This is a genomic window from Micromonospora sp. NPDC049230, from assembly GCF_040647875.1.
Lineage (GTDB): Bacteria > Actinomycetota > Actinomycetes > Mycobacteriales > Micromonosporaceae > Micromonospora.
Genome location: NZ_JBEZCZ010000005.1, coordinates 55,420 through 283,456, shown reverse-complemented (window position 1 = coordinate 283,456; position 228,037 = coordinate 55,420). Strand labels below are relative to the sequence as shown.

Here is a 228,037-nt window from a genome sequence, read left to right as displayed (position 1 = left end):
GCTGCGGGAGCGCGACGTGCACGCCGTGGCCGCCGAGCGGATCGAGAACGACCCCACCGGCCTCTACCTCTGACACACCTCCCCCGGCCGGCGGGCCGCGCCGCGCATCGTTTGCCCGGCCGCACGACGGGAAGCCATCCGGCGACCGTGGCCCTGGGGAGGGACGATGCCAGTATTCGTCAAGAAGCTGCTGACCTGGGGCAGTGTCGCGTTCCTGATCTACTTCGTGGCCTTCCGGCCGGACGGCGCCGCGCAGATGTTCAAGGCCATCGGGGGCGCGCTGATCGCGATGTTCCAGGGCTTCGGTGACTTCCTCACCACCCTGATGACCTGAGGCCGCCGGCCGGCCCCCAGCCGTCAGGGGTGACCCGGCGGCCACGGCGCCGCCGAGTGCGGGCCGGGCCAGCCGGGCGGGGCGTAGCCCACCGGCCGCGTTGGCGCGGGGAGCAGCACCACCGGGATCGGCACCACCGGCTCGTCCGGCGCGTCCACCGCACGCTGCGTACCGTCGGGAAAGCGCAGGTGGTAGCGGCTGCCGTCCCAGACGCCCACCGGGGCCTGCGGGTCCCGACCGACGAAGAACGACCGGTACGCGCTTATCGCGTCCAGCAACTCCCGCTCCTCCCGCGCGGTCCGCTCCTGGTCGGCGGGTTCGCGGTCCAGGCCGCGCAGCGCCCCGTCGCGCAGGAGGGCCAGTCGGGTGGCGGCGGACTGGTAGCCGCGCATCGCCCGCACCCCGGCGTCGCCGGCCACCCGCCGCGCCCAACTGCGGGCCGCGTGTCGCCTGCCGAGGCTGCTCAGCGCGGCCACCTCGGGCGGGGTCAACCAGCCGGCGCGTACGTAGTCCGGCAGGGTCCGCTCGGTGAGCCGTCCCTCCCAGGCGCGCAGCCAGATCGCGAGACCCACCACGCCGAAGAAGACCGGCACCATCAGACCCAGGAAGCCGTACAGCATGATCAACGCCTCGCCGGTGGCCTGGGTCAGCGTGGGCAGCAGGTTCCACGTGCCGTGCAACATCATCGCCAGCAGCAGGCCGGCGATCGGGGCGAGCACCCGGACCCGGCGGTCCGCCGTCCGGGCCGCGATGCCGAGCCCCACACCGGTCATCGAGGTGAAGAGCGGGTGGGCGAACCCGAACAACAGGATCCGCAGGATGAAGATCCCGATGACCTGCTGGATGCCGGTGATCGGCCCATAGCGCTCGGCACCCGCCGCGTAGCCCAGACCGCCCAGGTAGAGGATGTTCTCCACCATCGCGAAGCCGACCGCGGACAGCCCGCAGTAGACAAGGCCGTCGGTGATCCCGGACCACTCCCGCCGGCGGAACGCCAGCAGCAGGATCGGGCCCAGCGCCTTGGTCAACTCCTCGATGAAGGGTGCCACCAGCACGCCGGTGAGCGCGTCCGGCAGCCCCCAGTCGGCGAACCGCCCGGCGGCGAACTCGTTCACCTTGAGTGAGGCGGCGGTGGAGACGAACGCCCCCCAGGTGAAGCAGAAGACCAGATACCTCAGTGGCTCCGGCTCGTACCGGTCCAGCCAGAGGAAGCAGGCGACGAGCACCGGCACCGGCAGGACGGCCGCGAGCAGGCCGACCAGCAGCGCCTGTAGCCCGAGCGACTCGCCGAGCTTGAGGACCATGAACGACGCGCACGCGGCGATGAACACCGCCACCCCGGCCAGTGCCAGGAACCGCCAGACCTTGCTGTGCTGCGGCATCGGAGGCGCCTCGCCGGTGGACTGGGCCGCGGGCACGGGCGGCGGCGACGGCAGCGGTGAACCGGGCGGGGTGTCGGCCATGCGGTCAGCGTAGCCATCCGCCGCCGGCTGGTCCGGTCGCATCGGCAGCGCTATGCTGCGGACAGGTCACGAGCGCCAGCGTCAAGCCCCGGCTTGCTGGCCGGCAACCCTCGTCGAGTTCGCGGTGGGGTGCCCCGGGTGATGACCGGGCCCAGCCCGATCGGCGTGCTGGGCAAGCGCGGACCCCGTCCCGATGCCGCACCCGGGGTCCCTGACCCCGGAGGCTCCGGCGTGCCCGTCACCCTCGTTCCCTCGCTGCCCACCCTGCCCACTGTCGCGTCGTCGGCGCCCCTCGACGTCCTCGGCGTGCCGGGCGAGACCAACCTGGACTACGCGGCCACCGCACCGTGCGCGCGGGCCGCCGCCGACGCGGTGGCCGAGCTGCTGCCCTGGTACGCCAGCGTGCATCGCGGCGCGGGAGCGCTGTCCCGGCGCTGCACCCTCGCGTACGAGCAGGCCCGGCAGACGATCGGTGACTTCTTCGGCGCCCGCGCCGACGACCACGTGCTCTTCACCCGCAACACCACGGACGCGCTCAACCTGCTGGCGCGGGCGCTGCCGGCCGGCACGACAGTCGTTACCTTCGCGGGCGAGCACCACGCCAACCTGCTGCCCTGGCCGCGCGGCTCGGTGCGGCTGCCGGTGCCCAGCGATCCCGCCGGGGCGGTACGCGACCTCGCCGCCGCCCTCACCGAGTTGCGCCGGGGCAACAGCCCGGCGCTGCCGGTGCTCGTCGCGGTGACCGGTGCGAGCAACGTGACAGGTGAGCGGTGGCCGGTCACCGAGCTGGCCCGGGTGGCCCACCGGCACGGTGCCCGGATCGTGCTCGATGCCGCGCAACTCGCCCCGCACGCCCCGGTCGACCTGTCCACGCTCGACGTCGACTACCTGGCCGTGTCCGGCCACAAGCTGTACGCGCCGTTCGGCGCGGGCGTGCTGATCGGCCGGGCGGACTGGCTGGACGCCGCCCCGCCCTACCTGGCGGGTGGGGGCGCCACCAGCCACGTCGGGCCGGCCACCCACGACGTGACCTGGGCGACCGGTCCGGCCCGGCACGAGGGCGGCACCCCGAACCTGCTGGGCGCGGTGGCGCTGGCGGCGGTGTGCACCGCGCTCGGCGAGGCCGACCGGGTCGCGCTGGCCGCCCGTGAGCAGGCACTGCTGGCCCGACTGCGCAGCGGCATCGCCGCCCTGCCGCACGTGGTGGAGCTGCGCACCTTCGCCCCGGACGCGCCCCGCGTCGGCATCGTCTCGTTCGTGGTGGCCGGCTGGGACTCCGCCGACGTGGCCGCGCGGTTGGCCAGTGCGCACCGGATCGGTGTACGCGACGGGTTGTTCTGTGCCCACCCGCTGGCCCGGCGGCTGCTCGCCGAGGCGGCGGGGCGCAGCGGCAGACGTGACCTTCCGCCCACCGCGTTGCGCGCCAGCATCGGCCTGGGCAGCACCGTCGACCAGGTGGACCGGCTCCTCGGGGCGCTCGCCGAGCTGGGCTGAGGCCCGGCCGGTGACGGGGGCCGCTCAGCCGACGGGCGGCGGGGCCGCTCAGCCGACCGGCGGCGCGGTGGGCGGCTTCGGCGCCTCGCCCGCTTCGGCCGGCTCACCGGCGGGTCGCTCCTGCTCACCGAAGGCGGTGCGGATCCACCGGTTCGCCTCCTCCTGCTCGATGCCGGAGGCCACCAGCAGGTCGCTGGCGGTGGTCCGGATCTGGGCGACGATCACGCTGCCGGAGAAACCCACCCCGGCGCCGTACGCCCGGCCGGCCTCGCTGACCGCCCGCAGCGACCGTTCCCGGGCCTTCGCCGGTTCCTCGCCGACGGCGAACTCGTGTTTGAGCAGCCGGACGGACTCGGCGAGGTGGCCGATCGCGTCCGGCATCGGATCCGGCACCGGTTCCTCGTCCTCGACAAGCGTGACGGACCGGCGGATCAGCGTGCCGCTGTTGCGCATCGCCCGGTCGATCGGGTCGGCCGCCTCCGCGTAGTGGGTCAGCTCGCTGCGGCGGTGCCAGCGGGCCGGGGAGAGGGTGGCGGTCTCCTTCGCGCCCTCGATGGCCTCGGCCAGCGTGGCCAGTTCGTCCTTGTTGTTGCGCAGCCGGTCCAGGGCCCGTTGGATGCTGGCGCGATCCCGGCTGCGCAGCCCGTCGGCGGTGGCGTCGAGCTGGGCGGCGAGCAGGTCCAGGGCGGGTCGGGCCGCCCGGTTGATCACCCGGAGTGGGTTCAGCGGCAGCAGCACGGCGGTCACCAGCAGTGCGACCCCGCCGCCGAGGAACGCGTCGACGAAGCGTGGGATCTCCAGGTTCTGCGTGGAGGGGCTCAGCGTGACGATCAGCACCGCCGTGGCCGCCGCCTGGATGACGATGGCGACGCTCGCCCCCGCGAAGATGGTGAGCAGGATCGCCACAGTGACCACCAGGCCGAGCTGCCAGGCCCCCGTGCCGAGCAGGTAGATCAGGAGGTCGCCGACGGCCACCCCGACCCCGACCCCGACGATCAGCTCCACGGTCCGGCGGAATCGCTGGCCGACCGACGCGGCCAGGGTGCCGACCGCGGAGATCGGCGCGAAGACCGGTTGCGGGTTGCCGAGCAGCTTGTGCGAGATCAGGTACGCGAGCCCGGCGGCCAGTCCCGCCTGCACTGCCAGTCCACCGGCCATCCGGACCCGGTGCAGCCGGTCGTGCAGGGTGGCCCGGCCGCGATGGCGCAGTTGCTGGGTGGCCTCGGCGATGCGTGCGCCGTCGACGTCCACCAGCCCCTCGCGCAGCGCGGTGCGTCGCACCACGGGTGGTCGCTTGTCCCGGGCCACGGCCATGGGCGCGACTACCCGGGACAGGCCCGCTGAATCCTGCCGCCCCGGCGCGCCCTGACCGGCCCGCTGAATCCTGCCGCCCCGGCGCGCGCCCTGGGCGGGATGGCAGACTCGGGCGGTGGTCGATCTCCTGGAACGGTGGCGGGTGGCAGCCCGGGGGGCTGGTGCGAGGGCGGACGCGGGGTCGACCCGTGTCGGGGAGCAACTGCTGGACCGGTGGCGGGAGCCGCACCGGCACTACCACACGGTGGCCCACCTGACGGCGGTGCTCGACGTGGTGGACAAGCACGCCGGGCTGGCCGACCGGGCCGACCTGGTGCGGCTGGCGGCCTGGTGGCACGACGCGGTCTACGACCCCCGGGCCGCGGGTGACGCCAACGAACAGGACAGCGCCGCGCTGGCCGAGAGCGTGCTCACCGGGCTCGGGGTGCCGACGGCCACGGCGGCCGAGGTACGCCGCCTGGTGCTGCTCACCGCCGGACACGCGGTGGGCCCGGACGACCGGGACGGCGCCCTGCTCTGCGACGCGGACCTGGCCGTGTTGGCCGCGCCCCCGGCCGTCTACGACAGGTACGCGGCGGCGATCCGACGGGAGTACGCGCACGTGCCGGAGCCCGCGTTCCGGGCTGGACGGGCCGCCGTGCTGGCTGGCCTGCTGGCGCTGCCCGCGCTGTTCCGGCTGCCGCCGCTTGCCGACCGGTGGGAGGAGGCCGCCCGGGGCAACGTGCGCCGCGAACTGGCCACGCTCAGCGCTGCGGTGCCGCCGACGGGCGCGGGCTGACCAGGTGTTTCGGGCGGCGCAGACCGGCGGCGCGGAGCAACTGGACCAGCTCCCGGCTCGGCACCACCTGGGCGCCGAGCCACACCGCCGCCGCGAACCGGTCGGCCGGGATGTCGTAGTGGTCCCGGTCGAAGCCGCGTCGGGACGCGCCGAGCGCCTCGGCGAAGGCGTGCAGCTCGGCGTACGACACGTCGCTGATCAGGTGCGACCAGAGCCGACCGCGCCACGGCCAGGCCGGCCGGTCCAGATAGAGCATGGCGTCCAAGTTATCCCGCGCAGTTGATCATGTTGATGATCGCCGGTCGGCGACCTAGCCTCGGCTGCATGGCCCCCACCACACTCCTCGACGACCTGCGCGCCGCGCTCGGTGCCGACGCGGTGCTCACCGACCCGGACCTGCTGCGCACGCACCAGCGGGACGAGGCCGACCTGTGCCCGGCCGGCACCCCGCTGGTGGTGACCCGCCCGCGCAGCACCGAACAGGTGGTCGCCGTGGTCCGGGCGGCGGCGCGACACGGCGTACCGGTGGTGCCGCAGGGCGCGCGGACCGGGCTGGCCGGCGCGGCGAACGCGGTGGACGGCGCGGTGGTGCTCAGCACCGTCGCGATGAACGAGATCCGGGAGATCGACCCGGTGAGCCGGATCGCTGTGGTCCAGCCGGGGGTGGTCAACGCGGCGCTGGCCGGGGCGGTGGCCAAGCAGGGGCTGTGGTATCCGCCCGACCCCGGCTCCTGGGAGTCGTCCACGATCGGCGGCAACGTGGCCACCAACGCCGGCGGCATGTGCTGCGTGAAGTACGGCGTGACCACCGAGTACGTGCTCGGCCTGGAGGTGGTGCTCGCCTCGGGTGAGGTGCTGCGCACCGGCCGGCGCACCGCCAAGGGGGTGGCCGGCTACGACCTGACCCGGCTCTTCGTCGGCTCGGAGGGCACCCTCGGCGTGATCACCGAGGTGACAGTGGCGCTGCGGCCCGCTCGGGCGGACTCGCTGACCATGGTGGCGGTCTTCGCGTCCACGGCGGCGGCCGGTGCGGCGGTGGCCGAGATCGCGGCCCGTGGGCTCACCCCCAGCCTGCTGGAACTGCTCGACCAGACCCACCTGCGGGCGATCGAGGCGTACCGGCCGATGGGGTTGCGGACCGACGCGCAGGCCCTGCTGCTGGCCGCCACGGACACCGGCACCCGGGCCGCCGACGACCTGGCCACCCTGGCCGAGGTGTGCACCGCCGCCGGCGCCGACGAGGTGTACGCGGCCACCGACGCGGTGGAGGCGGCGGCGCTGTTGCAGGCTCGGCGACTGTCCCACCCGGCGATGGAGAAGTTCGCTGCCGACACCTACCCGGGCGGCAACGGCGGCCTGGTGATCGACGATGTGGCGGTGCCGCGCGGCTCGCTCGCCGCGCTGCTGGACGGCGTGGCCCGGATCGCGGCGGAGTGCGAGGTGCCGATCGGTGTGGTGGGGCACGCCGGGGACGGCAACATGCACCCGAACATCGTGGTGGACCGGGCCGACCCGGCGAGCGTGCAGCGGGGCCGGCGGGCGTTCGACGAGATCATGCGGCTCGGCCTGGACCTCGGCGGCACCTGCACCGGGGAGCACGGGGTGGGGCTGCTCAAGCGGGACTGGCTGGCCCGGGAGATCGGGCCGGTCGGCGTGCGGGTGCACCAGGCGATCAAGTCGGCGTTGGACCCGGCCGGTCTGCTCAACCCGGGCAAGGTGCTCTGAGCCGGCCCGGCGTCAGCCCTCGATCTCGGCCGGGGTCGCCTGGGTGAGCAGCAGCAGGATCTCGCCGGCGACCGGCGTGCGCTCCTCGCCGGGGCAGTCCTGCGAGGTGATCAGCCCGGTGGAGGTCAGGAGGCTGGACGTCAGCGCGTCGATGCAGGTGGTCCGGTACCGCCGGGCCTGATCTGTCTCGTCGGCCAGCGCCGGGGTCGCGAGCAGCACCTGGAGCCGTGCGGTCAACTCCGGGGCGAGCATGCCCCGGGAGGTGACCCCGTCGCCGGCGCAGTCGACGCACTGCCACGCGCCGTCGCGCTCGACGCTCAGGGTGCGCAGTGGGCCGTCCTCACCGAGCCGCTGGATCAGGCTGACCTGGCCGGCGGCGACAGTGGTGGGGATCTCCAGCCGTGCGCCGCCCCCGGCCGAGGCCGTCGACTGCGCCTGCGGTGTGCCCGGCTCGTCCCGGTCGAAGAGCGCACACCCGGCCAGGGCACCGACGAGCGCGACGGCAAGGAGGGGTACGAGCAGACGACGGTGCGCGCGGGGTAGCACGCGCGGAAACCTACCCCACCGTAGGTAGCGTTCGAAACCACCATCCGGGCCGGTATCGCCGGTTACCCCTCGGTAACGTCGCAATTCGTCACCGAGCGGACGGACGCAACCCAACCTGGTCGTCGCCACCCCGGTCGGCCGCGTAACCCCGGACGTCCGGAGCGCCCAGCCGGGCCGCGTCCGCGGCGGCGTCATCCGGCATCAACTGCGACTGCCGCTCCGCCTCCACCCGGGCGCGGTAGTGCTCGACCTCCCGGGCCCGGGTCGCCGCGTCCCAGCCGAGCACCGCGCCCATCAACTCGGCGGTGTGCTCGGCCGACTCCAACCCTCGATGGCTGGTCTCGAACGAGATCCGGGTCCGCCGGGTCAGCACGTCCTCCAGGTGCAGCGCACCCTCGGCCCGCGCCGCGTAGGCGACCTCCGCGGCCAGGTATTCCGGGGCACCGGCCAGCGGGGAGGCGAGCAGCGGATCGGCGTCGACAAGCGCCAACAGGTCCAGGGTGAGGGTGCCGTACCGCTCCAGCAGGTGCTCCACCACGCCCACCGGCACGCCGTGCCGCCGGGCCAGGTCGGCCCGGTCCCGCCACATCGCCGGGTAGCCGTCCGCACCCAGCAGAGGCAGATCGGCGGTACGCGACGAGCGCGCGCCGCCGAGCCGGCGGACGGCGCGGTCGACCACGTCGGACGCCATCACCCGGTACGTCGTGTACTTGCCACCGGCCACCAGCAGCAGCCCGAGCATCGGCTCGAAGACCGCGTGCTCACGGGAGAGTTTCGAGGTCGAGTCGGCCTCGCCGGCCAGCAGTGGTCGCAGCCCCGCGTACACCCCCTCGATGTCGGCGGTGGTCAACGGGCGGTCCAGCACGGTGTTGACCTGCTCCAACAGGTAGTCGATGTCGCGGGCCGAGGCCGCCGGGTGGGACCGGTCCAGTCGCCAGTCGGTGTCCGTCGTACCGATGATCCAGTGCCCGCCCCACGGGATGACGAAGAGCACCGACTTCGCCGTCCGCAGGATGAGCCCCGTCTCGCCGGTGATCGCCGAGCGGGGCACCACCAGGTGCACCCCCTTGGAGGCGCGCACCCGGACGCCGGGCCGCAGGCCCACGTCGTTGAGCATCCGGGACATGTCGTCGCTCCACACGCCGGTGGCGGCGATGACGGTACGGGCCTGCACCTCGAACTCCGCGTCCGGTGAGCCCGCCGGTGCCTCCAGGTCCCGGACGCGTACGCCGGTCACCTCACGCGCCTGCCGGATCAGCCCGACGGCGCGGGCGCTGCTCACCACCGTGGCGCCGAGGCTGGCCGCGGTGCGGGCCAGGGTGACGACCAGCCGGGCGTCGTCGACCTGACCGTCGTAGTAGCGGATCGCCCCGGCCACCGCGTCGGCCCGCAGGCTCGGAAAGATCCGCCGGGCACCCTCCCGGGTCAGGTGCCGGTGCAGTGGCATGCCCCGGCCAGCGCCGAAGACGCCGGCGAAGGCGTCGTAGGCGGCCACGCCGGCACCGTAGTACGAGCGGCGGAAGATCCGCGCCGGCAGGTCCCGCAGGCCCCGCCCGGCGGGCAGCGGCACCAGGAACGGCACCGGGCGCACCAGGTGCGGGGCGAGTCGGGTGGCCAACAGCCCCCGCTCGGTGAGCGCCTCGTGGACCAGGTGGAACTCCAACTGCTCCAGGTAGCGCAGGCCACCGTGGATGAGTTTGCTGGACCGGCTGGACGTCCCGGCGGCGAGATCGCGCGCCTCGACCAGGGCCACCTTCAGGCCCCGGGACGCCGCGTCCAGGGCGGCGCCCGCACCTGTCACACCGCCACCGATGACCAACACGTCGAAGCGCTCGGCGCGCAGTCGGCGCAGGTCGGACGCACGGCGGATCGGCGAGAGCTGACCGGCGACGGCACGGGAGATGTTGGGGTCACGCACCAGTCCACCGTAACCGCAGCGCCGGCATGTCGACATTCGCCGCCGCCCCGTACTGCCTACTGCCCACCGCTCAAGTGCCACTTGCCAGCGGACCGGCAACGCGACGGTCGCGCCAAAACCGTTCACCGCAGTCGTAAGGTTCTCGGATGCAAGGTCAGCCTGTGCAATCCGGACCCAGCGACCACAGTTCTCCGTGGCCGGTGGTCGCGGCCGTGTTCGTCGGCTGCTGGACGGTCGCCGTCACCGTGGCCACCCAGGCCGGTGGTTGGCTCACCGATCAGGTGCTGCTGGGCTTCGGACGCGACCGGGTCGGCTGGCTCTGGCCGGTGCTCGGCCTGGCCACCGTCGTGCTGGTGGGCACACCCGCCCTGCTGCTGGCCGTGCTGCCCCGGTCCACGACGGTCCGGGGCACCGGGCGGGTCTGGCTGGCCGCCACACTCGCCCTCGGGGTGCTCACGCTGCTGCGGGCACTGCCGCCGGTACACCACGAGGCATATCTCGCCGCGCTGGCCGGGGTGGCGTCGCTCAGCGCGCTCGCCGTGCGCCGGTCAGCGCGCCGGCGGGCGTACCCCGGACCGGCCGGCGCGGTCGGCGGCCCGGCACCCGCCGGAGACAGCGACGCCACACGACCCGAGACCACCGGACACGGCCACGCCACACGACCCGAGACCACCGGACACGGCCACGCCACGCGGCCCGAGACCACCGGGAACGCGGAGCCGGTGGGGCGGCGGTGGTTGCGGCGGCCCGCGGCGGTGCCGCTCCTCGCCGTCGCCGCCGGGGTGGGGCTGCTGCTGCCGTGGGCCTGGCTGGGCGCGCTCGGCGGGCTCCTGGAGACGGCGCTCGCGCTCCTGGCCGCCGCCGCGCTCGGGGTGCTGGCCGCGACGCTGCTGGACGACACCCTCTGGTCCCGGTTCGCGAGCGGTCGACCGCCCCGGCCGGCTCGGCTGGTGCTTGTCGGAGGTCTGGTCGCCGGGGTGGCGCTGCTGCTGCTCGCGGCCGGCACCGGCCAGTCCGGCGCGCAGTTGCCCGCGCTGCTGATCCTGCCGCCGGTGGGTTTCGCGCTGGCCGCGCTGTGGGCGGCGGTCTGGCGGCCCGCCGTCGACCCGGCCGACGCCACCCGGGCCGGCCGATCGGCGACCCGCTGGCTGGTGGGCCTTGCCGCACTCGGCCCGCTGGCCTTCACCGACCCGGAAGAGATCACCCTGCTGCTGGTCGGCACCCGGGACATCCCGTTCTGGGTGGGGGCCGCCGCCGGTGTCGGGCTCGCCGTCGCGGTCCTGCTCGCCATCGGGTACGCGGTGCTGCTCGCCCGCCCGACGGCACCTACCCCGAACCGGCGGGTCGCCGCGGTGGCGGCAGTGGTGCTGCTTGTGGCGTTCGGCGCTGTCGACCTCGGCCCCGGCCAGCCGGGCCTGTACGGCGAGCGGCTGTTCGTGGTGCTGCGCGCACAGGCCGACCTGGGCAATCTTCCGGCCGGCCAGCCCGGTCGGGCCGGGCGGGACGCCCGCGCGGCGGAGGTCTACCGGCGGCTGGTGACGACCGCCGAGCAGAGCCAGGGTGACCTGCTGCGGGGGTTGCGCCGGCTGCGCCTCGACCCGGTGTCGTACTACCTGGTCAACGCGGTCGAGGTGGACGGCGGTCCGGCGGTCCGGGCCTGGCTCGCCCGTCGACCGGAGGTGGCCCGGGTGCTGGTCAGTCAGCGTCTGCGCCCGCTGCCGGCCCCCGCCGGGCAGAGCCGGGGCACCGCGCCCAGGCCCACCGGCCCGGAGTGGAACATCCGCCAGATCGGCGCGGACCGGGTGTGGTCCCAGCTCGGGGTCACCGGCACGGGCATCGTGGTCGGCAGCTCGGACTCGGGCGTGGACGGCACCCATCCGGCGCTGCGAACCGGGTTCCGTGGCGGGGACGACTCCTGGTACGACCCGTGGGACGGCAGCCGCAGCCCGACCGACACGGGCGGGCACGGCACCCACACGGTGGGCAGCGCGGTCGGGCGGGACGGCATCGGGGTGGCACCGGACGCGCAGTGGGTGGGCTGCGTCAACCTGGACCGCAACCTCGGCAGCCCGGGGCACTACCTGGACTGCCTCCAGTTCATGCTGGCGCCCTTCCCGGCCGGCGGTGACCCGTTCACCGACGGCCGTCCGGAGCGCGCCCCGCAGGTGCTGACCAACTCGTGGGGCTGCCCACCCATCGAGGGGTGCGACAGGCGCGTGCTGCTCCCGGCCACCGCCGCGTTGGACGCCGCCGGGATCTTCGTGGTCGCCGCCGCCGGCAACACCGGCCCCTGGTGTGCGTCGATCGACGACCCGCCGGCACCGTACGCGGACGTGCTGACAGTGGGGGCGGTGGACGCGCAGCGGCGGGTCGCCGAGTTCTCCTCGCGCGGGCCGGTGTCGGGCGGCACGGGTAAGCCGGACGTGTTGGCGCCGGGTGTGGGTGTGGTGTCGGCGATGCCGGGCGGCACGTACGCGGCGCTGGACGGCACCTCGATGGCGACCCCGCAGGTGGCGGGGGTGGTCGCGCTGATGTGGTCGGCGAATCCGGCGCTTGTCGGAGACGTGGTCCGCACCCGGCAGATCCTGCGGGACACCGCCACGGCGGCGACGCCCACCTACCGGTCCGACAGCCCGTCCGACGCCTGCGGTGCTCCGGCGAACGTCACAGGCGCCGGTCAGGTCGACGCCTTCGCCGCCGTCCGCGCCGCCCAACAATAGGCAGGTTTCCTTCCTGATACGACGGGCGGAAGCGCGGGCCGGCAGGCGGTCATCTATGGTCGCGACCATGGACGCCGAGATCACCGTCACCGAGCTGACCGCCGAGCTGACCCCCACCGTGGTGCGGCTCTGCGAGCAGGCCCTCGACCTGCCCGAGGACGCCGCCGAGGCCGCCTGCCTCGTGGACGTGCTCTGGCCCCGAGCCAGCGCGCACCGGCCGGTGGTCGGGCTGGGCGCGTACCGGGGTGTGGAGCTGGTCGGGGTGCTGTTCTGCTCGGTGTCGTCGACCGAGCCGCACGGCGGGCACGTGGACCTGGTCGCGGTCCTCCCGGAGCACCGCCGCCGGGGCGTCGGCCGGGCACTGCTGCGGCAGGCCGAGCGGGTGCTGGCCGAGCACGGGGTGACCGAGGTGTTGCTGGCCGGGAACCCGCCGTACTACGCGTGGCCGGGCGTCGACGTCCGCTACACCCCGGCGGTCTGCGCCGCCCTCGCGCTGGGCTACCAGCAGGACCGGACCGCCTGGAACATGACCGCCGACCTGTCGTACGACGGGTCGCCGGCGCTGCGGCCCACCGAGACCGCCGAGCGGCGGCTGGCCGACCAGGGGGTCACCGTACGCCGGGCGGAGTCGACGGACCTGCCGGCGCTCACCGCGTTCGCCAGGTCCACCTTCGGCGGCACGTGGGACGGCGAGTTGGCCGGTTCGGTGGGTCGGGACGGCGCTGGCTGCCACCTGGCGGAGCGGGACGGCGAGGTGCTCGGCTTCGCCGCGTACGGGTCGTCCCGGCCGAGCTGGTTCGGGCCGACGGGCACCGCGCCGGCCGCCGAGGGGCTGGGCATCGGTGGTGTGCTGCTGCGACGCTGCCTGGCCGACCAGCGGGCAGCGGGGCTGACCCGGGCGGAGATCGGCTGGGTGGGGCCGGTCCCGTTCTACTCGCGCAGCGCGGGTGCGCGCATCGAGCGGGTCTTCTTCCTGTACCGCCGGACACTGTCCGCATAACCGGGGCAAACGGGGACATAGAGCCATTCGCCCGCACCGGCCATCGACGCCCCCTACCGTCTTGGTAGAGGAGGCAGCCATGACCACGGATGACGACCAGACCGAGGACGGCCCGCCGATCACCTGGAAACCGGTCGGCGAACTCCCCGGCCAACTGCCGTTCGACCGGCTCGACTACGGCGACGCCGAGCAACTGGCCGAGATGACCACCGACGACTCGCCGTCGGTGGTCGAGCAGCCGCAGGAGATGGTGGACGCGCCGATCCAACTGCTCCCGCCGTACGACCGGGCGCACAAACGGCGCAACCAGCGCCCACTGCCCACCTGACGACGAACGGGGCGGACCGCGTCAGCGGCCCGCCCCGTTCGGTGTGTCGGAACTGGACTCAGAAGTCCATGTCCCCGCCACCCGGGCCAGCCGGGGCAGCCGGGGTCTTCTCCGGCTTGTCCGCGACGACGGCCTCGGTGGTGAGGAACAGCGCCGCGATCGAAGCGGCGTTCTGCAGCGCCGAGCGCGTCACCTTGGCCGGGTCGATGATGCCCGCGGCCAGCAGGTCGACGTACTCGCCGTTGGCGGCGTTGAGGCCGTGACCCGCTTCGAGGTTACGGACCTTCTCCACCACGACGCCGCCCTCGAGGCCGGCGTTGACGGCGATCTGCCGCAGCGGGGCGTCCAGCGCGACCTTGACGATGTTCGCACCGGTCGCCTCGTCGCCGACCAGGTCGAGCTTGTCGAAAGCGGTCTTGCCGGCCTGGACCAGCGCGACGCCACCACCCGGGACGATGCCCTCCTCGACGGCGGCCTTCGCGTTGCGAACGGCGTCCTCGATGCGGTGCTTGCGCTCCTTGAGCTCGACCTCGGTGGCCGCGCCGACCTTGATGACCGCAACGCCGCCGGCCAGCTTGGCCAGCCGCTCCTGCAGCTTCTCCCGGTCGTAGTCGGAGTCGCTCTTGTCGATCTCGGCCCGGATCTGGTTGACCCGGCCCTGGATCTGCTCGGCGTCACCGGCACCGTCGACGATGGTGGTCTCGTCCTTGGTCACCACGACCTTGCGGGCGCGGCCCAGCATGTCGAGGCTGGCGGCGTCGAGCTTGAGGCCGACCTCCTCGCTGATGACCTGGCCACCGGCGAGGATGGCGATGTCGGTCAGCATGGCCTTGCGGCGGTCACCGAAGCCCGGCGCCTTGACGGCGACCGACTTGAAGGTGCCACGGACCTTGTTGACCACCAGGGTGGCGAGGGCCTCGCCCTCCAGGTCCTCGGCGATGATCAGCAGCGGCTTGCCCGACTGCATGACCTTCTCCAGGATCGGGAGCAGGTCCTTCACCGAGGAGATCTTGCTGTTGGCGATCAGGATGTACGGGTCGTCGAAGACGGCCTCCATACGCTCCGGGTCGGTCATGAAGTAGGCCGAGATGTAGCCCTTGTCGAAGCGCATGCCCTCGGTGAGCTCCAGCTCCAGCCCGAAGGTGTTGCTCTCCTCGACGGTGATGACGCCTTCCTTGCCGACCTTGTCCATCGCCTCGGCGATGATCTCGCCGACGGTGCTGTCGCCAGCGGAGATGGAGGCGGTGGAGGCGATCTGCTCCTTGGTCTCGACGTCCTTGGCGAGCTTGGACAGCTCCTCCGAGACGCTCGCGACCGCGGCCTCGATGCCCCGCTTCAGGGCCATCGGGTTGGCGCCGGCGGCCACGTTGCGCAGGCCCTCGCGAACCAGGGCCTGGGCCAGGACGGTCGCCGTCGTCGTGCCGTCACCGGCAACGTCGTCGGTCTTCTTGGCGACCTCCTTGACCAGCTCAGCGCCGATCTTCTCGTACGGGTCCTCGAGCTCGATCTCCTTGGCGATGCTCACACCATCGTTGGTGATGGTGGGGGCACCCCACTTCTTCTCGAGCACGACGTTGCGGCCCTTGGGGCCGAGGGTCACCTTTACGGCGTCGGCGAGCTGGTTCATGCCCCGCTCGAGGCCGCGGCGCGCCTCTTCGTCGAACGCGATCATCTTGGCCATACGGCGTTGTCCTCCTGGACACTCACGGGCCATCCGAGATGTGTGCCCCGGATGGGCCGCCTGGTGTACGCACCTTGGGACGTCGCCACCTGGCGACGACGACGTCCTTCGGCCGGGCCGGATAGCCCGCGACGACCGGCCATGTGCCGCCCCGGCGTCTCCACGCCGGTGCAACCTGGCCCCACCGTCCCGACCATTGGCACTCGCGGTATGCGAGTGCCAATGACTTGTTTAGCACTCTCCCCTGCCGAGTGCAAGCACGATGGGCCCGCTCAGCCGAGTTCCGTCGCCAGTCCGGCAGCGTTCACCGGCGCCTCATGGGCGCGCTGCTCCGCGTACGCCGCTGCCGCCAGCCCCGACGCGCGGGGCCTACCGAGGAGGAAACAAACTCAGCCGACGACGCGGACGTGCTCGGCCTGCGGGCCCTTCTGACCCTGGGCGATCTCGAACTCCACCCGCTGGCCGTCGTCGAGCGCCTTGTAGCCGTCCATCTCGATCGCGGAGAAGTGAACGAACACGTCCTGACCGCCGTCGACGGCGATGAAGCCGTAGCCCTTTTCGGCGTTGAACCACTTCACGCTGCCCTGTGCCACGGTGCACTTCCCTCACTCTGCGCGGTGTCGCCTGACCTGGCGCACGGCACGGCCGGACGCCCACCGGCCACCACCTCGGCGATCGATGGCGACCATTGGATAAGGTGACCGAAATCGCACGCTACACGAGGAGTGACGGCCGCGCACGGCCACAAATCTGACACCTTCCGGGGCGGTCCGACTGCGCCGGTCGGCCGGGTTTCCGATCCCACCGGATCCACGTCGATGACTGCCCCACGCAGCTCGGCCGCGCCGGCCACCGACCCTGTGGTAGGCATGCGGGCATGACCACCGATGCGGGCGCGACCGCCCTGCGGCGGGCAGAGATCCGCCGGGTCCGACCGGAGGACGCCGCCCGGATGCGGGCACTGCGTCTGGAGATGCTCGCCGACGCACCGTTGGCCTTCCTGGAGACTCTGGCGGACGCGGCGGCCCGACCGCACGCCGAGTTCGCCGCCCGGGTCGCGTACACCTCGACCGGCCCCGGCAACGCGCAGTTCGTCGCCGACCCGGGTGGTCGGCTGCTCGGACACGCCGGTGGCACTGTCGCCCCGAACGAACCCGGGCTCACCGTGGTCTACGCCGTGTACGTCACGCCGGCCTGGCGGGGCAGCGGGCTGCTCGGCGGGCTGGTCGAGGGGGTGGCCGCCTGGTCACGGGCCTGCGGCCGGCCGAAGCTGCTGCTGGAGGTGGTGGTCGGCAACGACCGCGCCTACCGCGCCTACCAACGCCTGGGTTTCAAAGACACCGGCGTACGCGTCCCCCACCCCACCATCCCAGCCCTGACCGAGCTACAAATGCGCCGAACTGCCTAGAACAAGAGAACCCATCCCAAGGCAGAACTGATGGCTTAGAAAAGCCGGCAGTGACGCCACCGTCGTGCCCACGGCAGGGTTTCCGGGGCAGCCCGCCCCGCGCAGGGATCAAGCCTGACCGCCCGGAGCGGGGTGCGCTGCCCGGAAACCCCAACCGCAACCACTACACGTGACGCCGCGACTGAACGATCCGGAACCGGTTGGCCACGTACGCCCCGTCGGTCAACGCCGAGTTCGCCGCCGCGTTGGCGCCACTGCCGTGGAAGTCGGAGAACGCCGCCGACTGGTTCACGAAGACCCCGCCGGTGAGGTTGCAGGACAGGTGCACACCGACCTCGACAGCCACCGCCTCGGTGGCGTCCAGCACCGCCTCGTCGGTGGAGTAGACCCCTGCGGTGAGCGCACCCTTCTCGCCGACCGTCCGGCGCAGCAACTCCAGGCTGTGCGCGGTGGAGTCGGTAGCGATGGCGAACGAGATCGGCCCGAACCACTCCCGGCCGTACGTCTCCGCGTCGTCCGCGGCCAGCTTCACGATCGTCGGGGTACGCACCACCGCGTCCGCGTACGCCGGGTGGGTCACGGCCCGTGACTCCAGCACCGGCTCGCCCACCTTGGTGACCTCGGCCAGCCGTTCCAGCACCCCGTCGTTGACGATGGCGCCGGTCAGCTCGACGCCCCGCGCCGGGTCGGCGGTCAGCTTGCCGACCGCGGCGGCGATCCCGCCGGCCACCTCGTCGAAGCTCTTGTGACCCTGGTCGGTCTCGATGCCACCGGCCGGGATGAGGATGTTCTGCGAGGTGGTGCACATCTGACCGCTGTACAGAGTCAGCGTGAAACCGAGGTTGCGGCACATGCCGGCGAAGTCGTCGGTGGAGTCGATGACAACGGTGTTGAGGCCGGCCTTCTCGGTGTAGACCGAGGCCTGCCGGGCGTGCGTCTCCAGCCAGTCGCCGTACTCCGTGGAGCCGGTGAAGTCGACGATCTTCACGGCGCGGTGCAGGGCCAGGTCGCTGGCGAGCTTCTCACCGGGAGCCTCGGCCGCCAACATGATCAGGTTCCTGTCGAACCCGGCCTCGGCGAGCACCTCCCGGGCGTACTTCACGGTGATGGCCAGCGGCAGCACCGCGCGCGGGTGCGGCTTGACGAGCACCGGGTTGCCGGTGACCAGTGAGGCGAACAGCCCGGGGTACGAGTTCCAGGTCGGGAAGGTGTTGCAGCCGATCACCAGCGCCACCCCACGCGGCACCACGTGGAACGTCTTGGTCATCCGCAGCGGGTCACCCTTGCCGGCGGCCTTCTCCCAGCCAGCCGTGCCCGGGTGCCGGGTCATCTCCGCGTACGCGTACGCCAGCGCCTCCAACGCCCGGTCCAGCGCGTGGGCACCGCCGGCCTGGAAGGCCATCACGAACGCCTGCCCGCTGGTGAACTGCACCGCGTTGGCCAGCTCGAAGATGTGCTTGTGCAGCCGATCGAGGATCTCCAGGCAGACACCGACGCGGGCCTGCGGGCCGGCGTCACGCCAGGCCGGCAGCGCCGCGGAGGCCGCGTCGACCAGCTCACCGGGGCCGGCGTGCGGATACCGCACCGCCAACTCCACCCCGAACGGGCTCGTCTCGGTGGCGACCCGAGCGCCGCTGCCCGGCTGGTCGAGCGGAAAGTCACAGCCGAGGTACGCCTCGAAGGCGGCCTTGCCGTCGGCGGCGGCGGTCTCGCCGTACACCCGGGGGCTGGGAGATTCGGGATAGGCGGACCAGTAGCCCCGCTCCGTGATCGCGGTCAGCGCACGGGTGAGGGTGTCGGCGTGCCTGTCGTACAGGGGATGCGGGGTCTCCGTCATGCCCGCCATCATGCCTGAGTCACGTCCGTGAGCAGTAGCGCGAATGCCGGTCAGAGCGTGAGCTGCCAGTCGGTCCAGGAGTCCATCGGACGGAAGCCGAGCTGCTCGTTGATCGCCACCATGTAGGTGTTGCTGGCCGCGTTCATCGTGTCGATCACACGGACAGCCGGCTCGTGGGTGAGCAGGTGGTGCAGGTTCTCGGCCTTGGCGATCAGGCCCAGCCGGTGCCCACGGTGGGCCGGGTCGACGATGGTGATCTGCTGGAACGCGTGCCAGTCGGCGGAGGCGCCCACGTCCAGCAGGGTCCAGGCGACCAGCCGACCGGACGCCTCGTGGCGCATCGCGAGGTGGTAGCGCCGCCGGCCCCTGGCGTCCAACGCCCGGTCGTTGCCACGGATGCGCTCGGCGTCCACCCGCTCCGGCTCCCACTGCACGTCGCCCAGCGGCGCGTCCATGAGCAACCGGCCGTCCAGGTAGGCGATGTCGGAGACGTGCTCCTGCGGGGTCGCGCCCTGCCAGCAGACCGACCGGTAGCCCTCGGCCAGCGGGCGGGCCTCGGCCAGCGCCGCGCGCAGCGCGATCCGGTCGATCTCGCCGATGTCGAGCCGCCGACGCACCTCGGCGAGGGCGGGCTGGGCTCCGGTGGCGGCGGCGAACGCGTCGCCCGCCACGCTTCGGGCTGGTCCCTCGGGCAGCGCGGAGACGGTCCTCCCGAGCACCCGCTTGCGGCCGTGCTCCCGTAGCAGGCGCACCCCGTACTCGTGCAGTGCCCGGCCGACGCCCCGCCGCCGCCACTCGGGATGCACCATCAGCTCGACGCTGGAGTTGTCGGTGTTGTCGAGATGTGGCAGGTCGAGCTGGAGGTAACCGGCGGGCACCCCGTCCAGCCGGGCCAGCGCCCAGAGCGACTCGGTGCCCGGCATCGGCGCGTGGAACAGCGCGTCGAAGCGTTGCCGGCAGAAGGGCGGAAGGTCCGGCAGATCGACGTCTCGGGCCACCGCCCCGATCAGGTACGCCGCGTCGACGGCGGCTCGGTCGGCACTGTCGAACGACGCGATCGTGATGCTCATGCGGTGAGCGTGCGCCCCGGGAAAGCGATCGGGCCAGCGAATTATTCGCTGGCCCGATCGGACGTGGTCGGGAGGGACACTCGCACAACGCCTCCGGCGTTGGGTCGCAAGAACTTCAAAAGTCTTCGGCGAAATGCCCTCCCGCACGGAGCATCTTGCGCCGTCCGGTTCCTGCCGTCAAGTCCGCGGCGGGGGGTTTTCCATACTCACAGCGAAAGCCCAGTTACGCGAATGATCAACCTGGTCCCCCTTTCGGGCGATCCCCCACCCCCTGCCAAGCCAGCACGGGCCGCCCCGGCACGGCACGGCGCTTGGTCCACTCGGGTTTCCTGAAAAGGCGGTGTCTGGGCCGGGCGGATACCGCGCCCTTCAGGAACCGAGTGGATCAACCTGACCGACAGCCGCCGGCAAGACCCGCGCAGCCAGCACGAGGCGGCGGGGCGAAGCGGGGCGGCAGGGCGGCGGGGCGGGACGGGTCAGCCGAGGAGGCCGGCGTCGCGGGCGGCGCGCAGCGAGGGCTTGATGTGGTGGGTCGGCCCGACCTGGCCGGCGACCGCGTCGATGGTCTTCAGACCTTCGCCGGTGTTGAACACGACGGTCTCCACTGTCGGGTCGAGCCGACCGGCCTCGACAAGCTTGCGGAGCACCGCCACTGTCACCCCGCCGGCGGTTTCGGCGAAGACACCTGTGGTACGCGCCAGATCGCGGATGCCGGCGCGGATCTCGTCGTCGTCGGCGTACTCCATCCAGCCGCCGGTGCGGCGGACCGCCTCCAGGGCGTAGAGGCCGGCGGCCGGGTCGCCGATGTTGAGCGACTTGGCGATGCCGGTGGGCTTGACCGGAATGATGGTGTCGGTGTCGGCGTGCAGGGCGGTGGCGATCGGGTTGCAGCCGGCGGACTGGGCTCCGAAGACCTTCCACCCACCGGCCGGCGCCTCGACCAGGCCGATCTCGACCAGCTCGGAGAACGCCTTGTCAATCTTGGTGAGCAGCTCCCCGCTGGCCATCGGGATGACCACCTGCGCCGGGATCCGCCAGCCGAGCTGCTCGGCCACCTCGTAGCCGAGGGTCTTGGAGCCCTCCGCGTAGTACGGCCGGACGTTCACGTTGACGAACGCGGTGTCCTCGAACTCGTCGGTCTCCACCAGCTCGCCGCAGAGCCGGTTGACGTCGTCGTACGAGCCGTCGATGGCGACCAGTTCGCCACCGTAGACAGCGGTGGTGATGACCTTGCCCTGTTCCAGGTCGCTGGGGATGAAGACCACCGAGGGCGCCCCGGCGCGGGCGGCGTGCGCGGCAACCGAGTTGGCCAGGTTGCCCGTCGACGCGCAGGCGAACCGGGTGAAACCGAGCGCCTTCGCGGCGGTGAGCGCCACCGAGACGACCCGGTCCTTGAACGAGTGGGTCGGGTTGGCGCTGTCGTCCTTGACCCACAGCGGTGCGGAGATGCCCAGCTCGGCGGCGAGGTGCGGGGCCGCGACCAGCGGGGTCAGCCCCGGGTCGAGGGTGACCCGACTGGCCGGGTCCTGACCGGCGGGGAGCAGCGCGGCGTACCGCCAGATGTTCTTCGGACCGGCCTCGATCTGCTCGCGGGTGACGGCGGCCAGGGCGGCGGTGTCGTAGTCGACCTCGAGCGGGCCGAAACACTCGTAGCAGGCGTGCTGGGCGGCGAGCGGGTAACGGGCCGAACAGGCACGACAGACCAGGGCGCGGGCGGGGCTGGCGGAGGTGTCGATGCCGGAGGCGGCGAGCGTCGACGTCATGTCGAGAAGTCCTCTCATCTTTCCCCACATCGCACCGTGCGGCGGGGACGGAATTGGCACCTGCCCCGCGGGTCGCTCAGCGGTGAGCGCGCGGGGTGGTTGCCGGGGCGTCGTCGGGCCGTATCCCTCAGCCCCTCTGGATGAGGTATGCAGTTGTGCTGCCGAGTCTAGGCAACTCTTCCCGCCGCTTCCACAGCGCATCCCACGCAGTGAGCCGACCGACTCAGCCAGTTACCGGCGGGTGGGGTCAGCGGGCGCTCACCGCCACCGGGTCGACCACCGCGATCCGGTCCGTGGTCGCGGTCGGCCGCAGCGGAGCCGAGGGCCGGGTCCGTGGCCTGGTGGCGAGGTTCGCGGCGACCAGCGCACCGATCGTGATGGCGGCACCGACCAGCTCGATGGGCTCCGGGCGGTAGCCGCGGGCGATCTGCACCGCGAAGGTGACGACCGGGACCAGGTTCATGAACAGCGCGGCGTTGGCGGCACCGAGCCGCCGCACACCGGTGTTCCAGGCCAGGACGGCGATCACCGCGCCGATGACCACCGCGTACGCCAACTGCGGGGTGACCGCGGCGAGGTCGGCGGCGGACGGCGCGTGCTGCCAGCCGACGGCGTCGGCGGCGATGCTCGCGGCCAGCATGGCTGCCGTGCCGGCGAGCGCGGTCAGGGTGGTGAAGCGCAGCGGCGACCAGGCGCCGAACCGGCTGGCACCGTGCGTGTAGATGCCCCAGCCGAGCACCGCGCCGACCATCATCAGCCCACCGAGACCGAACTGGCCGAGCCCGGCCAGGCTCCCGCGGGTGATCACCAGGCCGACTCCGAGGAGCGCCACCAGGGAGAGGGCCAGCAAGAGCGGCTTCGGCCGTACGCCGTCCCGGGCCCAGCGGACCAGTTGGGTGATCAGCGGGGTGGTGGCCACGAAGAGAGCGATCTGCTGCGGCGCGGCGTGTTCGAGCGCCAGGTTGGTGAGCACGTTGAAGCCGGCGAAGCCGACCACGCCGAGCACCACGATCTCGCCCGTTCGGCCGCCGTGCCGCAGCGCACCGGCGCCTTCGCGGAGCAGCAGCACGGCGAGCAGGATGACGGCGGCGAGCAGGTAGCGGGCGGTGGTCAGGTTGAGCGGGTCGACCCGGGTCAGCGCACTGGCCAGGACCGGAAACATCACGCCCCAACCGAGTGCGGCGAGCAGCGGATAGGCGGCGGCACGGGATCGCATCGTCAGCTCCAATGTTCGAGTATCGTCGAACCATCGACACCGACCATAGGGCGTTGTTCGATTCTTGTCGAACAAGCGTTACACTTGTCACATGGAGCCGCACGAACCCGACCTGGCCGACATTCCGGTCACCACTGTGCTGGCCGCACTCGCCGACGACGTGCGGCTACAGATCGTTCGGGCGCTCGTCGAGGATGGCGAGGCCGCCTGTGGCACCTTCGACTTCGGCGTCTCCAAGGCGACCCGCAGCCACCACCTCAAGGTGCTGCGCGAGGCCGGCCTGACCCGCACCCGAGCCGCCGGCACCAGCCGCCTGGTCCGGCTGCGCCGCGACGAGGTGGACCGCCTCTACCCCGGCCTCCTGGACGCGGTGCTCGGCGCGCGCTCTTCGGCCTGACACTCCCGCCCCTGCCGTCGTCGCTCCAGGGTCGACCCCGGACCGGGCGCGTCGCCGAGCCTGCCTCGTCGAGGCCCGGCGACGCGCGGTTCGGGTGCGGTCAGATGACCATCGAACTGGACTCGACCAGCGGCGCCGCCGGGGCGGGCCGGACGTCGCGGCGACGGGCGAGCAGAGTGTCGAGCGCCCAGGAACCCGGACCGAGGGCCGCGACCAGCAGGAACGACCAGCAGAAGAGCGCCGACAGTTCGCCACCGTTGTGCAGCGGCAGCAGATCATCTGGCTGGTGCACCACGAAGTAGGCGTATGCCATCGAGCCGGAGGCGAGCAGAGCGGCGGGTCGGGTGAGGAGCCCGGCCAGCACCAGTGCGCCGCAGGCCAGTTGGATCAGCGCGGCCCACCAGCCCGGCCAGGTGCCGACGGGTATCGCCGCACCGGTCACCGGGTTGCCGCCGAACAACCCGAAGACCGAGGTCAGGCCGTGCAACGTGAACAGCAGGCCGATCACGATGCGGAACAGGGACAGGGTCGGCCCACCGAGCCGAGAAACGTCCATGGGAACCTCCATCGAAGGAATCTGATCTCTTCAATGTGAGGCATGAAACTATCGAAGCTTATAAATTCCTTGCTGGTGGGAAAGTCCCCGGTCGGAATGTACCGGTGTCCACGGTCCCACGTCGAGCACCGCAGCGCTCTGGCTGCGCCGGCCGATCCCCTGAGCTGCCACTACACCCGAATTCCGGCAGCGTGACCCGCCGTGGGCGCGCTCCCACACTGTGGGTACCGCCTGTCGAGCTGCCCCAGACACGGGGCAGACCCGAGCACTTGCCTCCGTGGTGAGGACAGCAGCCGGCCCAGATATGGGGCAGCTCGACACGACACGCGACTGTGGGCCGGACGCTGGCGGCAGGGACCGCGCGACAACGCACAGGGGCCGGGCGACGGCGGCACGCCCACGTGAGCGAGGATCAGGCAATGGTCTCCCGCGACGCGGCAGCACGGCGGCGCATCAGCGCGACTGTCGCGATGGCTCTCGCACTCGGCGGCTGTGCTTTCGACGACCATCGCGGCCAGGGCGGGGACCCGCCGAGCCGGCCGTTGACCGCGCCGAGCCCGTCGGCGAGCACCGACCCGCCGCCCGCCTGCCCGGCCTCCGGTGTCCGGATCCGGTCGACCGGCGGGGACGCCGCGATGGGGCTGCGCGCCCTCGGGCTGGAGCTGGTCAACTGCGGCGACCAGCCGTACCAGCTCAACGGATACCCGGTGCTGCACGTGTTCGACGCGCAGCGCGAGCCGATCATGTTGCGGGTGGTCAACGGCGGCAAGGAGATCACGTCGGGCTTCGACCAGCCGCCCCGGACTGTCACCCTCGCGCACGGCGAGCGGGCCACGGCCGTGGTGCTCTGGCGCAACCTGGTCACCGATTCGACAGTGGTGGCCACCAACGGCGCGTACCTGACGGTGGCGCCAGCGGCCGGGCAGCCGGCCGAGGATGTCGACCCGGACGGGCCGATCGACCTGGGCAACACCGGCCGGATCGGCGTCAGCGCCTGGAAGAAGGCCGACCCGGCCGCGCCGGTGCCGACCCGGCCGGCTCCGCCGCCGGCGCCGAGCGCGGTGCCGTCGTCGGTGAGCCCGCCCGACAGCCGGCTGTGAGGCCTGCCGCTACGACGTGATGTCCTTGCGGGTGAAGCGCCAGAACGCCAGCCCCCAGAACAGCGTCGCGTAACTGATCGCCGAGATGCAGCCGCGCACCACCTCGTCGGTCTGCACCGGGGTCGAGAGCAACCCCAACCAGGCGGTGCTGAAGTGGGTGGGCAGGAAGTCGCGCAGCGCGCCCAGGGCGGTGATCTGGTCCAGGATGCTGGACAGGATCCAGAGCAACACCGCACCGCCGACCGCGCCGAGCGCGGCGTCCGTGGTGACCGACAGCAGGAAGGCAAGCCCGGCCACCACCAGCAGTACGACAGCCAGGTAGCCGAGCACGGCCAGCAGCCGGAGCAGCCCCTCGGTGGGTTCCAGCTCGGCGGCGACAGTGCTGCGCAGCGGCGACCAGCCGTAGCGCAGGGTGCCGGCCAGCAACGCGGTGCCCGCCAACAGGACCAGAGCCAGTGCTGAGTACGCGAGCGCGACCACCAGCTTCACCGTCAACAGCCGTGCGCGGGGCACCGGGATAGCCAGCAGGTAGCGCAGGCTGCCCCAGCTCGCCTCACTGGCCACAGTGTCGCCACAGAACAGCGCGACGACGACCACCAGCAGGAACGACGCCGACACGAAGATCGAGAAGAGGGTGAAGTTGAGCCCGCCGGAGGTGGCCAGGTCGACAAGACTGGCGAACTCGTTGTTGCCGTTGTCGTCGTCACCACCGGAGTTGAACTGGAACGCGATCAGGATGATCAGCGGCAGCAGCACCATGAACCCGAGCGCCAACTGGGTGCGCCGCCGGGATGCCTGCCGACGGAACTCCGCCCCGAACGGCATGGTGGCCGACGGCCGGTAGCCGCGGGCCGCACCCGCGTCGGAAACAACCATCACCGGTCACCGCTTCCCCGAGAGTTGTCGCCCACCAGGGCGAGGAACGCGTCCTCCAGGCGGCGCCGGGGCACCACCCGGTCCACCCCGATGCCGGCGCGCACCAGCTCGGCCACCACCTCGCTGCGGGCCGTGCCGTTGGTGTCGACCACCAGCTGGCCGTCGCTCTCCGGCAGCACCCGCACGCCGTGCAGGCGGTCCAGCACCACTCGCGCCGCCGCCGGGTCGCTGACGTCGAAGAGCACACTCGGCGACTCGCCCACGATCTCCTCCACCGGCCCGGACGCCACGATGCGGCCCTTGTTCACCACCACCGCGTGCGTGCAGGTCTGTTCCACCTCGGCCAGCAGGTGGCTGGAGACCAGCACCGCCCGGCCGTCCGTGGCGTAGCGCTGGAGCACCCGGCGCATCTCGGCGATCTGCGGCGGGTCGAGCCCGTCGGTCGGCTCGTCCAACACCAGCAGCTCGGGCAGGCCCAGCATGGCCTGGGCGATGGCGAGGCGCTGACGCATACCGTGGCTGTAGTTCTTGATCCGCCGTTGCACGGAGTCACCCAGCCCGGCGATCTCCAGGGCCGCGTCGAACTGGGCGTCCTCCCACGGCCGACCGGTGGCCCGCCAGTACGCCTTCAGGTTGTCCAGACCCGACAGGTGCGGCAGGAAGCCGGGCCCCTCGACAAGCGCGCCGATCCGGGACAGCACCGGCGAGCCGGGCACCAGCCGACGACCGAAGACGTAGATCTCCCCGGCGGTCGGCTGGGTCAGCCCCATCAGCACCCGCAGGGTGGTGGTCTTACCGGCGCCGTTGGGCCCGAGCAGACCCACGACCTGACCGGGGTGCACCTCGAAGTCCACGTTCGACACCGCCACGAAGCCGTCCGCGTACTCCTTGCGCAGTGCGCGCACGGCCAGCGGCGTGTCCGCGTACTCCGGATGCACCGACCGGTCCTGGCGACGATGCCGGCGGCGGAGCCCGGCGACGACCACGACGAGCCCGATCACGATGGCGGCGAGCAGGCCGGCGAGCACCCAGCGCCAGACCGTCGCCGCGGTGGGGATCGGCTCACCGCTGACAGTGGGCAGGCTGACCGCGCCGTCCGCGGCCACCGTGTAGACGGTGGGCTCGGCGGGCGTGGTGTACGCCTGGTCGGAGGTGGCCACCACCAGGCGCAGCCGGTGCCCGGCCTCCACCCGGCGGACGATTCCGGGCAGCGTCACGGTGACCGGGCGGGCGTCCTGCACCTGTCGCGGCAGGCCGGTGAGTCGGATCGGGGCGACCAGTCCGTTCGGTAGGGTCGCCGCGCCGTCCTTGTCGACGTCGTAGAGCTTGACGAAGAGCACCGCCGAACCGGTCGGCGAGGCGGCCCGCAGGGTGATGGTGGGCGCACCAGCCACGTCCACCGCCTCGGTCAGCGGCGTCGACTCGAACCGGGCGTGTTGGCCGGGCACGTCGCCGGCCACGCCGTCCAGCAACGAGGTGAGCCCGCTGGCGAACGGGATCGAGGAGATCGCGGCCGGGTTGCCGTTCGGTGGGTTCGCGATCGGCTGGGCCGGGCCGGCGACAGTGACCTCCCGGCGGGCGTTGCCGGTCAGGCCCGGATAGTCGGCGCGGCGGAAGCCGGTGGCGACCAGACCCCGGTCGAGCGCGTCGAAGCCGGCAATCCGCGACCAGGTGAAGTCGTCGCCGGGCGCTGTGCCCTCGCCCTTGACGTAGTGGTCGAGCCACTGGACGGTCAGGAACTTCACCCGGTCCTCGTCCGAGCGGGGTCCACTGCCACCGTCGTGCCCGCCGGTGAACCAGGCGACCCGGACCGGGGTGCCGGTGGCGGCGATGCCCTTCGCGTTCGCGTCCGCCTCGCCGAGACCGAAGAGCGTGTCCGCCTCGCCCTGCACCAGCAGGGTGGGCGCCTTGATCCGGTCCAGCACGCCGGCCGGGCTGGAGCGGCGCAGCAGGTCCACGGCCGCCTGGTCGGCCCGTCCGGTGGTGGCGATCCGCAGGTAGGCGGCGCACACGTCGGCGGCGAAGCGCCCGCAGGACGGGTCGGCCGCACCGGCCGGGGCACCGCCGGGGCCGCTGCCCGGGCCGGCACCCGGTGCCGGGCTGGGTGGGCCGGCCGACGCGGGCGCGCCCTGCGGTTGGGCGGCGGTCCCGCCGGACAGCCCGGCCGGGCCGGAGCCCACGTTGCCGCCGCCGCCGAAGAAGAGACCGGCCCAGCCCTTCTTGAACACGCCCTCGGTCGGCGCCCCACCGGTGCTCTCCGGCAGGAAGGCACGGGACAGGTCGTTCCAGGTGATCATGGGGACGATCGCGTCGACCCGACGGTCCTGGGCTGCCAGCAGCAGGGCCAGACCGCCGCCGTACGAGCCGCCGACCACGCCGACCTTCGGGTCGCCAGCGGCGTCGGTGCGGACCTCCGGGCGCGCGGCCAGCCAGTCCAGCAACCGTTGCGCGTCACGCACCTCGTGGTCCGGGCTGTCCAGGTGGATCTCGCCGCCGCTGCGGCCGAAGCCCCGCGCGGTCCAGGTGAGCACCGCGTAGCCGCGCCCGGCGAACTCCTCCGCGTCGGAGCGGACCGACTCCTTCGTGCCGCCGAACCCGTGTGCCAACAGCACCGCCGGAACCTTCCGCCCGGACGACGCGTCGTCGGGCAGGTAGAAGGTCGTGTCCAGGTCCACCGGCTGGTCGTCGGACGGTCCGGAGCGGACGGTGAGCATCGCGCTCTCGGTGCGGACGCCCGGCCCCTGCGGCCACACCGCCCAGGTCACGGCGGCGGCCAGCAGCACGACGACAGCCGTTGCGGCGATCGCGCGACGGCGGGTGGGCAGGGCACGCCGGAACCACGCGGCCGGCGACGGCGATGTCATGCGGCACACGGTACGGCTCGCAGCCTGAGCGTTGGCTGAGATCCGCCGTACGTCCGTCCGGTTGCCCCGATCGGTGACCGGACGGCTGCGAGTGCGCGATGTCCGGCGCGGCCCAGTGAGTTGAGTTCGGATCCCGTGAATTCCGATCTTTCACGGATATCCTCTCGATCTTCACATGTCACACCCACTGACGAAACAGAGCGTGTCGGGAACGCGCGTAAATGGTGACGTTGCTCAAACTGACGCGAACATGACTCGTCGACCGAGGTCTGACCAGTGTGGGGGTCGGTTAGTTTTCCGGTCCGGTGCACGGGACTTGTCGGGTCAACCGACACCGCGCCGATCCGCGCCCCATGCCGGAGGAGACACACATGACAGTCCCCGCGCCGCGGGCCCGTCGACGTCCGTCCACCCTGGGCCGACTGCTGCCGCTGCTCCTCATCGGGGCCTTACTGGCACCGGTGGGTCTGCTCGGCACGTCCGCCTGGCGGCAGACCACCGCCGACCGGGACCTGGCCGTTCGGGAACGGCTCGGCGTGCGGTACCTCACCGCTCTGGGCTCGGTCACCGACGCGCTCGTGGAGGCCCAGTCCGCCGCCGTCAACAACCGACAGGTAACCGGCGATGCGCTGAACCGGGCGGTCGAGGAGGCCGCGGCGGTGGACGCCCGCATCGGCACCGAGCTGCTCAGCCAGGAACGCTGGGCCGGGGTGCGGGCCAAGCTGGAGGCACTGCGCGGCCGCAGCCCCGCCGACCCGGAGTCCGCCTACACGGCGTACGGGGAGGTGTCGGACCTGCTGCTGGCGCTGCACCGCAAGGTCCGGGAGAGTTCCGGGCTGGTCCGCGATCCCGTCGCCGACTCCTACTTCCTCCAGGACAGCGCCGGCCAGGAGTTGCCCGAGGCGGTGGTGGCCGCCGGCCGGCTCGCTGACCTGGGCACGCTTGTCGCCCGCCGGCCAGCCGCCGAACAACCACGCGGCCTGCTGGAGCTGACCGGCCTGCGGGTGGCCGCCCTGGCACCCGCAGGTGACGCCGTCGACAACCTGCGTTCCGCAGTGGACGGCTCGGAGAGCACCGACCTCGGCGCCAACGTGCTGACCCCGCTGGACACCTACCAACGCTCGGTGGAGGCGCTGGCCGCGTACTCGACCCCGGCCAGGGGCACGGGCGTGGTGGACCCCGGCCAGTTGAGCGCCGCCGGGCTCAACACGCACCGAGCGGCCCGCCAACTTCAGCCGGTCATCCTCGCCGAGTTGGACGCCCTGCTCGTCGAACGCATCGACGAACTCGACACGGACCGCTGGCAGACCGCCGCGGCGGCAGCGCTCGCCGTGCTGCTGCTGAGCTGGCTCGCCGCGCTGCTGTTCGCCGCTCGCGGTCGGGCCCGCCGCCGGGCGACAATGGCCGCGACCCACACCGAGATCGCCGACACCCCGCCAGCGGCGGACGCCTGGCAACCGGTGCCGGGCGATCTGCGCGGGCTGCAACCCGCCGGCACGGCCCGCGACCCGGAGCCCGCGCAGTGGGGGGCCTTCGATGCTGCTCGGTAGGCTCCGGATCCGCGGCAAGCTCGCGCTGCTCGTGGTCATCCCGCTGCTCAGCATGGTCGGCCTGGCCGTGCCCGTGGTGCTCGATCGGGTGGCCGCGGCGCAGCGGGCCAGCGACACCGCCGAACGGGTACGGCTCGCCAGCCGGGTCGGCAGCCTGGTCCAGGACCTCCAGCAGGAACGCATCCTCTCGGTCGGTTTCCTGCTCGGCCGGGTCGAGCGCAGCGAGGTGGTCCGCAAGTCCGCCGACGTGGACGACCGGGTGGCCGACCTGCGGGCCGCAGGGAGCGACGCGCTGACCGTCCAGGTCGACAGCGCCCTGGACGGCGTGTCCAGCCTCACCGACCTGCGCACGTCCGTGCTGGCCCGGGTCGCGAACCCGGGCCAGGTGATGGAGGCCTTCGGCCCGGTGAACGTGGGGTTGATCGAGTCGCTGCGGCTGGTCTTCGGTGTGGACACCGAGACGTTGCCGGGTCGTCAGGTGCTCGCCCTCGACGGGCTGCTGCGCGTCGACGAGGGCCTGGGCGCCTGCGCCACCCTGAGCCTGCTGGTCAAGGCGGTCGGCAGCTCGGACACCATCACCGGGTACGTGGCGTGCATCGCCGCGCTGTGGGCCGACAACTCGCGCTTCCGCAGCCTCATCACACCCGAGCAGCTCAAGGTGGCCCAGCTCAACGACGCGGCGGTGGCCGCGCGTACCAGCTCGGACTTCCTGGTCACCAGCGCCCGGGACCCGGCCGCCGCGGTCCGCGACGTGCCGATGGAGGCGCTCTTCCCGGCCGTCCGCACGATGATCCGGCTCGGTCAGTTCGTGGAGAAGAAGCTGGTCGCCGACGTGCTCACCGAGGTGACCGCCGACCAGCGGCGCGCGCTGACCGCCGCGTACCTGGTCGGTGCCGCGGCGGCACTGATCCTGGCGTTGGTGGTGCTGCTCAGCGCGGCTGTCGCGCGGACGGTGGCCCGACCGCTGACCCGCCTCACCCACTCGGCCGACCGGGTCGCCCGGGTCGCCGAGGCGGAGCTGGTCCGGGTCACCGACGACGAGGGGGAGAGCCCACAGCCCATCCGGCTGGAGCCGGTGGACATCCGAGCCAACGACGAGATCGGCGACCTGGCGCGGGCCTTCGACCGGGTGCAGAGCACCGCCGCGCGGCTGGTCGAGCGGCAGGTCGCCGGCCGACGCAACGTGGCGCAGATGTTCGGCCACGTCGGGCGGCGCACCCAGAACCTGGTGGGCCGGCAGATCGCGCTCATCGACCGGCTGGAGCAGCAGGAGGCCGACCCGGGTCGGCTGGAGCACCTGTACCGACTCGACCACATCTCCAGCCGGTTGCGGCGCAACGCCGGCAGCCTCGTGGTGCTCTCCGGCTCGGCCGGTGCCGACGCCCACACCGCACCGGTGCCGCTGGCCGACGTGGTCCGGTTGGCGCTCGGCGAGATCGAGGACTACACCCGGGTGGAGGTGCGGGTGCCGGCCGGCATCTCGGCCGCGCCGGCCGTGGTCGGTGACCTCATCCTGGCGCTGGCCGAGCTGATGGAGAACGCCACAGCCTTCTCCCCGCCGCACACCCGGGTGCTGGTGGCCGCCGAAACGTCAGGCTTCGGCGCGCGGATCACCGTCGTGGACCACGGCATCGGCATGGGTGAGCAACGCCTGGCCGAGGAGAACGCCCGGTTCACCCGCCGGGAACGGCTCGACCTGGCACCGACCGAGGTGCTCGGTCTCTTCGTGGTGGGCCGGTTGGCCCGCCGTCACGGCTGGGAGGTGGGCCTGGCCGCCACCGCCGGCGGCGGGGTGACGGCACACCTGGAGATCCCGTCGGCGGCACTGGTGCTGCGCCGGGCCGACCGGGCCGGGAGCACCGTCGCCCGGGCCGCGGTGCCGGAGCGGGACAGGCGTACGGCGGCAGCGTCCGGCCGCGCCGCACGGCCCCGGACGGCGGCCGTCGCCGAGCCAGCCCGCTTCGACTCGGACCTGCTCAGCCGGGCCACCCGTAGCCTGGACGCCAGCCCGTCCTGGAACGCGTTCGGCTCCGGCCAGCCACCGCAGCCCGCTCCCGCGCCCCAGGAGCCGGAGCCGGCGGGCCCGCCGAACGCGCCGCGGATCCGGCAGCGGGTGCCCGGTGCCAGCCTGCACGCCGCCGCCGTACCGACCCGGCCGGTGGACGCCACAGGTGCGGACCCCGCCGCCGCCCGCGCGCTCGTCGAGGCGTTCCAGGCCGGTGTACGCCGGGCCGAGATGCACACCGTCGACCTGCCGAGCACACCCGGGGGCGTCGGCCCGACGGCGGCCGGTGGCGCCGGCCCGTCCGACACCACACCGGATCGACCCCGACTGAGCCGACGGGTGCCGGGGGCGAACCTTACAGTCGTCCCGGCCTGTCAACCGCTCAGTACGCACCTCGGCGACCCGGCCGAGGTCCGCAAACTCATCACCGACTTCGAGGAGGGCGTAGCCCGCGCTCTCCGCGAAGTCAGCCCCGACCGCCGGAACGAAGAAGGATCATCACGGTGACCAGCCCCTTCCTGCACGAAAACATCGACCAGAGCCAGTCCGGCGCCAACGGGGACCTCAGCCCGGAGGCCCGTACGTTCAACTGGTTGCTGGACTCCTTCACCTCCGGCACCGCTGGTGTCCTGGAGGCGATCGCTGTCTCCTCGGACGGCCTGTTGATGGCCATGTCGGCGATCAAGGACCGGTCCAACGCGGAGCGGTTGGCCGCCGTGGTCTCCGGGATGACGAGTCTCGCCGGTGGGGCGGCCAGTTGGTACGCGCTCGGCGGCCTCAACCGGGTGATCGTCGACATGGCCGACGGTTACCTGCTGATCAGCGCGATCAGCAGTGGTTCAGTGCTCGGGGTGGTCGCCGACCGGTCGGCCAACCTGGGCACCGTCGCGTACGAGATGACGCTCTTCGCCGGGCGGGCCGGTGGTGCCCTGACCCCGCGGCTGATCGTCGAGTTGAAGAACGCCGCTCAGCAGTGACCCCCGACGTCGCCGGCGAGGACCCGGACCCGGAACCGACGGTCCGGATCCGTCCGTACCTGCACACGGCCAGCCCGACCGGGGCCGACGTGGTGGAGACACCGGCGCGGCCGGAGCCGGATTCGGGTGGCGGTCGCCCGGCCGGCCCCCGCCCGTTCGTGCTCACCTCCGGCCGGGTCGCGGGCGCCGACCCGGCGATCGGGTTGGAGACGCAGGTGACAGTCCGTACGGACAGCGGCTGGTCGACGGGCCCGGCCGGTGCCCTGCTGGCACCGGAGTTCCAGGCGATCATCGCGCTCTGCGCGGAACCGATCTCGGTCGCCGAGATCTCGGCCCGCGCCCGGTTGCACCTCGGCGTGACGCGGGTCCTGGTCGGCGACCTGCGGGCGGCCGGCCATCTGGACGTGCACGTCACCGACACCAACGACGCCGTCGACCCCGACCTCATCCTGCGAGTGATTGATGGACTCCGTGCGATCTCCTGAATGGCCGGTCGCCCCGCTCGGCGGGGTTGTCGGAAACAGTGCCGCCGGCCGTTACGCGGTGCCGGGCACCGGGCCGATCATCGGGCGTGCCGGTCCGCCGCCGCCGCCGTACCAGCCGCCGTCCGGGGCGGGGGCGCCGCCGCCGGTCGGCAAGCCGGCGGCACCGCCGATCCCGGTCAAGATCCTGGTGGCCGGCGGGTTCGGGGTGGGCAAGACCACCACTGTGGGTGCGATCTCCGAGATCGCTCCCCTGACCACCGAGGCCGAGATGACGAGCGCCGGGATCGGCGTGGACGATCCGGGTGTCCGGTCCACCAAGACCACCACGACGGTGGCGATGGACTTCGGCTGCGTGACCATCGACCGCAGCCTGAAGCTCTACCTGTTCGGCACGCCGGGGCAGGCCCGGTTCGGCTTCATGTGGGACGACCTGGCCCGGGGGGCGCTCGGCGCGCTGGTGGTGGTGGACAGCGCCCGGCTGGACGACTGCTTCCCGGCGATCGACTTCTTCGAACGGGCCGGGTTGCCGTTCGTGGTCGGCGTCAACGCCTTCGACGGGCGGTTGGCCCTGGAACTCGGCGAGATCCGCTGGGCGCTGGCCATCGGCGACCATGTGCCCCTGGTGCAGTTCGACGCCCGGGACCGACTGTCGGTGCGGGACGCCCTGCTGGTCGTCCTGGATCGCGCGCTGGAACGTGCCACCCGGGAGAGACAGGCCTGAGCCGACCGGCTCGGGCCGTGACGGGAAGAGGTGATCTGGTGAGGGGCGACCTGGACGAGACGCTGGCCCGGTTGGCCCGGCGCGAGGAGGCGCTGCGCCGGCGGGCCAACGACCGTGACGACACCGCGCCACCCTCGGCCCTTCCCGGGACCGTCGGCGGCGACACCCCGAACGCCGCGCCGGGCCGTGGCGAGGCCCCGAACACCGGGCCGGGCCGTGGGGACGCCCCGAACGCCGCGATCGGCCGTGGCGAGGCCCTCAACGCCGTGCCGGCACGGCACGACGCCCGGCACGCGGGGGCGGACTCCCCGGGCGACGTGGCCGGGTGGGGGCCGGTCGAGGAGGTGGCCGAGGCGGTCCGTCAGGTCGTCGGCACCCATCCCGGGCTGGTGGTGACAGTGCAGGTGCAGCACGAGGGACGGACGTACCCCCTGCGGGTCTCCTGGGACGGCCCGGACGTCACGGTCGGGCCGGTGCCCCCGCCGGTGCCGGTGGAACCCCCGCCGGCGTGGCCCCTGTCCGGCCGGACGGTGCCCGAGTGGGCGCCCGGCCCGGACGGGTTGACCCCGGACCCGGCGGCCCGGTTGGCCGAGCTGATCCGGCGGGACCCGTCGTTGTTGGACGAGTTGGATCCGCGGCGCTGACCGGCGGGGCTGGCCGGCGGCGGCTACGGTCGGGCGGTGGCACAACCCGACCTGACCCTGACGGCGAGCCTACGGCCGGCCGCGCTGGACGCCCGACGGGGCATCGTGCGGCTGCACCCGGAGGCGCTGACCGCGCTGGGGCTGCGGCCCGGCGACCCGGTCCGGCTTGCCGGCAGCCGGGAGACGGCGGGGATCGTGGCGACCGCCGCGCCGGGCGCGAGCAGCGCCCTGCTGTACGCCGACGACCTGACGCTGGGCAACCTGGGCGTACGCGACGGCGCTCAGGTGCGGGTCAGCCCGGTGCCGCTGGTGCCGGCGAGTCGGGTCGTCCTGGCCGGGCCGGTCGGGGTGGTCGCGGCGGTGAGCCCGGAGATGCTGCGGCTGGCGCTGCTGGGCAAGGTGCTCACCGCCGGCGACGACGTGTCGCTGTTGCCGCAGGACGTGCTGCCGGACGCCTCGGTGCGCAGCCTCATCGAGGCGGCTCGGGGCAGCCTCGCCAACACTGTCGGTTTCGCCTGGACCAGCACCCTGCTCACCGTGCGCACTGTCGAGCCGGCCGCCGGCGCGCTCGTCACCATGGACACGGTGGTCGGCTGGGAGCACGGGCCGGTCACCCACGGCGGGCCCGCCCCGGTCGACGCCGAGCGGGCGCGGCCGCCCCGGACCGCCGACGCGGCACCGGTGGCGGACCAGCCGGACGACACACCGGACGTGGACGAGCTGCCCGGGTTGCGGGCCCAGGCGGAGGAGCTGACCGAACTGCTCGACCTCGGCTTCCACCACCGGGAGGTGTTGGGTCGGCTGGGCACCACCATCTCGCTGGGGGTGCTGCTCGTCGGCCCGGCCGGCTCCGGGAAGTCGGCGCTGGTCCGGGCCGTGGCCACCCGGGTCGGTGCCCGCGTACATCCGCTGTGGGCGCCCGAGCTGGCCGCGTCGACGAACCAGGCCGCCGCCGACCGGCTGCGCGGCGCGGCCACGGCGGCCCGAGCCGGCGGGCCGGCGGTGCTGCTGGTCAGCGACGTCGAGGCGATCGCACCGGCGGACGAGCCCGGCCCGGTGGCGACGGTGTTCCGCCAGGTGCTCGCGGAGTGCGTCCGGGCCGGTGTCGCAGTGGTCTGCGCCACCGGCCGACCGGAGGCCGTCGACCCCGCGTTGCGCGCACCCGACCTGCTGTCGCTGCGGATCAGCATCCCGCTCCCCGACCAGGCGTTACGCCGCGAACAGCTCACCGTGCTGACCCGGCAGGTGCCGTTGGCCGACGACGTGCGGCTGGACGAGGTGGCCGCGCGTACCCCCGGGTTCGTCGCGGCGGACCTGGCCGCGTTGGTTCGGGAGGCCGGGGTACGCGCGGCACTGCGGCAGATGTCCGCCGAGACGCCGACGGTGTCGATGGCGGACTTCACTGCCGCCCGGGAGGTCGTCCGGCCGACCACGATGGCGGCGTCGACACTGGATCTGGCCTCGGTGACGTTGGACGACGTGGGTGGCCTGGACGAGGTCAAGCAGACGTTGACCGAGTCGGTGCTGTGGCCGTTGACCTACCCGGACACCTTCGCGCGGCTCGGGGTGCAGCCGCCGCGCGGCGTGCTGCTCTACGGGCCGCCGGGCTGCGGCAAGACCTACCTGGTCACCGCGCTCGCCGGGTCGGGGCGAGCCAACGTGCTGTCGGTGAAGGGCGCGGAGTTGCTCTCCAAGTGGGTCGGCGAGAGCGAACGCGCGGTCCGCGAGCTGTTCCGCCGGGCCCGGGAGGCGGCCCCCACCCTGATCTTCCTGGACGAGGTGGACGCCCTGGCGCCGGTACGCGGCCAGGCCACCGACGGGGGCACCACGGACCGGGTGGTCGCCGCGCTGCTCACCGAGTTGGACGGGGTGGAGACGTTGCGCAACGTGGTGGTGGTCGGCGCGACCAACCGTCCCGACCTGGTCGACCCGGCGCTGCTGCGGCCGGGCCGGTTGGAACGGCTGGTCTACGTGCCGCCGCCGGACGGTCCGGCCCGTGCCGAGATCCTGCGAGCCGCGTCCCGGCAGGTGCCGCTGGCACCGGACGTCGACCTCGCCGCCCTCGGCGACGAGCTGACCGGCTTCTCCGCGGCGGACTGCGCGGCGCTGGTCCGGGAGGCGGCGCTGGCCGCGATGCGGGAGTCCCTCGCCGCCGCCACTGTCACCGCCGGGCACGTGGCGACGGCACGGGCACGGGTGCGCCCCTCGCTGGACCCGGCCCAGGTCGCCGCGCTGGCCGCGTACGCCGCACGGCGGCATTGAACACCCCGCCCAACCTTTTGGCGGCTCCGGAGTGTTCTTAGGGCGTCACACTCCTCTGTGGAGCATTCCACATGGACGTCAGGCGGTGTTCCTTGCGAAAGCTGCTGTCTCTTTTCTTCGTTCCCGTGCTCGCGGCGGCGACCCTGGTCACGGTCGGTGCACCGGCGACCGCGCACCCGCCGAAGCCGTTCCCGGCCCGGATCGCCCTGCCCGACGGTTTCACCCCGGAAGGGTTGACGATCGGTCGCGGCACCACCGTGTACGTCGGTTCCGTCCTGGACGGTGCGGTGTGGCGGGGTGACCTACGGACCGGGCGCGGCTCGGTGCTGATCCCGGGCACCCCCGGCGCCGCCAAGGCAGGGCTCAAGATCGACCCGCGGGGCCGGCTCTGGACCGCCGACTTCACCGGCGGCGGGGCCAGCGTGTACGACCCGGGCAGCGGGGCCCGGCTGGCCCACTACCAGTTCACCACCGACCCCAACAGCTTGGTCAACGACATGGTGATCACCAGGCGGGCGGTCTACTTCACCGACTCCACCCGGCCGGTGCTGTACGTGGTGCCGCTGGGCCCGGGTGGCCAACTGCCGGCCCCCACCGCCTTCCGGGAACTGTCGCTCACCGGTCCGGGTGCGACGCCGGACGCGTTCAACAACGGAATCGTGGCGCTCCCGGACGGTGACCTGCTCGTCGCGCAGATGCTTACCGGCCGACTCGTCCGCGTCGACCCGCGCACCGGAGGCAGCCGCGTCTTCGGTCTCGGCGGCTACTCGGTGGACCGGGCCGACGGTCTGGTGCTGCGCGGTCGCACCCTCTACGTGATCCGGAACCTGAGCAACGTCATCGCGGTCGTCCGGCTGAACGCCGGCTACACCGCCGGGGCGGCGCAGCGGGAGATCACCGGTCCGCAGCTACGGTCACCGGCCACCGGTGACCTGCTCGGCTCGGCGCTGTACGTGGTGAACGGCCGGTTCGACGTGGAGCCGACGCCGACCACCGACTTCGACATCGTCCGGGTGCCGGCCTGATCCAGGCGGTCGGCGGTGACCCTTTCCGGGTTGCCGCCGACCGGCTCGCCGGTACGCCGCAGAGCGCCTAGTCCAGGCAGATCTCGGCGCGCACCTTGCCGTCGTCCTCGTACAGTTTGGCCCCGCACGTGCGCAGCACGGCGACCGCGCCGACATTGTCCGGGGTCGTCTCGGCGACCACCACCCGCATGCCAGCCCGAGCGGCGGCGTTCAGCAACTCCCGCAGGGCAGCCGCGCCGATCCCCTGCCCGCGTGCCGAGCGCCCGAGCCACATTCCCGTCTCCACAGTGCCGGGCTCGTCACAGCGTGTCATCCGGACCATGCCCAGCACCTCGCCGCCCACGACGATCGCGTACATCTGCGAGCGGGTCGGGCCGTCCAGCCCGCCGAAGCTCGCCCGGTGGAACTCCCGAAACGCCTCTCGACGGGCGAGCGACCAGCCGGCGGGGGCCTCGACCGGAGGCATCACGTCACTCGGCTCCGCCTCGGCAGCCGCTACGGAGAGCAACGGCTCCAGGTTCTGCTCGTCCACCGGCTCCAGCCGGACCGCACCCGCCACGTGCCGCAGTCTGCCGGCCTCATCGGCCGAAGTCCACCCCATTCGCCATCCACTGGCGGTCCGGACAGCGGTACCGGCCGGTCGGGCGGGCGGGGTGTTCCACATCACGCTCTGTTGTCACCCGACCGGGTGTCAGAGTGCGGAAACCGCAGATCCGAACTCACAGAACACTACCGACGCGTCGTCGGTGGGCTTGTGCCGACGCAACCGGTCGGGATGCTCACGCTCGGCGTCCCGGACCCGGTCGAGCAACGCGCCAGGCCCCTCGGCCTCCAACAGGTCCAACAGACCGGTCCAGTCGGTGAGCGCGAACTGCTCCACCGCGCTGGACGCGCCGTCGCTGAGCAGTGCCGCCCGGCGGATCGCCGCCGGACCTCGCCGGGGCATCGTCCCGGTCACCGCGTGGAAGGCCGCGTCCGGGTCGGCGGCCGCCACCCAGTAGCCGTGGGTGCGGTTCATCCGCTCCCGCTGGACGCTCACCGCGTGCCGGAACCGGGTGACCGGGTCCGCCCCGCCACCCGGCACTGCGGCAACCGTCTCCCGCAGCTCCGCCATGGCAGCGTCCAGCCGGTTGTCGGTGACCACGCTGACCTGACCACCCGCGTCCAGCACCAGAGGGCTGTCGCAGAGCACCAGGTAGTCGACCTGGTCACCGCGGTCCCGCAGGAGGCAGACGGTGCTGGACGGGGTGCCCTGATGGTCCAGGTCGCACTGCCCACCGTGGTCGGCACGGACCGCGAGAATGGCGGCGGCCAGGTTGCTGGTCAGCCGCGCCGCCGGGCGGGCCGCCTCGGCGACGCCGAGCCGGGCGGCCAGGTGCCGGACGTACCATTCCGGCCCGTGCACGCAGCCCGTGTCGAAGCCCTGCGGCACTGTCGCGCCGTCCAGGACGCCGACCAACGGGCCGATCTGGAAGACCAGATCCTCGTTGACCGGTCGGCCCGGTGCCGGTGCCGACGCGGAGCGCACCCGCATCACCGGCACCGGCCCCGGCACACCGGAAGGGTCAGCGCTGTCGGAGGTCGTCGACGGCCGCATGCGTCTCTCCCTGCACCTGACCGGCGGCCGAACGGCCCTGGTCGCGTACCGCGGACACACCCTGCTGGGCGCTGGACCGCACCGACTGTGCCGCCTGCTGTGCGGGCTCGCGCAGGTTGTCCTGCATCTGGTGGCCCACCTGGCTCGCCTGCCCGCGCAACTGATCGGAGTGCTCGCTCACCATGGTCCGCGCCCGTCCGGCGAGCTGCCGCTCGCGGCCGCTCGGCGGAATCAGCGACGCGGCCAGCAAACCGACACCGAAGGCGACCAGGCCGGCAGCCATCGGGTTGCCCTGCGCCTGCTCGCGGGACTGCTGCCCGAGTGAACGGGTCTCGTCGCGGACCGAGCCGGCCGCGTGCGACATCCGCTGGCCAGCCTCCTGCCCCAGGTGGTTCGAGCTGCCCATCATCTTCCCCTTCGCTCGGGTGAACGCGTCGCGGGCCTGCCCGACACGGTCACCGGCGATCCGACGCGGGTTGACCCTGTCGGTCAGCGCGTCGACGTCACTGCTCAGCTCGTTGCGGGTGGTCTCGATCTCCCGCCGGATCCGATCCGGATCACTGGACATGATCTGTTCCCTCCCGACTCGTTCACCGACCCCGCAGAGCGTCCGGCATCTCCCGGGCGGTCTGCTTCGTCCGGGGCAGCACCGCACGTGCCCGCTTCAGCTGGGTCCTGGCGTTGATCAAGAGACCGCCGGCCACGGCAGCCCAGAGGACCGCGACGATCAGCGCCGCCCACCCCTGGTCCATCGTGTTGGACAGCCCCCACCACAGGGCGAACGACACGAAGAGCACTGCCAGGAAGCCGGCCACCCCGGCACCGCCGAACATGCCGCCGGCCTTGCCGACCTGGCTGACCTCCTCGCGGAGTTCGGCCTTGGCCAGCTCGACCTCCTTGCGTACCAGGGTGGACATGTCCCGGGTCACGTCGCCCAGCAGTTCGCCGACCGAGGCCTGGGTCCGTTCCTTCTCCGGGGCGCTCACGGGGCCACCCCACCGGGCAGGTCCCGTGCTTGTTGACCGGCGGGCGAGACGTTCTGCGCCCGTGCCGTCCCCACGTACGGCTGATCAGGCTCCGCAGGCGTGCCCTGCGGCTGGGGCGGCCCGCCGGGTGCGCTCCCAGCTCCACCGTTGCCGGACGCCGGCGCGGTCAGGCCACGGGTGAGCCGCCCGACCAGCAGCCCGGCCACCGCCGCGCCCGCGAGGAACGTTCCGGGGTGGCGCCGCGCGTACGTGCGCACCTCGTCGAGCACCTCACCAGGCTCGCGCTCGTCGAGCCACCCGGCGGCTTGCTGGGCGGCGTCGGCCGCCTTGCGTACCACCTGACCGGCCAGCCCGGAATCGCCGCCCCGCTCGGCCATCGAGCCGAGGTTCTGACCCAGGTCGCGCAGGCCCTCGGCGGCCCGCCGCTGCTGCGTCTGCGCCTGGTCCCGAAGCTGCCCGGTGGCCTCGCCGGTCAACTGTCGGGCCTGTTGCCGCACTTCTGCGGCCACCTGCCCGCCCTGCTCGGCGGCGGCATGGGCGACCTGACCACCGGCCTGGGTGGCCTGCTGGCCGACCCGGGATGCCTCCTGCCGGGCCTGCTGCGCTCTAGCGCCCGGCGACCCGCTCTGGTTCGTTGCCGTCATCCTCCGCTCCCTTCCTGAGTCCGGGGTCGCCTACCCGCCTGACCAGCCAACATGCGGAGGCGGGCCGGCGACCCCCGGCGCGATCTTGCACTTTGTGCCCAGTCAAATGCCGGCAAAAGCCGCGAAACAGCGACAAGAAGTGCGAGATCTCGGCGCTTTCAGCGGCGGCGAGTGCAAGATCGGGGTGCGGTCAGCGGCGGCGAGCGCAAGATCGCCGGGCGTTCAGCGGCGGCGGTTGCGGGCTCGTGACGAGCGCAGGCGGCGGAGGCGGCCGACCAGTAGCGGGTCGGCGGCCAGCGCGGCCGGGTTGTCGAGTAACCCGTTGAGCAGTTGGTAGTAGCGGGTCGACGAGATCCCGAAGGTGTCTCGAACGGCCTGCTCCTTGGCGCCGGCGTGTCGCCACCACTGCTGCTCGAAGGCGAGGATGGCCCGTTCCCGCTCCGTCAGCCCGGGTGCCGGCACGCTTGGCGCGACATCGACCCCGTCGTCCAGCTCGGTGTCATCGGTGTTCTCGATGGGCGGCACCGGCCGTGGCGTCGGCACCGCCGGCGCTACGGCACCCGGGACGTCACCCCGACGAGCGTCAGTGGACGGCTCGGGGGCGGCCGGGGTGGCGTCGGCGGACATGGCACTCAGCCTAAGCCAGGGACGACCTGGGTCGCACCAGCCGGCGTGGCCGGCAGCGCCAGCGTCGCGGCAGGTGGTCGCACCCACGACCACACGAAGGCCCCCGGCATCTCCCGAGCCGAGGGCCTTCGTGCCGGATGTGGGAACTAGGAGATGTCGCGGCGACGCATCGCCCAGAGCGACGCTCCGAGGATCACCACCACCGCGACCGAGAGCAGGATCGAGGACTGCTGCCAGGTGATTTCCAGCGTGTCCGGCTTGCACTCCCCGTAGTAGTTCGCGTTGCAGGAGTTCCAGTCCTCCAGCTTCACGGTCTTCGTCATCCAGGCCAGCATGTACGTGGGCAGCAGGAACGCCTCGGCCCAGCGCACGTTCGCCATCGACAGCAGGATGCCCAGGCCGAACTGGCCGACCACCATCACCGCCACCACGCCACCGAGGGCCATCGCGGTGTGCCGACCCAGTGAGGCCAGGGCGAAGCCGAGGGTGGTGACCACCAGGACCAGCACCACACCGCGTACGCCGGTCAACATGAACGACTGCCAGACCCCCGACGTCACCTTCTCGGTGCTGCCGCGGAAGTTGGCGACCGCCCAGAACCCGGCGAACCAGAGCACCGCGGCAGGAAGCGTCACCGCCAGCATGCCGGTGAGCAGCGCGGCCAGCTTGGTGAGCAGTACGGTGAGCCGCTTCGGCCGCCAGAGCAGCAGGTTCATCATGCCGCCGTTGCTCCACTCGGCACCGACGAAGGACGCGCCGACCACGAACCCGACCAGGGCGAGGATCGCCGCGAACGGAATCAGGGTCTCGTCGAACGTCTCCTTGAAGTCGAACGTCGAGGGCAGGAACCAACTCGCCTGGATCTGGTCGCGGGGCGGTGCCGTGATCACCGAGCAGTCGTCCGGGTAGCGGCCGTCGCTCGCGGTGCCGGCCGTCTTGGCCTGCTCACACGCGGTGCGCTCCTGCTCGCTCCAGCGCACCTGCTCCTGGTACTGCTGTTCGGCCTGACGCTCGGCCTGCGCGAGTTGGCTGGCGCCGATCTTCTGGTTGGTGAAGAACACCCCGACCACCACGGCGGCCAACACCAGCAGGCCGAGCAGAGTCATGTACCTGCTGAACCGCCGCTTGGTGAGCCGGCGCAACTCCGTACGAAAGAGGCTCACGCGCCCCACCCTCCTCCGGCGGGGCCGGGCTGAGCCGCCCCGCCGACGTGCATGGACTCGTCGACCTGCCGGTGCTGACCGGGGACCGGTGCGGTGGCGGTCAGTTCGAGGAAGACGCTCTCCAGATCGACGGCGATCGGCGCCAACTCGCTGACGTAGAGGTGCTGCTCGGCGAGCAGCCGCGTCACCGAGGCCGGCTTGTCGACGCCGGCCAGCATCAGATGGTCAGGGTGCCCGGTGACCTGGATCCCCGCCCGGGTGAGCGCCTCGGTGGCCGCCGGCAGGTCGCTGACCGCCTCCAGCCGGACCCGGACCGCACTCGACGAGTGCTGCGCGAGCACCTCGTCGACCGGGCCGAAGGCGACCCGCCGACCCAGCGAGATGATGGTGACCGAGTCACAGATCAGCTGGATCTCGCCGAGGATGTGGCTGGACAGCACCACTGTCATCCCGGATTCGGCGAGGTTGCGCATCAGCGTGCGCATCTCCCGGATGCCGCCCGGGTCGAGGCCGTTGGCCGGCTCGTCGAGGATGAGCAGCTTCGGGTTCTTCAGCAGGGCCGACGCGACGGCGAGCCGCTGCTTCATGCCCAACGAGTACGTCTTGACCCGCTCGCCGGCCCGGTCGCGCAGCCCGACAAGTTCCAACACCTCGTCGACCCGGACGGCCGGCACCTCGCCCGCCCCGGCCAGCAGGGACAGCGTGTCCCGTGCCGAGAAGTGCGGGAAGAACTGCGGGCTCTCCACGATCGCGCCGACCTGGCCGGCGACAGTGGGCAGCGCGTCGGGCACCTCGTGTCCGAGCAGCGCCATCCGGCCGCCGTCGGGTCGGATCAGGCCGAGCAGGGTACGCAGCGTGGTGGTCTTGCCGGACCCGTTGGGGCCCAGGAAGCCGTGCACCTGCCCCGCGTCGACCCGCATGTCGAAGCCGTCGAGCGCGTTGCGGGTGCCGCGTCGACGACTCTTGTACGTCTTACGTAGACCTTCGATCTCCAGGACAGCTGGCAAGCTGCACCTCCCCCGATGGGTGGGCGTGACAGCCGACACCATACGCGGTATGCAGGCGCGCGCAATACGCGGTATGCATCGACGCGCCGAAGGGGCTCATTCACCGACGGAGCGTGACCGCTCAGGCGCAGATCACCTGTACGCCCGCGACGCGGAACGCGTCCACCACCTCCGGGGCGGCACCCGAGTCGGTCACCAGGGTCTCGACCCGCTCGATCGGACAGATCCGGGCGAAGGCGTGACCCCCCAGCTTGGACGAATCCGCGATGATCACCACGCGTTTCGCCCGGGCCACCATCAGGTTGTTCATCGCGGCCTCCCCCTCGTGGTGGGCGGCGGCGCCGAGGTGCGGATCGATCGCGTCCACGCCGAGCAACGCGACATCCAGTGTGACCTCGCGCAGCAGCGCCCCACCAAGCGGGCCGACCAGCTCGAACGACTTCGGGCGCACCACCCCGCCGGCCACCACGACCTTCATCCGCGACCGGACCAGCAGCTCGTTGGCGATGTTCAGCGCGTTTGTCACCACGGTGAGCTGGGCGCCCTCGGCACTGGTGTTCAGGTCCGGCCGCACGGCGAGCGCCCTGGCCACCTCGGTGCTGGTGGTGCCGCCGTTCAGGCCGACCACGGTGCCCGGCGTGACCAGCGCCGCCGCGGCCGCCCCGATCCGCTGCTTCTCGGCCGAGTGCTTGGCCGTCTTGTAGCGCAGTGGCAGGTCGTACGACACGCCGTTGGCGACCGCGCCGCCCCGGGTCCTGGTGATCATCTGCTGTTGGGCGAGCTGGTCGAAGTCACGCCGGATGGTGGCCTGGGAGACGTCCAGCCGCTCGGCTGCCGCCTCGACGCTGACCCGGCCGTTGTCGGTCAGCATCTCGAGCAGGGCGTTCCATCTGGCGTACCGGTCCACCGCGGGGGCCCTCCAGTGACACGGACGGTGATTGATTGCGTGCACACTAGTGCGCGAAACTAGGCTGGCGCAAAAGACTGACCTGCGCGATCGGGTGGTCGGTTGCCAGGGCCACCGCCGTTCGCGCAGAATGACGCGCGAAACAGGTGCTTAACGAGCCGTATTGCGCACCGGTCGCCTCTGCGAGGAGTTTCCCATGGCATACGTGCACGCGGAGATCGCGAGCCAGCCCGACTGCTGGCGGGAGGCCGCCGAACTGGCCGGCGTCGTCCACGGTGACCTGCCGCGCCCCGGTGAGCGGGTCGCCGTCGTCGGTTGCGGCACGTCGTGGTTCATGGCGATGGCGTACGCGGGTCGCCGTGAGCAGGCCGGCCAGGGCGAGACCGACGCGTTCCAGGCATCCGAGTTCCCCGCCGGCCGCCACTACGACCGGTTGATCGCGATCACCCGCTCCGGCACCACGACGGAGGTGCTGGAGCTGCTCACCGCGCTGCGCGGGACGACCCCCACCACGGTCATCGTCGGTGACCCGGCATCACCGGCCGTCGACCTGGCCAGCGCTGTCGTGACAATGCCCTTCGCCGACGAGCGGTCGGTGGTGCAGACCCGCTTCGCGACCACCGCACTGGCCCTGCTCCGGGCCCACCTCGGCGACCCGGTGACCGCGCTCGCCGCGGACGCCGAAGTCGCGGTGCGGTCCCCACTGCCGATCGACCCGGCCACCATCGGGCAGGTCACCTTCCTCGGTCGGGGGTGGACTGTCGGGCTGGCCCAGGAGGCGGCGCTGAAGTGCCGTGAGGCGGCCACCTTCTGGGCCGAGGCGTACCCGGCGATGGACTACCGGCACGGCCCCATCTCGGTCGCCGCGCCGGGCCGGCTGGTGTGGGCGTTCGGCGAGCTACCCGACGGGCTCCCCGAGGACGTGGCCGCCACCGGCGCGGCCTTCGTGCACAGTCGCACGCACGGTTGGCGCACTGTGCTGGGCAGTTGGTCCGCGGGCCGTACCCCGGTCGACCCGATGGCCGACCTGATCCTGGCGCAACGCTTCGCGGTCGCGCTGGCGACCAGCCGGGGCCTCGACCCGGACGCGCCCCGACACCTCTCCCGGTCGGTGGTGCTGGCGTGACCGGCGGCGACGCCGGGCCCGCCGACCAGGTCGTCGTCGCGCTGGACGTGGGCGGCACCGGCATGAAGTGCGCCCTGGTCCGACCGGACGGCGTCGCGGTACGCACCGAGCGGCACCCCACACACGCCGCGCGCGGCCCGGCAGCCGTGGTCGACACGATTCTCGACGTGGCCGACGGGCTGGCCGCCAAGGCCCGCGCCGACGGGCTCACCCCGATCGCCGTCGGCATCGCCGTACCCGGGGTCGTGGACGAGGCGCGCGGCGTGGCGGTCTGGTCGGCGAACGTGGGCTTTCGGGACGTACCCCTGCGGGACCTGGCGGTGTCGCGGCTCGGCCTGCCCACGGCGCTCGGCCACGACGTGCGCGTCGGTGGCCTCGCCGAGGCCCGCCTCGGCGCTGGACGCGGCGCCGGGCAGGTGCTGTTCGTGGCGATCGGCACCGGCATCGCCGCCGCGCACGTGGTCGACGGGTCGGCCTCGACGGGCGCGCACGGCGCCGCCGGGGAGATCGGCCACATCCTGGTCCGGCCCGACGGCCCCCGCTGCGGCTGCGGTCGACCCGGCTGCCTGGAGGCGGTCTCCTCCGCCGCGGCGATCGGCCGCCGCTACGCGGAGCTGGCCGATGCGGCGGCCACGGCCGCCGAGGTGGCCGAGCGTGCCGCGGCCGGGGAACCGATCGCCGGCCAGGTCTGGCAGGAGGCTGTCGAGGCGCTCGCCGACGGCCTCGCGACCGGGCAGGCGTTGTTCGACGTGGCGACGATCGTGCTCGGCGGCGGCCTGGCCCAGGCCGGGGACCGGCTGCTGATCCCACTACGCGCGGCGCTGCACGAGCGGATGACCTTCCACCGGGAGCCGCGACTGGTCGCGGCAGCCCTCGGCGACGAGGCTGGTTGTCTCGGCGCCGCCCTACTCGCCCTGGACGCGGTAAGCGTCCGAAACCACGACGCGGTGCGCGTCGGTGACTATCTGGAGGAGCGATGACCGTGCGGGTGGACGGCCGAGTGGTGACCCCGACCGGTGTCATCCGACAGGGCTGCGTGGAGTGGGACGGGGACCGGATCACCGCGGTCGCCGAATATCCGTCGGTCCGGGACGGACACTGGATCCTGCCCGGCTTCGTCGACATGCACACCCACGGCGGCGGTGGCCACACCTTCACCACCGGGGACGCCGGTGAGGCTCGGGCCGCTGCCGACTTCCACCTCGCGCACGGCACGACAACCCTGTTGGCCAGCCTGGTCAGCGCGCCCTTCCCGCTGATGCGCGCGGCCACCGAGGCGTACGCCCCGCTTGTCGACGAGGGCGTGTTGGCGGGGGTCCACTTCGAAGGGCCCTACCTCTCCGCTGCCCGTTGCGGCGCGCAGAACCCCGAGTACCTGCGCGACCCGTCGACCGACGAGCTGGCCGAGCTGATCGAGCTGGGCCGGGGAGCGGTCCGGATGGTCACCCTCGCGCCGGAACGCGACGGCGCCCTGGAGGCGATCAAGCTGCTCACCGCGCAGCGGGTGGTGGCGGCGGTAGGCCACACCGACGCGACGTACGAGCAGACCCGCGCGGCGATCGCCGCCGGCGCCAGTGTCGGCACCCACCTGTTCAACGGCATGCGCCCCGTGCACCACCGCGAACCGGGGCCGGTGGTGGCCCTGCTCGACGCGCCCACCGTCATCTGCGAGCTGATCGCCGACGGGGTGCACCTGCACGACGGCACGCTGACCTTCGTCACCGCGACCGCGGGCCCGGACCGCGCGGCGCTGATCACCGACGCGATGGCCGCCGCCGGAATGGCCGACGGCGACTACGAGCTGGGCGGCCAGGCCGTCACCGTGACCGACGGGGTGGCCCGACTCGCCCGCGACGGAGCGATCGCCGGCAGCACGCTGACCATGGACGCCGCGCTGCGGCACGCCGTGAATGCCGGAATCCCGATCGCCGACGCGGCACGGATGGTGGCCACCACCCCGGCACGCGCCATCGGCCTGGGCAACCGGGTGGGGTCCCTACAGGTCGGCCTCCGCGCCGACCTGGTGGTGCTGGACGCCGACCTCAACGTGGTCCGGGTCCTTCGCGCCGGCACCTGGGTGGAGTGAGCGCGAATCAGCTGAAGGTCGGGACGTCGACGCCGAGCACGGCCTGCTCGTCAGGGCGGTGCACCAGCACGTCGGCCAGGTACGACTGGACCGCGTGGCGCATCCCGACGTCTCGGCCGGCCCGCTCGGAGAGCAGCCACTTGTGCTCGATGATCTGCGCGAACAGTTCCTGCGGCTCCAGCTTCTGCCGCAGGTGGGCGGGAACGGCCCGGACCACCGGCTCGAAGACCTCGGTGAGCCAGCGGTGCGCGGCCTGCTGCTCGTCGATCAGGTCGCTCTCGGCCCGGTACGCGTCCAGGTCGTTGAGCAGCTTGCGTGCCTGGTTCTCCTCGGCGTCCAGACCGGTCAGCCGCAGCAGCCGCCGGGTGTGGTAGCCGGCGTCGACGACCTTCGGCCGGACCAGGTAACGCCCGTCGTCGCTGGACGACATGGCCACCTCGGCCACGTCGAAGCCCAACTCGTTGAGGCGGCGGATCCGGCCCTCGATGTCGTGCCGGGCCTCCCGCTCGATGGCCTGCTCGTAGGTGATCTCGTGCCAGAGCCGCTCGTAGCGCTGCACGACCTCCTCACAGACCACCTCGGGGTCGATGGACTCGTGCAGCAGGCCGGCGGCCTGTAGGTCCAACGCCTCGCCGAAGATGTTCACCCGGGCGATCTCCAGGTCCTCACCGCGCTGCCCCTTGGAGAGCGAGTTGTGCAACGCGCCCGTCTCCGCGTCCACCAGGTAGGCGGCGAACGCGCCCGCGTCCCGGCGGAACAGCGTGTTCGACAGCGAGCAGTCGCCCCAGAAGAAGCCGGTGAGGTGCATCCGGACGATCAGCGCGGCGAGCGCGTCGAGCAGCCGGCTCATCGTCTCCGGCCGCAGGGTGTGCGAGAAGAGCGCCCGGTACGGCAGGGAGAACTGAAGGTGCCGGGTGATCAGCACCGATTCGAGGGGTTCCCCGTCGTCGGTCTGTCGGTCGGCGACGACCGCCACCGCCTCGACCGACGGGAAGTCGATCCGCTCCAGGGCCCGGAGCAGGTCGTACTCCCGCTCGGCGATCCGCTCTCGGGTCTCCTTGAACGCGTACACGTAGTCGCCCAACCGGACGAACCGGACGATGTGTCGAGAGATGCCCTGCGGCAGCGCCACCAGGTGTTGGGCAGGCCACTCCTCCAGCGGTGTCGACCAGGGCAGGTCGAGCAGCGCCGGGTCCACGAGGGCAGACGTGATCCGCACGGGCACAAGCATGACGCCTCGCCCCCCGCATCCGCCTCTGATCGTGGTTGGGCCCACAGCGCCGCACACCCCGGCCTCGCGTCGGCCCGGTAGCGTGGTCGCGTGCTCAAACCCTCGGCGGTACGACGTGACCTGCGGCTACGGCCCGTCCGCCCGGCCGGCTGGTGGTTCGACGCCCTGCTGCTGGTCGGGTTGGTCAGTTTGACGGTGGCGCTCGCCGCCGACCAACTCTTCGGGCTGGATCGAGCGGTCGCCGACTGGGCCGACGGGCACCGGCCGACTGTCGCCTACTGGGTGGCTTGGGTGCTGAATCACCTCGGGCAGGGCAGCCCGCTGACCCTGATCGCCGCCGGGCTGGGGGTGCTGGTGGCCGTCCGGTTGCGGTCGGTGCGGCCGATCCTGCCGCCGGTGATCGGGTTCGTGCTGACCCTCCTGACCATCGGCCCGCTCAAGGTCTGGACGGCCCGGGCGGCACCGAGCGCCAGCGTCAAGGAGCCGTTCCTGACGCCCGAGCAGACCCTGCCGCTGTTCCACGACGACCTGCCGGTCCGATATGCGCAGTCCTACCCGTCGGGGCACGTCGCCAACGCCATCGTCTGGTACGGCGTCATCGCGCTGCTGCTGGCCCCGCTGGCCCGCAGCTTCGGCCGCCAACTGCCGGCCCGGCTCGTCACCGTGGTCCGGGTCGCGCCGCCGCTTGTCGTCCTCACCACCACCACCTACCTGGGCTGGCACTGGCTGACCGACTCGGTGGCCGGGCTGCTGCTGGGCCTGCTCCTGGACCGGCTGATGCACCGGGTGCCGTGGGACGACCTGCCGCTCCCCGGCCGGTTACGCGCCTGGGACCGGCCGTTCACCTCGTACCCCTAGGGTTTCGGTCCGTGGACCAACTGGCGCGGCGGCTCGGCGTACCCGATGCGGTTGTCATCGGTTTGGGCTCGATGCTCGGTGCGGGCATCTTCGTGGTGTTCGGCCCGGCTGCGGCGGAGGCCGGCGGCGCCGGCCTGCTGCCCGCGCTGGTGCTGGCCGGCTTCATCGCCTTCTGCAACGCGACAAGCTCGGCGCGGCTGGCGGCCCGATATCCGGAGTCCGGCGGCACCTACGTCTACGGCCGGGAGCGCCTCGGGCCGTTCGCCGGGTTCCTGGCCGGCTGGGGCTTCGTGGTCGGCAAGACCGCGAGCTGCGCGGCGATGGCGTTGACCATCGGGGCGTACCTGTGGCCGGGGCAGGCCCGACTGGTCGCGGTCAGCGCGGTGCTCGCGGTGACCGGGGTGAACCTGCGCGGCATCGGCAAGACGGCGACCGTGACCAGGGCACTTGTCGCGCTGGTGCTCGCGGTGTTGGCCCTGGTCGCGGTTGTCGGCCTGGTGGGCGGGCCGGTGCACCTGGATCGGCTCGGCGAGCCCGGCGGCTCCGCCCGGGGCGTGCTCACCGCCGCCGGGCTGCTGTTCTTCGCGTTCGCCGGGTACGCCCGGATCGCCACGCTCGGCGAGGAGGTCCGCGACCCGCGGCGGACGATTCCCCGCGCGGTGCCGCTGGCGCTCGGGGCGGTGCTCGCGATCTACCTGGTGCTGGCCGTGATCACGCTCGGGGTGCTCGGCGCCGACCGGCTGGCCGACTCCGCCGCGCCCCTTGTCGACGTGGTGACCGCCGCCGGGCTGCCCGGCCTGGCCTGGGTGGTTCGCGCCGGGGCCACCATCGCGGTCGTCGGCGTCCTGTTGTCCCTGGTCGCCGGGGTCGGCCGGACCACACTGGCGATGGCCCGCCGCCGCGACCTGCCCGGCGCGCTGGCCGCAGTGCACCAGGTACACCAGGTGCCGCACCGCGCCGAGCTGGCCGTGGCCGCAGTGGTGATCGTGGTGGTGCTGCTCGGCGACGTGCGCGACGCCATCGGCTTCTCCAGTTGCACGGTGCTGGTCTACTACGCGATCACCAACGCGGCGGCGCTGACACTGGGCCGGGAGCCGGGCCGGCGGCTGCCCGTACAGGTACTCGCCGGGCTGGGGCTGCTCGGCTGTCTGCTGCTCGCGATCAACCTGCCGACCGGCAGCGTCCTCGCCGGCTTCGGCGTGCTGGCCGTCGGTGCCGCCTGGTACGCGCTGCGCCCCGCCCGCCGGTGACCCGGGTAGGCCACCGGCGGCGGGTGTTCAGCGAGACCACGCCGACCGTGTCCAGTGCCTCCACCTCACGAGGATCGACCCCGAGTGATTCCAGCGCCGCCGCCAGCGGTACGAACCGGCCTTCGGCACGAGATCGGGCGATCACCCACACGCGGTACCGCGCTGCCTCGATCACCACAGACTTTGCGCGCCGGCAGATGAACCTTCAGCTCACCTCGCCGGGGCCGTCATACCGACGCGTCAGCTCGAATTCCTCAGGTGGACCGCCGGTGGTCGTCGAGGGAGCACCCCCGGCGGGAGGAACGGAATGTGCCACGCCGACCTCCGAGTCCGTCGCGCTCAGCCCTCCGGGGGTTGCCGTGGCGGGGTTGTGCACCCCGCCGTGGACCGCACCGGCCGGCCGAGGGATCGGGGCCGGGTGGGCCGGCGGGGCGCACTGGTGCGTCAACCAGTCCAGGCCGCGCCGACGGGCGACGACAGTCAACCGGTCACCAGCGAAGATCACCTGTCGGGGGTCGAGGTCCTTCCACCAGATCGTCCTGGCACCGCCCGCCGGGGTCCGGGCGATGAGCCGGACCTGCCCGTCCCGGTTGACCACGTCCAGCGGCCGGCCGTCCAACTCGGAGCCGGCGGCGACCGGCACCTCGGCGACCGGCAGCGCGTGCCGGTCGACAGGGATCGTGGTGATCACCGCGCGTTCGGTGAGCGCCCCGATGAAGGCCGGCGCGGCCAGGTAGGAGACCGACCGGGACACCCCGAGGGCGAAGGTCTCCTCCACCCGTTCGGCGAAGTCACCGTCGAAGAGTCGGAGCACCACCCGCAGGTCGTCGCGGAGATCCCGGGCGGCGAGCGCCGCCTCCAGGTTGGCCACGTCGTCGGTGGACGCCACCACCAGCGCCTGACAGTCGGCCACCGACGCGGCGGCCAGCGTCTCCGGAAGCGCGGCGTCGCCGACGATCAGCGGCACCTCCAGTTGACGGGCCAGGGCGCCGCCGCGCGGCTCCGGATCCTTGTCGATCGCCACCACCTCGACGTCGTACTCGCGGAGTTGCGCCATCACGCGGGTGCCGACGTTGCCCAGGCCGATCAGCACGACGTGCCCGGCCCGCGCGGGCTGCAACCGGCCGGTGTGCAGGGCCAGTCGGGCGTTGACGATGCCGTCCACAACGGCGGCGGTGATCAGCGGGATCAGCGCCAACCCGGCCAGGTTGAGCACCACCTGCATGATCTGTGCGCCGGCCGGCTTGGTGGTGTCCGGGTCGGCGCCGCTGAGTGTGGTGACCAGGGTCAGGTACAGGGCTTCCAGTGGGGAGACGCCCTCGGTGCGGGAGATCAGCGCCCCCAACACCGCGATCACCGCGAGCACCAGCATCACCGCGACGCCGATCTTGCGGGTGGCGAAGCCGCGTACCGCTCCCAGCAGCACCGCGACCGGGCGACGCCGCCGACGGGCCCGGACCAGCCGACGGGCGGCGACCTCGGTGCCCGGCGGCTGCCCGGTCGCCTCGGCGAGCACCAGGTCGGCCCCGGCCTGCTCGGCCGGCAGCAGCTCCACCCCCTGCGCCTCGGTGAGGTGGGCCAGGGCGCAGACCACGTCCTGCGGGCGGATATCGGCCCGCCGCGCCACCCGGAGCGTCTTGTCCCGGTGTTGGAAGGAGCTGGGGTCGACCTCGCCGAGCGCGGCGGCCACGAAGGCCGGCGCGGCCATCTCCGCGTCGGAGAGCACCTCGACCGGTGCCCTGATCAGTTTGCGCACACCGTCGGCGAGGGTGCCGTTGAACATCCGCAGCACCTGACGGACCTGCTGGTCGACGGCCTGCGCGCAGAGCGCCGCGTGCAGGTTGCCGACGTCGTCCTGGTGCAGCAGGGCCAACCCGGTCGCCCCGGCCAGGCCGGCGGCCTCGAAGGTGGCCACGTCCAGCCGATCCGAGCGGACCACCCGAACACCGCGCAACCCCGCCACGTCCGGGCCGTTGCTGCGGTAGCGCTCCGGCACCACGACTGTCACCCGGGCCCCGCCCGCCGGCAGTTCGGATTCGAGCATCGCCCGGGCCACGTAGTAGGCCAGCGCGTCCTTCCCGCAGATCACGTAGTGCGGGCGCGGATCACCGACGGACCGCAGTCGCCAGTTCCACTCGACCGCCCGTCGCGCCCGGTCCCGCCACGGCTCCGCCATGCCCGGATCGTAATCAGCACTGCCACGCTGGGCGACCCCGTCCGGATCATCCCGCGACCAGGCATGCGGGCCCCCGCGACGGGTAGTGCAGCCGCATGCAGACGTTCCTCCCGTACCCGGACTTCCTGGCCAGCGCCCGCACGCTGGACCAGAAGCGGCTGGGCAAGCAGCGGGTGGAGGCCATCCAGGTGCTGCGCGGGCTCACCCGACCCGGGTACGGCTGGCGCAACCACCCGGCGGTGAAGATGTGGGCCGGGTACGAGGAGGCGCTGACCCGCTACGGGCTGGACATGTGCGCGGTGTGGACCGAGCCGGGGCGGGCCGACACCTGCGCCACCACGATGACCGTCGACCTGGCCGCGGCCTGTGGGCCCGGCGTCGTACGGACCCAGGCCGAGCTGGCTCGGGTTGGCGAGCTGCCACCGTGGTTGGGTCGCGACGACCTGCACCTGAGCCACCGCTCGTCGCTGGTCCGCAAGGACCCGGAGCACTACCGGCCCCTCTTCGGCGACGACGTGCCAGCGGATCTGGAGTACGTCTGGCCTGCCTCCGACCGCGCGCGCCGCTGCCTTCCGTAGGGGAGACTGGGTCGGGAGAGAGGTGGGTGTCCATGGCGCTGTCGCAGGTGGTGGGCCGGCTCATCGGCGTACGGCAGCACCTGGTGGACCCGGGCGGTGGCGGCGCGGACCGCGTGCCGCGAGCGACCTCGGCGCTGGTGGTGGGTGGCGGCATCGCCGGCATGTCGGCGGCGGTGGTGCTGGCCGAGCGGGGTGTCGCGGTCACCGTGCTGGAGGCCGCGCCGACGCTCGGCGGTCGACTGGGCGCCTGGCCGGAGGCGCTGACCGACGGCGCCCAGCAGACCGAGCATGGTTTCCACGCGTTCTTCCGGCAGTACTACAACTGGCGGTCCGTCCTCCGCCGCATCGACCCCGACCTGGGTTTCCTCAAGCCCATCGCGGGTTACCCGATCCTCAGTGCCCAGTGGCCGACCGAGGAGTTCGGCAGGCTGCCACCCGCACCACCGGCGAACCTGCTCGCGCTGCTGTTGCGCAGCCCCAGCCTGCGCCTGGCCGATCTGCGGATGATGGACCGCGACGCCGCGTTGCCGCTGCTCACCTACGACCCGGTGCGCACCTACGCCGAGTTGGACGACACCACCGCCGACGAGCTGTTGGCGTCGCTGGGGCTGCCGGACCGGGCGCGGGCGATGCTGTTCGAGGTCTTCTCGCACTCGTTCTTCAACCACGAGACGGAGATGTCGGCCGCCGAGATGGTCGCCCAGTTCCACTTCTACCTGCTCGGCAACCCGGAGGGGCTGGCGTTCGACTGCCCGGACGAGGACTACGCCACGGCGATCTGGGAGCCGCTGACCCGGCACGTGGAGAAGCACGGTGGCCGGGTGCTCACCGGCTGCGCGGCGACCGGTGTGCAGCGGGACGCCGACGGCTGGCGGGTGACGACCACCGACGGCGGCAGCCACCCGGCGGCCCACGTGGTGCTGGCCGTCGACCCGCCGGCACTCGCCGCGCTGGTCGCGGCCTCCCCCGACCTGATCGAGGGGGCACCGGAGCTGGCGGCACGGATGCCCGCCTTCGGTCGGCCCGGCCCGCCGTACGCGGTGGCCCGGTACTGGTGTGCCGGTGACGTGGCCGCCGAGCGGGCGGTGTTCAGCGGCGTGTCCCGCCAGCCCACGCTGGACTCGGTGACGCTCTACCACAGGTTGGAGAACGAGTCGCGGCGGTGGGCGCGGCAGACCGGCGGGTCGGTCATCGAGCTGCACGCGTACGCCTGCGACCCGGGGGTGCCGGCCGAGGAGTTGGCCGAGCGGATGCGCCGCGAGCTTGTCGCGCTCTGGCCAGAGGCCGGCGACCTGCGGGTCCGCGAGCTGCGGGCCCGGGTCGAGGCGCAGGCGCCGGCGTTCACGCCGGGCAGCCACGCCTGGCGACCGGGGGTACGCACCGACGCGTCCGGCCTCTACCTGGCCGGCGATGGTATCGCCACGGACTTCCCGAGCGCGTTGATGGAACGCTCGGCGGCGACGGGCATCATCGCCGCGAACCACATCCTGCGTGCCGAGGGCGGCGCGGCGGAGCCGGTGCGCTCGATCCGGCCCCGGGGGCTGCTCGCCGGTCGGCGCACCCCAAACCGACAAAACACAACATAAGCAACGGCACGCTGCCGTACGCTTGGTTGATCAACCGTCGATCGACCGGGCGGGAGGGCAGCGGGGGATGTCACCACTGCACCGCGCCGGCGCGGAGAACCGCCCACCGATCGGCGAGATCGGCCGCGACGACGCGTACCCACTGATCCGCGACGAACGGGCCTGCATCGTCACCGCACTGCGCCTGGGCTGGTGGATGGCGGACGCCTACCACCACGGGCAGCACGCGGAACTCGGCGCACCCGCCGAGGCCCGCCCATCCGTACCGCCGACCAAGCTCTCCAACCTCACCGAGATGTCCCCCCACCGGCGCATGCGCATGTACCTCGACGGGGTGGACGTCGCGCTGGCCCAGATCGCCGAACTCACCAGGCACACCGGGCCGGTGCCCGACACGTCGGCTGCCCGGGCCCTGCTGCCCGCCCTGGGCCCACCCGACCCCGCCGATCCGGTGCCGCTGCTGCTCGCCCTGGACGACCTCAACGTCGAGGTGCTGCGCTGGGCGATGGCCACCAACCATCGGGTCGGGCTGGCCTACCGGTTGGGTCGATCGGTGGCCGACACCGTCCGAGCCGGCGACGCCGCCCAGTTGCTGCGGCAGTTCGGCGGTCGGCAGATCCAGATCAGCCGCTGGCTGGACGAGCTGGCCAGCGTGCTGCCGCCGTACTCGGCCGCGGTGGTGCGGCGGTCGATGGCCGCCTGGGCGACGGCTGTGGACCGGGCCGGCCACGGTGACCCGGCCGAGCCGGCGCCCGCCGAGCTGAGCCGGGCCCTGCGAGGTCAGGGTGACCTCTGGCGGGACGTGCTCACCGGCGGCCTGCACCCCCGCGACCTGCTCGACGAGGAGGACTACGCGGTGATCGCCCGAAACCTGATCATCCGGGATCGCCGGCTGGTGGCACAGGCGGCGCGGGGCATCTTCTGGCCGGTGCTCGTACCCCTGCTGTTGGTGCTCTTCGCGGTGGTCGGCGTGAGCGCCGCCGCGGCCGCCGGCTCACCGACCACCCGGGCCACAGTCGCCCTGGTGGGTCTCGGCGCCGGGCTGGCCGCGATCTGGCGGTCGGTTTCCGGGCCGGCGCTGGCCGTCGCCGGCGAGGTCAACCGGCCCCTGCTGGACAGCGAACTCACCGCGCGAATGGCCCTTCGGCTGAACCGGCCGCTGACCACTGCCCGGCGCTCGGTGGTCGTCGCCCCCCGGACCCGCCGACAGCGCCGTCCGGAGGAGCCGGGCGACCAATCGAAATACGTTGCCCGCGTTCCCCGCCCCGACCTACCGTGAGCGGGCAAGGTCAACCACCGCCACGGGAGCAGAACATGACGATGTCGCACGTCACCACAGTGCCGTCGACGCTGCCCGGCGACGGTTGCCGAGCGGAAGGTCCCCGGGCGGGCCGGCCCGACTGACGCGTCCCCGTACGCGCTGAGCCGCCCCGTCCACAGGCCGGACCGGGCGGCTCTTCGCTGTCCGTCACCATCGTGAAAGGAGTCCCGGTGGACGCCGTCCTCGTCGTCAACGCCGACCTCGGCCCGCTGCACCGGGTCACCCTTCAACATGCCGTGCGGATGCTCTGCCGCCGCGTCGCCGAGATCCACGAGGCCGAGCCGGACCGGGTGATCGGCGTCTTCCCGATGCCCCGGGTGGTGCGGCTGGTCCGCTACGTGGTCACCCGCTGGAGGTTCAACTCCGGGCCGGCCTGGTCCCGTTCCGGGGTGCTGCGCCGCGACGACAGGTGCTGCGCGTACTGCGGTGGCCCGGCCTCCACCATCGACCACATCCTGCCCCGCTCGCGCGGCGGCCGGAACACCTGGCGGAACACCACCGCCGCCTGCTACGGCTGCAACCAGCGCAAGGGTGACCGGACGCCGGCGGAGGCGGGCATGCCGCTGCGCCGGGAGCCGGTGAACCCGGGCTGGGGGGCGCTGGCCGGGCGGTGACGGACCGGCCGGCGGGAACGGGGGGCCGCGTTCCGGGCACGTCCCGGGGCGCGGCACCCGCCGGCCCCGGTCAGGCGGCGCGTTCCTTCACCTGCGGGCTCGGACGGCCGTTGGGGCAGTTCACCCGGATCTCGCTGCGGTGCTCGGTGGAGGTCAACTCGACCCGGATCTGCTTCGCCGGGCCCGGGTCGTACGCCTCCGCCAGGAACCCGGGCGCGGGTGCCACAGCGAGCACCTCGGCGGACTTACCCACACAGCGGATGGTGATCGTGCCTCCGCGCGCCTGCACGGGTACGTCCGCGGAGAGGGTGGGCGTCGGCGCGGCCTGGCCGAGCGTGGTCGGCGCCGGGCCGGGCGCGGTCGGGGCCGCTGTCGGGGCCGGGGTCGCCGTCGGGTCCGGACCGGTCGGGGGGCCGGTCCGGGCAGCGGGCGCGGTGTTCCGGGCCGGCGGGCCGGCGGATGGTCCGGTCGTGATCTCGTCGGCGGGCTCCGGGGCGCGCGGCATCCCCACGGCGGTGGTGCCCGGGCCCCGGTCGGTCGACGGAGCACCCTGCCCCGGCCGACGATTGCCGAAGTCGCCGAGCGACCCGGCCATCGCGATCGCGGCGAGCACCGCGCCGCCGACAGCCAGGATGGCCTGACGCCGACGCCGACGCCACGACAGGCGTGTCGTCGGCCCGGCCGAATCGACTGTCGCGGTGTCGGTCGGCTCGACCGAGCCTGCCTCCGGTGCCGCGGTGACGCCCGTTTCCTCAGGGCCCGCTCCCGGTGCCGCGGTGACGCCGGTTCCCTCGGGCGTGGCTCCGCTCACGGCCGCGAGCAGGGTGCGGGCCGCCTCGGCGGCCGGCGGCCGGTCGGCGGGGTCACGGGCCAGACACCAGCGGTAGAGCCGGTGAACCTCGGGCGGCACCCCGTCGATCTCCGGCAGCGGCTCCGGGTCGACGTGCGTGTGCGCGCGGATCATCCCGGTCTGCGTCTCGGCCGACCACGGCAGCCGACCGGTGAGCACCCGGTGCAGCAGGAGGCCCAGGGCGTACACGTCACAGGCCGGCAGCACCTCGCCGGCCTCCAGTCGCTCCGGGGCGAGATAGGCCGGGGTGCCCAGCAGCCGCCCCTCGAAGTCGATCTCCGATTCGCCGGCGACGGCCGCGATGCCGAAGTCGAGCACCTTGGCGCCGGTCGGCGTGAGCATCACGTTGCTCGGCTTGATGTCGCGGTGCACCAACCCCTGCGCGTGCGCGGCAGTGAGAGCGGAGGCCACCTCGGCGCAGACCCGTAGGCCGGCAGGCGGTGGCAACGGCCCGGTCGCCAGCCGTTGTTCGAGGGTGAGGCCGCCGAGCAACTCCATCACCACGAACGGGACCGGGGAACCGTCAAGCGGTGACTCGCCATAGTCGTACACGCCTGTGACGTGCGGGTGCGACAGTCGGGCAGCCGCCTTGGCCTCGGCACGGATCCGCTGCCGAGCCGAGGTGTCCGAGGCGACGAGCATCTTCACCGCGACATCTCGTTCGAGTACCTCGTCGTACGCCCGGTGGACCGCCGACATGCCGCCACTGCCGAGACGCTCCAGGAGCCGATAGCGGCCCGCGAGCAACTGATCACGCTGCACGACGGACAGCCTGCCGTACCGGCCGGCAGCGGGCCACCCCGGATCGAGGCGTCGCGATGAGTGGTATCGAAGTGCGACTAGCGGTCGCGGAAATCCGGGTGGTTGCGGAGGAATGCCTCGCCCCGGCGGGCGTTTCGGAGGATCGACACGATCAGCACCACCCAGATCACCAGCAGCAACCCACCGGTCACCGCGTGGAACGGCGCGTACCCCACGAAGACCTGACCGACGCTCGTCATCAGCAGCCCCGAGCACAGCACCGCGAGATAGCGTTGCTTGACGAACTGGTCGGCGGTCTCCACGAGCAGAGCCCGGTCCTCGTCGGCCTCGGGCGCGTCGCGTCGAACCTGCCGATCCAGCCGACGACGGTGCGACCAGCCGAGCCCGAGCAGGGGCGACCGTCGTCCCGACCGGTAGCGGCCGGTGCCGACGATCCAGACCGCTGCGGCCACCTCGATGACGACTCCCACAATCACCAGGACGAGTCCGAGTCTGCTGGCCCAGTGCGGCGGGTCACCGTCGAAGACGCCGGTGTTCTGGCCACCCATCGCGACACCGACCGCGAGCGCGCCGACCACCGCGGCCAGCAGCACCAGGAGCACAATCAGACGGAGCCGATGTTGGCCCCGCTCGGTCCGGTCCGGATTCGTTGCTGCCGCGTCCATAGTGGTCCCCCGATCACCGTGTGAAGCGGGAACTACCCATCGACCACGACGGCGCAAACCGATCAGTCGACGGTCGGCGGCCGCCAGGCGAAGCGGGGCGTACGCCGCTCGGCCATCGCCGCGACCCCTTCCCGGGCCTCGCCGGTGCCTCCGCTGTTCGGGTGGGGTTCGACTCGTCCGAAGGTGCCTGTCGCACCCCCTTACCGACTGGTCGGAGTTTTGTTGGTGATAGCAGGAAACGCTTGACATCGGCCTTCAACGACTGACATCTTGCGAAGCAAGGCGAAGCCTTCCCGTGGGGCGCGGGATCCACAAGGGATCACTGTGTCTACCCGGAGGTACACCCCTCGATGGGCAACAACGTCGCCACCCGTGTGCTGCTGCTGGTCGTCGCCGTACTGGCGGCGAGCCTGATCGGCGTGACAGCGGGCTGGATCAAGTGGGCGACCAAGCAGAGCGCCGGCGAGGCCATCATCGCCGCAGGTGCCGCGTTCGGTGGTGCGCTGGCCCTGATGATCCTCTCGTACAACTTCGTCATGCAACGCGATGACTAGCTGACGCCGTCCGGGTGGGGGAACCATCGCTCGGGGTCGCGCGTCCGACGGAGATGAGACAGGTATCGGCGACCGCCGTCACGATCGCGCTCCTGACCGCCGTCCTGACCGGTTGCACCGGCGTCGACCGAGCCCCCACCCCGCTCCCGCCCCCGGTCACCACCGCTCCCGGCCCGACCGTCGTCGTCACCCCGCCGAACCGCACCGTCACCCCGCCGACCATCGTCGCCACCGTCGGCCCCGGGACCGGTGGCGCGCCGGCCCGGGTGACGGTGCGCACCTCCGGCGGCTTCGCCGGTCGTGGTGACTCCGTGACCGTCGAGCCGGACGGTCAGTGGGCCGCGGTGGACCGGGCCGGCAGTCGGCGTACCGGCCGGCTCACCCCCGCCGACCTGGGCCGCGTGACCGGGCTCGCCGCCGACCCCCGACTGGCCGCCGAGGCGCGGCAACCGACTCGCTCGACAGTCTGCTCGGACGCGCTCAGCTACCGGCTCACCGTGGGCGGCACCGAGACCGGGTACGTCGACTGCCCGGCCGACGCTCCCCCGCCGCCGGCCACCCAGGCGCTGGTCACGTTGCTGCTGCGCACCACCGGCACTCAGACCAGGTAGTCCGGGGGCAGGCCGGTGCCCCGCAACTCCGGTGGCAGGTGCGCCACGTCGTTGACGGCGACCAGATTCGGCGGGCCGGCCGGGCTGTACCGGATCACCGTCAACCCCGCGTTGTGCAGGTTCAGGCCCAGCCAGCGCCGCTCCGGCGCGTCGAGGGCGTGCCGCACCAGCCAGGCGATCAGGAAGGTGTGCGTCACGACCAGCTCGCGGACCGGCTCGTCGCCGGCGGCCGCCTCGCCGACCGGCCCGGCGAACCGGCGCACCGCCGCCGCCGTCACCCGCGGCCCGTCGACCCGCTCGGCCGCCGTGAACTGGGTCAGGAACTTCGCGTACGCCGGGGGCAGGTCGGCCGGGTCCGTGTCGTGTGGGAGGTGGTCACCGGCCAACTCCGTCGCGTACACCGGAACGTCGGGCAGCGATGTGGCGACCAGCTCGGCGGTCTGCGCGGCCCGGAGCAGCGGCCCGTGGTGGACGGCGGCGAACCGACGGCCCCGCAGACGTTCGCCGAGCAGGACGGATTGCCGCCGACCGCGCTCGGTGAGGCCGGTGTCCGGTTCCCCGGCATCCGGCTCCCCCGGCTCGGTCAGGTCCTGCTCGGCGTGGCGGGTCAGGTACAGCACGCGGGTCACCATGCCGCCCATCGCAACACGGCGGACGCGATGATCTCGACCCGCGTCGGTTCCGCTACTGCCGAGGGAACATCTGGCCGATGCGGATCCGGTTGCCGAACGGGTCCCGGATGCCGAAGTCGATCCCGTACGGGCGCTCGGTCGGCTCGTCGGTGATCTCGACGCCCTTCGCCACCAGATCCTCGTGCGTCTTGTGGGCGTCGTCGGTGGTCATGAAGAGGTACCCACCCAGGGCGCCCTTGGTGAGCAGCTCGCGGACCTGCTCGGCGGTGGCCGGGTCCAGTGCCGGCGGGCCCGGCTTCTCCAGCAGGATCTCCCGCTCCGGGTCGCCGGGCAGGTTCACCGTCAGCCACCGCATGAAGCCGAGGTCCTGGTCGGTGTTGACCTCCATGCCGAGCTTGTTCACGTAGAAGTCGAGCGCCTCGTCCTGGTCGAGGACGTACATCTGGGAGCGGCTGATCGCGTTCATCGTCATGCCCATGACGGTAGAGGGCGACGGTGACCTGCTGCTTATCCAAAACTGCTGGGTCGGGTCCAGGCTTTGGCGAAGCACGACGGCACGTCGACAGGCGCGACACGCTGACGCCGGAAATCCGAGGGTGACGTGCCGACGATCTGCCGGAACGTCCGGCTGAACGTACCCAGGCTGCTGAACCCGACGGCGTAGCAGATGTCGGTGACGTCCCGGTCGGTCTCCACGAGCAACGCCATCGCCCGCTCCACCCGGCGACGTTGCAGGTAGCGGTGCGGGGTCTCGCCGAACGTGGCCCGGAAGGTACGGATGAAGTGCGCCTCGGAGACGTGCGCGATCCGGGCCAGCGCGGGGATGTCCAGAGCCTCGGCGTACGCCCGGTCCATCGCGTCGCGCGCACGCAGCATCGCCCGGTTCGACTCCTCCACCGCGCGACTCATCGGCCCCCGCCCCGCTCGTTGCCAGGCCCGCAGCACCCGGATGACCGTTACACCACGAATTTACCGGCCACGGCGTGCTCCCTGTGCGTCACCTTCCCCTCTTCCAGCAACTCCTTCAGCCGTTGCAGATTTGACCGCACCTCAGCGGCCGGGGGCTTCCCGATCAGCGCGAGCCCGGCGCGGCCCACCCGGCCGAAAGGCGTGCGCATCACCTCACGAACCTCCGTCTGCCCAGTCCCGGGCCCCGGCCGGAAGAAGACTTCCCAACACGTGCTCAGGCCGGTCGGCGCCACCGTCTCGTAGCGAATCAGCTCGTTCGCGTGCTCCTCGGTCAGCCGCACCGTCCACCGCACCGGTATGCCCAGCGGGCCCTGAATCCTCCACCGGGAGATGTCCGGTCCCGTTTCCTCCACACTCATGACGTCTCCCAGGAAACGCGGCAAATTTGTGAAGTCTCGGTAGAACCGGAAAGTGTCCCCAACGGTGCGGTCGATCGTGACAGAAGCCTCGACCGCGTCAGGGCCCCGCGGGGGGCGCGTACTCGACCGCATGGTGGTCTCCCCGTCCTCGTGCTGACGGGGCGAGTACCCGGCTCGCTGCTGTCGACCCTTCCCGTACCCCTGGTTCTTCCTGCTGGGCACCTCGCACGGGGTGTCCCGCCGCGGGAGAATGGCCGTTTCGGACAGCCGTGGCGGCGACCGCCAGAGCGACGACGCCGAGCAGGGCGCCGATCAGCACCGTGCTGTGCACGCCGTGGCCCGGCAGCGCCAGGCCAGCGACCAGGGCACCGCCGGTGATGCCGACGTTGACGGCGGCGGAGACGGTGGCGGCGGCGAGGTCGGAACGGCCGGGCGCCACCTGTAGCACGACGCCACCGAGCACCGCGGTGAACGCCGCGAACGCCAGCCCGGCCAGCGCGAGCAGGATCACGGCAGCCGCCGGCCGGTCGCCGATCGCGTACAGCCCGAACAGTGCCACCGACTGCACCGCGATGGTCGCGACCAGGGCGAGCCACGGGCTGCGGTCCACCACCGCTCCGACGGCGAGGATGCCGAGGACGCTGGCGACACCGCGCGCCAGCAGGATGGCACCGACCGACGAGGCGGCGAACCCGCTGACCTCGGTGACGAAGAGCGCGACATAGGTGTACGCGGCGATGGCACCGGCGGTCGTCAGGATGGCCACCGCGACCAGCAGCCAGAAGCGCTGGACGTCGGGTGTCGCGCCTCGGGCAGCGTGTCCCTCGTCGGGCGGCGTCGACGGCAGGAGGGCGGCCACCGCGACGAGCACGATCGCGCCGAGCCCGGCCACCGCCAGGAACGATATGCGCCAGCCGGCGCGTTCGCCCAGCCAGGTGCCCGCCGGCACCCCCAGGACCAGGGCGACGCTGCCGCCGGCGAACACGATGGCGACCACCCGCCCGCGCAGGCCGGGTCGGAACAGCTCGGCCGCGGCCGGCACCACCACCGCCCAGAACAGTGCGTGGGTCGCCGCGGTTGCCATCCTGGCCGCCAGCAGCAGCGCGAAAGTGCTCGCGAACACCGTGATCGCGGTGCTGACGACGAAGCCAGCCAGGAGCGCCGACAGGAGTCGCCGGCGCGGGATCCTCCTGGCCAGCGCTGTCAACGGGATCGACGCGACGACGACCACCGCGCCGTACGCGGTGACGAGCATGCCCACCCGCGACGGCGAGACGGCGAGGTCCGCGGCCATGGGGAGCAGCAGGCCGATCGGCAGCGCCTCGGCTGTGGTGTAGAGGAAGGTCCCGCCGGACAGGCCGAGCAACGCTCCCACTGCTCGCCGGTGACTCATCCGACCCCTCCGATCGTTACCACCATAACTGTCTATGCCAGTAACAAGCTAACGACGCACCCGGTGCAGGTCAACTGGTAAAGTGGGTTTTGATGGAAACAACCGAGGACGTCACGCGGATGCACCTGGTGGGCGGCAACCTCGCCCTGGACTTCGTCAACACCCGCACCGGTCCACCAGGCGGCCCGTCCGACGACGACGTGCTCACTGGCTATCCCGAGCTGGTCGCCTGGGGCGTGTACGCGGGCGCCCTCACCGAAACCGAGGCGACAGCGTTACGCCGGCTGTCCCGCAACGATCCGGACGGCGCCCGCGCTGCCTTCTCGCGAGCACTGGACACCCGCGACTACCTCGACGAGGTGTTCCGGCCGCTGGCCGCCGGCCGGTCTCCGAGCACGCCCGCGCTGGCCCGGCTGCGCGACGACGAAGCCGACGCGCTCGGCCACGCACAACTCGCGGGCGGGAGCAGGTTCACGTGGGTGTGGCGCGACGACCGGACGCTCGCCCGACCGCTACGGCCGGTGGTGCACGCGGCGGTCCACCTGCTCACCACAGGTGCACTGGACCGGCTCAAGGGGTGCGGAGGCTGCCGCTTCGTCTTCTACGACGAGAGCAAGAACCGCAGTCGCCGCTGGTGCAGCATGGACGACTGCGGGACGGCCGAGAAGATGCGCCGCTACGTCGCCGCGCGGCGCACCCGCGCGACGCGGTAGGCGCTCGCCCTCGGGAAACGCCTTGTGCATATGGAGCCCCCGGCCGGGATCGAACCGGCGACATCTCGCTTACAAGGCGAGTGCTCTGGCCAGCTGAGCTACAGGGGCGCGTGTGTCGGGGTCAGCATAGCGAGTGGCGTCCGGACTTCCCGCTCGCGATGCCTCCCGAGCACGGGAAACGTCAACAACCCGACGCACAAGGGCTCACCGACGCGTCGATTGATGGCTGAGCATGCCCGAGTGACCGGAATGCGTAGACCGTGGGCGAGGTTGGAAGCTGCCCCGCCTTGGCAGCAAGATGAAAGCCGTTTACGGTTCACTCACACGGACGACAGCGCCGCCGCCCCCGCGACCGAGCCGCCGTCCGCTGACTGGCACGGATACGTGCCTGTCGCTCCTTCACTCGGATCGTCCGGCACGTTCCTGCCGGTGAAAGGAAGCGCTTCACCATGGCTACGGTCACCTACTCCAAGGCATCCCGGATCTACCCGGGCCAGGAGCGTCCCGCCGTCAACGAGCTCAACCTCGAGATCGGCGACGGCGAGTTCCTCGTCCTGGTCGGCCCCTCCGGTTGTGGCAAGTCCACGAGCCTGCGGATGCTCGCCGGCCTGGAAGATGTCGACGCCGGGTCGATCTACATCGACCAGCGCGACGTCACCCACCTTCCTCCGAAGGCCCGCGACATCGCGATGGTCTTCCAGAACTACGCGCTCTACCCGCACATGACGGTCTACGAGAACATGGCGTTCGCCCTGAAGCTGCGTAAGACCTCCAAGTCGGAGATCGACAGGCGGGTCAAGGAGGCGGCAGCCCTGCTCCAGCTTGAGGAATACCTCAGCCGCAAGCCGAAGGCGCTCTCCGGTGGTCAGCGTCAGCGTGTCGCGATGGGCCGGGCGATCGTCCGCGAGCCGCAGGTCTTCCTCATGGACGAGCCGCTGTCGAACCTCGACGCCAAGCTGCGTGTGCAGACCCGTACCCAGATCGCGTCCCTACAGGCCAAGCTGGGCGTCACCACCGTCTACGTCACGCACGACCAGGTCGAGGCCATGACCATGGGCCACCGGGTCGCGGTGCTGCTCGACGGTGTGCTCCAGCAGGTGGACACTCCCCGCGCGCTCTACGACACCCCGGCGAACGTGTTCGTCGCCGGCTTCATGGGTTCGCCGGCCATGAACATCAAGACCGTCGCGCTCAACGAGCGGGGCGCCGAGTTCGCCGAGCTGAGCATCCCGCTGACCCGGGAGCAGGTCGCCGCGGCCCGCTCCGAGGGTGGCGACGGCAAGGTGACTGTGGGCTTCCGCCCGGAGGACTGCGACCTGGTCAGCCCGACCGAGGGCGGCATGCCGGTCGTGGTCGAGCTGGTGGAGGACCTCGGCTCGGACGCCAACGTCTACGGCCACGCCGCTCTGGGCGGCAGCTCGGAGCGCTTCGTCGTGCGCACCGACCGACGCACCATGCCGAACATGGGTGACACCGTGTTCGTCAAGCCGCGCACCGGTCGCAGCCACGTCTTCCACGCCGCCACCGGCAGCCGGATCTGACGTAACGCCAACCGACAGGGGCGGTCCGCTTCGGCGGGTCGCCCCTGTTGCCGTACCCCGGAGGGCTTGTCACACCGCGGAGCCAGCGCGGATGTGGCCCCGTGGGGTGACTCGGCAGGGTGGGCCGCGCCCGTAGCGTCGCGGCACGCCCAACCCGAGGAGACGCCGTGTCCGCCACCGCTGCCCAGCCGCTCACCCGTTCCCGGCCGTACCGGATGGCTCGCCTGACCGGCCGCAGCCTGGCCTACTGCGCGACGCTGGTGCCGGTCGCCCTGCTCGCGCTGGTGACCGCCCCGCTGGGCGGAGCCGGTGCCGCTGTCACACGCTGGCGGGCCCTGCGTACCGGACTGCTCGGCCTGCCACCCACCGCCGCGCCCGGCCGGCGGCCCGGCTTGGTCGCGGTGCTCGGCCACGCGCTGCTCAGCCTGCTCCTCGGCGTGGTGGCCCTGCTGCCGCTCGGCGTCCAGGTGCTGATGGTGCTGCGGGGCGTGCTGTACGGCGTGGTGGACTCCGGCCCGTACGACCACTCCTGGGGCGGTCCGAGCCGGGCCGGCGCATGGCTGGCGCACTTCCTCGTCGGCCTGCCGATGGCCGCCGCCGGGTTGGCCGCGCTGATCGGTATCGCCGCCGTGCACCAGCTGTTGACCCGACGTCTCGACGGGGAGCGGAGCCCTCGCTGGCTGATCCCGACCACCCTGCTGATGGCGCTCGCCGGGGCGCTGCTCTTCGTCGCCTGGACCCGGCAGATCTGACGACGAGGCCCCCTCCCGCCCGGGCGGGAGGGGGCCTCGTCGGACCTCGTTACAGCTCGACGGACCGTCGGCGGGCGACCTCGGCCAGGGTGACCGCGGCGGCCACGCTGGCGTTGAGCGACTCCACCTCGGAGATCATCGGAATGCTGACGGTGAGGTCGCAGGTCTCCCCGACCAGGCGGGACAGGCCGCGCCCCTCGGAACCAACCACCACCACCAGCGGACCGACGGCGGCTTCCAGGTCGTACAGGTCGGTGTCGCCGTCGGCGTCCAGGCCGACCACCATGAAGCCGGCGTCCCGGCACGCCTTCAGCGACCGGGTCAGGTTCGTCACCTGCGCCACGGGCACCCGCGCGGCCGCGCCGGCGCTGGTCCGCCAGGCGGTCGCGGTGATCCCGGCAGCACGCCGCTCGGGTACGAAGACACCCTGCGCGCCGAACGCGGCAGCCGACCGGATCACCGCACCCAGGTTGCGCGGATCGGTGACACCGTCCAGCGCGACGAGCAGCGGGGCCTGCTGCTCCAGGGCGGCGGCGACCATGTCGTCGAACGGCTGGTACGCGAATGGCGGCACCTGCAACCCGACACCCTGGTGCAGCACGCCACCGGTCATCCGGTCCAACTCGGCCCGGCTGATCTCCAGGTTGGCGATGCCCCGGTCGGCGGCCGTCCGGATGATCTCGTTGATCCGGTCGTCCATGTCGATGCCCTGGGCGACGTAGAGCGCCGTCGCCGGCACCTGGGCGCGCAGCGCCTCCAGCACCGGGTTACGCCCGACCAGCAGCTCCGGGGTGTCCTTGGACGGGTTGGACTTGCGCCCCGGCGCGACCCGGGGACCGGACCGCGCGGTGGGCTTGCCGCCCCGCCCGCCGGCAGCGCCCCGGCCGCCGGTGGCAGCACCCCGACCCCCCGGTACGCCCCGACCGCCGCCCCTGCCCCAGGTGGTGTCCTTGCTGCCCGGCTGACCGATCTTGGGGGCGCGCCCCTCCTCGGCCGCCGCGCGGCGCTCCTTGTCCTGCTTCCAGGCGGTGCGCTGGGGCAGCTTCTCGGTGCCCGAGTAGCCCTTGTGCCACGGCCGCTCGTCGGCGGGCAGGGTGCGCCCCCGCCCGGCCAAGGAGTCCTTGTTCTTGCCGCCGGTGCCCTTGGGGGCGCCTGCCTTCGACGTCAGTCGCCGGCCACGGCGCTGCGAGTTGCCGGCCATCAGTCCTGCTCTCCAATAGTCCAACGGGGGCCCTGGGGGGTGTCCTCGACCGCCACACCGGCCAGCTTGAGCTGGTCACGTACCGCGTCGGCGGCAGCCCAGTCCTTGCGGCCCCGGGCCTGCGCGCGCTGCTCCAGGGCCAACGCGATCAGGGAGTCCACCACGGCGCGTAGATCATCCGGGCGGCCACCGCCGGTCCAGGCCGGGTCGAGGGGGTCGACCCCGAGGATATCCAGCATCGCCCGTACCACGGCCAGGGTGGTGCGGACGGTCACATCGTCGCCGGTGCTCAGCGCGGTGTTGCCGTCCCGAATGTGCTGTTGTAGCACGGCCAGCGCGGCGGACGTGTTGAGGTCGTCGTCCATCGCCGCGACGAAGCCGCCGGGCAGGTCACCGAGCTGCCCGGCACCGACCCGCTCGGTCGCCCGCTGCACGAAACCCTCGATCCGGCGGTACGCGGTCGCCGCGTCGCGCAGCGCATCCTCCGAGTAGTCGATCACCGAGCGGTAGTGCGCGGCGGCGTAGTAGTAGCGCAGCTCCACCGGCCGCACGCCGAGCGAGTCCACGTACGCCAGGTCGAGCGCGTTGCCTGCGGACTTGCCCATCTTGGCCCCGCCGATGCTGAGCAGCCCGTGGTGCACCCAGTAGCGCGCGAACGGCAGCCCGGCCGCCTGGGACTGCGCGATCTCGTTCTCGTGGTGCGGGAACGTCAGATCCAGACCGCCGCCGTGGATGTCGAACTCCGGACCGAGATAGCGCCAGCACATAGCCGAGCACTCGATGTGCCAACCCGGGCGCCCCAGACCCCACTGTGACGGCCAGTAGGCGTCCGCCGGCTCCTCCGGTTTGGCACCCTTCCACAGGGCGAAGTCGCGCGGGTCCCGCTTGCCCCGGTCGGGAGCGTCCCCGGCCGACTGCATCGCGTCCGGTGACTGACCCGACAGCGACCCGTAGGCCGGCCAGGACGCCACGTCGAAGTAGACGTCGCCGGAGCCGTCGGTCGCCGGGTACGCGTGCCCGTCGGCGATCAACTTCGTGATCAGCTCGTGCATCTCCGGGATGTGCCCGGTGGCGCGCGGCTCGTAGGTGGGCGGCAACACGTTCAACGCCCGGTAGGACTCGGCGAGGAGCAGCTCGTTCGCGTACGCGATCGACCAGAACGGTCGCCCCTGCTCGCCCGCCTTGACCAGGATCTTGTCGTCGATGTCGGTCACGTTGCGGATGAAGGTGACCTCGTAGCCGGCGGCCAGCAGCCAGCGACGCAGGACGTCGTAGTTGACGCCGGAGCGAAGGTGACCGATGTGCGGCGGAGCCTGGAGGGTGAGACCACACAGGTAGACCCCCACCTTGCCGGCTTCCCGCGGGACGAAGTCCCGCACCGATCGGGTGGCAGTGTCATACAGGCGTAGCGTCACCGTACAAGGGTAGCTGTCCGTGCCTGTCCGGGTCGGCCGGTGCCGGGTCGTACGCTGCCAGGCGTGGATGCGACAGCACGCGCCGGTGAGCCGCCGACCAGCCCCAGCGCCTTAGTCAACGCTGCTCCGGGGCAGGCTGACGCCGTCTTCAGGCAGGGTGACGACGTCACGGGGCGTGCCGGCGAGACCTCGCAGACCCTCGATCGTGGGTTACGGCTGCTGCACCTCGTCGCCGACGCCCCGGGCGGCCTGACCGTCACCGAGGCCGCGAACCGGCTCGCCATCGGCCGCGCCGCCGTCTACCGGCTGGTCGGCCCACTGACCGGGCACGGCATGCTGCGCCGCGACGGCGACGGCCGGCTACGCCTCGGCGCCGGGTTGCTACACCTGGCCCGACGGGCTCAACCGCTGCTCGCCGAGGGGGCCCTGCCCGCACTTCGCCGCCTCGCCGAGCAGGCCGGCGCGACAGCCCACCTGACCGTCGTCGAAGGTGGCGAGGGGGTCGCCCTGGCCGTTGTCGAGCCAAGCTGGACGTCGTTCCACGTCGCGTACCGCACCGGGGCACGGCATCCGCTGGAACGGGGGGCGGCGGGCCGAGCGATCCTGGCCGGTCGAGCCGGGGAGGCTGCACCAGTCAGCAGCAGCGGAGAGTTGCAGGCCGGGGCGTACGGGGTGGCCGCGCCGGTGCTCGGCGTACCCGGCCTGGAGGCCAGCGTCGGCGTGGTCGCGCTCGCCCCGCTGGACGTCGACACCATCGGCCCTCAGGTGCTGGCCGCCGCCACAGCCATCACCGCCGCCCTCAGCTGATCCCGGCCCGCGCCCGCGTGATCAACTCGGGTTCACGGAAGTCGCGGTGTCCCAAGGCCAACGAACGCCCGACTTTCAGTAACGCGAGTGGATCATCGCCAACGGGCGGTCAAAACGGCTCAGGTTTCGGTCGATCCGGTCAGTGCCATAGCACAATCGGAAGGCGGGTTCGTGGTTGTCCACAGGTCCGGCGGCACGCGCGGGCCGGGTTGTCCACAGGGGTTTCGGTGGCCCGTCGGTGGTCGGCACGCTGCTTGGCATGCCGCCACGTCCGCATCGCCCCGATGCTCTGACCTGGCAGGTCTTCCGCGGCTCCGACGCTGTCCGGGACGGCCTGCTCACCGAACATCAGCTGCGCAACTCCGCCTGGGTGCGGCTGCGCCACGACATCTACGCCGACGCCCGACTGGAGCGGGACCACGCCCTCGCCTGTCGCGCCGCACTCCTCCGACTGCCGCCCGGAGTGGTGGTCGGCGGCCCCTCGGCCGCCTACCTGCACGGCGTCCAACACGCCGCGAGTTTCACCGACGATGTGCACGTCCTCGTGCCCCGATCATTGCGGGTCGGCCCACAGCGCGGCCTCAGCGTGCACGTCAACACCATCACCCCGCTCATGTCGAGCGAACCCCCAGACGGGCGCCCACCTACCGGCGGCACGTCGCCACGCCCGGCACGACAACTGTCCCGTCCGGCGGCAGCGTCCGTCAGAGCAGGGGCGATCGTGACGGCCCGGCCGGGCGTTGGGTGGGCGGCGGCCAGCACACTCGGGTGCAGAGAGCGAGATGTCCCAATCCCCCGGTCTGACCCTGGGCGGGCCGCCTGGGAAACGGCTGTCTGGCTCGATCCGGTTCGGGCCGTCGCCATCGTCGACTCGCTGCTCGGGCAGAAGCTGACCGATCGCGACACCCTGGCCGCCCTGGCTGCCCGCAACGCCGACCGGCCCGGTGGGCGACGAGCGCGCTGGGTCTTCGACCTGGCCGACGGCGGAGCCGAATCTCCGCCGGAGTCGCACCTACGCGTGCGGTTGGTGCTGGGTGGGCTGCCGCGCCCCGCGGTGCAACATCCGGTACGCCTGCCCATCGGCGTTGTCCTACACCCCGATCTGGCCTGGCCGCAATATCGGGTAGCCGTGGAGTACGACGGGACGTGGCACTCCGACGCGGAGCAACTGCACCGCGACCGCCGTCGGCTGAACCTGCTGGTCAACGCGGGCTGGCTGGTCCTGCACGTGACCAGCCGACGGCTGCACTGTGAGTTCCCGGCGGTGCTTCGGGAGGTGCGGGACGCGCTGGTCAGCCGCGGATGGCACCGAGGATCGTCCACATGACCATGATCGTTCTCGGGTTCATGAAAACCGCGGGATCCCGCAGGCACTATCACCGCGCCTTCCTGAAAACCGAGTCGATCATGAGCGCCGACGAGCCGCGTCCGGCCCCCAACCCACCCACCAGCCACGCCGACAGGCGTCGGCCGGCTCTCGACTCACACACCGACCGCGTCGACGCGCAGATCTGCCAGCGCGGCTGGCAGGTCGGCCAGGCTGGAGACTTCGGCATCGGGCGTGAGATCGCCCGGCCGAGGCAGCCCATGCCGGTTCAACCACACCGATCGCAGACCGGCCCGGCGAGGTGCCACCACGTCGTGCTCCCACGAGTCACCGACGTACGCGATCTGCTCGGCGGGCACCCCGGCTGCCGCGACCACCGCCGCGTAGAACTCCGGGGCCGGTTTCTTGGGCAGGCCGTTGTCGTGGGCGTACACCTCGAAGGCGAACTCGCCGGCGAGCCCGCAGCGTTCGGTGCGGCTGTTGCCGTTGGTGGCGAAGCCGAGCGTGTACCGGGAGCGCAACGCCGCCAGCGCCGCTGGCACGTCCGGGAAGGGTCTGGTGAGGGCGTACCGGCGAGCGAAGAAGAGGCCAACGATCTCGTCCAGGTGGTCGTTCAGCCCGGCGCGGGCCAGCGACCGGGCCAGCGCGGCGCGGCGGATCTCCGCCACCGGGGCGGCGCTCAGGTCACCGAAGACCGCGTCCCAGTCCGACTCCAGCTCGGCGAGCGTCACCTCACTCGCCGCTGGGGCACGCCGCCGCATCTCGTCGAGGACGGCCACCAGTCCGCCGGTCACCGCCGGGCGCAGGTCGAGCAGGGTCTCGTCGGCGTCGAACACCACAGTGGTCAGCACGGTCCCTACTGTGTCACCGACCACCGAACGCCAGCCAACGACCACCGATCGACGAACGCCGAACCCCAACCCACCGACCACCACGCCCCAACCCATCGACCACCGAACAACAACTCACCGACCGTCGAGCGCCAGCGCCGGCTCGGGCGGGGCGGGCGCGGATGCCGACGGCGTTCCGCGCAGCTCGTCGAGTCGGACCAGCGCCACCCCGGCGACGATCAACGCGCCGCCGAACAGCTGCCAGCCGGTGGGCAGTTCGTCAAGGAAGAGCCAGGCGATCAGCACCGCGAAGAGCACCTCGGTCAGCCCGACGAACGACGACAGCCGGGGGCCGAGGATCCGGGTGCCGGCGATGCCGGCCAGGTACGCGATGACGGCCGCCACCAGCGAGAGCCCGGCGATGGGCAGCAGCCAACTGGTGGTCTGTCCGGCGAAGACGACCTCACCGAAGGTGGCGTGCAGCGGCAGCAGACCGGTCAGCCCGATGAGGAGCAGCACTGCGGCGCCGACGGCCATTCCGCCGCTGGCCATGGCGACCGAGGGCAGCCGGGGGTCGACCCGCCCGGCGAGCACGAAGTACCCGGCCAGGCCGAATGCCGCACCCAGACCCCAGAGCACGCCCACCGGGTGGAAGTCGGCGGTGCCGGCGAGGTCGAGCACGAAGGCCAGCCCGGCCAGCGCGGCCACCGACCCGGCCACGGTGAGCCGGCGGGGGCGCTGCCCGTGTCGCAGCCACATCCAGCCGACGACGAGGATGATGCCGAGGTATTCCAGCAGCAGCGCGACACCGACCGGCAGGTAGCGCACGGCGTTGAAGAAGCAGACCTGGGCCAGCGCCACCCCGAGCAACCCGAACAGCCCGATGGCCGAGGCGTTGCTTCGCAGGACGGCCCACCTGCCGCGCAGCGACAGCAGGGCGGGGATCGCCAACACCAGGGCCGCGATGCCGACCCGGGCGATCACCGCGGACTCGGCGGACCAGCCGGCCTCGATGAGCGACCGGGCGAAGGTGCCGGAGGTGGCGAAGGTGACAGCGGAGAGCAACGCCAACGCGGCCCCGGCAGCGGGTCGTGAGTGCATGTCGCGCTCCTCGGGTCGGCACCGTGTCATGAGCAAACTATCCTTGTGCCGATGACGCTAGGCGGAAGCCATGACAGGAGTCAAGATGCTATTTGCTCATGACACCGAGTGTTCGCTGGTCGCCGCCACCGCGCTGGTCAACACCACGGGTCGGGACGGCGAGTTGCTGCCCGACGTCGCCGCGCTGGACGCGTTCTTCGTCCGCTACTCCTACAGCGGCCGACACGAGCACACCGACGCCGAGCTGCGCGCCGTCCGGGAGCTGCGGCCCGAGCTGCGCCGCATCTGGTACGCCGAGCCGCCCGAGATCGTCGCCATCGTCAACAGCCTGCTGCTGGAACACCGGGCGCTGCCCCAACTCATCGAGCACGACGACGAGCCGTACCATCTGCACGCCGTGCCCCGCGACGCGCCGCTGGCCACCCGGATCGCTGTGGAGGCGGCGATGGCCATGGCCGACCTGGTCCGCGCCGGTGAGCTGAGCCGGCTGCGGATCTGCGAGTACCCGGACTGCGACAACGTGGTCATCGACCTGTCCCGCAACCGGTCGCGGCGGTTCTGCGAGGCCGGCTGCGGCAACCGCGCCGCCGTGACCGCCTACCGTGCCCGCCGGGCCGCCGGCCGCTCCTGACCGATTGTCGCCCACTCCTCGGCCCGCACCTCGTACTCCACCTCGCCGTGCTCGGTCCCCGGAATCGGGTCGTCCCACTCAGTGTGGAAGGTCCGCACGTGGCGCAGCCCGGCCTTGACCATCACCCGCCGCGACCGTTCGTTGACAGTCATCGTCTCGGCCCAGACCCGACGCACACCGACAGTCTCGAAGGCGTGCCGGACCAACGCCCGTGACCCCTCGGTGGCCAGCCCACGCCCCCACGTCGAGCGGCGCAGCCGGTAGCCCAACTCGGCCTCGGTGCCGTCCGTCGACGGGTCGAGCGCGAACCAGCCCAGGAACTCGCCCGACTCCCGATCGTGCGCCGCCCAGCGCCCCAGCCCGGGATGCCGCTCGTGCTGGGCCAGCAACCTCGGCAACTGCTCATCCCGCACCGTCGCCAGCGGCGTGGGCACACCACCGCTGAGGAACCGCATCACCTCGGGATCGCTGTCCAGCTCGACAAGCGCGTCCACGTCGGCCATCGTCAACCGCCGAAACCGCAACCGCTCGGTGCTGGGCAGGTCACTCATCACGGGATCATCCCGCCGCCCCACAACACCGTCCAACCGTTTACCGGCGCCGCCCGACCCAAGATCCGCGCAACATCGGGGATGTTGCTGCCTCAGACGGCGACGAGGCAGCAACATCGCCGAAGTTGCTGCCAAAACCCCGCGACCACCGTCGCGGGCGAGGCGGTCGGGTCAGCGCGGGGGCGCGACCACGAAGAGCCGCCAGGAGTACGCGTCGACAACCAACACGGGCCCGTCCGAGTCCTTACTGTCTCGCACCCCGACCACGTCCCCCAGATTCGTCGCCACCTCGACGCAGTTGGCGTCCTGGCTGCTGCGGCTGCTTTTGCGCCATCGAACGCCGGTCAACTCCACGACTCGGCCACCTCGCTCATCAGCTCGATGGACGCCTGCGGGGGCAGGGCTTCGCCCAAGGCAGCCTCCCGGACCCGCTGCAACCGCAACAGATCCCGAGGCTGGTCCAGCTCCTGGCCACGAACCTGGCACTCCAGATAGGCCAGTTCCGTGCCATCGGGCAGCACGGCCAGCGCGAATGGCCCGGCGAGCCCCGGGTATTCGCCGGCGGATCGCGGCACGATGTGCAGCCGGACCCGAGGGTGCCCGGTGGCGATGCCGACAAGGTGCAGCGTCTGGTCGCGCATCACCTTCCGCCCGCCCACCCGCCGCCGCAGCACCGCCTCGTCCAGCACCGCCACGATCTGCGGCGCACGCTCGCTGTGCAGCACCTCCTGACGCTCCATCCGGGCGGTCAGTCGCCGTTCAACCTCGTCGGGAGCGAGCAAGCCACCCGCCTCGAAGACCGCACGCGCGTAAGCCTCCGTCTGGAAAAGACCCGGCACGTAGAGGTGCTCGTACCACCGAACCGCCCGCGCCTGCTCGAAGATCGCCTGCCAACCGCGTAGCCAGACCTGGGCCTTGTCCAGGCTGACCAGCTTGCTGGCCATCCGGCCGAACAGGCCGCCGGTGTCGGGGCCTTGTCGACGAGTTCCAGGTACTTGGCGGTGGGCTGTTGCTGGCCCAGCTCGACGGCGCTGACCATCGACACCGAGCAGTTCACCGCCTTGGCCAACTCGTCCTGACTCCAGCCCCGCCGAGCCCGCGCCCGGCGCAGCTCCGCGACCAGGAACGCCGCCGCCGTCATCTGCCCGTCGGCCATGCCCTACCGCCCCTCCACCCCACTGACGATCAACTCCAGCCGACCGCCAGCGGCGACGCCACCCGACGCAGGGCGGCGGAAACCAACGCCGTTGCGCTAAATGCAACGGCTGTTCGTCAACCAGCACTGCCTCGTCGATCATGGAGTTGTGGTGGGTAACAAAACGCCCGCAAAGCCCCAAAGTCGGCACCACAACTCCATGATCGCCAAGCCAGGCCGCACCCGCTCCCCGATCGGGCACTTCCTGTCCCGGGTTGACCCGCCGGCTACCGCCCTGACGCAACGGTGTTGACATCCATGTTCGAGCGCGATTTTGACCGACCCGGACGCGCAGCCCGGCGCGGGACGCGCGGCGTGACGCCACAGACGATTCAGCTCGACAGGAAGGCCGCCGCATGTCCTGGAACGCCCCGGACGACCGCGCCACGACTCCACGTCGACCGCACCTGGCCCTGCGCCCGCTCTGGCTGTGCCGAGTGTGCGCCGCACCCTGGCCGTGCCCGGTCGCGCGGCTCACCCTGCGCCAGGAGTACGCCCACGACCGGGTCGGGTTGAGCGTCCACCTGTGCGCGGTCCTGCACGAGGCGGCCACCGACCGGTACCGGCTCAACCCCCACGACGGCCCGGACCCGGCGGTGCTCTTCACCCGCTTCCTCGGCTGGGCCAGACCACGCGGCGACACGCCCTGAGCGGGCACCCCGCTCAGGGGTGGGTCATCCGGAGCAGGTCCAGTGCCTCGTCGAGCTGGGTCTCGGTGAGTTTGCCGGAGTCGACGTGACCTCGGGAGATCACCACCTCGCGGATGGACGTCTGCTTGGCCAGCGCCTCCTTGGCGATCGAGGCGGCCTCGTCGTACCCCAGGTAGCGGTTGAGTGGGGTGACGATCGACGGCGACCCTTCGGCGTACGCCAGGCAGACCTCGGCGTCCGCGACAAGGCCGGCCACCAGCCGGTCGGCGAACAAACGGCTCACCGCGGAGAGCAGCCGGATCGACTCCAGCAGGTTGCGGCCCATCACGGGGAGCATGACGTTCAGCTCGAAGTCGCCCTGCGAGCCGGCGAACCCGACTGTCGCGTCGTTGCCGATCACCTGTGCGCAGACCTGCCGCATCGCCTCGGCGACCACCGGGTTGACCTTGCCGGGCATGATCGACGAGCCGGGCTGGAGGTCGGGGATCCGCAGTTCGCGGAGGCCGGCACGCGGGCCGGACCCCATCCAGCGGATGTCGTTCGCGATCTTGTAGAGGCCGACCGCCACGGTACGCAGCTGCCCCGAGGTCTCCACCAGCGCGTCCCGGGCACCCTGCGCCTCGAAGTGGTTGCGCGCCTCGGACAACGGCAGCCCGGTCGACTCGCGCAACCTGCCGATCACGGCGGCGGCGAAGCCGAGCGGGGTGTTGATCCCGGTGCCGACGGCGGTGCCACCCAGCGGCAGCTCGGCCAGCCGGGGCAACGCGCCTTCCAGCCGGTCGATGCCGTAGCGGACCTGGGCGGCGTACCCACCGAACTCCTGACCCAGGGTGACCGGGGTGGCGTCCATCAGGTGGGTGCGACCGGCCTTGACCACCGTCTCGAACTCCGCGGCCTTGGCCTCCAGCGCCGCCGCCAGGTGGGCCAGCGACGGCAGCAGATCCTCCACGGTGAACTGGGTGGCGGCCAGGTGGATCGAGGACGGGAAGATGTCGTTGCTGGACTGGGAGGCGTTGACGTGGTCGTTCGGGTGCACCGGCGAGCCCAGCTCACGGCTCGCCAGAGTGGCGATCACCTCGTTGGTGTTCATGTTCGACGAGGTGCCCGAACCGGTCTGGAACACGTCCACCGGGAACTGGTCGTCGTAACCACCGTCGGCGACGTGCGCGGCGGCGGCGGCGATCGCGGCGGCCACGTTCGCGTCGATCACGCCCAACTCGCCGTTGACCTCGGCCGCCGCGCCCTTGATCTGGGCGAGCGCCTTGATCTGGGCCGGCTCGATGCCCCGGCCGGAGATCGGGAAATTCTGCACCGCCCGCTGGGTCTGTGCCCGCCACAGCGCCTCGGCGGGCACCTCCACCTCGCCCATCGAGTCGCGTTCGATCCGGTAACCGGTCGCCTCTGGAGTCGTCACACGTACCATCCTGCCGCGCCCGTCGTCGACTCGCAGATGATCCGTCAGCCCAACTCGGCGAGCAGGCGCTCCACCTCGTGCCGGCCGGGTGACTCGATCTGGCGGAACAGGACCAGCGCCCGGCTCAGGTGTGCGCGCGCCGCGGCCGGGTCGGTCGTACGCAGGCAGCGGGCGATGCCCTCCAGTGCCCGGCCCTGCTCGTGTCGGGAACCCAGCCCGGCGGCGTCGACGAGGACGCGACGATGCAGGTCGAGCGCGCTCGTCACGTCGCCCTGATCCAGGATGGCGCGGGCCAGCAGGTTGCGTGAGCCGCACTGGGCGATGCGGTCCCCCACCTCGGTCATCGCGACGAGTGCCGCACGGTGCAGGTCGGCGGCCTGTTCCGGGCGCCCGGCCTCCCGTTCCATCATGCCGATCTCGTTCAGCACCTCACCCTCACCGAACCGGCTGCCCGCCTGTCGCTTGAAACGCAGCGCCATCCGCAGCAACCGGGCGGCCGGCACCACGTCACCCATCCGATGCCGGATCATTCCGAGGTGCCCGAGGGCGTTGCCGATCCGGCGCGGGTCGCCGACCTCACGAGCGATGCCCAGGTGTCGTCGGGCAACGCGCAGTGCCTCGTCGTGCCGTCCCCACAGCAGCAGGGTCATCGCCAGGTTGTTGAGTTCGTTCGTCAGCGCCGCCTTGTCGCGCATCCGCGTCGCCACCGCGCGGGCCTCGTCGAAGCACTCCCGGGCGCGGCGGAACTCGAAGTTGGCGGCGTACGCGCTGCCCAGGTTGCCGAGCGTGTTGCGGAACCCGCCGCGCAGACCCAGCCTGCGGAAGATTTCCAGTGACCGTTCCATGACCCGGATCGACTCGGGAAAATCACCAAGCCGGTAGTGGGCCGAGGCCAGATAGTTGAGCATCGTCGCCACAGCCCGGTCGTCGCCCAACACCTCGGCGGCGCGCAGGCCGATGGTGTGTGTCTCGATCAACTCGTCCAGCCGACCGCCCTCGAACTGGGCGTACCAGCAGGCCCTCGCCAACTGCCAGCAGTACTGGAGGAACGCCTCGGTCTCCGCCAACCGGACCAGGGCGGCCCACCCGGCCAGGTTCTCGTCGAGCCAGGTCTGGCCCTGCTCGGCGACGACCGCGACCAGGTCGGGGCGGAGCGGCTCCGCCACCACGATCAGCGAGTGCAGCGAGGAGAGTTCCGTCGTGCGGGCGATCGCCGTGGCGACGTGCAGATGGTGGTCGAGCAGGCGCTCGATCCCGGCCCGCCGCTCGGCCGCCCGCTCCGGCTCGGCCACCAGGGTCCGGGCGTACTCGCGGACCAGGTCGTGCAGCCGGTACCGGCCCGGCTCCGCCTCCTCCACCAGGTGCGCGTCGACCAACTCGTCGAGCAGGTCCTGCGCCTCGGGCAGCGGCAGCTCGGCGAGGACTGCCGCGACCGAGTTGTCGAACCGTACCCCCGGGTGCAGGCCGAGCAGCCGGAACGCACGCTGCGCCGCCGGCGGCACCTGGGCGTACGACAGGGCGAAGGCGCGGGCGACGGACCGGTCACCCGCTTCGAACTCGGCCAACGGATCGGGCCGGCTCGTCAGCCGCTCGGCCAGGTCGGCGATGCGCCATCGGGGGCGGTGCGCGAGTCGGGCACCGGCCAGCCGGATCGCGAGTGGCAGGTGGCCACAGCGGCGGACGACCTCGGTGGCCGCCTCCGGCTCGGCCGCCACCCGGTCGACGCCGACCACGTGCCCGAGCAGCTCGATCGCCTCGTCAGTGTCGAGCACGGGCAGTGACGACGGTCGTCCCTCGTCCACCCCGACCAGCCGGCGTCGGCTGGTGATCAGGACGAGGCAGTGCGAGCCGTTGGGCAGCAGGGGTGTCACCTGGTCGGCGGTGGCCGCGTTGTCCAGCACCACCAGGGCCCGTCGACCGGCCAACTCGGTACGCCAGAGCGCCAACCTGTCGTCCTGGTTCGTCGGCACCCGTTCCACCGGCACACCGAGCTGCCGCAGCAGCGTGGCCACCGCCGCGGCCGGTGTCAGCGGGGTGCGCTCGCTGTGCCCGTGCAGGTCGATGTAGAGCTGGGCGTCCGGGTAGTCGTCCGCGAGGGCGGTGGCGACGTGCACGGCGAGGGTGGTCTTACCGCTGCCGGCCATCCCGTCGATGAGCTGGATCCGCGCGCCGGCCTCCACGTCCTTCACCAGACGCGCCAGCGTGTGCTGCCGACCGGTGAAGTCGCCGATCGCCCGGGGCAGCGAGCGGACCGGAGCGCTCGGCGACGACGCCCGACCGGCCAGGACGAGATCGCCGGCGAGCACACGCTGATGCAGCTTCTGAAGCTCGACGCCGGGCTCGATGCCCAGCTCGTCGGCGTAGAGCCGCCGACCCTCCCGGTAGACCGCGAGCGCCTCGGCCTGCCGACCGACCGAGGAGAGGGCGAGCATCAGCTGGCCGCGCAGTCGTTCCCGCAGCGGGTGCTGGTCGATGCTCTCGGCCAGCTCGTCGATCAACTCGACGCCTCGACCGAGACGCATCTCGACGTCGACGCACTCCTCCAGCACGGTCAGGCGCTGCTCGTCGAGGGCCTGCGCGCGGCGGCGGATGCTCCGGCTCGGGATACCGCCGAGCGCGGGTCCCCGCCAGAGCGTCAGGGCGGCGCGGAATCCGGTACGCGCGTCGTCCAGCCGACCGGCCGCGGCGGCGGCACGGGCCGCCTCCACACCCCGGACGAAGACCTCGACGTCCAGGTCGTTCGGTGCGATGCGGACGCCGTACCCCGCCGGGTCGGTGACGATCACCTCCGGTGCCAGCCCGAGTTCGGCGAACCGGCGGCGCAACCGCGACACACAGGTCTGCAACTGGGCGCGGGCGGTGGCCGGGGGCTGCTCCTCCCACACCGCGTCGACAAGCTCGTCGACCGGCACGAGTCGGCCGGCCCGCAACAGCAGCATGGCGAGCACGATCCGGTCTCGACCAGCGGTGACAGTGGACTCACCACCGCCGACCCGCAGGGGCCCCAGGATCCCGAACCGCATCTGCTCCCCCGCCTTACTGGCCCGACCTCCAGCAGAGTAGTCCGGCGGTCACGGATCGGCTCGGTCAGGCGATAGCGATGTGAGAGCGGATCGGCAGCGGTGCATCGGACACTCATCCCGGGTTGTCGGTGACGGCATCCGACGGGGGCGGTGCGCCCGTCCCGGGGGCCTTGGCGGGCCAGGCGCACCGATGTCGGTACAGCACGGGCGACAAGAGGGGCGTCGAGCGAATTCGCTCGACGCCCCTTCGCGTGCCGGTCGGGTCAGCGCCGGCCGACGGCGCCGGTCGGGTCAGCGCCGGCCGACGGTGAGCACCGGCTTGGTGACCTCGGCGAAGAAGTCGTTGCCCTTGTCGTCGACGACGATGAAGGCCGGGAAGTCCTCCACCTCGATCTTCCAGACCGCTTCCATGCCCAGCTCCGCGTATTCGAGGACCTCGACGTGCTTGATGCAGTCCTGGGCGAGGCGGGCCGCGGGGCCGCCGATCGAGCCGAGGTAGAAGCCACCGTGCCGCTGGCAGGACCGGGTCACCTGCCCGGACCGGTTGCCCTTGGCGAGCATCACCTGCGAGCCGCCCGCGGCCTGGAACTTCTCCACGTAGGCGTCCATCCGACCGGCAGTGGTCGGGCCGAAAGAGCCGGACGCATAGCCCTCAGGGGTCTTCGCCGGGCCGGCGTAGTAGACCGCGTGGTCGCGCAGGTACCGCGGCATCGGCTCGCCGGCGTCCAGCCGCTCAGCGATCTTGGCGTGCGCGATGTCGCGGGCCACCACGAGCGGGCCGGACAGCGAGAGCCGGGTCTTCACCGGGTACTTCGACAGTTCGGCGCGGATCTCGTCCATCGGCCGGTTGAGGTCGACCCGGACCACCAGCTCGGCGTCGAGCGCGTCGTCGGTGACGTCGGGCAGGAAGCGCGCCGGGTCGGTCTCCAGTCGTTCCAGCCACACACCCGACGGGGTGATCTTGGCGACCGCCTGCCGGTCCGCCGAACAGGAGACGGCGATCGCCACCGGGCAGGACGCGCCGTGCCGGGGCAGCCGGACCACACGTACGTCGTGGCAGAAGTACCGGCCACCGAACTGCGCCCCGATGCCGAAGTTGCGGGTCAGCTCCAGCACCTCGGCTTCCAACTCCAGGTCGCGGAAGCCGTGCGCGCTCATCGAGCCGGAGGTGGGCAGCGCGTCGAGATACTTCGCGCTGGCGTACTTCGCGGTCTTCAGGGCGTACTCGGCGGAGGTGCCGCCGATGACGATCGCCAGGTGGTACGGCGGGCAGGCGGCGGTGCCGATCAGCCGCAGCTTCTCCTCCAGGAACTGCATCATCCGCGTCGGGTTGAGCAGCGCCTTGGTCTCCTGGTAGAGGTACGACTTGTTGGCCGAGCCGCCACCCTTGGCCATGAAGAGAAACTTGTACGCGTCGGGGTGCCCGTCCGGGTCCTCGGCGTACAGCTCGACCTGGGCCGGCAGGTTGCTGCCGGTGTTCCGCTCGTCCCACATGGTGAGCGGGGCGAGTTGGGAGTAGCGCAGGTTGAGCTTGGTGTAGGCCTGGTAGACGCCCCGGGAGATGGCCTCGGCGTCCGCGCCGTCGGTGAGCACGTGCCGGCCGCGCTTGCCCATCACGATCGCGGTGCCGGTGTCCTGGCACATCGGCAGCACTCCGCCGGCGGCGATGTTGGCGTTGCGCAGCAGGTCCAGTGCGACGAACCGATCGTTCGGCGAGGCGGCCGGATCATCGATGATCGCCCGGAGCTGGGCCAGGTGCGCGGGGCGCAGGTAGTGCGCGATGTCGTGCATCGCCTCGGCGGTCAGCGCGGTGAGCGCGGCCGGCTCCACAGTGAGGAATCGGCGGCCTCCCGGGCCGTGTACGACATCGACGCCCTCGTCGGTGACCAGGCGGTAATCCGTCTGGTCGGGGCCGGTCGGCAGCAGGGGGGCGTACGAGAATGCGGCGGCACTGCTCATGAGCGGCAAGCCTAGGGCAGACCGGTCGATCACTCCCACCCGCCGGGCGGGTCCTGGGACGCCGCTCTCATCTCACGGACCCTCCGCCCGCTCACCCACCCGGCGACCAGGCCCCTCAGCCGTCCTTGCCGCCGTCCGGGTCGGGGCACAGCTCGCCCTTCGGCCCGCAGTCGCCGTTGTTCTGCCCACCGGGGCCGGTGCCGCCCGGCCCGGGATTCCCACCGTTGCCGGGCGGGCGGGCGGGCGAGCCTCCGGCAGCGCCGAAGCGGACATATCCGATCTCGCGCCCCTCGCCAATGATCATGCCCTGCGAGCCGACCGCGAGGGCGTTCGCCGAGGTGCGCAGGACGGCCAACTCCCGGCCGGTACGCGGGTCCACAGCGACCAACCGGGACGGCTTCTCGTCCGCGACGACCGCCGCGTACGGGGTCAGCGCGGCACCGGCCTTGCCACTGGCCGGCCGCGTCCACAGCACCCGGTCGGTGCCGAGCTGACGGGCGACCACCGAACGCTTGTCGGCTGCCCGGAACACCGCGTAACGGTCGTCGACCGCGATCAACTTGGTGCCCGATTCGCCGACCCAGAGCAGCCGGCCGTCGTACCCGTCGATGACCGCCTCGCGGCCGTCCGGGCCGACACCGATCAACACGTTTCGCGCACCCTGCGGGTCCTCGCGCTGCACGCAGCCGGCGCTGTCGGCGGTCCGTAGGTTGATCCCGGCCCGCTGCCAGGCCTCCTGCCCGGTCGCCGGGTCCCGGGCCGAGATGGCGAAGTAGCAGGCGCCGTCCTGGGATCGGGCGGCGATCCGCAGCATCCGACCGCCCACCACGGACAGCCGCTCGTCCCGGCCGGGTTCGACATTTTGCAACACCCGGCCGGTGGCGGTGTCCACCACGTGCACCCGGCCGTCCACCGGGAAGCCCAGCAGCGGTGGCGCGGGTTCCGCGCCGGCCACCCCGTCGTCGATCCGGGTGGCGGTGAGCCGGCGGGTGCCGCGCAGGCCCGGGTTGTCGGCGAGCAGGCCGCTGTGCACCCCAGGCAGGAAGGCCGTCCAGATCGGCGCGGTGCCGCGCGGGTCCCAGGCGCTCAGGGTGCAGTCGGTGGCATCGGTGCAGCGGGCGTCGAGGAGCAGGTTGCGGTAGGTCCACACGGCCACCGCGTCGTCGTCGCGTCGCCGGGTCGCCCCGGTGGCCGGGTCGAGCAGCTCGTACCCCTTGACCAGGAGCTTGCCCACGGCGACGACCGGGTCCCGGTCACCGCCGGCGACCGCCGCCCAGTCGGCCTTGCGCTCCCAGAGCTGCGCGCCGGTGGCCAGGCTGCGCGCCTCCACCCGGGTGCGCTGCTCGACCACGACGGCGTCGCCGGCGATTGTCACGCTGCGGGGGGTGCCGCCGATCCGTTGCTGCCAGACCACGTCGGGTTCGGAGATGGGCTCGCTGCGGTCCACCCAGTCCCACAGGCCGGGGAAGGGATTCCACACGCCGGTCGCGGCGAGGGCGACGACCACGGCGAGGCCGAGCAGCAGCCCGCCGCGCACCCGCCCCTTCGCCACCCGCACACCGTAGCCACGATCACGGATCTTCCGTGCGCCCGCGCCGCCGTGTCGCCGCGCTTTCTGCGGCGCAAGGTGTTACAGCGTCCGTATGGCGCTGCGCACGAGGGGAAGCGTCCGGTACGGGATCTGCTCGGCCAAGGCGATGATCGTCGACGCCCGGGTGATGCCGGCGGAGGAGACGATCTGGTCGATGACCCGCTGGAGGTCGGTGTTGGAGCGGGCCACGATCCGGCAGAGCAGGTCGCTGGAGCCGGTGATGGTGTGCGCCTCCAGCACCTCGGGGATCGCCGCGAGGTGGGCGGTGACCGGGTCGTGGCCGTGCCGCTGGCTGATCTCCAGGGTGACGAAGCTGGTCACCCCGAACCCGATCGCGGCCGGCGCGATCTCCGGGCCGAAGCCACCGATGACGCCCCTGTCGATCAGCTTGTCCAGCCGGGCCTGCACGGTGCCCCGGGCCACCCCGAGCCGACGCGAGCACTCCAGCACCCCGATCCGCGGCTCGTCGGCGAGCAGTTCGATCAAGCGCACGTCGAGTGCGTCGAGCTGTACATTCTGCTCACCATTCATGACTGTTGACCATACCGAATGCGCAACCTGACCAGCATTTCCCCGGACAGTTGCCCAGCCGACGCCCGCACCGCGATCCTTCGGTCAACAACCGGCCCACGAGGCCGGCCGGTACGCGAGGGAGGCCATCATGACCCAGGCGATCGACCGACCCCAGTCGACCGAGGACGTCGACGTCGACCGGCTCGTCGGCGCTGTCGACCACGACATCAGCCACGACCCGTTCCCGGTCCGGGGCCTCGACCACGTGCACTTCCTGGTCGGCAACGCCAAGCAGGCCGCGCACTACTACTCCACCGCGTTCGGCATGACCTGCGTGGCGTACCGCGGCCCCGAGCAGGGCTACCGCGACCACGCCCAGTACGTGCTGACCAGCGGCTCGGCCCGGTTCGTGCTGACCGGCGCGGTGCGCCCGGACGCCGACGGCGCCGAGCACGTGGCGAAGCACAGCGACGGCATCAGCGACATCGCGTTGGAGGTTCCGGACGTCGACGCCGCGTACGCGCACGCCATCGCGCAGGGCGCCGCCAGCGTCGTCGAGCCGCACGAGGTGACCGACGAGCACGGCACGGTCCGGATGGCCGCCATCGCCGCGTACGGCGACACCCGGCACACCCTCGTCGACAGGTCCCGCTACACCGGCCCGTTCCTGCCCGGCTTCGCCGCCCGCGGCCCGATCGTGGACCGGCAGCCGATGATCGCCGCCGGCATCCAGCCGAAGCGTTTCTTCCAGGCCGTCGACCACGTGGTCGGCAACGTGGAGCTGGGCCGGATGGACGAGTGGGTCGAGTTCTACAAGCGGGTGATGGGCTTCTCCAACATGGCGGAGTTCGTCGGCGACGACATCGCCACCGACTACTCGGCGCTGATGAGCAAGGTCGTGGCGAACGGCACCCGGAAGGTGAAGTTCCCGCTCAACGAGCCGGCGATCGCCCGCAAGAAGTCCCAGATCGACGAGTACCTGGAGTTCTACCAGGGCCCCGGTGCGCAGCACATCGCCGTCGCCACCAACGACATCCTGGCCAGCGTCGACGCGATGCGGGCCGCCGGGGTGGAGTTCCTGGACACCCCCGACTCGTACTACGAGGACCCGGAGCTGCGTGCCCGCATCGGCAAGGTGCGGGTGCCGATCGAGGAGCTGAAGGCCCGCAAGATCCTCGTCGACCGGGACGAGGACGGCTACCTGCTCCAGATCTTCACCAAGCCGGTGCAGGACCGTCCGACCGTGTTCTTCGAGCTGATCGAGCGGCACGGCTCGCTGGGCTTCGGCAAGGGCAACTTCAAGGCGCTCTTCCAGGCGATCGAGCGGGAGCAGGAAGCGCGCGGCAACCTGTAACACTTGCGAGCGTGACGCAGCCTCCGTCGTACCCGACGCCGCCGGCCGGTGGGCCTCAGCCCGCCGCCGGCGGCTTCGCGCCGCCGCCCGGACCACACCCCCAGGGGTACGCGGCGCCGCCGCAGTACGCCCCACCCGGGTACGCCCCGCCACCGTGGCCTGCCGGCCCGCTGCCGCCGACACTGAGCCCGGGTGGTCAACCGCTGGCGAGCTTCGGCGATCGGCTGCTCGCCTGGCTGATCGACGCGGCGTTGGCCAGTGCCGTGTCGCTGGTGCTGTTTCTGCCGTTCTTTCTCATCCTGTGGTGGCGGATGATCACCGAGATGACCCGGACCAACCCGGACGGCACGCTCGTGGAGCCCGACATGGCGACCTTCTTCGTCGAGTTCTTCCTGCCGATGATTCTGCTTCAGCTCGGGTTCTTCGTCGTGACGCTCGGGCTCTACTGGCTCTACCACGTGGAATATCTCAAGCGCGACGGTCAGACGTTCGGCAAGAAGGCGTTGAAGCTGCGCGTGGTGCCGATCGACCCGACCCGCACACTGGACCGGCGGATGGCCGGCCGGCGTTGGCTCGTGCAGTTCCTGGGTGGCTCGTTGGTCCCGGGTGGCACCTACGTCGACGGCCTGTGGCAACTCTGGGACAAGCCGTGGCAGCAGTGCCTCCATGACAAGTTCGCCGAAACGGTCGTCGTTAAGGTGTCCACGTGAGCGAGCGCAGCGAGCGAACCAGCAGGCACAGTAGCGTGGCGCCTCGCGCCGTCGCGCAGCGAAGCGGAGCGGCGGCGTGAGCGAGCGCAGCGAGCGAACCAGCAGGCACAGTAGCGTGGCGCCTCGCGCCGTCGCGCAGCGAAGCGGAGCGGCGGCGTGAGCGTTCAGCCTGGCTGGTATGTCGACCCGGCCGACAGGGAGACCCAGCGTTACTGGGACGGCGAGGGTTGGCTCGGTGCGCCCATCCCCGCCGACGCCACCCCGCCGGACGGTCCTCCGCCGGTCGAGCCGCCGCCCGCGCCGGTCACCTCGGCCGCGCCCGCCGCGGCGGGTGCCTCGGGCCCGGGGACCGTCGCGCCCGGCGGGCCGCCGCAGCAGGGCCCACCGCCGGGGTACGGCCCGCCGGGGCAGGGCCCGGGCTGGGGGCCATCGGCCGGCCCTCCGGCCTGGGGTCCGCAGGGTGGTCCGCCGGGCTGGGCGCCTCCGGGTGGCCATCCAGGCTCGGCACCACTGCCCGGCCACCCGGGCTCGGCACCAGCGCCCGGGCAGCCTGGTTGGGCGCCCCAACCCGGCCAACCGGGTTGGGCGCCTCCGCCCGGTCACCCGGGCTGGGCGATGCGACAGCCCGAGCCACGACCGCATGGCCTCCGGCTGGCCGGTTACGGCCGCCGGCTCGTTGCTCGGCTCATCGACTTCGGCCTCCTCTTCGCACTGAACATCGTGGCGAACGGCTGGTTCGTCTGGCGCTGGGCGCAGGAGTGGGCCCCGTACTGGCAGGAGATCTTCCGGCGGGCGGCGCGGGGCGACACCTCCGCCGAGGGCCTGCCGTTGCCCGGCCAGCAGGCCAATTCGCTCCTGGCGGTGATCCTGCTGGTCGCCACCGCGCTCTGGCTGGCGTACGAGGTGCCCGCCATGGCCGCTGGCGGGCAGACCCTCGGCAAACGGGTGATGCGGATCCGGGCGGTGCCGATCGCCGCCGACCAGCCGCTGGGCATGGGCCGGGCACTGGGCCGGTGGAGCCTGCTGGGTCTGCCGACTCTGCTCTGGTACTGCGCCGGGATCGGCCTGGTGCTGCAACTTGTCGACGCCCTCTCTCCGCTCTTCGACCAGCCGCTGCGCCAGGCATGGCACGACAAGCGCGCGCAGACGGTGGTCGTCGAGGTTCCCCACCACACCGGACCCACCCCCTCGAACGACCGCGACCACCCCCCGGGAGACACCCCATGACCGACTCCGGACGTCACCAACCGGCGCTGCGGCTGACCCGCGCCGACCTGGACGCGCTGCCCAGCTACGTGCCGGGACGCAGTCCCGTCGACCTGGCTCGGGAGTTGGGCCTGCCGGAGGCCATCAAGCTGGCCAGCAACGAGGTTCCGTACGGGCCGCTGCCCGGCGTGGTCGAGGCGGTCACCGAGGCGATCAGCACCTCGCACCGCTACCCGGACATGGGCGTGATCGCGCTGCGGGACGCGCTGGCCCAGCGGTACGGGGTGGACGCCGACCGCATCGCCACCGGCTGCGGGTCGGTGGCGCTCGCCGAGCACCTGGTGCGGGCCACCTGCCTGCCCGGCGACGAGGTGCTCTACTCGTGGCGGTCCTTCGAGGCGTACCCGATCATCGTGGCGACCAGCGGCGCGACAAGCGTGCGGCTGCCCAACGACGCCGGGCACGGGCACGACCTGGCGGCGATAGCCGCGGCGGTGACCGACCGGACCCGGGTGATCTTCGTCTGCAACCCGAACAACCCCACCGGCACCGCGGTACGCCGGGCCGACCTGGACCGGTTCCTCGACGCGGTGCCGGACGACGTGCTTGTGGTGATCGACGAGGCGTACCGGGAGTTCGTCACCGACGCCGAGGTGCCGGACGGGCTCGACTACCTGGACCGGCCCAACGTCGCCGTGCTGCGCACGCTGTCCAAGGCGTGGGGGCTCGCCGGGCTGCGGATGGGCTGGCTGGTCGCCCAGCCGGTGGTGGCTGCCGCCATCCGCAAGGTGGCGACCCCGTTCTCCAGCAGCACCGCGGCCCAGGCCGGGGCGATCGCCGCGCTGGCACAGGCGACGGAGATGGAGCGTCGCTGCGCCCTTGTCGTCGCCGAGCGGGACCGGGTCACCGAGGCGCTGCGCAAGTTCGTGCCCGAGGTGCCGGCGAGCCAGGCCAACTTCGTCTGGCTGCCGCTGGGCGAGCGGGCCGTGGCGTTCGGCAAGGCGTGTGAGGCGCGCGGGGTGATCGTGCGACCCTTCGCCGGGGACGGCGTGCGGGTCACCATCGGCACCCCCGCCGAGAACGACGCGTTCCTGAGTGCGGCGGAGTCCGCGCTAACCTGACCCGGATTGGGCCATAAGTTCTGTTTGTCCACTTCCGCCCCACTAACTGCCCTATCTTCCGAAGTAGCCGGCCGTGTCGAGGAATCACGCCGGCTCACTTCGAGAACGGGGTAACAAACAGTGCGTACTGCCAAGATCTGTCTCGCCGGAGCGGCCGCCGCCGCGATGGTGGGCTTCCTCGCCGCACCGGCCGCCGCCGCGCCGACCGACACCACCACCGTCACCTTCGAGGTGGCGGCGGGCACCCTCGACATCGACGCGCCGGCCACCGCCGACCTGGGCAGCGGTGCGCCCGGCAGCACCATCACCGGTCAGCTCGGCCCGGTCACGGTCACCGACTCCCGGGGTGCGGCGGACGCCTCCTGGGTGGCCACGGTGACGGCCTCCGTCTTCCAGACCGGCGGCGGCACCCCTGCCGAGACGGTTCTCCCGGGGGAGATCGACTACTGGTCGGGCCCCGCCACCGCGACCACCGGCACCGGCACCTTCACGCCGGGCCAGGCCACGGCCGGCGACGCGTTCCCGCTGGACAGCGTCACCCCGCTCACGGCGTTCACCCACGCCGGTGGCACCGGCGGTAACACGGCGACCTGGAACCCGACCCTGATCGTCAACGTGCCGCTGGACAGCATCGCGGGCGTCTACACCGGGACGGTGACGCATTCGGTGGCCTAGCCGCCACGGCCGGTCGACCGTCGCGGTCGCGCTGGCGCTGCTCTGCCTCGCCGGTCCGGGTCTGTCGACCCGGGCCGGCGCGGTCGAGCCGGACGCCGACGACCGCCTCGGGATCCGGCTGCTGGAGGCACCCACCAACCGGCGCGACGACCCCAGGGCGTTGCGGTACATCGTCGATCACCTCCCGCCGGGCACCACCATCAAGCGGCAACTGCTGATCAGCAATCGCACCGACGAGGCTCGCCGCATCGACGTCTATCCGGCGGCGGCCACCGTGGAAGGGTCCGAGTTCAGGTTCGGCGAGGGCCGCGCGACAAACGAGCTGACCTCGTGGATCACCCTCGACAAGTCCGTCGTGAAGGTGGATCCGTGGGGCGAGGCCCGGGTCCTGGCCACCATCGTGGTGCCGCGGCCCGCATCCCGCGGCGAGCGGTACGGGGTGCTCTGGGCGTCCGCCACCTCGGCACCCCGCTCCGACGGGGAGGTCACCCAGATCCACAGGGTCGGCGTCCGGATGTATCTCGACATCGGGCCCGGGGGCGAGCCGGTCTCCGACTTCTCGATCGGTGAGCTTCGACCGGCCCGCAGCACCGAGGGCGTGCCCTCGGTGACCGCCCAGGTGACCAACACCGGCGGTCGGGCCATCGACCTGACCGGTTCGGTCGCCCTCAGCGACGGGCCGGCCGGCAGCCGAGCCGGCCCATTCGACGTCGGGCAGGGCGTCACGCTGCCGCCGGGTGGCTCCGGGCAGGTCATCGCCCGGCTACCGGCCGAGCTGCCGAACGGGCCCTGGAAGATCGAGGTGAACCTGGAGAGCGGGATGGTCAAGCGCAGCATCACCGCGCAGATCGAGTTTCCCGACGCGGGTCAGGTCGGCAAGCGCGGCAGCGTCATCTCCCGGATGACGTCCGGCTGGACCGTGGCGGCGGCCGTCGCGGGCCTCCTGCTCATCGCCGGCCTCGCGATGCTGGCCCGCCGGTCCCGGCGGTCCACCCGGACCCCCACCGGCACGCCACGGGAGCGAGTCTCCGCCGGACACTGACGCCACGCCGGCGGCCGCGCAACGCATCGGCCGCCGGCGGCGGGCTCGCGCCAACCGCCGACGGCCGGCGTACGTCACACGCGCCGCCAGCGACGGGCGGCGAGCCCACCGACGATCAGCAGGAGCACGCCCAGCCCGATGAGCAGCAACGTCGACCCGCCGGAACCGGTGACCGGCAGTTCACCGTGGCTGGGCGTGGGCTGGGGTGGTGCCGGCGTGGGTTGCGTCGGTGTGGGCGTGGGCGGTGCGGGTTGCGTCGGCGTCGGCGACGCCGGCAGGATCTCGAAGGTGACGCCGGTATCCGCCGACGGCGCGGCCCGGACGCCAACGGACCCGCGCGCCGAGGCGGGATCCGCGTCCAGCACCGGCGGGACCGCCAGCGCGAGGCTCACGGCGGCCAGTGCGCCACCCACGAGGTAGTTGGCTGAAGTCCTGCCCATGCGCCGACCCCTTCCCGAGGAAACCTGAACCGCGAAAAACATATCCTTTACCGACAAAAGGTATGGACGGTTCGGCTCCTCGGCGTCGAAGACGCCACGATCAGGTGGCGGCCAGGATCACCGCTTCCGACGTCAGGTAGTAACGCTTGTCGTCCCCGTCGGGGTCCACGGGCCTGCGGAGCCGTTCCACAGCGACGAAGCCGCCCTCGACCCCCACCGCCCCAGGTGCCCAACCCGTCCCGTCCCGCCCGACGTTGAGCGAAAACCGGGACAGTTGCCCACCGGTCGCCGGGTCCAGCGTCACCAGGTCGTTGGTCTCGGTCAGCAGGTGCACCCGGCCCGGCTGCGCGGCCAGGACCCGCACCGCACCGAGAGCGGCCGACCGCCACAGCTCCGCACCCGTACGCGCCGAACGACCCACCGCCACCCCGTCGAGCACCACGACTGCCCGTTCACCCGCCACCGCGGCCCCGGCCGGATCGAGCGCGGGGGCGGCGACCGGCTCGCCGGTGCCCAGCAGCCATCCCCGGCCGGCCGCGTCACCCGGTCCGGCGGTGCGCAGGGCCACACAGTCCGACCGGCCGGTACGACAACCGAGCGGAGTCACCACCAACTCGTCCGCCCCACCCGGCGGTCGCCACCGTTCGCGTACCGCACCCGTCGCCGCGTCCCGAAACTCGACAGTCGCCGGCCCGGCGCACCGGTCCAGGCCGATCAGCTGGCCGGAGGCGGTGGTGCCGACGTCACTGCGGCAACCGCCGGGCAGGTCGACCCGCCACAGCTGACGGCCGTCGCGCACCTCGACACCCCGCGCCTCGGCGTCTCCGCTGACCACCACCACAGTGCGACCGTCCGGAAGGTCGGTGAGGTGCAGCCCGCGCGGGTCCCAGACGGTTGCCGCACCGGTACGCCGTACCACCGCCGTGCTCTTCACGGGCTCCGGGCCGTCGGCTTTCCAGAGCACCCGACCGGTCGGCGCGTCGAGCGCGACAAGTCGACCGTCGGACCAACGGCTGACCACAGTGCTGCCGCTGGCCACCACCCCGGTCAGCTCCGCCGGCCAGCGCCGGTACGACCAGTACGGAGTGGTCCGGTACCGCCCGTCGACCGGCCGGTCGGCGTAGACCTGGCGGTGCGCGGCGTACACCCGCAGTCTGCCGTCCACGATCAACGGGGCGACCGGCAGTCGACCGACCACGCCGGCGGCCGGTCGCGCCACGGGCGGATAGTCGGCTCGGGCCACGGTGCTCACCTCGGCCGGCGCGAGCACCCGGTGACCGATGACCACGACGGCCACTGTCGCGAGCAGCGCCGCAACCGCCATCGCGAGCCGTCGTCGGCCCCTCGGGATCCCCATGCCGCACCTCCGCCCGGCACCCTACCCAGCGGAACCGGCCGGACCCCGCGCAGGTCACGGTGACGACGTGCGCAGGCGCGGGCGGAGCGTGACCGGCCGCGCTCAGGCGGCTTCGACGGAGCCGGCGCCCGCCGCGACGGCCAGGTCGGCGAGGTCACGCCGAAGTGCCACCTCGACCGCCCGCGCGGCGAGGTGGCCGAGCAACAGCGCCACCACCCGGCCGTACGGAGCGGTCGGCACGGCCTCGTGGGTGACGGTGACCGCCGTACGACCTCGACGGCGACGCCGGACCTGTCGCAAACTCCAGGTGATCCGGTAATCCACGCCGGCACCGGAGGAGCACAGCACCAGTCGGTGTGGGGCCAGCGACTCCACCACCAGGAACTCCTCGGTGAGAGTGCTGCCGTCGGGCTGGGCGCGCTCCTCACGCCAGGCGGTGCCCGGCCCGAACGGCCCCGGGGTGAGCACCTCGATCGGGCCGGCGGCGGTCAGCCGGACCGCGCGGCCGGGCAGGTCGGTCAGCAGACACCAGACATCGACAGCGTCCGCCTCGACGAACCTGGTAACCGCCACCGTCGACATGCCAGCCCTCCCGTGTCCCCGACGGTACGCGGAGTAAGCGCCAACCGTGGCCCCGGAACGGATTTTCCACAGGTGCGGACCGGCGGGCGCTACGGCTTGAAGAGAAACACCTGCACGTTGTCGTTGAAACAGGACATCTGAGCGACGGCGGTGCCGGCCGCTCGGCCACCGTCGAGCGGGCCGATGCACATCTTCGGCGCGGTCGCGGCGTGCAGCCGGTACCCCTGGCCCGCGTTCGTCTGAACCGGTTCGAGGACGAACCGCTGATCCGGACGGTCGCAGTAGCCGCGCGGTGCCAGCAACTGCCCGTGGGCGGTCGATGGCTCGCCGTTCGGGCCGGGGTCGACCTGTAGGCATCCGCCGCCGCCGGACGGGCGCGGCCAATAGATCTGGTACGTGTTCGCCGCCACCTTCCGCAGCTCGCTGGCGGCGGGCTCGGCCTCGGCACACGACACGATCACGGCCACCTCCGGCCGGTCGTTCCCGGGTTCCGGACCCACGCCCACGCAGTTCGACCCACCGTCGGTGGCCGCCGGCATCATGCGGTACGTCCCGGCGGCGGGCAGCGCGGCGGCTGCCGGCTTCGTCGGCGACGCCTTGGGTGACCTCGGCGTCCTGGTCGTGGGCGCGGGCACGACGATGATCGACGGAGCGCTCGGGCTGGCTGTCTTCCCGCCGCGATCGTCCGACAGCAGTTGTCCCCCGTCGTCCTGGCCGGCGGTCGGCCCCGCCTGCACACCTTTCGGACCGTCACCCCGGTTGGCATCGCGGAGCGCCCGGACCGCCACGCCGACGGCTACCAGGACCAGCAGGACAACCATCGCGCCGAGAAGCACACGCGTCGACCAGCCGGTCCGAAAAGCCAGCGGCGGCACGAAGTCGCGCAGCCGCAGCGGTGCGACAGCCACCCCGTCGGCCTCCGCGGCTCGCCTGCGGTGCAGCCCCGCCCAGGCGCCGTCGCGCCGGTTCCGCACGGCCGTGGCCAACGGCCCGTCGGAGTACGCGTGGACACGCGACGGCCGATCCGCGGTCAGGACGGATTCGCCAGTGGCCGGCTCGGACGGCGCGGCAGCCGGCTCGGACCAGGTTGCAGCCGGCCCGGACGGCGCGGCAGCGAGGTCGGACCGCGCGGCGGGCAGGTCGGACCGCGCGGCAGCCGGCTCGGACCGCGTTGCGGCCGGCTCGGACCGCGCGGCAGCAGGCTCGGGCTCCCGGGGCGACGCCGCGGGTTCGCGCGGGGCGGGCGAATCCGGCTCGGCCGCGTACCGGTGCGGCTTGTCGGCGACGGCGGCTGGCTCGTCGCTCGTCGACCCGGCGACAGCCGATCCGCTGGACACCGTCTCGCTGCTGTCCGGCTCGTCGGGGGTCGTCGTCTCCGGCCGGGGCTGCACGCCGCCGCGTTCCCAGTCGGTCACCTGCGACAGTTCGGCCGGTAGGGGCGGTACCTCGTCGAGCAGCCCCCACGGCGGGCGGACCCTCAGCTCGTCGGCGATCGAGCTGGCACCGGCCGTCCCCACGGCGGCGACGACGGTGGCGACCGGCTCGGGCTGACCGGCAGCGGCCGCCGCGAGTCCCTTGCGCACCGTGATCCAGCGGTCCACCGTGCCCTGATCGCCGCCGCAGGCTCGGACGAAGGCCGCGACAAGCTCCTCCCTCGGCAGGGTCGCGCGGCCCAACGCCGTGTTCAGCGTGCTGTGCGGCAGCACGTCGCCGGCCTCCTGCGCCTTCCTCGTAACCTGCCGAATCGTCAGCCCGGACCACTGGCGGAGCGCCCGCAGTTGGGCCACGAACTCGGCCGCCGAGCCGGCGGCCTGTGGGTCAGGCGCCCCACCGGCGGTGGACTGCTCGTTCGCCATCGACCGTTCCTCCCCCGCGCTCAGGCAGCCGACACGCCTGCTGGCGCATTCGTGCGCCGACTCCGCTCGATGCTGGCCGTGCCCTGTTGACAGTGGACGACCCACCGCCCGGCCGATTGAGCATGGCCGGGCGGTGGGATCGTTTCAAGTCGGTACGGCTGATGATCAGGTCGGAGAGCCGATGCGGGTCACCTGAGCGAAGCCCCCGGCGGTGCGCCGACTAGAAGGTGAAGCACTTGTGGTGCGTGGGGTCGTACGCGCGGATCTTGTTGTAGACCCGTGGGCAGCTGCCCTTCTCCCTGATGGTCTGCCAGGCCGTGTCCTTACACGATCGCATGTCACCGCACTGGTCGGTGCGGTAGGAACTGGCCCCGGCCATCCAACCGCGGACGATGCTGCAGTTCGTCAGCTGCTTGTAGACGTACTCGCCGCCCGCCGAACGGAACTGCACGTACTCGTCGCCCGGCTTCGAGTTGCGCATCGCCCAGTACCAGGGCGACGTCTTGTCCCACTGGAACGTGCGGCGCGGGTTGTACCGCTTGTATCCGTGCCCCTCGCACGGCCTGGCCTTCTTCGCGCCGGCGGCGGCCCGATCGGCGGTGACCCCGTTGCCCTGGGCCAGTTCGCCACTGTCCTCGGCGGCGTCGGAGTCGGCGGCGGCGTCGCTGCCCTCGGCCAGCGCGCTGCCGCCGGCGGCGGCCCGGTCGGCGGTGACCTCGTCGCCCTCGGTCAGGTCGCTGCTGGATCGTTCGCCACTGGCCCGTTCGGCGGTGCCGTCGTTGCTCCGGGCCGACGTGCCACTGGCGCCTTCGGCTGCGGGCTGGATGACCTGCACGCGGTTCTTGGCGGCGTTGGCGTTGTCACCCGAGCCGGTCACCAGGGCGAGGATCACGCTGAGCGCGGCGAGCAGGGAGATGATTCCGAGGATTGCGTTACGTGTGTTGGGGCGAATGCCGCCCACAACCGATTGGGTTCTCATGTCCTCAAGACCAGCTGTACGAACTGGTCTCGGCAAGCGATCCGCCGCCTGGGACAGTCCCGGACGACCAGCGGGGACAGGCCCTGGACGACGGGTTCGGCACCGGTCGTCGCCGACCGGTGCCGAAGCGCCGGTCAGCGTTCGAAACGACCGACTCGAATCGCGCCGATGAAGGCCGTCCACCCGGGCGGGCTGACCGCGAGTGTGGGGCCGGTCTGGTCCTTGGAGTCGCGGATGGCGACCAGACCATGGACATCGACAAGGTTGTCTGCCACTTCCACGCAGAGCCCCTGGTCGTTGGAGCGGCTGCTGGTACGCCAGACCGCGCCCGCGAGATCGTGCATCGTCGTTACCTCCGTGTGCGATGGGCCCCACCGCCGCTGGCGACCAGGAGGGTGGCCCGGACCGTGCGGCGAGGCGACGTATCCGGACGATCAACGGGTCAACCAGGGCCGGCGGTCGCACAGCCGGTGCGACCACGGGTCCCATGCACGAGACGGACGGAACGAGTCCGGTCAGGCCGGACGGAGCGAGCCTGCTCAGCGGGCCGGACGGAACGGGTCGGACTCAGCGGGCCGGACGGATCGTGCCGGTGACCTCGCCCAGGGCGATCGTGGTGCCGTCCGGGCCGGGAGCGGTGGCGGTGATGGTCACCGTGTCGCCGTCGGCGAGGAAGGTGCGGCTCTCGTCGCCCACCAGGGCCGGCTCGGCCCCACCCCAGGTCAGCTCCAGGAACGAGCCGACCTGTGACCGGTCCGGGCCGGACACGGTGCCGGAGGCGTACAGGTCGCCGGTGCGCAGCGCCGCGCCGTTGACGGTGAGGTGGGCCAACTGTTGGGCGGGCGTCCAGTACATGGTGGCGAACGGCGGCTCGCTGACCAGTGCGCCGTTCCACTCGACCGCCAGCCGGAGGTCCAGACCCAGGTGCGGCACGTCGCGCAGGTAGTCGACCACCGGCGGGTCCTGGTCGGGGGCTGGCACGAAGGCGTCGCCGAGCGCGTCCAGCGGCGTGACCCAGGCCGAGACCGAGGTGGCGAACGACTTGCCGAGGAACGGGCCGAGCGGCTGGTACTCCCAGGCCTGGATGTCCCGAGCGGACCAGTCGTTGACAAGCACCACCCCGAAGACGTGGTCGGCGAAGTCGTCGACGGACACCCGGTCGCCCAACTCGCTTGGTACGCCCACCACGAAGCCGACCTCGGCCTCGATGTCGAGGCGTACCGATGGGCCGGTGACCGGACCCTCGGCGGCGGCCCGCTGGCCGATCGGCCGGGTCACCGGCGTGCCCGAGACGACGACGGTGCCGGCCCGCCCGTGGTAGCCGATCGGCAGGTGCTTCCAGTTGGGCAGCAGCGCCGGCTGACCGGGGCGGAAGATCTGCCCGACGTTCGACGCGTGGTGCTCGGAGGAGTAGAAGTCGACGTAGTCGGCCACCTCGATCGGGAGCAACAGCTCCACGTCGTCGAGGGGCACCAGCATCGGCTCCACGTCGGCCCGGTGCGTCGGGTCGGTCAACAGCTCGGTGATCCGCTGCCGCACCGCGACCCACTGCGGACGGCCCAACGCCATGAACTCGTTGAGGGTGGGCCGGCACAACGCACCGGCGGCCAGCACCAGCTCCGCGGCCTCCGCTGCGGCCAGGTCGAACACCCACGACCCGATCCGTACGCCGATCCGCGGCCCGCCCCCGTCGCGCCGGAAGACCCCGTACGGCAGGTTCGTCACCCCGTACGGCGAACCGTCAACGCCGGTCACCCAGGTCATGCGTCGTAGCCCCCGTTCACCAGCCCCAGCCGGATCAGATCGGTAAGTGGTTCCAGGATGCTGCACGAGCCGAAGCCGACCCAGAGTGGGCGGGGTTCGTGCAGCCGTGCGGTGGCGCGTTCCAGCAGGGGGCGCGGGTCGAGTGCGGTCAGTAGCTCGGCGACCCGGCTGACGCCCACGCCGTCGGCGGCGGCGAGCGTCGCGGCCAGCACGTTGGCGTACCCGTGGTGGGTGAACCCGGTCTCCGGGTCGAGGTGCCGGACGGCCTGGTGCAGCCCGGCGGTGAGCTTGAACGGCAGGTCCCGGTCCCGGCAGGCGCAGATCACCGTGGCCAGCTCGGTCGGGGTGGGGAACAGCTCGGCGGCCAGCCCGCCGGTGCGGAACTTGGCCGCGATCGGCACGCCGTCCGCGCGGGCGGCGGTGAGCGCGTCCAGCGCGCCCATCAGCCCGAAGGTCAACGGAAGCTCGGCGTACACGGCCTCCACGCCCGGCATGGCGTCGATCAGCCGCAGCAGCTCGGCGACGCCGGGCAGCGGGTCCTCACCGCGCTTGGCGACCGCCACCTCGACCTGACGCGCTGTCACACCGTCCGGTGCCAGGCACGAGAGCGCGAGGGGCAGGTTCCCGATGCCGGTGTCACCGATCAGCCCGATCACCAGGCCCTCGCCCGGGTCGACCAGAGCACTCAGCTGGCCCGCCGTGACCGTCGAGGCGGGGATCAGCAGGGGGCCGACCAGGTCCGCGTACCAGGCGGCGCGGTGCTGCCGGTGGGCCGCCAGGGCGTCGGGCAGCGCGGCGCTGCCCGGAGGGAAGACGGCAGCGTCGTCCACCAGGCCATCGAGGAGTACTGGCACCTGCGTTGACACGGAACAAGAATGTACGGGACGCTACGAGGAACGGACAACAACGTCCGATTATCGGACACATCTGGCCGGTGGACGGGACAAATCGGGAGGCGAAATGCCGTATTACCGCAGCGTCGGCGAGGTGCCGCGCAAACGCCACACCCAGTTCCGTCAGCCCGACGGCAGTCTCTACGCCGAGGAGCTGATGGGCCAGGAGGGCTTCTCCTCCGACTCGTCCCTGCTCTACCACCGGCACGCGCCCACCGCGATCCTGGCCGCCGAGGAGTTCGCCCCGCCCGCGTTCACCCGGGCACCGAACCTGCCGCTCAAGCCCCGCCACCTGCGCACCCACAAGCTGGACACCGGCGGCGCGGACCCGATCCTCGGCCGGCAGTACCTGCTCGCCAACGACGACGTCCGAATCGGGTACGTGCTCGCCGACCGGCCGTCGCCGCTGTTCCGCGACGCCACCGGCGACCACTGCCTCTACGTCGAGTCGGGCACGCTGCGGGTCGAGTCCCCGTTCGGGGCGCTGGACGCGGTCGCCGGCGACTACGTCGTCATCCCCACCTCGACCATCCACCGGCTGGTGCCCACCGGCGACGAGCCGGTCCGGCTGCTCGCCGTCGAGGCCTCCGGGCACATCGGCCCGCCCAAGCGCTACCTCTCCGTCCGCGGCCAGTTCCTGGAGCACTCGCCCTACTGCGAGCGCGACGTCCGCGGCCCCGACGCCCCGCTGCTCGTCGACGGCGAGGAGGTCGAGGTGCTGGTCCGGCACCGGCGCGGCTGGACCCGCTACGTCTACGCCAACCACCCGTTCGACGTGGTCGGCTGGGACGGGCACCTCTACCCGTGGGCCTTCTCCATCCACGACTTCGAGCCGATCACCGGCCGCATCCACCAGCCCCCGCCGGTGCACCAGACCTTCCAGGGCCCCAACTTCGTCATCTGCTCGTTCGTGCCCCGCAAGGTCGACTACCACCCGGACTCGATCCCGGTGCCGTACAACCACCACAACGTCGACTCCGACGAGATGCTCTTCTACACCGGGGGCAACTACGAGGCCCGCCGCGGCTCCGGCATCGAGCAGGGCTCGATCTCGCTGCACCCGTCCGGGTTCACCCACGGACCGCAGCCGGGTGCCGCCGAGCGTTCCATCGGCGCCGACTACTTCGACGAGCTGGCCGTCATGGTCGACACCTTCCGCCCGCTGGACCTCTGCGACGCCGCCAACACCTGCGAAGACGAGGCCTACGCCTGGACCTGGGCCCGCCAGCGCTAGCCCGCCCCCCGGTGGGTCGATCATGGAGTTGTGGTGGGTGACAAAGAACCCGCGACATTACAAAACAGGCACCACAACTCCATGATCGACACGAGCCCAGCCCGCCCGCCCGCGATCTTGCAGTTTTGCCTTGACTTGGGACTTTTCGCGCGTATGGGCAGCCGAAGAGCAAGATCGACGGGGTACGGAGTACGGGACGCAGGGCGCGGGCAGGGCGCTCTTGCGGGGACGAGCTGCCGTGCCGTCGGTCAGGGGCGGATTGCGGTTCTGGTGAAGATGGCGAACTCGGCCACCGCTGTGGCGACGATGGCCAGCACCAGGGGCCACGGGGAGCCGACCACCGCGTAGACCAGCAGCAGCAGCGGGGCGGCGGCCACGGCGTAGATCGCCAGCGCCACCGCGCGGTCCGCGTGCAGCAGGGCGGGCAGGACTGTCCGGGTCAGTCCCGGCAGCCGGGCCGCGAGCTGCCAGACGACGATCCCGCCGGTGAGCGCGGCGAGGACCGCCAGGACGCGGGAGAACCCGTCGTTCGCCGACGCCGCGAACGCGACGAACACCGCCGCCACCAGCGACCAGCCCGCACCGTAGAGCACCAGGCGGTGCACCCCGTACGCGAGGGTCCGTGGCGAGTCGATCCGGCTCGGGCTGATCGTCACCGCCTCGGAGACGTGCGCCAACGCCTCCGACCAACGGCGCTGCTCCAGCCGCAGGACACCCACGTCGTGCGCGGCATCGGCGAGACGTGGGTCGAGCCGCAGCGCCTCCCGGTAGGCCCGCTCGGCCAGGTCGAACAGGTCCAGGCGGGCGGCGACCAGACTGAGCACGAGATGCGCCTGCGACTCCCCCGGAGCCAGTTCGACGCCACGCCAGGCCGCGTTCAACGCCGGTTGGCCGTTACGGGCGTCCGCCAGGATCGCCGCCGCGCTCCGCTGGGCGTACGCGTCGGCCGGGCCAAGGGCGAGGATCCGGTCGGCGGTGGCCGCCGACTCGGAATACCGCTCCAGGTCGGCCAGCGCCATGGCCCTGGCGACCAGCGGCGCAAGGGACTCCGGTGCGGCAGCCACGGCCCGGTCCGCGGCGGTGAGCGCCTCGGCCGGGCGGCCGGCGGCCAGGTGCACCCGGGCCAGCATGGTGAGAGCGCCCACGTCGTCCGGCTGGAGGGCCAACCCGTAGGTCAGCTCCCCGGCCGCCTCGTCGTGGCGGCCGAGTTCGGCGAGAAGTTGGGCCCGCTGGACGTAACCGTCGGCGGCGGACTGGTCGGGGGCCGGGTCGCTGGACATCGCGGCGAGCTTAGGCGGCCGGCGCGTCGTACACCAGGGCCACCGCCACGCCGGCCAGCCCCTCCTCGCGGCCGGTGAAGCCGAGCCCGTCGGTGGTCGCGGCGGAGAGGGTGACCGGAGCACCGACGGCGGCGGACAGCACCTCCTGCGCCTCCGCACGACGCTTGCCGATCTTGGGGCGGTTGCCGACGACCTGCACCGACACGTTGCCGATCTCCAGGCCGTTGGCGCGGAGCCGGCGGGCCGTCTCGGTCAGCAGCGCCACCCCGGACGCGCCGGCCCACTCCGGCTGGCCCACCCCGAACGCCGAGCCGAGATCACCGAGCCCGGCGGCGGAGAGCAGCGCGTTGCAGGCGGCGTGCGCGACCACGTCGGCGTCCGAGTGCCCGGCGAGGCCGTCCTGGTCGGGCCAGAGCAGACCCGCGACCCAGCAGGGCCGGCCCGGCTCGAACGCGTGCACGTCGGTGCCGATGGCCACCCGGGGAACGATCATGATCAGAGAGTACGCGTCAACCGGAGGCGGCAAGCAGGTGCTCGGCCAGCGCCAGGTCGAACGGCCGGGTGATTTTCAGCGCGTACTCCGAACCGGGCACGCAGGTCACCGCGACGCCCTGCTTCTCGACCAGCCCGGCGTCGTCGGTGAGGGGGTCACCGGCCGCGGCGTGCGCGGCACTGAGCACCGACCGGCGGAAACCCTGCGGGGTCTGCACCGCGCGCAGGGCGGAACGGTCGACGGTGCCGAGCACCACCTCGTCGGCACCGACCTCCTTGATCGTGTCGACGACCGGCAGCACCGGGATCACCGCGGCCCGTCCGTCGCGAACCGCCGCCGCGACAGACTCGACGAGCTCGGGTGGGGTGAGCGCGCGGGCGGCGTCATGCACCAGGACGATCGTCGGGCCGGCGGGCACAGCGGCCAGCGCGGCGGCCACCGACGCCTGCCGTTCCGCACCGCCCGCCACGACGATCACGGGCGCGACCGGGGCCAGCAACTCACGGACGGCCCGCACCTCGGCGACCGGTGCGGCCACCACTATCGTGTGCACCGACGGTGCGGCGGCCAGTCGACGCACGGCGTGCACCAACAGCGGCTCGCCGGCGAGCAGGCGCAGCGCCTTGGGTCGGCCGGGGCCGAGGCGTACACCGGCACCCGCCGCAGGCACGAGGACCGCGACGTCACCGCGCGGGTTGAGCTGCGCGGTCACGTCGCGGTCCTCGGTGGTTTCTTCGCTGGGTAGTGGGAAGACGATGCTGTGCGGACTAGGCCTCGGTCAGGACCTTGTCGAGCAGCGTCTCCGCCTCATCCTTGGTGCTCTTCTCGGCCAGCGCGACCTCGCCGACGAGAATGTCGCGGGCCTTGGCAAGCATCCGCTTCTCGCCCGCGGAGAGGCCCCGCTCCCGCTCCCGGCGCCACAGGTCACGCACGACCTCGGCGACCTTCAGCGGGTTGCCGGAGGCCAGCTTTTCCAAGTTGGCCTTGTAACGCCGCGACCAGTTGGTCGGCTCCTCGGTGTGCGGAGCCCGCAGAACGTCGAAGACCTTGCCGAGGCCCTCTTCGCCGACAACCTCACGCACGCCCACGATCTCGGCGTTCTCGGCCGGCACCCGGACCGTCAGGTCACCCTGCGCGACCCTCAGGACGAGGTATTGCTTAGGCTCGCCCTTGATGACCCGAGTCTCGATTGCCTCGATGAGTGCGGCCCCGTGGTGGGGGTAAACAACGGTCTCGCCGACACTGAAAACCATAGGTTCGAAACCCCTTTCGCTGTGTCTAGGGTAACACGCTCAGGCACCGATGTCTCACCGATGTCCTGACCGTTGGCGCAGCTCAGGGGCCCTGTGAGAGGTCTTGCTTCAGCTTGACAGGCGGTCAAACCGATGGTTCAAACACGCTCCGTAACGTGCGGATGACTGCCCGGCACGAGTGAACAGAACGTCGAGATCAAGGGCTATGCGCTCCTCCCATGGTATCCCGGCCAGCGGGAATGCGCCCAGGTGTAGCGGGAGGCGCCCCTGGTGCGCGACCCTGGAGACCGAGCCGCACTCCGCTCTCGAGACCATTGCAGGAGGTCCGATGGGCAAGCCGGATGCCGAGGGCCACGGGCCGACCGAGGGCCTGCCCGGCCTGCCGCCCGAGTGGGGTCGCGTCGTGGTCCCCGACGACGCCTCGGCGCTCGCCGGCGAGGCCGCCCAGGTGCGTCGAGAGCTGCGCCGCGCCGCCGGCGACCGCTCCGGCCGCCTCGCCCTGCCACTGCTGGTGCTGGTGGTCGCGGTGCTCACCACCATGGCCGGTCTCCTCGCCGTCGCCTGGCCGCGCGCCGGCCGAGGCACCGACCGCCCGACCCCGGCCCCGTACGCGCCTCCCGCGACCGTCGCCGGCCGCGCACTACCCGCGCTGGACCTGGTCGACGCCGCCCAGGAGCCCGTGCCGCTACGCGGCCTGCTGCCCGCCATGATCATCCTGGTGGACGGCTGCCCCTGTCCCGGGCGGATCGGCGAGGCCGCGGCGGCAGCGCCGGCCGGAATCGTGGTGATCACCGTGGCCGGCGGGCGGACGGTAGCGCCCCCGCCACCCGGAGACAGGGGCATCCGGGCACTGGCCGACCCCGCCGGCGGGCTGCGGTCGTTCCTGGGCCAACCGGTCCGCCCCGGCACCCTGACCGCACTGCTTGTCGACCGCGACGGTGTGGTGACCCGGGTGCTGCCCGACCTGGGGCCCGTCGACTCCTACCGCAGTGACCTGGGCGCCCTCGCCGGCTGACACCACACGAGTCGGATGACGCTAGCGAGGCAGGCCGACGAGCTGCGCCTCGACGTCGATCTCGCGCACCCCGACCGTCGCAAGCAACACCCGGAAGGGCCTGCCGTGCGAGAGCACCTCGGTGGTGGTGATCGTGCCGTCGCAGTCGATCTCGGACGGCCCGGCCAGCTCGCCGTCGAAGGCCGTCACCGACAGGGTGCCCGGCCTGGTGCACCGGTATTGCAGCAGGTAGCGGGAGTCACCGCCGCCCGCCTGCCGGACGACGCGCTGCCCCGGCACGAGCACCGTCCGCTCGCGCCAGATCGTCTCGCGGAACGAGGGCAGCTCACCCTGGAAGAAGAGCCAGCCCGGATCACCCTCGATGTCGATGATCTTGCCGTTGGCCGGGTCGATCACCGCCCGCGGGGCATCCACCGCCCGGACGACCGCCCCCGTCTCTCCGTCGACCCGCGCGGTCAGCTCACCACCCCGGACCAGGGCGCGATCCAACGGTGTGCTGACGCTGGGCCCCACGGCGGGTGTGGCCGTCGCACCAGCCGGCCCGGCCACCGGGGAGGGCGCGGCGGAGCGCCACCACCAGCCACCGGCGACCAGGACGGCCACCGTCGCGCCGAACAGCACCGCCGAGCGCAGCCGCTCATCCACCGTCGCATCCACCCGTCCAGCGTACCGCCGCAGGTGGCAGAGATTCACTCCTGTCGATCGAGCAGGGCAGCGTACAGGGTGAGGCCGGGGCCGAAGGCCAGCATGACGACCCGCCGAGCCGCCGGCGTCGAACGGCCCAACCGGTCCAGGATCAGCAACACTGTCGGCGACGAACAGTTGCCGTGCTCGTCGAGCGTCGCCCGGGACGCCGCCAACCCCTCCGGAGGAAGGGCCAACTCCCGCGCCACCACGTTGAGGATTCGCGGACCACCCGGGTGCACCGCCCAACCGTCCACGTCGGAGCCCGTGACGCCGTGCCGGGCCAACAACTCGTCGACCAAGCCACGGACGTGCCTCGAGAGCACCTGCGGCACCTTCGGCGACAACCCCATCCGGAAGCCGGCATCGGTGACGTCCCAGGTCATGTGGTCGGCGGACGAGGTGTCGGTGACCGAGGTGACCTCGCGTAACGCGTACCCCCGGCCACCTGGCACTACCACGGCGGCGACCGCGGCGTCCGAGAAGAGCGCGTGGGAGACGATCTGCTGGGTGTCCACCCGGGCACTTGACGGCTGGATGTGCAGGCTGGTCAGCTCCGCGCAGAGCAGCAGCGCCGGCCGCCCCCGCGCGGTGACGAAGTCGCTCGCCGCGCCCAGCCCCGGCAGCGCGGCGTAACAGCCCATGTGGCCGATGAACATCCGCTGGGTGTCCGCGGCCATGCCGAGATCCCGGGCGAGCAGGATGTCCAGCCCGGGCGTGGCATAGCCGGTGCAGGAGCAGACGATGAACAGCCCGATGTCACAGGCGTCCAGCCCGGCGGCCGTCAGCGCGCGACCCACCGCCTCCTTGCCCAACGGCAGCGCCTCCACCTGGTAGCGGCGCATCCGGCGCTCGGTCGGCCAGTCCGAGACGTCCTCGATCAGCGGGTTGACCGCGGCCTGACGCCGGGTCACCCCGGAGTTCGCGAAGATCCGCTGGGCCAACGACCGGGTGGTGCCGGTGAAGTGCCGGGAGAAGAAGCCCTCCCACAACTCGTCCTGCGAAGCGGACGGCGGCTGCGCAGTCCCGAGCCCCGCGATCACTGGTACGGACACGATCCCCACCTCTCGTCAGATGCTGTCCTCCCCCTGGCCGTCCCACCAGCCACCTCGGCTGGCCGTTCTTTCCTGTGAGCCTCGTCCGGCCGGCTCACCAACGCGGTGCCGATCCGTCACGATCCGGGTCGCCGCCCAGCGCGGCGATGCCGAGCCAGTCGGCGCAGACGTCCGACGTGGCCGGGTGCAGAGAGCCGCAGCGGGCATCCCGGTAGAGCCGCTCCAACGGGTGACCACGGCGGGTCGCCGAGGTGCCGGCCGCCTCCAGCACCGACGCCGCCACCTCCGCGGCGGTGGTGCCGGCGAGCAGCTTCGCCCGCCACACCCAGCGGTTGGTCTCCTCGTCGCCGGGTGCCTCGTCCACCCGACGGGCCGCCTCGGCGACCACCAGCTGTGCGGCAGCGGTCGTGGCGTCCGCTCGCCCCAGCCGGGCCCGCACCGCCGGCAGACCGGCCAGGTTGCGGGCGTTGAGATGCTCGACCGCCGCGTCGATCGCCGCCCGGGCGACCCCGACGTAGACGGCCGCGTAACTGGCCACCAGCCAGTGCGGCATCAACTGGGCCACCACCAACGCCAGACCCTCGACCCCGCCGAGCAGGCGGTCCGTGGGCACCGTGACGTCCAGGTGCAGGTCGTGCGAGGAGGTGGCCCGCATGCCGAGCGCGTCCCAGGTCGGCTCCACGGTCAGGCCGTCACCGGCCGGCACCAGGAACTGCGAGACCACCGACTGGTCGGCCGCGCTGCGCGCCGCCACCAGGTAGCCGTCGGCGTGCCCGGCACCGGAACAGAAGGTCTTGCTGCCCTTGAGGTGCCAGCCCTCGTCGGTCGTCTCGTAGACGGTGCTCAGTTGGGACAGCCGGGCGCCGGCGCCACGCTCGCTCATCGCGACCGCGTACCAGGAGCCACCCGCGGCGGCGGTGAGCAGCCGGTCCCGGGCGGCCAGCGCCTCGTCCGGCACGCCCAACGCCTCGGCCAACTCCTCGGTGACCGCACCCAGCGCGCCGGTCACCGAGGCGTGCATGTTGAACACCAGTGCGGTCGCCCCGTTGCCCCGGGCAAGCTCAGTGGCCACTGCGGCGTACTCCGCGAAGGTCGCTCCCATGCCTCCCAGCGCGCAGGGCACCAGCAACCCGAACAGGCCGGCCTCCCGCAGATCACGGAAGTCGTCCACCGGAAAGGAACCGTCCCGGTCGTGCTGGGCCGCCCGCGCGGCGAACCGGGGTGCCAACCGGCGGGCCGCCTCAAGCGCGTGCACCGTCATCTCGCCTCCTCCTCTCCAGTGCCGTACCCCGCCACGGCCCGACTATCCGTTTCGGACCCCCCAGCCCTGGTAGAGCACTGCGGTGGACCGGGTGGGCACGACGCGCGGAGCGGGACCGGCCGGCGTCGCACCTCGCCGGCCCGCGCCGGCGCGGCGCAGCAGCCAGGCGACCAGGCCGCCGGCCTGCGGGCGGATGCCGCGCACCCGCAGGTCGACGCCGTGTCGAGCACACTCGGCGACCAACGCCCGGGCATCCACGAACAACCGTGGATCGTGGATGCCGCGCGGCACCGTCGGCAGCCGCTCGGCGATCCGTACCGCGACGAGACGGGCCAGCGCCGTGTCGTTCAGGGTGTCCAGCACGAGCAGGCCGCCCGGGCGCAGCAGCCGGCACGCCTCGGCAACCACGCGCGGCCAGGCCGGCACGTGCTCCAGCAGCTCGCCAGCGGACACCACGTCGGCACAGCCGTCCGGGAGCGGCACCGCCGTCGCGTCACCCTGGACGACGCGCACCCCGTGCTCGGCCGCCTGGACCAGCGCCGAGCGGGTCAGATCCACACCGACATGGCGGTAGCCCTTGCCGCTCAGGTGCGGCGCGAGCAGGCCGGCACCGCAGCCCAGGTCCACGAGCAACGCGTCCGGGCGGGTCGCCGGTGGCACCAGTGCCGCGCGGGCCGCGGCGAGCCAGTGCAGCATCGCGAACGCGCCATCCGGCCGCCACCACTCACCGGCCAGGTCGTCGTACTGGCGCGGGTCGTTACGCGGCAACACCCTCGGGCCGGCGGGCGCCGCGGCCGCAGCCACGTCTCGCATGGCACCGAGCGTGGCACGACTGCTCGGTAACGACCAGACTTCCCTTATGTCGTCGAGGGTGTTAGGGCTGGTCAGAGCAAGCCATCCAGAACCGGCCGCAGCGGTGACCACTGTCGCCGGTCTGCTGGCGTGGGGAGTGGGCCACCGGGCGTCCGGAGTCGTCTCGGTGGTGCTCGCCGTGCTGGCCAGTCAGCTCGCCGTCGGCTGGACCAACGACGCACTGGACGCCGAGCGGGACGCCACTGTGGGGCGTACCGACAAACCTGTCGCCGCCGGCGCGGTCGGCCGGCGCGTCACGGCCTGGGCCGCGGCGGCGGCCGCGGTCGCCTGCCCGCTGCTGGCGCTGACCACGAACCCGGCGGCGGCGTTCTGGCTGACCGTCGCCCTGGTCTCCGCGCTGCTCTACGACTGGCCGCTCAAGGCCACCGCCTTCTCGGCGCTGCCGTACGCCGTCTCGTTCGGCGCCCTGCCCGCCTTCGTGGTGCTGGCGCTGCCCGGCCAGCCGGCCCCACCGGTCTGGCTGGTGACGGCGGCGGCCTGCCTGGGAGCCGGGGCCCACTTCGCCAACGTGCTGCCCGACCTGGCCGACGACGCCCGGACCGGCGTGCGCGGCCTGCCCCACCGGCTGGGGGCCGCCGGCAGCCGGGCGGCGGCGGGCGGCCTGCTGCTCGCGGCGACCGCGACCCTGGTCCTCGGACCACCCGGGCCGCCGTCGGCCATCGGGCTGGCGGCGGTCGGCACGGCCGCCGTGGTGCCGGCACTGAGCTGGTACGCCGGACGCTCGGCGGTCCGGGCGGGCCGGCGGCCGGTGGCGGCCTTCCGGGCGGTGATGCTGGTGGCAGTGATCGACGTGGTCCTGCTGGTGGCGAGTGGTCGGGTGGTGTGAACGGCACCCGGCCAGGTGGCATTGCCGGGTCCGCGTGCGGGCCTCGATCAGCCCCAACTACCCTGGAGCGCGGTCTGCGCGGGTATGGCCACCGTGCCCGGCATGCGGTCCGGGTGGGGATTGTGACGAGGAGGACCGACGTGACGCGCTCGATCAGGGGATCCCGGCGGGCGGCCCTGTTGCTGTCCGGGATCGCGGCAACCGGCCTGCTGGCGTCCGGATGCGGCACCGGTCAGATCGCCGAGACCGCGTTGAAGGAGCCGTCGGTCCAGGGCGTCAACCTCACAACCAACAACGGTTCCTTCTCCGTGCGGGGCCTGCTGGTGAACTACCCGGGCGTCGAGGGTTACGAGGCCGGCCAGGACGCCCCGCTCAACGCCGTGATCTACAACGACTCCAAGGAGACGGTCACCGTCACCGTCACCAGCGAGAGCGCTCGCGAGGTACGGATCGGCAGCGGCTCGGCGAGCGCGTCGGCCAGCGCGTCGCCCTCCGGCAGCGCATTGTCGTCCGGCAGCGCGTCGCCCTCCGGCTCGCAGAGCCCGTCGGTCTCCGGATCCCGCCCGGCCAGCCCGTCGGCGACCCCGTCCGAGACCGGGTCGTCCTCGGCCACGCCGTCCGCTCCGGAGTCGGCGCGGGCCTCAGGCTCGGCCAGCCCGGCGGCTCCCGGCGAGCTGGCCCGCATCGAGCTGGCTCCGCTGAGCTACCTCCAGCTCAACTCCGAAGCCACCTCGCAGCTCCGGCTGATCGGCCTGACCGAGGCGCTGCGCTCCGGTCAGAACGTCTCGGTGACCTTCGACTTCGGCAACGGCAACAAGCTGACCGGCCAGGCGCCGATCGCGGTGCCGCTCACCCCGGCCGCAACCCCCTCGCCGATCATCGAGCGTGAGGGCGGCTACGAGGGCGACGAGGGCGGCACGTCCCACGAGTGACACGACCTCCGCATCGACAGACGCCCCGGCGTGGTGACCACCACGCCGGGGTGTTTTCGTCGTACGCGAGGGCTAGCGTCCTGATGTGACCACCTCCCGATCGACCCCTCCGCGTGGCGGCACGACAAATGCCGCCCGTGGTCGGTCCACCGCCCGCGAGCCTCGTCCGGCCTACCAGTGCGACGCCTGTGGGCACCAGCCGCCCAAGTGGGTGGGGCGCTGCCCGGAGTGCGGCGAGTGGGGCGCTGTGGTCGAGAGCACGGTGACCGGCCCGACCGTCTCCGGTCGGGTGGTCAGCTCCCGGGTGCCGTCCGAGCCGGCCCGGCCGATCGCCACCATCAGCGCCGCCCCGGCCCGCGCCGTGCCCACCGGGGTGAGCGAGCTCGACCGGGTGCTCGGCGGCGGCCTGGTGCCCGGTGCCGTGGTGCTGCTCGCCGGCGAGCCCGGCGTGGGCAAGTCGACACTGCTGCTGGATGTGGCCCAGCAGTGGGCGGTCAATGCCGGCAGCCCCTCGCTGGTGGTCAGTGGCGAAGAGTCGGTCAGTCAGGTGCGGTTGCGCGCCGAGCGGATGGGCACCCTGCACGACAGGCTCTACCTCGCGGCAGAGAGCGACCTGGCGTCGGTGCTCGGCCACCTCGACGCGGTCAAGCCCGGCCTGCTGGTGCTCGACTCGGTGCAGACCATCTCCACCACCGGCACCGAGGGGGTGCCCGGCGGGGTGACCCAGGTGCGCGCGGTCACCGCCGCGCTGGTCTCGGTCGCCAAGGAGCGCGGCATCGCCACCGTGCTGGTCGGGCACGTCACCAAGGACGGCCAGGTGGCCGGTCCACGGGTGCTGGAGCACCTGGTCGACGTGGTGTTGCACTTCGAGGGTGACAAGCACTCCTCGCTGCGCCTGGTGCGCGGTGTGAAGAACCGGTTCGGCGCGGCCGACGAGGTCGGCTGTTTCGAGATGCACGAGGGCGGCATCAGCAGCCTGGCCGACCCGTCCGGGCTTTTCCTGACCCGCTACGCGGAGCCCGTCCCGGGCACCTGCGTGACGGTGGCCATGGAGGGGCGGCGGGCCCTGGTCACCGAGGTGCAGGCGCTGATCGGCGCGACGGTGGCCGGTTCTCCCCGGCGCACCGTCTCCGGCCTCGACTCAGCGCGCCTGGCGATGGTGCTCGCGGTGCTGCAACGCCGCACCGAGCGGCTGACCCTGCACGACCGGGAGGTCTTCGCCGCCACTGTCGGTGGCATCCGGGTGGTGGAGCCGGCCGCCGACCTGGCGGTGGCGTTGGCGGTCGCCTCCGGCGGGCTCAACCTGGCCATCGCGCCGCACCTGGTGGCGATCGGCGAGGTGGGTCTGACGGGTGAGGTGCGTCGGGTCGGTGCGGTGCCTCGCCGGCTGGCGGAGGCGGCCCGGCTCGGGTTCAAGGTGGCCCTGGTGCCGCCCGGCTGCGGCCCGACCAGCACCGGCGCCGGCCCCGAGCAGATGCGCGTGACCGAGGTCACGGATGTCCGTTCTGCACTGCACCATGCGGCTCGCGCGTCCGCTGAGTGACCCACCGTGCCGACGGAGACGGCGAAACCGGACAGCACGTCGCAACCAGGAAACGGGTTGGAAGGGCCGCATCGTGACACATCACAGTAACCACGACAGCACCCACCGCACGGCAGTCCGTAGACTGTCCCCGTGCCGATCGACCGCGATACCACCAAGCCAGCCGGCGCGCCGCCCCAGGCCCGCACCGGCGCCGTGGGCTCGCCCGCCCGCACGATCAGCGTGAGCGTGACCGCGGGAGCCACCGGGAGCGCCGGGGACCCACTGCGCGCCAACCTCGCCCTGATGGCCCCGGGCACCGCCCTGCGCGACGGTTTGGAGCGGATCCTGCGCGGCCGCACCGGCGCGCTGATCGTGCTCGGCTACGACAAGGTCGTCGAGGGCCTGTGCACCGGCGGCTTTCCGCTGGACGTGGAGTTCTCCGCGACGCGGGTCCGGGAGCTGTGCAAGATGGACGGCGCCGTCGTGCTCTCCAGCGACGGCACCAGGATCGTCCGGGCGGCCGTGCACCTGATGCCCGACCCGTCCATCCCTACCGAAGAGTCCGGCACCCGGCACCGCACCGCCGAGCGGGTGGCCCGGCAGACCGGCTATCCGGTCATCTCGGTCAGCCAGTCGATGCGGATCATCAGCCTATACGTCAACGGCCAGCGGCACGTGCTCGACGACTCGGCGGCGATCCTCTCCCGGGCCAACCAGGCGCTCGCCACCCTTGAGCGATACAAGCTCCGGCTGGACGAGGTCTCCGGCACGCTCTCCGCACTGGAGATCGAGGATCTCGTCACCGTCCGGGACGCGGTGGCCGTGGTGCAGCGCCTGGAGATGGTTCGCCGGATCGCCGACGAGATCGCCGGCTACGTGGTGGAGCTGGGCACCGACGGTCGCCTGTTGGCTCTGCAACTCGACGAGCTGATGGCCGGCGTGGACGCCGACCGGACACTCGTGATCCGGGACTATCTGCCAGTCGGTCGCAAGTCGCGCACCCTGGACGAGGCACTTGTCGAGCTGGACCTGCTCGGCGCCACCGAGCTGATCGACCTGGTGTCGGTGGCCAAGGCGATCGGCTACCCGGCCGCGTCCGACGCACTGGACGCCGCGGTCAGCCCTCGCGGCTTCCGGCTGCTGGCCAAGGTGCCGCGGCTGCCGGTGGCGGTGGTCGACCGCCTCGTGTTGCACTTCGGCAGCCTCCAACGGCTGCTCGGCGCGACGGTCGAGGATCTACAGGCCGTCGAAGGGGTCGGTGACGCCCGGGCCCGTGGCGTCCGTGAAGGGCTGTCCCGGCTCGCCGAGGCATCGATCCTGGAACGGTACGTCTGATCCGGCTCAGCCGGTGACGGTGAGCTTCACCGGCGCGCTGAGCTTCGTGCCGACCCGGGCGAACACCTCGTACGCGCCGGTCGGCGGGAACGGCCCGCCGGCCAGCCCACTGCCGTCGCACCGGCTGGTGTCCCGCCCGTTCCACACCACGCTGTAGGAGCGCTCGAAGTTCGGGGTGAAGGACTGCACGTCCGAGCCCTGGACCTTGCCGCAGGTGTCCGAGGACCAGATCTTCTCCGCACCGGACTTGATGAAGATCTCCTGCGCCTCGGCGCCGACGTTCCGGCTGCACGTCCGCTCCGACGTGTTTTTGATCTTGAGTTCCAGGTCGACGAGCGCCCCCCGCTGGACCGATACCGGACTCGCCGCCGAGACCACCCGGATCTCCGCGTCGGTGCAGGTGCCGTCGTCCTCCGCACCGGCCGCCGCACCCGGTGGCGGCGTGTTGCTGGTGATCGCGGGGCTCGGGGTCGTCGCACCGGCATCGGCGGAAGCGGACGGCGGCGGAGCCCCGGTCTGGGGCGTCAGCAACGGCCCGTCGGGACCTGTCGTCCCGGTGGGCGTGGCAGTGGACGCCGCCCCCGTCTTCGGGTCGTCGGAGCGACCCGAGTTGGTGCAGGAGTAGAGCAGGACAATCAGGAAGAGAAGCCCCGCTCCGAGTACGACGACGCGACGCCGCCAGTACACGGCGGGTGGCAGGGGGCCGACCGTCAGACGCATGATGCCCCCCACCGTAGCCGCGCTGCGCCCACCAGTGGAGCACGACGCGCCGGAGCCCTCCCGGGACACCCGCTCAACCCTCCACTCAGGACGGACGGGGCGGTCGTCCGACGCCCGATCAGAGGTAGACCTTGCGCTGATAGACGGCGTGCGCACCGGCCACCCGATCCAGAAAGAGCAACCCGGCGCAGTGGTCGATCTCGTGCTGCAACGCCCGCGCCTCGAAGCCGTCGGTCACCAACCGGACCGGCGTGCCGGTGCCCGGCAGGTCACCCTCCACCACCAGCCGGCTGGCTCGCTTCACGTCCCCGGTCAGGTCCGGCACCGACATGCAACCCTCCCGGCCCGGTTTCCACCGGGTCGCCTCGACCACGCGCGCATTGCACAACACGAAGGTCCCGTGCACCGTGACCGCCTTCGGATGCCCGGTCACGTCCACGGCGAAGACACGAGCGCCCACGCCCACCTGCGGTGCCGCCAGCCCGACACAGCCCGGCGACACCCGCATCGTCGCCACCAGGTCGGCCGCGAGCTGGACTGTCTCGTCCGCCGTGGGATCGACCTCTCCGGCGGCCTGACTCAGCACCGGGTGCGGGGCGGACAACACCGCCCGCACCGCACCCGGCAGGACCAGCACCTCCGGTGTCCAGCCGCCCAGACCGGCGTACGCCCCGACGTCCGGGACGCTCTCCGCGCCGGTCACAGCAGATCCGGGTCCGCCGGACGGAGCGTGACCTCCACGCCCAGCTCGGCAGCCGTCCGATGCAGCCGGTCGACAAGTGTCTCAGCCACGCCGGCCGGCAACTCGACCTCGGCCAGCACCACGTAGAGGGAACCCGCCAACCGGGTGCTCAGGTCTGTGACATTCCCGCCCGCGTCGACAAGCACCCGCGTCATCGCCGCCACGATGCCCATCCGGTCCGAACCGTGCACCGCCATCACGTACGGCTCACCCACCGCGGGCACCTCGCCGTCGGGAGTCACCGCGCGTACCGTCGCCAGCAGTTGACCCTCGGCGGCCAACGGCGCCAGCGCGGCCTCGACCTCGGCGACGGCCGGCCCGGTGCAGATCAGGGTCATCGCGAAATGCCCCCGCAGCCGTGTCATCGTGCTGTCGGTGAGATTCGCGCCCAGTCGGGCGAGCACCTCGGCGACGTCGGCCACGATGCCCGGCCGGTCCCGGCCGATGACGGTGATCGCGAGCTCGTTCATCCGCGCATTCTCGCCGATCCGCCCGGCACCACGGCGACACCCCGCCCGAGCCGCCCATCCAGCGGGACCGCGCCACGTGACATCATCGACGGCGCCATGACTCAACCCGATTTCGCCACAGTGGTCAGCCGATGGTTCCAGCAGCACGCCCGCGACCTTCCGTGGCGTGCGCCGGGCACCAGCCCGTGGGCCATCCTGGTCAGCGAGGTCATGCTCCAGCAGACACCCGTGGTCCGCGTGGTGCCGGCCTGGCAGGCATGGCTGGCCCGCTGGCCGGAGCCGGCGGCGCTGGCCGCGGACACCCCCGCCGAGGCGATCCGGATGTGGGGACGCCTCGGTTATCCCCGTCGGGCGCTCCGGCTGCGGGAATGCGCTGTCGCGATCGTCGACCGGCACGGCGGTCAGGTGCCGGACCGCCTGGAACAACTGCTGGCCCTGCCCGGGGTTGGCACGTACACGGCGCGGGCGGTGGCAGCCTTCGCGTACGGGCAGCGGCACCCGGTGGTCGACACCAACGTGCGTCGGGTGGTCTGCCGGGCCGTTGCCGGCGAGCCGGACGCCGGACCGGTCACCCGACCAGCCGACCTGGTCGCCACCGAGGAGCTACTCCCAGCGCAGCCGGCCGCGGCCGCGCTGGCCAGCGCCGCGTTCATGGAGCTGGGGGCGGTCATCTGCACCGCCCGGTCACCGCGCTGCACGGCCTGCCCGGTCGAGTCGATCTGCGCGTGGCGGGCCTCCGGCCAGGAGGCCCCGACCGGCCCAACCCGCCGACCCCAGCGGTACGCGGGCACCGACCGACAGGTACGCGGCCTGCTGCTCGGGGTGCTCCGGGAGACCGCCGGACCGGTGCCGCACGAACGGCTGGACCAGGTCTGGACCGATGACGTGCAGCGCGCCCGCGCCCTGGCCGGCCTGGTGCAGGACGGCCTTGTCGAACCGGCCGGCACCGATTACTTCCGCCTCGTCGGCGACGGCCCCTCTCTCCCCACCGCCGACCTGACCACCTGACCCACTCCAGACGGCCCAGGCCATGCCAGGCCCGCGCTCGCCAGACTCCCCCTTCGGGCGGCCAGCACGCGCGGTCCCCAGATACGCCCCCGTCCCACCGAGAGGTCCCGCCAACACCTGCCCACCTGCCCCACATGCCCCGCATGCCCACCTGCCGCGCCCGAGCATGTTCTCCCGCCCGGCAGGCGACGGAACCCAAAGATCGTGCCCGAGCCACAGCTGCGCTAAGGGTCAACTGAGTCGCGCGAAACTCCCGCCTCCTCACGTTCGTCACCCCAGGAACGCCCCACCCGCGCCGATCTTGCACTTTCGGTCGCCGCTATGCCCCGAATGTCCCCTCATGCCGAGACAGAAAGTGCACAGGTCGCGGAGAAGGAGCAGTTCGGTCTCGTCGATCATGGAGTTGTGGTGCCCGGTTTGATGCCGTTAGAGCGCTTTGTCACCCACCACAACTCCATGATCGACGAGGAATGCGGGTTGACGAGCAGCCCCGCCGCCCCGGATCAGCCCCGCCGCCCGATCACGCCGCAACATCAGGGAAAGTGCTGCCTCCGGATGCCTTGAGGCAGCACTTTCCCTGATGTTGCGCGGATCTTGTGCAGCCGGGCGCAGGGCGCGAGCATCGCGGCGCACGGGGTGAGGCGCGGGACGCGGGGCGGTGGGCGCAGGGCCCGGAACGCAGGACCCGGGACACAGAGGGCAGAGCGCAGAGGGCAGAGCGCAGGACGCATTGCGTTGGACGCGGGCAGAGCCGACTGGCGTGGGCCGACGCGGGGTGGCTCGATGAGCGGGTGTGACCTGTGGGTGTAGCGCGAAAAGGGCGGGGCCCCGATGGCTTACGCCATCGGGGCCCCGCCCCTTGCTGTGCTGGTTGTGTTACTCGTCCGCGCCTGCGGCGGCGGTGCCAGCGGCAGTGCCACCCAGGTCGGCCGGGACAGCGTCCGGAACTTCGACCGGCTTGTCCGCGCCGTGGAAGACGAGCTTGGACTTGTCGATGTCGTTCGGGTCGCCTTCGCAGTCCACCACGACGATCTGACCCGGGGTCAGCTCGTTGAACAGGATCCGCTCGGAGAGGTTGTCCTCGATGTCGCGTTGGATCGTGCGACGAAGCGGACGGGCACCGAGCACCGGGTCGAAGCCCTTCGCCGCCAGGTACTTCTTGGCGTTGTCGGTCAGTTCCAGACCCATGTCCTTGTTGCGCAGCTGGCCCTCGATCCGCTGGATCATGATGTCCACGATCGAGAGGATCTCGGTCTGGCGCAGCTGGTGGAAGACGATGGTGTCGTCGATCCGGTTGAGGAACTCAGGCCGGAAGTGCTGCTTGAGCTCGTCGTTGACCTTCTGCTTCATCCGGTCGTAGTTGGACTCGGAGTCCTCCGACTGCTGGAAGCCCAGCGAAACCGCCTTGGCGACGTCGCGGGTGCCCAGGTTGGTGGTCAGGATGATGACCGTGTTCTTGAAGTCCACGATCCGACCCTGACCGTCGGTGAGCCGACCGTCTTCGAGGATCTGGAGCAGCGTGTTGAACACGTCCGGGTGGGCCTTTTCGATCTCGTCGAAGAGGACCACCGAGAACGGCCGACGCCGCACCTTCTCGGTCAGCTGCCCGCCCTCGTCGTAACCGACGTAGCCGGGAGGGGCACCCACGAGCCGGGAGACCGTGTAGCGGTCGTGGAACTCGGACATGTCCAGCTGGATGAGGGCGTCCTCGCTGCCGAAGAGGAACTCGGCGAGCGCCTTGGACAGCTCGGTCTTACCCACACCGGAGGGGCCGGCGAAGATGAACGAGCCCGACGGGCGCTTCGGGTCCTTCAGGCCGGCCCGGGTACGCCGGATCGCCTTCGAGACCGCCTTGACCGCATCCTCCTGGCCGATGACGCGCTTGTGCAGCTCGTCCTCCATGCGCAGCAGGCGCGAGGTCTCCTCCTCGGTCAGCTTGTAGACCGGGATGCCGGTCCAGTTGCCGAGAACCTCGGCGATCTGCTCGTCGTCAACCTCGCTGACGACGTCCAGGTCACCGGCCTTCCACTCCTTCTCCCGCTGAGCCTTCTGACCGAGGAGCTGCTTCTCCTTGTCACGCAGCTGGGCGGCACGCTCGAAGTCCTGAGCGTCGATCGCGGACTCCTTGTCGCGACGCACCTGGGCGATGCGCTCGTCGAAGTCGCGCAGGTCTGGCGGCGCGGTCATCCGACGGATCCGCATCCGGGCACCGGCCTCGTCGATCAGGTCGATCGCCTTGTCCGGCAGGAAGCGGTCGGAGATGTACCGGTCGGCAAGCGTCGCCGCAGCCACGAGAGCGGCGTCGGTGATGCTCACCCGGTGGTGCGCCTCGTAACGGTCACGCAGGCCCTTGAGGATCTCGATGGTGTGCGCCAGCGACGGCTCACCCACCTGGATCGGCTGGAACCGACGCTCGAGAGCGGCATCCTTTTCCAGGTGCTTGCGGTATTCATCCAGGGTGGTGGCACCGATGGTCTGTAGCTCACCACGGGCCAGCATCGGCTTGAGGATGCTGGCGGCGTCGATCGCGCCCTCGGCGGCACCCGCACCCACCAGGGTGTGGATCTCGTCGATGAACAGGATGATGTCGCCGCGGGTGCGGATCTCCTTGAGCACCTTCTTGAGGCGCTCCTCGAAGTCACCGCGGTAGCGGGAACCGGCGACCAGCGCACCCAGGTCGAGCGTGTAGAGCTGCTTGTCCTTCAGAGTCTCGGGCACCTCGCCCTTGATGATCTTTTGGGAGAGCCCCTCCACCACGGCGGTCTTACCGACGCCGGGCTCACCGATCAGGACCGGGTTGTTCTTGGTACGGCGGGAGAGCACCTGCATGACCCGCTCGATTTCCTTCTCGCGCCCGATGACCGGGTCGAGCTTGCCCTCGCGGGCGGCCTGGGTCAGGTTGCGGCCGAACTGGTCCAGCACCAGGCTGGTCGACGGCGCGGCCTCACCCGGCGCGGCGCCCGCCGCGGCAGGCTCCTTGCCCTGGTAGCCGGAGAGCAGCTGGATCACCTGCTGGCGGACCCGGTTGAGGTCGGCGCCGAGCTTGACCAGCACCTGGGCGGCGACGCCCTCGCCCTCACGGATCAGCCCGAGCAGGATGTGCTCAGTGCCGATGTAGTTGTGGCCGAGCTGCAGCGCCTCGCGCAGCGACAGCTCCAGCACCTTCTTGGCCCGCGGCGTGAACGGGATGTGCCCGCTCGGCGCCTGCTGACCCTGGCCGATGATCTCCTCGACCTGCTGGCGGACGCCCTCCAGGGAGATGCCGAGGCTCTCCAGGGCCTTTGCCGCGACGCCTTCACCTTCGTGGATCAGGCCCAGCAGGATGTGTTCCGTACCGATGTAGTTGTGGTTGAGCATCCGGGCCTCTTCTTGGGCCAGGACGACAACCCGTCGCGCTCGGTCGGTGAACCGCTCGAACATGCCCTCGTGCTCCTCACGTGCCGTGCGCCTTGATGGTCAAGATCTTGGCGGGGCCGGTGCACGAACGTCCGGGACGGGCGTCCGTGCCTCCTTACTCTATCGTCGCTGACCGACTCAGCTGAGGTCGTGTGTCTCCGGTCTGGGTCGGTTGCACGTCGTTTTGGACAACCGTCCGCGCTCAGGAGGTGTTCCGGTAGTCCTGTCGCTACGCGCAGAGCGAAATCCGACTGGGGCGACCAACGCCCGATCCGGGCTTCGGAGGCGTTCCGGAAGCCCTCGGGAGGGCGGACCGCCGGTCGCGGCAACGCCGCGAACCGAGCCTGGGGAAGGTTGTCCACAGGCTGTGGATAGTTGCTCCACTGGTTGTGGACAACGCCGGCGGACACGGAATGCTTCCCGGCCCGCAGACACGGCGACGCCGGCCCGCAGACACGGCGACGCCGGCCCGGAGAACTCCTCCGGCCCGGCGTCGGTGTCGCCCGCGGTGGCGCTGGCCACCTACTGGTGCTGGATCAGCGCTTCGCGTGGTACTCGTCGACGATCTCCTGCGGGATACGACCCCGGTCCGAGATGTCCTTGCCGGCCTTCTTGGCCCACTCCCGGATCGCCTTGTTCTGTTCGCGATCGGCCGTCGCGCCGCCCCGACCGCGGGCAGCCCGTCCACCGATCACCACGCCGCCCCGGCCGACCTTGGTGCCGGCGCCCACGTACGAGGCAAAAGCGTCGCGCAATTTAGCCGCGTTGGCACTCGACAGGTCGATCTCGTACTGAACGCCGTCGAGGGCGAACTTGACGGTCTCGTCCGCGTCCCCGCCGTCCAGGTCATCGACCAGCTTGTGAATGATCTGCTTGGCCACGTCCCACATTCCTTTCGAGCAGGGCACTCCTGCTAACGAGAGCACAATAACCCCCGGAGTGCTTGCCGCGTCAATAGGATGCCGTTACGTCTCTGCGCGTGCCGGGCGCGACTACTCCGGGCGGACCAAGGGGAAGAGGATCGTTTCCCGAATTCCGAGGCCGGTCAGGGCCATCAACAGCCTGTCGATTCCCATTCCCATACCGCCAGCCGGCGGCATTCCGTACTCCATCGCCCGGAGAAAGTCCTCGTCGAGACGCATCGCCTCGTCGTCGCCACGGGCCGCCAGCTGCGCCTGGGCCACCAGCCGCTCCCGCTGCACGACCGGGTCGACCAGCTCGGAGTACCCGGTGCCCAACTCGAAGCCGAGCACGTAGAGGTCCCACTTCTCGGCCAGCCCCGGCTCGCTGCGGTGGGCCCGGGTGAGCGGGCTGGTCTCCTCCGGGTAGTCCCGCACGAAGGTGGGCGCCTCCAGGCTGGGGACGACCAGTTCCTCGAACAGTTCCTCGGCCAGCTTGCCGGGCCCCCACTTCGGGTCCACCGCCAATCCCACCTTGTCCGCGTACTCGACCAGGCGGGTTCGGTCGGTGCGGACCGTGACCTCCTCGCCGAGCGCTTCGGAAAGTACGCCGAACAGCGTGACCGACCGCCACTCGCCGCCCAGGTCGAACTCCCGCCCGTCGGCGTGGGTCACCACCATCGAGCCACTGACCGCGATCGCCGCCTGTTGCACGAGATTGCGGGTCAACTCGGCGATCGTGTCGTAGTCGCCGTACGCCTGGTACGTCTCCAGCATCGCGAACTCGGGCGAGTGCGAAGAGTCGACACCCTCATTACGGAAGTTGCGGTTGATCTCGAAGACTCGGTCGACACCGCCGACCACGGCGCGCTTGAGAAACAGTTCCGGAGCGATTCGCAGATACAGATCAGTACTCAACGCATTGCTGTGGGTCACGAACGGCCGGGCCGCCGCCCCGCCATGCAGCAGTTGCAACATCGGTGTTTCCACCTCGATGAAGCCCTGCCCGTGGAGTGAATCGCGCAGACTGCGTACGGTGGCGGCTCGGGTACGGACCATCTCCCGCGCCTGCGGCCGGACGATCAGGTCGACGTAACGCTGCCGGACGCGGGCCTCCTCGGAGAGCGGCTTGTGCGCCACCGGCAACGGTCGCAGCGCCTTGGCGGTCATCTCCCACTGCTGCGCCAGCACCGACAGCTCACCCCGGCGGCTGGTGATCACCTCACCGGTGACGCCGACGTGGTCGCCGAGGTCGACCAGGCGCTTCCAGGCCTCCAGCCGCTCCGGCCCGACCCGGTCCAGGGAGAGCATCGCCTGCAACTCGGTGCCGTCGCCGTCGCGCAGGGTCGCGAAGCACAGCTTGCCGGTGTTGCGTACGAAGATCACCCGGCCGGTGACCGCGACCTGGTCGCCGGTCGCGGTGTCGGTCGGCAGGTCGGCGTAGCGCGCCCGGACCTCCGCCAGGGTGGTCGTCCGGGCGAAACCGACAGGGTAGGGCTCGACGCCCTCGGCGAGCATCCGGTCCCGCTTCTCCCGGCGGACCTTCATCTGCTCGGGAAGGTCGTCGGCGGGGTCCACTGGCACGGCGTTCTGCTCGCTCACGGCACGCTTCCTCGTCAAGGGAGATACAGGGGGTCAGGCCCGAGCGTACTCAAGCGTTCCGGAGGCCGTTACCGGATAACCTGCCCGCCATGGTCGATCACACTCACGCCCTCTCGTTCGGGGCCGCAGCGAGCGATTATGATCGGTTTCGACCCCGCTATCCCGAGAAGGCGGTCGGTTGGGCCCTCGACGGGTTGAGCAACGCCCGGGTCGTCGATCTCGGCGCGGGCACCGGCATCCTGACCCGCGCCGTGCGGGCCCTGGGCCACCAGGTCGTACCCGTGGAGCCAGATCCGGGGATGCGGGCGCAACTCGCCCGCAGCACCCCGGGCACGACGGCCCTGGCGGGCAGCGCCGAGGCCGTGCCGCTGCCCGACGCGGCGGCGGACGCGGTGCTGGTCGGCACGGCGTACCACTGGTTCGACAGGGAGCCGGCGCACGCCGAGATCGCCCGGGTGCTGCGCCCCGGCGGCACCTTCGCCCCCATCTGGAACATCCGGGACGACAGCGTCGACTGGGTGGCGGAACTGGGCCGGATCGCCCACCTCGACGACAAGTCGGGCAACACCGTCACCGTGAAGTACGCGGACTTCGGCCCCTCGTTCGGCGCCATCGAGACGCGCGAGTTCGCACACCGCACGACCCGCACCCCGGACGAGCTACGCGGCATGATCCGCACCCGCTCCTACTGGCTCACCGCCTCCGAGACGGATCGGCGACGGGTCGAGGAGGAGCTGACCGAACTCCTGGCCACCCACCCCGACCTGGCCGGCCGGGAGACCGTCGAGCTGCCGTACCGGACGGTGGTGCTGCGCGCCCGACGGCACTGACGAGTCAGAGGTTGCGTTCGTAGACCATCCGGAGGCCGATCAGCGTGATCATCGGCTCGTGGTGGGTGATGGTGCGGCACTCGTTGATCACCAGGGAGGCCAGGCCGCCGGTGGCGATCACCGCCTTCACCTCACCCAACTCCTCGGTCATCCGCTCGACGATCCGGTCCACCTGCCCGGCGAACCCGAAGTAGAGGCCGGCCTGGAGGCACTCCACGGTGTTCTTGCCGATCACCGAACGGGGCTTGGTGGCCTCGACCTTGCGCAGTTGGGCGGCGCGGGCGGCCAACGCGTCGAAGGAGATCTCGATGCCCGGGGCGAACGCCCCGCCGAGGAACTCGCCCCGACCGCTGATCACGTCGAAGTTGGTGGTGGTGCCGAAGTCCACAACGATCGACGGCCCGCCGTAGAGGGAGTACGCGGCAAGCGTGTTCACCACCCGGTCGGCGCCCACCTCCTTCGGGTTGTCGATCGCCAACTGCACCCCGGTCCGCACACCCGGCTCGACGATCACGCTCGGCAGGTCCGCGTAGTAGCGGCCGAGCATGGTGCGCAGCGAGCGCAGCGCGGCCGGCACCGTCGAGCAGGCGGCCACGCCGGTGATCTCGACGTTGTCCCCGGCGAGCAGCCCCCGGAACATCAGACCCAACTCGTCCGCCGTCGAGCGGGCATCGGTCTTGATCCGCCAGGAGTGCACCAGCTTGTCGCCGTCGAAGGTCGCCAGCACGGTGTTGGTGTTTCCGATGTCGATGCAGAGCAGCACGCACGCAGCCTAGACAACCAGGGCCTGCGTCCAGGCCACTGGCCGCCCGCGGCGGGCCCGGCGCCACCGGGGCCCTACTCGGTGCGCAGGTCCAGCGCGATGTCCAGGATCGGCGACGAGTGGGTCAGCGCGCCCACCGAGAGGAAGTCGACGCCGGTGGCCGCATACCGCCCCGCCACCTCCAGGGTCAGTCCGCCGGTCGCCTCCAACTCGGCCCGGTCGCCCACGGCGGCCACCGCCTCGGCCAACACCTCCGGCGTCATGTTGTCGCAGAGCAGGAAGTCCGCGCCGGCCTCCACCGCCTCCACCGCCTCGTCGACAGTCGTCACCTCGACCTGCACCGGCACCTCCGGGAATGCCTCCCGGACCCGCCGGTACGCCGGTGTGATGCCTCCGGCCGCCAGCTTGTGGTTGTCCTTGATCATGGCCACGTCGTAGAGGCCCATCCGCTTGTTGGTGCCCCCGCCGGCGCGCACCGCGTACTTCTCCAGCGCCCGCAGGCCCGGCGTCGTCTTGCGGGTGTCCAGCACCATCGCCTTCGTGCCGGCCAACGCGTCCGCCCAGGCCCGGGTGTGGGTGGCCACCCCGGACATCCGACAGAGCAGGTTGAGCGCCGTCCGCTCGGCCGTCAGCAGCAGCCGGGTCGGGCCGGTCACCGTCGCCAGCACGTCGCCGCGGGCCACCCGCTCGCCGTCGCGGGCCGACACCGACACCTCGACGGTACGACCGAAGCCGGTCACCTCCCCCACCAGCTCGAACACGGCGGCGGCCACGGCCGTCCCGGCCAGCACACCATCCGCGCGGGCCACCAGGTCTGCGGTGTCGGTCTGCTCCGCCGGAATGGTGGCCACACTCGTGACGTCCAGGAAGTCCGGGCCCAGGTCCTCGACCAGCGCGGCCTCGATCACCTGACGCACCTGCACCGGATCCAGCCCGGCTGCCCGCAACGCCGCCTCTGTCGATCCCGTCAATGCCGTCTCCGTTCGCGACTGCGGGGCTCGCAAAACCGGCTCACTCCTCGCGCTCACTGTGAGTTCCCCTCCCACTCTTGGCCCACCCGGCCTCCTGCCCCGACCGACCCGACGAGGTGGCCCAGCCACCGCTCGTCGGCCGTCGGGAAGTCCTCCCGCCAGTGGCAACCCCGGGTCTCACCCCGCGCGTACGCGGCGGCGACAAGCGTCGACGCCACGGTGAGCAGGTTCGTCGCCTCCCAGTCGGCGGTCCGGGGCCGACCCCGGGCGACGCCCAACTCCCGCAGTGTCCCGGCCGCCTCGGCGAGCGTCGCCGCGGATCGGAGCACCCCGGCGCCCCGGGTCATCGCCCGTTGCAGGGTCGGCGTCGCCTCCGCGGGCAGCACCCAGCCCGCGCCTCCGCGCCAGGCGCCGGTGTCCGCCGGCTGCGCCTGCTCGGGCAGGCCGGCCGCGATGTCCTCGGCGATCCGCCGGGAGAAGACCAGGCCCTCCAGCAGCGAGTTGCTGGCCAGCCGGTTCGCGCCGTGCACACCCGTGCAGGCCACCTCGCCGCAGGCGTACAGGCCGGGGATCGAGGTGCGGCCCCGCAGATCGGTGCGGACGCCGCCGGAGGCGTAGTGGGCGGCCGGCGCCACCGGGATCAGGTCGGTCGCCGGGTCCACGCCGATCGCCAGGCAGGACGCCACGATCGTGGGGAACCGCCCGGCCAGGAAATCCCCGCCCAGGTGCCGTGCGTCGAGGAAGACGTGGTCCGCGCCGGTGGCCAGCAACACCCGGTGGATGCCCTTGGCCACCACGTCCCGGGGTGCCAGCTCGGCCAACTCGTGCTGGCCCACCATGAACCGCTTGCCATCGGCGTCCACCAGATGGGCGCCCTCGCCGCGCAGCGCCTCGGAGACCAGCGGCTGCTGCGCGTGCCCGGCGCCGGGCACTCCCGCGCCGGGCGGGGTGATCAGGGCGGTCGGATGGAACTGGACGAACTCCACGTCTGTCACCGCCGCGCCGGCCCGCAGCGCCAGAGCCACCCCGTCGCCGGTGGAGACCGCCGGGTTGGTGGTGGCCGCGAAGATCTGCCCCATCCCGCCGGTGGCGAGCACCACCGCACGGGCCAGCAGCGCGCCGACGCCGTCCTCGCTGCCCTCGCCGAGCACGTGCAGGGTGATCCCGCAGGCCGGGCCGAGCCCGTCCGGGCCGTCGCCCGGCGCGCGCAGCAGATCCAGGACCAGGGCGTGCTCGACCAGGCGGATCCACGGGTCGCGTTGCACCGCGGCGTGCAGGGCCCGCTGCACCTCCGCACCGGTGGCATCACCGCCGGCGTGCACGATCCGGTCCGCCCGGTGCCCGCCCTCACGGGTCAGCATCAGGGAGCCGTCCGGGTGGCGATCGAACTCGGCACCGACGCGCATCAACTCCCGCAGCCGGGTCGGGCCCTCCTCGACGAGCGCCCGGACCGCCGCCGGGTCGCAGAGCCCAACGCCGGCGATCTCGGTGTCGCGGGCATGTGCCGCGGGGGTGTCGGTCGGGTCGAGCACGGCGGCGATGCCGCCCTGCGCCCAGCGCGTCGAGCCGTCGTCGATGTTGACCTTGGTGACCACCGTGACGTGCAGGCCCGCCTCACGCAGGTGCAGCGCGGCGGTCAACCCGGCCACCCCGGAACCCACAACGATCACGTCGGTGGTCTCCACCCAGCCGGGCGCGGGCGCGGCCAACAACGCGGGCAGGGCCGGCAGGTCGACGGTGGGAAAGTCCATCCCCCCAGTCAACCCGAAGCATCCTCGCTCGGGGCGGCGGGGGCGCGACGAGTGTTTTGGGCTACCCCGTCCGGCACCGCCCGTGCCGCGCCGGCCGGCGGGCCGCTGTCACTTCGTCCGGATGGGAAGACCGGCCGGGCCCGCGCCCTTCAGCGAGGCGGTCACCGTACGGTCGCTGAGCCAGAGGTAACAGCGGACACCCCGGTCGCCGACCCGCCAGCGCCCCGCACCCGGTGGGCGGACCACCACACCGCTGCGCAAACGCAGTTTCGTGTCGTCCGGTACGCCCACGTACCGGCCGAGGATGCCACGACAGCCGGTGTAGAGCCGCGTCCAGTCGGCGCCCCGGGTCGGGTACGCCATCTCCGGTGCGCGCCACACCCCGACGAACTCGGCGTCGTGCTGTTGCGCGCACTCCACCGGGACCAGCGTCTGCACGCCCGCACCGGCCGCGGTGCGGGTCTGCTGGCAACCGAGCCGCAGCCCAGGTGCCCCCTTCAACGCGTCCCGCAGACTGCCCGACCGGACCACCACTGTGGCCGCGGACTCGACGGTGGTCAGCTCGGTGAGGTCGCACCGGAACCAACGGGAACCGGCCGTCCAGCCCGGCCCGGAGGGCAACGCCACCGACAACCGCAGCCGGCCGGCCCGCCAGTCGTCGCCCACGTACCCGGTCGCCCGGGTGTCGCACTCGGTGAACGCGCCCCGCAACTCCGCCGAGCCACCCGCCGGGACGCTCGACCGTTCGACCGGAAACGCCCCCACGTGCACGGTCTCCACCCGGTGCGGGCCGGCGCAGTCCACCGGCTCGTAGGCGGCGAGGGTGACCACATCGGTGAAGTCGGCGGCCTGGCAGACGCCGGCGGCCGGGGTGAACGCCGACGCCTGCGGCAGGGCCGCCCAGTCGTCGGTCAGGTCACCGTCCAGGTCACCGGACCCGGCACAGCCCGCCAGCAGCACCGCCGCCACGGCGGCGGCGAACAGGGTCGTCGTGGCACTGCGCATAGCGGCCTCCCCCAGCCACCGACCGGCTTCCGCCAGCGCGCCAAGGGTAACCGGTAATGACCTTCTGGTAACAGACCGGAATCTCGTCGCGCGAGATCAGACTCCGGACACGGCGAACGGGCTGGGCACCGGATCTCCGGCCATGCCCGGTGCCACACCGGCCGGGTCCCCGCCCAACTCGATCACCCGGTTGTCGGCGTCCACGTGCACCACCAGTGGCCGGTACGACCGCGCCTCGGCGTCGTCCATCTGGCCGTACGAGATCAGGATGACCAGGTCACCGGGGTGCACCAGGTGCGCGGCGGCACCGTTGATGCCGATCACGCCGCTGCCCCGCACTCCGGGGATCACGTACGTCTCCAGCCGGGCACCGTTGGTGATGTCCACGATCGCCACCTGCTCGCCGGGGAGCAGGTCGGCGGCGTCGAGCAGATCCTCGTCCACCGTCACGGAACCGACGTAGTGCAGGTCGGCCTGGGTCACGGTGGCTCGGTGGATCTTCGACTTGAGCATGGTCCGGAACATCGGGGTGGCCTTTCGGGGATTGGTGGAGGGTGGCGGCCGGGTCAGGGGCGCGGGGCGAGGTGGACGGCCGCGTTGTCGATCAGGCGGGTGGCACCCACCCACGCGGCGATCACCAGCCGCGCCGGCCCGCTGACCGGCCCCGGCTCCAGCTCGGGATCGGTGAGCACCAGGTAGTCGAGGCGTGCTCCCGGCGTACCGGCGCCGAACGCGGTGTGCGCGGCGGTCAGCACCGCACCCGCGTCCAGGCCGTCCTCGGCGGCCCGGGCACCGGCCCGCAACGCGGCGGACAGGCTCAGCGCGGCGGCCCGCTCCGACTCGCTCAGGTAGCGGTTGCGGCTGGACAGCGCCAACCCGTCCGGCTCCCGGACGGTCGGCACGCCGACCACCTCGACCGGCACGTCCAGGTCCCGGGTCATCCGCCGGACCAGGGTGAGCTGCTGGTAGTCCTTCTCGCCGAAGAACGTCAGGTCCGGTCGGGTGAGCTGGAGCAGCTTCAGCACCACGGTGAGCACGCCGTGGAAGAAGCCGGGGCGGCTCGCGCCCTCCAACTCCGCGCCGAGCGGGCCCGGGTCGAGGCGTACGCGGGGTTGACCGTCCGGGTACATGTCCGCCACCGACGGGGCGAAGACGAGGTCCGCGCCCGCCCGCCGGCACACCTCCAGATCGGCGTCGAGGGTGCGCGGGTACCTGTCGAAGTCCTCGTTCGGCCCGAACTGCAACGGGTTCACGAAGATCGTCACCAGCACGTGGTCGGCCTGTTCCCGGGCCGCGCGCAGCAACGTCTCGTGCCCGGAGTGCAACGCGCCCATCGTCATCACCACACCGACGGTGCCCTTCAGCCCGGCCCGGGCCTCGGCCAGTTCGGCGCGCGTGTGCACGAGCTGTGTCACGGTGCTCCCCTCGGTGTGCGACTGTGGGGCTCGCAAGATCGGCTCACTCCTCGCGCTCACGCGGCCACCTCCCGGGCGGTGTCGGCGAGCACGCCGAGCAGCGACTGCGCGTCCACCGGCCGCAGTCGGCCGGCGGCGATCGCCCGGTCGGCGGTACGCCGGGCCAACGCGAGATAGGCGGGGACGGACTCCGGTGCGGTGGCGGCCAACCGGGCCAGGTGCCGCTGGACGGTGCCCGCGTCGCCCCGCGAGACCGGGCCGGTCAACGCGTCGTCGCCGAGCCGCAGCGCGTTTTCCAGGGCGGCCCGCAGCAGCGGGGCCAGCACCTTCTCCGGTCGGGCCACCCCGGCGTCACGCAGCCGGTCGGTCGCCTCGTTCACCAGGGTCACCAGGTGGTTAGCGCCGTGGGCCAGCGCGGCGTGGTACAGCGGGCGGTCCGACTCGGCCACCCATTCGGGCACCCCACCCAGGTCGGCGACCAGCCGGGCGGCGAGGGGGCGCAACTCCGCCGGGGCGGTCACCCCGTACGAGATGCCGTCCAGCCGGGCCAGGTCGTCCGGCGTACCGGTGAAGGTCATCGCGGGGTGCAGGGCGAGCGGGCGGGCGCCGACCGCGGCGGCCGGCCCCAGCACGGCCAGGCCGTGCGCGCCCGAGGTGTGCGCGACGATCTGGTCCGGACGCAGCGCGCCCCGCTCCGCGAGGTCGGCCACCACACCGGCCAACGTGTCGTCCGGCACCGCGATCAGCAGCAGGTCGGCGGCGGCCTGGGCGACGGCGGCAGCCGGGCGGCGGGGCACCTCGGGCAGCAGCAGGGCGAGGCGGGCCCGGCTGGCCCCGGAGTCGCCGGAGACGGCGACCACCCGGTGCCCGGCGGCGACGAGTGCGGCACCCAGGACTGCTCCGACCCGACCGGCGCCAACGACACCGACGGTGAGCAGACGGGAGGGAGGGGCGCCGGTGACGGCGCGGTCCCGCGGTGTGGCAGGCCCAAACTGGGCGGCCGGGCGCGGGCGCAGCGGTGCGCTCATGACGACGATCCAGTCCACGAGAAGGGGTACCGGTCGATCGCAAGTATGCGCCCGCGTCACGGGGCCGAAACAGGAGTGTGAAAACGTTCACCACCGAAGGAAGGGCCCGGTGGTGAACGGTCGGGCTCAGCCCCGGGGCCGTCGTGAGCGTGCGTAGTTCGGTAGCCACCTCGGCGATCAGGTCGGCGAACGAGCCGCCATCGCTCTCGGGGCCGACCCAGCGGGCGAGCGCCACCCGGAAGACCATCACGCCGGACTCGGTCGCCAGAGCGGCGGTCGTCTCGCTGAGGCCCTTGGCACGCAGAGCGGCGGCGACCGCGGCCGTCAGCGAGTTCGTCTTGCGCAGCTCACGCTCCTGCGACTCGGGACTACCGGCAATGATCCACTGGCGCATCCGGACCAGTTCGAGGCGGTTGGTGAAGATCTGCTCCCCCACCTGGCGGAAGGCGGCGACCACCGCCTCGAACGGCCCGGCGTCCGTCTCGGCGCCGAGGTACGCCGTGGCGACCTGTCCGACCTCGACGCGCTTCGGGCGGAGGCAGCCAGCTCCGACGGAGTGATCCATCTGTCGTTCCGCCACGACCTCCTGGTGAGCGGCGACCTGGCCGCCGCAGCCGAGGTCGACCTGGCGGCTCTCACGGCACTCGCCGACGGTCTGGCCGGCTCCGGCAAGCCCCTGGTCGGCACGGGCGGGACCGCCATGCTCGTGATGAGCGGCATCGTCGGCCGCCCCGGCACCGAACACGACCCCTTCCCCACCGGTGGCTACCGGATCGACGCGGACAACTTCGTGGCTGGCCTCGCCTCCCGCGGGGTGCGCTCCTCCGTCGTCCGGCTCCCCGTCGTGCACAGCTCTCTGGACCACGTCGGCTTCATCACCGCCATCATCGCGTCGGCCCGGCAGCACGGGTACGCCGCGTACGTCGGTGAGGGCACCAACCAGTGGCCGGCGGTGCACACGCTCGACGCGGCCGAGCTCTACCGACTCGCCCTGGAAAGGCCCCGGCCGGTGCGCGCCTGCACGCTGTCGGCGACGCAGGAGTCCCCTTCCGGCAGATCGCCGAGACCATCGGCCGCAACCTCGACATCCCGGTCCGGAGCATCAGCCCCGACAAGGCGCACGGCTACTTCGGCTTCCTCGGATCGATCGCGCAGCTGGACAACCCGACGTCGTCCGCCGTCACGCGCGAGTTGCTCGGCTGGACCCCCGACCACCCCGACCTGATCGCCGACCTGGACGCGGGGCACTACTTCTTCCGGGCGTGAACCACGACCGCGCGGCCGGGGACCACGAGTCGCGCCGGAACCGGTGACCGTAGGGTCGGCACTGTGACACACCCTGAACGCGGAGTGAACTGATGCCGGTCCGGTGGCGGGACGCGATGAGCCGGGCCCTCTACGGGCCGCACGGCTTCTTCGTCGCCGACGCCGGGCCGGCGGACCACTTCCGGACCAGCGTGCACGCCTCCCCGGCCTTCGCCACCGCGCTGCTACGGCTTGTCTCTCAGGTCGACGCGACCCTCGGCCACCCTGACCGACTCGATGTTGTCGACGTGGGTGCCGGGCGAGGGGAACTGCTGCGTGCGATCCACCAGGCCGTCGGGGTTGCGGTCAGGGTTTCCGCCCGGCTGTCGCCCGACGAGCCGTCGCTGGTCGCCGTTCGTCCGTCGCTCGCGGAGCGGGTGCGCTTCACAGCAGTGGAGTACGCGAACCGCCCCGACAACCTGCCCGAAGAGATCAACTGGACAGCCGAGATCCCCGAGGGGATCACCGGATTGTTGATCGCCACCGAGTGGCTGGACAACGTCCCCCTGGACATGGCGGCACACACCGAGGACGGCTGGCGATACCTGCTGGTCGACCCCGCAAGCGGCACCGAAACGATTGGTGACCCGGTCAGTCCCGCTGATCTCGACTGGTTGACGAAGTGGTGGCTGAGCCCCGCGAGCCCACCCAGCACTGACAGTGCCCCGAGTCCGGGGGTGTCCGGGACAGACCCGACCAGCGGAAGCGAGTCGGGTTTCGGGGCAGCCCGGCCGGCGCAGGGATCAAGCCTGACCGCCCGGAGCCGGCCGGGCTGCCCCGAAACCCCCCACAGCGACTACCAACGAGCCGAAATCGGAAGGACGAGGGACGAAGCCTGGGCCGACGCGATAGACAAGATCGAACGAGGGCTGGCGGTCGCCGTCGACTACGGGCACCTGCGGGAGAGCAGGCCCGTCGACGGGACGTTGACCGGTTACCGGGCTGGGCGGCAGGTGCCTCCGGTGCCGGACGGGTCGAGTGACGTGACAGCGCACGTCGCCATGGACTCGGTCGCCTCCGCCGGTGCGGCGGTCGCCCGGTGTGCGTACTCCCTGATCTCGCAGGCCGAGGCGCTGCGGGCGCTCGGGGCCGACGGTGGCCGACCGCCGCTGAGCATGGCCGGCACCGACCCGGCGGGGTACGTGCGGGCGTTGGCCGCCGCGTCGTCGGTGGCCGAGCTGACCGACCCGGCCGGGCTCGGCGGGCACCTGTGGCTGCGCCAACCGGTCGGCATCCCGCACGAGCCGGGCGTGGCACGATGACGGGCATGACCACCGACGCCGGGGACCTTCGTGAACTGACCGTCGGCACCGGGGCCGGGCTGATCGCCGGCACCGGCGACCAGCAGCTCGGCACCGACATGGTGCTGAACATCGGCCCGCAGCACCCCTCCACGCACGGTGTGCTGCGGCTGAAGCTAGTGCTCGACGGGGAGCGGGTGGTCGCCTGCGAACCGATCGTCGGTTACATGCACCGGGGTGCGGAGAAGCTCTTCGAGGTACGCGACTACCGGCAGATCATCGTGCTGGCCAACCGGCACGACTGGCTCTCGGCGTTCTCCAACGAGCTGGGTGTGGTGCTCGCCGTGGAACGCCTGATGGGCATGGAGGTGCCGGAGCGGGCCACCTGGCTGCGGATGGCCCTCGCGGAGCTGAACCGGGTGCTCAACCACCTGATGTTCCTCGGCTCCTACCCGTTGGAGATCGGGGCGATCACGCCGATCTTCTACGCCTTCCGGGAACGGGAGACCATCCAGGCGGTGATGGAGGAGGTCTCCGGCGGCCGGATCCACTACATGTTCAACCGGGTGGGCGGCCTCAAGGAGGAGGTGCCGTACGGGTGGACCGGCCGGGCCCGCGCGGCCATCGGCGAGGTCCGCCGCCGGTTGCCCGACCTGGACCACCTGATCCGGCGCAACGAGATCTTCCTGGCCCGCACCGTGGGCGTGGGCGTGCTGTCCGCCGCCGACGCCGCCGCGTTCGGCGCGTCCGGCCCGGTGGCCCGCGCCTCCGGGCTCGACCTGGACCTGCGCCGCGACGACCCCTACCTGGCCTACGACGAGTTGGACGTGCCGGTGGTCACCAAGACCGCCGGGGACTGCCACGCCCGCTTCGAGGTGCTGCTGGACCAGGTGTACGCGTCGCTGGACCTCGCCGAGCAGTGCCTGGACCGGGTGGACCGGCTGACCGGGCCGATCAACACCCGGCTGCCGAAGGTGCTCAAGGCGCCGGAGGGGCACACGTACGCCTGGACGGAGAACCCGCTCGGCATCAACGGCTACTACCTGGTGTCGCGGGGTGAGAAGACGCCGTGGCGGTTGAAGTTGCGCACCGCCTCGTACGCGAACGTGCAGGCGTTGGCCACCCTGCTCCCGGGCTGCCTGGTGCCGGACCTGATCGCGATTCTCGGTTCGATGTTCTTCGTGGTCGGCGACATCGACAAGTGAGCCGGGCAGCCTGAGGTGTCAGCGCCAGTGCTCTGCGGGCGGGGTGCCGCCGGCACGCGGCACGTCGTCCTGCGGCGGGTAGCCGTAGCGCTCGTCGACCCGGCGCCGGCCGGTCCGCTCGGGTGCGGGTTCCGCCTGGTGGCCGCGCTGGCGCGGAGGACGCCACTCGTCCGGCACCGGCACCCCGCCCACCGGTAGCGCCGGGCGGCCCGCCGGTTCGGCCCGCCAGCCGCCGTCGCGATCGTGCCGACGCGCCGGCTCGTCCCGCTGGTACGACTCGCGCTCCTCATGCCGGCGCGGCTCCTCGTGCCGGCGCGGCTCCTCGTGCCGGCGCGGCTCCTCGTGACGGCGCGGCTCCTCATGCCGGCGCGGCTCCTCATGCCGGCGCGGCTCCTCATGCCGGCGCGGCTCCTCGTGCCGGCGCGGCTCCTCATGCCGGCGCGGCTCCTCGTGCCGGACGGCGGCCCAGCGGTCGGCCATCCGGTACTCGGTGCCTGTCGCGTCGGTGCGCACCTCGGCCCGGCGTTCGCCGACCCGCAGTTCGTGGCCGTCCTCGTCGTCGCGGACGGCGGCCCACCGGTCACCGGCCCGCAACTGCGACCAGTACTCGCCCGTGTCGTCGGCCCGCAGGGCCGGCCCGGGCTGCGGAGCGGCAGCGCTGGCCCGATCGCGCCGCTCCGACCAACCGCGCTCGTCCGGGTTGTCCCAGGAGCCCGAGGTCGGCCTCTGCTGCGGCCGGGCGGCCGGGCCGGGCTCGTCGTACGTGTCGCGCGGATCGGTCCACTCCGGCTCGTCGCGGCGACCCGTCCAGCCCGGCTCGTGCCCGTCCGCTTCCCGCGCGCCGCTCCACTCGGGCCCGCCACCGGTCGGGGGCTGCGGCCCCCGCACCCGGTTGTCACCGGGGCGAGCCCGGTCGTCGCCGTACCCGGCCCGCGGGCGCTCCCCCGGCTCACCCGCCGGTCGACCGGCAGTGCGGGCACGCTCATCCACACCGCCACCCCGGGTCCACTCCTGCGCCGGCGGGGTCCACCGGCCCGGGTGCTCGGCGCCGTAGCGCCCACCCGGCTCGGCGCCGTATCGCCCCGGCTCGGCGCCGTAGCGCCCACTCGGCTCGGCGGGCCCGCCGTCGACCACAGTGTGCCGGGTGGTGACGTGCACGGTTTCGGTGTGCCGGACCACGCCGAGGGGTCGGTGCGCCGGTTCGGGGCGGTCGTGCTCCTGGCGACGCGCTGAGCCGTACGTGGCGTCGGCTGGTCGTTGTGCGCCGTACGTGCCCGCCGTCGCCCGCGGCTCGGCGGCCTCCCGGGGGTGGGCCGGTCCGTCGTCCGGATGTGCGGGCTGACCCCACCGGGACGCGTCGTCCGGGCCGGACACCCGGGCGCGGCCCGGCGGCGCGTCACCCGGTGCCGAAACGCGGCTACGGGCCGCCGGAGCGTCGTCCCCCGGCGGCTCGACGCTCGGCACCCGCGCCCGGCCGGCACCCGCCGGCTCCGCCACCGGAGCGGCGGCGGCAGCGACGGGTGCGGCGGCGGCAGCGACGGGTGCGGCACCGACGGGAGCGGCACCGCTGGCGTCGAGACGGCGGCGGACGGCGGCGATCCCCTCCTGTGCCCGGTGTGCCTGGTCGAGGGCCTGACTACCGCGCTGCGCGGCGCTCGCGATCTGGGTACGCAGCTCCTCGATCTCGTCCTGTAGCTCGTCGGCCCGGGCCGAGGCACCGGCATCGTCGGCCCGCAGCGCGATGGAGAGGCCGATCAGCACCACGGAGACGATGGCGAGCACCGCGGCGAAGCGCAGCGGGCCGTTACCGTCGGCGACCAGCAGGATCAGCGCCGCGACCGGCGCGAGAGCCACCCCCGCCCAGAAGAGCACTGTCAGCAGCGATGGTCGACGCCGGGTGTCAGAGGTGACCGGGGCTGGCATGGATGTGCAGCCTACCGACGAGGTTCGTCGGAGGGAACGGGGTCCCCGGACGCGCGGACGCCCCCGCCCGGTCGGGGCGGGGGCGTCCGTGGCACGCCCGGTGAGGGCTCAGCTGGTGGCGAACGCGCCGTCCGAGGAGAAGATCAGGCCCACGCTGATCGAGCCGTCCCGCAGACCGCTCTTGGTCAGCGGTCCGCCCTGGTCCAGTGAGGAGAACGAGCCGACCTTCAGCCCGTACGTCTTCTCCAGGCCCGGCTTGCAGAACGGACGCTGCTCGCACTCCGGCGGGCCGCCCAGCTTCGTCGCGCTGCCCGAGCACTTCGCGGCGAACTCGGAGAGGGTCCGCACGCCGTGCTTGTCGGCGAACTCCTGGGTGACGGCGAAGGCGTTCTGGTCCTGCGCTGCGGCCGGAGCGCCGAAGGTGAGGCCCACCTTGTCGCCCTCAGCCTTGAGCGCGGTCACCGTGGTGTTGATGTCGGGCGAGGAGATCGGCGGAGGAGTGCCGCCCTTGGCCTTGGTGTTGAGGAACTCGGCCATCGTCGCCGCGTACTCCGGGACGACCTGGATCTCGCCCTTCACCAGCGCCGGCTCGTACAGCTCGCGGTTGCCGATCTGCTGCACCTTGACCTGGTAGCCGGCGGCGGTGAGCGCGATCCGGTACAGCTCGCCCAGGATCTGGCTCTCGGCGAAGTTGGCGGCGCCCACCACGATGTCGCCGCCCGACCCCTTGGCGATGCCCGCGGTGATGTTGTTGGCGCTGGCGAACTCCTCGGCCGCCACCTTGGCGGTCTTGCGGTCCTCGTTGACGGCCTTGTTGAGCTGGATCAGCTTCGGCGTGTCGAGGGCCGCGGAGACCTTGTCCAGTGCGGCGATCAGCTGCGGGTTGGCCGCCTTGCTGTTGACCGCGGGAATGACGTTGTCGGAGTTCTGGAGCTTCTTGTCGTCCTGAAGAGCGATGAGCTGCTTGCCGGCGACCGGGGCGCACCCGGCGCCGGAGGCGCTCTGCTGGGGTGCGTCGGTGCCGGACGAGCCGGCGTCACCACAACCGGTGAGAAGCGCTGCCCCGGCGACGGCGCCGATGGCGCCGATCGCCAGACGTGTACGTGCGCGCATGTGCCCGCCTTCCGTGTCCCGGCGCGGCCCGTCCCGGGCCGGCCGCGTGTCCGACGGGCGATCCTGACTGTCGGTCGCCCGCGAATGTCCACCCAACATGCTCCGCAACCGACCGACAACCTGGGATGGACTTCGTCACCCCATCGTCACCGATCGGACCGGTGTCGGTGGCCAGCTTGACGCGGGGCTCACCCGGACGGGTCAGGCGTGCCCGGTGGCGTCCGCGGCTCGGGGCCGACCCAGCCGCTGTCGCCCGCGCCGCAGCGGGCGGGGGGTGACCAGGCGTTCGACACCGCCGAGGACCACCTCGGCCAGCAGCGCCAGACCGGCCACCAGCACACCGCCGGCGACGATCTGCCCGCCGCCGGCCGCGATACCGATGCCGAAGCCGGTCCGGATGATCTGGCCGAGGCCGCCGCCGTTGACGAACGAGGCCAGCGCGGCGGTCGCGATCACCTGGACCGCGGCGGTCCGGAAGCCGGCGGCCAGGTAGGGCACCGCGAGCGGCAACTCGACGCGGCGCAGCAACTGCCCGCCGGACAGGCCCATCCCCCGGGCCGCGTCGCGGGCCTCAGGGTCCACCTGCCGCACCCCGGTGTACGCGTTGGCCAGCAGCGGCGGCACGGCGAAGACGGCGAGCGCCACCACGACCGGCGTCCGCCCGAAGCCGCTGGCGAAGGCCACCGGCAGGATGGTCAGCAGGGCCAGGGTGGGGATGGCCAGGGTGGCGTTGGACACCAGCACCACCAGGCCACCGCCCCGGCCGAGGTGCCCCAGCCAGAGCCCCAGCGGCCAGGCCACCAGGCAGCCGAGCGCCACCGCCAGGGCCGAGATCGTCAGGTGTTCGCCGAGGCGGTCCAGCATGCCGCCCGGGTTGGTCCAGTTGAGTGGGTCGTTGATCCAGGTGATCGCCTGGCCGATCGGGTTCTCCGCGACGGTCACCGTGCCCTCCGGGCGGACCAGGGGGTCACCAGCCGGGCGACCAGGACGAGCAGGAGGTCGAGCACGAGTGCGAGCGCCACGCAGAGCAGGGCGGCGGTCATGATCTCCGCCTTGTAGAGGTTGTTCTGGAAGCCCGCGAAGATCAACTGCCCGAGGCCGCCGTGCCCGACCAGGACGCCGACTGTGACCAATGCCACCGTCGAGACGGTCGCCAGTCGTACGCCGGTCACGATGCCCGGGAGCGCCAACGGCAGGTCGATCCGGAACAGCCGACCCCACCGGCCGTAGCCCATCCCCTCGGCTGCCTCGCCGACCTCCGGGGGCACCTGGTTGAGCCCGGCCACCACGTTGCGCACGATCAGCAGCAGCGCGTAGAGGACCAGCCCGACCAGCACTGTGGTCGTTCCGGTGCCCAGGTAGGGCGCGATGAACGCGAAGAGCGCCAACGACGGGATGGTGTAGACGATCCCGCTGACGGCGAGGATCGGACCGGCGAGCGGCCGGAACCAGTACGCCAGCACGGACAACGGCAGAGCGATCAACACGGCCAGCAGCACCGCCCGCCCGGTGAGGGTGGCGTGTTCACGCACGGCGGCGAGGATCGTGTCAGAGTTGTCCCGCACGTACTGCCAGGAGAACCAGGGGTTACCCGGGTCGGCCCGGTAGCTCAGGCGGAAGGACATACGTGGACGTTACCCCGGAGGCTGCCGGCGTGGCCTCATCCCCTCGCGCGGCGTCGATCTCCCTACAGGGCATCCAGAAGCGCTACCCGAACGGCACCGAGGCCGTGCGGGACCTCAGCCTGGACGTCCGGGCCGGCGAGCTGGTGGTGCTGATCGGCCCGTCCGGCTGCGGCAAGTCGACGGTACTGCGCATGATCAATCGCCTGATCGAGCCGACCGCCGGCCGGATCACGCTCGGCGACGAGGACGTCACGGACGCCGACCCGGTGCGACTGCGCCGCCGCATCGGGTACGTGATCCAGAACGTCGGCCTGTTTCCACACCAGACGGTCCGGACCAACGTAGCCACAGTGCCGGGCCTGCTCCGGTGGCCCAAGCGCCAGACCCGGGCCCGGGTCGACGAGTTGCTCGACCTGGTCGGGCTGGATCCGGCCCAGTTCGGCGGCCGCTATCCGCACGAGCTCTCCGGCGGCCAGCGGCAGCGGGTCGGGGTGGCCCGCGCGCTCGCCGCCGACCCGGTGGTGCTGCTGATGGACGAGCCGTTCTCGGCCGTCGACCCGATCGTCCGGACCCGACTCCAGGAGGAGTTCCTCCGGCTTCAGGCCGAGGTCCGTAAGACGATCGTCCTGGTCACCCACGACCTCGACGAGGCGGTCCGGCTCGGCGACCGGATCGCGGTGCTCTCCGAGGGCGCGCACCTGGAGCAGTACGACACGCCTGCCGCGCTGCTCGGCGCACCAGCCACCCCGTTCGTCCGCGAGTTCGTCGGGGCCGACCGGGGCATCCGCCGGCTGGCGGTGACCCCACTCGACCGGGAGTTACTGGAACCCGTACCCGGCGACGCGGCGGCGGACCTGCCCACAGTGGCACTGGACGGCACCGCGTACGACGCGCTGGCGGTGCTGCTCACCTCGGGACGGGACCAGCTCGTGGTGACCGACGCCGGCCGACCGGTGGGTGCGCTCAGTCGACACCGCCTGCTCGACCTGGGCCGAGCGCCGAACTGACCGGACGGATGACCGGGCTGCCGCCGTCGGCGGCCCGGTCCCGGCCGCCCGCGCCGGGCCAGCTCAGGCGCGACCGCCGAGGCTGGCGGTGCCGATGATCCAGCCGGTGAGGAAGCCGTAGCCGGCGCCGGTGCTGGCGTCCCGCAGGGCGACCAGCAGTGACGGATCCGGGCCGAGCAGCGCCGCCAACACGGCGGCGAGCCCGCCGGCGAGCACGTACGCGGCCCAGCCGGAGAGGAACTGGCTGACCGAGCCGGGCACCCGGGCCACCTGCGCGGCGGGCAGCAGGTAGAGCAGCGCCACCGCGAGGACCACCAGCAGCACGGCGCGCAGGTCGGCGGCGAACAGACCGCCGGCCTGCCCGTCCGCGTGCAGCCGCCAGGCCGGCCACGCGAGCAGGCGCAGGTAGAAGGCGCCGCCCGAGTCCGGGTCGGTCTGGGTGGCGGCCCAACCGGTGTACGCCGGACTGCCGCAGATCCCGACCAGCAACAACACGGCGAGCGCGCCGGTGCCGGCCGCCGTACCGTAACGGCTGACCGGGCCGGAGCGGTGGAAGAACGACGCCATTCGCCCAGGCCCCGAACCCGTCGTTCGGGCGGACCTGGGCTGCCCCGAGCGGCTCAGTGCTTCAGCAGGTAGTCGATGAAGGCGGCCCGCAGCAGCGGCGCGGACTCCTCATAGCCGTGACCGGTCAGCTCCCGCCACAGCGCGTTGGCCTCGTCGATGGTCGGGCCGATCGAGTTCGGTGCGCCGTCCAGCACCGTGGCCTCGTCCGCGTTCGGCAGGTGCCGCAGCACCGACCAGTAGAACTTGACGTCGCGACGCTCCCGGGCCAGGGCGAACGCCCGCTCCCGCAGTTCCTCGGTGGACAGCGCGTCGAGTTCGGCGAACGAGGTTCCGCCGGGGGCGGCGGCAGGTGTGTCGGTCATGTCGCCGAGCCTAACTGTCGAGATCAGCTCCGGCTCGGCGGACGCCACCGTGGTCACCGCTCGTCGACGTCCCACCGACGCGGGCTGTCCTCCCAGCGCGGATCCCGCCACGGGTCGACCGGTTGCGGCGCGGCCGGCGTCGGCAGCGTCGGAGGCCAGTTGTCGACGGACTGGGACTGCGGCATGGTCCAACCCGTGCTGATCGTGCCGTCGGCGACCGGTTCGGATTTGTCGGTGCTGCCGGGTCGGGGCCGACCGAACGTCTCGACCAGCCGGGTGACCAGCAGCCCGACGCCCAACACGACGCCCCCGACCGCCCAGGTGCTCACCGTCCAGCCCCGCTCCGGCGCGTACGCCTGGAAGACGGTGACCAGGCTGACCGCCAGCACCGTGCCGAACACACCGCCCCGACGGCCGTACGCGCTGGTGCCGGCGAGCAGGGCCACGCCGATCGCCAGGACCGTCCAGTCCAGCCCCGAGGTGGGTGCCACCGGCTCGGGATGGTCGGCCGCGATCAGCACACCGGCGAGGGCGGCCAACACGGTGGAGCCGACCAGCGCGGCCGCGGCGACCACGACGGCGACCGCGCCCCGCCGACGGGCCGGGTCGGCGACCGGCCGATAGCGGCCGACCAGGCGACGGATCGCCCGGATCGCGCCGAACAGCCCGCCGAGGACGGCCACCGCCGCGAAGCCGGCGAAGAGGTATCCGGCGCTGCGCCCCGGGTCGTAGTCGCCCTGCACCAGCACCGGCGCCGAACGGCGTTCGATGAACACCACCACACCGGCCGCGCCGGCCAGGCTGGCGGCCCACGCCGGCACGTGCAGCACCACCACGACCAACGCCAGCGCGAGCCCACCCAGCGCGGCGACCGCCACGGCCGGGCCGACCGACGCCGGCAGGCCCCGATCACCCTGCTCGGCGTAGTGCAGGGCGGTGGCGACCGCGACCGGCCCGACGGCCAGGTTCGGTGCCGCGGTACGCAGGCTCAGCCCGGCGGCCAGGGCGAGCAACCCCAACCCGACCGCGTCGACGAGCAACGTGCGCAGGTTGTCGGCGCGCAGGGCGGCCTGGTCCTCCCGCCAGAGCAGCCAACCCAGGGCCGCCAGCCCGGCCAGCAGCACGAACTCCCAGACCAGCTGCACGGCGACCCGGTCCCGGCCGGGCTCACCGTGGGTGGGGTCGTCGAAGACGTTCTCCAGGACGGCGGCGGGCACCCCGGACGAGGGCTCCGCCGAGCGGTCCCGGCCCGCTTCTTCGTACCCCATGACGCCGCCTCCCCAGTGGCCCGGCCGTCCCCGGTCCGGCGCGCGGACGGACCGTGGGCGGCCCTTGCTCTCCGATCGCAGGCACCGTACCCGCGCCCGGAGCCGGGCGTAACCCCCTGCTCAGCGCTGGCCGGGACGGCTCTCCCGTGGGTCCTGTTCGTGTTCGTCATCCGGGCGGTCCGGCACCCGGCAGGAGTGCTCCAACCACAGCGCGGCACCCACCAGAGCCAGCGAGGCGAGCAGGCCCGCGCCCGCGGCCGGTCGATCGTCCAGGGCAGCGCGTGTGGTCTCCAGGAAGAGCCAGCCGGCGAGCCCCGCGTAGAAGCCGGCGAAGATGGCCGCGGCCAGCGCCGACGCCTTGGCCAACACCACGAAGCGGGCGACCAGCAGTGGGTTGACCGCGTCCCGACCGGGCTTGCGCTCGATCCGGCCCCGGGTGTTGATCGCGGCGTACGCCTCCAGCACGGCCAGCCCGGCCAGCGTCACCACCGGCAGCCAGGGCAGCCGGGGGATGCCGCTGTAATAGAAGGAGCTGATCAGCAGCCAGGCCACCGCCGCCGCGGCCAGGGCGGCCACGACCAGTGTCGAGATCCGGGTGGGGCCCATCCGGGACCGGTCCGGGTCGGACCCGCCCGGTGGTGGGGACTTCGCCTGCGTCATGCCGGCCGGCTCCGCTCGGTCATGCCGTCGACTCTAACGCCAACTCCGGCCGGGGACGCAGTTCCAGCGCGTCGGCCGCTGCGGGGCCGGTGGTGAGCAGGTCGGTCAACCAGCCGTGACCGGGCAGCCGACCGTACGGCTGGATGTCGATCCACGGCCGCAGCACGAAGGCGCGCAGGTGCGCCCGAGGGTGCGGCAGCGTCAGCTCCTCGTCGTCGCTGAGTACCGGCTCGTCGTCGTCGCCCCAGACCGCGATCACGTCCACGTCCAGGGTGCGCGGCCCGAACCGCCGCTGCGGGTCACGGACCCGACCGGCCGCACGCTCCGCGTCGCGAGCCCGCTCCAGCCAGTCGCGCGGGGTCGCGCACGCGTCCTGGGCGAGCAACACCGCGTTGAGGTACGCGGGCTGGTCGGCGTCGCCCCACGGTGGAGTCTCGTACACCCCGGAGAGCACGAGTACGGTGTCGCCGAACGTGGCGACGGCAGTGCGCAGGTGGCCCAGCCGGTCGCCCAGGTTGCTGCCGAGCGACAGCACCGCCCTGGTCACTGGGCCCGCGTCCGGGTCATGGTGACGGCCACGTCGGTGAACGCGTGCGGCACCGGCGCCTCCGGCTTGTGCACCGTGATCGTGGCGGTGCCCACCCGCTCGTCGGCCAGGCAGACCGCGAGGAGTCGATCGGCCAGGGTCTCGATCAGGTTCACCGGCTCGCCGGTCACCACCGCGACCAGGCGCTCGGCCAGCTCGCCGTAGTGGACGGTGTCGATGACGTCGTCGCTGGCCGCCGCCGGGGTCAGGTCCATCTCCAGGACGGCGTCGACCACGAAGTCCTGCCCCTGGACCCGCTCGAAGTCGTACACCCCGTGTCGGCCGTGGGCCCGCAGGCCGGTCAGGTGGATCCGGTCGGTCGTCATCGCCGTACCTCCTGCTCGTGGTCGTGTCGTGCCCGCCCTTTGCCGTGCGACGGCACGGCCAGGCGCGGCCTGCCGGTCGCGGCCCAGACCGCGAGGGCGTCGGCGGTGGCCCGCACGTCGTGCACGCGGACACCCCAGGCTCCCGCGGCGACCGCGAGCACGCTGGTGGCCACCGTGGCCGCCTCCCGCTCGGCGGTCGGTCGTGGGGTACCGTCCGGGGCGGCGAGCAACCCGCCGAGGTACGACTTGCGGCTGGCCCCGAAGAGCAGTGGGCAGCCGAGGTCCAGCAGCTCCGGCAGACGGGCGCTGAGTTCCCAGTTGTGGGCGGCGGTCTTGGCGAAACCCAGCCCCGGGTCGACGATGATCCGATCGGCGGCCACCCCGGCGGCCAGCGCCGCGTCGATCCGTTGGGCCAGTTCGGCCCGCACGTCGGCCACCACGTCGGTGTAGTGGGCCAGCTCGCGCATCGCGCGGGAGTGGCCACGCCAGTGCATCAACACCCAGGGGCAGTGCGCGTCGCGGACCACGCGGGCCATGTCCGGGTCGGCCAACCCACCGGAGACGTCGTTGACCACCGCCGCCCCGACGGACAGGGCGGCCTCGGCCACCCGTGCGCGGCTGGTGTCGATGCTGACCGCCACGCCGGCGGCGGTCAGCTCGCGGATGACCGGCAACACCCGGGCCACCTCGGTCGCGGCGTCGATCCGCTCGGCGCCCGGACGGGTCGACTCACCGCCGATGTCGACAAGGTGCGCACCGGCATCGCGCAGACGGACGCCGTGTCCGACGGCCGAGTCGAGGTCGGCGTACCGTCCGCCGTCGGAGAAGGAGTCCGGTGTGACGTTGAGGACGCCCATCACCACCGGGCCCGAGGCCCGCACCAGATCGGTCACGACTAGACGGTACCGGTCGCGGCGACGGCGCCAATCGACCCGGGTCGGCTCCCGCCGGGCATCTCTGACGTGCTCATTAGAACAGGTGTACGATCGGTCATCCGGGCAGCATCGGGCAGCCTCTTCGCGGCTTGTCGCAATCCGGGGCGGCCCGTACGCTTTGGAATTGGCCAGCATCGAGATGGCGAAGCTTGGAGGGAGGGCCGAAGCGGGAAAAATCCGCCCAAACATCGCCACGCTACGTGGTGAGTAACGAACGCAGGGTCAAGAACGCTGCGCCCTGTGGAGCAGATTTCCGCCAGGCTCGCCTTTTGCACCGCCGCGGCACCGCCGGCCGCGCTATGGGGAGGTTCCAGTGATCGCCTTCGAGCTCATGGAGACGGCGTCGTCCGGCGTCGCCCACGCGCTCTCCACCCTGGCGTCGACTCCGCTCGCCGAGCCGGCACCGAAGGGGATCGACACCAACAGTGTGGTCACCTTCTTCGCCAGCAAGATCGCGCCGATCCTGCTGGCCGTCCTGGGCGTCATCTTCATCGGCCGGGCCAGCCGGGGCGAGATCTCCAAGGTGCTGACCAGCTCCGCGATCGCGATCGTCGGGCTCGCCTTCATCGCCGGCGCGGCAACACTCTTCTTCGTCGGCGATTACCTGATCGACCTGATCTTCGAATAGGCGCGTTCACCAGATGCGGCTACGCACCGACGACGACATCTACCGGGCCCGCCTGGTCTACCTCGGGCCGCCCGGTTACACCCTTCCGGTCCACCTGCCCTACGCCCAGTACGGGCTCTTCATCCTGCTGGTCCCCCTCTACATGTTCATCCACTGGCTGTTCACGTTGACGGTCGAGCTCTTCCCGGCCTGGGAGATCGCGCTCGCCATCGTGACCACGTCGTTCATCTTCCGGCACGTCGACCCCGACCGGCCGGCGCGGGTGGTCATCCGCACCGCGCTGACCGACTGGCGACGCACTCGGGAGCCGGCGATCGAGCAGCGCGACCCGCGCCTGGTCGGCAGCCGGATCAGGATCCGGGAGGAGCTGGCATGACCGGGCGTACACCGATCGGTCCGTGGCACGACGCGGGTAGGGCCTGTTTCGTAAGGGCGGTAGTGCCGAGTCGGAGTCCGGGCGGCGATCCGGCAATGCGCGGTCTCGTTCGGATACCGGTGCGGCATCCGGGCGAAACCGCAACGCCGCCGGTCGTCGTTCGGGCCCGCCGCAGGCCGGCCAGCCTTCCGCCGGTTTCGAGGGCCGTCGCATGAGTCGCTCGTCCACGCCGGGTCCCCCGGCCGGCCACTCGGCCGTGCCCGCCGGTCACCGTGCGCAATCATTCGACTACGCCGAAGACGAGGACGAGGTAGCGCTCGATCCCGCGCTGGTGACGTCGCCCGGGCACGGTGCGGTGGGTGTGTTCCAGGCACCCCGACCGATCCCCCGTCGGACACCACCCGCGGAGCCCAGTGCGGTCTCGGCCGGCGACAACGCCGACATCGACTCGCCCTTCCTGGACCTGTTCGGCGGGGCACGGCCCAATGCCGCGCGAGCCCTGCCGGCCGGGCCGAGCACCCGGGAGCAGCAGGCGATCCCAGCCCAGCCGCCGACGGCCAGCCCGGCACCGGCCCGCCCGGTTCCCGAACTCGAACCACCATGGACGCCCGACGACAGGCCGCGCAGCGCCCGCCGGCCCGTCGAGCCACGACACGCCGGCGGTCACCCGGCCAGCGAGTCCCGGGTCCCGCACCAGGCCGGCGATCGGCTGCCGATGCTCCGCCCAGCGGACGAGCCCGACCCGACCGTCACCACGCCAGCGGCAAGCACCGGTCCGGTCCGACCACCGGCAAGCACCGGTCCGGTCAGCACCCCCCCGGACAGCCGCTCCGCTGCCGCGCCACTCAGCCGGCCAGCACCCCGGTCCGACCGGCCGACAGCTCAACCGGCCCCGGCCGACCAGCCGGTCAGCACCGGCCGCACGGACCGGCCGGCGCTGGAGGGCACGGGGCGCCGCACCACCGACTCGGACCGACCCGGGGCCTCCGGCACCGAGCCGAGCGGGCGGGAGATCGCCCCGCCCCGGCAGCGCGCCGCCAGCCGTCCGGACCGACCGACCAAGCCCACCCGGGTCCGCGCCCCGAAGATCAAATTCGGGGATCGGGACCCGTCGGTCGAGCTGGCCATCACCGAGATCGCCGGCCACCTGACCTTCACCCCCAACACCGTCACCGCCTGGTATTGGCTGCCCGAGGTCCGCTGGGCATTCCGGCCGGACGCCGAGCGCGAGGCACTGCTGTCGGCCATCTCCGAGCAGTACGCCGGCCTGGCGGGCTTCCGGCTGCACCTGCGCCGCACCACCCGGCCGTTCCCCGCCGACGAGTGGGCACGCACCATCGACGCACATACCCGCGCACCCCTCGCCGACGTCCCCGGCACCACCAGTTGGGCCGATCACCTGGTCGCCGCCCAGCGGCACCTGATGGCTGTCAACCACGCCGAGGGGCAGACCTACCTGGGCGTCACCTTCGCCCGGCGGTCCCTCGGCGACTCGCTCACCGAACGCCTGCTACGCACCTTCGGGCGGGGCACCGCCGAGGGCGAACGCCGCAAGCTGGGGCGCACCGTGGAGCAGTTCGACGAGGTGCTCGGCGCGTTCGGCATGCGCGGCCGTCGGGTCACCGCCCAGGAGTTGGAGTGGCTGCTCTACCGCTCGGTGGCGCTGTGCATGGCACCGCCCGGCACGCTCTCCCCGGTCACCGACGGGCGCTGGGAGCGCGGTGACCTGCTCGCACTTACCGAGCAGGTCGAGCGCTACCGCACCCCGTACGGCTCGACGGTGAAACTCGTCAACCGGATGACCGGCGAGGAACGCCACGTCGCAGTGCTCGCCGTGGGCCGGATGGAGCCACTGGAGATCCCCGAGCGGCACGAGCCCTGGCTGCACTTCCACGAGCGGCTGCCGTGGCCGATGGAGATCTCCACCCGCGTCGACATCCTCGGCTCCGGCGACTCCTTCCGCAATCTCGAGCACCGGCTGCGGATGATCCGCTCGCAGCAACTCGACTACGCCGAGCACGGCATCGACGCACCCCCGGAGCTGGAGCGGCTGGCCAAGCGCGCGCTGGTGATCGGTGACGAGATGACGACCGGTCTGCCGGTCGACTCGGCCCGTGCACACGGCTGGCATCGCATCGCCGTCGGCGGCCGCACCAGGGAAGAGTGCCTGGAGCGCGCCCGCCGACTCATCCAGCTCTACTCCCGGGAGCTGCGCATCTCCCTACAGCACCCGAAAAACCAGGACTGGCTGGCCCGCGAGTTCATCCCCGGCGAGCCGATCGCCAACACCGGCTACGTCCGCCGCATGCCGGTGCCGTTGCTCGCCGCCGCGCTCCCCCAGGCCGCCTCGAACGTGGGCGACCGGCGGGGCGACCTGATCGGCCGGACCGCCGGCACCTGCCGCCGCCCGGTCTTCCTCGACCTGCACTTCCCCATGGAGGTCCGGGAACGCTCCGGGCTCGCGGTCTTCGTCGCCGAACCGGGCGGTGGCAAGTCGACACTGCTCGGCGCACTGGGCTACCTGGCTGCCCGCAGAGGCGTCCAGGTGACCCTGCTCGACCCGTCCGGGCCGCTGGCCCGACTCTGCGCGATGCCCGAGCTGCGACCGTACTCCCGGGTGTTGAACCTGACCGGGTCGGAGCACGGCACGCTGGCGCCCTACTCGCTCATCCCCACACCACTGCGCACCGAGTTCGCCGCCGGCGCCGCCGGCGACCGGGAGTTCGAGATCGCGGTCTCCAACGCCCGAGCCGAGCGGCGGATGCTGGTCCAGGACATCTGCATGATGCTCGTTCCGCCGCAGGTGGCCCGGGAGGCGTCGACCGCCACCCTGTTCCGGCACGCGGTCCGCCAGGTCCCCGCTGAGGAGACGTCCACTCTGGACGACGTGGTGAGCTGCCTCGGCCGCCTCGACGACGACGCCGGCAAGGAGCTGGCCAACCTCCTGCTGGACACCGCCGAGATGCCCCTGGCGATGCTGTTCTTCGGCCGGCCACCGGAGGGGCTGCTCGGCGCCGACGCCGCACTCACCGTGATCACCATGGCCGGGCTGCGGTTGCCCGACCTCAAGATCGAACGGGAGTACTGGTCGGCCGAGGAGTCCCTCGCCCTGCCGATGCTGCACACCGCGCACCGGCTCGCCGTCCGCCGCTGCTACGGCGGGTCGATGTCGTCGCGCAAACTCGTCGGCCTGGACGAGGCGCACTTCATGGAGGGCTGGCGATCCGGGCGGTCGTTCCTGGTCCGGCTCGCCCGGGACTCCCGCAAATGGAACCTCGCCGCGCTGGTCGCCTCGCAGAACCCGCGCGACATCCTCGGCCTCGACGTGCAAAACCTGGTCTCCACCGTCTTCGTCGGCCGGATCGCCGAGGACGCCGAAATCGCCTCCGAAGCGCTGCGGCTGCTGCGGGTGCCGGTCAACGACGGCTACGAAGCCACCCTCGCCTCACTCTCCGCCGCCGACACCAGCTCGTCCAGCCGGCTCGGCTTCCGCGAGTTCGTGATGCGTGACGTCGACGGCCGCGTGCAGAAGGTCCGCGTCGACGTCTCGTACGTCGAAGGGCTGCTGGACCACCTCGACACGACGCCCGCCGCGATCGCCGCGGCGGCCGGAGTGCTGCCAAGCATCCCCCTGCCAGACCTGGAGGCATGACATGGCTAGGGCCTGGGTCAGGGTCCTCGGTCGAGCCGAGACGGAGTCCAGGCGGAGGTTCGGCCGGATTCCGGTGCCGCATCCGACCGAACCTCCAACGCGGCCGGTCGTCGGGCGGGCTCGCCGCAGGCCGGCCGGGGACCGTGCCCCAGGCCCGGGGGCTTGGGCAAGGATCGGGTCGTTCCTGCTCGCCCTCGGCGTACTGGCCGGGGCCGCCCTCACCTGGCCGCTGCTCGGCGGGGGGGCCGCAGCCGCCGCACCGCCTGCCGCCCAGGCCCGCGCTGACCTCTGCACGACCGCCGAATGGCAGGCCGACTTCCGCGCCTGCGTGGCGAAGCTGCAAGCGGTCAGCGAGGACGAGGTCAAGTGCCGCAACGCGCCGACCCCAGGTACGCCGGACTCCGGACTCGCCGGCTGGTTCGCCGCCGCGCCACCGACAGAGGCGGCAAATGGAGTAGCAGGTCGGTACAGCCTCTACGGATACGCGGGCTACAGCTACAACACCTACGACATCGAGGGTGGATGCGCGTCGAGCGTGCTTCATCCGGACTACAAGTTCACCACCACGATCGCGAACGGCGAGTTCATGGCCGCTACGGCCATCATCGGCGCATCGAACGCACTCAGAGAGCGCGCCTGGGATCCCGGTTCGATGTGGGGTTGGGCCGACCCGCTGGTGGAGCAAGCAACCAAGGCCGTATACGAGAAGGTATTCAGCGTCTTCGGGATCGTCACCCTTTGCGTAGTAGGGCTGTACCTCCTCTGGCGCTCCCGCCAGTCGGACATGAGTAACGCAATGACCACTGCGGGTTGGGCTCTGCTGGTTATGGTCGCGGTCACGGCGCTTGCCGCATGGCCAGTCAAATCAGCCAATGTCGCGGACGGTGCACTCGTCACCAGTCTCGGGGTGGTGCATGACGCCGTCGGCCCACAGGCAAAGGAACCGGCGCCCGGGCGATGCATCGACCCTGACCGGTGCAAAGATCTTCGGACGCCTGCCGTCCGAGCCAGCGACACCTCAACCGAGACCATGCTCTATCGAAATTGGCTCCGTGGAGTGTTGGGTTCGGCGGATAGCGAGACCGCCAAGAAGTACGGACCGGCCTTATACGATTCACGTTCCCTGACCTGGGGCGAAGCCCAATCCATGCGCGCCAACCCGGCCACCCGGGAACCCACGATCAAGGCGAAGCAGCAGCAGTGGGCGCGGGTGGCCCAGCAGATCCAGACCGAGGATCCGGAGGCCTACGAGTACCTCCAGGGAGTACGCGACATGGACCGGGTCGGCGCGGGGTTCATCGCCGTGCTGGCCTCGGTGCTCTTCGCCATGTTCGACCTGACCGCGTCGCTGCTGGTCCTGCTGGGCTTCCTGATCTTCCGGTGGGCCGTCATCGCGGCACCCATCCTGGGCACGGTCGGCCTGCTCCGACCGGCCAGCGCCGGGCTGCGGCGCTTGGCGAACGCCGTGGTCGCCGCGGTCTTCAACATCGCCATCTTCGGCACCGGGGCCGCGATCTACCTCTTTGCCGTCGATCTGATCATGAGCACACCCACCCTGCCCGGCTGGCTTCAGGTGGTGCTGGTCTGGCTCTGTGGGGTGGTCGGCTGGCTGTTGCTGCGGCCGTACCGGCGGATCACCCAACTCGGCGGCAAGGACAGCAGCGAGGCGGTCAGCTCGGCCGGCTCCTGGCACCGTCGCTTCTTCCGGGACATGCGGGTCGCGGCGCGGATCGACGTGGTCGAGCCCGGCGGCACGGCCGAGCCGACGGGTGGACGTCGTCGGTCGCTGGACGCCGAGCAGACCCGGCTGCGCCCCGAGGCACGCAGGGAGGATCCGGTGTCGACGCCAACCACTCCGCTGGAGGCCCAGCGTCCCGGCATCGCACGCCCGGACGGTCGGGAGCGCGCCGACGAGGCTACCAGCGAGGAGACCGGCGCCAGGAAAAGTCAAGTCCCGCCCCAGCCTCGGCGCCGGCAGCCGGCGACCTGGACCGAACCGGATGTGCCGGCCGAGAACCCGTCGTTCGTGGTCTACCGGCCAGGCTCCACGGAGCGTGCGCCAGACCGCGCCGGACCGCGGGTGCGTTCAGAGGCCCGGTGACGGCGATGCGACGGGCCCTGGAGTTCCTCTTCACCCGGGCGCTACGGTCCCGACTGGGGGTGGCGCTGGTGATCGCAGTGCTCATCTTCGGTGTGATAGGGGCTGCCCGCCTGGTCTCGGGTCCGCCCGATCCGGCGGACGGCCTGAGTAACCGGCCGGAGCGGCCGATCACCACCGTGGACCCGACGGCCGGTGACGACGGGGTGACGTCCACCGAGGCTCCGCCGTCGCCGAGCACTCCGGCGGGCGCCCGCACACCCGAGCAGACCGCCGACCGGTTCGCCAAGGCCTGGCTCGGCAGTCCCGGTATGGTCGCCGACCAGTGGCAGGCCGGCTTGCGGCCGTTGTCGACGCCGGCGCTGACCGAGAAGCTGTCCGGCGTCGAGCCGGGCGGAGTTCCGGCCGAGAAGGTCACCGGGCCACCGGACGTGCGGGCACGCACCGAGACGTTCGTCGAGGTGTTGCTGCCGCTGGACAGCGGTCGGCTCCGGCTTGAGATGGTCGCCGCGAAGGACGGCTGGTTGGTCGACGTGGTGGATTGGGAGCGGCTATGAGCGTCGCCGGGGGCGCGGCCCCCCTTCGCCGGCCACTGCGCATCGGAGTGATCGCCACGATGGTCACAGGGGTGCTGCTCCTGCTCTGCTGCACCGGCGGCACCGCGGCGTTCTTCCTCAGTGGGCTTGGTGGCGACGCGGAGAGCGGGGACACCTTGGCCGGTTGGGGGTGTGGTCCGGTCCGCCCGGTGGACATCGCCGGCGAGTTGCCGAGGTTCACCGAGTACGGCGACGCACAGGTCCGCAACGCCGCGATCATCATCAAGGTCGGCCAGGATCTGGGGGTGCCCACGCGAGGGTGGGTGATCGCCCTGGCCACCGCGATGCAGGAGTCCGCCCTGCGCAACCTGGCGAACAGCGACGTTCCGGCCTCGCTGGCACTGCCGCACGAGGGCGTCGGGGCCGACCACGACTCGCTGGGCCTTTTTCAGCAGCGGCCGGGGTGGGGCTCCGTCGCCGAGCGGATGACGCCCGCGTACACGGCTCGCAAGTTCTACGAGAAGCTCGTCAAGGTGCGGAGTTGGCAACGCCGGCCGCTGACAGTGGTGGCGCAGCAGGTACAGATCAGCGCCTATCCGGACGCGTACGCCAAGCACGAGGAGTTGGCCAGCAAGCTCGTCGACGCCCTGGCCGGTGGGGCAGCCCGCACCGTCGAGATCAATGGCAAGGCGGTGTGCAACGCGGCCGAGCGCGGCGAGATTGCCGCCTCCGGTTGGACCGCACCGATCCCTGGCGATGTCGGTTCCGGATTCCGGACCGCCGACCGCCCCAGCCACAACGGGGTCGACATCGGGGCGGCCAAGGGCACTGAGATCCGAGCCGCGGCGGCCGGGCGGGTGCTGGTGGCCCGTTGCGATCCGGACAAGGGTGGACGGCGGACCTGCGACGTGGACGGGTACCCCGGCAAGGGTGGCTGCGGGTGGTTCGTCGACCTGCTCCATTCTGGCGGCATCATCACCAGGTACTGCCACATGGTGGTCCGCCCCAGGGTCGCGCCGGACCAGATCGTGCCGGCCGGCGAGGTCATCGGGCAGGTCGGTAGCAGCGGGAACTCCTCGGGCCCACACCTGCACTTCGAGGTGCACCTGCGCGGTGACCGGTCCAGCCGCGGTGCCATCGATCCGATCCCGTTCATGCGCGAGCGGGGTGCCCCGCTGCGCGCCGCCGAGTGAGGCCACCGCGGGCATGACCGGACCGCTCCCGGACCCGTTCGCCGACCAGCCCGACTGGGCGCCCCGGCCACCCCGCCCACTGGCTGTCGTGCCCGCCACCGAACGGGTGGAGCTGCGAGGGCGACGAGTGCTTGTCGGTCTGCCGGGGTTGGGCTGGCGGGGAGACCTCCGCGCGGACGACCGGGTGGTGCAGAGCGCCCGGACCTACGTGCCCGTGATCCCCGAGCACGAGTGGTACCGAGCCGAGGCCGACCAGGTCGAGGTCTTCGCGCCGCTGGTGCCGGTGGAACGGGTCTGGGTGGAAACTGTTGGCAGTCGGCCGGAGTCCGAGGCTCCCCGCGAAACCGGCATCCGATTGGTCTCGCTGGACGGCCCCGCGCACCGGACCCCGACACCCGTCTTCGAGGCCGACGCCCTCACCGGCCGTCGGGTGGTGCACGTCGAGGGCGGTCTGGAGCATCGCGACCTGCGAGCGGTCACCGAAACCTACTCCGGTGCCGAGGGGGACATCTGCGTCCGGATCACGCCGGAGGCGGAGTGGTACCGCTGGGCCTGGCGCGGCCAGTCACCCAGCACGTTGGAGGTTCCAGTCCATCTGCTGTGGATCGAATGAAATCAGCTGATCCTTGCGCCGAGGCAGACGCGCCAGCCCTCGCTGTCCCTTAGATCGAACCGCCAAGTGTCTGCCAAGCTTTGATGAACCCCGTCGACCGAGGCGCTTCGCCGTATAACGGCGGTAACCGATGCGTTGACAGCGGTGGTCTTTGAAACGACGACGTTTTCGATATTGATCGAGAACGAGACGGCTAGCTCCCGCTCTCGTTGGGCGACTTGGGCGGCAAACGCGTCAACCGCTGGGACCCCGTCGTCGCAGGTGAACAACTTTGCCCTGTTCGTATCCCGAGAGACAAGTGCTGCCTGAAGGTAGTTGACCACCACCACGTCGGGCGCGCTGCGGTCCGGGGCGGACGCGCGGTGGTACAGCACAAGGCCGGTGGCGAGGCCGCCGAGGCAGAGCAGCGCGAGCACCCCGGCGACGACCGTGAGCACCGTGCGCATTCGGCGGCGCGGCGGCTGCGACTCCGGCAGCCCCGGCGCGGGCGGCAGTTGCTCGGGTGGTGTCCGCTGGGCCGGTACGCGGGAGACCTGGGAACCGGCGGGGGGCTGCACTGATTCCACCTCCTGACGTTATCGGCTGGACGGCCCGGAGCCAATGCCTCAGATCCAGCGGATCGTGACGGACCCCTACCCATCGGTGAGATCCACGACATCGCCGGCGCAGCGCCGTGGCACCTCCCGGATGAGCGGCCTCGACTGGGATACCGTCTCTGCTCGGGGAGGGGTTGCCAACCTCGGGCAGAGGGGGTGGACGCGGTGGCCGGTCCGAAGTCACGCACGAACCGCGCCGCGGCTCTGCATCGCCGGGCGGCGGCCGTCGCGACCGCTGCCGCCGGGATTCTGGACGAGACGCGGCCGGCTCCTGCCGACCAGCGCCGCCAGTACGAGCTGGCCGATCGTCTGCGGGCGGCCGCCGCACGGTTGGCCCCGGGTTGGTCGGGCGCCGCGTTGGATTCCCTCACCGTGGACTCGCCGGCGGGTGACGGCCCGCCGCCGTTCGTCCGGGTCGGCACGGCGGCGCCGTTGGACGACGCCCGTTTTCCCGCGTTGGTGCCACTTGTCGGCACGGGTCACCTGAGCGTGGACGCGGACGCTCGGGAGCCACGGGTGGCCGGGTTGCTCCGGGCCGTACTCCTGCGGTTGTTGGCGGCGACGCCGGCGGGCGCGTTGCTGATTCGCTCGGTGGATGCCACGGGTGGGGCGCTGGCCCCGTTCGGAGCGCTCGCTGATGCTGGCCTGCTGCCGCCGCCGGCGGTGGACGTGGCGGGTCTGCGTGCGGTGCTGACGGAGGCGGAGCAGTGGGTCACTCCGGGGGCGAGTGGGCGACGCCGCCACGACCGCACGCTGTTGCTCGTGTTCGCCGCTCTGCCGGAGTCGACCGGCCCGACCGATCTGGCGCGGATCGAGGCGCTGGCCGAGCAGGGGCCTGCTGCCGGCCTGCACCTGATGGTGGCCGGCTGGCCTCCGGCCGGTCCGCACGCGGTTCGGGCACCGCTGCCGCACAGCACACCGCTGGCGCTGCGCAACTCGTACGCGCTGCTCGGTGACCCACCGACGGCGTCCTTCGCCAGCCCCGGGGCGGATCCGCCGGGCGGGTTGAACTCACCGGTCTTCGTGGAGTCGGACCCGCCGGCTGATCTGGTCGACGGGGTCTGTCGGCGGCTTGCCGAGCAGGTGGAAGCCGGCTCACGGTTGGGGTTGGCGGCTCTGCTGCCGGCGACGGGTGACCGGCTGTGGGAGTCGGATTCCACGGACGGGCTGACCACCACGGTTGGTGACGCCGGCGGGCGGTCGGTGCCGCTGGGCTTCACCGAGCTGACCCCGCACTGGCTGGTCAGTGGGCGGTCCGCGGCGGGTCGCGCGGCGTTCCTGACCACCGCGATGCTTGGCCTCGCCGCCCGCTACGGCCCGGACGAGCTGGTGCTCTACCTGGTGGATCTCGGCGACGGTGAGTCGTTCGTGGAGTTTCTGCAGACCGAGCGGGACCGGTCGTGGATTCCGCAGGTGCGTGCGGCGGCGATGGCCGCCGATCGGGAGTACGTGCGGGACCTGCTCGACGAGTTGACGGCCGAGGTGCAGCGTAGGGCGGAGGCTGGGGCGCGGGCCGGCGGCCAACGCTTCGCCGAGTTGCGTCAGCATCAGCCGCTGCCCCGGATCGTGTGCGTGTTGGATAATGTGCCGTTGCTCTTCGCCGAACGGGACCGGCTGGCCGCCGAGGTGGCCGCCCAGTTGGACGGGCTGGCTCGGGCCGGGCGGGCGTACGGCGTGCACCTGGTGTTGGCCGGTGCGGGTGAGCTGGGGTTGAGTGGCCGCGCGGAGAAGGGGCATCGGGATTCGGTGCTCGGGCAGTTTCCGGTGCGGGTGGCGCTGCCGGGCGGCAGTCCGGTGCTGGAGCCGACGAACGACTCGGCCGCGGGCCTGCCGGTGGGCAGTGCGGTGGTGAACACTGCGGGCGGGCTCGGTGGCCCCCGGGGCGCGATCCGAGGTCACGAACGACTGATCCGGCACCCCGATCCGCAGGATCATCCGGAGGTGGTGGAGGAGCTTCGGCACGAGCTGTGGGAGGCCCGGCCGGCCGGGTCCGTGCCGCCGGTTGTCTTCGCCGGGTACGCCCGCCCTCTGCTCGGCAACGATCCGCGGCACCGGGCGGCGTTGGCGGGGCAGTCGCACGGGCCGGCCGCCCTGCTGGGCCGCGCTGTGGATGTGGCCCGCTCGACTGTCGCCGTACCGTTGGGTCCGGCCGCGGGCCGCAACCTCGCGGTGCTCGGATCGGGTGCGGCGGCGGGCGGGCTGTTGGCGACGGCAGCCCGCAGCACCGCGGACCACCATGCGCCGGGCACCGCCCGTTTCCTGGTGGCGGCACCGGACCCGGGCGCCCGAGCGTTGGCGGAAGCGCTGACGGCGGAGCTGGCGACCCGGCATTCGGCCAAGCTGGTGGATGTGCCGACGCTGGTCGCGGATCCGGCCGACGACCTGCCGACATATCTGGTGGTCTTCGGTCTTGACCGGCCGGGCCCACGGGAGTTGCCGGTGGACCGGCTTCGTGCGCTGCTGCGGGACGGGCCGCCGGCGGGCCGGCACCTGCTGGGTTGGTGGCGTGCGGTGCCGCCGTTCGCCGCACTGCTCGACCCAGCCGGCGAGGTCGACAAGCTGGCCGCCGTGGTCGTGCTGGACGTGCCGGTCGCGCAGCTCACCGCGGTCTTCGGGCGGGCTGTGGAGTGGCGGGGCCGACCCGACCGGGCGGTGCTCTGGGACGGTCCGGACGAACGGGGCACGGTCCTTGTGCCGTTCGCCGACGAGGCCGGGTGATCCGGTGGCGCGGGCAGGGGGTGTCGAGATGGGTCCGAAGGCGACGGTGACCGGGCCGGGGCGGCAGCGGGTCCCCGCATCGAACGAGAGCGCCACGCAGGCGACGGTCGAGCCCAGCTCGGCCTGGGCGGAGTACCTGGCCGCGGCCCGCCAGCTGGACGGGGTACGCCGCGGCGCGGCTGCCGCCGCCGGTGAGCAGGCCCGGTCGGCGGACACTGCCCGGGAGGAGTTGACGGTGCTCCGTACCGGATTGGCGAGCCAGCAGGAACGGCTGCGCGAGCTGGGCGTACCAGCGATCTCCCTGGTGCCGTCGCCACCGGAGCTGAGCGAGGCCTCCCGGTCGATGGCGGGCGGCCCGGCTGCCGTGCTGGCGGCGCTGCGGGCCGCGCGGGGCCGGGCCGAGGCGGCGGACGCTGCCCTGGCCGCGCGACGCCGGTTCCGACCGGCGTCCTGGCCCGCGCGAATACGCAACCTGCTGGTGTACGGGCCGTTGGCGCTGGTGGTGCCGCTGATCCAGATTGCGGTGTACGCGGCTACGGGAGTGGGAGCGGCAAGTGTGGCCGCGTTGATCTGTGGGTTGCCGATGCCGGCCGTCGCGTTCGTCGCCGGTTGGGTGGGCATCGGGCGGTTGTTCCGGGTGAGCCCCGCCGAGCGACTGGACCGGACTGTGCGCTTCGGCGCGCTGGTGTGCCTGGTGCCGGCGGTGCTGGTAACTGCCGGCCTGCTACTGGCCCTGCTCGCCGGCTGATCCGCCGGCCGCCGGGAACGGACCGGGACGACCGCCCGGCCCGCCGGGGACGACGCATCCGCCGGGGACGGGCCGGAACGGAGCGGCCGGCCGTCCCGCGAGGGTCGGCCGGCCGTCGTGCATCGGAACGTCAGCGGGGGATGATCAACGCCATCGCCTCGGCACGTGACTTGGAGTCCGTCTGTAGGATGCCGCGTACCGCCGACGTGATGGTCTTGGCGCCGGATTTCTGGATGCCGCGCATCGCCATGCACATGTGCTCGCACTCGAGCACGACGACGACGCCGCGTGGGGCGAGTTTGTCCATCAGCAGGTCGGCGACCTGCGAGGTGAGCCGTTCCTGCACCTGGGGTCGGCGGGCGAAGACCTCGACCAGCCGGGCCAGCTTGGACAGGCCGGTGATCCGCCCGTCCGGGCCGGGGATGTAGCCGATGTGCGCGCTGCCGCGGAACGGCAGCAGGTGGTGCTCGCAGAGACTCATCACGTCGATGTCCCGGACGATCACCAGCTCTTCGTGGTTGGCCTCGAAGGTGGTGCTGAGCACCTGGGCCGGGTCGACGCGCAGGCCGGCGAAGAGTTCCGCGTACGCGCGGGCGACCCGGGCCGGGGTCTGCTGAAGCCCGTCACGGTCCGGATCCTCGCCGACGGCGATCAGGATCTCGCGGACGGCCTTCTCGATCCGGCCCAGGTCGACGGCGTCCTCGACGGGGCGGCCGGTCAGCTTGCCGCTGATCAGCCGGGCTGCGACGTAGTCCAGCTCGTCGTCACCGTCGGGTTCGGTCGCGGAGACGGCCAGCTCCCGGTGTGGGGAGCTGGCCGTCAGGTCGTTGCTCAGTGCGTGCCGTCCGAGTTGTTGGACGGCGCCACGCCACCGACCGACGCCTGCGCGCCGTCGGCCTGGGCCTGCGCCTTGAGCTTGTCCTTCTCCCCGGGGGTGAGCACTGGCGGCTCGGTGGAGGGCTGGCGCTTACCGAAGCCGTTGTAGGGTGCCAGCGGCGGGCGCTTGACCACCCGGGAGCAGATTCGCGCCATGTCGGCGGTGGAGAGGGTTTCCTTCTCCATCAGCTCGAGCACGATGTTGTCCAGGACGTCCCGGTATTCCACCAGGATCTCCCAGGCCTCGTCGTGCGCCAGCTCGACGAGTGCCCGCATCTCGCCGTCGATCTCGGCGGCCACCGAGTCCGAGTAGTCCCGCTCGTGGCCCATGTTGCGGCCGAGGAACGGCTCGTCCCCGCTGGTGCCGTACTTGATCGCGCCGAGCTTGGAACTCATGCCGTACTGGGTGATCATCGCGCGGGCCAGTTGGGTGGCCTTCTCGATGTCGTTGCCGGCACCGGTGGTGGGCTCGTGGAAGACCAACTCCTCGGCGGCGCGACCGCCCAGCGCGTACGCCAGGGTGTCGATCATCTCGGCGCGGGTCTGGGTGTACTTGTCTTCGGTCGGAAGCACCAGGGTGTGGCCCAGCGAGCGACCACGGGACAGGATCGTCACCTTGTGCACCGGCGCGGCGTGCGGCAGCGCCCAGGCGACGAGCGCGTGGCCACCCTCGTGGTACGCGGTGATCTTCTTTTCGTTGTCGCTCATGACGCGGGTCCGTCGCTGCGGACCGGCGACCACCCGGTCGATCGACTCTTCCAACGAGTCGTTGGAGATCGCGCGCTGCTCCTTGCGAGCGGTGAGCAGGGCCGACTCGTTGATCACGTTGGCCAGGTCGGCGCCGCTGAAGCCCGGCGTGCGACGGGCCACCGCGTCGAGGTCGACGTCGGGCGTGAACGGCTTGCCCTTGGCGTGCACCCGCAGGATGGCCTTGCGGCCCTCCATGTCGGGGGCGTCCACCGGGATCTGCCGGTCGAACCGGCCCGGGCGCAGCAGCGCCGGGTCGAGGATGTCCGGCCGGTTGGTGGCCGCGATCAGGATGACCCCGCCCTTGGTGTCGAAGCCGTCCATCTCGACGAGCAGTTGGTTGAGCGTCTGCTCCCGCTCGTCGTGACCGCCACCCATGCCGGCGCCACGGTGCCGGCCGACGGCGTCGATCTCGTCGACGAAGACGATCGCCGGGGCGTTGGTCTTGGCCTGCTCGAACAGGTCACGGACCCGGCTGGCGCCGACGCCCACGAACATCTCCACGAAGTCGGAGCCGGAGATGGAGTAGAAAGGCACCCCGGCCTCGCCGGCTACCGCGCGGGCCAGCAGCGTCTTGCCGGTGCCGGGCGGGCCGAACAGCAGCACACCCTTCGGGATCTTGGCGCCGAGGGCCTGGTACTTGGCCGGGTTCTGGAGGAAGTCCTTGATCTCGTACAGCTCCTCGACGGCCTCCTCGGCACCCGCGACGTCCGCGAAGGTCGTCTTCGGAGTGTCCTTGGTGATCATCTTCGCCTTGGACTTGCCGAAGTTGAGCACCCGGGAGCCGCCGCCCTGCATCTGCGACATGAAGAACAGCAGCAGGAGGACGAGCAACGCGATCGGCAGCAGGTTGACCAGCAGGCTCACCCAGATGCTGTCCGAGGAGACCTTGGTGTCGGCCGGCCCGGTGACGCGGTTGGCCGCCTTGGCGTCCAGCACCTCGTTCCAGACCTCGTCGCCGACCTGGTACGGGAATTGAGCCTCGATCTTGTTGGTCTCGGTCTTGCCGAACTTGGTCTTCTGGGCCAGGTCCAGTTGGAGCGTCTGCTCCTTGTCCTGGAAGACCACCTTGTTGATCTTGGCGGTGTGGAGCTGATCGAGCGCAACGGAAGTGTCCACGCGGTGGTAGCTGGGACCAGCGGTGAACAGCTGACTGAGCACAACTGCGCCGAGGATGACCAGGATGATCCAGACCACCGGTCGGCGGAAGAAACGCGTACGTTCCATACTGTTGTCGAGCGCCGGAGCGCCCGCATCCTCCTGATCGACGTCCTGACCATCTGATTGGTGTCGCCGCGGTGAGCGGCGGCCGGAGCTGCCATGCGGGGCGGCCTCGACCCCCGAGGCGCGAAAACTGCCGCGCCTCGGTCATTCGACGGTACACCGTGTACGCGAGGAGCGAGCTCGCGAGCCCCGCACTCGGCGCACCTTTGATATCGATGGCACGCACCGTGGGCAGGCCCACCAGCCCCGCGACCCGCGTACGGCGGGTCCGGCTGGAACCGGCGTGGCGGGGAGTCCGACCCGGCCACCTGACGGCCCGGTCAAGCGGGCCGAGAGGGGTCGGCGCGGAGTAACCTCCGGGCCACCGGGTCCACGGTAGTCGCAAGAGCTGAGAGCGCGCTGAACGTCGGCTTGATGGATGCCGATGCGAGTCGACCTCACGCCCCCCGGGGGCCGCCCGGGTTGGTCGCGCGGACGTCAGGAGCGGGCGTAGACCTCGGGCTTGAGCACCCCGACGTAGGGCAGCTCCCGGTAGCGCTCACCGAAGTCCAGGCCGTAGCCGACGACGAATTCGGTGGGGATGTCGAAGCCGACATACTTGACCGGGACCGGCACCTTGACCGCGTCGGGCTTGCGGAACAGCGCGACGACCTCGACGCTCGCCGCGGAGCGGGACTCCAGGTAGCGCAGCAGCCAGGAGAGCGTGAGCCCGGAGTCGACGATGTCCTCGACGACCACCACGTGTCGACCGGCGATGTCCCGGTCCAGGTCCTTGAGGATGCGGACCACCCCGGACGAGGTGGTGCCCTGTCCGTACGAGGAGATGGCCATGAAGTCGAGCTCGGCCGGGGGGCCGTTGCGGCCCAGCGCCCGGGCGAAGTCCGCCATGAACATCACCGCGCCCTTGAGTACGCACACCAGCAGCAGGCCGTCAGTCACGTGGGAGTAGTCGGCGGAGACCTGCTTGGCCAGCTCCGCCGTCTTCTCGCGGATCTGCGCCTCCGAGATGATTACGTGGTCGATGTCGGCGTCGTACCAGGAGCCGTCAGCCATGACTCCTAGCCTGCCGTACGTCGGATGGCCTCCGTCGGCGGGGCCGCACCTTTTGGCGCGGTCCCGCCCGGGATTTTTTGGGCAAATAATGCTAATCGCATCAGTTGGTGCGTGACCGCCAGCGGCGACCGCCGTCGCTGGGCTTCCAGTCGGCCGAGTCGTGACTGTCGGCGGTGAGGCCGGCCGCCGAGGCGGCGACGAGCAGGACAAGGAACAGGAGGAAGAACAAGAACTCCATGGCGGCGCTCGCTTTCGCATGATTGCTGTCGGTTTCGCCGCCGGTGCGCACCGGACTGACACCAGTCTCCGACCACTGGCCCCGATCGGACAGTGGCAGCGATGCCATTGAGCATCGATTTACTGCCACCACTGGGGTTACCCTCGTCACATGCTCCGGTCCGTTGCCGTTCTCGCCCTCGACCAGGTCGCCCCCTTCGAGCTCGGCGTGCTCGCCGAGGTGTTCGGCACCGACCGGACCGCCGACGGTTTTCCCGGCTACCGCTTCCAGGTGTGCAGCCCGGACGGCGCTCCGGTGCGTACCTCGTCCGGCTTCCACCTCACCCCGCACGCCGACCTCGGCCCGGTCGACGAGGCCGACCTGGTGGCCGTCCCCGCGCACAGCCAGGGCACCAGCGTCCCCAGCCCGGTGCTCGACGCGCTACGGCGGGCCGACGCCCGCGGCGCGCACCTGTTCAGCGTCTGCTCCGGGGCCTTCCTGCTCGGCGAGGCCGGGCTGCTCGACGACCGGGAGTGCACGACCCACTGGCGGTACGTGGACGAGCTGCAACGCCGGCACCCACGCGCCCGGGTGCGCTGCAACTCGCTCTACGTCCAGGACGGCCGGCTGCTCACCAGCGCCGGCACGGCCGCCGGCATCGACGCCTGCCTGCACCTGATCCGCCAGGAGCACGGCTCGGCCACCGCGACCCGGCTGGCCCGGCGGATGGTGGTCCCGCCGCACCGCGACGGCGGCCAGTCCCAGTACGTCGAGGCGCCCATCCCGAAGGCGCCCGAGGCACCCACCCTGGAGCCGGTGCTGGAGTGGCTGATGGGGCACCTGGACCGGACGACCACCGTGGAGGAGTTGGCCGCCCGCGCCGGCATGGCACCACGCACGTTCGCCCGCCGGTTCCGCGCCGAGACCGGCACCACCCCACACGACTGGCTCACCAACCAACGGGTGCTGCTCGCCCGGCGGCTGCTCGAAGAGACGCCGTTGAGCGTGGAGGCCGTCGCCGACCAGTCCGGCTTCGGCGACGCCGCGGCGCTACGCCACCACTTCACCCGCCGCGTTGGCGCCACCCCACACAGCTACCGGACCACGTTCCGGGACCGGGAGCACAGCGGCTGAGGCCCTCGGCACCGGCCGTACCGCCGGATGACCCGGGCCGGCGGCCGACCCATGCACCACCCACGCCGCCTTTGCTCTGCACCCGCCCGCGCACCGCGCACGGTCCGTAACTGGCGCGTGGGCGGGTGCAGAGCAAAGGGCCCGCAGGCCGGTGGGACGGGTTGTGTTCGATCGAGGCGTCGACCGGTGGCGGATCAGCCGGGGATCAGCCGGGGATCAGCGGCGACAGTCGGTCGGCGCGGCGGAGCACCCGGACACCCCCGGGAAGGTCGGTGGGGCCCTGACCATGCCAGGCGGTGACCAGCGCGTCCAGGGCGTCGACGTGCCGGTGCGACAGCGCTCCCGGCGAGGCGCCCAGCTCACGCGCCCAGGAGTGCAGCACCCGGCCACGCACCGCGGGGGCCAGCCCGGCCAGCGCGGCCACCGAGAGCCCTCCGTCGGGGCGCCGTGCCGCAGCCAGCGCCGCCGCCGCCACCTCGTCGAGCGCGGCGTTGTCGGCCGCCACCAACCCGGCGGTACGCGCGAGGTTGGCCACCACGCCGGGCCCGAGCGCCCGCACCAGCGCCGGCAGCAGGTCGGCCCGCACCCGGGAGCGGGCGTACGACGGGTCGGTGTTGTGCGGGTCCTGCCACGGGCTCAGCCCGAGCACGGCACACGCGGCGCGGGTCTGTTCCCGACCGATCTCCAGCAACGGGCGCAGCAGCGGCACCCCGCCCAGGTCCCGCCGGGCGGGCATTCCGGCCAGCCCTCGTGGGCCGGCGCCCCGGGCGAGCGCCAGCAGCACCGTCTCCGCCTGGTCGTCGCGGGTGTGCCCGGTGAGCACCCCGACGGCGTTCTGCTGCCGGGCCACCTCGGTCAGTGCCTCGTAACGAGCCTCCCGGGCCGCCGCCTCCGGCCCGCCCGGACGCCCGGCCACCTTCACCCGCACCACCGTCGTCGACGCGAAACCGACATCGGCGGCCCAGGCTGCCACCGCCTCGGCACGCTTCGCGGAGCCGGCTTGCAGGTCGTGGTCGACAGTGACGAGCAGTGCGGCGCGGCCCAGCCGAGGCGCCACGAACGCGGTGGCCGCCGCCAGGGCGAGCGAGTCGGCTCCGCCGGAGCAGGCGACAAGCACCGGCCCACCGGACGGCAGACCGGTCAGGGCGCGGCGGACCGCCACCCGGATCGCGGCCACCGGTGGGGCGAGCGCGGCCACCGCTGGGAAATCAGCCAGCAGCCGGAACGGTGCCGGCCGGGCCGTGCACCCGGGCCACCCAGGCATCCGGGTCACCCAACTCGGACAGCCGGGGCAGCGTGAGCGGCGAGTTGAAGATCGAGTTGAACCCGTCCATGCCGACCCGCTCCACCACGCCGTGCACGAACTTGCGTCCCTCGGCGTACTGGCGCATCTTGACGTCCACCCCGAGCAGGCGGCGGATGGCCTTCTCCAGCGGGTTGCCCGCCTCCCGGCGTCGGTTGAACGACGCCCGGATCTGCCCCACGCTCGGGATCACCTGCGGGCCGACACCGTCCATGACGAACTCGGCGTGCCCCTCCAGCAGGGTCATCAACGCGGTGAGCCGGTCCAGCACGGCCCGCTGCGCCGGGGTCTGCACGATGTCCAGCACGCTGGTGCGGCTTTCCGGATCACGGACCGCCTCGGACAGCGTGGCCACCCCGCGCCGCAGCCGCTCGACCAGGTGCTCGCTCCCGCTGGACGAGGCGTCGACGAACGCCTGCACCTCGCCCAGGAAATAGCCCCGCATCCACGGGACGGCGGTGAACTGGGTCCGGTGGGTGACCTCGTGCAGGCACACCCAGAGCCGGAAGTCCCGTGGATCGGCGCCGAGCTTGCGCTCCACCTCGACGATGTTCGGGGCGACCAGCAGCAGTTGACCCGGGTCGGCCGAGAAGACCTCGTACTGCCCGAGCACCCGGCCGGAGAGGTAGGCCAGCACCGTGCCGGCCTGCACCCCGGTCAGCCGGGACCCGACCGCCTCGGTCAACGCGCCCGGCTGCTTGTCGCCGGACAACCGGCTCACCAGCGGAGTGATCACCTCGCGAAGACCGGCGATGTTCGTCGCGGCCCAGTCACGCCTGTCGACCACCCGGACCGGCGGATGCGCCACCTGCGCCCGCAGCCCCGTGTAGTCGGCCACGTGCCCGGCCGCCTCCTCGGTCAGCCGGCGCAGGTCGCCGACCACGTCGGTAGCCTCGGCATACGACACCCGGGGGCCCGACTTGCTCAACGCCCCCGCGGTGGCGGCGGCCAGATCCCAGTCCACGAACTGCGCCATGGACCCACCGTACCCGCGCCGCGACACCCCGGCCCGGGCTCGCGCCCCCGATCGACAGCGCCGCCGGCCGCGACGGGGGGCCGGAGACCCCGGGCGGTGCCGGTCAGCGGCAGCCGCAGTTCGCCAGTGCGGCGGCGATCCGGTCCAGCGCCGGTTGGGCGGTTTCCTTCCCGCCCGGCACCTTGTCGGTGAGCACCGCGAAGGTGAGTAGCCGACCATCGGCGGTGGTGACCAGGCCCGCGATGGAGTGCACGGCGGTCAGTGTGCCGGTCTTCGCCCGGACGCTCCCCGCTCCGGGCGCGGTGCCGGCGGTGTTGCGGTAGCGCTCCTCCAGAGTCCCGGACCAGCCGCCCACCGGCAGACCGCCGAAGACACCTGCCAACTCCGGATGGTCCGGGCTCGCCGCCAGTCGGATCAGGTCGGTCAGCACCGACGGGCTGATCCGGTTGTTGCGGGACAAACCGCTGCCGTCGGAGAGGGTGATCTCGTCGGCGGGCAGGCCCAGTTCGGCCACCTCCGCGTCCATCGCGGCAGCGCCGCCGTCGAACGAGGCCGGCTGGTTGCGGGCCAACGCGACCTGCCGGGCCAACGCCTCGGCCACCAGGTTGTCACTCTCGCTGATCATGATGTCGACCAGCCGGATCATCGGCGGAGACAGCACCACCCCCAGCTCGGTGCCCGCCGCCGGGGTGCCACCGGCCGCGGCGGGTGCCGGGGCCGTGCCACGCTTCACGGCGTCGGAAGGCACACCGAGCAGCCGGGCGAACGCCTTACCGGCGGCCAGGTCCGGCTCGGCGAACCGCTCCGCGGCGCCGTGTGCGACGCCCGGGTCCCGGCGAGCGCCGTCTGTCATCAACGCCGTCACCGCGCCGCCGGACCCACCGGTGGGGATGTCGTCGTCCCAGCCCGGGCCGTAGACCGGACCGGAGTAGACCGAACCGTCGACAGTGACACCGGTCGGGGCGGTGCCGCCGAGCGCCGTACGCACCTGGGTGGCCAGATCGTCGAGCCGCGCCGCTCCCGGGTAGTAACCCTTCTTGTTGATCGCGAGGGTGGGATCGCCGCCACCGATGATCACCACCTCGCCGGCCTTCGCGCCGGCCACCGCGCGGGTGGGGATCCGGTAGCCCGGTCCTCGGGCGGCCAGCGCCGTCACCGCCGTCGCCAGTTTGGTCACCGAGGCGGGCACTGTGCCGTCGTCCGCCCCCTTGCCGAACAGCGTCTGGCCGGAGATGACGTCGGCCACCGAGACGTTCACCCGAGGGCCCAGGGCAGCGACCCCGACCAGCGGGTCGAGCGCGGCACGAACCCCGTCCGGGGTGGGCAGCGCGGCGTTCGGGTCCGGGCCGGGAAGCACGTCCGCCGGGTCCGGCTCCGGGGTCACGCCAGCCGCGTTCGGCGCGGACCCGGCGTCGTCGCCCAGCCATCCGGCGACCGGACCAGGTCGGACGACGACGACGCCGACGCCGGCGAGCACCAGCAGCAGCACGACGGCCAACACCACCGGCAGCCGCCGCCGACGAGCCGGGGCGACCGGCGTGGGTGCCGGCGCGGCATCAGCGGGCGAGGGCAACGCGGAGATCGGCGGGCCCAGCGGTGGGACATCGGCGCCACCGGCGGTCGGGCCAGGCCACGCGCCGGGCGGAGCCGGGCTCACCGGGACGGAGGCGCTGCCGCGCGACGGGCCGCTCGTCGGCCGGTCGCCGCCGACCACCGGGAAGCGGCCGTTGTTCGGGGTGGGCTGGGCCGAGCCGGCCGGCGGGCGCCAGGGCAGCGGTGGGGTTGGCTCGGGGGTCGGGGGCGCTGGCTCGGGAGTCCGTGGAAGGTGGGCCTCCGGCACCGGGACCCTCCCCGTGGCGCCACCGGATCCGGATCGTCCGGTACCGTGCGCGGAGCCCCCGTCCGGGCGGTAGTGTGAATCTTCCCTCCCCACGACCCCCTCCTCCCCCAGCGAAAATCGGCTTGGGTGACACTACTTCGGTCCGAAGACTATGCGGCGGCCGGAGTCGGCGGGTGGGCATTCACCTGTCCGGAGGGGCCGCCAGTGGTTCCGTTAGCCAGCGTGGGCAGACGAGGGAGCGTGCAGATGGATTTCGACGTGACGGTTGAGATCCCCAAGGGTCACCGGAACAAGTACGAGGTGGACCACAAGACCGGCCGGATCCGGCTGGACCGCACCCTCTTCACCTCCACTCAATACCCGGCCGACTACGGGTTCATCGAGGGCACTCTGGGCGAGGACGGCGATCCGCTGGACGCGCTGGTGCTCGTCCCCGAGCCGACCTTCCCGGGCTGCCTGATCCGCTGCCGCACCATCGGCATGTTCCGGATGACCGACGAGAAGGGCGGGGACGACAAGGTCCTCTGCGTGCCCTACGAGGACCCTCGCCAGGAGCACCTGCGCGACATCCACCACCTCGGCGAGTTCGACCGGCTGGAGATCCAGCACTTCTTCGAGGTGTACAAGGACCTGGAGCCCGGCAAGTCGGTGGAGGGCGCGACCTGGGTCGGCCGCACCGAGGCCGAGGCCGAGATCCACGCCTCCTACCAGCGGGCCCGCGACGCCGAGGCGCGCGGCGAGTCCGCCCACTGACGACCGCTGACGCACCGGGCCCGGGGGCCGCTCAACCGAGCAGCCCCCGGGCCCTGTCGTACAGGTCGAGCACCGCGCACGCGATCGGCACCACGGCGACCACCAGGGCCGTGTCGGTGAGATCCGCGACCCTCCCGAGGTACGGCGAGACCGGCCGGCGGGCATAGCCGGTGCCGCCGGCGGCGGCCACCAGGGCCAGCACCGCACCGCCCAGGACCAGCGCCAGTCGCCCGGCGTCGTCGGCCCCGTCGACAAGCGCCGCGCCAAGCACGGCGTAGCCGGCCAGCCCGGCGAGCACCGTCGGCACCCGGTGCCGCAGTGCCACGAACAACCGCGACCGCAGCAGCAGCACGGCCGAGGTGACCGCCAGCAGCACCCGGCCGGCCGTCGCGCCGGTGACACCGAGTACGACAGCCGCGGCCACCGCCAGCAGCGCGTGCCCGATCAACATCCCGGTGAGCACCTCCTCGGTGCGGATCACCGCGGCGTGTACCCGGCTCCGGTCCGGCAGGTCCCGGGCCCGCTCCGGCCCTTCCGTGGGGGTCGACGTCGGCAGGGTGATCGGCGGCAGGGGCAGCTTGCCCAGCCGGATGGCCAGCAGCGGTATCACGCCGATGGCGAAGACCAGTGCGCTGAGCAGCACCGCCGCCGTGCCGGCCGGGGTCAGCAGCAGCCCCCCGAGCGCCGCCCCGGTGCCGAGCAGGCCGACCGTGACGCCGGCTACGAAGACCCGCAGTCGGCTGGCCACCCCGAGCAGGCCGATCAGCGCCACCAGCAGCAGCGCCACCGAACCGGCCAGCAGTTCGGGTGCGCCCACCCAGCGGGCCGGTCCGAAGGGCCCGACCGGGTCGCCCGAGCCGACCGCGAGGGCGCCGGCCGTGAACGCGTACGGCAGCGCGTAGCCACCGAGCGTCGCCCCTGCGGTGCCGTCGCCGTTGGCACGGGAGGCCACCGTGCCGGCGACGGTGAGCAGCAGCGCCACCACGGCGGCCGCCAGCCAGCCGGCCCGGTGCGCGGGACCGCCGACGAGCAGGGCGAGCAGCCCGACGGAGAGCGGTACGGCGGCACCGGCCAGACCGGCGGCCCGGGTCGCGGTGGGCGACCAGGCGCCGCCGCGGCGGCGGGCACCGTCGGCGATCGCCTCGACCACGTCGTCGTACTCCAGCTCTGGCCAGTGCGCGCGGGCCGGCACGAGGTGCAGCACCTCACCGTCGCGGACGCCCTGGGGCAGTAGCGCCTGTGCTGTCGTCAGCAGCGCGCCGTCGGTGCGGCGCAGGACCCAACCGCCGTGCTGTTCGCCGTCGTCGGCGAGCCCGACGCCGGCGTGTCGGAGCACGTCGGGCAGCAACTCGGCCAGGGGCACCTGCTCCGGCAGGGCGACGTCCACCCGTCGTTGCGGCGCGCTGATGGTGACGCGGGCCAGCCCGGTAGTCATCGACTGGTCTCCATATCGAGGGGGATCGGAGGCTGCGCGGACGACAGGACTTTACCTACCATGAGTCCGGTTCGGGTTACCCAGCGCTGTCAGGAGGCCGGTTGTCCACCGTCGTCATCAAGCGCCCGCCGCGTCGACCGGCGCCGGAGATCCCCGCCGGCGAACTGCCGGTCGAGGCGCCGCCAGAGATCCCCGTGGTGGCCGGCGGGCGGTGGCAGCAGATGCTCATGGTGCTGCCGATGCTCGGGGGCACTGTGGCGATGGCGATGATGTTCGGCCGGGGTGGCGGCACCTACTCGTACGTGGTGGGTGGCATGTTCGGGCTCTCCTCGCTGGCGATGCTGGTGACCTCCTGGGGCAGCGCCTCCGGCACGCCGAAGAAGTCCGAGATGATGGCCGCCCGCAGGGAGTACCTGCGCCACCTGGCCACGCTGCGGCGGCGGGTCCGCCGAACGGCGGGACAGCAGCGGGCGGGGCTCTTCTACCGGCACCCGGACCCGGGCGGGCTCTGGTCGACGGTGGACAGTCACCGGGTCTGGGAGCGGAGGCCCGCCGATCCGGACTTCGCGGTGGTGCGGGTCGCCGTCGGGCCGCAGACCCTGGCCACCCCGCTCGTCCCACCTGCCACCCGGCCATTGGAGGAGTTGGAGCCGATGACCGCCGGCGCGCTGCGCCGCTTTCTGGACGCGTACTCCGTCGTGCCGGACCTGCCGGTGGCCCTGTCGTTGCGCAGCTTCGCCCGGGTGCACGTGCGGTCCGCCGGTCGGAGCGGGGGCGGCACCCCGACCACCGGTGGGCCACCCACCGGCGACCCGGCGGCGCAGTCGCTGGTCCGGGCCGTGCTGACCCAGCTCGCGGTCTTCCACGCCCCCGACGAGCTGCTCGTCGCGGTGTGCGCCGGGCCCGAACGCCGGGCCTGCTGGGAGTGGGTGAAGTGGTTTCCGCACGCGCACCATCCGAGCCGCACCGACGCGCTCGGCCCGGTACGCCTGGTCACCAGCTCCGCCGCCGAGTTGGAACGGCTGCTGGCCGACGTGCTGGCAAGTCGGTCGCGGTTCAGCCCGGCCGGTCCGGCCACCGACGGCCCGCACGTGGTGGTGGTCCTCGACGGCGGCGACCTGACCGGCGCCAGTGACCTGACCGGTGACGGCGGCATCGACGCGGTCACCGTGCTGGACCTGGACACCCCGCCGCCCCGGCTGCTCGACAGGTACGCGCTGCTGCTGGAGTTACACGGCCGACGGCTGCACTCGTGGTCGTCCGACGGGCACGCCGAGGTGGGCACCGCCGACCAGCTCGACCTCGCCGACGCCGAGGCGATCGCCAGACGGTTGGCGCCGCTGCGGCTCGCCGGCGCGGCACGCGGACCGGACGCCCCGCTCCAGGCCGACCTGGGTCTTCCCGAACTGCTCGGGATCGGTGACCCGGAGAGCTTCACCGCCGAGCAGGGCTGGTTGCCGCGCTCGGCACGGGACCGGCTGCGGGTGCCGATCGGGGTGGGCGCGGACGGCGGCGCCATCGAGCTGGACCTCAAGGAGTCCGCCCAGGACGGGATGGGCCCGCACGGCCTGCTGATCGGGGCGACCGGCTCCGGCAAGTCCGAGTTGCTGCGCACGCTGGTGCTGGGGCTGGCGGCCACGCACAGCTCGGAACAGCTCAACTTCGTGCTCGTCGACTTCAAGGGTGGTGCCACCTTCGCCTCGTTCGACCGGCTGCCGCACACCGCGGCCGTGATCACGAACCTGGCCGACGCGTTACCCCTTGTCGACCGGATGGTCGACGCGATCAACGGGGAGCTCATCCGCCGCCAGGAGCTGCTGCGCCGCGCCGGCAACTTCGCCAGCGTGCGCGACTACGAACGGGCCCGGGCGGCCGGCAGCCCACTGGCTCCGCTGCCGTCGCTGCTGCTGATCTGCGACGAGTTCTCCGAGTTGCTCTCCGCCAAGCCCGACTTCATCGACCTGTTCGTGCAGATCGGCCGGCTGGGCCGGTCGCTCGGCGTGCACCTGCTGCTCGCCAGCCAGCGCCTGGAGGAGGGACGGCTACGCGGGCTGGACACCCACCTGTCGTACCGGATCGGTCTGCGTACCTTCTCCGCGTTGGAGTCGCGCACCGTGCTCGGGGTGCCGGACGCGCACGAGCTGCCCCGCTCGCCGGGGCACGGCTACCTGCGCGCCGGCACCGACCCGCTGGCCCGGTTCAAGGCCGCGTACGTCTCCGGTGCGGTCCGCCGACGGACCGCGACGGCCGGCGTCACCGCCGAGGGAGGCGCCCGGCTGCTCACCTTCACCACCCACGTCGTGCCGGTGCCCGAGCCGGCGACCCCGGTCGTGCCCGTCGTGGCGGAGGATGAGGACCGGCAGACACTGCTCGACCTGCTGGTGGACCGGCTCGTCGGGCAGGGCCCGCCGGCGCACCAGGTCTGGCTCCCGCCGCTCGGTCAGCCGCCGGCCCTGGACGAGCTGCTCGGCCCGGTCGAGGTGGACCCGAAGCGCGGGCTCACAGTGGGCAACCCGGAGCTGCACGGCGCGCTCGGCGTGCCGCTCGCCGTCGTCGACAAGCCGTTGGAGCAGCGCCGGGACCTGCTCTGGCTGGCGTTGGACGGCGCCGCCGGGCACGTCGCGGTGGTCGGCGCGCCGCAGAGTGGCAAGTCCACGTCCCTGCGCACGCTGATCTGCGCGTTGGCGCTCACCCACACCCCGGCCGAGGTGCAGGTCTACTGCCTCGACTTCGGTGGCGGCGGGTTGGCCGCGCTGCGCGACCTCCCACACGTGGGCGGGGTGACGGGTCGGGCCGACCCGACCGCCGTACGACGGACCGTCGGCGAGATGACCACCCTGCTGGCCGATCGGGAACGCCGCTTCGCGGAGCTGGGCGTGGAGTCGATGGCCGTGTACCGGCAGCGCCGGGCCGCGGCGGGATCGACAGGTCAGCGCGGGGCCGATCCCTTCGGTGACGTGTTCCTGGTGATCGACGGTTGGAGTACGGTCCGCGGCGAGTACGACGATCTGGAACCGCTGGTCACCGACCTGGCCACCCGGGGTCTGTCGTACGGGCTGCACGTGGTCGCCACCGCGCTGCGCTGGCTGGACTTCCGTCCGGCGATCCGGGACCTGTTCGGCTCGCGGTTGGAGCTGCGCCTCGGTGACCCGTCCGACTCGCTTGTGGCGCGGCGTGCCGCCGCCAACGTGCCGGAGCGCCCGGGTCGGGGGGTGACGGCGGAGGGCCTGCACTTCCTCACCGCGCTGCCCCAACTCACCGGCATCGGGGACACCGCCGATCTGGTCAAGCGGGTCGCCGGCAGTTGGGACGGTCCGCCGGCGCCCCGGGTCCGGCTGCTCCCGCCGGTGCTGCCGTACGCCGATCTGGACCTCGCCGCGACGAGCGGGCTGCGGTTGCCGATCGGGATCGCGGAGGCGGACCTGCGTCCGGTGGTGCTCGACTTCGCCACCGAGCCACACTTCGTGGTCTTCGGGGACTCGGAGTGCGGCAAGTCGTCTTTCCTGCGGGCGCTGGCCACGTCGATCATCACCCGGTTCACTCCCGAGCAGGCCCGGGTGATCCTTGTCGACTACCGGCGCAGCCTGCTCGGTGCCATCGAGACGCCGCACCTGATCGGGTACGGCACCGCCGCGGCGCACACCGCCGACCTGGTCGAGTCGGCCGCCGGTTATCTGGAGCGGCGGGCTCCGGGGCCGGAGGTCACCCCGCAGCAGTTGCGGGACCGATCCTGGTGGTCCGGGCCGGAGCTGTTCGTGCTGGTGGACGACTACGACCTGGTGGCGGCCGGGCCGGCGAACCCGTTGCGCGCGCTGGAGGAGCACCTGCCGCACGCGCGGGACGTCGGGCTGCACCTGGTGCTGGCGCGCCGGTCCGGTGGTGCGGGCCGCGCCCAGTACGAGCCGATCGTGCAGCGACTGCGGGAACTGTCCACCGCCGGTCTGGTGATGGCGGGCAGCCCGGAGGAGGGCGCACTCGTCGGCCCGGTGCGGCCGGGGCCGCTGCCGCCGGGGCGTGGTCGGCTGGTCACCCGACGGGAGGGCGTACGCCTTGTTCAGCTCGCACAACTGCCGCCGCAATGACCTGAGTCGCCGGTTCTTCCCGTGACGGGTGGGGAAACCGGTAATCTCCGATCGTCATGGTTCCGTCGGGATGAATGGCTGGGGATGTGACAGGGGTGCGGCACAGCGGTCCGTCGGCGGCCCGACGGGCGACCGTCCGGGCGTTGCTCGGTGTGGCCGCGGCGCTCGTCGTGGTGGCGCCGACCGCGGCGACCGTGCCCGTCACCGCGCCCAGCCGTGGCGGGCAGCTCGCCGGAGCGCCGCTCGCGTTCGCCCCGGGCGACACCGTCGCCCGCACCGACCAGGTCCGCGACGAGCAGTGGCAGCTCGACGAGTTGCAGGCCGAGACCGCCTGGCGCAGCTCGACCGGCCGGGGCGTGACGGTCGCCGTGGTCGACTCCGGGGTGGACGGCAGTCATCCCGACCTGGTCGGTCAGGTCCTGCCCGGTCAGGATCTGGTCGGCCCCGACGGGGGGCCGGGCCCGGATCCGGTGGGGCACGGCACGACTGTCGCCGGCCTGATCGCCGGCCGTAAGGACGACAAGCGGGGCGTGGTCGGCCTCGCGCCGGACGCGCGGATCCTGCCGGTCCGGGTGCTCGATGAGGACAACCGCTACGACGACGCGCTGATCGTCGCCCAGGGGGTTCGCTGGGCGGTCGACCACGGCGCCCGCGTGATCAACCTGTCGTTGGGCGGCAGTGGCGACAGCCCGGCCCTGGCGGCGGCCCTGGACTACGCGTTCGTCCGGGACGTGGTCGTCATCGCGTGCACCGGCAACCTGGCCACCTCCACCAGCACCAAGGTGTGGTATCCGGCCCGTGAGCCGGGCGTCATCGCGGTCACCGGCCTGGAGCGCAGCAGCGAGAACCTGTGGTCCGGCTCGATCACCGGCCCGCCGACGGTGCTCAGCGCTCCCGCCACCGGGCTGGTCGGCGCCAAACCCCCGAGCGGGTACTGGCGGGTGCAGGGCACCAGCTTCGCCGCACCGCTGGTGGCGGCCACCGCCGCGCTGGTCCGGTCCCGCTATCCGCAGATGCCCGCGGGTGAGGTGGTCAACCGCCTGCTGGCCACCGCCCGGGATCTCGGCCCGACCGGTCGGGACGACCGCTTCGGGTACGGGATGGTCGACCCGGTGGCCGCGTTGACCGCCCAGTTGCCGCCGGTGACCGGCAACCCGCTGGACGACCAGACGTCGCCGGGCGTGACCGGCTTCGGCGCGGCTCCCGGCTCGGCCGACAACTCGGTGGCCGGCGCCGGCAGCGATCCGCTCGGTCTCGCCGCTCCCCATCAGGAGACCCGGTGGAGGGCCCGGGCGGCAGGTGGCCAGGACACGTCGGCTCCGGAGCAACTGTGGACCGGGCTCGTGCTCCTCGTCGCGCTGACCGGCGGCGCCACCCTGCTGGTGCGCCGTTTCCGTCAGCGGTCCCGTTGACCGAGGGCTGACCGGCCGATCGGTGGGGTAGAACGGTTCGCATGAACGCGCCCGGCCCACGTACTCTCGGCACCGCCCGGCACCCGTCCTGGCGGCACCGCCGACTCGACCCGGACCATCCGCTGGGGCTGCGGCTGACCCTGGCCGCGTCGGCGGCCTTCCTGGTGCTTGTGCCTTTCGCGCTGCTCGCGCTGCTGGTGCTCGGCGCCTGGGCACCGCTGCACCGGCTGGACACGGCGGTCACCGCAGGGCTGCACGGGTACGCGCTCGAGCACCCGGCCTGGGTCGTGCTGATGCGGATCTGGAGCGAGGTGTTCGCGCCGATGCCGCTGCGGGCCGTCACCCTGCTCCTGGTGATCTGGTTGCTGCGCCGGGGAGCCCGCCGGCTGGCCCTCTGGGTGACAACCACAATGGTGGTGGGTGGGTTGTTCGGCCCGTTGCTGAAGCTGCTCGTCGGCCGGGACCGCCCGGAGCTGTTGGACCCGGTGGCGCGGGCCGCCGGCTACTCGTTCCCCTCCGGTCACGCGCTGAACGCCACACTGACCGCCGGGGTGCTGCTGCTGGTGCTGTTGCCGTACGCCGGCCGGGGATTGGGGCGGGCCGCCCTCTGGGTGGCCGCGCTGCTGCTCACCGTCGTGACCGGGTTGAGCAGGGTGGCGCTCGGCGTGCACTTCACCAGCGACGTGCTGGGCGCCTGGCTGCTCGGTGTGGCGGTGGTCGCGGCCACCACCGCCGCGTTCACCAGTTGGCGTGCGCACACCGGCCTTCGGCCGGTCCAGCCGGCCCGCGACGGCGTTGCTCCCGAGGTCGAGCGGCACCCCGGAGCGGTCTGAGGCGTGCCGCCGAGGTCCACCGGGTATTGGCGCACGCATGTCCGACACCGTGGTCCAGATCATCCGGCGGGTGCTGCTGCCGGTGTCCCTCCTGTTCGGCGTCATGGTGCTGCTCGGGGTGCTGGTCACCCGGGTGTTCGTGCGGACCTGGCCGTTCACCGTCGAAGACGCGGTGAACCGGGAACTCGCCGGCGACCGCACCGACGGCTGGAACTCCGTCTCGCTGGTGTTCAGCACACTGGCCAGCACCCAGATGATCGTCGTGGTCACCGTCCTGGTGGCGCTGGCGCTGCGGCTCTGGCTGAACCGCTGGCGGGAGCCGCTGTTCCTGTGCGCGGCGGTGACCGCCCAGGCGCTGGTGTTCCTGCTGACCACGCTGGCGATCGACAGGCGACGGCCGGCGGTGGAGCACATGGATGTCTCGCCGCCCACGTCGAGCTTCCCGTCCGGGCACACCTCGGCGGCAGTCGCGCTCTATGTCGGTATCGCCGTGCTGATGGCGCTGCGGGTGCGCAGCACCGGTGCGAAGGTCGCCTGGTGGACGCTGCTGGTGATGGTGCCACTGGGTGTGGCGCTGACCCGGATGTACCGGGGGATGCATCACCCGAGCGACGTGGTGGCGTCCTTCCTCAACGGCGGCACCTGCGTCGCGATCATGGCCCGTGCGGTGCTGGACCGCGGGCTGCGGTGGGGAGGGGCGAAGCTGCCGACCGGGCGACGAACCGTTCCGGCTCCCGGCTGACCCCGTTCGGCGTTCAGGTGCACTCGCCGGTGCCGACCTGCCGGTTGCGTTCGGCACCGGCCAGCGCCACCGGGCGGGCCTCGGCCGCGGTCACCGCGAAGCCGGTGTTCGGGTCGTCGGCCACCGCCGCGAAGATGACGCCGAGGACCAGGCCGTTGGCGGACAGCAGCGGCCCCCCGGAGTTGCCGCTGCGGACCAACGCCCGGATCGTGTAGACCTCTCGGGTCACGTCCTTGGCGGAGTAGATGTCCGGTCCGGTGATCCGGTCGACGTCTCGCACCCGCGCCGACTGCGCGTTGTAGGGGCCGTCGAGCGGAAACCCGAGCACTATGGCGTCCGAGCCGCTGCCCGCGTTGCCGGCGGCGAACCGCAGGGACGGGCCGGGCAGCCCGGGCACGAGCAGCACGGCCAGGTCCCGGTCCGGGTCGTAGACCACCACCTTGCCGTCGTACCGCTCGCCGCCCAGCTCCACGGCGACCGAGCGGGTGCCGGCGACGACGTGCGCGTTGGTCATCACCCGGTCGTCGGCGTACACGAAACCGGAGCCCTCGATGCGGCGTGAGCAGCTGGGCGCGGAGCCGAGCACCTTGACGACCGACCGTTGACCGTTGACCACCACCTGCGAGCCGGCCAGAGCCGGGTCGGGCGGGTCGACCTGCCGGGCCCGCGTGGGCGCGAGGTCACCGAAGACGTCCGGGAACCCGTCGGTGTCGAGAGTGTCCTGCAACGCAGTGGTGAGGTCGTGGGCCTCGTTGGGCAGGACCCGGTTGACCACCGTGATCAACGCACTGTTGCGCACCGCCGCGGCGATCCAGGGCACCGCGGACGAGCCGAACGGCACGGCGATCAGCCAGGCGAACAGGAGCACCGCGAGCAGTGAGACGACGGCACCGCCGATGTCGTCGACCCGCCTGCCCACCTCACTGGTGATCGTCTTACGCAGGCGTGAGCCGAGCCAGCCGGCCAGCGCCTGCCCGATCACGGCCAACCCGAAGATCGCCACCAGCGAGATCAGCACCCGGGCGACCGGATCCACGAACTGCCTGGCGAACAGCGGCCCGAGCTGGAGACCCAGCAGGAGACCCAGGAAGAAGCCGGCGAGCGACAGGATGCCGATGGCGAAGCCCTGACGGTATCCGCTGATCGCGAACAGAAGCATGAGCAGGAGCAGCAGCAGATCCACGACGGACACGGGTCAAGCGTACGGGCAGTGCGCCCGCCTGATGACCATCGCTTGCGGAAAGTGAGGTTGCGGTCAGCGCAGGGCTGTCTCGTCGGCCTCGTCGGTGCCCGCCGACGGCGCCGGCGTGGCACCGCTGGGCGGCAGCTCCACCACCCGACCGTGCGGCCACGGACGGGCCCAGCCGCCCATCTCCAGGAGGGTGGCCAGCACCCCTGCGGTGAAGCCCCAGACGAGCATCCCGCGGGCCGAGAACGCCGGGCCGATCCAGCCGCTCGGGTGGCGGACTCGCAGCCGGTTGGCCGGGTCGACGAGCTCGCGCACCGGCAGGCGGGCCACGTGCGCCACCTCGGCCGGCTCCCGAGGGTGCACCGGGTGCGGGTCGTGCCACCAGGCCAGCACCGGCGTGACCACGAAGTCGCTGACCGGGATCCACAGTTTCGGCAGCTCGGCCAGCACTGTCACGCTGGCCGGGTCGAGGCCGACCTCCTCGTTCGCCTCCCGCAGGGCGGTGGCGCGGACGTCGGCGTCCTCCGGGTCGGCCGCGCCCCCGGGAAAGGCCGGCTGGCCGGCGTGGGTACGCAGGGTCGCGGCACGTTGCAGGATCAGCACGTCGGGCCCGGCGCCTGGCTGCTCACCGAGCAGCACCAGCACGGCGCTCTCCCGACCGCCCTCGGCCGGGGTGGTCAGCCGGGTGAAGTCCTCGGCGCGGGCGGTGCCGAGCCGGGTCAACAGGGGCTCGATCCACTCGGGCGGTCGACGGGTCACGCCGGCACCACCAGACCGAGGTGCTTGCGGACCAGCTTGGCGAGCTGGGCGTCGTCGAGTGCGCCGGTGGCGTCCACGTGCCGGATCCGGCCCTGCGCGTCGACGAACAGGGTCAGCGGGAAGGCGTTGCGCCGCAACTCCCGTTGCACCGCGTCGCCCTGGTCGACCAGGATCGGGAAGCGTACGCCGAAGTCCTCGCCGATGGACTGGGCGCCGGCCCGGCTGTCCCGGGTGTTGACCCCGACCACCTGGAGTCGGCCGGCGGCCCGCTCGCTGAGCCGCTGGAAGGCGGGCAGCTCCTTGCGGCACGGCCCGCACCAGGAAGCCCACACGTTGATGACCGCCGGCCCGGCCACGTCCCGCAGGGCGACGGGGGCACCGCCGGTGAAGCAGGACAACGTCAGCTCCGGCAGCGCCTGCCCGCCACCGACGGGCGCCGCCGTGCCGGGGGATGCGGCGATGGGTGCGGTTTTCAGTGTGGCGCAGTCCTGGAACGGCGAGGGTCGTTCGGCGGCGGCGGCCGGGCGGGGGGCCGGATCGTCGTCGGCAGTGCCGCTGGTGCACCCGGTGACGGCCAGCAGCAGCGGCAGGATCACCAGGGCGAGGCGCCGGCCCGTCGCACCCACACCGTGGCGGCGGGTCACGGCACCTCCGCGGCGACCGCCTGGGCGGGCACCAGCTCCGGATCGACCCCGGCGGCCACCGCCAAATCGCGCGCCCGAGGGCCCTTGAGCAGCTTCGCGGCGGCGGCCGGCTCGGTCGGGCCGGTGCCGTACGAGGGGCAGAGCTTCGCGAGCGTGCAGGCGCCGCAGGCCGGTTTACGGGCGTGGCAGACCCGCCGCCCGTGGAAGATGATCCGGTGCGACAGCATGGTCCAGTCGCGCTTGTCGTACAGCGCGCCGACCGCGTGCTCGATCTTGACCGGGTCGGTCTCGCCGGTCAGCCGCCACCTGTGGACCAGCCGCTGGAAGTGCGTGTCGACGGTGATGCCGGGAACGTCGAAGGCGTTGCCGAGGATCACGTTGGCGGTCTTGCGGCCGATCCCGGGCAGCGTCACCAGGTCGGCGAGCCGGCCCGGGACGTTGCCGTCGTACCTGTCGAGAAGCGCCTGGCCGAGCTTGATCAGCGAGTCGGTCTTGTTCCGGTAGAAGCCGGTCGGCCGGATCAGCTCCTCCATCTCGCCGCGGTCGGCGCCGGCGTACGCGGCGGCGCTGGGGTAGCGGGCGAAGAGCTTCGGGGTGACCTCGTTGACCTTCTTGTCCGTGCACTGCGCGGAGAGGATCGTGGCGACGGACAGCTCCAGGGCACTTGAGTGGTCCAGCTCGCAGTGCGCGTCGGGATGCGTCTCGGCCAGCACCCGGCCGATCTTGCGGGCGCGGCGTTTGCGCCCGAGGTCGGTCTCGCTGGCACCGGGGGGACTACTGGTCACGACGGTCAGCCTACGTCGCGCCCCGGACGTTCCTCCTCGGGTCAGCCGCCGGCTGGCGGGGAGATCTTGCCCTGCCCGTCGAACCGGGCGCCGCTCTTCGGGAAGTCGCTGCGGCTCAGGTCGCCGATCAGGCCCAGACCCCTGTCGGTCGAGTCCATCGTCGGCTTACCGGCGTCGTTCATGTACGTCGAGGTGAACGAGCCACCGGCCCAGCTGCCGTCCGGCTTCAGCGACACCTTCAGCACCCCGCCCCAGCCGAGCCGGCCGTCGTTGCTCAGCGAGTTGCCGCCGCCGGCGAAGTTGCCGAGGCTGTAGGCGATCAGCCGGCCCCGGTAGAACTCCATGCCGCGCAGCACGTGCGGCCCGTGCCCGACGATCAGATCCGCTCCGGCGTCGATCATGGCGTGCGAGAACGTGACCGGGTCGCCCCGGTTCTCGCCCAGGAACATCTCCGTGCCCGGTTTCACCCGGGTCTTCTCCGCGCCCTCGCCACCCATGTGCACCTGCACCACGACCAGGTCGGCCATGGTGGCGGCCTTGGCGACCACCTTCTTCGCCCCGGCGATGTCGACAAGACTGTTGGACCAGACGTACGACGAGAAGCCGGCCACCGCGACCTTGACGCCCTTGACGTCGACCACGGTGATCTGGTCCGGCGCGCCGGTGTGCTCCAGGCCGTACTTCTCCAGCGCCCGCTGGGTGTTCTCGTAGCCCTTCGGCCCGTAGTCGTTGCCGTGGTTGTTGGCCTGGTTGAGCACGTCGAAGCCGGCGTCGCGCAGGTGGGCGGCGTACTCCGGTGGGGCCCGGAACTGGAAACAGCGTGTGGAGTTGGCACCGCACTTGCCGGTGCCGGTGTCCACGGTCAGCGGCTCCTCCAGGTTGCCCATCACCAGGTCGGCCTTGAGCGCCTCGGTGACCGAGGTGAAGAAGCCCCTGCCGCCGGCGGCGGGCAGCCGGCTCGGCGCGTTGCCCATGATGATGTCGCCGGTGGCGGAGAGCGAGATCGCGGCGTCGGGGGCTGCCGGCCCCGCCGGATCGGCAGTGGTCACCGGGGCGCCGGTGCCACCGCCGCCGGCGCCCGGCTGCCAGACGGAGGCCTCGCCGCCGGAGTCACCGCAGCCGGCGACGAGCAGGCTGGCCAGCAGCGCGGCGAGGCCGAGGGCGACGCGGCGCCGCCGGCTGGACGCGACGGGGGCGGCAGAATACATCGCTCGCGACCCTACCGGGCGCTAAACTCGCCGACGACAGCCGATCGGTTGGAAGTTCAGCCGGGGACCTGCTCTGACCAGGGCACGACCGCCCGAACACCCCCGGCGAGCACCGCGGCGTGCACCGCTCGGGCGAGTGGGGCGCCCCAGGTGGAGCGCGGCCCGCCGTACGCGGCCTCCGGTCCGTCGACCGGGCAGAGCACGGTGACCGCGTCGGTCGGCGTGCCGGTCCCCGGCAGCCCCAGCTCGGTGATCGCCTGGGCCTTCGCCTCGGTCGCCGTGGCCACCGCGTTGACAAGTGCCGAGTCGGCGAGCCGGGCCGGCACGTACACCACGATGTTGATCGTGCCGACGCGGTCGGCGAGCGCGGGCGCAGCGGGCGCGGCCGCGAGCACCGGCGTGCCGAGCCCGACCGTCGCCCAGGCCCGCACCCCGGTGTCGGTCCGCGCCACCACCTCGGCCACGTCCACGCCGGTCAGCAGACCGACGCCCGGCCCGTCGAGGGCGAGGTCGGCGGCGAGCGCGGCCAGGTGGGCGGCCGGGTCGTCCCGGTCGTACGACATCGGCACCGTCGCGTTCAGCACCCAGTGCCGAGCCCCGATCCCACCGCCGAGCGGGGCACTGCTGACCGCCCGCAGGGGCCCGTTGGCACGCCAGACGAGCAGCGGCGTGTCCCGCCCGTCCTCGACACGACTGGTCAGAGTTGGCTCGCTTAGCACGTCGGGCAGGTTACGCCCAACGATCAAGATTCCAGGGGCGACCTCGGATTCATGCTCACGTGCGCCTAGACTTGGCGGCGCGCGAGGGGATCAGCGGACGGCGGCCCCGGCCGACGGACGGCACGCGCAACCGGAGGTGCGCGATGGACGAGGTACTGGCCCGCAGCGGGATCTTCCAGGGTGTCGACCCGGAAGCTGCCGAGGCGCTTGCCAAGGAGATGGAGACGATCGAGGTCCGCAAGGGCGAGATCGTTTTCAATGAGGGCGAGCCCGGTGACAGCCTCTATATCCTGCTGTCCGGGAAGATCAAGGTTGGTCGCCGCGCAGCGGACGGCCGACAGAACCTGATCGCGGTGATGGGGCCGTCGGACATGGTCGGTGAGCTGTCGCTCTTCGACCCGGGTCCGCGTACGGCGACCGCCACCGCGGTGACGGACACCCGGCTCGTACGACTGCGCAAGCAGGCGCTGCGGCCGTGGCTGGCCAACCGCCCGGAGATCGCCGAGCAACTGCTTCGGGTGCTCGCCCGGCGGCTGCGACGGACGAACGACTCGCTCGCCGACCTGATCTTCACGGACGTGCCGGGTCGGGTCGCCAAGAACCTGCTCCAGATGGCTGGCCGGTTCGGCACCCGCGACGGTGGCGTCCTGCGGGTGACCCACGACCTCACCCAGGAGGAGATCGCCCAGCTCGTCGGCGCGTCCCGGGAGACGGTCAACAAGGCGCTCGCCGACTTCGCCTCGCGCGGCTGGCTGCGACTGGACGGCAAGAGCATCATCATCCTGGACCCGGAGCGCCTGGCGCGGCGCGCCCGCGTCTGACCCGGCGCGTCGGGCTACGACCCCGGCGACAGTGACGTTCCGGCCCGGCCCGCGACACGCGGACCGGGCCGGATGTCGCCGTCTGCCCGTAGCGGAATCGCTGGACTCGGCACAGCGCCAGCGCCCAGGGTGGGCGGATGCCGAACCGGGTCGCTGTTCTCTCCGACATCCACGCGGTGCTGCCCGCGCTGGAGGCCGTGCTGGCCGAGCCGGACGTCGCCGCCGCCGATCTGATCGTGCTCACCGGGGACATCGCGGCCGGTCCACAGCCGGTCGAGGTGCTGGACCTGCTCGCTGATCTCGGCGACCGGGTCTGCTGGGTGGGCGGCAACGCCGACCGGGAACTCGTCGAGGCCCGCGCCGGCCGCCCCGCCTCCATCGAGGTGTCGAACTGGGCCGCCGAGCAGCTTCGCGACGACCAGGTGGCTCGGCTGGCGGCGCTCCCGCTGGCGGTGACCCTGGAGATCGACGGTCTGGGCCCGGTGCTCTTCTGCCATGCCACCCCTCGCGACGACGAGGAGGTCGTTCTCGTCGACACCCGGATGGAGCGCTGGGCGGAGGTGTTCGCCGAGGTGCCGGCCGAGGTGACGACAGTGGTCTGCGGCCACACCCACATGCCCTTCACCCGGCTGGTCGACCGACGTCTGGTGGTCAACCCGGGCAGCATCGGCATGCCGTACGGCGGCGCTGGGGCGTACTGGGCGCTCCTCGGACCCGGCGTGCAGCTTCGCCGTACCCGCTTCGATGTCGACGCCGCCTGCGCCCGGGTGGCCGCCGACTCGACCTTCCCGGACGCCGCCGGGTGGGCCGACGAATACCTGCGGTCCCGGCACAGTGACGCCGAGGCGCTCGCCGTCTTCGCCCCCCGCGACGGCCGCTGAGGCCCGCTCTGACCCGGTCACCTCCCTACCCGGCCCTCGCCTCGACCGGCCACGACCACCAGCCGAGACGTCGGAGTGCGTCAGCGCGTGAAGAGGAACACCTGCACGTTGTCGTTGGAACACGACACCTGGGCGATGGCCGTGCCCGCGGCCCGGCCGCCGCCGAGCGGACCGATGCACCTGTTCGGTGCGGTCGTGGCGTGCAGCCGGTAACCCTGACCCCCGCTCGTCTGGACCGGTTCGAGGATGAAGCGTTGGTCGGGGCGGTTGCAGTAGCCGCGCGGTGCCACCAGTTGCCCGTCGGCGGTCGACGGTCCGCCGCTCGGGTCCGGGTCGACCTGGAGGCAGCCACCACCTCCGGACGGGTGTGGCCAGTAGATCTGGTACGTGTTCGAGCCGACCTTCCGCAGCTCGCTGGTGGCCGGCTCGGCCTGGGCACAGGAAACGAGCGTCGCCACCTCCGGGCGGTCGTTCCCCGGCTCCGGACCCACGCCCACGCAGTACGACTGCCCGACGGTGGCTGCCGGCATCATCCGGTACTGCCCCGCCGCGGGCAGCGTGGCGGTCGCCCTCGTCGGCGCCACCTGGGGCGCACTCGACCTGGGTGCACTCGACTTGGGCGCACTCTGCGCGGGGCCGGTGACCGCCGGTGCGACGCTGGTCGGTGGCGGGCTCGGGCTTGGGCTCGGGCTGGTTGTCGGCGCGCCGGCGTCCGCGGGCGGCAACTGCACGTCGACGTCGAGGCTGGCCGTCGGCTCGGCGAGCACCGGCGGGGGATCGTCCCCGGCGTCGGGCTCGCGCAGGGTCCGGATCACCAGGCCACCGGCCGCCACGATCAGCAGCAGCACCAGTACGCCGAGGAGTGCCCGTGTCGGCCGGCCGAACCGGAAGGCCAGCGGCGGCACGAAGTCCCGTGGCCGCAGTGGTGTGGCGGCGGTATCGACGTTCGGGGCGCGTTTGCGGTGCAGCCCCGCCCAGGCGCTGTTGCGCCGGCCCTTCACGGCCGTGGCCAGCGGTCCATCGGCGTAGAGGAGGGGACGGGCCGGCCGGTCCTCGGCCGGCGTCGACTCGTCGGCCGCCGGCTCGGGCCGCCCGCCCGCCGGCTCGGGGTCGCGGCTCAGGACGGACTCGTCACCCGGCGAGCGCTCGCCCGCGACAACCGGACTCGGCCCGGCCGGGACCGACCCGTGCGACGCACCGACGCCCGCCGTGGCGACGACAAGCTGGTCGGCGGCACCCCGCGCGTCCGCGACAGGCTGCCCACCGGCAGCCGCCTTGGTGGCGGCAGGCTGCCCACCGGCCGCCGGGTCGCCGGTGCGATCGACGGTCTCGGCTGCCGGCGGCGTCGGGCCGTCGAGCCTCCAGTCGGGTTCCGACGCCAGCTCGGCCGGCAGGGGTGGAACCGCGTCGAGCAACCCCCACGGCGGGCGGACCCTCGGCTCGTCGGCAAAGGAGTCGGCATCGGCCATGCCCGGGTCGGCGGCGACGGCGACGGCGACCGGCTCGGGTTGACCGGCGGTGGCCGCGGCGAGCACCTTGTGCGCGGCGACCCAGTGGTCCACAGTGGCCTGATCGCCTCCGCAGGCGCGGACGAACGCCGCGACCAGCGCCTCCCTCGGCAGGTTGGCCCGGCCCAGGGCGGTGTTCAGGGTGCTGTGTGGGAGCACGTCGCCGGCGTCCCGCGCCCTCTTCGACACCTGTCGGATGGTCAGTCCGGACCACTGCCGCAGCGCGCGCATCTGGGCCACGAACTCGGCAGCCGAACCGGCGGTCGCCGGGTCAGGTGCTGTGCCGTCGGTGTACTGCTCGTTTGCCATTGACCGTTCGTCCCCCGCGTCTCTGCCAGCGCCCCCCAGCCATGCGGACCGATTCAAGCCGATCGTTCGGCGTACCGCTACCTCGTCCGACTCAAACCACAACAAGCTCCGCAACCAGGATGCTTCGGACCTGGCCGGTGGCCGCTGTGGCACGGACACCCTGGCGACGAGGGGAACGCAGCCAGAAAAAGTCAGTCTTGACTGTTTGTTTCAGAGGTCGCAGGCTGGTCCCGTGTCCACCACATCGACCCGTGTCCCCCAGCAGGAGCGAAGCCGGGCCACCCAGGCCCGTCTGCTGGAGGCGACAGTCGACTGCCTGATCGAGCACGGCTGGTCCGGCACCACCACCACCGTCGTCGCGGCCCGGGCCGGGGTCTCGCGCGGCGCCCAGCTGCACCACTACCCGACCAAGGCCGCGCTGGTGACAGCCGCCGTGGCACATCTCGCCGAGCGTCGGGCCGACGAGCTGCGGGTGGAGGCCGAGGCGCTGCCGACCGGCCCACAGCGACTGGACCGGGTGATCGACCTGCTCGGCGTGGCGTTCACCGGGCCGCTGTTCGTGGCGGCCCTGGAGCTCTGGGTCGCCGCCCGCACCGATCGCGAGCTACGGGACGCCCTGGTGCCGCTGGAGGCCACCGTCGGCCGGGAGATGCATCGGCTCACCGTCGCCCTGCTCGGCGTGGACGAGCGCCGCCCCGGAGTCCGAGAGGCGGTGCAGGCCACCCTCGACCTGCTCCGTGGGCTCGGGGTCGCCAACCTGCTCAACGACGACTCGACCCGCCGCGCCGCCCTGCTGAGCACGTGGAAGCGGCAACTAGCCACCCTGCTCACACCCTGACCGCTGGCCGCGCCGGCCACTACCGACCGGAGGCACCCATGGTCGACCAGACCGACCTGCTCGCGGACCTGGCCGCCGAGTCCGCGCAACTGGACAGCCTGGTGGCGCCTCTACCGGCGGCCGACTGGGTCCGACCGACCCCCGCGCCGGGTTGGAGCATCGGGCACCAGATCGCCCACCTCGCCTGGACCGACCACGTGTCGTTGCTGGCGGCCACCGATGCCGAGGCGTTCCTCGCGGCGGTGACCGCCGCGCCGGACCCGACCCGGATGGTCGACGACGGCGCGGAGGAGTTCCTCGCCCCGCCCGCGGAGCTGCTCGTCCGCTGGCGGGCCGGCCGGGCGGCGCTCGCCGATGCGCTGGCCGCCGTCCCGAGGGGCGAGAAACTACAGTGGTTCGGCACCCGGATGTCGGCCACCTCCATGGTGACCGCCCGGATCATGGAGACCTGGGCACACGGTGCGGACGTGGCCGACGCGCTCGGCGTCGTCCGACCCGCCAGCCACCGGCTCCGGCACGTCGCGCACCTCGGTGTGCGTACCCTCGGGCACGGCTTCGCCGCCCACGGCCGGGACGCACCGACAACGCCGGTCCGGGTCGAGCTGGTCGGGCCCGGCGGCGACATCTGGACCTGGGGGCCAGCGGACGCCGCCGACCGGCTGAGCGGGCCCGCAGTGGACTTCTGCCTGCTTGTCACCCAGCGCCGACACCGCGCGGACCTCGCCCTGGTCGCCACCGGCCCGGTCGCCGACGAGTGGCTCGACGTGGCGCAGGCGTTCGCCGGGCCGCCGGGTGGCGGCCGGCAGCCCACCGGCCGACACGGAGTGCCGGCATGATCCGGATCGGCAACGCCTCAGGCTTCTACGGCGACCGGTTCACCGCCTGGCGGGAGATGCTCGACGGCGGCGAGCTGGACGTGCTGACAGGTGACTACCTGGCCGAGCTGACCATGCTGATCCTCGCCCGGGACCGGCTGCGCGATCCCGACCTGGGCTACGCGAAGACGTTCCTGCGTCAACTGGAGACGTGCCTCGGCACCGCCCTGGAGCGCGGGGTGCGGATCGTGACGAACGCCGGCGGGTTGAACCCGGCCGGCCTGGCCGCCGCCATCACCGCACTCGCCGCCCGGCTCGGCCTGCCGGCCCGGGTCGGGTACGTCGAGGGCGACAGCATCCAGCGGCCGGACGCGTTGAGCGCGAACGCCTACCTCGGCGCGTTCGGCATCGCGGCCTGCCTCGACGGCGGAGCGGACGTGGTGGTCACCGGCCGGGTCACCGATGCCTCGCTGGTCGTCGGCCCGGCCATCGCCCGGTACGGGTGGGACCGCGACGACCTCGACGAGCTGGCCGGGGCGACAGTCGCGGGACACCTCGTCGAGTGCGGCGCACAGGTCACCGGAGGCAACTTCAGCTTCTTCACGGAGCTGCCCGACGGCGGGCACCGACCGGGATTTCCGATCGCCGAGGTGCACGCCGATGGTTCGACGGTGCTCACCAAGCATGCCGGCACCGGCGGTGCGGTCACCGTGGAGACGGTCACCGCCCAGCTGCTCTACGAGATCGGGGGGCCGGCGTACCTGGGGCCGGACGTGGTGACCCGACTGGACACCGTGACACTGCGCCCCGACGGGCCGGACCGGGTCCGGGTCTCCGGTGTCCGGGGTACGCCGCCGCCGGCCACCCTCAAGGTCGGCGTCAACAACCTCGGTGGCTTCCGCAACTCGATGACGTTCGTCCTCTGCGGGCTCGACATCGAGGCGAAGGCCGCGCTGGTCCGGGGGCAGGTCGAGGAGGCGGTGGGCAAGGACGGGTTGGAGTTCACGCTGGCCCGGACCGACCACGCGGACGCCGCCGACACCGAGGCCGCCAGCGCGCTGCTGCACGTACACCTGCGCGACGGCGACCGGGCGCGGGCCGGGCGGGCCTTCTCGGCCGCCGCTGTGGAGTTGGCGCTGGCCTCTTATCCGGGCTGCACGCTCACCACCCTGCCGGGCGACGCGACACCGTACGGCGTGTTCACCGCCGACGCGGTGCCGCAGACCGCGGTGGCGCACGTCGCGGTGCTGCCCGGCGGTGAGCGGGTGCCGATCGCCCCGCCGATCCGCACCGCCTCCGCCGCCGTCGCTGCCTCCGAGTCCGCCGCTGCCGCAGCCTCGGACGGGACTGTCCCGTACGGCGACGCGGCGGTCGACGGCCCGACCCGGCGCGGGGCGCTCGGCGAGGTGGTCGGCGCACGCTCCGGGGACAAGGGTGGGGACGCCAACCTCGGTGTCTGGGCGCGAACCGACGCCGGGTACGCGTGGCTGCGCACCTGGTTGACAGTCGAGCGGCTGGCCATGCTGGTGCCGGAGACCGCGCCGCTGTCGGTGCGGCGCTACGAGTTGCCGAACCTGCGCGCGCTCAACTTCGTGATCGAAGGGCTGCTCGGGGCGGGGGTGGCCGCGTCCACCCGGTTCGACCCGCAGGCCAAGGCGCTCGGCGAGCTGCTGCGCGCCCGGATCGTCGACCTACCCGCCGGGGCAGCGCCGTGAGCGCGCGGAGAGCCGTCCGCGCCGTGCGCGCGCCGAGTGAGCTGGTCGTGCCGTGAGCATCGTGGACACGCCCGAGCGGCGGCAACTGCGCGAGCTGACCCGCTCGTTCGTGACCCGGGAGGTGCTGCCGCACCTGGACGACTGGGAGCGGGCCGGCGAGGTGCCCCGGGCGCTGCACGCGAGCGCCGCGAAGCTCGGCCTGCTCGGCATCGGCTTTCCGGAGTCGGTCGGTGGCAGCGGCGGTGACCTGCTCGACTCGATCATCGTGACCGAGGAGGTGATCCGCTCCGGCGGCTCGTCCGGCCTGGTGGCGGCCCTGTTCACGCACGGCATCGCGTTGCCGCACATGGTGGCGGCGGCCGGCGCTCGCTCCGGTGGCTCGCTGGGCGGCCGGCTCGGCGGCATCGCGTCCCCGGGCGACGACGGTCTGATCGAGCGGTACATCCGGCCCACCCTGGCCGGCACGATGATCGGCGCCCTTGCCATCACCGAGCCGGACGGCGGCTCCGACGTGGCCGGCATCCGCACCACCGCCCGCCGCGACGGCGACCACTACGTGGTGAACGGGTCCAAGGCGTACATCACCAGCGGGCACCGGGCCGACTTCGTGACCACTGCGGTCTGCACCAACTTTCCCGGCAGTGGCGAGCTGACCCTGCTGGTCATCGACAAGGGGCTGCCCGGGTTCACGGTGGGGCGCCGGCTGGAGAAACTGGGCTGGCACTGCTCCGACACCGCCGAGCTGTCGTTCGTCGACGTGCGGGTGCCGGTCGCCAACCGGATCGGCGCGGAGAACACCGGCTTCCTGGCGATCATGCAGCACTTCGCGACCGAGCGGCTCTCGCTCGCGACCCAGGCGTACGCGACAGCGCAGCGCTGCGTCGAGCTGGCGACGCGCTGGTGCCGGGACCGGGAGACCTTCGGGCGTCCGTTGGCCAGCCGACAGTTGATCCGGCACCGGCTGGCCGAGATGCACACCCGGGCGGAGGCGGCCCGGTCGTACGTGCACGAGGTGGCCGCCCGGGTGGTCGCGGGCGAGCCGGTGGTGACCGAGGTGGCGATGGCCAAGAACGTGGCGGTGGCCGCCTGCGACCAGGTCGTCGACCAGGCGCTGCAACTACACGGTGGCTTCGGCTACCTGCGCGACGCGGAGGTGGAGCGGCACTACCGCGATGCCCGGATCCTCGGCATCGGCGGCGGCACCACCGAGATCATGAACGAGATCATCGCGAAGGGCATGGGCCTGTGAGCGCGAGGAGTGAGCCGGGTCTGCGAGCCCCGCAGTCGCGAACGAAGGAGGCACCGTGAGCATCCTGGACAGCACGATCGACCCGGCGGCGCCCGGGTACGCGGCGAACCGGGCAGCACTGCTGGAACGGCTGGCCGAGCTGGATGCCGCGCTGGACCAGGCCCGAGCCGGTGGTGGCGCGAAGTACGTGGCCCGGCACCACGAACGCGGCAAGCTGCTCCCCCGCGAGCGGATCGAGTTGCTCGTCGACGCGGACAGCCCGTTTCTGGAGTTGTCGCCGGCCGCCGGGTACGGCACCGACTTTCCGGTGGGGGCCAGCGTCGTCACCGGCATCGGGGTGGTCGAGGGCGTGGAGTGTCTGATCATCGCCAACGACCCGACGGTACGCGGTGGCGCGGTCAACCCGTGGTCCCTCGCCAAGACCCGGCGGGCCGGTGAGATCGCGCTGGCCAACCGGCTGCCGATGGTCAACCTGGTCGAGTCGGCCGGGGCGGACCTGCCCAGCCAGGCGGAGATCTTCATCCCGGGCGGGCGGGTGTTCCGGGACCTGACCCGGCTCTCGGCGGCGGGCATCCCCACGGTCAGCGTGGTCTTCGGCAACGCGACGGCCGGTGGCGCGTACGTGCCGGGGATGTCCGACCACGTGATCATGATCCGGGACCGGTCACAGGTCTACCTGGCCGGGCCGCCGCTGGTGAGGATGGCGACCGGTGAGGTCACCGACGACGAGTCGCTGGGTGGGGCGGCGATGCACGCCGGCACGTCCGGGCTGGCCGACTACCTGGCCGCCGACGAGCGGGACGGCATCCGGCTGGCCCGGCGGTGCGTACGCCGGCTCAACTGGCGCAAGCAGGGCCCGTCGCCGCGGACGGCGGTGCCGCAGCCGCCGAAGTACGACCCGGAGGAGCTGCTCGGCATCGTCAGCGCCGACCTGAAGGTGCCGTTCGACCCGCGTGAGGTGCTGGCCCGGATCCTGGACGGCAGCGACTTCGACGAGTTCAAGCCGGCGTACGGGGACGCGCTTGTCACCGGCTGGGGCGAACTGCACGGCTACCCGGTGGGCGTGCTGGCCAACGCCCGGGGGGTGCTGTTCAGCGCGGAGGCGCAGAAGGCGGCCCAGTTCATCCAGCTCGCGAACGCATCCGACACCCCGTTGATCTTCCTCCAGAACACCACCGGCTACATGGTCGGCACCGAGTACGAGCAGCGCGGCATCATCAAGCACGGCGCACTGATGATCAACGCGGTGTCCAACTCGACGGTGCCGCACCTGACCGTCAACCTGGGCGCCTCGTACGGGGCCGGCAACTACGGCATGTGCGGTCGGGCGTACGAGCCGAGGTTCCTGTTCACCTGGCCGAACGCGAAGTCGGCGGTGATGGGCCCGGCGCAGCTCGCCGGGGTGCTGTCCATCGTGGCCCGGCAGGCCGCCGCCGCCCGGGGGCGCGAGTACGACGAGGAGTCCGACGCCGCGATGCGGATGATGGTCGAGCAGCAGATCGAGTCGCAGTCGGGCGCGCTCTTCCTGTCCGGCCGGCTCTACGACGACGGGGTGATCGATCCTCGGGACACCCGCACCGTCCTCGGGTTCTGCCTCTCGGCGATCCACAACGGACCGGTGCGGGGCGCCGATGGTTTCGGCGTCTTCCGGATGTAGGGGGCTACACCCGTGAGCGTGAGGAATAAGGCGAAGCGGAGTACCGCAGTCGCGGACGAAAGGCGGGCACAGTGATCAACAGACTGCTCGTGGCCAACCGTGGCGAGATCGCCCGCCGGGTCTTCGCCACCTGCCGGGCGCTCGGCGTGGAGACGGTGGCCGTGCACTCGGACGCGGATGCCGACGCGCCGTTCGTCGCCGAGGCCGACTACGCGGTCCGGCTGCCCGGGGACACGCCCGCCGAGACGTACCTGCGGGTCGAGAAGATCCTGGACGCGGCCCGGCGCTGTGGCGCGGACGCCGTGCACCCGGGGTATGGCTTCCTGGCCGAGAATGCCGAGTTCGCGGCGGCGGTGACCGACGCGGGGCTGACCTGGGTCGGCCCGCCGGCCAAGGTGATCGCCACGATGGGCGACAAGCTCGCCGCGAAGGCGCTGCTCGCCGAGGCCGGCGTGCCGATGCTGCCCAGTTGGACCGACACCGATGTGATCACCGACTTCCCGGTCCTGGTGAAGGCATCCGCCGGTGGCGGCGGGCGGGGGATGCGGATCGTCCGGGAGGCCGACGAGCTGGCCGAGGCCGTCGCCTCCGCGCGCCGCGAGGCGGCTGCGGCGTTCGGCGACGGCACCGTCTTCGTCGAGCGGTACGTCGAGCGGGGCCGGCACGTCGAGGTGCAGATCTTCGGGGACGCCCACGGTCGGGTGGTGGCTCTCGGCGACCGGGAGTGCTCGATCCAGCGCCGGCATCAGAAGATCGTCGAGGAGGCGCCGGCTGTCGTTCCGGAACGGGTGCGCACGGCGCTGCACGAGGCGGCGGTGGCCGCCGGTCGCGCCGTCGACTACCTCGGCGCGGGCACTGTGGAGTTCCTGCTCGCCCCGGGTGGTGAGTTCTTCTTCCTGGAGATGAACACCCGCCTTCAGGTGGAGCACCCGGTCACCGAGCTGTGCACCGGGCTGGACCTGGTGGGGTGGCAACTGCTCGTCGCTCAGGGCGAGCCCCTGCCGACGACCCTGCCGGTCAGCACCGGGCACGCGATCGAGGTACGCGTGTGCGCGGAGGACGCGGCGGCGGGTTGGCGGCCGGCCACCGGGACGGTGCACCGGTTCGCGGTCCCCCAGGTGGCGACCGAGTTCGGTGGGCTGACCGGGCCGGGTCTGCGGCTCGACTCGGGCGTGGTGGCCGGCTCGGTGGTCGGGGTGCACTACGACTCGATGCTGGCGAAGCTGACCGCCTGGGGTCGTACCCGTGCGGAGGCGACCCGCCTGCTGTCCACCGCGCTGGCCCGCGCCGAGCTGCACGGGGTGACCACCAACCGGGACCTGCTGGTCCGGGTGCTGCGCAGCTCCGCGTTCGCCGCCGTGGAGATCGACACCGGGTTCCTGGATCGGCATCCGGAGGTCTTCGCACCGCTGCTTCCCGCCGACCGGCTCTCACTGGTGGCGCTCGCCGCGGCACTCGCCGGGGCCGCCGGCCGCCGCGCCGACGCCCGGGTGCTCGCCGGGCTGCCGTCCGGCTGGCGCAACGTGCCGGCCGTCCCGCAGGTCACCCGATTCGGCGGTCCGGACGGCGAGATCGAGGTCCGCTACCGGCTGGACCGCGTGGGCGGGCTCGCCGAGTGGTCCACCGACCCGGCCGTCACCAGCCCCACCGCCGCCGCCGACCGTGCCGCCGCCGACCGTTCCGCCGCTGGTCCTGCCGGTTTCGGCCCGGTCGCCGGACGGTCGGTCGTGGCGCTGGTCGAGGCCACCCCGGACCGGGTGGTGCTCGACGTCGACGGGGTGCGGTGCGCGTACCGCGTACACCGGGTGGGGTCCGCGGTTTTCGTGGACGGCCCGGACGGGGCGGCGAGCCTTGTCGAGCTGCCGCGTCTCCCGCTGCCCACGGCGGAGGTCGCCGCCGGGTCGCTGCTCGCGCCGCTGCCCGGCGCGGTGACCCGGGTGCACGTCGAGGTCGGCCAGCGGGTCGCGGCCGGCGACCCGCTGCTCACCCTGGAAGCGATGAAGCTGGAACATCCCGTGCTCGCCCCGACCGACGGCGTGGTCGCCGAGTTGCCGGTGCCGGCCGGAGGTCAGGTGCGCACCGGCACCGTGCTGGCCGTCATCGACAACTGAAGAGAGGACCCCTGATGATCTTCGACCTCACCCCTGAACAGGACCAGCTTCGCGACGCGGTGCGGGCGTTGGGGCGCCGCTACGGCCACGGCTACTTCGTCGAGAAGGCGAAGGCCGGCGAACACACCACCGAGCTGTGGGCGGAGGCGGGACGGCTCGGCTACCTGGGGGTCAACATCCCCACCGAGTACGGCGGTGGCGGCGGCGGCATCACCGAGCTGGCCATCGTCTGCGAGGAGTTGGCCGCCGCCGGCTGCCCGTTGCTGCTGCTCGTGGTCTCCCCCGCGATCGCGGGCACCGTCCTCAGCCGGCACGGCACCGAGGAGCAGCGCAAGCGGCACCTGCCCGGCCTCGCCGACGGCTCCCAGAAGATCGTCTTCGCGATCACCGAGCCGGAGGCCGGCTCCAACTTCCACCGGCTCGGCACCGTGGCCCGCCGCGACGGCGACGGCTGGCTGCTCAACGGACGCAAGTGCTACATCTCCGGGGTCGACGAGGCCGGCCACGTGCTGGTGGTGGCCCGTGTCGCCGTCGAGGACGGCCCGGCCGGCTCAGGGGACGCCTCTCCGCAGCGGCTGAAGCCCGCGCTGTTCCTCGTACCGACCGACGCCGCCGGGCTGACCCGCTCCAAGCTGGACATGGAGATCGTGTCCCCGGAGAACCAGTTCCTGCTCTACCTGGACGACGTGCGGGTGCCCGCCGACGCGCTGCTCGGCGAGTCGCTGGACGCCGGCCTGCCGGCGCTCTTCGCCGGGCTCAACCCGGAGCGGATCACGGTGGCCGCGATGGGTGCCGGCACCGGCCGGTACGCCATCGAGCGGGCCAGCGAGTACACGGCCACGCGCACGGTCTGGGGTGGTCGGAGCATCGGCTCCCACCAGGGCGTGTCGCATCCGCTGGCACACGCTGCGGTGCAGGTGGAGCTGGCCCGACTCATGATCCAGAAGGCCGCCACCCGGTACGACGCCGGCCGCGACCTGGAGGCCGGGGTGGCCGGCAACATGGCCAAGTACGCGGCCGGGGAGGCCGCCGCGCTCGCCGTCGACACGGCCGTCCAGGTGCTCGGCGGTGCCGGCATGACCACCGAGTACGGGGTGGCGACCCTGCTCGGCGCGGTACGGGCCGGCCGGATCGCCCCGGTCAGTCGAGAGATGATCCTCAACTTCGTCGCGCAACACGTCCTCGGCCAGGACAGGTCCTACTGAGCCGCCCGGCCCGCCGGGCCAGCCCGCCCGGCCGGCCGGGTGATCGACTCGGTTTCCTTGAATCCGGGGTGTCCGAGGCCCATCGACGCCCCGACTTTCAGGAAACCGAGTCGATCACCTGCCTACGCCGGCTCCGGGCGCGGACGCTCGCGGCGGTGCAGGATCGCCACGGCCACCGCGAAGAGCAACACGGGTGCCAGCACCAACGTCAGCCACTGCGCCCAGGTGAGCGGGTCGGGCACACCGTCGTGGCTGGAGTGCTCCAGGTAGGTCCCAGTGGTCCCGAGCCCCACCCGGGTGAGCAGCAGCGTGACGCCCACCGGGACGACGAGCGCGAGCAGGCGCAGTCGGAGCGCCGTCGGCGTCGACAGGACGGCAAGGGCGAAGAGCAGGTATCCCGCGATCAGCAGGATCGCCTCGACCCGACCGACACCGCTGGTGAACATCCAGGTGCCGTAGATGGGCGACGTCGATTCGTCAGCGCCGGTCACCAGGGCGACGCTCGGAGCACCGACGCTGACAAGCGTCGCCGCCGCCAGTGTGCCGAGCCGCCAACGCCCGAGGGCAGCCGCGCCGGACCGGGGAGCGCGGAGGGCGAGTGCCAACGGGACCATCGCGGCGAGCACGACAGGCCAGATGTCGAAGACCGTCGTATACCATCCGTAGGCCTCGGCGGCCCGAACCACCTCGAACGCCACGCCGCCGACGGCGATGGCGGCCGCCGCCCGCCCCCACCCGAGTGCGGCGAACACCGCCACGACGAGCCAGAGCACCGCCAGGGGACCATGCGGCCAGAGGACGAACGGTTCACCGATCCCGTCCGGATAGCTCTGCGCGTACATGCTGAGGTGCAGCACCGGAACGCGGGCGGAGCGCACGCACAGCAGCAGTGCGGCGATCAGGCCCAGCACCTGCGCCGCATCCCGCCACGCGTCGACCGAGAACCGGCCGCCGACCTGCCGGACGTGCGCCCGAACCGCCCCACCGAGCAGGGCGGACACGTCTCGCGCCGAGGGCCTGCGCTGGCCCGGCGCGGCGTCGTCAAGCAACACCCCGATCATCTCGTCCTCGTACTGCCGCCGGTACGCGCGGGGGTAGCAGGCCAGCAGCCGGCGGTAGACCTGGGGCAACGTCACGCCGCACCGCCTTCGACGATGAGGCCGGCACGGCGCAGCCGCACGGTCGCCGCGTCGGCGTTGCTCCGCAGGCGTGCCGACTCCTCGGCCAGGCGTTGCACCCCGGCGGCGGTGAGTCGGTAGTAGCGGCGCAACCTGGACTGCACCTGCTCCTCGCGCTCGATGTCGACGAGGCCCTCGGTACGCAGCCGGTCCAGCGCCGCGTAGAGAGTGCCGGCGCGCAGGTCGACACGCCCGTCGGAGATCCGACGGACCTCGTCGAGGAGGGCGTATCCGTGCCGTGGGGCCTCGACGAGCGCGGTGAGGATCAGATATGTCGATTCATGCAGGGAAGCGTTAGCCATCGTCGCAGTATATACAGTCGGAATGTATATGCGGGCGCCACCTCTCACTCGGCAACCCGCGCGGGTCAGTCCGGGATCCGGCAGGCGGCGTCGATGCGGTGCACCGGGCGGACCCGGCGGCCCATGCCCTCCAGCAGCGAGTCCTCCACGTGGAAGTCGCGGATGCGCAGCCGGTAGCGGGGCAGCTCCTCCTCGCTCGGGCAGAGCACCTGCGCGCGGACCAGGTCGACAGGCACGTACCGCACGCCACCCCGCTCCTGGAGGATCACCATGTTGACGTCGTCGGTGGTGATCACGTGCCCGCGTACGTCCTCGGTGGGTCCGGTCTCCGCGCCCACTGTCGTGACCGTCAGCGGCAGCACCGGTGTGCTGATCACCGGCACTGCGGCCCACACGAGCACGGCCAGCATCGCCACCTCGGTCACCGATGCCAACGGCCGGATCACCAGGCCGGGCAGCGGCCCCGCGATGAACAGGGCCAGCAGCGGGGGCACCGCGAGAAGCGCCAGCACCAACAGCTCGTGCTGCTTGCCCGCGTCGCGCAGCGTGGGCAGCAGCAGCCAGGCGTACCCGGCGAGCAGCGCGACGGTCATGAGCAGCCGGGGCACCACCCGTTCGTGCAGCCGCCCGGGGCGTAGCTGAAACGCTGCCGCGAACGCCGGCAGCAGCAGCGGCAGGTAGAGCAACGGCCAGGTGAGCAGGGCGAAGAGGAAGCTGGCCAGCACCACCCAGGCCGGGGTGAGATCTGCCCAGCGGGCGAAGAGCGGACGCCGGCGGGTCCCCGGTGGCAGCCGATCCGTGCCGACGGCCAGCACCGCCCCGAGCGCGAAGACGGCGACCATTCCGGTGGAGAGCAGCCGGGCCGCCGTGGTCAGGAAGCCGGCGAGCAGGTTGACCGGCCCGACGTTGGCCACCAGCAGCAGCGTCGTCTGAAGCTCGCCGCCCGCCTCCACGCCGAGGCGGAGCACCGAGAAGATCGCCGGTACGCCCACCAGCGCGGTCCAGAAGGACTGGCTGGCCCGGGCCCGCCGCTCGGCCGGATCCCAACGGACCCGACCGGGCTCGACCTCGGCGACGACCGGGTCGGCTGGTTCGGCGACCGGCACGCCGACCGGCCAGTCGACACGATCCGCACCAGCAGCCGGTACGGCCGCGGCCGTACTCGCGAAAGCCGGCGCGGCCGTAGCGTCCAAGGCCCGCGCGGCCCCCGCACCCGGCACGGACGCGCGGGGTGGCGGCACCGGGCCGTCCGCGCCGGTCGCGGTCGACGCCGTGCTCACCTCGACGGCGCTTTGTCGTCGAAGTCCACGAGCTGCGGCACCTTCAGCGGCTGGGGCTGGCGTTTCTCCACCTTCAACCACGGGCCCAGGGTGCGGTTGTACGCGCTCTGCCAGGGGCTCGCCTGCCCGTTGCGGCCCTGCTCGTAGCTCTTCTGGAGGAAGTACGCGACCAGGTCACGCAGGGCGGGGTCGCCGATCGGCACGCCGATGCCCAGCAGCTCGCTGGTGCCGAAGGGCATGTCCACGACCTCGAACTCCTTGGGGTAGGTGGCCAGGAATCCGGCGAGGATCGTCTCGTCCGAGCTGACCGCGTCGTACCGGCCGCCACGGATGCCGTCGACGCAGTCCTTGACGTCCTTCACCACGAATGTCTTGACCCCGTGCTTCTCCAGCTCGGCCTCGGTGGTGGAACCGCCGCTGGTGCAGACCCGGTAGGCCGGCTCGCGCAGGTTCTCGATGGTGCGGATCTTGTCCTTGAGGCGGACCGGCACCATCACCTCCTGCGTGGTCACGAAGTACGGGCCGGCGAAACTGACAAGCTTTTCGCGCTCCTCCGTCATGGAGAAGCTGGACACCACGAGGTCGACGGTCCCGCCCTGTAGGGCCGGGATCCGACTCTCGGTGGCCACCGACACGAACTCCAACCGCTGCTCGCCCTCGTAGCCGAGGGAGGCCGCGATGTACCTGCCGATCTCCACGTCGAAGCCGACGTGCTGACCGTTGCGCAGGTCGCCCATCAGCGGCTCCTTGGTGGCGACGCCGATGCGCAGCTGTGCCTGCCGGTAGATGTGCGACTCACGGAGTTTCTGCTGCACGGACGGCAGGCCGGGTTCCCGCCGGCTGTCGCAGCCGGCAGCGGCTGCCAGGGTGAGGGTGAGGGCGACCGCCAGCGTCGTCGCGACCGAGCGGAGCCGGGAACTGCGCACGTTCATGGGTGACCTCGCTGAGGGACCGATCTGCGGAACACCCAGAGTAGCTACCCCAAGCTCCTCCGTAGTGACACCGACCGGCACGTCGGACGGACCGGTTAGGCCGGTGTGGATCGGCGCGGCGACCGACTCTCCGGTTGACAGCCGCCGATGTCACGACATGCTGGACGGGTGAGTCGATTGTCCAGGCCCGATGCGCGGACGGTGGCGGTGCTCGCGGCGCTGGGAGCTCTCGCGCCGCTGGCCCTGCTTGTCGTCTGGCGCCGACAGGACCTTCTCGGCGTGGTCCTCGCCCTGCTCTGCGTCCTGCTGACAATGGTCGCCGGGGTCGCCTTCTCCGCCGCCCGTCAGGCCGGCGATCCGGAGCCGGAGGACCGGCAGGCGACCACCGGGCCGGCCGAGCTGATGCCGTACGGGATCGACGCGGACACCCTCGACGCCCTGGACAGCCGGGACGCCCTGCGGGCGGTGCGGGACCGGCGACGCGGGTCGGACGGCGTCAGCGGTCGGTGAGGGTGGGCGCGGCGAGCGCGTCCACGCCCCGCCCGGCCAGGCACCGATAGACCCGGTCGATGCTGCCGTCGACCGGGGGGAGCACCTCCAGGTGCCATCCGCTCGGTTCGGCGATCCCGGTGGTCACCCGGAACGTCGTGGCGCTGCACACCTGTCGCACCGGCTCGGCGGTGACCACGTCGTCGTAGTCGGCGCCGACCAGGAACACCGGCAGGATCCCCTCGGCGTACGTCTCCCAGGTGTGCCGACCCGTGCAGGACAACCGAACCGCCTCGGCGCGGTTGCCGCGGATCCGCATCGGGCCGAAGCACTCCAGCTCCGGCAGGCACCGGGCGCCCTCGGGCAGGGCGGTGGGCGTGCCGGGGCCGGTCGTGCAGCCGGGCAGCGGCCCGGTCGCCGGTGCGGCGACCTGGCTGACCGTCGGGTTCGGGGTGGGCGCTGACCCGTGGTCGGCGAACCAGGCTCCGGCGGTCGCCGAGCCGGCGAGCGCGAGCACGCCGGCACCGCCGAGGAACCAGCGCCGCCAGCGCCGACCACTGGGGACCACCTGCTGGGTGTCCTCGATGGGCGGTCGGGGCGCCGGCTTGCTGGCCGCGTACGGGCCGGGGCGGATTGCGCCACCGCTGACCGGCGCACCGCTGACCGGCGCCGACGGTGGCCCGAGCGGCAGGTTGACGAGCAGGTCGTGCAGTTCGAGGGCGGAGGGCCGCTCGGCCGGGTCGTTGACCATGCCGGCGCGCAGCACGTCGATCAGCTCGTCCGGGACGCCCGGCAGGGCGGGGAGCGGCTGGTTGAACATCTCCAGGACGGTGACCAGGCTGGGGTTGCGCTCGGACTGCCAGCGGGGCGGCCGACCGTGCATCACCGCGTAGAGGGTGGCGCAGAGCGCGTACACGTCGACGGCCGGTGACGGCGGGCTGTGGCTGAACATCTCCGGCGGCGCGTACGCCGGGGTGAGCACCTCCAGGGTGACCGAGGCGTCCCGGTGCTCGGCGAGCACGGCCAGCCCGAAGTCGGCGAGCACCGCCGAGTTGAAGGGCGAGTGCAGGATGTTTGCCGGTTTCACGTCTCGGTGCAGCACCCCTGCCGCGTGCGAGTGGGCCAGCGCATCGGCGATCTTGATGCCGAGGTCACGGGCCTCCACCGGGTCGAGCGGCGAGGTCCGCATCCGTTCGGCGTACGATCCGTCGCACAGCTCCATGATCAGGTAGGGGTGCTGATCGACGGTGACCCCGACGTCGAAGAGGTCCACCACGTGCGGGTGTGACGACATCCGTCCGGCCGCCCGCGCCTCGCGCAGGAAGCGGGCCTGATCCCGCTCGCTGTCCAGCGTCCGGTTTTCCACCTTGACCGCGACCTCGCGGCCCACCGAGATCTGGGTGGCCTGGTAGACGGTCGCGTAGCCGCCTCGGGCAAAGACCCGCAAATCGGTCAGACCTGGCACGATCGGCACCGGCAGGCCGCCGGTCGGAGTGTCGGTCACCGCTCGAAAATACCCAACCCGGCCGACGACTCAGCGCACCGCGTCCGCCGGAGCGGCACCGGCCGGACCGGTACCCTCCGCGGACCGGGCAGCCGTCCCGACACCGGCGGACGAGACATCTTCACCCGCCGACGCTCCCCGGCGCGCGTCCAGGCGCAGGCCGACGGCGGTGGCCAGGGCTCCCAGACCCTCCCAGGCCGCCACCCCGAAGAACCCGCCCGGAGCGATGTCGGAGAGCACGGCGATGGTGAAGACGGTGAACGTGACAAGTCGGAAGACCACCGTGAACCGGAAGAAGGCCCGCCACTCGGTGATCGTGGCGAGCAGGTAGTAGACGCCCATGTTGAACGCCGCCATCGACGACGCCACCAGGAACGTGCCGGTGTGGTCACCGACGGCACGCGTCTCGGGCACCTCAAGACCGAGCAGGCGTAACTGCGCCTCCGGCCAGAGCAGCCCGACCGCACCCATCACCAGCGCCAACACGCCGAAGACCGCGATGGTCCAGCCCGCGATGGATCGCGGCAGCTTCATGAAGGGCCTCCCCAGGCACGGCGACGGTCAGCACTGTGGACCGGCACACGGTGGTGACACGCTAGCCCCTCACCCCGACCGCCACATCCCCAGAACCGGCAAAAACCCTGCCCGCACCCCGACACCAGATTGATCAAGAGCTTTCGGTCACCGGCGGGCCACTTTCCGACGTGAAAAGGGGAGTCAGGCCAGGCGGGCGCGGAGGGCGTTGGCGGCGGCGCGTTCGCTGCGCTGCTCGGTCGCGTACGCCAGGCGGACCGCCTCCTCCGCACAGGACCGGGCCTGCTCCGGGTGACCGCAGGCGTCCAGCGCCTCGGCCAACACGCTGGCCGCGATCACCTGGCTGCGCACGTCCTCGGCCGGCGCGGTGACCGCCCGGCGAGCCCAGTCCAGTGCCTGCTCCCGCTGACCGTGAGCGAGCAGCGCCGCCGCGTACTGGGCCATCGTCTGGCGGCGGGAGAAGAGCAGCGAGGGCGCGTTCGCGGCGGCCGTCGCCACCGGGGCGAGCAGCCCGACGGCGGTCGCCGGGTCACCGGCGGCCAGGCGGGCCGTCGCCAGCAGCACCCGGGGTGCCACCTGGGCCGGGGCCTGCGGATTGTGCGGCTCCACTGCCGTCAGCACCGCACGGGCGACCCGCTCGGCGGTCTCGCAGTCACCCAGGTCCAACGCCACGAAGCCGCGCAGCACGCCGGCCATCCCGGTGAGCAGCGGGTGGGAGGTGCGCTCGGCGTACGCGAGGGCATCGGTGAGCAGGTCGGCCGCGTGCTCCGGCTCGCCCAGCCCACGCGCCACCACCGCCCGGACCACAAGTGCGAACCCGCGCCCCCAGTCGTCGGAGACGGCGGCGAACTCCCGGTACGCCCGACGGGCCTCGCGGTCGGCCTCGGCCAGGTCGCCCAGCTCGGCGGTGGCGAACGCGGCCACCGCACGAAGTGTGCCCACCGCCCACGCCTCACCGACCCGCTCGCCGAAGGGCAGGAACACCTGCGCCATCCGACACGCCTCCCGCAGTCGGCCGGCGAGCAGCCGGGCGAACGCCGTGGTGCCGCGCAGCCAGGCCCGCCCGTACGGGTCCTTCAACTCGGCGAAGAGCCGGGCGGCCCGGCCGAGGACCGCGTCGGTGCCGGCGAAGTCACCCCGGGTGGTGGTCACCCAGGCCAGGTTCTGTAGCGACCAGGCCTGCCCGCGCCGGTCCTGCGCACTGAGGCTGACCTGGTACGAGGCGGCCAACCGGCTGCTCGCCTGGCTCAGCCGCCCGGCCACGAAGTCGGCCATGCCGAGCCGGCGCATCGCCGTCGCCCGTTGCACGGGCAGCCCAGCCGCCGTGGCGACCTGCAACGCCTCGTGCCAGGCGATCATCGCCCGACCCTGGTCACCGAGGGTCTCCTGGGCCTGCCCCGCGAGCAGCAGGGCACCGACGCGGGTGGCCTCGTCCCCCGCGTTCGCGGCGATCTTCTCCGCGTACGCCAGCGCGTCGGCGACGCGGCCGACCTGGAGCAGCGCCCGCGCGTGCACCACCCGATCGGACGCCGGCACCCCGTCGCGGGCCAGCTCGGTGGCCCGCTCGGCGTACTCGACGGCCAGCACCGGCTCACCGGCGGCCAATGACCGACGGGCGGCCCGGCCGAGCGCGGCGACGCCGAGCGGCACCACCGCCCGGGCCGGCGCGTCCGGGCGCAGCTTCACCGCGTCGGCGAGCGTGGCGGCCCGCTCGACGTGCGTCGCCACGAAATCGTCCCGGGCCTCGTCGGTGAACCCGCCCGGCGCTGCGGTCGCGGCCCCGTCCACCGGTGCCGCCCAGCGGGCCAACGCGGCGTGCCGCTCGGCCAGCTCCGCCTTGCTCACCCCGGCGTACGCGGCCTCCCGCATCAGCGGGGTCGCGAACGCGTAGCCGGCCCGGGAGCGGTGCAGCATCCGGCGTTGCAGCAGCTCCTCGACAGCCCGGTCGAGCTCCACGGCGACCACCGCCGACGGTCGACCGTCGCGGCCGGCGCGCTGCTCACGCATCGCCTCCAGCGCACCTGTCGGCACCGTGTCGCCGGTCACCGCGGCATCGCGCAGCACCGAACGGGCGTCCGGGGGCAGCGCGTCGATCCGGGCGGCGAGCACGGCGGCGAGGTCGCGGGAGAGCAGCCGACTGCCCAGCGAACCGGGCACCAACCGCCAGCCGGCCGAGGCGCCCTGGTCCCGTTCGCCGGCCCCCGACCGTTCCACCCCGCTACGGACACCGCGCGCTGTCTCCGTGGTGAGCGCCCCACGCTCGATGAGCAGGGTGACCAGCTCGGCCAGGTAGAAGGGGTTGCCCTGAGCGGTGGCGAGCAGCCGGTCCGCGTCGGCGGGTGGCAGTTTGCCGCCACCGAGATAGCTGGTGAGCAGCCGCGCCGCGTCGGCACCCCGCAGCGGCGGCAGCGAGTGCACCTCGGCGTCCGCGACCCGGGTCAGCGCGCCGGCGGTACGCACCAACTCGGGGCGGCCCAGCAGCAGCACCAGCACCGGGCCGGTGAGCCTGGACAGGGTCAGCCCGAGGGCGCCGATCGTCTCGGCGGTGGCGTCGTGCAGGTCGTCCACCACGATCACCAGCGGCGCCTCCGAGGCGAGCCCACTGAGCAGGTCGGCGACCGCGTTCGGCACCACCTCGGCATCAGCGGTCGGGGTGCCCGAGCCGCCCCACTCGCCGGTGTCGGTGCCCGCGTGCGCCGGGAGTTCGGCGTAGCCGAGCAGGGCGAGCAGTTGTTCGGTGGCGATCGGCGCGGTGTCCGGGGCGGAGCGGGCCAGCCGCTGCCCGAGCCGGCGCAGCCGCTCCTCCACCGCCGGGCGGGTCAGCGCTGTGGACGCGTCGCTGGGCAGACCGACGGCGGCCCGCACCAGGTCGGCCAGGGGCGCGAGCCTCCGCCGCTCCCCGAACGCGGCACAGCGCACCGAGAGCACCCGGGCTCCGGTGTGCGCCGCGTACCGGCCGGCGCCCACGTCGTACCCGGCGGCGAGGCGCTCGACCTCGGCGGCGAACCGGGACTTGCCGATGCCCGCCTCGGCGGTCATCAGCAGCACGCGCGGATCACCCTGGTCGATCACCTCGGCGAGCCGCCCGGCGACCCGACCGATCTCCGTCTCCCGACCGACGTACGGGGCCTCGTCGCCGAGCCCCGAGCGGGTGCCCGGCGCGTCCAGCAGACCCAGCAGCTCGTACGCCTCGACGGGCTCGCGCTTGCCCTTGAGCCGCAGCGGGCGCAGCGCCCGCCAGGAGGACACGTGCCGGGTGGCGGCGGCGGTGCGCCCGCCCGCGTAGACAGCGCCGACCGCTGCGGCGTCGGCCAGCCGCGCGGCAGTGTTCACCGTGTCGCCGATGACCGTGTATTCGATGGCGGCCTGGATGCCCGCGATGACGTCGCCGGTGTTCAACCCGACCCGCAGCCCGAGCGGCGCACCGCCGCCCCGCTCGTCGTCGAGCACCCGGCGGACGGCCCGCTGCATGGACAGGGCGGCCCGGACCGCCCGTTCGGCGTCGTCCTCGTGCGCCACCGGCGCACCGAAGACCGCCATGATCCCGTCGCCGGTCAGCTTGTCGACGTGCCCGCCGAAGGTCTTCACGGCACCGGCGAGGGCGGCGAGCACCCGGTCGGTGACCGCGCCCACGCGTTCCGGGTCGAGATCTTCCGACCAGGAGGTGAACTCGGACAGGTCACCGAAGAGCACGGTGACCACCCGGCGCTCGGCCGCCGGCAACGTCGCGGCGGCCGGCAGCGCGGCACCGCAGTTGTGGCAGAACCGGGCACCGGGAACGGCGACGGTTCCGCACACGGGGCAGGTCACATGTGCTCCAACCCACTGACCCCGGGCGCGGATTCCCCGGTGCCGACACCCAGATACTCCAACTGCGCGCGGACCGACCATTCCGCCGCCCACCAGAGCGAGCGGTCCACGTCCGCGTAGACCACCGCCACCACGTCGGCGGGCGTCCGGGCGCCGGCCGCGACTGCCGCCCGGACCTGGTCCAGCCGGGCCCGGCGGTGGGCGAGGTAGAAGTCGGCGGCGGCGGCGCAGTCGGCCAGCGCCGGGCCGTGTCCGGGCAGCGCCGGGATCCCCCGGTACGCGGACAGCAGCTCCAGGCTGCTCAGGTAGTCACCGAGGTGCCCGTCCGGGTGCGCGACCACTGTGGTGCCCCGGCCGAGGATGGTGTCACCGGTGAGCACCACCCGCTCGTCCTCGTGCTCGACCAGGAAGCAGACCGAGTCGGCGGTGTGCCCCGGAGTCGTGAGCAGACGGACCGCCAGACCGAAGCCGCCGAAGTGCTCGCCCGCCTCGGTCAGCGGCTCGCCGCCGATGGTGTGCGCCGGGTCGACGGCGAGGACGTGCACGCCGCCGAGCAGCTCACTCAGCCGGGCCGCGCCCTCGATGTGGTCGGGGTGGCCGTGGGTGATCAGGATGAGCCCGATCGGGCCGTGCTCGGCGATCCGGGTCAGGTGCCCCTCGTCCGCCGGCCCCGGGTCGACGACGATGCCGGACTCGGCCGCCGGGGCGCGCAGCAGCCAGGTGTTGGTGCCGTCGAGGGTCATCGGCCCCGGGTTCGGTGCCCGCAGCAGTGAGACCCACCGGGGCAGATTCTCGGCAAGCGCCGCCACCGCCCCCGTCACGTGCCCGCTCATGGCTGCGATCGTACGACCCCGCCCGCAACACCCCGCGATCTTGCACTTGCGCACCCTGGTTCATCCCTGTTCGGGGCTTTCTTCCGGGCAGGAAGTGCAAGATCGCGGGGTGGGGTCAGGCGACCTCGACGATGAGTTCGACCTCCACCGGGGCGTCCAGGGGCAGCTCGGCCACCCCTACGGCGCTACGGGCATGGCGGCCGGCCTCGCCGAAGACGGTGCCGAAGAGGTCGGAGGCGCCGTTGATCACCGTGGGTTGACCGGTGAAGCCGGGCGCGGAGGCCACGAAACCGGTCACCTTGACCACCTTGACCACGTTTTCCAGGCCGACGAGCGAGTCGACAACGGCCAGCGCGTTCAACCCGCACCGCTGGGCCAGGTCCTTCGCCTGCTCGGCGGAGATCCCGGCGCCGACCTTGCCGGTCGCGAGCAGTTTGCCCTCGGCGAACGGCAGCTGGCCGGAGACGTACACGTGCTGCCCGGACTGCACGGCCGGCACGTAGCTGGCCACCGGCGGCACGACCTCGGGCAGGTCGAGCCCCAGCTCGGCGAGCTTCGCGTGCGGACCGCTGCTCACGCCTTCGGCCGCTTCAGGTAGGCGACCAGCTGGTCCGGGTTCGGTCCGGGGACCACGGCGACGAGCTCCCACCCGTCCTCGCCCCAGTTGTCGAGGATCTGCTTGGTCGCGTGGACCAGCAGCGGGACCGTGGAGTATTCCCACTTCTGCATCGCTGAAGGGCTCCCTCTCGGTGCGAAATCTTGGTCGAGGGACAGCCTACGGTCCGCTGGCCGAACGAGGCGCGGGACGCTGCTCCGGCGCGGCCGGCGACTCCCCGCAGCGGCCTTCGTGCTCGTACCCCTGTGGGCAGCGGGACCGGTCGGGCAGCAGCAGGTCGCAGAAGACCCGGTGCCTGTTGTTCTGGTCGTCGGCGTTGGACACCGTGGTCTCACCCGCGTCCAGCTCGGGGAGGAAGCCCAGGGACACCGCGACCCGGCCGGCCAGCACTGTCGCCGCCGTCAGACTCGGCACCCGGATCGGCAGGTGGATGACGAAGCCCGGCTCGTCGTCGTCGCGGGCGCGCTCGGCGAGGTGGCTCGGCGCCCGGGCCACCTCCGCCTGCTCCGGCGTCCGGCGGTACGACCGTTCGTTGATCGGCTGGCCGCCGATCGGCCCACCGGCCTCGAACAAGGATCCGGGCCGGCGCGCCCGCTCGTTGGTCGGGAAATAGGTGCGAGGGATGTTGTCCGCGTCGCGCATGCACTGCCTCCGGTCGTACCGCTCGGATCACTCTTCCGGTCCGGACCCATTCGTCCGTTCCGCCCCCCGCGCCGGGACGAAGGTAGGTCGGTGGCCCGCAGCCCGCCAGCAGGACGCGCCCGAATGGTCACCTAGAGTCACATATGCGACACACGGCGGGTAAGAAGCCCGATGGCGCATCACTGTCCGGTCGCGCCGGCCGAATCGGTTCGCAGCGCGGCGCGGCACGGGAAACACCGCCGCCGTCATCGACCGCTACCCTTCCGGTCGGGCGGTCGCGCAGCGCCCGGCAAGCCCGCTCGATCACGCTCGACGCCTCCGGTGGCGGCGGGCGCCGTACCCCTGGGGGAAGACGATGACCCAACCGCCCAGCGGCGACCAGGCCGGTCCACGAGCCCTCCCGCCGGCCCAGTCGGACCCCACCGACCAGCCCGGCGGTCCGACAGTCCCCGCCCAGCCGGCCCCCGCCGCGCCGTCCGGGCAGCTCGCGCTCCCCGCGCCCCCCGCACCGGCCGCGCTCCCCGCCCCGCCGACAGTCCCCATCCAGCAGGTCTTTCCCTCGCCGACCGGTGGGGCCGACGCCACCGGTACGCCGAGCGGCCCCCCGGCCGCGACGCCTACCCAACCGGGCGCCCCTGGCTCGTCGGCCATCCCGCCACCCCCGCCGGAGTACCCGCCCTATCCGGGCGCGGCCGAGCCGAAGAAGAAGCGCGGCCTGCTGATCGCGGCGATCGCACTGGTCGTGATCATGGTGCTCTGCGTGGGTGGTGGAGCGTTGGCGTTCCTGACCCTGCGCAACACCGAGACCGGCGAGGGCGCCAAGGAGCCCGCTGTCGCCGTCGACGAGTTTCTCACCGCTGTCTACCGGGATCGCGACGCGACAAAGGCGGCCACCCGCGTGTGCGCCGCGTCCCGCGACGACGGGAAGATCGCCGCGAAGGTCGCCGAGGTGCAGAAGTACGCCTCCGAGTACCAGAACCCGCGCTTCCGGTGGACCACCCCGAAGGTGGACAACCAGACCGGGGACCGGGCCACCGTCTCCACCCGGGTCACCATGACCACCGCCGACGAGAAGGTGGCCGACCAGGACCTGCGCTTCACTGTGGTGCAGAAGACGGGTTGGTGGGTCTGCGAGGTCGCCTGACCACCGGGCGTGGATAGGCTCGACGGGTGTGTGCAGCTGAGCGGCCGGTCGACCCGGCCGGTACCGGATGGTCGGCCCGCCTCCACGTGGTGACCGGCAAGGGTGGCACCGGCAAGACCAGCGTGGCGGCGGCCCTGGCCCTCGCGCTCGCCGCCGGTGGCCGGCGCACCCTGCTGGTCGAGGTCGAGGGGCGGCAGGGCATCGCCCAACTCTTCGGCATCGACCCGCTGCCGTACGAGGAGCGACACCTCGCCGAGGCACCCCACGGCGGTGAGGTGCGCGCCCTCGCGGTGGACGCCGAGGAGGCGCTGCTCGAGTACCTCGACATGTTCTACAAGCTGGGCGCGGCGGGCCGGGCGCTGCGCAAGCTCGGCGCCATCGACTTCGCCACCACCATCGCGCCCGGTCTGCGGGACGTGCTGCTCACCGGCAAGGTCAAGGAGGCCACCACCCGCACCTCCGGGCAGCGGCGCGCGTACGACGCGGTGGTGTTGGACGCGCCGCCGACCGGGCGGATCGGTCGGTTCCTCAACGTGACGGCGGAGACGGCCCGGCTGGCCAAGGTGGGCCCGATCAAGACCCAGAGCGAGGGGGTCGCCGCGCTGTTGCGCTCCCCGATGACCGCTGTCCACGTGGTCACGCTGCTGGAGGAGATGCCGGTACAGGAGACGGTGGACGCCATCGCCGACCTGACCGCACTCGGCTTCGGCACCGGAAAGGTGATCGTCAACGGCACCCGACCGCCGCTGCCCGCCGGCTCGGCGGTCACCGCGGCGGAGCTGCGGCGTGGGCTGGTCGCCGCCGGGTTGCCGGCCGATCGGGACACCGTGGCCGGTCTGCACGACGAGGCACGTGACCAGCTCATCCGGCGCGAACTGGAGGATTCGCTCCGCGCCGACCTGGTGGAGTTGGGGCTGCCGATGGTCGAGCTGCCGTTGTTGCCCGACGGCGTGGACCGGGCGGGTCTCGCGGCACTGGCCCAGGCCCTCGTCCGCGCCGATTGACTCACACCTGAGCCCAGCACAGGCGCGTCGACCCACGCGGCCCGATACGCTCGATTGGTGCCTTCCGAAGACGCGGCGCCGCAGCTGGACGTCGACCAGATCCTCGCCGACCCGGGCGTACGGATCGTCGTGTGCTGTGGTGCGGGCGGGGTGGGCAAGACGACCACCGCCGCGGCGCTGGCGCTGCGGGCCGCCGAGCACCACGGCCGGCGCACTGTGGTGCTCACCATCGACCCGGCCCGCCGGCTGGCCCAGTCGCTGGGCCTGACCGAGCTGGACAACACTCCCCGCCAGGTCAAGGGGATCGACGTCGAGAGCAGCGGCGGCGAGCTGCACGCCATGATGCTGGACATGAAGCGCACCTTCGACGACGTGGTGCTCCAGCACACCGATCCGGCGAAGGCCGCGGAGATCTTCGCGAACCCGTTCTACCAGGCGATGAGTTCGACATTCGCCGGCACGCAGGAATACATGGCGATGGAGAAGCTCGGCCAGCTGCACGCCCGGGGCGAATGGGACCTGATCGTGGTGGACACTCCACCGTCCCGCTCGGCACTCGACTTCCTGGACGCGCCGGCCCGACTCTCCCGCTTCCTCGACGGCCGGATGCTGCGGCTGCTGCTGGCCCCGGCGCGCAGCGGCGGCCGGAGCATGTTCAGCCTGGTCACGGCCTCGTTCGGGATGTTCTCGAAGGTGGTGCAGAAGGTCCTCGGCGCGCAACTGCTCACCGACCTGTCCGGCTTCGTGGCCGCACTGGATTCCATGTTCGGCGGTTTCCGACAGCGCGCCGAGCAGACGTACCGGATCCTTCAGGCAGGGGAGACGGCCTTCCTGCTGGTCGCGGCACCGGAGCCGGACGCGGTCCGGGAGGCCGCCTACTTCGCGGGTCGCCTGCGGGAAGAGCGGATGCCGCTGGCCGGCCTGGTGCTCAACCGGGTGCACCGACTCGCGGTGCCGGAGCTGGACGCCGAGCAGAGCCGGGTCGCCGCCGAGCGGCTGACCGAGCTGGGTGGGCACGAGGCGACCGCCGACGTGCTGCGGGCGCACGCGGCGCTGGCCCGTCAGGCGGTACGCGAGCAGCGGGTCGCCGCGCGGTTCACCGAGGCGTTCCCCGCCGTGCCGACGGTGTCGGTGACGGCGCAGCCCGCCGACGTGCACGACGTCGACGGGCTGCGGACGATCGGCGCGGCGATCAGCCGGCCGTGACCGCCGTCAGTTGGCCGCACTGACGAGGATCTTGTCCTTTCCGGCCTTGTCCTTGCTGTTCTTCTTCATCGCGGCCTCGAACATCTTGCGCCAGCTCGTCACCTGCGGGTGTCGACGCAGTAGCGCCCGCCGTTCGCGTTCGGTCATGCCGCCCCACACACCGAACTCGATCCGGTTGTCCAACGCGTCGGCCAGGCACTCGTACCGAACAGGGCAGCTCCGGCAGATCCGCTTCGCCACGTTCTGTTCGGCGCCCTGTACGAACAACGCGTCCGGGTCCCCGTTCTGACACGCCGCCAGCGACGGCCAGTCAGTGATCATGCCCATGTGTACACGTCCCCCCTTGCAGTACCTACCGACCTCGTCGATGCACGCCAGCCGGCAATTCCCCCCGATCGCCCGGCTCGCCTTCCCCAAGGCGGCACGGACGACATGTGGCGCTGTCGCCGCCCCCATCATGCTCTGTAGTCGACTGATTACGCAACGTTGTCGACGAAATCCATCATTTCGGACAGTCCCGGCTTCCCGGGCCTTCGACCGCCGGTTACCCCGCCGAGGTCGGCGATAACGCTGCGCCGCCTCCTTCGATCGGAGGAGACTCACGCCAGGTCACCCGCAACCGAGCACCGGGGGTCGTGCGTTTAGCACAACGAGGGCAGCGCGCGCAGGAAATGGGGAAAGAACGCCCAGGCGCCCCTCGTTCCCTACTCGCGTACCCTGTCGAGGTGAACTGGATGCGGAAACGTGACCACAATGTGCTGACCAACGCCGCATCGCTGCTGGTGTGCGGCCTACTGGCCGGTGTGGTGGTCGCTGCGGCGGCCTTCCCCGCGGTGGCGATGTCCGGCCTGGCCGCGAAGGCCGGCGCCGAGACATTCGGCGCCCTGCCCACGGAGTTCTCGGCGGCACGCGCGCCGCAGATCAGCTATCTGCTGGCCTCGGACGGCAAGACACCACTCGCGACGATGTACGACGAGAACCGGCGCGACGTGAAGCTCGCCGACATCTCTCCGTACATGCAGAAGGCGATCATCGCGGCCGAGGACCATGAGTTCTACAAGCACAACGGCGTCGACATCAACGGTGTCGCCCGCGCGTTCGTCAACAACCAGGGCGACGGCGGCCGGCAGGGCGCCTCGACGCTGACCATGCAGTACGTCCGGCTGGCCATCGCGTACTCGGCCACCCACCCGGCCGACGTGGTGGCGGCGACCGAGGACACCAGCGCCCGCAAGCTTCGCGAGATGCGGCTGGCCCTCCAGGTCGACAAGGAATTCTCCAAGGACGAGATCCTCACCCGCTACCTCAACCTCGCCTCGTTCGGCAACGGCGCGTACGGCATCTACGCCGCCAGCCAGGTCTACTTCGGTAAGCCGCCGGCCAAGCTCAAGATCGAGGAGGCGGCGCTGCTGGCCGGCATGGTCAAGGCGCCCACCACGAACGACCCGACCACCGAGGCGGGTTACCCGCTCGCCAAGGACCGTCGCGACTACGTCATCCAGAACATGGTCGACATCAAGGCCATCACCCAGCAGGAGGCGGACGCGGCCAAGGCCGTCAAGCTGGTCGTGAAGGACAAGCGCACCCCCAACGGCTGCATCGCCGCGAACGTCAACAGCTGGGGCTTCTTCTGCGACTACTTCTACCGCTGGTGGATGCAGCAGGAGACGTTCGGTTCGACCACGTACGACCGGGAGCGGCGGCTGAAGAGCGGCGGCTACACCGTCGTGACCTCGATCGACGTCCAGGCGCAGAAGGGTGCGGACAAGGCGGTCCGCAGGTCCAAGAGCGAGAACAGCAAGGAAGCCGCAATGGTCGCGGTGGTCGAGCCCGGCTCCGGCCGGGTCCGGGCGCTCGCGGTCAACCGGCAGTTCAAGCTGGACGACCCGAAGAACCCGAAGAACAAGATCTCCAGCGATCCGGCGAAGAGCCGGAGGGGCATCCGAGGCAACTACCCGGCAACTGTCAACCCGCTGCTCAGCGGCGGTGACGGCATCACCGGGTACCAGGCCGGCTCGACCTTCAAGATCTTCACCATCCTGGCGGCGCTGGAGAAGGGCATCCCGCTCAGCTACAGCTTCAACGCGCCACAGCAGTTCAAGTCGGAATACATCATCGACCCCAGCAGCAAGGCGGCGTGCCCCGGCACCCACTTCTACTGCCCGACCAACTCCGGCCTGAAGGCCGGCGGCGTCCAGAACATGTGGACCGCGTTCGCCCAGTCGGTCAACACCTACTTCGTCCCGCTCCAGCAGCAGGTCGGCGCGGAGAACGTGGTCGACGCCGCCAAGCGGGCCGGCATCCAGTTCCGCACCGATGAAGATCTCCGACTCAGTGGCACCAAGCAGGACGCGCACCAGTGGGGTGCCTTCACCCTCGGTGTCGCGCAGACCACCCCGCTGGACCTGGCCAACGCGTACGCGACCCTGGCGGCCGACGGCAAGTACTGCGAACCGATCCCGGTGCAGGAGATCCGCGACCCCGACGGCAACAAGCTGGACGTCGCCAACCCGCGCTGTGAGAAGCGGTTCAGCACCGACGTGGCCCGAGCCGCCGTGGACGCCGCCCGATGCCCGGTCGGCGACAACTCCGAGACCAGCAAGTGCGGCAGCAGCCGCACCGCCGGCGGAGTGAAGGGCATCGTCGACGCGCCGGTGGCCGGCAAGACCGGCACCACCGACTCGGAGAAGACCGCCGCCATCGTCGTGATGACCAAGCAGTACTCGGTGGCCGGCATCATGGCCGACCCGGACTGGCCGCAGACCAACGTCAGGATGAAGCACAGCGACAAGGACGGCATCAACCCGCCGGTCTACGAGACGCTGCGGGACGCCATGAAGAACAAGCCGCGGATCAACTTCGAGCCACCGGGCCAGAAGATCTCCGAGGGTGACCAGCGCAGCATCCCCGACGTGAAGTGCCAGCCGGTGGACACTGCCAAGTCCCGGATCAAGGGTGCCGGCTTCGAGCCGGTCGTCTCCGAGGCCAAGGTGCCGTCCACCTGCCCGGCCGGCACCGCCGCCGGCACCAGCCCGGACGGGCGCACCATCAAGGGTGGCGTGGTCACCGTCCAGGTCAGCAGCGGCGGTGGCGGCGGCACGCCGGGTAACACCGGTGGTGGCGGGCAGCCCGGCGGTCGACCCGGGGGCCGTCCCGGCGGCTGAGTCGACGAGTAGGACACGACGGGCGGGCACCCACCACGGGTGCCCGCCCGTTTCCGTTCGTCCGGACCAGCATCACCCGCCCACGCTCCGGAGAACGCCGGCCGGGATGCCGCTGGGTCAGAGGCCGAGCTGTCGGCGTACCTCGGCGGCCACCCGACCACCCTCGGCCTGGCCCGCCACCGCGGCCTGGGCCGCCTTCATGGCCGGGCCCATCTGGGCCTTGCCGGTGAAGCCGCCCGCGGCGAGCGCCCCCGACACCAGCTCGGTCAGCTCGGCGTCGGAGAGCTGCTTGGGCAGGTAGCGGTCCAGCACCTCACCCTCGGCGCTCTCCTTGGCGGCCTGCTCGGCGCGGCCGGCGTCGGCGAAGGCCGTTGCCGCCTCCCGGCGCTTCTTGGCCTCCTTGGTCAACACCGCGAGCACCTCGTCATCGGAGAGCTCGCGCTTGGCCTTGCCGGCGACCTCGGCGGTGCCGACGGCGGCCAGGGCCATCCGCAGCGTGGAGGTGGTCAGCTCGTCGCGCGCCTTGAGCGCGGAACGCATGTCGGCGGTGAGGCGGTCCTTCAGCGTGCTCATGGACGGTCAAACTACCCTGAACGACATGCGAAAGCGCACACTATTCCGCCTCGCCGCCGGAACCGCCACGGTCGGCGCCGCCACCCTCGCGTACGCGTCGCTCATCGAGCGCAACATGTTCACCCTGCGGCGGTACGACGTGCCGATGCTGCCGGCCGACGCGGAACCGCTTCGCGTGCTGCACCTGTCCGACCTGCACATGATGCCCGACCAGGCGCGCAAGCAGCGCTGGGTGGCCTCGTTGGCCGCCCTCGACCCCGACCTGGTGGTGGTGACCGGCGACAACATGGCCCACCCGGGAGCGGTCCCCGGAGTGCTGCGGGCCCTGCAACCACTGCTGGACTATCCAGGTGCGTTCGTGTTCGGCTCCAACGACTACACCGGGCCGGTGCTGAAGAACCCCTTCACCTACTTCCTGCCCGACCGGGAGTACACCGAGGGCGTCGAGCTGCCCTACGAGGAACTGCGCCAGGTGTTCACCGGCGCCGGCTGGGCGGACCTCAACAACGCCCGGACCACCCTGAAGGCCGGCGGCCGACAGCTCGACCTGGTCGGCGTGGACGACCCCCACATCGACCGGGACGACTACCCGGCGGTGGCGGGCGCGGTCTCGTCCTCGGCCGACCTGTCCATCGCGCTGACGCACTCCCCCGAGCCGCGGGTCCTCGACCAGATGGCCGCGGACGGCTTCGGCCTGCTGCTCGCCGGGCACACCCACGGCGGTCAGGTCTGCGTCCCGGGCTACGGAGCCCTGGTGACCAACTGCGGCCTGCCCCGCTCGATGGCGCGCGGTCTGCACCGCTGGCCCGGCTCGGACTCGTGGCTGCACGTCTCCGCCGGCCTCGGCACCCACCCGACCGCCCCGATCCGCTTCGCCTGCCCCCCGGAGGCCAGCATCCTCACCCTCATCCCCCGCTGACCGCCCCCGCCCGCGCCCACCCTGGGGCCTGACCTCGCCCCGCCACCCGGACCCGCCACCCGGCCCCGGCGGCGGGGGTACCGAGTTTGACCATCCGGACGGGTGGGCTACTATTTGTCGGCACGCCTCGGGGTGTGGCGCAGCTTGGTAGCGCGCTTCGTTCGGGACGAAGAGGTCGTCGGTTCGAATCCGGCCACCCCGACCAGAGGTAAGAGGGCACATCCATGGATCGGATGTGCCCTCTGGTGCTTTCCGGCTGATCAACAGCATGCCATTGATCGCGTATCGTGCTGCCGGTGCCCGACCAGCCGGCGCCGAAGCCCAGCCGCAAGGCCACTGTCGCTCTCGTCCTGGCCGGCTTGAGCCTCGTGCTGTCTCTGGTCACGTGTGGCTTCGTGGCCGTGACCGGGCTTGAGGACCTTGATGACTCCCTTCAGTCTCCGCCCCGGCCAGCGAGTGCGTCGGAGGTCGAAGCCCTCGCCCACGTGACCTTCCCGCCTGGCACGGTGCTCCTCTCGGCCGCACAGAGCAACGGACTGGAGACCCACCTGTCGGCGAGGTTCCGTATCTCGCGCGAAGCCCTCGACACCTTCCTGACTGATGGAGATTTCGCCGCCGGGTTGACCCCCGGACTACGCGTCGTCACCAAGCAGGACGACGTCGGCGGAGGAGGCACCTGGCACCCCGAGACTGCTGTTCGGGTCTCCGGAATCAACGAAGAGGCACCGGGACCGAACGGCACCTACCGTCGCCTGCTGGTGGACCTCGACAGGGAGGACACAGTGACTGTGTACCTCCACGCGCGCAAGCCCTGATGTCCGAGGCTCACGCCGACGGTTGACGGCTCGCGCCACACGGTCACGCACCACCGTGGACGTGCGGGTGGCGGCCGGCCCAGCCAGCCGCCGGCGCTCATCCTGGGCGCGGCACGCGACGGTCGACAGTGCGCCGCCCACGTCGAGCGCCGTGAGGTGCCGGAGATTTCACGACGTGCCGGCGGCCGGCTTTCAACCTATTGACCCCCGACGGAGTCGTGATGGGTAACCAACCAAGGCGGGGGCTGATGGCAGTTGACGACGAGCATTTCCGAGAGTTCGTCGAGACGCGCTACATGGATCTCCTGCGCGTGGCGTACCACCTCACCGGGTCGGCGCAGGATGCCGAGGATCTGGTGCAGTCGGCGCTGGTGAAGGTGATGCGTCGGTGGCGTCGGGTCGACGACCCGATGGCGTACCTGCGACGAGTCATGATCAATCACCACATCAGCAGTTGGCGCCGCCACCGGGTGCACGAGGTGGTGACGTCGATCCTGCCGGACCGGTCCACCCGGGACATGACGGAGGCGATGACCGAGCGACACGCCCTGTACGAGGCGATGCGGGAGCTGACGCCCCGCACCCGAGCCGTGATCGTGCTCCGGTACGTGGTCGATCTGCCGGAGGCGGCGGTCGCCGCCGCCCTGGGCTGCTCGGTGGGATCGGTCAAGAGCCGGGCGTCGAGGGGTCTGGCACGCCTGCGTCTGGCACTGGCGTCGGACGCGTCGCCGCCGACAGAGGTGCCGAACACGCCCCCAGCGGCGGCCGATCCAGTACCGACCGGGACGACGACGATGACGGGGGCAACACCATGACTGTCGACGAGGAATTGGGCCGGGCGCTGGCCGAGCTGAGCAGGCCCCTGACCCCGCAGCCGGATCCGTACGGTCGAGCCAGGGCGCGTTACCGACGGGACCGGCAGCGCCGCCTCAATGGGCTGGCCCTCGCTCTGGTGGTCTCCCTGGGCGGAGCGGCCTTCGCGATCGCCGCCCCGGGCCGGAGCACCCAACCACCACCGGCAGCGGCGACGGAGTCCCTCGCACCCGCGTTGGCCTGGTCGGACAAACTCCTCCAGTCGCCACCGCGCGGCGTCGTCGGCCAGGACAGCGGCTATGTCCGCCAGCTCTCCGAACTCCTGTTGGCCGCGCAGCGCCGGGGAGGCTTTCCCCGGGTGAGTTTGCCGTTGGACGTGCTGGACAAGCCGACCACTGTGAAGGTGCTGTTCGTCGACGACGTCGGCGGTCGGCGGATCGCGCTCGCGGCCTTCGTCCGTGACCGGCCCGCGCCGGGCACCGACTGGCCGAGCCCCTCGGTGTGGCTGGTCGCCGACGAGGGTGCCGACGCCGACGAGTTGGCCAGCCCCGCCGCCGTACACAGCTTCGGGGACAGCCTGGAACCCTACGAAAGCCTCGCCCTGGACGCCCCGTCCGGTCCGTCAACGTCCGTCCACGTGGCGATCGCTCCCGCCGGGTGTGTCTTCCTCACCTCACCGTTGCCCAACGGCAGGGTGTTCCAGTGGACCCCGGAGCCGACCGGGTCCTACCTGATCCGTACCCCGCAGACCCAGCGGCCCGAATGGTGGCGGGTCGACTGCGGCGCGGTGACGCGCAAGACAACGCCGGGTCCGGGTTCGCTGGCACCGGAGCCGATCACCGACGCGCAGCTCGCGACCGCGATGTCCCGCGTACGCGGCGCTGTCCCGGAGCGGCACACCCGACTGCTGGTGTCGTCGTACGCCCAGTCGGAGGGATACCGACTGACCGCCCTGCCGAGCGCGGTCTGGGGCGGACAGGTCGCTGGCCTCCCCGCCCGCGCCGTCGGCGGAGCGCCGGACGCCGGCGGGCACTCGGCGGACAGCGGCAAGGCGACGGTCCTGGCTGCTCCCGCAGCCGGCGGCGGCTGGGCCGGTGAGGTGACGATCGACCTCGATCAGCCAAGGCCCGACGGCGTGGTCGGCACCAGCGACACCTTCACCGTCCCGACGGACCCGACCGACCCCGCGAGCATCCTGGTGGTGCCGATCGGCAACGACGTCGGCGGCGACGAGGGCGAGCGGTCCCTGCTGGTGGTGACGCCGGCGGCAGCCACCCAGGTACGAGTGGTGCAGGACGGGCGCGCGCGGACGACTGCGGTCAGCGGCTGCGGGGTGGTGTTGACAGTGCCCCACTCCCTGACGGGTCTCGTCGTCGAGGCACTCGACGCGTCCGGCCGGACGCTCGCCACCGGCCAGGTGGCCAGAGAGGGTCCGCCGTCGACACTTGAGACGGACACCTGGAACCAGGACTGAGCGTGCCCTGCCTGCCGAAACCACCGCCAACATAGGTACTTCTGCCGATCCCCCGAGGCGGTCAGCCACCTAGCGTCGGCAGCACCACTACCGTCCGAGGGGGACGCAGATGACCACCGCACTCGACTTCGACGCCGTGAAGACACGCCAGCAGGTGACCTGGGCCAGCGGCGACTACGGCGCTGTCGCCGCGCTCATCCATCCGATCGCCGAGTTGCTGGTGACGGCGGCGGACCTGTCGGCCGGTGCCCGCGTGTTGGACGTGGCGACCGGCTCCGGCAACGCCGCCATCGCCGCCGCCCGCTGCGGCTGCGTCGTGACCGGCGTCGACTACGTACCCGGGCTGTTGGAACGGGGTCGTCAGCGGGCGACGGCGGAGCGGCTCCCGGTCGCCTTCGTGGCCGGGGACGCGGAGCACCTGGCGCATCCCGACGGGACCTTCGACGCGGTGCTCTCCGTCGTTGGCGTGATGTTCGCCCCGGACCAGCAGCGGGCGGCTGCCGAGTTGGTCCGGGTCTGCCGCCCCGGCGGCACCGTGGCGCTGGCCTCGTGGACGCCCCAGGGGTTCGTCGGCGAGTTGTTCCGCACTGTGGCGCGGCATGTGCCGCCACCGCCGGGGCTGCGCGCGCCCGTCGAGTGGGGCGACGAGGCCCGGGTCCGCGAGTTGCTCGGCGGGGCCGTGGGCGACCTGCGGATGGTACGCCGGAAGTTCGTCTTCCGCTTCGGCACAGCCGAGGAGTTCACCGACTTCTTCCGGGTCAACTACGGGCCGACGGTGAAGGCGTTCGAGGCGCTGCCCGAGGAACGGCGACCGCAACTGCACGCCGACCTGGTCGAGCTGGCCCGCACGCACAACCGGGCCTCCGACGGCACGGTACGGATCCCGGCGGAGTACCTGGAGGTCGTGGCGCAACGGCTCGCCGACCCGGCCTGACGCCGCACCGCAACCGCTTCGGTGACGCCGAGTCGACCGAGGCGGCGGGCCTCAGCCACTGACGCACAACGGGCGGCCAGAGCCTCAGCCGCCGGACGCTCAACGGGCGGCCGACACCGAGTGCGGGCCTCGGCCGCCAGACGTACGACAGGCGGCCGACACCGAGAGGGCGGGCCTCGGCCGCCGGACGTACGGCGGGCGACCAACAGCGAGGCGGCCCGCCTCCGCCGGTCAGTCCTGTCGTTCGGTGCGCTCGATCTCGGCGAACGCGGCGGCCAGGTAGTCGTTCAACGGCACGCTTGTCGTCGCCAACAGGTCGGCCACCAGGAGCGGGGCGTGCCGGGCCAGCGCCGACGCGTCCGGAGGCGACTCGTCACCCTCGGGGTCGTACACCCCGAGGGCGCCGGCCAGCAGTACGAGCACCACGTGTGGGTCCACGTCCGAACGCCACCGCGTCGCGCCCTGCACGCAGCGGGTCAGCACCTGACGGATGTCGTCGCCGGTCAGCCCCTCCGGATGGCTCTCCTCGAGCAGCAACCGGACCACCGCGCCGAGCACCAGGCCGGAACGCTCGTCGGCGGCGAGGTCACCGACCGTCTCCTCGTACGCCTGACCGTCGCGTGCCTGGGCGGCGGCGACGGCCGCGGTGGCGGTCACCGCGATGGCGCGGGCGGGAGCGGGCAGATGTCGCCAGGTGCCGGTCATCGGGTCAGCATCGCAGACCCGGCGGACACCGACCGACGCCACCAAACCGAATGGATCATCGTGGGATTGGTCACCTGACGCCTCCGGCGACGACTGGGCGCGGCCAAAACGGTTCGCGTGCTGTCACACCTGGCGAACAGAATGCCGGACATGCTGCGTCGTGCCCTGCCCCGCCGAATGGAAGCCCGCCGGATCCTGCTCGGCACCCTGCTGTCGGCGATCGGGCGCGGTCTGACCCTGCCGTTCCTGTTCATCTACCTGACCGACGTACGCGGGCTCACCGACGCCCGCGCCGGGCTGGTGATCGGCTGGTACGGCGTGGTCACCCTGGCGCTGTCGCCGCTGGGCGGGACGCTCATCGACCGGATCGGCGCCCGCCGGGTCGTGATGCCCTGCCTGCTGATCGAGGCGATCGGCACCGGCTCGCTCGCGCTTGTCCACTCGACCGGTTCGGCCCTGCTGGTGATGACGGTGATCGCCATCGGCAGCTCGGCGATCTGGTCCGGGCAGAACACGATCCTCGCGTCGCTGACCGACGACGGCGAGCGGCAACGCGTCTTCGGGCTGAACTTCGCCCTGCTCAATCTCGGTATCGGCATTGGTGGCATGACCTCCGGCGCGATCGTCGACACCGCCCGGCCGGGCACCTTCCAGACGATCTACCTGCTGGACGCGCTGACCTACCTGCTGCCGGCGCTGATCCTGCTCAGCCTGCCCAACGTGGGCCACCGACTGGGCAGCCGTCGCAGCGTCGACGAACCGTCACCCGGCGGCTACCTGACAGTGCTCCGCGACCGCCCCTTCCGACGGCTGGTGATCTTCGGGTTGATCCTCACCACCTGCGGCTACGCGCAGGTCGAGGTGGGCTTCGCCGCGTACGCGGTGCGAGTGGTCGAGGTGAACCCCCGGGTCGTGGCCTGGGCGCTCGCGGCAAACACCCTGATGATCGTGCTCGCGCAACTGCTGGTGATCCGCCGGATCGAGGGACGCAGCCGCACCCGGGCGCTCGCCGTGGTGGGAGCGGTGTTCGCCGCCGCCTGGCTGGTCCTCGGCGCGGCTGGCCTGGTCACCCACGAGAGTGCCCTGCTGGCCGCCGTGTGTGTGGTGGCCTGCTCGGCGATCTTCGGCTTCGGCGAGACGATGCTGTCGCCGGTGATGCCCGCGCTGACCAACGCACTGGCCACGGACGAGCTACGCGGTCGGTACAACGCGATGAGTTCGATGATCTTCGGAATCAGCGGCGTGATCGGCCCGGTGACCGCCGGCCCGCTCATCGGCGCCGCCGACGGCAGGGTCTGGGTGGCGACGGTGGTCGGCGGTTGCCTGGTTGCCTCGCTGGTCGCGCTCTCCCTGCGCCGGCTGCTCAGCGCCGAACAGGACGGCCTCGCGACCACCACTCCGGCATCCCCCGCCCCCGCACCCGCCCCGGCCTGACCTCGAACACCTCTTGCGCGGCCCGCAACATGCCCTTCCGCGCCGGCCCCGCGCACACTGGCCCCGCGCGCCCTGCGCCCCGCGCGCTCCGTGCCCCGCGCGCTCCGTGCCTTACGCGCACTGGGCCCCGCGCGCCCTGCGCCCCGCGCGCACTGCGCCCCGCGCGCACTGCGCCCCGCGCGCACTGGGCCCCGCGTGCGCCGGCCCCGCGCGCTCCGCGCCTCACCAAGCACGGCAGCCGGGCTGGTCGGACAGGTCGGCCACCGCCCTCGTGACGCGCCCCGCACCTCACCAAACACCCCCGCCAAGCGCCAAGCGCCGCAGGCCCCAGCGTTCCGGCGTCCCGGCGCCTCCGCGCCCCAACGCCCCACCCCGCGCCCCCGCGCCCCCGTGCCCCAGCGCCCCAGCGCCCCAGCGCCCCAGCGCCCCAGCGCCAAGATCCGCACAACATCAGGGATGTTGCTGTCTCGGGCGCGCGGGAGGCAGCAATATCCCTGATGTTGCTGGGACCTTCCCCGTTTGGCGGGCTCAACCGGTGGTTGCAACCTTCCCCTGATCTTCGTTGAGGTGGTTATGGCATCGAGGTTGAGCCCGCCTTGATCTCGTGGTGGACCAAGATCGTGCTGGATCCTGGATGTCAACGCCGTTGCGTTAGGTGGAACGGCTGTTCGTCAACCAGCACTGCCTCGCCGATCATGGAGTTGTGGTGGGTGACAGAACGCCCGTAAAACCCCAAAGTCGGCACCACAACTCCATGATCGCCAAGCCGAGCCCAACCCGCTCCCCGATCGGGCACTTCCTGTCCCGGGTTGACCCGCCGGCTACAGCCCTAACGCAACGGTGTTGTCCTGGATGTACTGGCATCCTCAAGCGCCGATGCCACTACGTCCTCGTTCGAGCGCGATCTTGCCCAGTGCGGGCGCGGATAGGCCCAGGCGCAAGCAGGCGCGGGTCCTGGGACGGGCGCGGCACGGCCCCGAGCGCGGGACAGGGCACGAGCGCGGGACAGGGCACGAGCGCGGGACAGGGCACGGCACCGGCACCGGCACGGCACGAGCGCGGCACCGGCACGAGCGCGGCACCGGCACGGCACCGGCACGAGCGCGGCACGGACCCGAGCGCGGGACGGGGCACGAGCGCGGCACGAGCGCGGCACCGGCACGGCACGGACCACCGGCCACGCTCGGACGTGGGTAAAGAACGTCGACAACGGACGCGGGCGAGGCACGGGCAAGAACGGGTCGGGCCCCGGAGCACTCGCTCCGGGGCCCGATGATCGCGAGGTCGGCCGTCAGGCGGTGGGGGCCTCGGCGGTGGTGCGGATGCGGTCCAGCGTCGGTGCGGAGACCGGCGACTGGGCGGTCAGGTACGCCACGAACGCGTCCAGGTCGATCTGGCCGGTGACCTGGTTGGTCCCGCCGGTGAGGGCGCTGAAGCCGTCGCCGCCGCCGGCCAGGAAGTTGTTCACCGTCACCCGGTAGGTGGCGGCGGTGTCGACGGCGGTCCCGCCGAGGGTGAGGCTGCCCCGGACCACACGGGTGCCGGCGCACGGGTCGGCGACCGTGCCGGTGGTGCCGATCGGGTCGACCACATAGCTCACTGTCGACGACGGGTACAGCGTGCGGTTGGTGACGAACTGCTGCTCCAGGACGCAGTAGAGCTGTGCGCCGGTCAGGTCGAGTGTCACGAGGTTGTTGGCGAACGGCTGCACCGTGAACGCCTCCTCGTAGGTGACCGGGCCGGCGTCGAGGTCGGCGCGTACCCCGCCCGGGTTCATGAAGGCGGCGACCGCGCCCTCTTCGTCGTCGGTGGCGGCGAGTTGGGCGTCGGCGATCAGGTTGCCCAGCGGGGATTCACCCAGAATCGTACCGAAGAGGGTTTCCTGGCTCCGGGTGATCGCCTGGCTGGTCACGCCGACCTCGCGGCCGGCGACCGGGCCGAGCACCGTCTTGTAGTGGTTGATCAGTGCGGTCTGCTTCGGGTCCTTGGCGACGTCGCGGGTGACCACGACGTTGTTCGCGGCGGCGGAGATGACGTCACCGGACCGACGGTCGATCTTGAGGTCGATGTCGGTGACCAGGCGACCGAACGAGCTGGCGCTGGTTACCAGCTTGCCGTTTATGTCGCAGTTGTACGCCTGATGGGTGTGCCCGCTGACCACCACGTCGATCGACGGGTCCATCCGGTTGGCGATGTCCACGATGGGTCCGGTCATGCCGACGCAGTCGTTGATGCCGCCGGTTGCCGCCTGGGTGCCGCCCTCGTGCAGCAGCACGACGATCGTCTGCACGCCCTTGCGGCGCAGCTCGCGAGCGTACCGGTTGGCGGTGTCCGCCTCGTCGGCGAAGGTGAGGCCGGCGACGCCCTGCTGGCTGACGATCTGCGGGGTGCCCTCCAGGGTCATGCCGATGAAGCCGACCTTGACGCCCTGCACCTTGTGGATCGCGTACGGTGCCAGCAGCGGCTTGCCGGTGGCGGTCTTGAAGGCGTTCGCGGACAGGTACTTGAAGCCGGCGCCCCGGTAGGGGGTGCCGTCGGCGCAGCCGTCCACCGGGTGGCAGCCGCCGTTCTGGATCCGCAGCAGTTCGGCGGCGCCCTCGTCGAACTCGTGGTTGCCGACGCTGGCGTAGTCCAGCCCGGCCATGCTCAGCGCCTCGATCGTCGGCTCGTCGTGGAACGCGGCGGAGAGCAGCGGGGACGCGCCGATCAGGTCGCCGGCGGCGACAGTGATGGTGTTCTTCTTCTTGGCGGCGGCGCGCAGCTCGGCCAGGTGGGTCGCCAGGTATTCGACGCCGCCCGCGGCCTGCCCGGCGATGGTGCCGCTGGACCCGCTCGGCGGTTCGAGGTTGCCGTGGAAGTCGTTGAGGGCCAGCAGGGTGACGTCGACCGGCTTCGGTCGTGCGTCGGCCTGCTCGGGGCTGGTGGCGACCGCGCCGAACGCGGCCACCGCGAGCGCGGTCAGGCCAACAGCGGCCCGTCGCATCCCGGTCATGGACATTGATCTCCTCGGAAGAATCGGCGCCCGCGGGGCCCGGCCTCTGGGTCGACCGGGCCGCCGCGCGACACCGTCGTCAGGGTCGCGGTTGGCGGCGGTCAGGGGATGGCCGCCTGCCCCGACAGCCTCTCATCCGGACGCCGCCGGGTCGACCCAGAGCTGCGGGTACGCCTGTGACAGGCGTTTACCGCGGTCTGGCAGACATCGTCGTACCCGGGGTCTAGAAAGGACGGGATGGTGGGCGTGGACGGAGGCAGCATCGTGAGCGAGACGACACCGACGGCGGAGCAGGTGCGATCGGCGGACGGCACGCCCATCGCGTTCGAGCGGTCCGGTGCTGGGCCCCCGATCATCCTGGTCGGAGGCGCGTTCAGCGATCGCGGTGCGACTGGTGCGCTGGCGGCGGCGTTGGCACCGGATTTCACCGCTTTCGGCTACGACCGTCGAGGCCGGGGCTACAGCGGCGACACCGCGCCCTACGAGATCGGTCGCGAGATCGACGACCTGGCGGCACTGATCGCGGCGGCCGGTGGCTCTGCCGCGGTCTACGGGATCTCCTCCGGCGCGGTCCTGGCCGCCCTCGCCACCGCGCAGGGCCTTCCGGTGACCGGGTTGGCCCTGTTCGAGCCACCGTTCCAGGTCGGTCCGCACGTGGGCGTCTGGAGTGACCTCACCCCGCGCCTCATCGAGCTGATCGCCGCCGACGACAGGGACGGCGCGGTGCGGCTCTTCCTCGGCGACTCGGTGGGGCTGCCGGCGGAGGAGATCACCAGGATGCGGTCGCAACAGATGTGGGGCGCGCTGACCGCCGTCGCGCACACCCTGGTGTACGACTCGATCGTCACCGCCGGAGGGCGGCTGCCCGCCGACCGGCTGGCGGCCATCACCGTGCCGACTCTCGCCGTGCACAGCACCAGCAGTCCACAGTGGCTGCGCGACGCGAGTGTGGCAGCGGCCGAGGCGGTCCCGGGCGGCCGGTCCATCAGCCTCGACGGTGGTTACCACGACGTGCCGCCGGCGACGCTGGCTCCCGCGCTGCGCGAGTTCCTGCTCGGTTGACGACCACCGGCGCAACGGGCCAACCCGCGCAACGGGCCAACCGGCGGCCAGCGGATCAGCCGGCGCAGCGGGCCAACCGACACAACGGACCAGCCGGCGGCCAGTGGGTCAACCCTCGGCCAGCGCCTCGGTGACCAGGGCGGCGACGGCGTTGCGCGGCCAGGCGTCGGCCACTCCGGGCCGGGCGGCCAGATAACTGGTGATCCGCTCGGCTGGCCAGTCGTGTGCCTCACGTAGACCGCGGGCGATCATGCCGAGGTAGATGGGCGCGGGTGGTCGGCACCGCACGGCCGACGCCCCCTGGGGCGCGGTGAAGGTGAGCAGGGGGACGTCGCTGTGGCTGCCGGGACAGACCAACGTCTCGTACCGCCCGGGGCCGAGCGTCGCCCGTCCGTTGGCGACGGCGGCCTCGATCGCGGCGTCGGTCGCGGTGACCAGGTCGGCGGCGCCCGCTGGGCGGTACATCTCCTGGGCGGCGATGTCGGCGAACTGCTCCCTGGTGACCAGGTAGGCCCGGGCCGCCGCCCGGCCTGGCAGGTGCGGGTCGTAGAAGGCCATGCCGCCGGTCCAGGCGCGGGACTCGCCGGCGAAGTAGATGCCACCGGGCAGCGACACCGGGACCGATCGGCTCGGTGGGCGGCGGTCGCGGCAGCCCGGGTACGTTCGCCGACCGCCCGGCGGGCAGCCGCCACCGATGTACCACGCCAGGCGGGCGGCGTGCATGTTCGAGCCGTACGCGACATACCAGAGCACGACGGGCACCCTCAGGACGTGCAGGTCTGACCGGCCGAGTGGCTCACCTGCACTGTGTGTGTCACGCAGCCACCCGCCTCGACCAGGTGCAGCAGGAAGGCGGTTGGCTCCTCGACCCAACCGATCTGGTCGTCGGCGCTCATGGTGAGGGTGGCCTGCCTCCACGTGCTGGGTGCCACGGTGAGCACAGTGCCCGCGTACCCCGTGGTGACCGGGCGGTGCAGGTGGCCGGCGGCTACCCGGACGACGTGCGGGTGTCGCCGGATCACCTCGGCGAGCGCGTCACCGTCGGCGAGCCGGATGGTGTCGGCGACGGGGATGCCGACCGCGACTGGCGGATGGTGCAGGCAGAGCACGGCGGGTACCTCGGGTCGCCCGGCCAGTACCCCGTCGAGCCAGCCGAGCTGTTCCTCGCCGAGTTGGCCACCGTCGCTGCCGGAGACGAGCGAGTCGAGCACCACGACAGTCGCCGCCTCGTGGTCGACGTGGTAGTAGGCGGAGAAACCGCCGCCGAGCCACTGTGTGCCCCCGAAGGCGTCGAGCAGTGCCTCGCGGTCGTCGTGGTTGCCGGGGACCAGGTACACCGGCAGCGGGAACCGGCCGATCAGCTCGCGCAGCGCCTCGTACTCGTCCGGCCGGCCGTGATCGACCAGGTCACCGGTGATCACCACGCAGTCGGGGCGGGGCCGCAACGCCAGCACCCGGCCGAGCGCGCGGTGCAGCCCGGCGGCCGGCGCGGCGGCGAGCAGACCGGTGGTCAGGTGGGGATCACTGAGCTGAGCGATGAGCATGGGCGGCTCGCCTCCTCGGTGTCGAGGACTTCACGCTAGGGCCTGGGGCCCAGTTGTGGGGTGTGACCAGATCGGCCCGGCAGCGTTTCAGTAGCCGGCGAGCTGTGGGGCCAGCGCGACAGTGACGAAGCGGATCGCCCGGCCCAGCAGGCACGTCAGCGCGAAGGCGGCCGGGCGCATGGGTGTGCGTCCCAGGTAGACGCTGGCGGCCAGCAGCGGTGGAAAGCCGGTGACGGCACTGACCAGGAGCATGCCGTTGGACTGGCGGGGGCGTTCCAGCACCTCGACGAGCCGCGCTCCGGCCGCCTTCGGACGCGCCAGCATCGTGCCCAGTCGGCCCGGTTGCCGTGGCGCGGTGGGCGGGCGTCTGCTGAGCCGCTGTCGCAGCCACGTCGAGCGGATCGCGCCGCGCGCACCGAGGAAGATCAGGACTTTGCCGGCGGTCTGACCGACGGCGGCGGCCACGCCGAGCGCCACGGGTGGCGTGCTTGTCGTCGTCACGGCCGCGATCAGGTACGGCTCGGCCGGGGTGAACGGCAGGAAGGCCGACAGCAGCCCGACGGCCGCAGCCACCAGGACGGCGATCATGGCCGGGTGTGCGGAAGGTCCGCCGGCAGCCTGGCGGCGCAGATCAAGGAGACGACCTTCACCGCGGCGACCCCGAGGGCGAACGTGACGGCCACGGCCATCGGCGCGAAGATCGCCAGCAGCACCACCGCCGCGGTGTTCAGCGCCTTCGCCGGGGGAGACCAGTTCCACAGGTAGATGCGGTGGTCGACGCTGGCGAAGTAGTTCGGGCTGAGCAGTGGCCACCGCAGGAACATCAGGCTCAGCAACTGGTCGATGACCATGAACTGGACCAGGAACACCGCGATCGGCAGGGCCGTGGCCGGCCGCAGCACGATCAGCGCGGCGGCACAGGCCGAGGTGCAGGCACGGTCCGCGACGATGTCGAAGACCGCTCCGGTACGCGTCTCCTGGCCCAGCGCCCGGGCGGCGACACCGTCGAGGATGTCGCCGATCCAGTAGACCAGGTAGGCGGCGATCAGCAGGTGCGCGCTGCGTTGGCTCAGCGCCGCCACGGCGAGCCCGACGGCGCCGGCCGTGCGTACGGCGGTGATGGCGTTGGGAACGTTGAGCAGCGTGACCGGCGGGCTGAGGCTGAGGGTGGTCATTCGGCGTCCTTGAGGATGCGTTGCATGTCCGCGGTGCGTCGGTTCAGGTCGGCCAACTGCGCGCTCACGTCGGCGAGCAGGCGCTGCGTCTCGGCGGCCTGCTCGGCGTACTGCCGCTGGAGCTCGCCCGCCAGCGCGGTCCGCGTGCGGACACCCGCATACCAGACACCCGAGATGATCAGGGCGGCGACGACGACGAGGAAGACCGAGGCGGTGACGTCCATCTAACTGTGTCCATTCGGTACGGCATCGCCGTCTCCGGCGGTGCTGAGGGTCGTGGCGGCGGCCGCCACCACGTCGGGCGTGAGGTGCAACGAGAACGGCGTCGTCTCGTAGTACTTGAGTGCCTTGCCGTCTTCGGACAACTCCAGATGCGCGGTGACCAGCCCGGCCTTCTCCAGCTTCTTCAGGTGCACCTGAAGAAGTGCACGGCTGATGCCCAGATCGCGGGCGAGCTGTGAGACGTAGAC

211 protein-coding genes, 2 tRNA genes, 2 pseudogenes and 2 riboswitches (2 of these 217 running past the window's edge) are annotated in these 228,037 nt (G+C 72.2%); of the genes and pseudogenes, 92 read left to right on the top strand and 123 right to left on the bottom strand.

The genetic code is table 11. From position 1 onward, the window contains the following. A protein-coding gene (locus tag AB0A95_RS07175; protein WP_145778711.1) for a co-chaperone GroES crosses the window boundary here: on the top strand, positions 1-73 show its end. It extends 266 nt beyond the left edge of the window; only the last 73 of its 339 coding nucleotides appear in the window; its start codon lies beyond the left edge, outside the window; its stop codon occupies positions 71-73. Positions 74-166: 93 nt separating this feature from the next. Continuing rightward, the gene (locus tag AB0A95_RS07170) at positions 167-334 is read left to right on the top strand and encodes a hypothetical protein (protein WP_357068185.1); all 168 of its coding nucleotides are present in this window, start codon (positions 167-169) and stop codon (positions 332-334) included. A 23-nt stretch (positions 335-357) separates the two neighbouring features. Here the strand turns inward: AB0A95_RS07170 and AB0A95_RS07165 are convergent, their stop codons facing one another. Continuing rightward, positions 358-1,839 carry a PrsW family intramembrane metalloprotease gene (locus tag AB0A95_RS07165; protein ID WP_357554730.1) on the bottom strand — a complete coding sequence of 494 codons (1,482 nt, stop codon included), beginning with the start codon at positions 1,837-1,839 and terminating at the stop codon, positions 358-360. 22 nt (positions 1,840-1,861) lie between these two features. Continuing rightward, positions 1,862-1,982: riboswitch (SAM riboswitch) on the top strand. Positions 1,983-2,028: 46 nt separating this feature from the next. Between AB0A95_RS07165 and AB0A95_RS07160 the strand changes: the two genes are divergently transcribed. After that, positions 2,029-3,291 (top strand): aminotransferase class V-fold PLP-dependent enzyme, encoded by a 1,263-nt coding sequence (locus tag AB0A95_RS07160; RefSeq protein ID WP_357554729.1) that lies wholly within the window; start codon positions 2,029-2,031, stop codon positions 3,289-3,291. A 48-nt stretch (positions 3,292-3,339) separates the two neighbouring features. Here AB0A95_RS07160 and AB0A95_RS07155 read toward each other — a convergent pair whose 3' ends face one another. Further along, on the bottom strand, positions 3,340-4,542 hold the full coding sequence (locus AB0A95_RS07155; protein WP_357554751.1) for an FUSC family protein: 1,203 nt from the start codon (positions 4,540-4,542) through the stop codon (positions 3,340-3,342). 178 nt (positions 4,543-4,720) lie between these two features. On the opposite strand from AB0A95_RS07155, the gene AB0A95_RS07150 reads away from it, so the two are divergent. Next, on the top strand, positions 4,721-5,383 hold the full coding sequence (locus AB0A95_RS07150) for a metal-dependent phosphohydrolase (protein ID WP_357554728.1): 663 nt from the start codon (positions 4,721-4,723) through the stop codon (positions 5,381-5,383). Here the strand turns inward: AB0A95_RS07150 and AB0A95_RS07145 are convergent. Beyond that, a complete protein-coding gene (locus tag AB0A95_RS07145; RefSeq protein ID WP_357554727.1) occupies positions 5,349-5,639 on the bottom strand; it encodes a DUF4031 domain-containing protein in 291 nt (96 codons plus the stop codon). The two genes, AB0A95_RS07150 and AB0A95_RS07145, sit on opposite strands and share 35 nt — an antisense overlap. A 68-nt stretch (positions 5,640-5,707) precedes the next feature. Between AB0A95_RS07145 and AB0A95_RS07140 the strand changes: the two genes are divergently transcribed. Continuing rightward, complete coding sequence (locus AB0A95_RS07140; protein WP_357554726.1) at positions 5,708-7,108, top strand: FAD-linked oxidase C-terminal domain-containing protein; 1,401 nt, start codon at positions 5,708-5,710, stop codon at positions 7,106-7,108. A 12-nt stretch (positions 7,109-7,120) separates the two neighbouring features. Here AB0A95_RS07140 and AB0A95_RS07135 read toward each other — a convergent pair whose 3' ends face one another. Both AB0A95_RS07135 and AB0A95_RS07130 read right to left on the bottom strand, forming a co-directional pair. Beyond that, a complete protein-coding gene (locus tag AB0A95_RS07135) occupies positions 7,121-7,654 on the bottom strand; it encodes a hypothetical protein (protein ID WP_357554725.1) in 534 nt (177 codons plus the stop codon). Positions 7,655-7,742: 88 nt separating this feature from the next. Beyond that, positions 7,743-9,557: a glycerol-3-phosphate dehydrogenase/oxidase gene (locus AB0A95_RS07130; protein ID WP_357554750.1), complete on the bottom strand. Its 1,815-nt coding sequence runs from the start codon at positions 9,555-9,557 to the stop codon at positions 7,743-7,745. Between the two features lie 161 nt (positions 9,558-9,718). Between AB0A95_RS07130 and AB0A95_RS07125 the strand changes: the two genes are divergently transcribed. From AB0A95_RS07125 to AB0A95_RS07115, 3 genes are all read left to right on the top strand, one after another. Beyond that, entirely contained in the window at positions 9,719-12,292 is a 2,574-nt protein-coding gene (locus AB0A95_RS07125) for a S8 family serine peptidase (protein ID WP_357554724.1), read from the top strand. Positions 12,293-12,359: 67 nt separating this feature from the next. Next, positions 12,360-13,292: a GNAT family N-acetyltransferase gene (locus tag AB0A95_RS07120; protein WP_357554723.1), complete on the top strand. Its 933-nt coding sequence runs from the start codon at positions 12,360-12,362 to the stop codon at positions 13,290-13,292. Between the two features lie 79 nt (positions 13,293-13,371). Next, entirely contained in the window at positions 13,372-13,620 is a 249-nt protein-coding gene (locus AB0A95_RS07115) for a hypothetical protein (RefSeq protein WP_357554722.1), read from the top strand. Between the two features lie 58 nt (positions 13,621-13,678). On the opposite strand, the gene groL is transcribed toward AB0A95_RS07115, so the two are convergent. Together groL and AB0A95_RS07105 are read right to left on the bottom strand one after the other, a co-directional pair. Next, positions 13,679-15,301: a chaperonin GroEL gene (gene groL / locus AB0A95_RS07110; protein WP_030490078.1), complete on the bottom strand. Its 1,623-nt coding sequence runs from the start codon at positions 15,299-15,301 to the stop codon at positions 13,679-13,681. Between the two features lie 389 nt (positions 15,302-15,690). Then, positions 15,691-15,894: a cold-shock protein gene (locus AB0A95_RS07105; protein WP_357554721.1), complete on the bottom strand. Its 204-nt coding sequence runs from the start codon at positions 15,892-15,894 to the stop codon at positions 15,691-15,693. A gap of 284 nt (positions 15,895-16,178) precedes the next feature. Here AB0A95_RS07105 and AB0A95_RS07100 point away from each other — a divergent pair, with 284 nt between their 5' ends. Further along, positions 16,179-16,709, top strand: coding sequence for a GNAT family N-acetyltransferase (locus AB0A95_RS07100; protein WP_357554720.1), 531 nt, complete (start codon positions 16,179-16,181; stop codon positions 16,707-16,709). Positions 16,710-16,872: 163 nt separating this feature from the next. Here the strand turns inward: AB0A95_RS07100 and paaN are convergent, their stop codons facing one another. The 4 genes from paaN to AB0A95_RS07080 form a co-directional block, all read right to left on the bottom strand. Continuing rightward, positions 16,873-18,546 (bottom strand): phenylacetic acid degradation protein PaaN, encoded by a 1,674-nt coding sequence (paaN, locus tag AB0A95_RS07095; RefSeq protein WP_357554719.1) that lies wholly within the window; start codon positions 18,544-18,546, stop codon positions 16,873-16,875. A gap of 50 nt (positions 18,547-18,596) precedes the next feature. Further along, positions 18,597-19,616 (bottom strand): GNAT family N-acetyltransferase, encoded by a 1,020-nt coding sequence (locus AB0A95_RS07090; protein ID WP_357554718.1) that lies wholly within the window; start codon positions 19,614-19,616, stop codon positions 18,597-18,599. A gap of 476 nt (positions 19,617-20,092) precedes the next feature. Beyond that, positions 20,093-21,379, bottom strand: a complete 1,287-nt coding sequence (thrC, locus tag AB0A95_RS07085; protein WP_357554749.1) for a threonine synthase — start codon at positions 21,377-21,379, stop codon at positions 20,093-20,095. An 11-nt stretch (positions 21,380-21,390) separates the two neighbouring features. Beyond that, positions 21,391-21,526: riboswitch (SAM riboswitch) on the bottom strand. A 100-nt stretch (positions 21,527-21,626) separates the two neighbouring features. After that, positions 21,627-22,595 carry a DMT family transporter gene (locus AB0A95_RS07080; RefSeq protein WP_357554717.1) on the bottom strand — a complete coding sequence of 323 codons (969 nt, stop codon included), beginning with the start codon at positions 22,593-22,595 and terminating at the stop codon, positions 21,627-21,629. 91 nt (positions 22,596-22,686) lie between these two features. Between AB0A95_RS07080 and AB0A95_RS07075 the strand changes: the two genes are divergently transcribed. Beyond that, positions 22,687-22,992 carry a metalloregulator ArsR/SmtB family transcription factor gene (locus AB0A95_RS07075; RefSeq protein ID WP_357554716.1) on the top strand — a complete coding sequence of 102 codons (306 nt, stop codon included), beginning with the start codon at positions 22,687-22,689 and terminating at the stop codon, positions 22,990-22,992. Between the two features lie 100 nt (positions 22,993-23,092). On the opposite strand, the gene AB0A95_RS07070 is transcribed toward AB0A95_RS07075, so the two are convergent. Then, complete coding sequence (locus tag AB0A95_RS07070) at positions 23,093-23,548, bottom strand: DoxX family protein (protein WP_357554715.1); 456 nt, start codon at positions 23,546-23,548, stop codon at positions 23,093-23,095. Between the two features lie 419 nt (positions 23,549-23,967). Between AB0A95_RS07070 and AB0A95_RS07065 the strand changes: the two genes are divergently transcribed. Continuing rightward, positions 23,968-24,648 carry a DUF4232 domain-containing protein gene (locus tag AB0A95_RS07065; protein WP_357554714.1) on the top strand — a complete coding sequence of 227 codons (681 nt, stop codon included), beginning with the start codon at positions 23,968-23,970 and terminating at the stop codon, positions 24,646-24,648. Between the two features lie 9 nt (positions 24,649-24,657). Here AB0A95_RS07065 and AB0A95_RS07060 read toward each other — a convergent pair whose 3' ends face one another. Continuing rightward, on the bottom strand, positions 24,658-25,524 hold the full coding sequence (locus AB0A95_RS07060) for an ABC transporter permease subunit (RefSeq protein WP_357554713.1): 867 nt from the start codon (positions 25,522-25,524) through the stop codon (positions 24,658-24,660). Then, complete coding sequence (locus tag AB0A95_RS07055; RefSeq protein ID WP_357554712.1) at positions 25,524-28,388, bottom strand: alpha/beta fold hydrolase; 2,865 nt, start codon at positions 28,386-28,388, stop codon at positions 25,524-25,526. The genes AB0A95_RS07060 and AB0A95_RS07055 overlap by 1 nt, the downstream gene beginning before the upstream one ends. A gap of 371 nt (positions 28,389-28,759) precedes the next feature. Here AB0A95_RS07055 and AB0A95_RS07050 point away from each other — a divergent pair, with 371 nt between their 5' ends. The 8 genes from AB0A95_RS07050 to AB0A95_RS07015 all read left to right on the top strand — a co-directional run bounded on the left by AB0A95_RS07050 (position 28,760) and on the right by AB0A95_RS07015 (position 38,057). After that, positions 28,760-29,938, top strand: coding sequence for a hypothetical protein (locus AB0A95_RS07050; RefSeq protein ID WP_357554711.1), 1,179 nt, complete (start codon positions 28,760-28,762; stop codon positions 29,936-29,938). Then, entirely contained in the window at positions 29,925-32,450 is a 2,526-nt protein-coding gene (locus AB0A95_RS07045; RefSeq protein ID WP_357554710.1) for a nitrate- and nitrite sensing domain-containing protein, read from the top strand. The genes AB0A95_RS07050 and AB0A95_RS07045 overlap by 14 nt, the downstream gene beginning before the upstream one ends. After that, on the top strand, positions 32,447-32,920 hold the full coding sequence (locus AB0A95_RS07040; protein WP_357068143.1) for a roadblock/LC7 domain-containing protein: 474 nt from the start codon (positions 32,447-32,449) through the stop codon (positions 32,918-32,920). The genes AB0A95_RS07045 and AB0A95_RS07040 overlap by 4 nt, the downstream gene beginning before the upstream one ends. After that, positions 32,917-33,405 (top strand): DUF742 domain-containing protein, encoded by a 489-nt coding sequence (locus AB0A95_RS07035; RefSeq protein ID WP_357554709.1) that lies wholly within the window; start codon positions 32,917-32,919, stop codon positions 33,403-33,405. Before AB0A95_RS07040 ends, AB0A95_RS07035 begins: the two co-directional genes overlap by 4 nt. Beyond that, entirely contained in the window at positions 33,383-34,126 is a 744-nt protein-coding gene (locus AB0A95_RS07030; protein WP_357554708.1) for an ATP/GTP-binding protein, read from the top strand. Before AB0A95_RS07035 ends, AB0A95_RS07030 begins: the two co-directional genes overlap by 23 nt. A gap of 38 nt (positions 34,127-34,164) precedes the next feature. Beyond that, complete coding sequence (locus AB0A95_RS07025) at positions 34,165-34,770, top strand: hypothetical protein (RefSeq protein ID WP_357554707.1); 606 nt, start codon at positions 34,165-34,167, stop codon at positions 34,768-34,770. 36 nt (positions 34,771-34,806) lie between these two features. Beyond that, positions 34,807-37,032, top strand: coding sequence for an AAA family ATPase (locus AB0A95_RS07020; RefSeq protein ID WP_357554706.1), 2,226 nt, complete (start codon positions 34,807-34,809; stop codon positions 37,030-37,032). 92 nt (positions 37,033-37,124) lie between these two features. Further along, positions 37,125-38,057, top strand: a complete 933-nt coding sequence (locus tag AB0A95_RS07015) for a superoxide dismutase (RefSeq protein ID WP_357554705.1) — start codon at positions 37,125-37,127, stop codon at positions 38,055-38,057. A 67-nt stretch (positions 38,058-38,124) separates the two neighbouring features. Here AB0A95_RS07015 and AB0A95_RS07010 read toward each other — a convergent pair whose 3' ends face one another. The 9 genes from AB0A95_RS07010 to AB0A95_RS06970 form a co-directional block, all read right to left on the bottom strand. Further along, positions 38,125-38,616 (bottom strand): GNAT family N-acetyltransferase, encoded by a 492-nt coding sequence (locus tag AB0A95_RS07010; protein ID WP_357554704.1) that lies wholly within the window; start codon positions 38,614-38,616, stop codon positions 38,125-38,127. A gap of 132 nt (positions 38,617-38,748) precedes the next feature. Continuing rightward, positions 38,749-39,654 carry a hypothetical protein gene (locus AB0A95_RS07005; RefSeq protein WP_357554703.1) on the bottom strand — a complete coding sequence of 302 codons (906 nt, stop codon included), beginning with the start codon at positions 39,652-39,654 and terminating at the stop codon, positions 38,749-38,751. Further along, positions 39,623-40,222 carry a DUF3618 domain-containing protein gene (locus AB0A95_RS07000; protein ID WP_357554702.1) on the bottom strand — a complete coding sequence of 200 codons (600 nt, stop codon included), beginning with the start codon at positions 40,220-40,222 and terminating at the stop codon, positions 39,623-39,625. Before AB0A95_RS07000 ends, AB0A95_RS07005 begins: the two co-directional genes overlap by 32 nt. Before the next feature lie 22 nt (positions 40,223-40,244). Next, entirely contained in the window at positions 40,245-40,640 is a 396-nt protein-coding gene (locus tag AB0A95_RS06995; RefSeq protein WP_357554701.1) for a phage holin family protein, read from the bottom strand. After that, a complete protein-coding gene (locus AB0A95_RS06990) occupies positions 40,637-41,284 on the bottom strand; it encodes a hypothetical protein (protein ID WP_357554700.1) in 648 nt (215 codons plus the stop codon). Before AB0A95_RS06990 ends, AB0A95_RS06995 begins: the two co-directional genes overlap by 4 nt. 222 nt (positions 41,285-41,506) lie before the next feature. Next, the gene (locus tag AB0A95_RS06985) at positions 41,507-41,911 is read right to left on the bottom strand and encodes a DUF3263 domain-containing protein (RefSeq protein WP_357554699.1); all 405 of its coding nucleotides are present in this window, start codon (positions 41,909-41,911) and stop codon (positions 41,507-41,509) included. Positions 41,912-42,057: 146 nt separating this feature from the next. Further along, positions 42,058-43,074, bottom strand: coding sequence for an ABC transporter permease subunit (locus AB0A95_RS06980; RefSeq protein ID WP_357554698.1), 1,017 nt, complete (start codon positions 43,072-43,074; stop codon positions 42,058-42,060). Next, positions 43,071-44,081, bottom strand: a complete 1,011-nt coding sequence (locus AB0A95_RS06975) for an ATP-binding cassette domain-containing protein (protein ID WP_357554697.1) — start codon at positions 44,079-44,081, stop codon at positions 43,071-43,073. Before AB0A95_RS06975 ends, AB0A95_RS06980 begins: the two co-directional genes overlap by 4 nt. Before the next feature lie 121 nt (positions 44,082-44,202). After that, entirely contained in the window at positions 44,203-44,988 is a 786-nt protein-coding gene (locus AB0A95_RS06970; protein WP_357068116.1) for a DeoR/GlpR family DNA-binding transcription regulator, read from the bottom strand. A gap of 196 nt (positions 44,989-45,184) precedes the next feature. On the opposite strand from AB0A95_RS06970, the gene AB0A95_RS06965 reads away from it, so the two are divergent. From AB0A95_RS06965 to nagA, 3 genes are read left to right on the top strand one after another with little or no spacing between them, the layout of a single operon-like run. After that, on the top strand, positions 45,185-46,114 hold the full coding sequence (locus AB0A95_RS06965) for a sugar isomerase (protein ID WP_357554696.1): 930 nt from the start codon (positions 45,185-45,187) through the stop codon (positions 46,112-46,114). After that, a complete protein-coding gene (locus tag AB0A95_RS06960) occupies positions 46,111-47,094 on the top strand; it encodes an ROK family protein (RefSeq protein WP_357554695.1) in 984 nt (327 codons plus the stop codon). Before AB0A95_RS06965 ends, AB0A95_RS06960 begins: the two co-directional genes overlap by 4 nt. After that, a complete protein-coding gene (gene nagA / locus AB0A95_RS06955) occupies positions 47,091-48,200 on the top strand; it encodes an N-acetylglucosamine-6-phosphate deacetylase (RefSeq protein WP_357554694.1) in 1,110 nt (369 codons plus the stop codon). The genes AB0A95_RS06960 and nagA overlap by 4 nt, the downstream gene beginning before the upstream one ends. A gap of 7 nt (positions 48,201-48,207) precedes the next feature. Here the strand turns inward: nagA and AB0A95_RS06950 are convergent, their stop codons facing one another. Beyond that, positions 48,208-49,431, bottom strand: coding sequence for a DUF4032 domain-containing protein (locus tag AB0A95_RS06950; protein WP_357554693.1), 1,224 nt, complete (start codon positions 49,429-49,431; stop codon positions 48,208-48,210). Between the two features lie 120 nt (positions 49,432-49,551). On the opposite strand from AB0A95_RS06950, the gene AB0A95_RS06945 reads away from it, so the two are divergent. Both AB0A95_RS06945 and AB0A95_RS06940 read left to right on the top strand, forming a co-directional pair. Then, positions 49,552-50,289 (top strand): phosphatase PAP2 family protein, encoded by a 738-nt coding sequence (locus AB0A95_RS06945; protein WP_357554748.1) that lies wholly within the window; start codon positions 49,552-49,554, stop codon positions 50,287-50,289. Positions 50,290-50,300: 11 nt separating this feature from the next. After that, positions 50,301-51,539, top strand: a complete 1,239-nt coding sequence (locus AB0A95_RS06940) for an APC family permease (protein WP_357554692.1) — start codon at positions 50,301-50,303, stop codon at positions 51,537-51,539. A gap of 52 nt (positions 51,540-51,591) precedes the next feature. Here AB0A95_RS06940 and AB0A95_RS06935 read toward each other — a convergent pair. Both AB0A95_RS06935 and AB0A95_RS06930 read right to left on the bottom strand, forming a co-directional pair. After that, positions 51,592-51,684, bottom strand: a pseudogene (locus AB0A95_RS06935) (prevent-host-death family protein); the annotation flags it as partial. Between the two features lie 60 nt (positions 51,685-51,744). Further along, complete coding sequence (locus AB0A95_RS06930) at positions 51,745-53,715, bottom strand: NAD-binding protein (protein WP_357554691.1); 1,971 nt, start codon at positions 53,713-53,715, stop codon at positions 51,745-51,747. Between the two features lie 95 nt (positions 53,716-53,810). Between AB0A95_RS06930 and AB0A95_RS06925 the strand changes: the two genes are divergently transcribed. The 4 genes from AB0A95_RS06925 to AB0A95_RS06910 all read left to right on the top strand — a co-directional run bounded on the left by AB0A95_RS06925 (position 53,811) and on the right by AB0A95_RS06910 (position 57,814). After that, on the top strand, positions 53,811-54,293 hold the full coding sequence (locus AB0A95_RS06925) for an MSMEG_6728 family protein (RefSeq protein ID WP_357554690.1): 483 nt from the start codon (positions 53,811-53,813) through the stop codon (positions 54,291-54,293). A 32-nt stretch (positions 54,294-54,325) separates the two neighbouring features. Further along, the gene (locus AB0A95_RS06920) at positions 54,326-55,879 is read left to right on the top strand and encodes an FAD-dependent oxidoreductase (RefSeq protein WP_357554689.1); all 1,554 of its coding nucleotides are present in this window, start codon (positions 54,326-54,328) and stop codon (positions 55,877-55,879) included. Positions 55,880-55,946: 67 nt separating this feature from the next. Then, the gene (locus AB0A95_RS06915; protein WP_357554688.1) at positions 55,947-57,158 is read left to right on the top strand and encodes a hypothetical protein; all 1,212 of its coding nucleotides are present in this window, start codon (positions 55,947-55,949) and stop codon (positions 57,156-57,158) included. Positions 57,159-57,370: 212 nt separating this feature from the next. Continuing rightward, positions 57,371-57,814 carry an HNH endonuclease gene (locus AB0A95_RS06910; RefSeq protein WP_357554687.1) on the top strand — a complete coding sequence of 148 codons (444 nt, stop codon included), beginning with the start codon at positions 57,371-57,373 and terminating at the stop codon, positions 57,812-57,814. Between the two features lie 70 nt (positions 57,815-57,884). On the opposite strand, the gene AB0A95_RS06905 is transcribed toward AB0A95_RS06910, so the two are convergent. Continuing rightward, a complete protein-coding gene (locus AB0A95_RS06905) occupies positions 57,885-59,426 on the bottom strand; it encodes a protein kinase (RefSeq protein ID WP_357554686.1) in 1,542 nt (513 codons plus the stop codon). Positions 59,427-59,503: 77 nt separating this feature from the next. Further along, on the bottom strand, positions 59,504-60,028 hold the full coding sequence (locus AB0A95_RS06900) for a hypothetical protein (protein WP_357554685.1): 525 nt from the start codon (positions 60,026-60,028) through the stop codon (positions 59,504-59,506). Positions 60,029-60,441: 413 nt separating this feature from the next. Here AB0A95_RS06900 and AB0A95_RS06895 point away from each other — a divergent pair, with 413 nt between their 5' ends. Beyond that, positions 60,442-60,645 (top strand): hypothetical protein, encoded by a 204-nt coding sequence (locus AB0A95_RS06895; protein ID WP_357554684.1) that lies wholly within the window; start codon positions 60,442-60,444, stop codon positions 60,643-60,645. A gap of 53 nt (positions 60,646-60,698) precedes the next feature. Continuing rightward, positions 60,699-61,256, top strand: a complete 558-nt coding sequence (locus AB0A95_RS06890) for a hypothetical protein (RefSeq protein WP_357554683.1) — start codon at positions 60,699-60,701, stop codon at positions 61,254-61,256. Here the strand turns inward: AB0A95_RS06890 and AB0A95_RS06885 are convergent. From AB0A95_RS06885 to AB0A95_RS06865, 5 genes are read right to left on the bottom strand one after another with little or no spacing between them, the layout of a single operon-like run. Then, positions 61,244-61,888 carry a histidine phosphatase family protein gene (locus AB0A95_RS06885; RefSeq protein WP_357554682.1) on the bottom strand — a complete coding sequence of 215 codons (645 nt, stop codon included), beginning with the start codon at positions 61,886-61,888 and terminating at the stop codon, positions 61,244-61,246. The genes AB0A95_RS06890 and AB0A95_RS06885 overlap by 13 nt on opposite strands. Before the next feature lie 52 nt (positions 61,889-61,940). Further along, complete coding sequence (locus AB0A95_RS06880) at positions 61,941-62,360, bottom strand: VOC family protein (protein ID WP_357554681.1); 420 nt, start codon at positions 62,358-62,360, stop codon at positions 61,941-61,943. A 35-nt stretch (positions 62,361-62,395) separates the two neighbouring features. Then, positions 62,396-62,797, bottom strand: a complete 402-nt coding sequence (locus AB0A95_RS06875) for an AraC family transcriptional regulator (RefSeq protein ID WP_357068071.1) — start codon at positions 62,795-62,797, stop codon at positions 62,396-62,398. A gap of 47 nt (positions 62,798-62,844) precedes the next feature. After that, complete coding sequence (locus tag AB0A95_RS06870) at positions 62,845-63,348, bottom strand: SRPBCC family protein (RefSeq protein ID WP_357554680.1); 504 nt, start codon at positions 63,346-63,348, stop codon at positions 62,845-62,847. After that, positions 63,314-64,609: an MFS transporter gene (locus AB0A95_RS06865; protein ID WP_357554679.1), complete on the bottom strand. Its 1,296-nt coding sequence runs from the start codon at positions 64,607-64,609 to the stop codon at positions 63,314-63,316. The genes AB0A95_RS06870 and AB0A95_RS06865 overlap by 35 nt, the downstream gene beginning before the upstream one ends. A gap of 92 nt (positions 64,610-64,701) precedes the next feature. On the opposite strand from AB0A95_RS06865, the gene AB0A95_RS06860 reads away from it, so the two are divergent. After that, positions 64,702-65,322 (top strand): ABATE domain-containing protein, encoded by a 621-nt coding sequence (locus tag AB0A95_RS06860; protein ID WP_357554678.1) that lies wholly within the window; start codon positions 64,702-64,704, stop codon positions 65,320-65,322. A gap of 31 nt (positions 65,323-65,353) precedes the next feature. Here the strand turns inward: AB0A95_RS06860 and AB0A95_RS06855 are convergent. Further along, a tRNA-Thr gene (locus AB0A95_RS06855) sits at positions 65,354-65,430 on the bottom strand. 341 nt (positions 65,431-65,771) lie between these two features. Between AB0A95_RS06855 and ugpC the strand changes: the two genes are divergently transcribed. Continuing rightward, the gene (gene ugpC, locus AB0A95_RS06850; RefSeq protein WP_357554677.1) at positions 65,772-66,863 is read left to right on the top strand and encodes a sn-glycerol-3-phosphate ABC transporter ATP-binding protein UgpC; all 1,092 of its coding nucleotides are present in this window, start codon (positions 65,772-65,774) and stop codon (positions 66,861-66,863) included. 167 nt (positions 66,864-67,030) lie between these two features. After that, the gene (locus tag AB0A95_RS06845; RefSeq protein WP_357554676.1) at positions 67,031-67,615 is read left to right on the top strand and encodes a hypothetical protein; all 585 of its coding nucleotides are present in this window, start codon (positions 67,031-67,033) and stop codon (positions 67,613-67,615) included. Positions 67,616-67,664: 49 nt separating this feature from the next. Here the strand turns inward: AB0A95_RS06845 and rlmB are convergent, their stop codons facing one another. Together rlmB and cysS are read right to left on the bottom strand one after the other, a co-directional pair. Further along, a complete protein-coding gene (gene rlmB, locus AB0A95_RS06840; protein WP_357554675.1) occupies positions 67,665-68,816 on the bottom strand; it encodes a 23S rRNA (guanosine(2251)-2'-O)-methyltransferase RlmB in 1,152 nt (383 codons plus the stop codon). Beyond that, the gene (cysS, locus tag AB0A95_RS06835; RefSeq protein ID WP_357554674.1) at positions 68,816-70,231 is read right to left on the bottom strand and encodes a cysteine--tRNA ligase; all 1,416 of its coding nucleotides are present in this window, start codon (positions 70,229-70,231) and stop codon (positions 68,816-68,818) included. Before cysS ends, rlmB begins: the two co-directional genes overlap by 1 nt. 63 nt (positions 70,232-70,294) lie before the next feature. On the opposite strand from cysS, the gene AB0A95_RS06830 reads away from it, so the two are divergent. Continuing rightward, positions 70,295-71,038 carry a helix-turn-helix domain-containing protein gene (locus AB0A95_RS06830; protein WP_357554673.1) on the top strand — a complete coding sequence of 248 codons (744 nt, stop codon included), beginning with the start codon at positions 70,295-70,297 and terminating at the stop codon, positions 71,036-71,038. A 259-nt stretch (positions 71,039-71,297) separates the two neighbouring features. After that, the gene (locus tag AB0A95_RS06825) at positions 71,298-72,365 is read left to right on the top strand and encodes a DUF559 domain-containing protein (RefSeq protein ID WP_357554672.1); all 1,068 of its coding nucleotides are present in this window, start codon (positions 71,298-71,300) and stop codon (positions 72,363-72,365) included. A 155-nt stretch (positions 72,366-72,520) separates the two neighbouring features. Here AB0A95_RS06825 and AB0A95_RS06820 read toward each other — a convergent pair whose 3' ends face one another. Together AB0A95_RS06820 and AB0A95_RS06815 are read right to left on the bottom strand one after the other, a co-directional pair. Next, positions 72,521-73,216 carry an HAD family hydrolase gene (locus AB0A95_RS06820; protein WP_357554671.1) on the bottom strand — a complete coding sequence of 232 codons (696 nt, stop codon included), beginning with the start codon at positions 73,214-73,216 and terminating at the stop codon, positions 72,521-72,523. Between the two features lie 114 nt (positions 73,217-73,330). Further along, positions 73,331-74,296, bottom strand: coding sequence for a DMT family transporter (locus AB0A95_RS06815; RefSeq protein ID WP_357554670.1), 966 nt, complete (start codon positions 74,294-74,296; stop codon positions 73,331-73,333). A gap of 85 nt (positions 74,297-74,381) precedes the next feature. On the opposite strand from AB0A95_RS06815, the gene AB0A95_RS06810 reads away from it, so the two are divergent. Next, complete coding sequence (locus AB0A95_RS06810) at positions 74,382-74,927, top strand: CGNR zinc finger domain-containing protein (RefSeq protein ID WP_357554669.1); 546 nt, start codon at positions 74,382-74,384, stop codon at positions 74,925-74,927. On the opposite strand, the gene AB0A95_RS06805 is transcribed toward AB0A95_RS06810, so the two are convergent. From AB0A95_RS06805 to AB0A95_RS06795, 3 genes and pseudogenes are all read right to left on the bottom strand, one after another. After that, positions 74,894-75,478: a GNAT family N-acetyltransferase gene (locus AB0A95_RS06805; RefSeq protein WP_357554668.1), complete on the bottom strand. Its 585-nt coding sequence runs from the start codon at positions 75,476-75,478 to the stop codon at positions 74,894-74,896. The two genes, AB0A95_RS06810 and AB0A95_RS06805, sit on opposite strands and share 34 nt — an antisense overlap. Positions 75,479-75,649: 171 nt before the next feature. Continuing rightward, on the bottom strand, positions 75,650-75,832 hold the full coding sequence (locus AB0A95_RS06800) for a DUF397 domain-containing protein (protein ID WP_357554667.1): 183 nt from the start codon (positions 75,830-75,832) through the stop codon (positions 75,650-75,652). Next, positions 75,823-76,634, bottom strand: a pseudogene (locus tag AB0A95_RS06795) (helix-turn-helix transcriptional regulator). The gene AB0A95_RS06800 and the pseudogene AB0A95_RS06795 overlap by 10 nt, the downstream one beginning before the upstream one ends. A 395-nt stretch (positions 76,635-77,029) precedes the next feature. On the opposite strand from AB0A95_RS06795, the gene AB0A95_RS06790 reads away from it, so the two are divergent. Beyond that, on the top strand, positions 77,030-77,323 hold the full coding sequence (locus AB0A95_RS06790) for a hypothetical protein (protein ID WP_357554666.1): 294 nt from the start codon (positions 77,030-77,032) through the stop codon (positions 77,321-77,323). Between the two features lie 13 nt (positions 77,324-77,336). Here AB0A95_RS06790 and AB0A95_RS06785 read toward each other — a convergent pair whose 3' ends face one another. The 5 genes from AB0A95_RS06785 to AB0A95_RS06765 form a co-directional block, all read right to left on the bottom strand. Further along, complete coding sequence (locus AB0A95_RS06785) at positions 77,337-78,746, bottom strand: class II fumarate hydratase (protein WP_357554665.1); 1,410 nt, start codon at positions 78,744-78,746, stop codon at positions 77,337-77,339. Between the two features lie 35 nt (positions 78,747-78,781). Continuing rightward, entirely contained in the window at positions 78,782-81,760 is a 2,979-nt protein-coding gene (locus tag AB0A95_RS06780; RefSeq protein WP_357554664.1) for a BTAD domain-containing putative transcriptional regulator, read from the bottom strand. A gap of 291 nt (positions 81,761-82,051) precedes the next feature. Beyond that, complete coding sequence (locus tag AB0A95_RS06775; protein ID WP_357554663.1) at positions 82,052-83,719, bottom strand: fumarate hydratase; 1,668 nt, start codon at positions 83,717-83,719, stop codon at positions 82,052-82,054. Positions 83,720-83,834: 115 nt separating this feature from the next. Next, positions 83,835-85,244, bottom strand: a complete 1,410-nt coding sequence (locus tag AB0A95_RS06770) for a PQQ-binding-like beta-propeller repeat protein (protein ID WP_357554747.1) — start codon at positions 85,242-85,244, stop codon at positions 83,835-83,837. 105 nt (positions 85,245-85,349) lie between these two features. Continuing rightward, on the bottom strand, positions 85,350-85,841 hold the full coding sequence (locus tag AB0A95_RS06765) for an Lrp/AsnC family transcriptional regulator (RefSeq protein WP_357554662.1): 492 nt from the start codon (positions 85,839-85,841) through the stop codon (positions 85,350-85,352). 130 nt (positions 85,842-85,971) lie between these two features. Between AB0A95_RS06765 and hppD the strand changes: the two genes are divergently transcribed. The 6 genes from hppD (at position 85,972) to AB0A95_RS06735 (ending at position 91,931) form a co-directional block, all read left to right on the top strand. After that, entirely contained in the window at positions 85,972-87,177 is a 1,206-nt protein-coding gene (gene hppD / locus AB0A95_RS06760; RefSeq protein ID WP_357252721.1) for a 4-hydroxyphenylpyruvate dioxygenase, read from the top strand. Between the two features lie 11 nt (positions 87,178-87,188). Next, entirely contained in the window at positions 87,189-87,887 is a 699-nt protein-coding gene (locus tag AB0A95_RS06755) for an RDD family protein (protein WP_357554661.1), read from the top strand. 156 nt (positions 87,888-88,043) lie between these two features. After that, complete coding sequence (locus tag AB0A95_RS06750; protein WP_357554660.1) at positions 88,044-89,114, top strand: RDD family protein; 1,071 nt, start codon at positions 88,044-88,046, stop codon at positions 89,112-89,114. After that, positions 89,111-90,214 (top strand): histidinol-phosphate transaminase, encoded by a 1,104-nt coding sequence (gene hisC / locus AB0A95_RS06745; RefSeq protein WP_357554659.1) that lies wholly within the window; start codon positions 89,111-89,113, stop codon positions 90,212-90,214. Before AB0A95_RS06750 ends, hisC begins: the two co-directional genes overlap by 4 nt. 120 nt (positions 90,215-90,334) lie before the next feature. Beyond that, positions 90,335-90,889: a hypothetical protein gene (locus tag AB0A95_RS06740; RefSeq protein WP_357554658.1), complete on the top strand. Its 555-nt coding sequence runs from the start codon at positions 90,335-90,337 to the stop codon at positions 90,887-90,889. Positions 90,890-91,049: 160 nt separating this feature from the next. After that, positions 91,050-91,931, top strand: a complete 882-nt coding sequence (locus AB0A95_RS06735; RefSeq protein WP_357554657.1) for a hypothetical protein — start codon at positions 91,050-91,052, stop codon at positions 91,929-91,931. A gap of 74 nt (positions 91,932-92,005) precedes the next feature. Here the strand turns inward: AB0A95_RS06735 and AB0A95_RS06730 are convergent, their stop codons facing one another. The 8 genes from AB0A95_RS06730 to AB0A95_RS06695 form a co-directional block, all read right to left on the bottom strand. Further along, on the bottom strand, positions 92,006-92,371 hold the full coding sequence (locus AB0A95_RS06730) for an LPXTG cell wall anchor domain-containing protein (protein ID WP_357554656.1): 366 nt from the start codon (positions 92,369-92,371) through the stop codon (positions 92,006-92,008). A gap of 100 nt (positions 92,372-92,471) precedes the next feature. Continuing rightward, positions 92,472-93,728 (bottom strand): PQQ-binding-like beta-propeller repeat protein, encoded by a 1,257-nt coding sequence (locus AB0A95_RS06725; RefSeq protein ID WP_357554655.1) that lies wholly within the window; start codon positions 93,726-93,728, stop codon positions 92,472-92,474. Between the two features lie 102 nt (positions 93,729-93,830). Further along, positions 93,831-94,310 (bottom strand): SRPBCC family protein, encoded by a 480-nt coding sequence (locus tag AB0A95_RS06720; RefSeq protein ID WP_357554654.1) that lies wholly within the window; start codon positions 94,308-94,310, stop codon positions 93,831-93,833. An 89-nt stretch (positions 94,311-94,399) separates the two neighbouring features. Continuing rightward, positions 94,400-96,166, bottom strand: coding sequence for a helix-turn-helix domain-containing protein (locus AB0A95_RS06715; RefSeq protein WP_357554653.1), 1,767 nt, complete (start codon positions 96,164-96,166; stop codon positions 94,400-94,402). A gap of 220 nt (positions 96,167-96,386) precedes the next feature. Then, positions 96,387-97,145, bottom strand: a complete 759-nt coding sequence (locus AB0A95_RS06710) for a hypothetical protein (protein ID WP_357554652.1) — start codon at positions 97,143-97,145, stop codon at positions 96,387-96,389. A gap of 134 nt (positions 97,146-97,279) precedes the next feature. Continuing rightward, positions 97,280-97,489: a DUF397 domain-containing protein gene (locus tag AB0A95_RS06705; protein ID WP_357554651.1), complete on the bottom strand. Its 210-nt coding sequence runs from the start codon at positions 97,487-97,489 to the stop codon at positions 97,280-97,282. 223 nt (positions 97,490-97,712) lie between these two features. After that, entirely contained in the window at positions 97,713-98,909 is a 1,197-nt protein-coding gene (gene fahA / locus AB0A95_RS06700; RefSeq protein WP_357554650.1) for a fumarylacetoacetase, read from the bottom strand. After that, complete coding sequence (locus AB0A95_RS06695) at positions 98,906-99,775, bottom strand: hypothetical protein (protein ID WP_357554649.1); 870 nt, start codon at positions 99,773-99,775, stop codon at positions 98,906-98,908. Before AB0A95_RS06695 ends, fahA begins: the two co-directional genes overlap by 4 nt. Positions 99,776-99,869: 94 nt before the next feature. On the opposite strand from AB0A95_RS06695, the gene AB0A95_RS06690 reads away from it, so the two are divergent. Beyond that, positions 99,870-101,036 (top strand): cupin domain-containing protein, encoded by a 1,167-nt coding sequence (locus tag AB0A95_RS06690; protein ID WP_357554648.1) that lies wholly within the window; start codon positions 99,870-99,872, stop codon positions 101,034-101,036. A gap of 248 nt (positions 101,037-101,284) precedes the next feature. On the opposite strand, the gene AB0A95_RS06685 is transcribed toward AB0A95_RS06690, so the two are convergent. From AB0A95_RS06685 to AB0A95_RS06670, 4 genes are read right to left on the bottom strand one after another with little or no spacing between them, the layout of a single operon-like run. After that, on the bottom strand, positions 101,285-102,316 hold the full coding sequence (locus AB0A95_RS06685; protein ID WP_357554647.1) for a tetratricopeptide repeat protein: 1,032 nt from the start codon (positions 102,314-102,316) through the stop codon (positions 101,285-101,287). A 10-nt stretch (positions 102,317-102,326) separates the two neighbouring features. Beyond that, a complete protein-coding gene (gene ispF / locus AB0A95_RS06680; protein ID WP_357554746.1) occupies positions 102,327-102,812 on the bottom strand; it encodes a 2-C-methyl-D-erythritol 2,4-cyclodiphosphate synthase in 486 nt (161 codons plus the stop codon). Positions 102,813-102,825: 13 nt separating this feature from the next. Beyond that, entirely contained in the window at positions 102,826-103,521 is a 696-nt protein-coding gene (gene ispD, locus AB0A95_RS06675; RefSeq protein WP_357554646.1) for a 2-C-methyl-D-erythritol 4-phosphate cytidylyltransferase, read from the bottom strand. A 55-nt stretch (positions 103,522-103,576) separates the two neighbouring features. Then, positions 103,577-104,062: a CarD family transcriptional regulator gene (locus AB0A95_RS06670; protein WP_007073334.1), complete on the bottom strand. Its 486-nt coding sequence runs from the start codon at positions 104,060-104,062 to the stop codon at positions 103,577-103,579. Positions 104,063-104,390: 328 nt separating this feature from the next. Between AB0A95_RS06670 and AB0A95_RS06665 the strand changes: the two genes are divergently transcribed. Next, positions 104,391-105,077: a hypothetical protein gene (locus AB0A95_RS06665; protein ID WP_357554645.1), complete on the top strand. Its 687-nt coding sequence runs from the start codon at positions 104,391-104,393 to the stop codon at positions 105,075-105,077. 21 nt (positions 105,078-105,098) lie between these two features. Here AB0A95_RS06665 and AB0A95_RS06660 read toward each other — a convergent pair whose 3' ends face one another. The 4 genes from AB0A95_RS06660 to AB0A95_RS06645 all read right to left on the bottom strand — a co-directional run bounded on the left by AB0A95_RS06660 (position 105,099) and on the right by AB0A95_RS06645 (position 108,890). Further along, positions 105,099-105,734, bottom strand: coding sequence for a hypothetical protein (locus tag AB0A95_RS06660; protein WP_357554644.1), 636 nt, complete (start codon positions 105,732-105,734; stop codon positions 105,099-105,101). 32 nt (positions 105,735-105,766) lie between these two features. Next, positions 105,767-106,816, bottom strand: coding sequence for a type III polyketide synthase (locus AB0A95_RS06655; RefSeq protein WP_357554643.1), 1,050 nt, complete (start codon positions 106,814-106,816; stop codon positions 105,767-105,769). Between the two features lie 94 nt (positions 106,817-106,910). Continuing rightward, entirely contained in the window at positions 106,911-108,077 is a 1,167-nt protein-coding gene (locus AB0A95_RS06650) for an acyl-CoA dehydrogenase family protein (protein WP_357554642.1), read from the bottom strand. Positions 108,078-108,119: 42 nt separating this feature from the next. Then, entirely contained in the window at positions 108,120-108,890 is a 771-nt protein-coding gene (locus AB0A95_RS06645; RefSeq protein ID WP_357554641.1) for a methyltransferase domain-containing protein, read from the bottom strand. A 46-nt stretch (positions 108,891-108,936) separates the two neighbouring features. On the opposite strand from AB0A95_RS06645, the gene AB0A95_RS06640 reads away from it, so the two are divergent. The 4 genes from AB0A95_RS06640 (at position 108,937) to disA (ending at position 113,568) form a co-directional block, all read left to right on the top strand. Continuing rightward, the gene (locus AB0A95_RS06640; RefSeq protein ID WP_357554640.1) at positions 108,937-109,776 is read left to right on the top strand and encodes a UbiA family prenyltransferase; all 840 of its coding nucleotides are present in this window, start codon (positions 108,937-108,939) and stop codon (positions 109,774-109,776) included. Positions 109,777-109,916: 140 nt separating this feature from the next. Then, a complete protein-coding gene (locus AB0A95_RS06635; protein WP_357554639.1) occupies positions 109,917-110,708 on the top strand; it encodes a hypothetical protein in 792 nt (263 codons plus the stop codon). Between the two features lie 85 nt (positions 110,709-110,793). After that, the gene (radA, locus tag AB0A95_RS06630) at positions 110,794-112,251 is read left to right on the top strand and encodes a DNA repair protein RadA (protein ID WP_357554638.1); all 1,458 of its coding nucleotides are present in this window, start codon (positions 110,794-110,796) and stop codon (positions 112,249-112,251) included. Between the two features lie 132 nt (positions 112,252-112,383). Next, the gene (gene disA, locus AB0A95_RS06625; protein ID WP_124772010.1) at positions 112,384-113,568 is read left to right on the top strand and encodes a DNA integrity scanning diadenylate cyclase DisA; all 1,185 of its coding nucleotides are present in this window, start codon (positions 112,384-112,386) and stop codon (positions 113,566-113,568) included. 6 nt (positions 113,569-113,574) lie between these two features. Here disA and AB0A95_RS06620 read toward each other — a convergent pair whose 3' ends face one another. The 3 genes from AB0A95_RS06620 to AB0A95_RS06610 form a co-directional block, all read right to left on the bottom strand. Next, the gene (locus AB0A95_RS06620) at positions 113,575-114,288 is read right to left on the bottom strand and encodes a hypothetical protein (protein ID WP_357554637.1); all 714 of its coding nucleotides are present in this window, start codon (positions 114,286-114,288) and stop codon (positions 113,575-113,577) included. A 118-nt stretch (positions 114,289-114,406) separates the two neighbouring features. Then, a complete protein-coding gene (locus tag AB0A95_RS06615; protein WP_357554636.1) occupies positions 114,407-114,991 on the bottom strand; it encodes a peptide deformylase in 585 nt (194 codons plus the stop codon). Beyond that, positions 114,988-115,500 (bottom strand): ACT domain-containing protein, encoded by a 513-nt coding sequence (locus AB0A95_RS06610; protein WP_357554635.1) that lies wholly within the window; start codon positions 115,498-115,500, stop codon positions 114,988-114,990. Before AB0A95_RS06610 ends, AB0A95_RS06615 begins: the two co-directional genes overlap by 4 nt. Positions 115,501-115,596: 96 nt before the next feature. Here AB0A95_RS06610 and AB0A95_RS06605 point away from each other — a divergent pair, with 96 nt between their 5' ends. After that, positions 115,597-116,508, top strand: coding sequence for an A/G-specific adenine glycosylase (locus tag AB0A95_RS06605; protein ID WP_357554634.1), 912 nt, complete (start codon positions 115,597-115,599; stop codon positions 116,506-116,508). An 876-nt stretch (positions 116,509-117,384) separates the two neighbouring features. On the opposite strand, the gene AB0A95_RS06600 is transcribed toward AB0A95_RS06605, so the two are convergent. From AB0A95_RS06600 to lysS, 3 genes are all read right to left on the bottom strand, one after another. After that, positions 117,385-119,928 (bottom strand): ATP-dependent Clp protease ATP-binding subunit, encoded by a 2,544-nt coding sequence (locus AB0A95_RS06600; RefSeq protein WP_357554633.1) that lies wholly within the window; start codon positions 119,926-119,928, stop codon positions 117,385-117,387. Positions 119,929-120,440: 512 nt separating this feature from the next. Then, entirely contained in the window at positions 120,441-120,785 is a 345-nt protein-coding gene (locus AB0A95_RS06595) for an Lsr2 family protein (RefSeq protein WP_110563841.1), read from the bottom strand. A 111-nt stretch (positions 120,786-120,896) separates the two neighbouring features. Next, complete coding sequence (gene lysS, locus AB0A95_RS06590) at positions 120,897-122,405, bottom strand: lysine--tRNA ligase (protein ID WP_357554632.1); 1,509 nt, start codon at positions 122,403-122,405, stop codon at positions 120,897-120,899. A gap of 89 nt (positions 122,406-122,494) precedes the next feature. On the opposite strand from lysS, the gene AB0A95_RS06585 reads away from it, so the two are divergent. Further along, a complete protein-coding gene (locus tag AB0A95_RS06585; RefSeq protein WP_357554631.1) occupies positions 122,495-123,235 on the top strand; it encodes a class I SAM-dependent methyltransferase in 741 nt (246 codons plus the stop codon). A gap of 4 nt (positions 123,236-123,239) precedes the next feature. Here the strand turns inward: AB0A95_RS06585 and AB0A95_RS06580 are convergent, their stop codons facing one another. The 7 genes from AB0A95_RS06580 to AB0A95_RS06550 all read right to left on the bottom strand — a co-directional run bounded on the left by AB0A95_RS06580 (position 123,240) and on the right by AB0A95_RS06550 (position 130,168). After that, complete coding sequence (locus AB0A95_RS06580) at positions 123,240-123,998, bottom strand: type III pantothenate kinase (protein WP_357067967.1); 759 nt, start codon at positions 123,996-123,998, stop codon at positions 123,240-123,242. Between the two features lie 74 nt (positions 123,999-124,072). After that, the gene (gene nadC / locus AB0A95_RS06575) at positions 124,073-124,969 is read right to left on the bottom strand and encodes a carboxylating nicotinate-nucleotide diphosphorylase (RefSeq protein ID WP_357554630.1); all 897 of its coding nucleotides are present in this window, start codon (positions 124,967-124,969) and stop codon (positions 124,073-124,075) included. 53 nt (positions 124,970-125,022) lie between these two features. Continuing rightward, complete coding sequence (locus AB0A95_RS06570) at positions 125,023-126,720, bottom strand: L-aspartate oxidase (protein ID WP_357554629.1); 1,698 nt, start codon at positions 126,718-126,720, stop codon at positions 125,023-125,025. A 108-nt stretch (positions 126,721-126,828) separates the two neighbouring features. After that, complete coding sequence (locus AB0A95_RS06565) at positions 126,829-127,725, bottom strand: septum formation family protein (protein ID WP_357554628.1); 897 nt, start codon at positions 127,723-127,725, stop codon at positions 126,829-126,831. Between the two features lie 96 nt (positions 127,726-127,821). Further along, positions 127,822-128,250 (bottom strand): aspartate 1-decarboxylase, encoded by a 429-nt coding sequence (gene panD / locus AB0A95_RS06560; RefSeq protein WP_357554627.1) that lies wholly within the window; start codon positions 128,248-128,250, stop codon positions 127,822-127,824. A gap of 41 nt (positions 128,251-128,291) precedes the next feature. After that, the gene (gene panC, locus AB0A95_RS06555) at positions 128,292-129,140 is read right to left on the bottom strand and encodes a pantoate--beta-alanine ligase (RefSeq protein ID WP_357554626.1); all 849 of its coding nucleotides are present in this window, start codon (positions 129,138-129,140) and stop codon (positions 128,292-128,294) included. Positions 129,141-129,196: 56 nt separating this feature from the next. Beyond that, positions 129,197-130,168, bottom strand: coding sequence for a Rossmann-like and DUF2520 domain-containing protein (locus AB0A95_RS06550; protein ID WP_357554625.1), 972 nt, complete (start codon positions 130,166-130,168; stop codon positions 129,197-129,199). A gap of 556 nt (positions 130,169-130,724) precedes the next feature. Here AB0A95_RS06550 and AB0A95_RS06545 point away from each other — a divergent pair. The 3 genes from AB0A95_RS06545 to AB0A95_RS06535 all read left to right on the top strand — a co-directional run bounded on the left by AB0A95_RS06545 (position 130,725) and on the right by AB0A95_RS06535 (position 133,919). Beyond that, positions 130,725-131,393, top strand: coding sequence for a hypothetical protein (locus tag AB0A95_RS06545; protein ID WP_357554624.1), 669 nt, complete (start codon positions 130,725-130,727; stop codon positions 131,391-131,393). A 133-nt stretch (positions 131,394-131,526) separates the two neighbouring features. After that, complete coding sequence (locus AB0A95_RS06540; RefSeq protein ID WP_357554623.1) at positions 131,527-132,735, top strand: SAM-dependent methyltransferase; 1,209 nt, start codon at positions 131,527-131,529, stop codon at positions 132,733-132,735. Then, the gene (locus tag AB0A95_RS06535) at positions 132,732-133,919 is read left to right on the top strand and encodes an NADH-quinone oxidoreductase subunit D (protein ID WP_181539454.1); all 1,188 of its coding nucleotides are present in this window, start codon (positions 132,732-132,734) and stop codon (positions 133,917-133,919) included. The genes AB0A95_RS06540 and AB0A95_RS06535 overlap by 4 nt, the downstream gene beginning before the upstream one ends. Before the next feature lie 18 nt (positions 133,920-133,937). Here AB0A95_RS06535 and AB0A95_RS06530 read toward each other — a convergent pair whose 3' ends face one another. The 4 genes from AB0A95_RS06530 to AB0A95_RS06515 form a co-directional block, all read right to left on the bottom strand. Next, entirely contained in the window at positions 133,938-135,842 is a 1,905-nt protein-coding gene (locus tag AB0A95_RS06530) for a hypothetical protein (RefSeq protein WP_357554622.1), read from the bottom strand. Between the two features lie 108 nt (positions 135,843-135,950). Continuing rightward, the gene (locus AB0A95_RS06525) at positions 135,951-136,955 is read right to left on the bottom strand and encodes a glycine betaine ABC transporter substrate-binding protein (RefSeq protein ID WP_357554621.1); all 1,005 of its coding nucleotides are present in this window, start codon (positions 136,953-136,955) and stop codon (positions 135,951-135,953) included. 201 nt (positions 136,956-137,156) lie between these two features. Continuing rightward, positions 137,157-137,897, bottom strand: coding sequence for an ABC transporter permease (locus AB0A95_RS06520; RefSeq protein WP_357554620.1), 741 nt, complete (start codon positions 137,895-137,897; stop codon positions 137,157-137,159). Next, on the bottom strand, positions 137,894-138,580 hold the full coding sequence (locus AB0A95_RS06515) for an ABC transporter permease (RefSeq protein ID WP_357067938.1): 687 nt from the start codon (positions 138,578-138,580) through the stop codon (positions 137,894-137,896). Before AB0A95_RS06515 ends, AB0A95_RS06520 begins: the two co-directional genes overlap by 4 nt. 29 nt (positions 138,581-138,609) lie before the next feature. On the opposite strand from AB0A95_RS06515, the gene AB0A95_RS06510 reads away from it, so the two are divergent. Then, the gene (locus AB0A95_RS06510; protein ID WP_357554619.1) at positions 138,610-139,587 is read left to right on the top strand and encodes an ATP-binding cassette domain-containing protein; all 978 of its coding nucleotides are present in this window, start codon (positions 138,610-138,612) and stop codon (positions 139,585-139,587) included. A gap of 63 nt (positions 139,588-139,650) precedes the next feature. Here AB0A95_RS06510 and AB0A95_RS06505 read toward each other — a convergent pair whose 3' ends face one another. From AB0A95_RS06505 to folP, 7 genes are all read right to left on the bottom strand, one after another. After that, positions 139,651-140,154, bottom strand: a complete 504-nt coding sequence (locus AB0A95_RS06505; protein WP_357554618.1) for a hypothetical protein — start codon at positions 140,152-140,154, stop codon at positions 139,651-139,653. Positions 140,155-140,207: 53 nt separating this feature from the next. Beyond that, positions 140,208-140,516, bottom strand: a complete 309-nt coding sequence (locus AB0A95_RS06500; protein WP_030489956.1) for a hypothetical protein — start codon at positions 140,514-140,516, stop codon at positions 140,208-140,210. Between the two features lie 53 nt (positions 140,517-140,569). Continuing rightward, the gene (locus AB0A95_RS06495; RefSeq protein WP_357554617.1) at positions 140,570-141,784 is read right to left on the bottom strand and encodes an ABC transporter permease; all 1,215 of its coding nucleotides are present in this window, start codon (positions 141,782-141,784) and stop codon (positions 140,570-140,572) included. 120 nt (positions 141,785-141,904) lie between these two features. Further along, on the bottom strand, positions 141,905-142,444 hold the full coding sequence (locus AB0A95_RS06490) for a DUF3180 domain-containing protein (RefSeq protein ID WP_357554616.1): 540 nt from the start codon (positions 142,442-142,444) through the stop codon (positions 141,905-141,907). 19 nt (positions 142,445-142,463) lie between these two features. Then, positions 142,464-142,991 carry a 2-amino-4-hydroxy-6-hydroxymethyldihydropteridine diphosphokinase gene (gene folK / locus AB0A95_RS06485; RefSeq protein ID WP_357554615.1) on the bottom strand — a complete coding sequence of 176 codons (528 nt, stop codon included), beginning with the start codon at positions 142,989-142,991 and terminating at the stop codon, positions 142,464-142,466. Then, positions 142,988-143,356 carry a dihydroneopterin aldolase gene (gene folB / locus AB0A95_RS06480; protein WP_357554614.1) on the bottom strand — a complete coding sequence of 123 codons (369 nt, stop codon included), beginning with the start codon at positions 143,354-143,356 and terminating at the stop codon, positions 142,988-142,990. Before folB ends, folK begins: the two co-directional genes overlap by 4 nt. Next, entirely contained in the window at positions 143,353-144,249 is an 897-nt protein-coding gene (gene folP, locus AB0A95_RS06475; RefSeq protein WP_357554613.1) for a dihydropteroate synthase, read from the bottom strand. The genes folB and folP overlap by 4 nt, the downstream gene beginning before the upstream one ends. Before the next feature lie 355 nt (positions 144,250-144,604). Here folP and AB0A95_RS06470 point away from each other — a divergent pair, with 355 nt between their 5' ends. From AB0A95_RS06470 to AB0A95_RS06440, 7 genes are all read left to right on the top strand, one after another. Next, positions 144,605-144,919, top strand: a complete 315-nt coding sequence (locus tag AB0A95_RS06470) for a hypothetical protein (RefSeq protein ID WP_074315118.1) — start codon at positions 144,605-144,607, stop codon at positions 144,917-144,919. 13 nt (positions 144,920-144,932) lie between these two features. After that, on the top strand, positions 144,933-145,295 hold the full coding sequence (locus AB0A95_RS06465; protein WP_328369389.1) for a hypothetical protein: 363 nt from the start codon (positions 144,933-144,935) through the stop codon (positions 145,293-145,295). A 211-nt stretch (positions 145,296-145,506) separates the two neighbouring features. Further along, positions 145,507-148,947, top strand: coding sequence for an ATP-binding protein (locus tag AB0A95_RS06460; RefSeq protein WP_357554612.1), 3,441 nt, complete (start codon positions 145,507-145,509; stop codon positions 148,945-148,947). Between the two features lie 172 nt (positions 148,948-149,119). Beyond that, a complete protein-coding gene (locus AB0A95_RS06455; protein WP_357554745.1) occupies positions 149,120-151,048 on the top strand; it encodes an MFS transporter in 1,929 nt (642 codons plus the stop codon). After that, complete coding sequence (locus AB0A95_RS06450; RefSeq protein ID WP_357554611.1) at positions 151,045-151,602, top strand: hypothetical protein; 558 nt, start codon at positions 151,045-151,047, stop codon at positions 151,600-151,602. Before AB0A95_RS06455 ends, AB0A95_RS06450 begins: the two co-directional genes overlap by 4 nt. After that, entirely contained in the window at positions 151,599-152,774 is a 1,176-nt protein-coding gene (locus AB0A95_RS06445) for a M23 family metallopeptidase (protein WP_357554610.1), read from the top strand. The genes AB0A95_RS06450 and AB0A95_RS06445 overlap by 4 nt, the downstream gene beginning before the upstream one ends. 13 nt (positions 152,775-152,787) lie before the next feature. Beyond that, on the top strand, positions 152,788-153,387 hold the full coding sequence (locus tag AB0A95_RS06440; RefSeq protein ID WP_357554609.1) for a hypothetical protein: 600 nt from the start codon (positions 152,788-152,790) through the stop codon (positions 153,385-153,387). A gap of 2 nt (positions 153,388-153,389) precedes the next feature. On the opposite strand, the gene AB0A95_RS06435 is transcribed toward AB0A95_RS06440, so the two are convergent. Continuing rightward, positions 153,390-153,944, bottom strand: a complete 555-nt coding sequence (locus AB0A95_RS06435) for a hypothetical protein (protein ID WP_357554744.1) — start codon at positions 153,942-153,944, stop codon at positions 153,390-153,392. A gap of 195 nt (positions 153,945-154,139) precedes the next feature. Here AB0A95_RS06435 and AB0A95_RS06430 point away from each other — a divergent pair, with 195 nt between their 5' ends. Both AB0A95_RS06430 and AB0A95_RS06425 read left to right on the top strand, forming a co-directional pair. After that, positions 154,140-156,701 (top strand): FtsK/SpoIIIE domain-containing protein, encoded by a 2,562-nt coding sequence (locus AB0A95_RS06430; protein ID WP_357554608.1) that lies wholly within the window; start codon positions 154,140-154,142, stop codon positions 156,699-156,701. Between the two features lie 28 nt (positions 156,702-156,729). After that, a complete protein-coding gene (locus AB0A95_RS06425) occupies positions 156,730-157,449 on the top strand; it encodes a hypothetical protein (protein ID WP_357554607.1) in 720 nt (239 codons plus the stop codon). Positions 157,450-157,579: 130 nt separating this feature from the next. Here AB0A95_RS06425 and folE read toward each other — a convergent pair whose 3' ends face one another. The 4 genes from folE to AB0A95_RS06405 form a co-directional block, all read right to left on the bottom strand. Further along, complete coding sequence (gene folE, locus AB0A95_RS06420; RefSeq protein WP_357554743.1) at positions 157,580-158,245, bottom strand: GTP cyclohydrolase I FolE; 666 nt, start codon at positions 158,243-158,245, stop codon at positions 157,580-157,582. Positions 158,246-158,280: 35 nt separating this feature from the next. After that, on the bottom strand, positions 158,281-160,299 hold the full coding sequence (gene ftsH / locus AB0A95_RS06415) for an ATP-dependent zinc metalloprotease FtsH (protein ID WP_357554606.1): 2,019 nt from the start codon (positions 160,297-160,299) through the stop codon (positions 158,281-158,283). A 474-nt stretch (positions 160,300-160,773) separates the two neighbouring features. Next, positions 160,774-161,349, bottom strand: a complete 576-nt coding sequence (gene hpt, locus AB0A95_RS06410; RefSeq protein ID WP_179781302.1) for a hypoxanthine phosphoribosyltransferase — start codon at positions 161,347-161,349, stop codon at positions 160,774-160,776. A 100-nt stretch (positions 161,350-161,449) separates the two neighbouring features. Next, the gene (locus AB0A95_RS06405; protein ID WP_357554605.1) at positions 161,450-161,587 is read right to left on the bottom strand and encodes a hypothetical protein; all 138 of its coding nucleotides are present in this window, start codon (positions 161,585-161,587) and stop codon (positions 161,450-161,452) included. Between the two features lie 150 nt (positions 161,588-161,737). Between AB0A95_RS06405 and AB0A95_RS06400 the strand changes: the two genes are divergently transcribed. Further along, positions 161,738-162,700, top strand: coding sequence for a helix-turn-helix domain-containing protein (locus AB0A95_RS06400; protein ID WP_357554604.1), 963 nt, complete (start codon positions 161,738-161,740; stop codon positions 162,698-162,700). A gap of 205 nt (positions 162,701-162,905) precedes the next feature. Here the strand turns inward: AB0A95_RS06400 and tilS are convergent, their stop codons facing one another. From tilS to dacB, 3 genes are all read right to left on the bottom strand, one after another. Beyond that, positions 162,906-163,898 carry a tRNA lysidine(34) synthetase TilS gene (gene tilS, locus AB0A95_RS06395; RefSeq protein ID WP_357554742.1) on the bottom strand — a complete coding sequence of 331 codons (993 nt, stop codon included), beginning with the start codon at positions 163,896-163,898 and terminating at the stop codon, positions 162,906-162,908. 10 nt (positions 163,899-163,908) lie between these two features. Beyond that, positions 163,909-164,979 (bottom strand): zinc-dependent metalloprotease, encoded by a 1,071-nt coding sequence (locus AB0A95_RS06390; RefSeq protein ID WP_357554603.1) that lies wholly within the window; start codon positions 164,977-164,979, stop codon positions 163,909-163,911. Between the two features lie 103 nt (positions 164,980-165,082). Further along, positions 165,083-166,552, bottom strand: coding sequence for a D-alanyl-D-alanine carboxypeptidase/D-alanyl-D-alanine-endopeptidase (gene dacB / locus AB0A95_RS06385; protein ID WP_357554741.1), 1,470 nt, complete (start codon positions 166,550-166,552; stop codon positions 165,083-165,085). A gap of 513 nt (positions 166,553-167,065) precedes the next feature. Here dacB and AB0A95_RS06380 point away from each other — a divergent pair. Beyond that, positions 167,066-167,572, top strand: a complete 507-nt coding sequence (locus AB0A95_RS06380) for an inorganic diphosphatase (protein ID WP_109816465.1) — start codon at positions 167,066-167,068, stop codon at positions 167,570-167,572. 31 nt (positions 167,573-167,603) lie between these two features. On the opposite strand, the gene eccD is transcribed toward AB0A95_RS06380, so the two are convergent. After that, positions 167,604-169,007, bottom strand: coding sequence for a type VII secretion integral membrane protein EccD (eccD, locus tag AB0A95_RS06375; protein ID WP_357554602.1), 1,404 nt, complete (start codon positions 169,005-169,007; stop codon positions 167,604-167,606). 101 nt (positions 169,008-169,108) lie between these two features. Between eccD and eccCa the strand changes: the two genes are divergently transcribed. The 4 genes from eccCa to AB0A95_RS06355 all read left to right on the top strand — a co-directional run bounded on the left by eccCa (position 169,109) and on the right by AB0A95_RS06355 (position 176,076). Further along, a complete protein-coding gene (gene eccCa / locus AB0A95_RS06370) occupies positions 169,109-173,089 on the top strand; it encodes a type VII secretion protein EccCa (RefSeq protein WP_357554601.1) in 3,981 nt (1,326 codons plus the stop codon). A gap of 74 nt (positions 173,090-173,163) precedes the next feature. Further along, the gene (gene mycP / locus AB0A95_RS06365) at positions 173,164-174,501 is read left to right on the top strand and encodes a type VII secretion-associated serine protease mycosin (protein WP_357554600.1); all 1,338 of its coding nucleotides are present in this window, start codon (positions 173,164-173,166) and stop codon (positions 174,499-174,501) included. Positions 174,502-174,542: 41 nt separating this feature from the next. Further along, entirely contained in the window at positions 174,543-175,334 is a 792-nt protein-coding gene (locus tag AB0A95_RS06360) for a phosphatase PAP2 family protein (RefSeq protein ID WP_357554599.1), read from the top strand. A 37-nt stretch (positions 175,335-175,371) separates the two neighbouring features. Further along, on the top strand, positions 175,372-176,076 hold the full coding sequence (locus tag AB0A95_RS06355) for a phosphatase PAP2 family protein (RefSeq protein ID WP_357554598.1): 705 nt from the start codon (positions 175,372-175,374) through the stop codon (positions 176,074-176,076). A gap of 13 nt (positions 176,077-176,089) precedes the next feature. Here the strand turns inward: AB0A95_RS06355 and AB0A95_RS06350 are convergent, their stop codons facing one another. From AB0A95_RS06350 to AB0A95_RS06325, 6 genes are all read right to left on the bottom strand, one after another. Beyond that, positions 176,090-177,268 (bottom strand): MarP family serine protease, encoded by a 1,179-nt coding sequence (locus AB0A95_RS06350; RefSeq protein WP_357554597.1) that lies wholly within the window; start codon positions 177,266-177,268, stop codon positions 176,090-176,092. 63 nt (positions 177,269-177,331) lie between these two features. After that, a complete protein-coding gene (locus AB0A95_RS06345) occupies positions 177,332-178,024 on the bottom strand; it encodes a CoA pyrophosphatase (protein ID WP_357554596.1) in 693 nt (230 codons plus the stop codon). Continuing rightward, the gene (locus AB0A95_RS06340; RefSeq protein WP_357554595.1) at positions 178,021-178,668 is read right to left on the bottom strand and encodes a TlpA disulfide reductase family protein; all 648 of its coding nucleotides are present in this window, start codon (positions 178,666-178,668) and stop codon (positions 178,021-178,023) included. Before AB0A95_RS06340 ends, AB0A95_RS06345 begins: the two co-directional genes overlap by 4 nt. Beyond that, positions 178,665-179,453 (bottom strand): endonuclease III, encoded by a 789-nt coding sequence (nth, locus tag AB0A95_RS06335; protein ID WP_357554594.1) that lies wholly within the window; start codon positions 179,451-179,453, stop codon positions 178,665-178,667. Before nth ends, AB0A95_RS06340 begins: the two co-directional genes overlap by 4 nt. A 41-nt stretch (positions 179,454-179,494) precedes the next feature. Beyond that, on the bottom strand, positions 179,495-180,661 hold the full coding sequence (locus AB0A95_RS06330) for a CapA family protein (protein ID WP_357554593.1): 1,167 nt from the start codon (positions 180,659-180,661) through the stop codon (positions 179,495-179,497). 56 nt (positions 180,662-180,717) lie between these two features. Further along, positions 180,718-181,380: an adenosylcobinamide amidohydrolase gene (locus AB0A95_RS06325; protein ID WP_357554592.1), complete on the bottom strand. Its 663-nt coding sequence runs from the start codon at positions 181,378-181,380 to the stop codon at positions 180,718-180,720. 143 nt (positions 181,381-181,523) lie between these two features. Between AB0A95_RS06325 and AB0A95_RS06320 the strand changes: the two genes are divergently transcribed. Together AB0A95_RS06320 and AB0A95_RS06315 are read left to right on the top strand one after the other, a co-directional pair. Beyond that, positions 181,524-182,201 carry a Crp/Fnr family transcriptional regulator gene (locus tag AB0A95_RS06320; RefSeq protein ID WP_110563686.1) on the top strand — a complete coding sequence of 226 codons (678 nt, stop codon included), beginning with the start codon at positions 181,524-181,526 and terminating at the stop codon, positions 182,199-182,201. 137 nt (positions 182,202-182,338) lie between these two features. Continuing rightward, complete coding sequence (locus AB0A95_RS06315) at positions 182,339-183,082, top strand: metallophosphoesterase family protein (RefSeq protein WP_357554591.1); 744 nt, start codon at positions 182,339-182,341, stop codon at positions 183,080-183,082. 80 nt (positions 183,083-183,162) lie between these two features. Here AB0A95_RS06315 and AB0A95_RS06310 read toward each other — a convergent pair whose 3' ends face one another. After that, positions 183,163-184,899 carry a helix-turn-helix domain-containing protein gene (locus tag AB0A95_RS06310; RefSeq protein ID WP_357554590.1) on the bottom strand — a complete coding sequence of 579 codons (1,737 nt, stop codon included), beginning with the start codon at positions 184,897-184,899 and terminating at the stop codon, positions 183,163-183,165. Positions 184,900-185,131: 232 nt separating this feature from the next. On the opposite strand from AB0A95_RS06310, the gene AB0A95_RS06305 reads away from it, so the two are divergent. The 7 genes from AB0A95_RS06305 to AB0A95_RS06275 all read left to right on the top strand — a co-directional run bounded on the left by AB0A95_RS06305 (position 185,132) and on the right by AB0A95_RS06275 (position 194,489). Further along, positions 185,132-185,737 carry a TetR/AcrR family transcriptional regulator gene (locus AB0A95_RS06305; RefSeq protein WP_357554589.1) on the top strand — a complete coding sequence of 202 codons (606 nt, stop codon included), beginning with the start codon at positions 185,132-185,134 and terminating at the stop codon, positions 185,735-185,737. A 38-nt stretch (positions 185,738-185,775) separates the two neighbouring features. Next, positions 185,776-186,573 (top strand): TIGR03084 family metal-binding protein, encoded by a 798-nt coding sequence (locus tag AB0A95_RS06300; RefSeq protein WP_357554588.1) that lies wholly within the window; start codon positions 185,776-185,778, stop codon positions 186,571-186,573. Continuing rightward, complete coding sequence (locus AB0A95_RS06295; protein ID WP_357554587.1) at positions 186,570-188,267, top strand: acyclic terpene utilization AtuA family protein; 1,698 nt, start codon at positions 186,570-186,572, stop codon at positions 188,265-188,267. Before AB0A95_RS06300 ends, AB0A95_RS06295 begins: the two co-directional genes overlap by 4 nt. Before the next feature lie 52 nt (positions 188,268-188,319). Continuing rightward, positions 188,320-189,516, top strand: a complete 1,197-nt coding sequence (locus tag AB0A95_RS06290) for an acyl-CoA dehydrogenase family protein (RefSeq protein WP_357554586.1) — start codon at positions 188,320-188,322, stop codon at positions 189,514-189,516. A gap of 55 nt (positions 189,517-189,571) precedes the next feature. Further along, positions 189,572-191,173 (top strand): carboxyl transferase domain-containing protein, encoded by a 1,602-nt coding sequence (locus tag AB0A95_RS06285; RefSeq protein ID WP_357554585.1) that lies wholly within the window; start codon positions 189,572-189,574, stop codon positions 191,171-191,173. A gap of 71 nt (positions 191,174-191,244) precedes the next feature. Next, the gene (locus AB0A95_RS06280) at positions 191,245-193,284 is read left to right on the top strand and encodes a biotin carboxylase N-terminal domain-containing protein (protein WP_357554584.1); all 2,040 of its coding nucleotides are present in this window, start codon (positions 191,245-191,247) and stop codon (positions 193,282-193,284) included. Between the two features lie 14 nt (positions 193,285-193,298). Then, positions 193,299-194,489: an acyl-CoA dehydrogenase gene (locus tag AB0A95_RS06275; RefSeq protein ID WP_357554583.1), complete on the top strand. Its 1,191-nt coding sequence runs from the start codon at positions 193,299-193,301 to the stop codon at positions 194,487-194,489. 122 nt (positions 194,490-194,611) lie between these two features. Here AB0A95_RS06275 and AB0A95_RS06270 read toward each other — a convergent pair whose 3' ends face one another. The 4 genes from AB0A95_RS06270 to AB0A95_RS06255 form a co-directional block, all read right to left on the bottom strand. Next, positions 194,612-195,625: a hypothetical protein gene (locus AB0A95_RS06270; protein ID WP_357554582.1), complete on the bottom strand. Its 1,014-nt coding sequence runs from the start codon at positions 195,623-195,625 to the stop codon at positions 194,612-194,614. Further along, a complete protein-coding gene (locus AB0A95_RS06265; RefSeq protein WP_357554581.1) occupies positions 195,622-195,969 on the bottom strand; it encodes a PadR family transcriptional regulator in 348 nt (115 codons plus the stop codon). Before AB0A95_RS06265 ends, AB0A95_RS06270 begins: the two co-directional genes overlap by 4 nt. Before the next feature lie 65 nt (positions 195,970-196,034). Beyond that, positions 196,035-197,249, bottom strand: coding sequence for a hypothetical protein (locus tag AB0A95_RS06260; protein ID WP_357554580.1), 1,215 nt, complete (start codon positions 197,247-197,249; stop codon positions 196,035-196,037). Next, positions 197,246-198,181, bottom strand: coding sequence for a transporter substrate-binding domain-containing protein (locus AB0A95_RS06255; protein ID WP_357554579.1), 936 nt, complete (start codon positions 198,179-198,181; stop codon positions 197,246-197,248). Before AB0A95_RS06255 ends, AB0A95_RS06260 begins: the two co-directional genes overlap by 4 nt. A 168-nt stretch (positions 198,182-198,349) precedes the next feature. Here AB0A95_RS06255 and AB0A95_RS06250 point away from each other — a divergent pair, with 168 nt between their 5' ends. Next, on the top strand, positions 198,350-198,691 hold the full coding sequence (locus AB0A95_RS06250; protein WP_357554578.1) for a hypothetical protein: 342 nt from the start codon (positions 198,350-198,352) through the stop codon (positions 198,689-198,691). On the opposite strand, the gene AB0A95_RS06245 is transcribed toward AB0A95_RS06250, so the two are convergent. The 7 genes from AB0A95_RS06245 to AB0A95_RS06215 all read right to left on the bottom strand — a co-directional run bounded on the left by AB0A95_RS06245 (position 198,678) and on the right by AB0A95_RS06215 (position 206,609). Continuing rightward, a complete protein-coding gene (locus tag AB0A95_RS06245; RefSeq protein ID WP_357554577.1) occupies positions 198,678-200,174 on the bottom strand; it encodes a serine/threonine-protein kinase in 1,497 nt (498 codons plus the stop codon). The genes AB0A95_RS06250 and AB0A95_RS06245 overlap by 14 nt on opposite strands. 30 nt (positions 200,175-200,204) lie before the next feature. Continuing rightward, on the bottom strand, positions 200,205-200,708 hold the full coding sequence (locus tag AB0A95_RS06240) for a hypothetical protein (RefSeq protein ID WP_357554576.1): 504 nt from the start codon (positions 200,706-200,708) through the stop codon (positions 200,205-200,207). Between the two features lie 183 nt (positions 200,709-200,891). Then, positions 200,892-204,518, bottom strand: coding sequence for an adenylate/guanylate cyclase domain-containing protein (locus AB0A95_RS06235; RefSeq protein ID WP_357554575.1), 3,627 nt, complete (start codon positions 204,516-204,518; stop codon positions 200,892-200,894). Continuing rightward, positions 204,515-205,351 (bottom strand): MBL fold metallo-hydrolase, encoded by an 837-nt coding sequence (locus tag AB0A95_RS06230; protein WP_357554574.1) that lies wholly within the window; start codon positions 205,349-205,351, stop codon positions 204,515-204,517. Before AB0A95_RS06230 ends, AB0A95_RS06235 begins: the two co-directional genes overlap by 4 nt. A 115-nt stretch (positions 205,352-205,466) precedes the next feature. Next, positions 205,467-205,928 (bottom strand): RidA family protein, encoded by a 462-nt coding sequence (locus AB0A95_RS06225; protein ID WP_357554573.1) that lies wholly within the window; start codon positions 205,926-205,928, stop codon positions 205,467-205,469. Continuing rightward, a complete protein-coding gene (locus AB0A95_RS06220) occupies positions 205,925-206,080 on the bottom strand; it encodes a DUF4177 domain-containing protein (protein ID WP_007466198.1) in 156 nt (51 codons plus the stop codon). The genes AB0A95_RS06225 and AB0A95_RS06220 overlap by 4 nt, the downstream gene beginning before the upstream one ends. 46 nt (positions 206,081-206,126) lie before the next feature. Next, entirely contained in the window at positions 206,127-206,609 is a 483-nt protein-coding gene (locus AB0A95_RS06215; protein WP_357554572.1) for a hypothetical protein, read from the bottom strand. A 355-nt stretch (positions 206,610-206,964) separates the two neighbouring features. Between AB0A95_RS06215 and AB0A95_RS06210 the strand changes: the two genes are divergently transcribed. The 3 genes from AB0A95_RS06210 to AB0A95_RS06200 are packed head-to-tail and all read left to right on the top strand — an operon-like array spanning position 206,965 to position 209,963. Beyond that, a complete protein-coding gene (locus AB0A95_RS06210; protein ID WP_357554571.1) occupies positions 206,965-207,753 on the top strand; it encodes a hypothetical protein in 789 nt (262 codons plus the stop codon). 26 nt (positions 207,754-207,779) lie between these two features. Continuing rightward, positions 207,780-208,757 (top strand): ArsA-related P-loop ATPase, encoded by a 978-nt coding sequence (locus tag AB0A95_RS06205; protein WP_357554570.1) that lies wholly within the window; start codon positions 207,780-207,782, stop codon positions 208,755-208,757. Positions 208,758-208,811: 54 nt separating this feature from the next. Further along, positions 208,812-209,963, top strand: coding sequence for an ArsA-related P-loop ATPase (locus AB0A95_RS06200; protein ID WP_357554569.1), 1,152 nt, complete (start codon positions 208,812-208,814; stop codon positions 209,961-209,963). A gap of 6 nt (positions 209,964-209,969) precedes the next feature. Here AB0A95_RS06200 and AB0A95_RS06195 read toward each other — a convergent pair whose 3' ends face one another. Continuing rightward, positions 209,970-210,290, bottom strand: coding sequence for a WhiB family transcriptional regulator (locus tag AB0A95_RS06195; RefSeq protein WP_030328078.1), 321 nt, complete (start codon positions 210,288-210,290; stop codon positions 209,970-209,972). Positions 210,291-210,697: 407 nt separating this feature from the next. On the opposite strand from AB0A95_RS06195, the gene AB0A95_RS06190 reads away from it, so the two are divergent. Next, entirely contained in the window at positions 210,698-213,127 is a 2,430-nt protein-coding gene (locus AB0A95_RS06190) for a transglycosylase domain-containing protein (protein ID WP_357554568.1), read from the top strand. 117 nt (positions 213,128-213,244) lie between these two features. Here AB0A95_RS06190 and AB0A95_RS06185 read toward each other — a convergent pair whose 3' ends face one another. Continuing rightward, positions 213,245-213,700 carry a GatB/YqeY domain-containing protein gene (locus AB0A95_RS06185; protein WP_357075463.1) on the bottom strand — a complete coding sequence of 152 codons (456 nt, stop codon included), beginning with the start codon at positions 213,698-213,700 and terminating at the stop codon, positions 213,245-213,247. Positions 213,701-213,725: 25 nt separating this feature from the next. On the opposite strand from AB0A95_RS06185, the gene AB0A95_RS06180 reads away from it, so the two are divergent. The 6 genes from AB0A95_RS06180 (at position 213,726) to AB0A95_RS06155 (ending at position 218,655) form a co-directional block, all read left to right on the top strand. Beyond that, complete coding sequence (locus AB0A95_RS06180) at positions 213,726-214,619, top strand: metallophosphoesterase (RefSeq protein ID WP_357554567.1); 894 nt, start codon at positions 213,726-213,728, stop codon at positions 214,617-214,619. 128 nt (positions 214,620-214,747) lie between these two features. Beyond that, a tRNA-Pro gene (locus AB0A95_RS06175) sits at positions 214,748-214,824 on the top strand. Between the two features lie 91 nt (positions 214,825-214,915). Beyond that, positions 214,916-215,434 carry a hypothetical protein gene (locus AB0A95_RS06170; protein ID WP_357554566.1) on the top strand — a complete coding sequence of 173 codons (519 nt, stop codon included), beginning with the start codon at positions 214,916-214,918 and terminating at the stop codon, positions 215,432-215,434. Positions 215,435-215,682: 248 nt separating this feature from the next. After that, positions 215,683-216,249, top strand: a complete 567-nt coding sequence (locus AB0A95_RS06165) for a SigE family RNA polymerase sigma factor (RefSeq protein WP_357554565.1) — start codon at positions 215,683-215,685, stop codon at positions 216,247-216,249. Then, the gene (locus AB0A95_RS06160) at positions 216,246-217,721 is read left to right on the top strand and encodes a hypothetical protein (RefSeq protein WP_357554564.1); all 1,476 of its coding nucleotides are present in this window, start codon (positions 216,246-216,248) and stop codon (positions 217,719-217,721) included. Before AB0A95_RS06165 ends, AB0A95_RS06160 begins: the two co-directional genes overlap by 4 nt. 109 nt (positions 217,722-217,830) lie before the next feature. Beyond that, entirely contained in the window at positions 217,831-218,655 is an 825-nt protein-coding gene (locus tag AB0A95_RS06155; RefSeq protein ID WP_357554563.1) for a class I SAM-dependent methyltransferase, read from the top strand. Between the two features lie 231 nt (positions 218,656-218,886). On the opposite strand, the gene AB0A95_RS06150 is transcribed toward AB0A95_RS06155, so the two are convergent. Continuing rightward, entirely contained in the window at positions 218,887-219,360 is a 474-nt protein-coding gene (locus AB0A95_RS06150) for a hypothetical protein (RefSeq protein ID WP_357554562.1), read from the bottom strand. 150 nt (positions 219,361-219,510) lie between these two features. On the opposite strand from AB0A95_RS06150, the gene AB0A95_RS06145 reads away from it, so the two are divergent. Beyond that, positions 219,511-220,794: an MFS transporter gene (locus tag AB0A95_RS06145; protein ID WP_357554561.1), complete on the top strand. Its 1,284-nt coding sequence runs from the start codon at positions 219,511-219,513 to the stop codon at positions 220,792-220,794. Between the two features lie 1,291 nt (positions 220,795-222,085). Here AB0A95_RS06145 and AB0A95_RS06140 read toward each other — a convergent pair. Beyond that, on the bottom strand, positions 222,086-223,792 hold the full coding sequence (locus tag AB0A95_RS06140; RefSeq protein ID WP_357554560.1) for a bifunctional metallophosphatase/5'-nucleotidase: 1,707 nt from the start codon (positions 223,790-223,792) through the stop codon (positions 222,086-222,088). 258 nt (positions 223,793-224,050) lie between these two features. Here AB0A95_RS06140 and AB0A95_RS06135 point away from each other — a divergent pair, with 258 nt between their 5' ends. Further along, entirely contained in the window at positions 224,051-224,848 is a 798-nt protein-coding gene (locus AB0A95_RS06135) for an alpha/beta fold hydrolase (protein WP_357554559.1), read from the top strand. Positions 224,849-224,956: 108 nt separating this feature from the next. On the opposite strand, the gene AB0A95_RS06130 is transcribed toward AB0A95_RS06135, so the two are convergent. The 6 genes from AB0A95_RS06130 to AB0A95_RS06105 form a co-directional block, all read right to left on the bottom strand. Then, a complete protein-coding gene (locus AB0A95_RS06130; protein ID WP_357554558.1) occupies positions 224,957-225,601 on the bottom strand; it encodes a histone deacetylase in 645 nt (214 codons plus the stop codon). 11 nt (positions 225,602-225,612) lie between these two features. Then, positions 225,613-226,392, bottom strand: a complete 780-nt coding sequence (locus AB0A95_RS06125) for a phosphodiesterase (RefSeq protein ID WP_357554557.1) — start codon at positions 226,390-226,392, stop codon at positions 225,613-225,615. 87 nt (positions 226,393-226,479) lie between these two features. Further along, positions 226,480-226,980 carry a hypothetical protein gene (locus AB0A95_RS06120; RefSeq protein WP_357554556.1) on the bottom strand — a complete coding sequence of 167 codons (501 nt, stop codon included), beginning with the start codon at positions 226,978-226,980 and terminating at the stop codon, positions 226,480-226,482. Further along, entirely contained in the window at positions 226,977-227,567 is a 591-nt protein-coding gene (locus tag AB0A95_RS06115) for a CDP-alcohol phosphatidyltransferase family protein (RefSeq protein ID WP_357554555.1), read from the bottom strand. The genes AB0A95_RS06120 and AB0A95_RS06115 overlap by 4 nt, the downstream gene beginning before the upstream one ends. Then, complete coding sequence (locus tag AB0A95_RS06110; RefSeq protein ID WP_357554554.1) at positions 227,564-227,791, bottom strand: hypothetical protein; 228 nt, start codon at positions 227,789-227,791, stop codon at positions 227,564-227,566. Before AB0A95_RS06110 ends, AB0A95_RS06115 begins: the two co-directional genes overlap by 4 nt. Further along, positions 227,792-228,037 carry the 3' portion of a helix-turn-helix domain-containing protein gene (locus tag AB0A95_RS06105; RefSeq protein WP_357525148.1) on the bottom strand. It continues 96 nt past the right edge of the window, so only the last 246 of its 342 coding nucleotides appear in the window; its start codon lies beyond the right edge, outside the window; its stop codon occupies positions 227,792-227,794.

Bases quoted from the DNA above. Each gene is read 5' to 3' on its own strand.
- AB0A95_RS06780 (WP_357554664.1), bottom strand. From the start codon at position 81,760: ATGCGGTTCGGGATCCTGGGGCCCCTGCGGGTCGGCGGTGGTGAGTCC.
- AB0A95_RS06110 (WP_357554554.1), bottom strand. From the start codon at position 227,791: ATGGACGTCACCGCCTCGGTCTTCCTCGTCGTCGTCGCCGCCCTGATC.
- AB0A95_RS07115 (WP_357554722.1), top strand. From the start codon at position 13,372: ATGACCACGGATGACGACCAGACCGAGGACGGCCCGCCGATCACCTGG.
- AB0A95_RS06805 (WP_357554668.1), bottom strand. From the start codon at position 75,478: ATGAGTGACCTGCCCAGCACCGAGCGGTTGCGGTTTCGGCGGTTGACG.
- AB0A95_RS07170 (WP_357068185.1), top strand. From the start codon at position 167: ATGCCAGTATTCGTCAAGAAGCTGCTGACCTGGGGCAGTGTCGCGTTC.
- AB0A95_RS06705 (WP_357554651.1), bottom strand. From the start codon at position 97,489: ATGCACGATCTCGCGGGCGCGGTCTGGCGTACCAGCAGCCGCTCCAAC.
- AB0A95_RS06255 (WP_357554579.1), bottom strand. From the start codon at position 198,181: ATGAACGTGCGCAGTTCCCGGCTCCGCTCGGTCGCGACGACGCTGGCG.
- AB0A95_RS06495 (WP_357554617.1), bottom strand. From the start codon at position 141,784: ATGGGGTACGAAGAAGCGGGCCGGGACCGCTCGGCGGAGCCCTCGTCC.
- hisC (WP_357554659.1), top strand. From the start codon at position 89,111: ATGACCGACTCCGGACGTCACCAACCGGCGCTGCGGCTGACCCGCGCC.
- AB0A95_RS06380 (WP_109816465.1), top strand. From the start codon at position 167,066: ATGGATTTCGACGTGACGGTTGAGATCCCCAAGGGTCACCGGAACAAG.
- AB0A95_RS07030 (WP_357554708.1), top strand. From the start codon at position 33,383: ATGGACTCCGTGCGATCTCCTGAATGGCCGGTCGCCCCGCTCGGCGGG.
- AB0A95_RS06915 (WP_357554688.1), top strand. From the start codon at position 55,947: ATGTCACCACTGCACCGCGCCGGCGCGGAGAACCGCCCACCGATCGGC.
- AB0A95_RS07060 (WP_357554713.1), bottom strand. From the start codon at position 25,524: ATGGTTGTTTCCGACGCGGGTGCGGCCCGCGGCTACCGGCCGTCGGCC.
- folB (WP_357554614.1), bottom strand. From the start codon at position 143,356: ATGACGACCGACCGGATCCACCTGACCGGCCTGCGGGCCCACGGCCGA.
- AB0A95_RS07000 (WP_357554702.1), bottom strand. From the start codon at position 40,222: ATGTCCAGTGATCCGGATCGGATCCGGCGGGAGATCGAGACCACCCGC.
- AB0A95_RS06670 (WP_007073334.1), bottom strand. From the start codon at position 104,062: ATGGTTTTCAGTGTCGGCGAGACCGTTGTTTACCCCCACCACGGGGCC.
- AB0A95_RS06875 (WP_357068071.1), bottom strand. From the start codon at position 62,797: ATGAGTCGCGCGGTGGAGGAGTCGAACCGGGCGATGCTGCGTGCGCGC.
- AB0A95_RS07065 (WP_357554714.1), top strand. From the start codon at position 23,968: ATGGTCTCCCGCGACGCGGCAGCACGGCGGCGCATCAGCGCGACTGTC.
- AB0A95_RS06215 (WP_357554572.1), bottom strand. From the start codon at position 206,609: ATGCGCGACGCGGACAACATCCCTCGCACCTATTTCCCGACCAACGAG.
- AB0A95_RS06570 (WP_357554629.1), bottom strand. From the start codon at position 126,720: ATGGACTTTCCCACCGTCGACCTGCCGGCCCTGCCCGCGTTGTTGGCC.
- AB0A95_RS06440 (WP_357554609.1), top strand. From the start codon at position 152,788: ATGACCGGACCGCTCCCGGACCCGTTCGCCGACCAGCCCGACTGGGCG.
- mycP (WP_357554600.1), top strand. From the start codon at position 173,164: ATGGCTGGGGATGTGACAGGGGTGCGGCACAGCGGTCCGTCGGCGGCC.
- AB0A95_RS06320 (WP_110563686.1), top strand. From the start codon at position 181,524: ATGGACGAGGTACTGGCCCGCAGCGGGATCTTCCAGGGTGTCGACCCG.
- AB0A95_RS06965 (WP_357554696.1), top strand. From the start codon at position 45,185: ATGGCATACGTGCACGCGGAGATCGCGAGCCAGCCCGACTGCTGGCGG.
- AB0A95_RS06360 (WP_357554599.1), top strand. From the start codon at position 174,543: ATGAACGCGCCCGGCCCACGTACTCTCGGCACCGCCCGGCACCCGTCC.
- AB0A95_RS07005 (WP_357554703.1), bottom strand. From the start codon at position 39,654: ATGCGGCCGTCGACGACCTCCGACAGCGCTGACCCTTCCGGTGTGCCG.
- AB0A95_RS06390 (WP_357554603.1), bottom strand. From the start codon at position 164,979: ATGGCGCAGTTCGTGGACTGGGATCTGGCCGCCGCCACCGCGGGGGCG.
- AB0A95_RS06405 (WP_357554605.1), bottom strand. From the start codon at position 161,587: ATGGAGTTCTTGTTCTTCCTCCTGTTCCTTGTCCTGCTCGTCGCCGCC.
- AB0A95_RS06525 (WP_357554621.1), bottom strand. From the start codon at position 136,955: ATGCGCGCACGTACACGTCTGGCGATCGGCGCCATCGGCGCCGTCGCC.
- AB0A95_RS07075 (WP_357554716.1), top strand. From the start codon at position 22,687: ATGGAGCCGCACGAACCCGACCTGGCCGACATTCCGGTCACCACTGTG.
- AB0A95_RS06490 (WP_357554616.1), bottom strand. From the start codon at position 142,444: ATGACGCAGGCGAAGTCCCCACCACCGGGCGGGTCCGACCCGGACCGG.
- AB0A95_RS06535 (WP_181539454.1), top strand. From the start codon at position 132,732: ATGACGGGCATGACCACCGACGCCGGGGACCTTCGTGAACTGACCGTC.
- AB0A95_RS06275 (WP_357554583.1), top strand. From the start codon at position 193,299: ATGATCTTCGACCTCACCCCTGAACAGGACCAGCTTCGCGACGCGGTG.
- AB0A95_RS06765 (WP_357554662.1), bottom strand. From the start codon at position 85,841: ATGAATGGTGAGCAGAATGTACAGCTCGACGCACTCGACGTGCGCTTG.
- AB0A95_RS06330 (WP_357554593.1), bottom strand. From the start codon at position 180,661: ATGTATTCTGCCGCCCCCGTCGCGTCCAGCCGGCGGCGCCGCGTCGCC.
- panD (WP_357554627.1), bottom strand. From the start codon at position 128,250: ATGTTCCGGACCATGCTCAAGTCGAAGATCCACCGAGCCACCGTGACC.
- AB0A95_RS06240 (WP_357554576.1), bottom strand. From the start codon at position 200,708: ATGAAGCTGCCGCGATCCATCGCGGGCTGGACCATCGCGGTCTTCGGC.
- AB0A95_RS06710 (WP_357554652.1), bottom strand. From the start codon at position 97,145: ATGAGAACCCAATCGGTTGTGGGCGGCATTCGCCCCAACACACGTAAC.
- AB0A95_RS06810 (WP_357554669.1), top strand. From the start codon at position 74,382: ATGCTATTTGCTCATGACACCGAGTGTTCGCTGGTCGCCGCCACCGCG.
- AB0A95_RS07165 (WP_357554730.1), bottom strand. From the start codon at position 1,839: ATGCGACCGGACCAGCCGGCGGCGGATGGCTACGCTGACCGCATGGCC.
- nagA (WP_357554694.1), top strand. From the start codon at position 47,091: ATGACCGTGCGGGTGGACGGCCGAGTGGTGACCCCGACCGGTGTCATC.
- AB0A95_RS07125 (WP_357554724.1), top strand. From the start codon at position 9,719: ATGCAAGGTCAGCCTGTGCAATCCGGACCCAGCGACCACAGTTCTCCG.
- AB0A95_RS06400 (WP_357554604.1), top strand. From the start codon at position 161,738: ATGCTCCGGTCCGTTGCCGTTCTCGCCCTCGACCAGGTCGCCCCCTTC.
- AB0A95_RS06920 (WP_357554689.1), top strand. From the start codon at position 54,326: ATGGCGCTGTCGCAGGTGGTGGGCCGGCTCATCGGCGTACGGCAGCAC.
- AB0A95_RS06690 (WP_357554648.1), top strand. From the start codon at position 99,870: ATGCCGTATTACCGCAGCGTCGGCGAGGTGCCGCGCAAACGCCACACC.
- AB0A95_RS06650 (WP_357554642.1), bottom strand. From the start codon at position 108,077: ATGACGGTGCACGCGCTTGAGGCGGCCCGCCGGTTGGCACCCCGGTTC.
- AB0A95_RS06895 (WP_357554684.1), top strand. From the start codon at position 60,442: ATGGGCAACAACGTCGCCACCCGTGTGCTGCTGCTGGTCGTCGCCGTA.
- hpt (WP_179781302.1), bottom strand. From the start codon at position 161,349: ATGGCTGACGGCTCCTGGTACGACGCCGACATCGACCACGTAATCATC.
- AB0A95_RS06640 (WP_357554640.1), top strand. From the start codon at position 108,937: ATGTCGTCGAGGGTGTTAGGGCTGGTCAGAGCAAGCCATCCAGAACCG.
- AB0A95_RS06620 (WP_357554637.1), bottom strand. From the start codon at position 114,288: ATGCGTCTGACGGTCGGCCCCCTGCCACCCGCCGTGTACTGGCGGCGT.
- AB0A95_RS06160 (WP_357554564.1), top strand. From the start codon at position 216,246: ATGACTGTCGACGAGGAATTGGGCCGGGCGCTGGCCGAGCTGAGCAGG.
- eccD (WP_357554602.1), bottom strand. From the start codon at position 169,007: ATGACTACCGGGCTGGCCCGCGTCACCATCAGCGCGCCGCAACGACGG.
- AB0A95_RS06730 (WP_357554656.1), bottom strand. From the start codon at position 92,371: ATGGGCAGGACTTCAGCCAACTACCTCGTGGGTGGCGCACTGGCCGCC.
- AB0A95_RS07080 (WP_357554717.1), bottom strand. From the start codon at position 22,595: ATGCGATCCCGTGCCGCCGCCTATCCGCTGCTCGCCGCACTCGGTTGG.
- AB0A95_RS06220 (WP_007466198.1), bottom strand. From the start codon at position 206,080: ATGCAGAAGTGGGAATACTCCACGGTCCCGCTGCTGGTCCACGCGACC.
- AB0A95_RS06195 (WP_030328078.1), bottom strand. From the start codon at position 210,290: ATGGGCATGATCACTGACTGGCCGTCGCTGGCGGCGTGTCAGAACGGG.
- AB0A95_RS06685 (WP_357554647.1), bottom strand. From the start codon at position 102,316: ATGTCCAGCGACCCGGCCCCCGACCAGTCCGCCGCCGACGGTTACGTC.
- AB0A95_RS06950 (WP_357554693.1), bottom strand. From the start codon at position 49,431: ATGCTTGTGCCCGTGCGGATCACGTCTGCCCTCGTGGACCCGGCGCTG.
- AB0A95_RS06125 (WP_357554557.1), bottom strand. From the start codon at position 226,392: ATGCTCATCGCTCAGCTCAGTGATCCCCACCTGACCACCGGTCTGCTC.
- AB0A95_RS06155 (WP_357554563.1), top strand. From the start codon at position 217,831: ATGACCACCGCACTCGACTTCGACGCCGTGAAGACACGCCAGCAGGTG.
- AB0A95_RS06890 (WP_357554683.1), top strand. From the start codon at position 60,699: ATGAGACAGGTATCGGCGACCGCCGTCACGATCGCGCTCCTGACCGCC.
- AB0A95_RS07145 (WP_357554727.1), bottom strand. From the start codon at position 5,639: ATGCTCTATCTGGACCGGCCGGCCTGGCCGTGGCGCGGTCGGCTCTGG.
- AB0A95_RS07100 (WP_357554720.1), top strand. From the start codon at position 16,179: ATGACCACCGATGCGGGCGCGACCGCCCTGCGGCGGGCAGAGATCCGC.
- fahA (WP_357554650.1), bottom strand. From the start codon at position 98,909: ATGACCTGGGTGACCGGCGTTGACGGTTCGCCGTACGGGGTGACGAAC.
- AB0A95_RS06230 (WP_357554574.1), bottom strand. From the start codon at position 205,351: ATGAGCGGGCACGTGACGGGGGCGGTGGCGGCGCTTGCCGAGAATCTG.
- AB0A95_RS06930 (WP_357554691.1), bottom strand. From the start codon at position 53,715: ATGGCGGAGCCGTGGCGGGACCGGGCGCGACGGGCGGTCGAGTGGAAC.
- AB0A95_RS06115 (WP_357554555.1), bottom strand. From the start codon at position 227,567: ATGACCACCCTCAGCCTCAGCCCGCCGGTCACGCTGCTCAACGTTCCC.
- AB0A95_RS06885 (WP_357554682.1), bottom strand. From the start codon at position 61,888: ATGGTGACCCGCGTGCTGTACCTGACCCGCCACGCCGAGCAGGACCTG.
- AB0A95_RS06355 (WP_357554598.1), top strand. From the start codon at position 175,372: ATGTCCGACACCGTGGTCCAGATCATCCGGCGGGTGCTGCTGCCGGTG.
- AB0A95_RS06715 (WP_357554653.1), bottom strand. From the start codon at position 96,166: ATGGCGAACGAGCAGTCCACCGCCGGTGGGGCGCCTGACCCACAGGCC.
- AB0A95_RS06165 (WP_357554565.1), top strand. From the start codon at position 215,683: ATGGCAGTTGACGACGAGCATTTCCGAGAGTTCGTCGAGACGCGCTAC.
- AB0A95_RS07070 (WP_357554715.1), bottom strand. From the start codon at position 23,548: ATGGACGTTTCTCGGCTCGGTGGGCCGACCCTGTCCCTGTTCCGCATC.
- AB0A95_RS06295 (WP_357554587.1), top strand. From the start codon at position 186,570: ATGATCCGGATCGGCAACGCCTCAGGCTTCTACGGCGACCGGTTCACC.
- AB0A95_RS06990 (WP_357554700.1), bottom strand. From the start codon at position 41,284: ATGACGGCAACGAACCAGAGCGGGTCGCCGGGCGCTAGAGCGCAGCAG.
- AB0A95_RS06210 (WP_357554571.1), top strand. From the start codon at position 206,965: ATGACCCAACCGCCCAGCGGCGACCAGGCCGGTCCACGAGCCCTCCCG.
- AB0A95_RS06315 (WP_357554591.1), top strand. From the start codon at position 182,339: ATGCCGAACCGGGTCGCTGTTCTCTCCGACATCCACGCGGTGCTGCCC.
- AB0A95_RS07050 (WP_357554711.1), top strand. From the start codon at position 28,760: ATGACAGTCCCCGCGCCGCGGGCCCGTCGACGTCCGTCCACCCTGGGC.
- AB0A95_RS06505 (WP_357554618.1), bottom strand. From the start codon at position 140,154: ATGGCGTCGTTCTTCCACCGCTCCGGCCCGGTCAGCCGTTACGGTACG.
- AB0A95_RS07140 (WP_357554726.1), top strand. From the start codon at position 5,708: ATGGCCCCCACCACACTCCTCGACGACCTGCGCGCCGCGCTCGGTGCC.
- AB0A95_RS06565 (WP_357554628.1), bottom strand. From the start codon at position 127,725: ATGCGCAGTGCCACGACGACCCTGTTCGCCGCCGCCGTGGCGGCGGTG.
- hppD (WP_357252721.1), top strand. From the start codon at position 85,972: ATGACCCAGGCGATCGACCGACCCCAGTCGACCGAGGACGTCGACGTC.
- rlmB (WP_357554675.1), bottom strand. From the start codon at position 68,816: ATGGCCGGCAACTCGCAGCGCCGTGGCCGGCGACTGACGTCGAAGGCA.
- AB0A95_RS07090 (WP_357554718.1), bottom strand. From the start codon at position 19,616: ATGAGCATCACGATCGCGTCGTTCGACAGTGCCGACCGAGCCGCCGTC.
- paaN (WP_357554719.1), bottom strand. From the start codon at position 18,546: ATGACGGAGACCCCGCATCCCCTGTACGACAGGCACGCCGACACCCTC.
- AB0A95_RS06180 (WP_357554567.1), top strand. From the start codon at position 213,726: ATGCGAAAGCGCACACTATTCCGCCTCGCCGCCGGAACCGCCACGGTC.
- AB0A95_RS06985 (WP_357554699.1), bottom strand. From the start codon at position 41,911: ATGTCCGCCGACGCCACCCCGGCCGCCCCCGAGCCGTCCACTGACGCT.
- AB0A95_RS06925 (WP_357554690.1), top strand. From the start codon at position 53,811: ATGCAGACGTTCCTCCCGTACCCGGACTTCCTGGCCAGCGCCCGCACG.
- thrC (WP_357554749.1), bottom strand. From the start codon at position 21,379: ATGACGTCGACGCTCGCCGCCTCCGGCATCGACACCTCCGCCAGCCCC.
- AB0A95_RS06815 (WP_357554670.1), bottom strand. From the start codon at position 74,296: ATGCACTCACGACCCGCTGCCGGGGCCGCGTTGGCGTTGCTCTCCGCT.
- AB0A95_RS06540 (WP_357554623.1), top strand. From the start codon at position 131,527: ATGCCGGTCCGGTGGCGGGACGCGATGAGCCGGGCCCTCTACGGGCCG.
- groL (WP_030490078.1), bottom strand. From the start codon at position 15,301: ATGGCCAAGATGATCGCGTTCGACGAAGAGGCGCGCCGCGGCCTCGAG.
- AB0A95_RS06790 (WP_357554666.1), top strand. From the start codon at position 77,030: ATGTCCTGGAACGCCCCGGACGACCGCGCCACGACTCCACGTCGACCG.
- AB0A95_RS06860 (WP_357554678.1), top strand. From the start codon at position 64,702: ATGGAAACAACCGAGGACGTCACGCGGATGCACCTGGTGGGCGGCAAC.
- AB0A95_RS06145 (WP_357554561.1), top strand. From the start codon at position 219,511: ATGCTGCGTCGTGCCCTGCCCCGCCGAATGGAAGCCCGCCGGATCCTG.
- AB0A95_RS06185 (WP_357075463.1), bottom strand. From the start codon at position 213,700: ATGAGCACGCTGAAGGACCGCCTCACCGCCGACATGCGTTCCGCGCTC.
- AB0A95_RS06605 (WP_357554634.1), top strand. From the start codon at position 115,597: ATGACTCAACCCGATTTCGCCACAGTGGTCAGCCGATGGTTCCAGCAG.
- AB0A95_RS06500 (WP_030489956.1), bottom strand. From the start codon at position 140,516: ATGACCGACACACCTGCCGCCGCCCCCGGCGGAACCTCGTTCGCCGAA.
- AB0A95_RS06465 (WP_328369389.1), top strand. From the start codon at position 144,933: ATGCGGCTACGCACCGACGACGACATCTACCGGGCCCGCCTGGTCTAC.
- AB0A95_RS06190 (WP_357554568.1), top strand. From the start codon at position 210,698: ATGCGGAAACGTGACCACAATGTGCTGACCAACGCCGCATCGCTGCTG.
- AB0A95_RS06310 (WP_357554590.1), bottom strand. From the start codon at position 184,899: ATGGCAAACGAGCAGTACACCGACGGCACAGCACCTGACCCGGCGACC.
- AB0A95_RS06645 (WP_357554641.1), bottom strand. From the start codon at position 108,890: ATGCGAGACGTGGCTGCGGCCGCGGCGCCCGCCGGCCCGAGGGTGTTG.
- AB0A95_RS06150 (WP_357554562.1), bottom strand. From the start codon at position 219,360: ATGACCGGCACCTGGCGACATCTGCCCGCTCCCGCCCGCGCCATCGCG.
- AB0A95_RS07055 (WP_357554712.1), bottom strand. From the start codon at position 28,388: ATGACATCGCCGTCGCCGGCCGCGTGGTTCCGGCGTGCCCTGCCCACC.
- AB0A95_RS06530 (WP_357554622.1), bottom strand. From the start codon at position 135,842: ATGCCAGCCCCGGTCACCTCTGACACCCGGCGTCGACCATCGCTGCTG.
- AB0A95_RS06825 (WP_357554672.1), top strand. From the start codon at position 71,298: ATGCCGCCACGTCCGCATCGCCCCGATGCTCTGACCTGGCAGGTCTTC.
- ftsH (WP_357554606.1), bottom strand. From the start codon at position 160,299: ATGGAACGTACGCGTTTCTTCCGCCGACCGGTGGTCTGGATCATCCTG.
- AB0A95_RS06515 (WP_357067938.1), bottom strand. From the start codon at position 138,580: ATGTCCTTCCGCCTGAGCTACCGGGCCGACCCGGGTAACCCCTGGTTC.
- AB0A95_RS06775 (WP_357554663.1), bottom strand. From the start codon at position 83,719: ATGAGCAGTGCCGCCGCATTCTCGTACGCCCCCCTGCTGCCGACCGGC.
- AB0A95_RS06460 (WP_357554612.1), top strand. From the start codon at position 145,507: ATGAGTCGCTCGTCCACGCCGGGTCCCCCGGCCGGCCACTCGGCCGTG.
- AB0A95_RS06550 (WP_357554625.1), bottom strand. From the start codon at position 130,168: ATGAGCGCACCGCTGCGCCCGCGCCCGGCCGCCCAGTTTGGGCCTGCC.
- AB0A95_RS06785 (WP_357554665.1), bottom strand. From the start codon at position 78,746: ATGGTACGTGTGACGACTCCAGAGGCGACCGGTTACCGGATCGAACGC.
- AB0A95_RS06880 (WP_357554681.1), bottom strand. From the start codon at position 62,360: ATGACGATGAACGCGATCAGCCGCTCCCAGATGTACGTCCTCGACCAG.
- AB0A95_RS06665 (WP_357554645.1), top strand. From the start codon at position 104,391: ATGGGCAAGCCGGATGCCGAGGGCCACGGGCCGACCGAGGGCCTGCCC.
- AB0A95_RS06425 (WP_357554607.1), top strand. From the start codon at position 156,730: ATGGGTCCGAAGGCGACGGTGACCGGGCCGGGGCGGCAGCGGGTCCCC.
- AB0A95_RS07045 (WP_357554710.1), top strand. From the start codon at position 29,925: ATGCTGCTCGGTAGGCTCCGGATCCGCGGCAAGCTCGCGCTGCTCGTG.
- AB0A95_RS06265 (WP_357554581.1), bottom strand. From the start codon at position 195,969: ATGGCTAACGCTTCCCTGCATGAATCGACATATCTGATCCTCACCGCG.
- AB0A95_RS06865 (WP_357554679.1), bottom strand. From the start codon at position 64,609: ATGAGTCACCGGCGAGCAGTGGGAGCGTTGCTCGGCCTGTCCGGCGGG.
- AB0A95_RS06140 (WP_357554560.1), bottom strand. From the start codon at position 223,792: ATGTCCATGACCGGGATGCGACGGGCCGCTGTTGGCCTGACCGCGCTC.
- AB0A95_RS06600 (WP_357554633.1), bottom strand. From the start codon at position 119,928: ATGTTCGAGCGGTTCACCGACCGAGCGCGACGGGTTGTCGTCCTGGCC.
- AB0A95_RS06720 (WP_357554654.1), bottom strand. From the start codon at position 94,310: ATGTCGACGGTGGCGGTTACCAGGTTCGTCGAGGCGGACGCTGTCGAT.
- AB0A95_RS06445 (WP_357554610.1), top strand. From the start codon at position 151,599: ATGAGCGTCGCCGGGGGCGCGGCCCCCCTTCGCCGGCCACTGCGCATC.
- AB0A95_RS07120 (WP_357554723.1), top strand. From the start codon at position 12,360: ATGGACGCCGAGATCACCGTCACCGAGCTGACCGCCGAGCTGACCCCC.
- AB0A95_RS06120 (WP_357554556.1), bottom strand. From the start codon at position 226,980: ATGATCGCCGTCCTGGTGGCTGCGGCCGTCGGGCTGCTGTCGGCCTTC.
- AB0A95_RS06585 (WP_357554631.1), top strand. From the start codon at position 122,495: ATGGTCGATCACACTCACGCCCTCTCGTTCGGGGCCGCAGCGAGCGAT.
- AB0A95_RS06725 (WP_357554655.1), bottom strand. From the start codon at position 93,728: ATGGGGATCCCGAGGGGCCGACGACGGCTCGCGATGGCGGTTGCGGCG.
- AB0A95_RS06610 (WP_357554635.1), bottom strand. From the start codon at position 115,500: ATGAACGAGCTCGCGATCACCGTCATCGGCCGGGACCGGCCGGGCATC.
- AB0A95_RS06300 (WP_357554588.1), top strand. From the start codon at position 185,776: ATGGTCGACCAGACCGACCTGCTCGCGGACCTGGCCGCCGAGTCCGCG.
- ugpC (WP_357554677.1), top strand. From the start codon at position 65,772: ATGGCTACGGTCACCTACTCCAAGGCATCCCGGATCTACCCGGGCCAG.
- AB0A95_RS06870 (WP_357554680.1), bottom strand. From the start codon at position 63,348: ATGCGGTCGAGTACGCGCCCCCCGCGGGGCCCTGACGCGGTCGAGGCT.